At 43.1% G+C, this 216,378-nt stretch carries 170 protein-coding genes, 5 tRNA genes and 1 pseudogene; 130 read left to right on the top strand and 46 right to left on the bottom strand.

Features of this window, described 5'->3' with window-relative positions; genetic code table 11:
- Window positions 1-142 precede the first annotated feature (142 nt).
- Window positions 143-973, bottom strand: a complete 831-nt coding sequence (locus tag NO992_RS05570) for a transporter substrate-binding domain-containing protein (RefSeq protein ID WP_371375041.1) — start codon at window positions 971-973, stop codon at window positions 143-145.
- 283 nt (window positions 974-1,256) lie between these two features.
- Between NO992_RS05570 and NO992_RS05565 the strand changes: the two genes are divergently transcribed.
- From NO992_RS05565 to NO992_RS05545, 5 genes are all read left to right on the top strand, one after another.
- Complete coding sequence (locus NO992_RS05565; RefSeq protein WP_010371605.1) at window positions 1,257-1,844, top strand: dienelactone hydrolase family protein; 588 nt, start codon at window positions 1,257-1,259, stop codon at window positions 1,842-1,844.
- A 69-nt stretch (window positions 1,845-1,913) separates the two neighbouring features.
- Entirely contained in the window at window positions 1,914-2,891 is a 978-nt protein-coding gene (locus NO992_RS05560; protein ID WP_371375038.1) for an acetoacetate decarboxylase, read from the top strand.
- A 114-nt stretch (window positions 2,892-3,005) separates the two neighbouring features.
- A complete protein-coding gene (locus NO992_RS05555; RefSeq protein ID WP_371375035.1) occupies window positions 3,006-5,249 on the top strand; it encodes an NAD(P)-binding protein in 2,244 nt (747 codons plus the stop codon).
- A 204-nt stretch (window positions 5,250-5,453) separates the two neighbouring features.
- Window positions 5,454-7,694, top strand: coding sequence for a TonB-dependent receptor (locus NO992_RS05550; protein WP_371375032.1), 2,241 nt, complete (start codon window positions 5,454-5,456; stop codon window positions 7,692-7,694).
- A gap of 104 nt (window positions 7,695-7,798) precedes the next feature.
- Entirely contained in the window at window positions 7,799-10,480 is a 2,682-nt protein-coding gene (locus tag NO992_RS05545) for an ATP-binding protein (protein ID WP_010371600.1), read from the top strand.
- A 64-nt stretch (window positions 10,481-10,544) separates the two neighbouring features.
- Here NO992_RS05545 and NO992_RS05540 read toward each other — a convergent pair whose 3' ends face one another.
- Complete coding sequence (locus tag NO992_RS05540) at window positions 10,545-11,381, bottom strand: hypothetical protein (RefSeq protein WP_371375029.1); 837 nt, start codon at window positions 11,379-11,381, stop codon at window positions 10,545-10,547.
- 134 nt (window positions 11,382-11,515) lie between these two features.
- Between NO992_RS05540 and NO992_RS05535 the strand changes: the two genes are divergently transcribed.
- From NO992_RS05535 to NO992_RS05525, 3 genes are read left to right on the top strand one after another with little or no spacing between them, the layout of a single operon-like run.
- Window positions 11,516-11,905: a hypothetical protein gene (locus NO992_RS05535; protein WP_010371595.1), complete on the top strand. Its 390-nt coding sequence runs from the start codon at window positions 11,516-11,518 to the stop codon at window positions 11,903-11,905.
- Window positions 11,887-12,879, top strand: coding sequence for an NAD(P)H-quinone oxidoreductase (locus NO992_RS05530; RefSeq protein ID WP_371375026.1), 993 nt, complete (start codon window positions 11,887-11,889; stop codon window positions 12,877-12,879). The genes NO992_RS05535 and NO992_RS05530 overlap by 19 nt, the downstream gene beginning before the upstream one ends.
- Before the next feature lie 58 nt (window positions 12,880-12,937).
- Window positions 12,938-13,366, top strand: a complete 429-nt coding sequence (locus tag NO992_RS05525; protein ID WP_010371592.1) for a GNAT family N-acetyltransferase — start codon at window positions 12,938-12,940, stop codon at window positions 13,364-13,366.
- Window positions 13,367-13,726: 360 nt separating this feature from the next.
- Here NO992_RS05525 and NO992_RS05520 read toward each other — a convergent pair.
- The 4 genes from NO992_RS05520 to NO992_RS05505 all read right to left on the bottom strand — a co-directional run bounded on the left by NO992_RS05520 (window position 13,727) and on the right by NO992_RS05505 (window position 16,344).
- Window positions 13,727-13,803: transfer RNA gene (locus NO992_RS05520), tRNA-Val, on the bottom strand.
- Between the two features lie 11 nt (window positions 13,804-13,814).
- A tRNA-Val gene (locus NO992_RS05515) sits at window positions 13,815-13,891 on the bottom strand.
- A gap of 124 nt (window positions 13,892-14,015) precedes the next feature.
- The gene (locus NO992_RS05510; protein WP_371375023.1) at window positions 14,016-15,011 is read right to left on the bottom strand and encodes a DUF3080 family protein; all 996 of its coding nucleotides are present in this window, start codon (window positions 15,009-15,011) and stop codon (window positions 14,016-14,018) included.
- Complete coding sequence (locus tag NO992_RS05505; protein WP_010371587.1) at window positions 14,986-16,344, bottom strand: MATE family efflux transporter; 1,359 nt, start codon at window positions 16,342-16,344, stop codon at window positions 14,986-14,988. The genes NO992_RS05510 and NO992_RS05505 overlap by 26 nt, the downstream gene beginning before the upstream one ends.
- Before the next feature lie 175 nt (window positions 16,345-16,519).
- Here NO992_RS05505 and NO992_RS05500 point away from each other — a divergent pair, with 175 nt between their 5' ends.
- Window positions 16,520-17,161, top strand: coding sequence for a riboflavin synthase (locus tag NO992_RS05500; RefSeq protein ID WP_017218676.1), 642 nt, complete (start codon window positions 16,520-16,522; stop codon window positions 17,159-17,161).
- Between the two features lie 124 nt (window positions 17,162-17,285).
- On the opposite strand, the gene NO992_RS05495 is transcribed toward NO992_RS05500, so the two are convergent.
- Together NO992_RS05495 and NO992_RS05490 are read right to left on the bottom strand one after the other, a co-directional pair.
- Complete coding sequence (locus tag NO992_RS05495; protein ID WP_010604612.1) at window positions 17,286-17,489, bottom strand: CPXCG motif-containing cysteine-rich protein; 204 nt, start codon at window positions 17,487-17,489, stop codon at window positions 17,286-17,288.
- Between the two features lie 70 nt (window positions 17,490-17,559).
- Window positions 17,560-18,414 (bottom strand): fructosamine kinase family protein, encoded by an 855-nt coding sequence (locus tag NO992_RS05490; RefSeq protein WP_017218678.1) that lies wholly within the window; start codon window positions 18,412-18,414, stop codon window positions 17,560-17,562.
- Between the two features lie 125 nt (window positions 18,415-18,539).
- On the opposite strand from NO992_RS05490, the gene NO992_RS05485 reads away from it, so the two are divergent.
- Entirely contained in the window at window positions 18,540-19,232 is a 693-nt protein-coding gene (locus NO992_RS05485) for a hypothetical protein (protein ID WP_017218679.1), read from the top strand.
- A 71-nt stretch (window positions 19,233-19,303) separates the two neighbouring features.
- Here NO992_RS05485 and NO992_RS05480 read toward each other — a convergent pair whose 3' ends face one another.
- A complete protein-coding gene (locus NO992_RS05480; protein WP_010371580.1) occupies window positions 19,304-19,648 on the bottom strand; it encodes a DUF3718 domain-containing protein in 345 nt (114 codons plus the stop codon).
- Between the two features lie 452 nt (window positions 19,649-20,100).
- On the opposite strand from NO992_RS05480, the gene NO992_RS05475 reads away from it, so the two are divergent.
- Window positions 20,101-21,483 (top strand): amidohydrolase, encoded by a 1,383-nt coding sequence (locus NO992_RS05475; RefSeq protein ID WP_371375018.1) that lies wholly within the window; start codon window positions 20,101-20,103, stop codon window positions 21,481-21,483.
- A gap of 12 nt (window positions 21,484-21,495) precedes the next feature.
- Entirely contained in the window at window positions 21,496-22,725 is a 1,230-nt protein-coding gene (locus NO992_RS05470; protein WP_253104766.1) for an amidohydrolase family protein, read from the top strand.
- A 53-nt stretch (window positions 22,726-22,778) separates the two neighbouring features.
- Here the strand turns inward: NO992_RS05470 and NO992_RS05465 are convergent, their stop codons facing one another.
- Genes NO992_RS05465 through NO992_RS05445 form a run of 5 tightly spaced genes read right to left on the bottom strand, consistent with a single transcriptional unit; the run spans window position 22,779 to window position 24,794 of the window.
- Window positions 22,779-23,108, bottom strand: coding sequence for a TusE/DsrC/DsvC family sulfur relay protein (locus NO992_RS05465; protein ID WP_010371575.1), 330 nt, complete (start codon window positions 23,106-23,108; stop codon window positions 22,779-22,781).
- Between the two features lie 5 nt (window positions 23,109-23,113).
- Window positions 23,114-23,368, bottom strand: coding sequence for a DsrH/TusB family sulfur metabolism protein (locus NO992_RS05460; protein WP_235367491.1), 255 nt, complete (start codon window positions 23,366-23,368; stop codon window positions 23,114-23,116).
- A complete protein-coding gene (locus NO992_RS05455; protein WP_010371570.1) occupies window positions 23,365-23,724 on the bottom strand; it encodes a DsrE family protein in 360 nt (119 codons plus the stop codon). The genes NO992_RS05460 and NO992_RS05455 overlap by 4 nt, the downstream gene beginning before the upstream one ends.
- A complete protein-coding gene (gene tusD / locus NO992_RS05450) occupies window positions 23,721-24,074 on the bottom strand; it encodes a sulfurtransferase complex subunit TusD (RefSeq protein ID WP_019647356.1) in 354 nt (117 codons plus the stop codon). The genes NO992_RS05455 and tusD overlap by 4 nt, the downstream gene beginning before the upstream one ends.
- A 54-nt stretch (window positions 24,075-24,128) precedes the next feature.
- Entirely contained in the window at window positions 24,129-24,794 is a 666-nt protein-coding gene (locus tag NO992_RS05445) for a Bax inhibitor-1/YccA family protein (RefSeq protein ID WP_010604622.1), read from the bottom strand.
- A gap of 297 nt (window positions 24,795-25,091) precedes the next feature.
- On the opposite strand from NO992_RS05445, the gene NO992_RS05440 reads away from it, so the two are divergent.
- The 22 genes from NO992_RS05440 (at window position 25,092) to NO992_RS05335 (ending at window position 54,624) form a co-directional block, all read left to right on the top strand.
- Window positions 25,092-25,182 (top strand) — tRNA-Ser (locus tag NO992_RS05440).
- A 42-nt stretch (window positions 25,183-25,224) separates the two neighbouring features.
- Window positions 25,225-25,315, top strand: a tRNA-Ser gene (locus NO992_RS05435).
- Window positions 25,316-25,497: 182 nt separating this feature from the next.
- A complete protein-coding gene (locus NO992_RS05430; RefSeq protein ID WP_371375013.1) occupies window positions 25,498-25,875 on the top strand; it encodes a hypothetical protein in 378 nt (125 codons plus the stop codon).
- 121 nt (window positions 25,876-25,996) lie between these two features.
- Window positions 25,997-26,455 (top strand): GAF domain-containing protein, encoded by a 459-nt coding sequence (locus NO992_RS05425; protein WP_371375010.1) that lies wholly within the window; start codon window positions 25,997-25,999, stop codon window positions 26,453-26,455.
- Window positions 26,455-26,733: a hypothetical protein gene (locus NO992_RS05420; protein ID WP_010371557.1), complete on the top strand. Its 279-nt coding sequence runs from the start codon at window positions 26,455-26,457 to the stop codon at window positions 26,731-26,733. The genes NO992_RS05425 and NO992_RS05420 overlap by 1 nt, the downstream gene beginning before the upstream one ends.
- 15 nt (window positions 26,734-26,748) lie before the next feature.
- The gene (gene proQ, locus NO992_RS05415) at window positions 26,749-27,399 is read left to right on the top strand and encodes an RNA chaperone ProQ (RefSeq protein WP_010604625.1); all 651 of its coding nucleotides are present in this window, start codon (window positions 26,749-26,751) and stop codon (window positions 27,397-27,399) included.
- Between the two features lie 10 nt (window positions 27,400-27,409).
- Complete coding sequence (gene prc / locus NO992_RS05410; RefSeq protein WP_211859755.1) at window positions 27,410-29,446, top strand: carboxy terminal-processing peptidase; 2,037 nt, start codon at window positions 27,410-27,412, stop codon at window positions 29,444-29,446.
- 224 nt (window positions 29,447-29,670) lie between these two features.
- Complete coding sequence (nhaC, locus tag NO992_RS05405; protein WP_010371552.1) at window positions 29,671-31,152, top strand: Na+/H+ antiporter NhaC; 1,482 nt, start codon at window positions 29,671-29,673, stop codon at window positions 31,150-31,152.
- Window positions 31,153-31,287: 135 nt separating this feature from the next.
- Window positions 31,288-33,873, top strand: a complete 2,586-nt coding sequence (gene pepN, locus NO992_RS05400) for an aminopeptidase N (protein ID WP_371375006.1) — start codon at window positions 31,288-31,290, stop codon at window positions 33,871-33,873.
- On the top strand, window positions 33,874-34,095 hold the full coding sequence (locus NO992_RS05395) for a DUF2835 domain-containing protein (RefSeq protein WP_010604628.1): 222 nt from the start codon (window positions 33,874-33,876) through the stop codon (window positions 34,093-34,095).
- A 249-nt stretch (window positions 34,096-34,344) separates the two neighbouring features.
- Entirely contained in the window at window positions 34,345-36,444 is a 2,100-nt protein-coding gene (locus tag NO992_RS05390) for a DUF1302 domain-containing protein (RefSeq protein ID WP_371375002.1), read from the top strand.
- 11 nt (window positions 36,445-36,455) lie between these two features.
- The gene (locus tag NO992_RS05385) at window positions 36,456-37,823 is read left to right on the top strand and encodes a DUF1329 domain-containing protein (protein WP_017218691.1); all 1,368 of its coding nucleotides are present in this window, start codon (window positions 36,456-36,458) and stop codon (window positions 37,821-37,823) included.
- Window positions 37,824-37,901: 78 nt separating this feature from the next.
- A complete protein-coding gene (locus NO992_RS05380; RefSeq protein WP_026345563.1) occupies window positions 37,902-38,903 on the top strand; it encodes a YCF48-related protein in 1,002 nt (333 codons plus the stop codon).
- Window positions 38,903-41,224, top strand: coding sequence for an RND family transporter (locus NO992_RS05375; RefSeq protein WP_017218693.1), 2,322 nt, complete (start codon window positions 38,903-38,905; stop codon window positions 41,222-41,224). Before NO992_RS05380 ends, NO992_RS05375 begins: the two co-directional genes overlap by 1 nt.
- A 211-nt stretch (window positions 41,225-41,435) precedes the next feature.
- Window positions 41,436-46,274 carry an NAD-glutamate dehydrogenase gene (locus tag NO992_RS05370; protein ID WP_017218694.1) on the top strand — a complete coding sequence of 1,613 codons (4,839 nt, stop codon included), beginning with the start codon at window positions 41,436-41,438 and terminating at the stop codon, window positions 46,272-46,274.
- A 137-nt stretch (window positions 46,275-46,411) separates the two neighbouring features.
- Window positions 46,412-47,422, top strand: coding sequence for a quinone-dependent dihydroorotate dehydrogenase (pyrD, locus tag NO992_RS05365; RefSeq protein ID WP_371374999.1), 1,011 nt, complete (start codon window positions 46,412-46,414; stop codon window positions 47,420-47,422).
- A 121-nt stretch (window positions 47,423-47,543) separates the two neighbouring features.
- Window positions 47,544-48,071 carry a cell division protein ZapC domain-containing protein gene (locus NO992_RS05360; RefSeq protein WP_083838456.1) on the top strand — a complete coding sequence of 176 codons (528 nt, stop codon included), beginning with the start codon at window positions 47,544-47,546 and terminating at the stop codon, window positions 48,069-48,071.
- A gap of 90 nt (window positions 48,072-48,161) precedes the next feature.
- A complete protein-coding gene (locus NO992_RS05355; protein ID WP_371374995.1) occupies window positions 48,162-48,551 on the top strand; it encodes a zf-TFIIB domain-containing protein in 390 nt (129 codons plus the stop codon).
- 87 nt (window positions 48,552-48,638) lie between these two features.
- The gene (gene rlmKL / locus NO992_RS05350) at window positions 48,639-50,750 is read left to right on the top strand and encodes a bifunctional 23S rRNA (guanine(2069)-N(7))-methyltransferase RlmK/23S rRNA (guanine(2445)-N(2))-methyltransferase RlmL (RefSeq protein ID WP_371374992.1); all 2,112 of its coding nucleotides are present in this window, start codon (window positions 48,639-48,641) and stop codon (window positions 50,748-50,750) included.
- Entirely contained in the window at window positions 50,743-50,973 is a 231-nt protein-coding gene (locus NO992_RS05345) for a glutaredoxin family protein (protein WP_010371514.1), read from the top strand. The genes rlmKL and NO992_RS05345 overlap by 8 nt, the downstream gene beginning before the upstream one ends.
- Before the next feature lies 1 nt (window position 50,974).
- Window positions 50,975-52,891, top strand: a complete 1,917-nt coding sequence (locus tag NO992_RS05340; RefSeq protein ID WP_045962525.1) for an ABC transporter ATP-binding protein — start codon at window positions 50,975-50,977, stop codon at window positions 52,889-52,891.
- A gap of 8 nt (window positions 52,892-52,899) precedes the next feature.
- Window positions 52,900-54,624 (top strand): DUF3466 family protein, encoded by a 1,725-nt coding sequence (locus tag NO992_RS05335; protein ID WP_371374988.1) that lies wholly within the window; start codon window positions 52,900-52,902, stop codon window positions 54,622-54,624.
- A 116-nt stretch (window positions 54,625-54,740) separates the two neighbouring features.
- Here NO992_RS05335 and NO992_RS05330 read toward each other — a convergent pair whose 3' ends face one another.
- A complete protein-coding gene (locus NO992_RS05330) occupies window positions 54,741-55,250 on the bottom strand; it encodes a DUF2062 domain-containing protein (protein ID WP_010371507.1) in 510 nt (169 codons plus the stop codon).
- Between NO992_RS05330 and NO992_RS05325 the strand changes: the two genes are divergently transcribed.
- The 7 genes from NO992_RS05325 to tcdA all read left to right on the top strand — a co-directional run bounded on the left by NO992_RS05325 (window position 55,230) and on the right by tcdA (window position 62,649).
- Window positions 55,230-57,476, top strand: a complete 2,247-nt coding sequence (locus tag NO992_RS05325) for a DNA internalization-related competence protein ComEC/Rec2 (RefSeq protein WP_371374985.1) — start codon at window positions 55,230-55,232, stop codon at window positions 57,474-57,476. The genes NO992_RS05330 and NO992_RS05325 overlap by 21 nt on opposite strands.
- 62 nt (window positions 57,477-57,538) lie before the next feature.
- Window positions 57,539-59,278: a lipid A export permease/ATP-binding protein MsbA gene (msbA, locus tag NO992_RS05320; protein WP_371374981.1), complete on the top strand. Its 1,740-nt coding sequence runs from the start codon at window positions 57,539-57,541 to the stop codon at window positions 59,276-59,278.
- The gene (gene lpxK, locus NO992_RS05315; RefSeq protein WP_371374978.1) at window positions 59,279-60,262 is read left to right on the top strand and encodes a tetraacyldisaccharide 4'-kinase; all 984 of its coding nucleotides are present in this window, start codon (window positions 59,279-59,281) and stop codon (window positions 60,260-60,262) included.
- Window positions 60,252-60,449 carry a Trm112 family protein gene (locus tag NO992_RS05310; protein WP_010371492.1) on the top strand — a complete coding sequence of 66 codons (198 nt, stop codon included), beginning with the start codon at window positions 60,252-60,254 and terminating at the stop codon, window positions 60,447-60,449. The genes lpxK and NO992_RS05310 overlap by 11 nt, the downstream gene beginning before the upstream one ends.
- Window positions 60,437-61,198, top strand: coding sequence for a 3-deoxy-manno-octulosonate cytidylyltransferase (gene kdsB / locus NO992_RS05305; protein WP_253104793.1), 762 nt, complete (start codon window positions 60,437-60,439; stop codon window positions 61,196-61,198). Before NO992_RS05310 ends, kdsB begins: the two co-directional genes overlap by 13 nt.
- Window positions 61,185-61,850, top strand: coding sequence for a TIGR01621 family pseudouridine synthase (locus tag NO992_RS05300; protein ID WP_371374973.1), 666 nt, complete (start codon window positions 61,185-61,187; stop codon window positions 61,848-61,850). Before kdsB ends, NO992_RS05300 begins: the two co-directional genes overlap by 14 nt.
- A 1-nt stretch (window position 61,851) precedes the next feature.
- Window positions 61,852-62,649 (top strand): tRNA cyclic N6-threonylcarbamoyladenosine(37) synthase TcdA, encoded by a 798-nt coding sequence (gene tcdA, locus NO992_RS05295; RefSeq protein ID WP_371374970.1) that lies wholly within the window; start codon window positions 61,852-61,854, stop codon window positions 62,647-62,649.
- 29 nt (window positions 62,650-62,678) lie between these two features.
- Here the strand turns inward: tcdA and NO992_RS05290 are convergent, their stop codons facing one another.
- From NO992_RS05290 to NO992_RS05280, 3 genes are all read right to left on the bottom strand, one after another.
- The gene (locus NO992_RS05290; RefSeq protein WP_239420742.1) at window positions 62,679-63,086 is read right to left on the bottom strand and encodes a SufE family protein; all 408 of its coding nucleotides are present in this window, start codon (window positions 63,084-63,086) and stop codon (window positions 62,679-62,681) included.
- A gap of 4 nt (window positions 63,087-63,090) precedes the next feature.
- Window positions 63,091-64,302 carry an aminotransferase class V-fold PLP-dependent enzyme gene (locus tag NO992_RS05285; RefSeq protein ID WP_253104802.1) on the bottom strand — a complete coding sequence of 404 codons (1,212 nt, stop codon included), beginning with the start codon at window positions 64,300-64,302 and terminating at the stop codon, window positions 63,091-63,093.
- A 102-nt stretch (window positions 64,303-64,404) separates the two neighbouring features.
- Window positions 64,405-65,691 carry a citrate synthase gene (locus NO992_RS05280; RefSeq protein ID WP_010371472.1) on the bottom strand — a complete coding sequence of 429 codons (1,287 nt, stop codon included), beginning with the start codon at window positions 65,689-65,691 and terminating at the stop codon, window positions 64,405-64,407.
- Window positions 65,692-66,107: 416 nt separating this feature from the next.
- On the opposite strand from NO992_RS05280, the gene sdhC reads away from it, so the two are divergent.
- The 9 genes from sdhC (at window position 66,108) to NO992_RS05235 (ending at window position 76,627) form a co-directional block, all read left to right on the top strand.
- The gene (gene sdhC, locus NO992_RS05275; protein WP_125252744.1) at window positions 66,108-66,485 is read left to right on the top strand and encodes a succinate dehydrogenase, cytochrome b556 subunit; all 378 of its coding nucleotides are present in this window, start codon (window positions 66,108-66,110) and stop codon (window positions 66,483-66,485) included.
- Window positions 66,476-66,823: a succinate dehydrogenase, hydrophobic membrane anchor protein gene (gene sdhD / locus NO992_RS05270; protein WP_010371467.1), complete on the top strand. Its 348-nt coding sequence runs from the start codon at window positions 66,476-66,478 to the stop codon at window positions 66,821-66,823. Before sdhC ends, sdhD begins: the two co-directional genes overlap by 10 nt.
- A complete protein-coding gene (gene sdhA / locus NO992_RS05265; RefSeq protein WP_371374966.1) occupies window positions 66,824-68,596 on the top strand; it encodes a succinate dehydrogenase flavoprotein subunit in 1,773 nt (590 codons plus the stop codon).
- 10 nt (window positions 68,597-68,606) lie between these two features.
- Window positions 68,607-69,326, top strand: a complete 720-nt coding sequence (locus NO992_RS05260) for a succinate dehydrogenase iron-sulfur subunit (protein WP_010371461.1) — start codon at window positions 68,607-68,609, stop codon at window positions 69,324-69,326.
- Between the two features lie 84 nt (window positions 69,327-69,410).
- Window positions 69,411-72,224: a 2-oxoglutarate dehydrogenase E1 component gene (gene sucA / locus NO992_RS05255; protein ID WP_010371459.1), complete on the top strand. Its 2,814-nt coding sequence runs from the start codon at window positions 69,411-69,413 to the stop codon at window positions 72,222-72,224.
- A gap of 10 nt (window positions 72,225-72,234) precedes the next feature.
- The gene (gene odhB, locus NO992_RS05250) at window positions 72,235-73,728 is read left to right on the top strand and encodes a 2-oxoglutarate dehydrogenase complex dihydrolipoyllysine-residue succinyltransferase (protein WP_371374962.1); all 1,494 of its coding nucleotides are present in this window, start codon (window positions 72,235-72,237) and stop codon (window positions 73,726-73,728) included.
- Window positions 73,729-73,901: 173 nt separating this feature from the next.
- On the top strand, window positions 73,902-75,068 hold the full coding sequence (gene sucC / locus NO992_RS05245) for an ADP-forming succinate--CoA ligase subunit beta (protein ID WP_010371452.1): 1,167 nt from the start codon (window positions 73,902-73,904) through the stop codon (window positions 75,066-75,068).
- Window positions 75,068-75,940: a succinate--CoA ligase subunit alpha gene (gene sucD, locus NO992_RS05240; RefSeq protein WP_010371451.1), complete on the top strand. Its 873-nt coding sequence runs from the start codon at window positions 75,068-75,070 to the stop codon at window positions 75,938-75,940. The genes sucC and sucD overlap by 1 nt, the downstream gene beginning before the upstream one ends.
- A gap of 120 nt (window positions 75,941-76,060) precedes the next feature.
- Window positions 76,061-76,627, top strand: a complete 567-nt coding sequence (locus NO992_RS05235; RefSeq protein WP_371374958.1) for a Crp/Fnr family transcriptional regulator — start codon at window positions 76,061-76,063, stop codon at window positions 76,625-76,627.
- Between the two features lie 64 nt (window positions 76,628-76,691).
- On the opposite strand, the gene NO992_RS05230 is transcribed toward NO992_RS05235, so the two are convergent.
- The 4 genes from NO992_RS05230 to NO992_RS05215 form a co-directional block, all read right to left on the bottom strand.
- A complete protein-coding gene (locus tag NO992_RS05230) occupies window positions 76,692-77,003 on the bottom strand; it encodes a hypothetical protein (protein ID WP_010371443.1) in 312 nt (103 codons plus the stop codon).
- 223 nt (window positions 77,004-77,226) lie between these two features.
- Window positions 77,227-77,538 carry an antibiotic biosynthesis monooxygenase gene (locus NO992_RS05225; protein ID WP_010371442.1) on the bottom strand — a complete coding sequence of 104 codons (312 nt, stop codon included), beginning with the start codon at window positions 77,536-77,538 and terminating at the stop codon, window positions 77,227-77,229.
- 119 nt (window positions 77,539-77,657) lie between these two features.
- The gene (locus NO992_RS05220; RefSeq protein WP_010371441.1) at window positions 77,658-78,869 is read right to left on the bottom strand and encodes a Xaa-Pro peptidase family protein; all 1,212 of its coding nucleotides are present in this window, start codon (window positions 78,867-78,869) and stop codon (window positions 77,658-77,660) included.
- A 177-nt stretch (window positions 78,870-79,046) separates the two neighbouring features.
- Window positions 79,047-80,282 carry an NAD(P)/FAD-dependent oxidoreductase gene (locus tag NO992_RS05215; RefSeq protein ID WP_371374954.1) on the bottom strand — a complete coding sequence of 412 codons (1,236 nt, stop codon included), beginning with the start codon at window positions 80,280-80,282 and terminating at the stop codon, window positions 79,047-79,049.
- A 227-nt stretch (window positions 80,283-80,509) separates the two neighbouring features.
- Between NO992_RS05215 and NO992_RS05210 the strand changes: the two genes are divergently transcribed.
- The 12 genes from NO992_RS05210 (at window position 80,510) to NO992_RS05155 (ending at window position 95,682) form a co-directional block, all read left to right on the top strand.
- A complete protein-coding gene (locus NO992_RS05210; protein ID WP_371374952.1) occupies window positions 80,510-81,424 on the top strand; it encodes a dihydrodipicolinate synthase family protein in 915 nt (304 codons plus the stop codon).
- A 4-nt stretch (window positions 81,425-81,428) separates the two neighbouring features.
- A complete protein-coding gene (locus NO992_RS05205) occupies window positions 81,429-82,430 on the top strand; it encodes a 4-hydroxyproline epimerase (RefSeq protein ID WP_371374949.1) in 1,002 nt (333 codons plus the stop codon).
- An 84-nt stretch (window positions 82,431-82,514) separates the two neighbouring features.
- Entirely contained in the window at window positions 82,515-84,011 is a 1,497-nt protein-coding gene (locus NO992_RS05200) for an aldehyde dehydrogenase (NADP(+)) (protein ID WP_371374947.1), read from the top strand.
- A gap of 139 nt (window positions 84,012-84,150) precedes the next feature.
- Window positions 84,151-84,816 carry a GntR family transcriptional regulator gene (locus NO992_RS05195; protein ID WP_371374943.1) on the top strand — a complete coding sequence of 222 codons (666 nt, stop codon included), beginning with the start codon at window positions 84,151-84,153 and terminating at the stop codon, window positions 84,814-84,816.
- A gap of 274 nt (window positions 84,817-85,090) precedes the next feature.
- Entirely contained in the window at window positions 85,091-86,986 is a 1,896-nt protein-coding gene (locus tag NO992_RS05190; RefSeq protein ID WP_371374940.1) for a propionyl-CoA synthetase, read from the top strand.
- Between the two features lie 452 nt (window positions 86,987-87,438).
- Window positions 87,439-88,707 carry an efflux RND transporter periplasmic adaptor subunit gene (locus tag NO992_RS05185; RefSeq protein ID WP_371374937.1) on the top strand — a complete coding sequence of 423 codons (1,269 nt, stop codon included), beginning with the start codon at window positions 87,439-87,441 and terminating at the stop codon, window positions 88,705-88,707.
- 41 nt (window positions 88,708-88,748) lie between these two features.
- Window positions 88,749-89,444, top strand: coding sequence for an ABC transporter ATP-binding protein (locus NO992_RS05180; protein ID WP_371374934.1), 696 nt, complete (start codon window positions 88,749-88,751; stop codon window positions 89,442-89,444).
- A 9-nt stretch (window positions 89,445-89,453) separates the two neighbouring features.
- On the top strand, window positions 89,454-90,815 hold the full coding sequence (locus NO992_RS05175) for an ABC transporter permease (protein WP_371374931.1): 1,362 nt from the start codon (window positions 89,454-89,456) through the stop codon (window positions 90,813-90,815).
- Window positions 90,816-90,817: 2 nt separating this feature from the next.
- Entirely contained in the window at window positions 90,818-92,038 is a 1,221-nt protein-coding gene (locus NO992_RS05170) for an ABC transporter permease (RefSeq protein WP_017217287.1), read from the top strand.
- Window positions 92,039-92,098: 60 nt separating this feature from the next.
- On the top strand, window positions 92,099-93,418 hold the full coding sequence (locus tag NO992_RS05165; protein ID WP_371374928.1) for a sigma-54-dependent transcriptional regulator: 1,320 nt from the start codon (window positions 92,099-92,101) through the stop codon (window positions 93,416-93,418).
- On the top strand, window positions 93,415-94,752 hold the full coding sequence (locus NO992_RS05160) for a PAS domain-containing sensor histidine kinase (protein ID WP_371374925.1): 1,338 nt from the start codon (window positions 93,415-93,417) through the stop codon (window positions 94,750-94,752). The genes NO992_RS05165 and NO992_RS05160 overlap by 4 nt, the downstream gene beginning before the upstream one ends.
- 483 nt (window positions 94,753-95,235) lie before the next feature.
- Window positions 95,236-95,682, top strand: coding sequence for a hypothetical protein (locus NO992_RS05155; RefSeq protein WP_371374923.1), 447 nt, complete (start codon window positions 95,236-95,238; stop codon window positions 95,680-95,682).
- A 63-nt stretch (window positions 95,683-95,745) separates the two neighbouring features.
- On the opposite strand, the gene NO992_RS05150 is transcribed toward NO992_RS05155, so the two are convergent.
- The 5 genes from NO992_RS05150 to NO992_RS05130 form a co-directional block, all read right to left on the bottom strand.
- Complete coding sequence (locus NO992_RS05150) at window positions 95,746-97,188, bottom strand: catalase (protein WP_371374920.1); 1,443 nt, start codon at window positions 97,186-97,188, stop codon at window positions 95,746-95,748.
- A gap of 218 nt (window positions 97,189-97,406) precedes the next feature.
- A complete protein-coding gene (locus NO992_RS05145) occupies window positions 97,407-99,338 on the bottom strand; it encodes a S41 family peptidase (RefSeq protein ID WP_017217292.1) in 1,932 nt (643 codons plus the stop codon).
- A gap of 234 nt (window positions 99,339-99,572) precedes the next feature.
- Window positions 99,573-101,282, bottom strand: a complete 1,710-nt coding sequence (locus NO992_RS05140; protein ID WP_305776107.1) for an AMP-binding protein — start codon at window positions 101,280-101,282, stop codon at window positions 99,573-99,575.
- A gap of 228 nt (window positions 101,283-101,510) precedes the next feature.
- Window positions 101,511-104,684 (bottom strand): efflux RND transporter permease subunit, encoded by a 3,174-nt coding sequence (locus NO992_RS05135; RefSeq protein WP_010604876.1) that lies wholly within the window; start codon window positions 104,682-104,684, stop codon window positions 101,511-101,513.
- 4 nt (window positions 104,685-104,688) lie between these two features.
- The gene (locus NO992_RS05130; protein ID WP_193521762.1) at window positions 104,689-105,861 is read right to left on the bottom strand and encodes an efflux RND transporter periplasmic adaptor subunit; all 1,173 of its coding nucleotides are present in this window, start codon (window positions 105,859-105,861) and stop codon (window positions 104,689-104,691) included.
- A gap of 418 nt (window positions 105,862-106,279) precedes the next feature.
- Between NO992_RS05130 and NO992_RS05125 the strand changes: the two genes are divergently transcribed.
- Window positions 106,280-106,882, top strand: coding sequence for a TetR/AcrR family transcriptional regulator (locus NO992_RS05125; protein ID WP_017217296.1), 603 nt, complete (start codon window positions 106,280-106,282; stop codon window positions 106,880-106,882).
- Here NO992_RS05125 and NO992_RS05120 read toward each other — a convergent pair.
- From NO992_RS05120 to NO992_RS05105, 4 genes are all read right to left on the bottom strand, one after another.
- Window positions 106,866-108,710: an ABC transporter ATP-binding protein gene (locus NO992_RS05120; protein ID WP_371374914.1), complete on the bottom strand. Its 1,845-nt coding sequence runs from the start codon at window positions 108,708-108,710 to the stop codon at window positions 106,866-106,868. The two genes, NO992_RS05125 and NO992_RS05120, sit on opposite strands and share 17 nt — an antisense overlap.
- Window positions 108,711-108,799: 89 nt before the next feature.
- Window positions 108,800-109,987, bottom strand: a complete 1,188-nt coding sequence (locus tag NO992_RS05115; protein WP_253106823.1) for a hypothetical protein — start codon at window positions 109,985-109,987, stop codon at window positions 108,800-108,802.
- A 178-nt stretch (window positions 109,988-110,165) separates the two neighbouring features.
- Window positions 110,166-110,612 carry a DUF3010 family protein gene (locus tag NO992_RS05110; RefSeq protein WP_010376968.1) on the bottom strand — a complete coding sequence of 149 codons (447 nt, stop codon included), beginning with the start codon at window positions 110,610-110,612 and terminating at the stop codon, window positions 110,166-110,168.
- Between the two features lie 34 nt (window positions 110,613-110,646).
- Window positions 110,647-111,639, bottom strand: coding sequence for an endonuclease/exonuclease/phosphatase family protein (locus tag NO992_RS05105; RefSeq protein ID WP_010604870.1), 993 nt, complete (start codon window positions 111,637-111,639; stop codon window positions 110,647-110,649).
- Window positions 111,640-111,868: 229 nt separating this feature from the next.
- Here NO992_RS05105 and thrS point away from each other — a divergent pair, with 229 nt between their 5' ends.
- The 4 genes from thrS (at window position 111,869) to rplT (ending at window position 115,156) form a co-directional block, all read left to right on the top strand.
- Entirely contained in the window at window positions 111,869-113,779 is a 1,911-nt protein-coding gene (gene thrS, locus NO992_RS05100) for a threonine--tRNA ligase (RefSeq protein WP_045962455.1), read from the top strand.
- A 56-nt stretch (window positions 113,780-113,835) separates the two neighbouring features.
- Window positions 113,836-114,399 carry a translation initiation factor IF-3 gene (gene infC / locus NO992_RS05095; RefSeq protein ID WP_017217300.1) on the top strand — a complete coding sequence of 188 codons (564 nt, stop codon included), beginning with the start codon at window positions 113,836-113,838 and terminating at the stop codon, window positions 114,397-114,399.
- A 181-nt stretch (window positions 114,400-114,580) separates the two neighbouring features.
- A complete protein-coding gene (rpmI, locus tag NO992_RS05090) occupies window positions 114,581-114,781 on the top strand; it encodes a 50S ribosomal protein L35 (RefSeq protein ID WP_010604868.1) in 201 nt (66 codons plus the stop codon).
- A 15-nt stretch (window positions 114,782-114,796) separates the two neighbouring features.
- Window positions 114,797-115,156 (top strand): 50S ribosomal protein L20, encoded by a 360-nt coding sequence (rplT, locus tag NO992_RS05085; protein WP_010376973.1) that lies wholly within the window; start codon window positions 114,797-114,799, stop codon window positions 115,154-115,156.
- A gap of 101 nt (window positions 115,157-115,257) precedes the next feature.
- Here the strand turns inward: rplT and NO992_RS05080 are convergent, their stop codons facing one another.
- Window positions 115,258-116,091, bottom strand: a complete 834-nt coding sequence (locus NO992_RS05080) for an SDR family oxidoreductase (protein WP_371374908.1) — start codon at window positions 116,089-116,091, stop codon at window positions 115,258-115,260.
- A gap of 123 nt (window positions 116,092-116,214) precedes the next feature.
- On the opposite strand from NO992_RS05080, the gene NO992_RS05075 reads away from it, so the two are divergent.
- The 6 genes from NO992_RS05075 to NO992_RS05050 all read left to right on the top strand — a co-directional run bounded on the left by NO992_RS05075 (window position 116,215) and on the right by NO992_RS05050 (window position 123,048).
- Window positions 116,215-118,005, top strand: coding sequence for a M14 family metallopeptidase (locus tag NO992_RS05075; RefSeq protein ID WP_371374905.1), 1,791 nt, complete (start codon window positions 116,215-116,217; stop codon window positions 118,003-118,005).
- A 2-nt stretch (window positions 118,006-118,007) separates the two neighbouring features.
- A complete protein-coding gene (locus tag NO992_RS05070) occupies window positions 118,008-118,649 on the top strand; it encodes an MBL fold metallo-hydrolase (RefSeq protein WP_371374901.1) in 642 nt (213 codons plus the stop codon).
- 111 nt (window positions 118,650-118,760) lie between these two features.
- On the top strand, window positions 118,761-119,219 hold the full coding sequence (locus tag NO992_RS05065) for an Lrp/AsnC family transcriptional regulator (protein ID WP_010376979.1): 459 nt from the start codon (window positions 118,761-118,763) through the stop codon (window positions 119,217-119,219).
- Between the two features lie 204 nt (window positions 119,220-119,423).
- The gene (locus NO992_RS05060) at window positions 119,424-120,980 is read left to right on the top strand and encodes a SulP family inorganic anion transporter (RefSeq protein ID WP_010376980.1); all 1,557 of its coding nucleotides are present in this window, start codon (window positions 119,424-119,426) and stop codon (window positions 120,978-120,980) included.
- Window positions 120,981-121,153: 173 nt separating this feature from the next.
- Entirely contained in the window at window positions 121,154-122,224 is a 1,071-nt protein-coding gene (locus tag NO992_RS05055; protein WP_017217305.1) for a sensor histidine kinase, read from the top strand.
- A complete protein-coding gene (locus NO992_RS05050) occupies window positions 122,224-123,048 on the top strand; it encodes a LytTR family DNA-binding domain-containing protein (protein WP_010376983.1) in 825 nt (274 codons plus the stop codon). The genes NO992_RS05055 and NO992_RS05050 overlap by 1 nt, the downstream gene beginning before the upstream one ends.
- 131 nt (window positions 123,049-123,179) lie before the next feature.
- On the opposite strand, the gene pyk is transcribed toward NO992_RS05050, so the two are convergent.
- Window positions 123,180-124,613, bottom strand: coding sequence for a pyruvate kinase (gene pyk / locus NO992_RS05045; protein ID WP_371374896.1), 1,434 nt, complete (start codon window positions 124,611-124,613; stop codon window positions 123,180-123,182).
- Between the two features lie 442 nt (window positions 124,614-125,055).
- On the opposite strand from pyk, the gene gndA reads away from it, so the two are divergent.
- A complete protein-coding gene (gene gndA / locus NO992_RS05040) occupies window positions 125,056-126,429 on the top strand; it encodes an NADP-dependent phosphogluconate dehydrogenase (protein WP_371374893.1) in 1,374 nt (457 codons plus the stop codon).
- An 83-nt stretch (window positions 126,430-126,512) separates the two neighbouring features.
- On the opposite strand, the gene ansA is transcribed toward gndA, so the two are convergent.
- A complete protein-coding gene (gene ansA / locus NO992_RS05035) occupies window positions 126,513-127,523 on the bottom strand; it encodes an asparaginase (protein WP_349196846.1) in 1,011 nt (336 codons plus the stop codon).
- Between the two features lie 71 nt (window positions 127,524-127,594).
- A complete protein-coding gene (gene sppA / locus NO992_RS05030) occupies window positions 127,595-129,475 on the bottom strand; it encodes a signal peptide peptidase SppA (protein WP_371374889.1) in 1,881 nt (626 codons plus the stop codon).
- A 212-nt stretch (window positions 129,476-129,687) separates the two neighbouring features.
- Here sppA and NO992_RS05025 point away from each other — a divergent pair, with 212 nt between their 5' ends.
- The 4 genes from NO992_RS05025 (at window position 129,688) to upp (ending at window position 134,114) form a co-directional block, all read left to right on the top strand.
- Complete coding sequence (locus tag NO992_RS05025) at window positions 129,688-131,649, top strand: FAD-dependent oxidoreductase (protein WP_371374886.1); 1,962 nt, start codon at window positions 129,688-129,690, stop codon at window positions 131,647-131,649.
- Between the two features lie 378 nt (window positions 131,650-132,027).
- Window positions 132,028-132,735 (top strand): DoxX family protein, encoded by a 708-nt coding sequence (locus NO992_RS05020; protein WP_371374883.1) that lies wholly within the window; start codon window positions 132,028-132,030, stop codon window positions 132,733-132,735.
- 185 nt (window positions 132,736-132,920) lie between these two features.
- The gene (locus tag NO992_RS05015) at window positions 132,921-133,469 is read left to right on the top strand and encodes an NAD(P)H nitroreductase (protein ID WP_010376998.1); all 549 of its coding nucleotides are present in this window, start codon (window positions 132,921-132,923) and stop codon (window positions 133,467-133,469) included.
- Between the two features lie 12 nt (window positions 133,470-133,481).
- Window positions 133,482-134,114: a uracil phosphoribosyltransferase gene (gene upp / locus NO992_RS05010; RefSeq protein WP_371374880.1), complete on the top strand. Its 633-nt coding sequence runs from the start codon at window positions 133,482-133,484 to the stop codon at window positions 134,112-134,114.
- A 107-nt stretch (window positions 134,115-134,221) separates the two neighbouring features.
- Here the strand turns inward: upp and NO992_RS05005 are convergent, their stop codons facing one another.
- Complete coding sequence (locus NO992_RS05005; protein WP_371374877.1) at window positions 134,222-136,666, bottom strand: TonB-dependent receptor; 2,445 nt, start codon at window positions 136,664-136,666, stop codon at window positions 134,222-134,224.
- A gap of 174 nt (window positions 136,667-136,840) precedes the next feature.
- On the opposite strand from NO992_RS05005, the gene NO992_RS05000 reads away from it, so the two are divergent.
- A complete protein-coding gene (locus NO992_RS05000; protein WP_253106814.1) occupies window positions 136,841-137,365 on the top strand; it encodes a YaeQ family protein in 525 nt (174 codons plus the stop codon).
- A 59-nt stretch (window positions 137,366-137,424) separates the two neighbouring features.
- On the opposite strand, the gene yfaE is transcribed toward NO992_RS05000, so the two are convergent.
- From yfaE to ubiG, 5 genes are all read right to left on the bottom strand, one after another.
- Complete coding sequence (yfaE, locus tag NO992_RS04995; protein WP_010377013.1) at window positions 137,425-137,697, bottom strand: class I ribonucleotide reductase maintenance protein YfaE; 273 nt, start codon at window positions 137,695-137,697, stop codon at window positions 137,425-137,427.
- Complete coding sequence (gene nrdB, locus NO992_RS04990) at window positions 137,697-138,827, bottom strand: class Ia ribonucleoside-diphosphate reductase subunit beta (protein WP_010377015.1); 1,131 nt, start codon at window positions 138,825-138,827, stop codon at window positions 137,697-137,699. Before nrdB ends, yfaE begins: the two co-directional genes overlap by 1 nt.
- A 53-nt stretch (window positions 138,828-138,880) precedes the next feature.
- Window positions 138,881-141,166 carry a class 1a ribonucleoside-diphosphate reductase subunit alpha gene (gene nrdA, locus NO992_RS04985; protein ID WP_010377018.1) on the bottom strand — a complete coding sequence of 762 codons (2,286 nt, stop codon included), beginning with the start codon at window positions 141,164-141,166 and terminating at the stop codon, window positions 138,881-138,883.
- 355 nt (window positions 141,167-141,521) lie between these two features.
- On the bottom strand, window positions 141,522-142,169 hold the full coding sequence (locus NO992_RS04980; RefSeq protein WP_253106813.1) for an HAD family hydrolase: 648 nt from the start codon (window positions 142,167-142,169) through the stop codon (window positions 141,522-141,524).
- Complete coding sequence (ubiG, locus tag NO992_RS04975) at window positions 142,166-142,876, bottom strand: bifunctional 2-polyprenyl-6-hydroxyphenol methylase/3-demethylubiquinol 3-O-methyltransferase UbiG (protein WP_010377022.1); 711 nt, start codon at window positions 142,874-142,876, stop codon at window positions 142,166-142,168. Before ubiG ends, NO992_RS04980 begins: the two co-directional genes overlap by 4 nt.
- A 265-nt stretch (window positions 142,877-143,141) precedes the next feature.
- Between ubiG and gyrA the strand changes: the two genes are divergently transcribed.
- The 10 genes and pseudogenes from gyrA to NO992_RS04925 all read left to right on the top strand — a co-directional run bounded on the left by gyrA (window position 143,142) and on the right by NO992_RS04925 (window position 155,132).
- Window positions 143,142-145,814: a DNA gyrase subunit A gene (gyrA, locus tag NO992_RS04970; protein WP_174168819.1), complete on the top strand. Its 2,673-nt coding sequence runs from the start codon at window positions 143,142-143,144 to the stop codon at window positions 145,812-145,814.
- 210 nt (window positions 145,815-146,024) lie between these two features.
- Complete coding sequence (gene serC / locus NO992_RS04965) at window positions 146,025-147,107, top strand: 3-phosphoserine/phosphohydroxythreonine transaminase (RefSeq protein WP_305776116.1); 1,083 nt, start codon at window positions 146,025-146,027, stop codon at window positions 147,105-147,107.
- Window positions 147,107-148,387 carry a 3-phosphoshikimate 1-carboxyvinyltransferase gene (aroA, locus tag NO992_RS04960; protein WP_010377028.1) on the top strand — a complete coding sequence of 427 codons (1,281 nt, stop codon included), beginning with the start codon at window positions 147,107-147,109 and terminating at the stop codon, window positions 148,385-148,387. Before serC ends, aroA begins: the two co-directional genes overlap by 1 nt.
- 253 nt (window positions 148,388-148,640) lie before the next feature.
- Window positions 148,641-149,357, top strand: coding sequence for a (d)CMP kinase (cmk, locus tag NO992_RS04955; RefSeq protein ID WP_371374867.1), 717 nt, complete (start codon window positions 148,641-148,643; stop codon window positions 149,355-149,357).
- Window positions 149,358-149,454: 97 nt separating this feature from the next.
- Entirely contained in the window at window positions 149,455-151,122 is a 1,668-nt protein-coding gene (gene rpsA, locus NO992_RS04950) for a 30S ribosomal protein S1 (protein ID WP_017217321.1), read from the top strand.
- 61 nt (window positions 151,123-151,183) lie between these two features.
- Window positions 151,184-151,474 (top strand): integration host factor subunit beta, encoded by a 291-nt coding sequence (gene ihfB / locus NO992_RS04945; RefSeq protein WP_010377033.1) that lies wholly within the window; start codon window positions 151,184-151,186, stop codon window positions 151,472-151,474.
- A 17-nt stretch (window positions 151,475-151,491) separates the two neighbouring features.
- A complete protein-coding gene (locus NO992_RS04940) occupies window positions 151,492-151,755 on the top strand; it encodes a lipopolysaccharide assembly protein LapA domain-containing protein (RefSeq protein ID WP_010377035.1) in 264 nt (87 codons plus the stop codon).
- A 2-nt stretch (window positions 151,756-151,757) separates the two neighbouring features.
- On the top strand, window positions 151,758-152,894 hold the full coding sequence (locus tag NO992_RS04935; protein WP_010377036.1) for a lipopolysaccharide assembly protein LapB: 1,137 nt from the start codon (window positions 151,758-151,760) through the stop codon (window positions 152,892-152,894).
- Window positions 152,895-152,922: 28 nt separating this feature from the next.
- Window positions 152,923-153,633 (top strand): orotidine-5'-phosphate decarboxylase, encoded by a 711-nt coding sequence (gene pyrF / locus NO992_RS04930; RefSeq protein ID WP_371374861.1) that lies wholly within the window; start codon window positions 152,923-152,925, stop codon window positions 153,631-153,633.
- 464 nt (window positions 153,634-154,097) lie between these two features.
- Window positions 154,098-155,132, top strand: a pseudogene (locus NO992_RS04925) (ISAs1 family transposase).
- Window positions 155,133-155,192: 60 nt separating this feature from the next.
- Here NO992_RS04925 and NO992_RS04920 read toward each other — a convergent pair.
- The gene (locus tag NO992_RS04920) at window positions 155,193-155,516 is read right to left on the bottom strand and encodes a hypothetical protein (protein WP_010377043.1); all 324 of its coding nucleotides are present in this window, start codon (window positions 155,514-155,516) and stop codon (window positions 155,193-155,195) included.
- A gap of 1,576 nt (window positions 155,517-157,092) precedes the next feature.
- On the opposite strand from NO992_RS04920, the gene tssJ reads away from it, so the two are divergent.
- From tssJ to NO992_RS04765, 31 genes are all read left to right on the top strand, one after another.
- A complete protein-coding gene (gene tssJ, locus NO992_RS04915; protein WP_096040868.1) occupies window positions 157,093-157,548 on the top strand; it encodes a type VI secretion system lipoprotein TssJ in 456 nt (151 codons plus the stop codon).
- A complete protein-coding gene (gene tssK, locus NO992_RS04910) occupies window positions 157,548-158,888 on the top strand; it encodes a type VI secretion system baseplate subunit TssK (RefSeq protein WP_010377047.1) in 1,341 nt (446 codons plus the stop codon). Before tssJ ends, tssK begins: the two co-directional genes overlap by 1 nt.
- Before the next feature lie 16 nt (window positions 158,889-158,904).
- On the top strand, window positions 158,905-159,627 hold the full coding sequence (gene icmH / locus NO992_RS04905) for a type IVB secretion system protein IcmH/DotU (protein ID WP_371374856.1): 723 nt from the start codon (window positions 158,905-158,907) through the stop codon (window positions 159,625-159,627).
- A 4-nt stretch (window positions 159,628-159,631) separates the two neighbouring features.
- Window positions 159,632-163,342, top strand: coding sequence for a type VI secretion system membrane subunit TssM (tssM, locus tag NO992_RS04900; RefSeq protein WP_371374853.1), 3,711 nt, complete (start codon window positions 159,632-159,634; stop codon window positions 163,340-163,342).
- A 7-nt stretch (window positions 163,343-163,349) separates the two neighbouring features.
- Window positions 163,350-164,342: a type VI secretion system-associated protein TagF gene (tagF, locus tag NO992_RS04895; RefSeq protein WP_017217329.1), complete on the top strand. Its 993-nt coding sequence runs from the start codon at window positions 163,350-163,352 to the stop codon at window positions 164,340-164,342.
- Window positions 164,339-165,922, top strand: a complete 1,584-nt coding sequence (locus tag NO992_RS04890) for a type VI secretion system domain-containing protein (RefSeq protein WP_371374850.1) — start codon at window positions 164,339-164,341, stop codon at window positions 165,920-165,922. The genes tagF and NO992_RS04890 overlap by 4 nt, the downstream gene beginning before the upstream one ends.
- 58 nt (window positions 165,923-165,980) lie before the next feature.
- Window positions 165,981-166,499, top strand: coding sequence for a type VI secretion system contractile sheath small subunit (gene tssB, locus NO992_RS04885; protein WP_010377053.1), 519 nt, complete (start codon window positions 165,981-165,983; stop codon window positions 166,497-166,499).
- Window positions 166,500-166,511: 12 nt separating this feature from the next.
- On the top strand, window positions 166,512-168,038 hold the full coding sequence (tssC, locus tag NO992_RS04880; protein ID WP_010377056.1) for a type VI secretion system contractile sheath large subunit: 1,527 nt from the start codon (window positions 166,512-166,514) through the stop codon (window positions 168,036-168,038).
- 252 nt (window positions 168,039-168,290) lie between these two features.
- Complete coding sequence (locus NO992_RS04875) at window positions 168,291-168,683, top strand: hypothetical protein (protein ID WP_010377059.1); 393 nt, start codon at window positions 168,291-168,293, stop codon at window positions 168,681-168,683.
- Window positions 168,684-168,789: 106 nt separating this feature from the next.
- On the top strand, window positions 168,790-169,296 hold the full coding sequence (locus tag NO992_RS04870; RefSeq protein ID WP_371374846.1) for a hypothetical protein: 507 nt from the start codon (window positions 168,790-168,792) through the stop codon (window positions 169,294-169,296).
- 165 nt (window positions 169,297-169,461) lie between these two features.
- Window positions 169,462-169,947 (top strand): Hcp family type VI secretion system effector, encoded by a 486-nt coding sequence (locus NO992_RS04865; protein WP_010377064.1) that lies wholly within the window; start codon window positions 169,462-169,464, stop codon window positions 169,945-169,947.
- Between the two features lie 78 nt (window positions 169,948-170,025).
- Window positions 170,026-170,427 (top strand): type VI secretion system baseplate subunit TssE, encoded by a 402-nt coding sequence (gene tssE / locus NO992_RS04860; RefSeq protein ID WP_039495807.1) that lies wholly within the window; start codon window positions 170,026-170,028, stop codon window positions 170,425-170,427.
- Window positions 170,427-172,151: a type VI secretion system baseplate subunit TssF gene (tssF, locus tag NO992_RS04855; protein ID WP_371374842.1), complete on the top strand. Its 1,725-nt coding sequence runs from the start codon at window positions 170,427-170,429 to the stop codon at window positions 172,149-172,151. Before tssE ends, tssF begins: the two co-directional genes overlap by 1 nt.
- Window positions 172,152-173,117: a type VI secretion system baseplate subunit TssG gene (gene tssG / locus NO992_RS04850; protein WP_371374839.1), complete on the top strand. Its 966-nt coding sequence runs from the start codon at window positions 172,152-172,154 to the stop codon at window positions 173,115-173,117. It abuts the gene before it with no gap.
- A 28-nt stretch (window positions 173,118-173,145) separates the two neighbouring features.
- On the top strand, window positions 173,146-175,833 hold the full coding sequence (tssH, locus tag NO992_RS04845) for a type VI secretion system ATPase TssH (protein ID WP_371374835.1): 2,688 nt from the start codon (window positions 173,146-173,148) through the stop codon (window positions 175,831-175,833).
- A gap of 26 nt (window positions 175,834-175,859) precedes the next feature.
- On the top strand, window positions 175,860-177,899 hold the full coding sequence (locus tag NO992_RS04840; protein ID WP_371374832.1) for a type VI secretion system Vgr family protein: 2,040 nt from the start codon (window positions 175,860-175,862) through the stop codon (window positions 177,897-177,899).
- Window positions 177,900-177,915: 16 nt separating this feature from the next.
- The gene (locus NO992_RS04835) at window positions 177,916-178,338 is read left to right on the top strand and encodes a hypothetical protein (RefSeq protein WP_045963381.1); all 423 of its coding nucleotides are present in this window, start codon (window positions 177,916-177,918) and stop codon (window positions 178,336-178,338) included.
- 17 nt (window positions 178,339-178,355) lie between these two features.
- A complete protein-coding gene (locus NO992_RS04830) occupies window positions 178,356-179,507 on the top strand; it encodes a hypothetical protein (protein WP_371374829.1) in 1,152 nt (383 codons plus the stop codon).
- Window positions 179,494-180,534, top strand: coding sequence for a DUF2169 domain-containing protein (locus NO992_RS04825; RefSeq protein ID WP_371374827.1), 1,041 nt, complete (start codon window positions 179,494-179,496; stop codon window positions 180,532-180,534). The genes NO992_RS04830 and NO992_RS04825 overlap by 14 nt, the downstream gene beginning before the upstream one ends.
- Window positions 180,524-181,426 (top strand): hypothetical protein, encoded by a 903-nt coding sequence (locus tag NO992_RS04820; RefSeq protein ID WP_371374824.1) that lies wholly within the window; start codon window positions 180,524-180,526, stop codon window positions 181,424-181,426. The genes NO992_RS04825 and NO992_RS04820 overlap by 11 nt, the downstream gene beginning before the upstream one ends.
- Window positions 181,423-182,499, top strand: coding sequence for a DUF4150 domain-containing protein (locus NO992_RS04815; protein WP_371374821.1), 1,077 nt, complete (start codon window positions 181,423-181,425; stop codon window positions 182,497-182,499). Before NO992_RS04820 ends, NO992_RS04815 begins: the two co-directional genes overlap by 4 nt.
- A 6-nt stretch (window positions 182,500-182,505) precedes the next feature.
- A complete protein-coding gene (locus tag NO992_RS04810) occupies window positions 182,506-185,601 on the top strand; it encodes a hypothetical protein (RefSeq protein WP_371374818.1) in 3,096 nt (1,031 codons plus the stop codon).
- 56 nt (window positions 185,602-185,657) lie between these two features.
- Window positions 185,658-186,575, top strand: a complete 918-nt coding sequence (locus NO992_RS04805) for a hypothetical protein (protein ID WP_371374815.1) — start codon at window positions 185,658-185,660, stop codon at window positions 186,573-186,575.
- Window positions 186,576-186,607: 32 nt separating this feature from the next.
- Window positions 186,608-187,567 (top strand): hypothetical protein, encoded by a 960-nt coding sequence (locus NO992_RS04800; RefSeq protein ID WP_371374812.1) that lies wholly within the window; start codon window positions 186,608-186,610, stop codon window positions 187,565-187,567.
- Window positions 187,568-187,689: 122 nt separating this feature from the next.
- Window positions 187,690-188,646, top strand: a complete 957-nt coding sequence (locus NO992_RS04795; RefSeq protein WP_371374809.1) for a hypothetical protein — start codon at window positions 187,690-187,692, stop codon at window positions 188,644-188,646.
- Between the two features lie 217 nt (window positions 188,647-188,863).
- Window positions 188,864-191,371 (top strand): DUF5666 domain-containing protein, encoded by a 2,508-nt coding sequence (locus NO992_RS04790; RefSeq protein WP_371374806.1) that lies wholly within the window; start codon window positions 188,864-188,866, stop codon window positions 191,369-191,371.
- A gap of 317 nt (window positions 191,372-191,688) precedes the next feature.
- Window positions 191,689-193,728 carry a bifunctional 2',3'-cyclic-nucleotide 2'-phosphodiesterase/3'-nucleotidase gene (locus NO992_RS04785; RefSeq protein WP_371374803.1) on the top strand — a complete coding sequence of 680 codons (2,040 nt, stop codon included), beginning with the start codon at window positions 191,689-191,691 and terminating at the stop codon, window positions 193,726-193,728.
- Window positions 193,729-193,798: 70 nt separating this feature from the next.
- Window positions 193,799-195,967: a DUF6359 domain-containing protein gene (locus tag NO992_RS04780; RefSeq protein ID WP_371374800.1), complete on the top strand. Its 2,169-nt coding sequence runs from the start codon at window positions 193,799-193,801 to the stop codon at window positions 195,965-195,967.
- Window positions 195,968-196,245: 278 nt separating this feature from the next.
- The gene (locus NO992_RS04775) at window positions 196,246-197,286 is read left to right on the top strand and encodes an efflux RND transporter periplasmic adaptor subunit (protein WP_371374797.1); all 1,041 of its coding nucleotides are present in this window, start codon (window positions 196,246-196,248) and stop codon (window positions 197,284-197,286) included.
- A 9-nt stretch (window positions 197,287-197,295) separates the two neighbouring features.
- Entirely contained in the window at window positions 197,296-200,412 is a 3,117-nt protein-coding gene (locus NO992_RS04770; protein WP_371374794.1) for an efflux RND transporter permease subunit, read from the top strand.
- A gap of 161 nt (window positions 200,413-200,573) precedes the next feature.
- Window positions 200,574-201,455: a patatin family protein gene (locus NO992_RS04765; protein WP_371374791.1), complete on the top strand. Its 882-nt coding sequence runs from the start codon at window positions 200,574-200,576 to the stop codon at window positions 201,453-201,455.
- A gap of 42 nt (window positions 201,456-201,497) precedes the next feature.
- Here NO992_RS04765 and NO992_RS04760 read toward each other — a convergent pair whose 3' ends face one another.
- Window positions 201,498-202,328, bottom strand: a complete 831-nt coding sequence (locus tag NO992_RS04760; protein ID WP_010379092.1) for a S1 RNA-binding domain-containing protein — start codon at window positions 202,326-202,328, stop codon at window positions 201,498-201,500.
- 2 nt (window positions 202,329-202,330) lie between these two features.
- Window positions 202,331-203,662: a DEAD/DEAH box helicase gene (locus NO992_RS04755; protein WP_371374787.1), complete on the bottom strand. Its 1,332-nt coding sequence runs from the start codon at window positions 203,660-203,662 to the stop codon at window positions 202,331-202,333.
- Window positions 203,663-203,870: 208 nt separating this feature from the next.
- On the opposite strand from NO992_RS04755, the gene NO992_RS04750 reads away from it, so the two are divergent.
- The 9 genes from NO992_RS04750 to NO992_RS04710 all read left to right on the top strand — a co-directional run bounded on the left by NO992_RS04750 (window position 203,871) and on the right by NO992_RS04710 (window position 213,948).
- The gene (locus NO992_RS04750) at window positions 203,871-204,854 is read left to right on the top strand and encodes a rhodanese-related sulfurtransferase (protein WP_371374783.1); all 984 of its coding nucleotides are present in this window, start codon (window positions 203,871-203,873) and stop codon (window positions 204,852-204,854) included.
- Between the two features lie 303 nt (window positions 204,855-205,157).
- Entirely contained in the window at window positions 205,158-206,540 is a 1,383-nt protein-coding gene (locus NO992_RS04745; protein ID WP_371375045.1) for an NAD-dependent succinate-semialdehyde dehydrogenase, read from the top strand.
- 107 nt (window positions 206,541-206,647) lie between these two features.
- Window positions 206,648-207,658: an L-threonylcarbamoyladenylate synthase gene (locus tag NO992_RS04740; protein ID WP_371374780.1), complete on the top strand. Its 1,011-nt coding sequence runs from the start codon at window positions 206,648-206,650 to the stop codon at window positions 207,656-207,658.
- Between the two features lie 198 nt (window positions 207,659-207,856).
- On the top strand, window positions 207,857-208,894 hold the full coding sequence (locus NO992_RS04735; protein ID WP_371374777.1) for an efflux RND transporter periplasmic adaptor subunit: 1,038 nt from the start codon (window positions 207,857-207,859) through the stop codon (window positions 208,892-208,894).
- A 45-nt stretch (window positions 208,895-208,939) separates the two neighbouring features.
- Window positions 208,940-211,990: an efflux RND transporter permease subunit gene (locus NO992_RS04730; RefSeq protein WP_172439979.1), complete on the top strand. Its 3,051-nt coding sequence runs from the start codon at window positions 208,940-208,942 to the stop codon at window positions 211,988-211,990.
- Between the two features lie 234 nt (window positions 211,991-212,224).
- On the top strand, window positions 212,225-212,596 hold the full coding sequence (locus NO992_RS04725) for a hypothetical protein (protein ID WP_010379077.1): 372 nt from the start codon (window positions 212,225-212,227) through the stop codon (window positions 212,594-212,596).
- A gap of 90 nt (window positions 212,597-212,686) precedes the next feature.
- A tRNA-Ser gene (locus NO992_RS04720) sits at window positions 212,687-212,777 on the top strand.
- A 53-nt stretch (window positions 212,778-212,830) separates the two neighbouring features.
- Window positions 212,831-213,214 carry a hypothetical protein gene (locus tag NO992_RS04715; RefSeq protein WP_010604797.1) on the top strand — a complete coding sequence of 128 codons (384 nt, stop codon included), beginning with the start codon at window positions 212,831-212,833 and terminating at the stop codon, window positions 213,212-213,214.
- A gap of 119 nt (window positions 213,215-213,333) precedes the next feature.
- Entirely contained in the window at window positions 213,334-213,948 is a 615-nt protein-coding gene (locus tag NO992_RS04710) for an FKBP-type peptidyl-prolyl cis-trans isomerase (protein WP_010379072.1), read from the top strand.
- 96 nt (window positions 213,949-214,044) lie between these two features.
- Here the strand turns inward: NO992_RS04710 and asnS are convergent, their stop codons facing one another.
- Window positions 214,045-215,442 (bottom strand): asparagine--tRNA ligase, encoded by a 1,398-nt coding sequence (gene asnS / locus NO992_RS04705; protein WP_010379069.1) that lies wholly within the window; start codon window positions 215,440-215,442, stop codon window positions 214,045-214,047.
- Between the two features lie 227 nt (window positions 215,443-215,669).
- Between asnS and NO992_RS04700 the strand changes: the two genes are divergently transcribed.
- Window positions 215,670-216,104, top strand: a complete 435-nt coding sequence (locus NO992_RS04700) for an AAA family ATPase (RefSeq protein WP_026000942.1) — start codon at window positions 215,670-215,672, stop codon at window positions 216,102-216,104.
- 89 nt (window positions 216,105-216,193) lie between these two features.
- Here the strand turns inward: NO992_RS04700 and NO992_RS04695 are convergent.
- A partial coding sequence (locus NO992_RS04695; protein WP_371374771.1) for a hypothetical protein occupies window positions 216,194-216,378 on the bottom strand: 185 nt, incomplete at its 5' end.

Below are 216,378 nucleotides of genomic sequence, written 5' to 3'. Positions count from 1 at the left end.
CTAGACAAGGAAAAAACTAAGTTGTGCTTTAGCAACAATGAGTTGGAACATTCCTTATCCAAACCTCAGGTTAAATACGTGGTGCTGCGCTTTATATTCTAGGAGGGGTCCACTTTTCAAACGCAATATCAGTTTTAGAAAGTTAGTTTTTAAAAATACTAGCTAGCTGTGGTTGAAATTGCTCTGGTAACCAACGAGCCATAGCTAATCTGAACTGCTCGTTTTTGTGGGCTTGCTTTAACGCTTCGCTAATTACTGCTATCTGTTCCTTACCAATCGCATTGTTATTACAGCCTGCATATCCAGCAGTTATCTGCGAGGCGATACTCAATCTGACTTGTGTCAATTCATCTTGCTTATCAACATGCAATTTGTGGTAGTGGTGTTCACTTGGGTATCCAAGTATCACATCGACTCTTTTTTTAAGTAGCATGATAGTCAAACTCTCTAATGTATCTCTTCCTGGTCTTACAAGCACTTGCTTGGTAGGCAAACTCGCCAATAACGCATCAATTTCATGACCAAACGACCGATTTGCCGCCACACCTACGGTTAGCCCGTGCTCAGTTACAAGCGTTTCCAAATCAATTGCGCTGTTGGTAATGCCAAGCGACTGTGCGACATCTTTCCTTAGTGCGGCAGAGGTTGACAATCCAATGGTAGAATACTCATCACTAAAAGCGATATGTCTTTGCCGCTCGGGTGTTTTATAGAGGGAGATCATACAATATTGGTTGTTGAAATTAGAGAGCTCATGTATCGCCCTCGATGCGGGGAACACTTTATAATTGAAGGTGTAGTCAGGCATCTGTTGTTGGATGAGTTTTATCAATAACTCGTCCCGTCCTTGTCCCTCCAAATCGTCAGAAAGGATATAATAAGGCGCGAAGTCTATCGCAATCCAAGTTATTTGTTTTGCAAATACAAAACTGGATTGAAAGGTAATGAAGAGGAGTAAGATGATTTTGATCAAATTGGGTCACTCTTGCTGAACTTACAATAAGCTTAGCATTGATTGCGATATTGATGATTAAATTAATGTTTATTTAATTTGTATTTAATGTTTACAGAGGTTGGCGGTATGCTAGCTTTAAAAGAGGTTTTAGTTTTGGGTAAAAGTGTGCTAGTTAAGCGTAGTTAAGCGATTGAATATAGAGTTTGATTGCAGCGCGTTAACCCAAATATAAGTAGATAAGGCCGCATGGCAAGGAAAGTCATACAAGCCAATAACTATAAATTATTAATAAGGAAAACCGATGGCTATATTAATCGTTACCGATATTTTCGGTTATACGGATCATATTGATCGTTTTGCTAAATCGCTTGGAAGTGACGTGCAGGTGCTTTCACCATTTATAGAAGAACCAAACAGTGTCTCTGAGTCGGATTGTTATGATTTGTTTTTGGCGCAATGTGGTCATCGTTTATATGCTGACAAAGTATCAGCAGCGATTTCTGAATACAAACCAAAACTTATTATTGGGTTTAGTGCAGGCGGAGCTGCTGCGTGGGTTGCATTGTCCGAACAAGGTGCCTCTCACTCTGTTGAGCAGCTTATTGCATTTTATCCTAGCCAAATACGTAACCATCTGAATATTAAGCCTAGTTGCGATGTGTCTATCTTCTTTGCTCAAGTTGAATCTCATTTTGACGTTGAGCCCGTTATAGAGCAGTTAAAAGATAAAAAAGGGCTGGATTGTGTCCGGACGCGATATTTACACGGTTTTATGAACATGCTTTCGGGTAACTATGATGAGTACGCATACTCGCATTATCAGTATTTTTGCCAGCGAGAGGCACGTAACTATATCGAGGTTGTGCAACGAGAGGCGGAGTTTTCATAACGACATACGCAAAAGCGGCTTGAGCGAACTACACTAAACACTAACTTATCATACTTTAAGGAGTGAGAGATGTATCCCGAGTTGCCTGATTATCAACATTTTTATAGTAATCCGATCGCCAAACCTCCATGCAGAATGCTAAATGCACAAATGTATGGCTTTTTTGTCAAAGGAAAAAAATCAACAATCCAAACCTATGTTGATAAAACGCTTAATTCGGTTTCTAGTAGTGAATTTGTATTCAGGGCCCTAACCGATTGGTGCTTATTGACATTTACAGATATTGAAAATATCGCGTCAAAAGTGCCGCCATTTAGTAACTATGGATATATGCAAGAAACCGATGTCATCGTCTGGTTGCCAATTCTGCAAGTCAATCTCGAAACGTTAAAAGCAGAGCATCTGTATTGGTATCCTGCGTTTATCTCTGTCAACAACATTAACGCACTGATAAATGGTCGAGAAATATGGGGCTACAACAAATATTTATGTCGCTACGAAATGCCTGAAAGCTTTGGCGATCCACTGAACTTTTCCCTCTCTCTGGAGACCTTTAAGGAATTTGATCCCAACGTGAAAATGGCATGGCATGAATTGTTATCCATTGAACCTGAGGATGACGGGGAGTCATGGCTAAAAGAAGTGTTGGAAGTGGGTGAAGAAATTGCTGAGCTTTTCAAAGATTCAGTGTCTGATTTAGATGTCGATAGCCAATTTCTTAAGCAGTTCTTATCGGGTTTTACCCACCCGCAAATGGATCAAATACTATTTAAGCAGTTCCCAGATGGCCATGCCGAGAAGTCTGTATATTCGGCAGTGGTACATTCCCCTTCTGAGGTGAAGAAAATTCACAAAATTGGTTTTATCAAAGATGACTTAAGTCTGAACCTACAACGAATGGATGCGTTTCCACTCGATAAAATGTTTGGCATTCCATTAGGCAAAAGCGAGATCAAACTACCTTACTTTGTGAAGATGGACTTCGATCAGGCTGGAGTCGAAGAAATTGTTTCCAGTGCTCAGAGTATGGCTAACCTCCATCGTTAGTGTATTTGTGGCATAACAAACACGATTTTTTACTAAAGCGATATTTGCATGTTTAGTTGTCTTCCTATGTGGCTTTAGGTGTTGTTCGTCAACACGTTAGAAAAAGGAAGACTTATGAGTAAACAAAAAGTAGCAATACTTGGCGGCGGCGTTTCGGCGATGACAGCTGCGGTATACATGACTGAACAAGAAGATTGGCAAGAGCGCTACGATATTACCGTTTATCAGCAAGGCTGGCGTTTGGGAGGCAAAGGGGCGAGTGGTCGTAATGCTGAATACGGCGAACGTATAGAGGAGCATGGTCTCCACGTTTGGTTTGGTGCCTATGTCAATTCTTTTAGGGCAATTGAGACAGTTTATAATAAGCTTGAGCGTTCAAGTGATATCCCCATTCACACTTGGCAACAAGCACTAAAACCGCATAGTTTGGTCGTCTTACAAGAATATATCGACCAGCAGTGGCAAACTTGGTCAGTAGATTTTCCTGAGATCCCAGGTAACCCAGCTAATGGCACACTCGATTTACATTTTTGGCAGATTTTAAAATTACTTGCGGCTTGGCTACACAAGTGGGTTGATGATTTGGAATGTGAAGTTGAGAAAACGCACAAATCCACACAACTCAAAACTAAAAAAGACAGAGATAAAACGCTGCTTGCTCACTTGGGGCAGGAAGTTAAAAGCTTTTTTGATAGCGTAGAAGAAAAAGCCAAGACCTTATTTGATGACGCAGAGAACCATGTTCAAGAGGTTGTATCCACACCAAAGCTGTTAATAACGCAACTCAGTAATTTTTTAACGGTGCGTGAAGCTGATCATCGTTTAGAAAATAAGAAAGATCACTTAGTTGTTTGGTATATGGTTCGAAAAATTAGGCGCTGGTTGCAGTCTGAAGTAAACGACTTAATTGATGACAACCCTATCATTAGACGTCTGTATATATGTATAGATTTAGGTGTTGCGATGACCATAGGCATGCTCCGTGATAAAGTCTATTCACGAGGTTTTGGCTATCTTGATCGGTACGATTTTAAACAGTGGCTCAAGCGCAATGGCGCAAATGAATCGCTGTCTGTGGAGTCTGCGCCTGTCCGCGGCTTTTATGACCTCGTTTTTGGCTATGAGGACGGTGATTTTAAAAAGCCGAATGTCGAAGCGGGAGTTTCGGCTTTGGCTATGCTTCGGATTATGCTGTGTTATCGCGGTGGCGTGATGTGGAAAATGCAAGCGGGGATGGGAGATATTATTTTCTCTCCTATCTATGAGCTGCTTAAACATCGAGGCGTTAAGTTTGCGTTTTTTCATCAGGTTGAATCGTTACATTGTGCACAGGATGATGATGGTCATTATGTTGATAGTATTCAATTAATTCAACAGGTTAAACTAAAGGAATCGCAATGTTACGAGCCTCTGGAATTAGTCAAAGACTTGCCATGCTGGCCAAGCTTTCCACTGTGGCAGCAAATTGACCCGCAGCAAGCGGCACTACTTAAAGAACATGAGATTAACCTAGAGTCTTACTGGTCTAATTGGGAGACGGTTTACCAACAAGCATTTGGACAGAGGTTACCGAGAAAAACACTAAATAAAGGTACTGATTTTGATTTAGTGATTTTTGGGATCTCAGTGGCAGGTCTTGAGCCACTTTGTCAGCAATTATTGGCTAAAGATAACAACTTAAAGTTGCAAGCCGAAAAGGTCAAAACTGTTGCGACTCAAGCTTTACAGTTGTGGCTCACTAAAACTGACAATGAACTGGGTTTTCACGACCCTTCTGGCAGTAATGAGCCACCAATATTAAGCGCATTTTCTCAACCCTTTGATACTTGGGCTGCGATGTCTAATTTACTTGAGGTTGAAGATTGGCCAAATACTCAGCCTAAGAACATTGCCTACTTTTGTAGTGCTTTTACCTGCGTAGATTATCCACCTCCGAGCGATCATGAGTTTCCTGAACGCATGAAAGCTCAGGTAAAAGAAAACGCATTGCAAAAGCTTAGATTACAGATGCAGCCACTGTGGCCAGAGGCTTATCATGGTGACGACTTCGATTGGAACGTATTGTTTGATGTTGATAATAAGGAAGGCGAAGTTAGGTTCAATACTCAGTATTGGAGGGTGAATGTCGACCCCAGTGAGCGTTATGTGTTAAGTGTTGTTGATAGCAGTCAATTTCGACTGCCTACGGACGGCAGCATCTTCGAAAACCTCTACATTACCGGAGATTGGATTAAAACCGGTGTCAATGCAGGTTGTGTTGAAGCTGCTGTGATGGCTGGCATGCAAACGAGTAGAGCTATCACCGGATATCCTCAAAGCATTAGTGGAGAATCAGGGTTTGAGCCCTTTAACCGTTGAGTAGTTAGTCATACTGACTGAGTAGTTCAACTACATTTCAAGCCTTGCAATTTGCAGGGCTTAAATCCCACTTTGGTATAATTTGTATGCGTTATGAACGATAACTTGAACCTTAAAAAGGTAATCGGGTTCATTTGTTTGGGGGTCTTTTTAATTCAGCTATACTGATAGTGCAATTGCATGATATAGCTCGGGATTCAAACTATGCCACATCCAAATGTGCTGTTAAATACGATAACACTAACATTACTCTCAGTAGTTTCGATGGAAACGTCAGCACAAGTCGAAGAAGAAATCGAAGTCATTGAGGTATACGCCCAAAAAAGAAAGCAATCTATTAATGATGTTGCTATCGCTATTAAGCCCATATCCGGACAAGTCATCACTGACGCGGCACTGAAAGATACGACCGAACTGGGTCGTTTAGTTGCGAATGTAAAAATCAGTCAAAATGCAGCTGAGGGCACGCCTCCAGCGGTCAGCATTCGAGGTGTCGGACTTGTCGATTACAATACGGCCAACACTTCTCCGGTTGGGGTGTATTTAGATGGTATATCTGTTGGGTCTGCGAATAATCAAATCATTAACTTGTTTGATGTTGAGCAAGTAGAAGTATTGAAAGGTCCACAAGGTACACTTTTTGGTAGAAATACCACTGGGGGGGCAATTTTAGTGCGCACGGCGCGCCCAACAGATGGTAATTTTGCTTCTGTCAGTGTGGGGGTCGGTTCGGATTCTTTAACAAGGGCACGTACGATGCTCAACTATAGCCTAGATCAAAATAGCGCGGTGCGACTTGCCGCAAGCCACAATAACTATGAGTACACAACGTATAACTTACAGCCTGACGCTCCTGAGGCGTATATGGAACAAAATGATGTTCGACTAAGTTATTTTGGCGAGTTTGATAAGTTCAGTGTTTTTGTGAAATTAGATTATGGTCATTGGAATGGACTGGTTCAGCCGGTCGGGAATATCGGATTATTCTCAAACCCTTTGGATGGTTCATTATGTTCTCCAGCGCAAGCGGGCACTAGCAACTGCGTTGATGCGCTTGGCTTTAATATTGGCAGTGACGATTTTTGGGCTGTGCGGGTCAATAATTATCAAAAACATCACAGTATAAGCAAAGGCGTTACAACAGAGGTCGCGTATGCACTGGATGATCGGTCTCAACTTATTTATCTAGGAGCTTTCAATCGCTTAGATAGGATACATGGATTTAATTGTGATGGAAGTCCATTTTCATTATGTGAAGGTGAGTTAGGGCTTAAAAATGAAAAGCTGGTGAATGAGCTTAGGTTTGAGCAAAGTATGGAAACCGGCTTTCTAACGCTAGGCTTATTTCAACTAGAAGAGCGTATTTACCAAGATAATTTCAATGATTTATTACGTGATTTTAGAGGAACCCCTAATGGGGCAAGTGCGGCAACCTTTTTCTATGACAATGATATCAAAGTAAAATCAATGGCTTTGTTTGGTCAATATGAATATGAAATCAGTGAACATACTGATGTACTTGTAGGAGTAAGGTACAGCGATGAAAAGGTGAATTATGACTCTTTCTCTTACCTAAATGTACCGTTTGGAGATAACCTCGCTGGCATTTTAGTCCCTGCCTACGACATTGAGGGAAAAGAATCCGATAGTAATTTGTCTGGAAAAGTGTCAGTTATCCATAAAGTTAAACCGGATAAAAGCGTTTATTATAGTTTATCTAATGGTGTAAAAAGCGGCGGCTATAACGGTGGCTTCCTTATTTCGAAGGATGCCGCGATACAGGCAAGTTATGGCCCCGAAGAATTAATCGCTCATGAAATAGGAGCAAAGCTGTTATTTAATGAGCTTAAACTTCGTACAAATTTGGCCGCTTTTTACTATGATTATAAAGACCAACAGGTATTTATGAATCAGGCTTCAGAAGTACCTGGAGCACCGCCTTATCAGTTACTTGAAAACGTAGGTAAGTCAAAAATCTATGGTGCTGAGATAGAAAACACTTGGTATCTATCGGAGCAAACTCAGATAAGCTTGGATATAGGGTATATACCTGAAGCAAACTTTGAGGAATTTATTGATCCAGTTGGTGTTGTATTGACCGACAACCGCTTACCGTTTACATCCGAATGGAATATCTCTGGACAAATAAATTATGCATTTAATTGGGATGAAGTTAGTATAAAAAGTAGAATAGCATTTGATTATCAAAGCGAATATTACTTTGACCAAAACGAATCTCCCTATGCTAAGCAGCCCAGTTATATGCTTTGGAATGCCAATCTACAGGTGGAGTATAGAGACTGGCAGTTAGGTATTTGGGGTAAAAATCTTTTAGATAAAGAGTATAGCCATCTTAAGTTTGACCTAAGTAGCTTTTTGGGAATGTTGGAAGACTTTAAAGGTGAGGGAAGAAGGATAGGCATGGATGTAACATATCGCTTTTGATTTTGTTTGAGCACTATATAGAGATAAGTCACCTGACTTGGGGGTAGAAAACTTGCAGATAAAATACCGAACCACAGGTAACTTTACTAGGGTAACTGGCTAGAATGCGTTTATTACTGATCATTTTCAGCATAATTCTGTTTTCTAGTTTCGCCTATGCAGATCAGACTGTGTTGAAATTGACGCAGCCTTGGCAATATCAAAATTTACATCACGTTGGAAAGGCTTATGAGGCAAGTTCCAGTACAAGGTTTCCTCAAAGCTGGGATGAGTTGAGTGCATGGGAATCTATTCATGCGCCACTAAAGAAGAGAGCGCTGTTTTCTGGTCGTTATTTCTTGGTGACTAAAGTCAGAAATGAGACGCCGTTGAATGAATTTGTGCTCTATCCATACAATACGGTATTGAGCAAAATTGAGTCGAGGATATATACACCAGAGACGGTCTTGCGAGTTTTTTCAGGGGGCAAGGTCGAAAATGAATTTGCATTTCATTATGGTAACCAAGTCACGTTAGAACCAAACCAAGATTATTATATCGTTACGCTCTTCGAGAGTGATTTCTTTTACACCCCTGTAAAGTTGACCATTGAGCCTCTGAGAGACTTTCAGCAGGAGGTGGTCTATGAAAACCTTATCATGACGCTTTGTTTTGGTGTAGGCATTGTTCTTGGGCTTTATAACTTATTAATCTACATCGGCTCTAAAGATATCACTCATTTTTATTACGCATTATTTACTTGCGTGTGGGTATTTGCGTGGAGCCATTTCTTTCATATTCCCGACGAGCTATTCGGGTTTTACTCTGCAAACTTACATTGGTTAGGTTTTGCGCTTGCGCCATTAACCAACGCGTTATTTTATATCCATCTTTTAAAACTCAAGGATGTTCATCCAAACTATGTGTCGATTTCTATCTGGCTCGGAGTGATAGCAGCGCTTGGACTACCGTTTTGTATTCTTTTCCCAGGTTTTGGCTTTATTTGGGCAACATTGGTAACGGGATTAGCGCTCTGTTTCGGACTATTTGTCGGTATTAAGCGCTGGGTTGAGGGCTTTAAGCCAGCTCGCTATTTTGTGATGGCATATATCGCAATGGCGATCCCCAATATGGTGGGCAATTTAACTAACTTAAGTTTGCTGCCAGAATCGTCGAGTAACTTATATCTTTACGGTTTAATAGGTACTGCGCTTGATGCATTACTGTTGGCTTTCGCGGTTGCGGACAAATTTAGAATTACCAGTGAAGAAAATATAGAACTAAACAAAAACCTTGAAGCAAAGGTGTTAAAACGTACTTATGAGTTAGAGCAGGTGGCCTCAGAGCTTAGAGATGCTAGTGAGGCAAAAAGTCGATTTTTGGCAAACATGAGCCATGAAATAAGAACACCAATGACGTCAATTATTGGTTATGCCGATGGCATTATGCTCGGAGATATTAAGCCGCATGAGCGTAATCACGCAATCTCCGTTATTTTACAAAACTCGCGCCATGTACTTGGACTAATTAATGACATTTTGGATATGTCTAAAATTGAGGCTAATAAACTAGAAGTTGAGTTGGTGGAGTCAAACCTTTTTCAAGCAATTGCGCATGTCGATTCGTTATTGGGTAAGCAAATTAGAGATAAAGGGCTTGAGTTTGCATTGAATTATCACTTTCCACTGCCTGATTTTGTGGTTATTGATCCCACTCGATTGCGGCAGATATTACTAAATCTCACATCTAACGCAATGAAGTTCACGACGGTTGGTAAAATCTCGATTGATGTGGCGTGTCAAAACGAGCGCCTTATGATCACGGTACGAGATACCGGGATAGGAATGACAGCGGATGAGCAAAAAGAATTATTCAGTGCGTTTTATCAAGCCGACTCTTCCACATCAAGGAAATATGGTGGGACAGGGCTTGGACTAAATATTTCCAAAAGCTTAGCGAGGAAGTTAGATGGTGATATTTCGGTAGAAAGTGAGGTAGGTTCAGGTACTGCCTTTACTCTTACTGTTGGCCTATATACCACCGAGAAAACAAAGTGGGTGCAAAGTCTCGCTCAAATTGGCGATGTTCGTGAACAAGGCACAATACCTGATGAAATAAATCAAGAGCTTAAAGGTGAAGTGTTATTAGCTGAAGATAACACAGACAATAGTAAGCTTATTAAGCGTATTTTAGAGCGTATGGGCTTATCTGTGACGGCGGTTGAAAATGGTCAGCTAGCGGTACAGGCGGTACTAGATGGTGATTTCGATTTGATATTAATGGATATTCAAATGCCGGTAATGGATGGTGAGCAGGCGTTTAGCTTTATTCAGGCCACTGGCTGTAGCACACCTGTGATTGCATTAACTGCCAACACCATGCAGCATGAAATTGAGCGTTATTTAAAACTTGGATTTAGTGATCATCTCGCAAAACCTATCGATAGAGTCGTATTCAGTCAAAAAATAGCCTATTATTTGGATATCCAAGTCGATGAGGAAGTTGATCTGCCTGAAGCCGAGTTTTATCAGTTAAAGCAACAGTATATTTCTGGGCTGCATGAGCAAATCATTCAGATCAAGAATCAAGCTAAGTATCAGGATTACGATGCGTTAGCAAAAACAGTTCACGCGATTAAAGGCACTGCTGCGATGTTTGATTGTATTGATATTCATAAAATCGCAAACGAGTTGGATGTTAAGCTGAAGAATAAACAACTCGAGTGTGTGGAAGTGCAGCTAACTGAATTACTTGGCGCAATGACAGCCGCTATTGAGTCAGAAAAGCAGCAAACCAAACAAGCTTAGTTTTCTACGCCTTATAAATATTTATAGCGGATAGAGTGGTCGTTCAAGGATGCTATAAAACACTTTATCTTAATGGCTGCAGACTATAGATTTGAGTCTTACTTAAGTTAGGGAAATCCTTCCGCTGCTTATAGTTAGCATATAGATTGGAAAATATGGTAGTTTTGGATAGTTTATCTAGGCTTGCAATAAATAAACGTCCACTGTTTCTGTCTCCCGATATTACACTGCCTTTACAGCACTGCTGAAATGAGGAAATAAGCGTTCTGATAGTATTCTTATTGTCCATATCCTGTAGTGCAATTTCTGCTTCTATAAAGAATGCAACCCCACTCCAATAGACTCTTTGCTGCGCGTTTAATGACCACATATGTTCGCTCACTCTTTTAAGTGCCCCTTTATTCATTAGCGTATTTTTTGCGCCTCGGCTGAGCCCTGAGATTAATCTTGTACGAAACTCTCCAACATTAAAAATATCGTTCTCTAGCATAATGACATTTTGTAAATAGGTAGCAAGTCCTTCTGCAAGCCAGAAATCTGTGTGGTCAAGCAAAGGATGATAAAGGTGAGCAATTTCATGGTACAAGGTCCAATCTTTAATCAGCACTCGGCTTGAGGTAAATCGTTTGATTTGGAGTAGAATAGCATCGGGTTTGCCACGCTGAACCGTGCCCCATGGCACTGGCTCAGATGCGAATAAGCTCGGTTCAATAATAAATGGAAGTGTTTGCTGTTGCAGTGCTCCCAAGGAAGACTCTGTTGCTTCAACACCGCGTTCTAGCCAAGTTTCTACATGTTGTCTATCACTGCTACTTATCCAGCCCTTATATTCGATTTCAATTTCGGTTGCCTGTGTAGCGACAATTAAATTGAACGACAGTATTAGCATTAATAATTTCATTATTTTCTCTACAAGGGTTACTTCGTAAATAGACCTGAGAACGCATCATTTCATTCTTGATATTGAGATTATCTCAACTGACCTCGTTGGATGATTATGTAAAACTGAATAAAACAACGTTAAAAGGAAATAAGATGAAAGTCACCGCACTTAGTTTATTGTTATTGAGTCCTGTTGCTTTGGCAAACCCACTTTTAGGTACTTGGGAGTTTGTTGAGGGAAAATATGCCACCACAGATGGCATTGTATCAGCGAAAGCGCCGAGCTTGACGTCGATAAAGTTAATTACTGAGGCTCACCACAGCTACATTACGCAAAGCGAAGGAAAGTTTAAATACGCTGGTGGGGGGAGTTACAAAATAGAGGGAGATAGATTTATCGAAACTTATGAATATGGAAATGTTACTACTTTACTCGGTCGAACGATGTCATTCAGCTACAAGATTGATGGTAATTTATGGCATCATGAACTGTATGAAGATGGTAAGTTCGTCGAGAAGGAAGTATGGAAAAAAGTTCAGTGATCCCAAAGAAGATGCGTTATATCAGTCACGCATCTTCTCAGCTTCAAATCCAATATACCGAAACACCAGCATTGAGTGCAAAGCAAGTGCTAATCAAAGTGCATGCATTTGGGGTTAATAGAGCAGACATTTTGCAAAAACAGGGGAAATATCCTGCGCCAGAAGGCGATAGTGAGATTTTGGGTCTGGAAGTGTCTGGAACGGTAGTTCAAGTGGTGTCTCCTGAGCTTGAACATTTACTTGGTGATCAAGTGTTCTGTTTAACCTCTGGCGGTGGCTATGCTGAGTACGTGGTTGCACAAAGTGAATTACTCATGCCGTTAACCGAAGGCTTGTCGTTGAGCTATGCGGCAGGCTTAGCTGAAGTATATCTTACGGCCTATGATGCGATTGTACGAACAGGGCAGCTAAATTCTAATGGGATTTTACTGTGCCATGGCGGAGCTTCGGGTGTTGGCAGTGCTGCCATAAGGATTGCAAAAAGGCTAGGTGCAACGGTCATTACTACCCAAAGTAGCAAGGAAAAGGCCGAGTACGCAAAGTCTCTGGGTGCAGATCACACTATTAATTATTTAGACTGTGATTTTGCTGAAGAAATGAAAAAACTGGGTTTGAAAGCAAATGTCATTCTTGATCCAGTTGGTGGTGAATACCTCAGAGCGAACCTAAGAGTTGCAGCAATGGATTGTCACTGTGTGCTGCTCGCTATGCTAGGCGGAAGATATACAGAACTAGACTTTGCCAAGTTACTCGCGAAAAGGTTTAACTTGCACGGAAGTACGTTGAGAAATCGTTCTTTGGATTATAAAAGGGAATTAGTGAAAGGTTTTCTGAATGAGTTTGGCTCGGACCTGCCGGATCAGACAATGAAGATACCAATATATAAGGAGTTATATTGGGATGAAATTGAGCAAGCCCACGATATTCTCGAACACAACCAGAATCTCGGGAAGGTGATAGTTAGAGTTAGTTGACTGTTTATTTATACAGTTGCTATTCTATCACTTCTTAGTGATTCGAGGAGTGAATATTTTGACGTTCAAAATTGAAGAGAAAGTACCTTGCCCAGAGGAATATTGTGATTTGCGAATAGCCGCTGGATTATCTGCAAAATCTCTAGAAGCAGCCACAAGGGGACTACCTAACTCATTATACGGGATCGCAATTCGACATAACAAACAACTTGTGGCAATGGGCCGTGTGGTTGGAGACGGAGGTTGCAATTTTGAAGTTGTCGATGTTGCCGTCAATCCACTTTATCAAGGGCAGGGATTAGGGCGTACAGTAATGGAATATATTGATGGTTACTTAGCAGCAAATGTTTTGCCGGGCTCTTATGTTTCAATGATTGCGGACGAGCCTGCTTTTTATGAAAAGCTGGGTTACCGCCTTGTATCTCCAGCGAGTCAAGGAATGACAAAGAAGTTCACAGTAGACCCCATTAAAAGCACTAACATTTGAATTCTCAACTTTTTTCTTGGCTGATAAGAAATAGCGAAAGGTGTTACTTCTAGGTATAGATAACTTTTGACGGGATACAACCGAGTGGATCCGAATTATCGACTCTTGGCGCGGGTTATAGAGAGTAGGTAGTGCTTTTTCTTTATTTGAATTAGATCTAAGGTTGGTACAACCGAGTGGATCCGAATTATCGACTCTTGGCGCGGGTTATAGAGGGTAGGTAATGCTTTTTCTTCTTGGATTTAACTAGATAGTAAATATTGAGGAGGGGTACAACCGAGTGGATCCGAATTATCGACCTTTGGCGCGGGTTATAGAGAGTAGGTAGTGCTTTTTCTTTATTTGAATTAGATCTAAGGTTGGTACAACCGAGTGGATTCGAACCACCGACCCCTACCATGTCAAGGTAGTGCTCTAACCAACTGAGCTACGGTTGTATTATAAGATTTGGTACGACCGAGTGGATTCGAACCACCGACCCCTACCATGTCAAGGTAGTGCTCTAACCAACTGAGCTACGGTCGTACAATAACATTTTCTTATTAATTGTTTTCAGGTCTGTGCCTGTCAACGCGTTGTAATATATAGTGACTCAGCTAACGGATCAAGCGGCTTTCAGTAATTTTTTGATTGTTTGCCTTTTTTTTGTTCATACTGGAGGGATTTCACACAGCTCGTAAAATTTTTGCCACCATTTTACGTGTGCTTTCGCAGAATCTTTAAGGTTATCCAAGTGTTGTTGAAGCGTGAGCGGATCGGCAAGGTTATTATTTTGATACAACAGGTGGATAGGTTGCCAGGCCGTGATCAACTCTTCCATAGAAAGAGAGAGCATCGCCTGATAAGGCTGAAGAACGGATAAATAATATTTGTTGAAGATATTGTTTATGATCTGTGCCTGCTTTTTATTTTTGCCACTTTTGCAAATGTCATCTCTTTGCCTAAGTTTTTGTAATTGGCTTGTAGTCGCATTATTCAGTTGAGTCTGTTTACGAACGCTCGTCACTAAAGATGAGATAAATCGCTGAGAAAGCACCTTTAAAGCGGGTGTGAGTGTGGCAGGGTTGAGATTTTCTGGCGTATCCATGTTTATTGCCAGCTCTGCGAGCTCGTTAACTGCCTCTAGCATGTTGCTGTGGGCTGCTGGCAGCTCCAGTGGTACTTCTTCAGCGATTAACAAGCTCAAACTTGCCAACTCTCTTTCAAATGTCATCATATGAAGCAAGTAACGTGAAAGCTGCTGTTTCTTTTCCTGTGCGGCTTGAGTTAACGTTTGTTTCAGCTCATCGCTCGTTTTTGGGTGCTGAATGCAGTGAGGCGCTTGCTGAATAAATAAGATGGTGTATTTCAAGCGCTCGCTTGGGTAACTTACTTTCCCTAATTGATTATTGTGCGCAGCGATGAGATTTGTGACTTTGCAGTGTCCAGCGGTCGCGATGTCTAACATAGAGATAGTTAGCTCACTTGTCGGCAATGGCACTTTTTGAACCTCCGGATTGTAAAGTAGTGCTGTGTGTACCACCTCTATGTCAGTGGCGCTCGCCAAACGTTGTTGATATTCAACAGCAATATCGCTCGGCTGCTTGCTGCAGCCGGCCAAAGTAAAAAGTAATAGCGTACTAGCTATTCGCTTGATTAATCTCAAATTTCACCCGTTTGTTTACGCATGTCACCAATAATACTGCCGCCGTACTCAAGCCAATAATAATACCAATCCAAAAGCCTTGAGGGCCCATTGCAGGCGTTATTAAATCGGTCTTTGCTAATACATAGCCTAATGAAAACCCAATTAGCCAATATGATACAAAGGTAACCCAAGATATTGGTTTAGTATATTTGAGCCCCCTTAACACACCATTTGCTGAGACTTGTAATGCATCGGGTAATTGATACAAACAAGCCAGCACCATAATGCTGGTTGCAAGAGCGGCTACTTCAGTATTGTTTGTATAGAGCCAAACAATCTGATCTCTTCCTATATACGTAATGAGTGCTACAAATAGTGCAATTAAGGTGGCCAAAAGAAACGCGGTATTCACTGAAAGTTTAAGTTGGTCTAAGGCTCCTTGTCCAGTTAGATTGCCGATCCGTATTGCAATAGCCATCGACAAACTCAATGGCATCATAAACAGCATAGTAGTGACGCTGGCAGCAATTTGGTGACCAGATACGGAAATAGGACCTAGATCTGCAATAAATAAAGGAATACAAGCAAATAGCGTAACTTCAAAGAAGGTTGCCAATGCAATTGGAAAGCCAAGTGCAGCAACATATTTCATCATAGATAGACTTGGCTTGGTAAAACCGCTGATGAGGGCCTTTCCATCTATGTGTTTACTCTTCAAGCTATACACCCACTGTGCAATTGCCATTGACCAAAGTACGATAGATGTAGCTAGGCCACAGCCCGCACTACCAAGCGCTGGCGCGCCAAATTTACCATAGATGAAAATATAGTTAGCAACGACATTGATACAAAGACCAACAATACTGATGTAAAAAGCAGGCTTTGTTTGGCCAACCCCTTCGGTGACATTGCGGTATACCGTAAAGATCAAAAAGCCCAATAGACCCCATTTTACAAAATCAATATAGCCTTGAGCGAGGGTCTGAACATTCTCACTTGCCCCGATATTTGAAAAAACCATAGAAGTAAAGTTCGCTAAAACCAAACCAACGGTAAAAAGCGCTAAAGCAAGATACAAGCTTTGCTGGAAAAATCGTTTGATCCCTGCAGTGTCATTAGCACCATGGCAATGCGCAACAATACTCGTAAGTGCAAGTAAGATCCCTTGTAAACTAAAAATCAAAGGGTTCCAAACACCCGTAGCAATAGAAAGAGCAGCTAAGTCCTCAGCACTGACTTGACCTGCCATCATCGTATCAACGACGGTCATTAAGACTAACGTAACTTGAGCGAGAAAAACGGGGATCGCAAGTTGAAGCAAGCGTCTGGCTTCCCAAGTTGAAAAATTCATGGTGAGATACTACTTAAGGCGTAAAAGCGTTAGTTTATTTTAGTGCTTTGTTTTTAGCAAAATTTTGCGGCTAGCAGTCGCAACTATTTTTATCTAGTTGGATATTCTATACAAATTAAGTACATCTCTTAGTGCGATTTCGCTACAATCTCAAGGATAAATTAAGAGGGTAGATATGTTTACAGGAATTGTTCAAACAAAAGCGACGGTGGTGTCGGCGAAGCAGGTCGATAATATTTTAAAATTAGTTATTTCTGTTGGTGCTGAATACCTCGATAAGCTGACCTTGGGTGCGAGCATTGCAATTAATGGATGCTGCCTAACGGTGGTGCACTTCGAACAGCCAGAAAATGATGTGGTAGGGCAAGTTTGCTTTGATGTGATTGATGAAACATTGAGACTCACTAATCTAGGTGAAGTACAAAGAGGGTCGCAAGTTAACTTTGAACGCTCAATGACGTTTGGGACAGAACTCGGCGGACATATAATTTCAGGCCATATTCAAACAAGCGCGAAGATCAGTGAAATACATCGCAACGAAGGCAACTGTAGGATGCATATAGCCTTGCCAGAAGCCTGGCATAAATATGTTATGTATAAAGGCTTTATCGCGGTGAACGGTGCGAGTCTGACTGTGGGGGAGCTTGATCATTCCGGATTTTGGTTACACCTAATACCTGAAACGCTAGCACTTACCAATTTAGGTACGATGTGCGTGGGAGATACTGTAAATATAGAGGTTGACCAACAAACCTACACGATTATTAATACCGTGGAAAACTACATGAAGAAGCAAACTTTATTGAAGCACAGCTAGTACTTTGCCCGAGTAATACCCTTTACGTCTATCCTGAGATACAAAAAGTACAGGCTGAGGTTGCGCCAACATGATAAGCAGCTCGCAAATGAGCTGCCCTTTATCTATATTACTTCTTCTTTGGTTAAAACACTTGTTCGTCGTCGCTATCAACCCTAAGCTCAAGCTTATTGTGCAGTTGGTCTAAGTGCATATTTAGGTGTATTGGATTGCAACAAGCAGCACAGTCTTCGTAGTAGTCCTGATCGCCTTCACTTGTATCAAGATTGACAAAAATATGATGTCCACAATGAGGACATTCAATACGTTGTTGATATAGGTTTTTCATTGGCCCTCCACCTGAATTGGCCAAACTAAATACCCTTTAACTATAGCGCATTGTGACGAAAATATGGCAGTTATTTGAGCAGGGCTTGCACTTGTTCAGCCGCGTCCCGTATGTACTTGCCAGCAAACAAGTTTGCTTGCACTAAGAGAGGATATAAGCGATAAATGTCTAATCGCTCAGGTGCATTTTCTGCGAGTGGATAGATAGACTCGTAACCACGATAGAAGTCATCTGGTAGCGGAGCGAATAACGAAGCCATCGCAATATCAACTTCTCTATCACCATAATAGCAAGCTGGGGAAAATAGCACGGGTTTTTGATGGCTAAAGCCAATGTTACCATGCCAAAAATTACCGTGAACCAAGGACGGTTGAACTTGGTGCGGAAGGAGTGGCTTAAGCTGCTCCACAAATGTATCAATATCAGTGAGGATAATCCCTTTTTCAGCAAGCAGTTGCAGTTGCCAACCGATTCTTTCCTCTGCAAAAAAAACTTCCCATTTTTTGTGCCATTGATTTGGTTGCGGCAGCTCATGAATATAATTATCTTCTTCTAGGCCGTACATTTCCTGTTCATGACGTTGGTGCATTTTAGCAAGGCTTTGACCGCACTCAAGCCAGTTTTCATTGCGATGATCTAGTTCTAACCATTCCAGCACAATAAAGCAGAACTCAACACTCGTACCTAGGGTAATTGTATCGGCCACGAGGAAATCAGAGTCGCGAATGAGCTTTTCACGATTAGATGCTTCACATTCAAATCGCTCTAAAGCCTGAATAGGAGCTACTTTGACCAAAAATTGATGGGTATCGTCTGCAATCTTATAAAGTTTTTTAGACCCATAACTTTTTAAGGTTTGTTTTGAAGTAAACTCAAAAGCGTCATGGAGAGATTCTGAGATTTGTTGGTTGACTTTGTTCCACATAAGTTAGATCCAACATATTCACTTACTCTAAAATATGGTTGAAATTCTCAAGATCACAAATACTTGAGGCCTTTTTCTAAAAAAAATAAAATATCGCGTCTGTCATTTTATCCAAGGGAAGTACATTGAATAAAAATATCATCACCAATTTACTCGCGGTACTGCTAACAGGTACTGGCTTCGCACTAGAAAACGACGTGATGTTTTCGGTTGGATTGTTTGCATTATCTGGTGCACTGACGAATTGGTTAGCGGTACATATGTTATTTGAGAAAGTGCCTTTCCTCTATGGTTCAGGGATTATTACGCTTAAGTTCGAATCCTTTAAAGCGTCGATTCGAGAGCTCATTTTGAGCGAGTTCTTTAGTAGAGAAAAACTAGAAAAATTTCTCGGCAAGGAGCATCCGAAGTTTGACTTGGCGCCGATAGCCAATAAAGTCGATTTAAATCCAGCGTTTGACCGTTTGTTAAGTGTCATTGAAGCGTCGCAATTTGGTGCGATGCTGCAGATGTTTGGTGGGACTGAAGCTGTACAACCGCTGCGAGAGCCATTTATTGAGAAAATGCGATTAGCAATAGTTGAGCTCGGTGAACAGCCTGAGTTTGATGCTGCAATTAGTGAGTCGCTCAGTAACGGTCTACTCGGTGATGATTTACATCAAACCATTGAAAAAGCGGTGGATGATCGACTCAATGAACTAACGCCGAAAATGGTAAAGGAGATTGTACAAAATATGATTAAGACTCACTTGGGTTGGTTAGTTGTGTGGGGAGGCGTCTTTGGTGGTCTATTTGGGTTATTGGCTACAGTTGTGTAGCTAAGCTGAGAAAAAGGCGCAGTCAGGGATTGCTACGCCTTGCTTTCTTGTTTACAAATATGTCGACATGACTACTTAGATCCTGAGACAAAAATGGTCTTTTTATCTAGTTTAGCGATGTCTTTAATACTGGTTTCTACTTTACTGTCTACACCAAGGAAGTCAGCAGCTTTATTAAACCCGTAGGTTGCTGCAAATTTGCCGACTGGCATATCATTGCAATGTAGTTTTTCTTCTACAACACGTTTTTTTAGGTGGTTCTCTTTAATGGTGTGGAACAAGTGAATCTTATTGTCTTTGACTACCGACATACAAACTTTAGTCGCTTTACTATTATCCGCAGCAACAAAGTCTGCAGCAGATGCGGTACCTGCGATCAGAAGCGAGGTTGCACATACTAAATTGAACAGTTTCATGGTTAGCTCCTTGGCTATCTCTAGGACACGTTCTTAGTATTACTAAAGTTGCCGCAGAATGCTGTAAATCAAGTAATTCCGAATGTAATAGAGTATGTCAAATGTGTGCAGGCTTTCTATCTATCTGTAAAGTAATAAATTATTTTGTTTCTAAAGATACAAATAGCAAAAACTTTTTTCACTATAAAATACCATTATCGATAATTTAACACTTCATTCTTAGATTTACTTCCTCTTTGTTACTTATGACTCTTGATGTGTCAAAACGTGTCAATATTGACGCTCATTTACATTCCGTTGTGGCAACTAAGGCTTTTCGAAATTACTCACTGATGACAACATGCGTTATAATGTCCGGACGTTCGTCGTAATTACTTGTCACTAAAACTCATAATTGCGTAAAGTGCGATGGCATGAGTTAAAGTCACAAAAAAACAATAGAGATGACAAAAATGTATAAATTTGCTCCCTCCATAGTCGTAGCTGGCATTGCCGCAGCTTTGATGGGCTGTCAGGATAACGGCCCACAAAAAGAAAAAGTTACCATAGAGAAAAACCCGTACCCAAGTACTTACAAGCCTGTACCTTCTCAATCAACCCTAATCACTAATGCTACCGTTCTTACCGGAACGGGTGAAAAGTTAGAACAAGGTGATGTCTTTATTGTTGATGGTAAAATCAAGCAAGTTGGTAAAGACCTATCTGTCACGGCAGATATTACCATTGATGCTGAAGGTAAATGGGTAACACCTGGCATTATCGATGTACATTCTCATTTAGGGGCTTACCCCAGCCCAAGTGTAGAATCGCACAGCGATGGCAATGAAATGATTAACCCTAATACTTCTCAGGTATGGGTAGAGCATTCTGTATGGCCGCAAGACCCGGGCTTTAACCGAGCTAGAGAAGGTGGGATCACCACGCTACAAATCTTACCTGGCTCTGCAAACCTATTTGGTGGTCGTGGTGTTACCTTAAAGAATGTACCGGCACCAACGATGCAAGCAATGAAATTCCCAGAAGCGCCATATGGGTTAAAAATGGCATGTGGTGAGAATCCAAAGCGTGTATATGGCTCCAAAGGTGTCGCCCCTTATACTCGTATGGGTAACATGGCAGGATACCGTGAAGCTTGGATTGAAGCAGGTGAATATAAGCGCGCGTGGGAACAATACGAAGCCGAGTATGCTGCTGGATTGAATCCGGATGCCCCAAAACGTGATATCAAGTTCGATACGCTTCGTGGTGTGCTAGATGGTGAAATCTTGATCCATAACCATTGTTATAAAGCGGAAGAAATGGCAATGATGATCGACTTGTCTAAAGAGTTTGGTTATCACGCAGGGACGTTCCACCACGGAATTGAAGCATACAAGATTGCAGATCTATTAGGTGAAAACGGTAACTGTGCTGCGCTTTGGCCAGATTGGTGGGGCTTTAAGATGGAAGCCTATGATATGGTTCAGGAAAACGTTGCAATTGTTGATGCAGTGAAAAACTCATGTGCAATTGTTCACTCGGATTCAGATACCACAATCCAACGCTTGAATCATGAAGCCGCAAAAGTGATGAACACGGCTAACCAGTCTGGCTTTAACATTAACGAGCAGCATGCAATTAAGTGGATCACCTCGAACGCTGCTAAGTCGTTAGGCATTCAGGATAAAACTGGATCGCTAGAGCAAGGTAAACAAGCCGATGTAGTAATTTGGAACACCAACCCGTTCAGCGTCTACTCTCGTGCAGAGCAGGTCTTTGTAGATGGTGGTAAAGTCTATGATCGTCACGATGAAAAATATCAAGCGGTTAGTGATTTTATGTTAGGTCAAAAGTAAGGAGTTGATGAGATGAAAACCATGAAATTAACCATGATCACTAGCGCACTGCTAGCTCACTCTGTTGCTTTTGCCAATGTTACTGCAATTACTAATGCAACGATCCATACCGCGACAGATGCTGGCGTGCTTGAAGGCGCGACCTTAGTTATCGAGAACGGTAAAATAAAAGCGATTAACCCAGATAACGTCACTGCTGATGTAACGATTGACGCCAGCGGTAAGGTTGTCACCCCAGGCTTTATCGGCTCAATGAACCAACTTGGTTTAGTTGAAGTTGGTGCTGTTGCTGCTTCTCGTGATGCTGGTGATGACGATGCCGGCGTAGACTTTGACGCAAGCACCGCATTTAATCCACGTAGTAGCTTAATTGCCTATGCAAGAAAAGGCGGTGTAACGCAAAACTTTGTCGCACCTTGGGGTGGTAAAAGTGAGTTTGCAGGGCTTGGTTTTGTTGTTGACTTATCTGGTGAATTTAACAGTGTGACCGACAAGCAAACAGCGTTAATTATTCACCTGGGTGCCAAAAGCAAAGGGTCTCGTGCAAAAGCGTTAGATAACGTTGTTAAAAAGCTTGAAGCACAGCAAGAAAAGCTTGCTAAGAAAGACAAAAAAGACGAGGGAAAACCAAGTTCAGAAGAACAAGTGTTAACTCAAGTGCTTGCGGGTGATATGCCTGTGATTGCGACGCTTTCAAGAGCGTCGGATATTCTTGAAGCGATTAAGCTAAAAGAAAAGTTTGGTTTAGATCTGATTCTTCAGGGGGCAGATGATGCGGTAGTGGTCGCTGAGCAATTAGCTGAGGCGAAAGTACCTGTTATTTTGAGTGCAGTATCAAACCTACCAGCTAGCTTTGACTCAATGCATGCAAGTCTAGATAACGCAGGTAAGCTTGAAAAAGCGGGTGTCAATGTCATCCTGTCAATTGGTGGTGACGGTAGTCATAACGTCTACCAGCTACGCTTTGATGCGGGTATTGCTGTAGCAAATGGCATGAGTCATGAAGGCGCACTTAAGGCGGTTACCGCTAACCCTGCGAAAGCACTGGGTATTGATGGCGGTGTGATTGAAGCTGGTAAACGTGCAGATATCGTAATGTGGAGTGCAGATCCTTTCGAATTCAGCACCACAATCGATAAAATCTGGATCAATGGTGAGGAAGTGTCTACTGAATCACGCCACGATAAACTAAGAGACAGATATACGACAGATTCTGATATGCCAAGAGCGTATACGAAGTAATGTTTTTAAATTAGGGCCTCATTTGAGGCCTTTTTTAATTCGGTTGTCCCGTCCTAAATACACTTGGCAGGTTTTGGCAATCCTGCTATTTTTGTTGCTTGTTTGGCTGGGCCTTTTGGAAATAACTTATATAAATAGATGCTATTACCTTTATCCTCGCCTAGTGCTTTAGCCATTGCCTTTACCAGCATGCGGATCGCAGGGCTGGTGTTGTATTCGAGATAAAAATTTCTCACAAACTCAATGACTTCCCAATGTGAATCTGAAAGCTCAATGTTTTCTTCTGCGGCTAGAAGTGGTGCTAAATCTTTAGTCCATTGAGTATGATCTAGCAAATAGCCTTGTTTATCTGTCTCGATAGTTTGGTTGTTAAATTCTAGCATGATGATTACCAAGTAATTGAATTGTTCATAGTAATGGTCAGCTCAACCCAATCTTTGTCAGAAATAAGCTTTACTCCGGCTTCTGGGACAATACCTCTGGCACTGGCGCAGGTTTGCAGCATCACCACATTTGCATCTCCAGCTGAGATACGCGTTTGCCCAAAGCAGCCATCATTACACAATAAAATTGTGTCTTGATGGGATACAAACTGCAGCTGATCGCATGCTTCAATACTAGAAATAATATGTAGCGTACTCATAGTGTCACCACAAAGTCATGTTGTTTGATTAACGCAAGGATTTCATGTTGATTTTTGATTTCAGTAGCAACTGCAAGGGAGTGTGGCGATATGTTAAACTCCTCCATCGCTGACTGACAGGCATAAACCCGCTCGACATCATAAATTTCCAGAGTTTTTAATTGCTTAAACATATCTTTTAAACCCAGTAGTGGAGCATTGAGGGTTTTCTGGAGCGATAGCACAGCAGAACCGGTAAAAAGCCAACTTACTTGTTGATCAATCGCTGCATAGATTAGTGCGACATCGAGCGCTTCTTTCAGGCTATTTTGGTCAAATGGACTGGTTTGAGAAATAATTAACACGTTTTTACTCATTTAAACTGCATCCACTTATCAGACTTACTCGAGATCATGGCAAACTCCGCAAGGCCTGCAACGGTGAAAGGGCTAACGTCTTCGATGCTAACGCCGCGCTTTTCCGCAGCGGTGACACACAGCAACAGAGGGATCCCTTTATCTTTGATGCGTTGCCAAATCGCGTTGACTTGCAATTCGTCGGAAGCGTGTACGATATTTTGACTAGCGTGATAAACACCATCTTGGTATAGAAAGATACACGCGATTTGATGGTCACTTTTAATAGCGGCATCGACATACCGTTCTAGTATAGTTAACTTTGACTGTGCAGCTACGCCAAAGTGCACTGATATGGCTATTTGACTCAAATTTTACTCATAAAAAAGCCCCGTAATGGGGCTTATTTTATCAGAAATTCTGAGTTAGTCATCCGACGCGCCTAAAAGGGCAAGGATACTGGTAAATAAGTTATAAATACTTAAATACAAGCTCACAGTTGCAAGCACGTAGTTTGTCTCGCCGCCGTTGATAATTCGGCTTGTATCATAAAGGATAAAGCCAGACATTAATAACACGACTGCCGCATTAATTGCCATAAACGCGATGCTCGATCCAATGAACAAGTTTACTAGGCTTGAGATAATAACGACGATTAAACCAACCGTTAAAAAGCCGCCCATAAACGAGAAGTCTTTTTTCGTGGTTAGTGCATAAGCTGATAAACCGAAGAAAATTAACGCTGTTGTGCCAAGTGCTTGTGCTATCAACATGCCACCATTTGGTAGTGCAGCATAGTGATTAAGCATAGGCCCAAGGCCGAAACCTAAAATACCAGTAAATAAGAATACAAGACCGATAGCAGAAGATGAGTTTGCTTTTTTACCGATAACAAATAGCAAACCAAATGCAACTAATGAACAAACAATACCGGTAAACGCTGGTAATGCCATTGTCATTGAAATTGCGGCTGTTACTGCACTGAACGCTAATGTCATTGCCAATAGGAAGTAAGTGTTTTTCAACACTTTGTTTGTTTCCATTGTCGACATGACAGGTTTTGCAGTGTTGTATGAATGATTGAATGCCATGATTCAAGCTCCTTAATAAAACATGCTGATCCCAAAAATAACTGAGATAAGAGTATCAATTGTTATATGTTGGGGCAATGATTTCTGGATCAATATCTGTCGTTAATTGGGTCTCTACGGTAATTGTTACTCAATACGTAAGACTTTGAATATTTTCAAAAGTTCGCTGAAATATCAAAAACACGCATAATTTTGGCTGGTTCTTAGACGATTGAGCCAAATTTTACGCAAACGATCAAATAATTGAAAAAAAAGCTTCACAAGCGCATGGGGATTCTCTATTATTCGCCCCGCTGCGGAGAGATGGCTGAGTGGTTGAAAGCACCGGTCTTGAAAACCGGCATACGTTAATAGCGTATCTAGGGTTCAAATCCCTATCTCTCCGCCACTTATTTTAGATTCATGCTTGAAAGCGTGGATTATAGGTTTTGGAGAGATGGCTGAGTGGTTGAAAGCACCGGTCTTGAAAACCGGCATACGTTAATAGCGTATCTAGGGTTCAAATCCCTATCTCTCCGCCACATTTAAAGCCCTCATATTTGAGGGCTTTTTTGTTTCTGATATCAGAAATCTCCCATCTTGCGATTTCACCGATATACTCTCGACAAAAATACCTATTAGACCAAAGTCGGCTAGTGCCGAGGCACTGCTTGCACAATACTCAATAGTGTTGAATGAATAATAAGTGTAGAGAGTGTTGAATATGAAACAAGTTGGCAAAGGGGTTGGGTTCTCTTTATTATCACCGTTAATTGTGGGCGGTGTGCTTGGGATTTACTACAGCTTTACGCTCGGTCGCAGTGAGATGTTCTTCAACTTACTACTCAGCGCAATTTCTAACGCATACATCGTTGGTCTTGCAATGTGTCTATTCGTTGTTCCCGGATATATCCTTATGTTTAGGTACAACAAGGTGCAATATGGTGGTCTGTTAACATTGGGCTTACTTGGTGGTGCGGTATTTAGCTATCTTTTCGCTGCACAATCGGGTGTCGGTTTTATTGTTAACGCCTTAATGTCAATGCTCGCCGCGGGACTATTCTTGTTTGGTTTACGGGCAGGTCATCGTAAAACTGGGTGATAATTAACCGAGCAGTGTCAGTTTTACAGATAATTAATACTTTTTCAGTCGAAAAGGTTTTAATTATTTCTCCGAAAGAGTACCTTTAGCTTTTGTCGTTCAATTCGTGAATTTGATGGTAATGCAAAAGCAAAACTTTTATCAGACTTTAGTTAAACAAGCTCAAGGGCTAATCAGTGGTGAACACAATGTGATTGCCAATATGGCAAACTTGAGTGCGCTTTTATTTACAACTCTTGAAGATATCAACTGGGCAGGCTTTTATCTTATGGATAGCGCTGAAGAGTTGGTTCTTGGGCCATTCCAAGGCAACCCAGCCTGCATTCGAATTCCTGTTGGTAAAGGGGTGTGTGGTACAGCTGCTGCAACTTGTGAAACGCAATTGGTTGAGGATGTTCATGCGTTTGCTGGCCACATTGCTTGCGATGCAGCATCAAATTCAGAAATTGTGATCCCTGTTTTTAAAGATAATAAAGTGATTGCTGTGCTAGACATTGACAGTCCTAGTCTGGCAAGATTTGACGAGCAGGATAAGATCGGATTAGAAGCGTTAGTTAAAGCGTTTGAGGAAACGCTTTAATGAAAGATATGCTTCAGGTACAAGATTATTTGTTTTCCTACGCCGATGTTGGTGATTGGGAAGGCGAAGAAGAAGTTGTTGCAGAACGCTTAAATGAACTTATTCATCACGCATGGGATTTGCTTCCCGAAGATTTAGACTGTGACACAATAGATAGGCTCATAGAAGGTATTTGGGAACATCTTCGCGGTGATTTAGCGCTTCTTGAAGCAGATATAGAAGAGCTAATTGACTGGGTTACACACTATATAAACTCGTCGCTCGATGAGCAGATGTAATTAATAGGTTTAAAAATGGAAACCACAAACAAGCTAAAAGACACAAATGAAGTATTAGACTTCTTATTTTCAGAATTTCCTAACTGCTTCAAGCAAAAGGAAGGGATTAAGCCATTAAAGGTAGGTATTTTCAAAGATATCGCTGAGCGTATTGAGGGTTCTGACAAAGTCAGTAAAACTCAAGTACGTCAGGCACTTCGTAAATACACTTCAAACTGGCGTTATCTCGAGGCAGTCACTAAGAACGAGTTTCGTGTAGACCTAGACGGCAATCAAGCAGAAAAGGTTGAACAAGAGCACGTTGAACACGCAGAAAAAGCATTGGCCGAGAGCCGTGCAAAAATGGCTAAGCGTAAAAAGCCACAGCGTCCAAACAATCGCGATGGCGAAACAAAATCTTACAAAAAGAAACCTCACTCTAGGGATCGTCAAGACCAAAAACGCCCTAAAATGAGTAATAAACCTGCTGAAGTTAAACCAAAGCGCAGTGGTAAAGTTGAACCTTTACCGGCTGAACAGGTCAAGGTTAATAACAAAGTTAAAGTTAAACTTGGTCAAGCGCTTGTTAACGCTACTATCACTGAAGTCAAAAATGATGAAGTGCACGTAGAGCTTGTAACAGGAATGCAAGTTAAAACTAAAGCAGATAGCCTATATATCCAGTAAGGAGTTGTATATGAGTAAAAAGTTACCACTCATTTCCCTAGTCGCCGCGTTCGTATCGAGTGTTACTTTAGCCTCAACAAGCACAGTCACTATTAAGGACTTGCCGGTTCTTAAACCTGAAGCGCAACACACAACGGCTAGTAAACGAGTGACTAACCTATTTACTCGACAACACTACAAACGCTTCAGCTTTGATGACAGCTTATCGGATAAAATTTTCGATAGGTACGTAGAAGCCATCGACTTTAATAAGTCTTTGCTTCTACAGTCGGATATCGATAGTTTTCAACAATATCGTAAACAATTTGATGATGCGTTGATCTCAGGAAAGCTGGGTTTTGCTTATGATATGTTTAATCTAAGCATGAAGCGTCGCTTTGAGCGCTATGATTTTGCCATTGGCTTACTCGACAAAGAAATGAACTTTGACAAAAAAGATGAGTTCATTTTTGATAGAGAAGAGCAAAGTTATGCAACCGCGACAAGCGAACTTGACGAATATTGGCGCCAGCGCGTTAAATCTGATGCGCTGCGCTTAAAATTGACTGGCAAAAATTGGGAAGAGATCAAAGAAGTTCTTACCAAGCGCTACAAAAACGCGCAAAAACGCCTAGTCCAAACGAACAGTGAAGATGCATTTCAAGTAATCATGAATGCGTTCGCACGTAGTATTGAAGCGCACACTTCCTATCTCTCGCCACGCCGAGCTGAACAGTTCAAAATGGATATGGACTTAGAGCTGGAAGGTATTGGTGCGGTATTAAGTTACGATGAAGATTACACTGTGATCCGGAGTTTAGTTCCTGGCGGCCCTGCGGACAAAACCGAAAAGCTTAAGCCGGACGACAAAATCATCGGCGTAGCACAAGATGATAAAGAATTTGTAGATGTTATCGGCTGGCGTTTAGATGATGTGGTCGATCTCATCAAAGGCCCTAAGGGAACCAAGGTTCGACTTCAATACCTTAAAGGTACTGATAGTCACGGTACGCCCAAAGTCGTTGAAATTGTTCGTGACAAAGTAAAATTGGAAGACCGCGCAGTTAAGTCTTCTGTCTTTGAAGCCAAATATTCTGAGCTACAAAGCAAAATAGGCGTGATAGAAATCCCGAGTTTTTACAATAATCTTTCTCAAGATGTAAAAACTGAAATCGCTAAACTTAAAGAAGCCAAAGTAGATGGGGTTATCATTGACCTTCGCCAAAATGGTGGTGGCTCGCTTTACGAAGCGACCCAGCTATCCGGTTTATTCTTTGACCAAGGTCCAGTTGTTCAGATCCATACCGCTTATAACCGTGTTGAAAGTCAACAAGATAGAGATGGCATTACCTTCTACGATGGACCTTTGACCGTTTTAGTTGACCGCTACAGTGCGTCGGCATCTGAGATTTTTGCTGCCGCGATGCAGGATTATGGTCGAGCAGTGGTGATTGGTGAGCAAACCTTTGGTAAAGGCACCGTGCAACAACATCGTGGCCTCGGTAAAAACTACGATTTATTCGAAAATCCTTTGGGGAGTGTAACTTACACTATTGCGAAGTTTTACCGTATTGATGGTGGCAGTACGCAACATAAAGGCGTGATCCCTGATATCTTGCTACCGTCGGCAATCAATCCTGAGGAGTGGGGAGAGAGCCAAGAAGATAATGCACTGCCTTGGGATAGTATTGTTCGTGCAAAATATGCGAGTCTAGATAACTTGTCGCCAACTATTCAATACTTGAGTAAGCGCCATGATGAGCGAGTAAAAGCAGAGCCAGAATTCGAATATATTTATAAAGATATTGAAGAATACAAAGCGCGCAAAGATGATAAGGCGATTTCATTAGTTGAAGCCGAGCGTATCAAGGAGCGTGAAGAACGCGATGATCTGGTATTGAAACGCACTAATGAAAGGTTGAAACGTCTCGGTTTAGAGCCGGTTAAAGATTTGGATGATGCACCAGAGGTTATTTCGGAGTTAGACCCTTACCTTGAAGAGGCTGCGCTTATCACGCAGGACCTAATTTCATACGGGCGGATAGCCAAAAACGAAGTTAATAAATAATAAAAGGCGCTTCAAGCGCCTTTTATTATGCCTTTTACACTTACTTTTACTTTACAAATTTTGTTATCATCTGCCAGATTTTCTAAGCTGATACTCTTTTGAGGCTTTTTGAGAATGGTGCGTGGCTCGACCACTGGCAACCTAGCTACTCAAAACGGCTCAAAACGGTATACTGCAAATAAAATAATTATAAGCATGGGTCGTCGTGCGTAGGAGTATTCCTTTTGAAACAACAAAAACAGCCGTCATTTATTGACGCTCTTATTCCGATCACTTTGTTGGTCGCTTTGCTTGGTGCTGCGGTGTACCTCTATGGTGACAGTTCATCATCAGGTCCAAACCAAATAGCCTTGCTTTTTGCAACATTCACAGCGGCGCTCGTCGGCCTAAAAAATGGTTTTACGTGGAAGACGCTTGAAGAAGCGATGATAAAGGGGATAACTATCTCTCTTGGCGCCATTATTATTTTATTGATGGTGGGTGCCTTAATAGGTACTTGGCTGCTGTCTGGCACGGTCCCAACACTGATTTATTACGGACTACAAATTATCAATCCAAGTTGGTTTTATGCCGCGAGTTGTTTGATTTGTGGGATTGTGGCGATGAGTATAGGTAGCTCATGGACGACGGCCGCAACAATAGGTGTCGCTCTACTAGGTGTGGCGACGGGGCTTGGCTTAGATCAAGTCGTGACAGCGGGTGCAGTTATTTCAGGTGCTTATTTTGGTGATAAGTTAAGCCCATTGTCTGAAACCACAAACTTAGCGCCTGCAGTCGCTGGTAGTGATTTATTTGATCATATTCAGCATATGCTTTGGACCACTGTACCTAGCTTTGTAATCGCACTTATTATATTTATTGTCATGGGCTTTAATGCTGAAGCGTCAAGCGAGGCGGGGCGAATAGATGAAATTGTTTCGATACTTCAAACTAATTTCAACATTAACCTGTTAATGCTAGTTCCTTTACTGGTGCTGCTTGGGCTTGCTATCAAGAAGATGCCTGCTTTTCCGGCGATTTCAATCGGCGCGGTGATGGGGGCGATATGGGCTGTACTGTTCCAAGGTGATCTTATTGCAAGTCAAATTGATGCTAGCCAAGGTGAGTTAGTGGGCTATGTGAAACTGGTGTGGGCGACTTTCTTTGATGGTTTTGCGTTGCAAACAGGCGATGCAAAAATGGACGACTTGTTAAGTGGCGGTGGCATGTCATCAATGCTAACGACAACTTGGCTGGTGATGACGGCATTGATGTTTGGCGCCATTATGGAAAAAACTGGTTTACTTGATGTCTTCGTACGCAGCATTCTTAAAATTGCAAAAAGCACGGGCTCACTAATTGCCTCGACTATTGCAACTTGTATTGGTACAAATCTAGTTGCCGCGGATCAGTACATCGCGATTGTTGTTCCTGGTCGTATGTTCAAAGAAGAATATAAAAAGCGCGGTTTGAAGAGTGTAAACCTCTCTCGCACGCTGGAAGACGGTGGCACAATCACCAGTCCACTGATCCCTTGGAACACCTGTGGCGCATATATGCAAAGTGTACTACTGATCAATCCGTTTGATTATGCCATGTACGCATTCTTTAACTTGATCAATCCTGTGCTGGCGGTTATCTACGCGTATCTTGGTATCAAGATCCTTAAAATTACGCCACCAACGGTAAACGCGGAAGAACCGAATGAGAAAGCAGGGCAAGCGTAAAATAGCACATTTGCAATCTTGATCAGGCCTTTTCCAACAGGTCAAATAGAAATTAAACGCCTATCCTTAGCATTGGCGATAGCAAATTTGTTTTATCACTCGCCCCTTTATGGGGCGTTTTTGTAAGGACTATATATGACTCAAAAACCACAAGCCAAATTTCTTAAAGATTACCTTGCACCAAGCCATACCGTTGATACGCTTTGCTTGACCTTTGAGTTAAGCCCAAGAAATACCATAGTGACTGCCGTAAGTCAGTTTGTCGCTGTGAGCAATGCGACACAATTAATATTGGATGGTGTCGACTTAGAGTTAGCATCTTGTCAGGTAAATGGTGATGAGTGGCAAAGCCTTGAAAAATCTGACTCTGAATTGATTCTTTCTAACTTGCCTGAGGCCTTTGAGCTTAAAATTGTCACTAAAATTTCGCCGCAAACAAACACCTCACTTGAAGGCTTATACCTCTCTGATGGCGCTTACTGCACGCAATGTGAAGCGGAAGGTTTTAGAAAAATCACCTACTTTATGGATAGACCTGATGTACTGACGACTTATACGGTGACGATCATCGGTGAGTCAAAGTATCGTTACTTATTATCAAATGGCAATAAAGTTGAAGAAGGGAGCTTAAGTGACGGCAGACATTTTGCAAAATGGCACGACCCACACAAAAAACCAAGCTATTTGTTTGCCTTGGTTGCCGGCGATTTTGACGTATTAGAAGACAATTACAGCACAAAGTCGGGTAGAGAGGTGAAGTTGGCGCTATTTGTCGATAAAGGCAATTTACATAAAGCTCCCCATGCTATGACGTCACTAAAAAAGGCCATGGAGTGGGATGAGTCAAGGTTCGATTTGGAATATGATCTCGATATATACATGATTGTCGCGGTTGATTTTTTCAATATGGGGGCAATGGAAAACAAGGGGCTAAATGTTTTTAATAGTGCCTGTGTGTTGGCAAGCCAAGAGACTGCGACAGACCGAGACTTTCACACCATTGAATCGATAGTTGGACATGAATACTTCCATAACTGGACTGGGAACCGGGTTACTTGCCGTGATTGGTTTCAGCTTAGTTTAAAAGAAGGCCTAACCGTATTTAGAGATCAGGAGTTTAGCAGCGATTTAGGTTCTCGAGGCCTAAACCGTATCGACGCAGTAATGGCGATGCGTACGCATCAGTTTGCAGAAGACGCGGGACCAATGGCACATCCGATAAGGCCACAGCAAGTTATTGAAATGAATAACTTCTATACCGTAACTGTTTATAACAAAGGCGCTGAAGTGATCCGTATGATGCATACCTTATTGGGGGAAGCAAACTTCCAAAAAGGGATGAAGCTTTACTTTGAGCGTCACGATGGACAAGCTGTGACGTGCGATGATTTCGTTAATGCAATGATGGATGCTTCTGGTGTTGATTTAACGCAATTTAAACTATGGTATGAGCAATTCGGCACGCCAAGAGTAAAAGTGGCTACAGAGTATGACGAACAGGCACAAACATACGCAATTACGGTGAGCCAAAGCCATGCCGATTGCGACCCCGTAAAAGCGCCACTGCATATTCCTTTTAAGCTAGAGCTTTTGGATGAGCAAGGTGAAAGCATCCCGTTGCTAACAAAGCACGGTGAAATACAACGGGCGTTAGATATTACTGAATTTGAACAGCGGTTTGAATTTGAGCAAGTTATAAGTAAACCGGTTCCTGTATTGCTAGAAGATTTCTCAGCACCTGTACTTATGGAGTACAGTTATTCCATTGATGAGTTACTACACATATTGCGTTTTGCGCGCAGTGATTACGCTCGCTGGGAAGCAATGCAGCAAATCTTTATGATTGAAGTTAAACGAGCGGTTACGTCTGGCGATTTCAAACTGGATCCAAAACTCCTCAGCGCGTTGTCCGCATTGGTGGAAACATTAGATGGAGACCTTGCGCTATTGGCTGAGTTATTGACTTTACCAACGTTTGATACGCTAGCTAGTCAATTTGAAATTATCCCAGTAGACAAGCTCGTTTCAATTTCCGACGCATTTGAAATGCAAATTGCGCAATCACTGCAATCGGTGTTTGAACACGCTTATTTGTCTTTGCAAGACTCAGGCTCATTAGAAGCAAAGGATGTCGCGATCAGAGCCTTTAAAAATAAAGCACTTTATTACTTAGCGAAAACAGACTCTGATAGTGTGGACAGCGCGCTAGATAATCAATTTTCTTCAAGCAATATGACCACTAAGTTGGCATCACTAAAAGCAGCTGTCGCCGCGCAGCACACAAAGATGGAAAGTTTGTTCAGTCAATTCGATAGCCAATGGCGTCACGATAGCCTAGTCATGGATAAATGGTTTGCGTTAAGTGCAAGCTTATCTAATGATGAGGTGATATCGAATATAAATACGCTTTATGCGCATCCTTGTTTTGATAAAGGCAATCCCAACCGTGTTCGCGCATTGATAGGAAGCTTCGCAAGAAGTAACCCCGCGCAATTCCATCGTACAGACGGTATGGGCTATGCGTTATTGGGAGATCTATTAGTGGAGCTAAACAGCATTAATCCACAAAATGCGTCTCGTATGATCACGCCGTTCATGTCATGGAAGCGTTATGACGAAACGCGTCAACAGTTGATGCGAGCGCAGTTAAGTCGTTTGGCTAACTTAGAAGGCTTGAGCGACGACTTATATGAGAAGGTGGAAAAGGCGCTAGCGCAGTAGATGAAAGAGTACTTCTTTTACATGGATTTGAGCTATGACAAGTGCCTCGGTTACTACTACGGGCACTATACTTCAGTGCAAGTGATTGAAGATGGGGGGAAGAGTATTCGCTTCCCCGCAGAGCGTATTCGCCCCTTTATTTCATCAATTGGGATCAGGGGGAGGTTCCGTCTTATCTTGGATGATAGCAATAAGTTTCTATCGTTAGAAAAAGTCACTTAATCGAAGTAGAACTGCAAAACATATTTTATTTTTGTTAAATGAGTTTGTTATAAGCTTGAAATACGTGTTATAAATTATCTGGTAGGACGTCTTACCAAGAGTAAAATACGCCCCTAGAGGCGAAAAAGCGTTGATTTAGTTGAGCAGTATTTGTATTTTCGCGGTTTCGCTTCTATCGTTTAGACAACAAAAAACAATAACTCTAAGAGCTTAAGCTCTAGACATGACCCGCCAAAAGGGGGAGAAATAATGATAAAAAGATCGCTCTTTGTGAAAAACAAAATCATGCTCGGTCTTAGTGCGGCAGTAATGGGAGCTGCCGCCACGTCAGTACACGCGGCAAGTTTTGAGGTTGGTGATTTCGAAATTACCTTCGACTCAACTTTTTCTTATGGTCAAAGCATTCGCGTTGAAGATCGTAACTTTGATTTCATCGGTAAAAGTAATCATCCACAGTTTAACTGGGATGGTTATAAAGCAACCACTGGCAATACGATCTATTCTTCGTCACAAATCTGGTCGCAACAGGGTGCCTATTCAAATAATGGTGATGCCGGTAACCTAAATTTTGACTCTGGAGATACTTTCTCACAGCTGTTAAAAGGTACCCATGATTTAGCGATTACCAAAGATAACTATGGTTTATTCACTCGTTTCATGTATTTCTATGACTTTGCGATGGAAGATGGTGATTTTGCATATAGCAACCCTGTTTCAGGCAAAAAAGTTGACCCATGTGAAGACGATGATACCAGAAAACAAGTCTGTTCTGATTTACGTTTACTAGATGCGTTTGTATGGGCGGATTTTGACCTGAATGATGGCAAAAACCCGCTTTCTGTGCGTTTAGGTCAGCAAGTAGTTAACTGGGGTGAAAGTACACTGATTTCCCACGGTATTAACGTCAACCCAGTGGATATTGACCGTTTGAAAGCACCAGGCTCTGAAGTAAAAGAAGCCTTTATCCCTGTAGGTATGCTTTGGGCGTCGGTGGTGTTATCTGAGAATGTAAACCTAGAGGGCTTCTACCAATATCAATGGCATGAAACAAGGTTGCCAGCAACGGGTAGTTACTTCTCAACCAATGATTTTGCATCTGAAAATGGTTATATGCAAAATGTACAACTTGGTTTTACCTCAAACCCTGATATCGATCTGTATCACCTAACGGATGCGTTAAACAGCTTATATGCTGATGCAACGGGCGCATTGGTTGCTCAAGGCGTAGTACCAACAGCACAAGCTGTTGGCAGCGCTGCAGCGTCCATGTATATGGCTTATCCGACTAAAGTGGCGCTTAAAGGAAAAGGGAATAACGGTAAGAGCGAACCTGATGATGGTGGTCAGTACGGTTTACGCTTAGGTATTTTCTCTCCAGAGCTAAACGACACTGAATTTGGTTTGTATTACATTAATTACCACAGCCGTAGACCTCTGATTTCTGGTAAAGCATCTAATTTTACACAGCAAGCGATAATGGCGGATTTAGCTTACATCGCACAAAATCAAATTACTGCAGACAATGTCACTAACCTAAATGCCTTTACTCAAGCGCAAATTACCTACCCAGAAGACATCAAACTGTATGGCTTAAGTTTTAATACTGCGATTGGTGAAACCGCATTTGCTGGTGAAGTGGCATATAGACAAGATGAACCACTGCAGATAGATGACGTTGAACTACTTTACGCAGGTATGGTTGAGCAGTTGGCTGCTGCGGGTCTGCGTGATGATTTGGCTGGTTTATCTCAGCTTAGTCAAGGTGACGATATCGCTTATGTGGGTCCTGGTGAAGTCGCGCAAGGTTATATTTTGCGAGACACTATTCAAGCACAGTTTACTGCAACGCATTTGTTCGGACCATCGCTAGGCGCAGATAGCTGGGCAGTGGTTGGTGAAGTCGGTGCTGTTACCATCAAAGACATGCCAGAGTACGATGAGCTTCGTTTGAATGTTTCAGGTACTGGCCGAAGTGGCACGATTGAGGGGCTTTCTGGCCGAGATTACAATCTTATCCACCAAGCGGTTTCAAACGGTCCAGAGACCAACCCATTCCCATCGGCTTCTGCATGGGGCTATCGCCTTATTGCTAAGGGTGAGTATAACAATCTATTCAGTGGTGTGAATTTTTCTCCACGCGTAGTGTTCTCACATGATGTTAACGGTATCACCCCGGATCCTATGTTCTTGTTCATTGAGGATCGTAAATCGCTAGGCATTAATCTAAACTTTAACTACCTAAATTCGTGGTCATTTGATTTTGGCTATAACACGTTTTGGGGTGGTGGTAAGACGAATACCTTTGCGGACCGTGATTTCATCTCATTCAACATTAAGTATTCAATTTAAGGGCTTTCGATATGTTTAGAAAACCTACATTTATCGCAGCAACAATAATTACAATGCTGTCTGCCAGTAGCGCTATGGCGAAGATGAGCGCTGACGAAGTTGCACGTTTAGGTAAAGACTTGACTCCTATCGGTGCAGAGAAAGCGGGTAATGCTGATGGCAGTATTCCTGCTTGGAATGGTGGGATCACTGCGCCTCCAGCTGGTTATGAAGTGGGCATGCACCATCCAGATCCATTTGCTGATGACAAAGTATTGTTCACGATTGATAAATCAAATTTAGATAAATACAAGTCATTGTTAAGTCCTGGTCAAATTGCGTTATTTGAAACGTATCCAGAAACGTTCAAAATGAACATTTACCCAACTAGACGCAGCGCGTCTTATCCGCAGTTTGTGTATGATGCAACAAAGAAATACGCATCTACAGCAGAGCTGATCGAAGGTGGTAACGGCATTAAAAATACTGCTATCGGTATTCCGTTTCCGGTGCCAAAAGATGGCTTAGAAGCTATCTGGAACCACCTATTGCGTTTCCGTGGCTTGTCGATTGCACGTTTCGGCGGTCAAGCGATGCCTACGGAGTCAGGGGCTTACAACATTATCGGTTTCGATGAGCAACTACTGGTTAAGTACTCTGCAACAGATGCAACCCCTGAAGCGTTGCAAGAGTCAAATATCCTGTTTAAGTTTAAGCAGCAAGTGACAGAACCTGCGCGTCTTGCTGGAACTGCACTGCTTGTGCATGAAACCATGGACCAAATTTTGACACCTCGTCAGGCTTGGACCTATAACGCAGGCCAGCGTCGAGTAAGACGTGCGCCAAACGTTGCATATGATGCACCAGGAACTGCGTCAGATAGCTTACGTACAACAGATGACTTTGATATGTTTAACGGCTCTCCAAACCGTTATGATTGGAAACTTGTTGGCAAAAAAGAGATGTATATCCCTTACAACAGTTACAAACTACATAGCGACAAGCTGAAGTATGATGATATCTTGATGGCCGGTCATATTAACCCAGAGCATGTACGATATGAAAAGCACCGCGTATGGGTAGTTGAAGCTAACCTGAAAGAAGGTACTCGCCATATTTACAAAAAGCGTGTGTTCTATATTGATGAAGATAGCTGGCAAATCCACGTAACGGATATCTATGATAACCGTGACCAGATGTATCGCGTTGCGATGGCACATGGTCTTAATTACTACGAAGTGCCGACACATTGGAGTACGTTGGATGTCTATCATGATCTAAACTCTCGTCGCTACCTTGCGATTGGGTTAGATAACGAAGAAGACATGTACGACTTCAGTCAGTCTTTCAACGATAACGAGTTTACTCAGGGTGCTTTGCGCCGTGAGGGTCGCCGTTAATCAAATATTATCAGGCTGAAGCAACCTCGCTTCAGCCTTCTTCCTCCTTTCCTCTCACAACTCGAGTGTTTTCTCATGATGAAGAAGTTAGTAGCAGCCTCGATTTTAACTATGGCGCATGTAGCAGTAGCCGAAAGTAGTGATCAGATCTCAGCAAAATCAGCCCTGATGGTCGCTCACCCAGAGCAAACGCTTTTCACAGATATTACAGATAACGGTGATGCGTTAATTGCGGTAGGTAAACACGGCACAATAATTATTAAACAAGAAGGGCAAAACTGGACGCAGGCAGAGGTGCCAATTCAATCACTGTTAACCTCTGTGACTTTCAAAGGTAAAGATATTGGTTGGGCTTGTGGCCACGACGCCAGCATAATCAAAACCACAGACGGTGGTAAAACATGGGCGCTAAAACAATATCTACCAACATTGGAAAAGCCTTGTCTTGATATTGAGTTTATTGACCAACAACACGGCTTTGCTGTGGGCGCTTATGGCATGTTTTTTGAGACCACTGATGGTGGTGAGTCTTGGACAAAACGTTTTATTAGTGAATTTGTTCACCCCGATGATGTCGACTACTTAGCCGATTTAAAAGAGCAAGACCCCGCGGCATACGAACAAGAAACGGCATTTATTCTTCCCCATTTTAATCGCCTGTTAATCGCCGAAGGCATGATGTATCTTGCCGGTGAAATGGGACTTGTGGCACAAAGTGATGACTTAGGAAAAACATGGCAAAAATTTGAGCCTTTTTATCGTGGCTCATTTTTTGCTGTTGATCAAACATCAGATAACCAACTTATTGTTGCAGGCCTTAGGGGCAACGCATTTATTGGCAATGCACAGCAAGTAGTGCAGCTTGATACTCAAAAAACGGCGACAATAAATAGTATTGCCCACAAAGATAATGTGACCTATATGTTTGCTAACAGCGGTGTAATATTCACGTTGAAAGCAGGTAAGCTAACCTCAAAACAACTAAAAAACGGCCACTCTATTTTAGCAGGCGTGGTTAAAAAGAATCAGCTAATTCTAGCGACGGAGCAGGGGATTGCTGAGGTAGAGGTGAAAAACTAATGCAAGCGTTTTTAAATCAATTGGTATACGCCATCTTTAGGCACCGTATTACCGTCGTGTCTTTTTTCGTACTGACGACGATATTTTTGGGTTTCAAAGCCACACAAATTCAGCTTGATGCGTCATTTAACAAAAATATTCCATTAAATCATGAATACATGAAAGTGTACTTGAAGCACGAAAAACAGTTTGGTGGTGCAAATAGTATTCTTATTTCTGTTTGTGATAAAGATGGTGACATCTTTAATGAGCCATTTTTCACTCAGCTAAAGGCTGTGCATGATCAGCTTTATTTTATCCCTGGTGTTAATCGTCCACTGGTGAATTCAATCTTTGCACCCAGTGCGAGATTCGTTGAGGTGGTAGAGGACGGCTTTGCCGGTGGACCTATTATTCCCGCTAATTTCCAACCTACTGAACAAGGCCTAGCGGTTGTAAAGCAGAACATCGAGAAAGCAAAAGTTGTGGGTCGTATGGTTGCAAGCGATTATTCTTGTGCCATGGTAACCGCCCAGTTAATGGAAACCGATCCGCAAACTCAAGAAAAGCTTGATACCTTAGCCTTTGCGCAAAAACTAGAGTCTGAGATCCGAGCGCCACTGAGCACTGATAACGTGAGCATACATATTATTGGCTTTGCGAAAATGGCTGGTGACATTGCTGATGGTGCAAAAGGTGTCGTGCTTTTCTTTGCGTTAGCAATTGCTTTTACTTTTATTATGGTTTGGATGTTTTGTAAGAGCTTTAAGCTTACGCTGCTTCCTATTGTTTGCTCATTTATTGCTGTGATTTGGCAGATGGGCTTACTTAGTACTTTGGGTTTTGGTGTTGACCCTATGTCTATTTTGGTGCCTTTCTTAGTGTTCGCTATTGGTGTGAGTCACGGTGTGCAAATGATCAACGCGATAGGTAAAAAAGTAGCGGAAGGGGTAAGCTGCAAAGTGGCAGCTGAAGCGAGCTTTAAAGCATTACTTATCCCAGGCGGCATTGCTCTACTTTCGGACACCGTTGGTTTCTTAACCTTACTGGCAATCGACATCGGCATTATTCGTGAACTTGCTATTACTGCCAGTTTAGGGGTTGCGGTTATTATCTTTACCAACTTGGTACTGCTTCCTGTAATGGCATCGTTCTTTGAGTCTGCAAATATTAAGCGACTTGGTGATGGTAAAAACGCCAGCCATGGTATGTTTGAAGCAATGCGAGAGGCCTTGGTGAAAACCACAGACAAAAAAGTGGCCAGAGTGATTTTACTTATCAGTGCAGTACTATTCGCATTTGGCTACTGGCAATCTGAAAAAATGCGTATTGGTGATTTACATGCTGGTGCACCGGCGCTACATGAAGATGCCAGATACAACCAAGACACTTTCCTTATCTCAGACCGTTATGCCATTTCTTCTGATATCTTAAAGGTTATTGTAGAAGCGACACCTGCGGCTTGTACTGAGCACGATACAATGGAGCGTATTAGTCGCTTCCAATGGCGAGTAGAAAACTTACCGAGTGTACAATCGGCTGTTTCTTTAAGCTCCGTTGCACAAGCGGTTAATGCTGGGTACAACGAAGGTAACTTAAAGTGGCAGACGTTACCAAGAAATACCGCTTCTCTAGTTCAAGCTACCTCTCGAGTGGAGACAAGCTCAGGGCTACTTAACGGTGATTGTTCGGTGATGCCTATTATCATCTTTATGGCAGATCATAAGGCCGAATCTATCGACCATGTGATTGCGAAGATCAAAGCGTTCTCAGAAGAAGAGGGAACCGATGATGTTGCCTTTAAATTAGCATCAGGTCCAATCGGTGTGATGGCGGCAACAAATGAATCCGTTTCCGAGGCACAGGTTCCTATGATGATCTACGTGTACGGTGCGGTGATTCTGTTGTGCCTAGCGAGCTTTAGGAGCGTGCGAGCGACTATCGCAGTGGTACTACCTTTATATGTGGTATCAACGCTGGCACAGGCGCTTATGGTGCAGCTTGAAATCGGTTTAACGGTATCGACGCTACCGGTAATTGCTTTGGGTGTGGGAATAGGTGTCGATTACGGCATTTATATTCTATCCTCTATGATGGGACAGCTTAAGCAAGGTATGCCGTTGTCGGTTGCCTATCGAAATGCACTTGCTGAACGAGGCAGTGCGGTACTGTTTACTGGTATCACATTGGCGATTGGCGTAAGCACATGGATTTTCTCTGCGCTTAAGTTCCAGGTTGATATGGGTATCCTTTTAACCTTCATGTTCTTGGTAAATATGCTGGGTGCTGTGCTGCTTTTACCGGCAATTGGAACGCTTATCTGGTCTGACCAGAAAAAATAATGTGAATAATTGTGCTCCTTTTTATTTGGTATTGGCGATTTATATCTATTTTTTGTGAATAGATGAGCAAACAGCTGAAAAGCTTGAAATGTTTTCGTCAAAAAGGCTGTTTATTAGCGTCAGAAAGGTTAGAATTTACCTGACTCCACGCTAATAAATGGCTGTACAAATAATCTACCGTTCAAAGGTGGTATAGATTAAGGAACACATAATGACACAAAATGAAGGCACAGCTTCTGTTATCCTAGATAACGTCTGCAAGCTTATCCATAAAAAAGTCCATGCTGACAAAGTGTCACTTGTCGAAACGTTTGCCAAAACCTTGTACAGCAATATGTCTAAAGAGGATTTGGCACATCGTAACGACAGTGACTTATACGGCGCAGCATTGAGCCTTTGGAATGCCCTTGATAAAAACAAGTCTGACGATGCCGTCATTCGCGTTTTTAATCCTGAGGTTGCAAAGGATGGATGGCAATCATCGCATACGATTGTCGAGATAATCGCTAAAGATATGCCGTTTTTGGTTGATTCAGTGCGCATGGCGATGAATCGCAAAAACATAGTCTCTCACCTATTACTTCATTCTCCACTTAAGTTACAAAGAAATGATGCTGGTGCAATCACCGCGGTTTCTAACTTAAAAGCAGAACAAGAATCTACGTCTACTAAGACCGTATTCTTTATCGAAATCGACAGGCAAACAGATGATTCGGTGATCGCTGATTTTACAGCTGAGCTTGAATCTGTCTTAAATGATGTTTCTGTTGCGGTTGCTGATTGGCTACCAATTCGCGATAAATTGGTGAGCGTAAGTAAAGAGCTGCCGACCCGTCATTATAGTTGTTCAAAAGAAGAAGTTGCTGAAGCCGTCGAGTTTTTAGACTGGCTGGTTAGCGACAACTTTACCTTTATGGGCTACCGCCAATATGATTTGACTCCAGTTCAAGGTGACTATGAACTGAAGCCAGTTGAAGGCACAAGTCTCGGACTAATGAAAAACTCAGGTGATGACCACAGTCGTTTATTGTCTGAACTGCCTGAAGTTGCGCGCAAAGAAGCACGCAGTAACAATCTGTTGATCTTAACCAAGACAAACTCACTTTCACGCGTTCATAGACCAGCGTATATCGACTATGTTGGTATCAAGCGTTTTGATGATGAAGGTAACGTGATTGGTGAAGACCGTTTCATTGGTTTGTTCTCGTCTAGCTTCTACAACAACAGTGCGGTAGATGTTCCGGTACTTAAGAGTAAAATTAACCGTATCATGGAGCAATGTGACTTTGCTAAAGGCACACATGCATACAAGGCGGTACTCAATATTCTTGAAACCTACCCTCGTGATGAGTTAGTACAGGCACGCGAAAGCGAGCTACTTGAAGTGGCAATGGGCGTTCTACAAACTCAAGAACGTGACATGTGTCGCCTATTTGTGCGTAAGGATGTGTATGGTCGTTTCTTCTCTTGTATGGTTTATGTGCCAAGAGAGCGATACAACACAGCGTTACGCCGTGAAACTCAACAGCTGCTAGGCCGTGCATTTAAGTCTAGCGACAAAGTAGAGTTCACCACCTTTTTCTCTGAATCAACACTAGCGCGTACGCATTACATCGTGCGTGTTGATGACAACAACATAGATTACAACGTGAAAGAAATCGAAAATAACTTGGTAGAAGCCGCTCGTACTTGGGAAGACAAGTTACAATCTGCACTTCTTGAAAGAACGGGTGAGTCTCGTGGTAACGAGTTAAACCGTAAATACACGAATGCCTTCCAGTCTGCTTACAAAGACCAAGTATTGCCAAGCGCAGCAGTCGTAGACATTGAGAAGCTAGAACAACTAAACGATGACAACAAACTTGAGATGCTGTTCTACAGACCTCAGGAAGAAGCAACGTCACAGCTTGTTCGTTTGAGCTTGTTCCATAAAGCAGAGCCTATTCACTTATCAGACGTGATGCCAATGCTTGAGAACTTTGGCCTGCGTGTTATTGGTGAAACACCATACGCGGTGAAGACGACTGACGGTCAAGTAAACTGGATCATGGATTTCTCTATGCTTATCGACAGCAAAGGGATCACTGATTTTGACAAAGTATCAGCACGTTTCCGTGCGGCATTGACCAATGTGTGGAATAACCGCCTAGAAAACGATGGTTTCAACCGTCTGGTGTTATTAGGTGGTCTAACGGGTCGTGAAGCATCTATCTTACGCGCATATGCTAAATACATGCGCCAAATTGGTGTGACGTTCTCGCAGTCTTACATCGAGAATACATTTGACCGTTACCCGCACATTGCAGCGATGATCGTTGATCTATTCGTGAAGAAGTTTGCACCTAAGAAAGTTGCCACTGAAAAGGCACTTCAGAAGGTTGTTGATGCTATCTACCTAGAGCTTGAAAACGTAGCGAATCTAGATGATGACCGTATCATTCGTTTGTACGTTGATATGATCAATGCAACGCTGCGTACTAACTTCTATCAAAAAGAAGCTGATGGCACGAATAAGTCGTACACGTCATTCAAGATCCAGCCAAGCGCAGTGCCAGATATGCCATTGCCATTACCAGCGTTTGAAATCTTCGTATACTCTCCACGCGTAGAAGGTGTTCACCTACGTGGTGGCAAAGTGGCTCGTGGTGGTCTACGTTGGTCAGACCGTCGTGAAGATTTCCGCACAGAAGTACTTGGCCTAGTTAAAGCACAGCAGGTTAAGAATACGGTTATCGTCCCTGTGGGTTCTAAAGGCGGTTTTGTTTGTAAACAACTTCCAACTGAACGTGAAGCGTTCTTCAAAGAAGGCCAAGAGTGTTACAAGATCTTCATCCGTGGTCTACTAGACATCACAGATAATATCGTACATGGTGACATTGTGCCGCCAGTGGATGTTGTACGTCACGACGAAGACGACCCATACCTAGTTGTTGCAGCGGACAAAGGGACTGCGACTTTCTCTGATATCGCAAATGGTATCGCTGAGTCTTATAACTTCTGGCTTGGTGACGCTTTCGCGTCAGGTGGTTCAGTTGGTTACGACCACAAGAAGATGGGTATTACTGCTAAAGGCGGTTGGGAATCGGTTAAGCGTCACTTCCGTGAAATGGACGTTGACTGTCAAACAACTGATTTCACAGCGGTTGGTATCGGTGACATGGGTGGTGACGTATTTGGTAACGGGATGCTGCTATCTAAGCACATTCGTTTACAAGCGGCATTCAACCACATGCACATCTTTATCGATCCAAACCCAGATGCGGCAAGCTCGTATGTAGAGCGTGAGCGTCTATTTAATCTGCCACGTTCAAGCTGGGAAGATTATAATAAGGATCTAATTTCTGAGGGCGGTGGTATTTTCTCTCGTGCAGCGAAAGCAATTACGCTAAGCGCTGAAATGAAGAAGATGATAGGCACTAAGAAGTCGAGCATGACACCAAACGAGTTGATCAAAGCATTGTTGAAGATGCCAGTTGATTTACTGTGGAATGGTGGTATCGGTACTTACATCAAGTCTAAATCTGAAACTGACGCTGAAGTAGGCGACCGTGCAAACGACGCGCTACGTATCAACGGTGGTGAGCTTGGTGCGAAGATCTTTGGTGAAGGTGGTAACTTAGGTGCAACTCAGCTGGGTCGTATCGAATTTGCTTCAAACGGCGGTCGTATCAACACTGACTTTATCGATAACGTAGGTGGTGTTGCTTGTTCGGATAATGAAGTTAATATCAAGATCCTACTTAACGGCCTAGTTGCTGAAGGTGAATTGACGAATAAGCAGCGTAACGAATTACTGTATTCAATGACTGATGAAGTATCAGAATTGGTACTGAAAGATTGTTACCGTCAAACGCACACACTTTCGGTTACTAAGTCTAAAGGTCCAGCAACGCTGAAAGAGAAAGTACGCTTCATCCATGCACTTGAAAAAGACGGCAAGCTAAATCGTGCAATCGAATTCTTACCAACTGATGAAGAGCTAGCAGAGCGTGCGGCGGCAGGTAAAGACCTAACGCGTCCTGAGCTATCTGTATTGGTTTCTTACTCTAAGATGGTATTAAAAGAGACATTAGTTGTTGATGAGATCTCAGAAAATCCATACTACCGTCAGTTGTTAGTGAACTCGTTCCCAGCACCGCTGCGCGAGCGTTTCAACGCTGCGATGGATAATCACCCGCTACGTAAAGAGATCATTGCAACGAAACTTGCAAACAATATCGTTAACGATATGGGTCTAAACTTCATGGTTCGTATGCACGAAGAGACAGGTGCAACGGACGCAGAAATTGCGGTTTGCTACTCAATTGCAAGTGCAATCTTTGAAATGAAGGAAACGTGGTCAGCGATTTCTGCGCTTGATAATAAGATCCCAGCGGCAGTTCAAACGGAAATGCTATATCAATTACGTCGTACGGTTCGCCGTGCAACGCGTTGGTTCTTGCGTCACCGTGACAAGTCTCAAACCATCGAGCAAACCATCGCGTTCTTTGCACCAACATTTAAAGATTTAAGCGCAAATCTACACAACTACATGGTTGCGAATGAAAGCGAGCAGATCGTTGATAAAGCACGCGACCTTGAATCTCAAGGTGTACCAGCTGAGATTGCACTGCGCATCGTATCGCTTTCAAGCTTGTTCTCGGTCATGGACTTAGCGGAAGTTGCACATAGCTCAGGTCGTAAGATCGGTGTTGTGTCTAATACTTACTTCACACTTGGTGCAAACATGGGTCTACATTGGTTCCTTGACCAAATCACGGCTCAACCTGTTGCAAACCATTGGCAGGCGCTTGCTCGTGCTTCATATCGTGAAGAGCTTGATTGGCAACAACGTTCATTGTCAGAGGTTGTGTTAAACAGCTTTGCTGGTGATGACAATGATATCAATGAACAGATTGAACAGTGGATGGATAAGCAAGCGGGCTTACTACACCGTTGGCAGCAAATGCTAACTGAGTTTAAGACGTCGCAAAGTCATGACTTTGCTAAGTTCTCAGTTGCACTTCGTGAGCTAATGTTACTAAGCCACAACTGCGATACTTCCAAATAATCTAGAAATCGCTACAATACCCCAGCTTTGACTGGGGTATTTTTTTGTCTAATGCAATTGGCATAATCCATTTAGCTAAAGTTACGCTCGGGTAATTTTAGCTAAGTCGATTACGTTACCAATACTGAGGAGCTACCATGTTTTACGATCTTGCGCGTCGTTTTATGTTTAATAAAGATGCGGAGTGGGCACACGATTTTGCCCTAAGCAACCTGCGCCGCTTTGCGAATACGCCAATGAGCCTTGCATGGTCTCAATCAGTTCAAGACAAACCTGTTAATTTTCTAGGGTTAGAGTTTAAAAATCCAGTAGGACTGGCCGCCGGTCTTGATAAAAATGCTGAGTGTATCGAAGCATTTGCGCAAATGGGTTTTGGTTTCATTGAGGTGGGAACTGTCACGCCGAGACCACAAGCGGGCAACGACAAGCCTCGGATCTTTCGTCTACCTGAAGCAAATGCGATTATTAATCGCATGGGGTTCAATAACAAGGGCGTTGACTACCTAGTCAACAATGTAAAAGCAGCAAAATACGATGGGATCCTTGGGATCAACATTGGTAAAAATAAAGATACACCGAATGAGCAAGGCAAAGATGACTACATTCACTGTATGAGAAAAGTTTTTGAGCATGCCTCATATATCACCGTGAATATTTCTTCACCAAATACACCGGGTCTGAGAGATCTACAATATGGCGAAGCGCTAGATGATCTATTGCAAAGCCTAAAAAATGAACAGATGGATCTGATCGCTAAGCATAACAAGTCGGTACCTATGTTGGTAAAGATCGCTCCAGATGTTGATGGCGTTCAGTTAACCCAGATCGCAGAATCGTTAGTTAATAATCGTATCGATGGTGTTATTGCAACTAATACAACATTAGCCCGTGATGCAGTAGAAAACCTAACGCACGGTAATGAAGCGGGCGGTTTATCTGGTAGACCTGTTCGTGAAAAATCGACGCATGTTGTCAGCGAATTGAAGCGTATTACCGACGGTAAGTTACCAATCATCGGTGTAGGTGGTATTGACAGTGCGGAATCGGCAAAAGAGAAATTTTCAGTTGGTGCTGATTTAATACAAGTGTATACAGGCTTTATTTATGAAGGGCCAGCGCTTGTTAAAAAGATCGTTTCGTCCTTATAAGGATCGGTCATATAACCAAATGATCCAAAACAAAACGTTATTATAAAAAATTTCATCATTGCGTTTTTCGCGTTATACTCCCACTTACTAGTTGAGCTAATTGGTTGGTGGGAGAGAAGTTTTGCAAGCTTCAAAAGAGTGGCAATGGATCCGCTGCACAGAAAGGAACAGGTTGTTGATTGATTTGGGTGATGAGCTTCAGCTTTGCACGCCTTTTCGTTTGCGCCACCTTACTGAAGACTCAACCGTTAATCCCAACTTTAGTCTCAGCGAAGCTGAATTTTATCAGAGTGTATTTTCCTATCTATGCGGTTTTGGTGTTTGGAACGAGCCCAGATGCTGCCAAATCGCTTTAAATGCAACTGCAGCAAAATTTCACTTACAACCGATGCAAGCAAAAAGCTGGTTTTTTAAGCCATATTTTGGTGGTGAACCTGTGAGTGAGGCGGTTGTGTGTTTAAATTCCAAGTTAAGCAGCGGCGAGTTTCTAATTATCGAGCATGATGGTCAATCAAGTCTTTGTTTAAGCCTGAACGAGCAATTTATTCTTGATGAGGGAATAGAGCTTGAACAATTTCAAGCGATAAAAGTACTGAACGATCGGTTAGCGCCTCTTGTGTTAACACACCGAGTTCATCAAAGCGCATAGCCAAGTTCATCCCATCGTTTTATTGACCAGCAATTATTTCCTGTATTAACCTGTACCTAATTTATGTTGTTTGCAGTTTAAGGGAACGAAATGCACTGCCTTTGCGATAAAACGTTAAAACTAATTTATGCTGACGCTGAAGGACATTGTGGTTATCAATGTCAGTCATGTGGTGCGATTTGGCTGCCGCGCAAATTTGTCCAGTCTATTAAACATACTTATCACTTTAGTTATACCGACTTTATTGCAAACCGGACACGAGTTGAGCGTGAAGTTTCGCAATTATGTCCTGATGATGGTCATACACTTAAAGACTATACGCTCTTTGAGGCTAATTTTAGTGAGTGCGCTGGCTGTGGTGGCGTGTGGTTTGAAAAAGGAGAGCTCCATAACTTACTACAAAATTACCAACGAATGAGTTCGGAGATGAGCACGCTAGATAGATTAGATTTTCTAAACTTTCTTGATTTTTTATCGTAATTTATCCTCATACAACCAAGCTCAACTAATAACTAACGATAACTTGTGTGTTATACTGCGCCCAGTTGAAATTTAAGGGTATTCAAATTGCAATTTATCGCATTGACATCTATTGGTGTAGAGCAGTTACTGGTTGAAGAATTAACCGAGTTTGGTTTTGAAATAAACAAGCAAACCGTTGGTTCAGTTAAGTTCACAGGTACTAATCTAGACGTACAAAAGTTCTGTATGATGACACGATTTGCAACGCGCGTGATGTTGCTTATCGATGACAAACCAGAAGTGAATGACAAAGATTCTCTCTACAAGTTTGTTCGTTTTCAGGCATGGCAAGATTGGTTTAGCCCAAAGCAGACCTTTGCAGTAGAGTTTAATGGTACGAATAATGCGCTTAAAAATACGCAATTCTCTGGTCTGGTTGTTAAGGATGGGATCGTTGACTACTTCAACGACTTGTTTGAGCAACGTCCAGATGTTGACAAACAGACACCGGATATTCGCATCATAGCGAAATTATCTAAGCAAGGCTGTGCGCTATATATCGATTTCTCGGGACCTCGCTTATCTGATAGAGGCTATCGTGACAAACAAGGTAAAGCACCAATTCGTGAACATTTAGCGGCAGCGCTGGTTAAACGTAGCGGCTGGCTTGAAGATACTAATAAGCCGCTTTTTGACCCCTGCTGTGGTTCTGGCACGTTATTGATTGAAGCGGCTTCTATGGCGCTTGGTTTACCTACTAATCTTAATAAAGATTTTGCCTTTAAGCGCCTGCCGAGTTTTCGTGAAAGTAAGTTCACCGAGCTTAAAGCACAATTAAATGTACAACCAGAGCAAAAGAGCTTATGGCTGATCGGTAGTGATATCGATGAACGTGTGTTGTCAATCGCTGAGCGTAATGCTAAGCGCGCAGGCGTTGAGTCACATATTAAGTTTAAGTTTGAAGACGCCAATCAGCTTAGCCTTGCTGCTAAACGTCCCGGCACTGTGCTGAGTAACTTGCCTTATGGTGAACGTCTAGGTGGTATGGCCGAAATTATTACGCTCTATCGCAATATGGGGATCGCCTTTAAGAAGCACTATAAAGACTGGAATTTGGCGTTACTTGCAAGTGAAGAAAGCCTGTTAAAAGTGCTAAAACTAGCGCGTAAAAAGTCTTATAAATTCAAAAATGGCCCGCTCGACGTGCTGCTTAACTTGTATGAAATGAATGAAATGCAGGTACAGCAAAATAAACAGAGCAGCGGTCTTAATTTTGAAAGCTCGACTGCGTTTGGCAACCGTTTGAAGAAAAACCTGCAAGGCTTAAAATCTTGGCTGAAAAAAGAAGACATTAACGCGTATCGTGTTTATGACGCGGATATTCCTGAGTACAATGTTGCGGTTGATGTATATAACGACAATGCAGTCATCTTTGAATACAAAGCGCCAAAAGAAATTGACGATAGCGTTGCGCAAAAACGTTTGCAAGATGTGATCACACTTACCGCCGAGCAGCTGAATATCGACCCGCTAAACATCGCGGTAAAAGTAAGAAAACGCCAAAAAGGCCAAGAGCAATATAAGGCTCTAGACAAGCAAAACCGCACTGAGGTAGTAGAAGAGTACGGTGCTAAGTTTAAGGTTAACCTATTTGATTATCTAGATACTGGTTTATTCCTTGACCACCGTTTAGCCCGCAAGTTTATTCAGCAACATTCGAAAGATAAACGCGTGTTAAATCTATTTGCATACACAGGTAGTGCTTCGGTGCACGCCGCAGTTGGCGGTGCTAAGTCTGTTACCACAGTAGATATGTCAAAGACCTATCTAAAATGGGCTGAAGAAAACTTTGAGCTAAATGGTTTGAAGAATCCACGTTTCAGATTTGAGCAAGCGGATTGCTTAAAATGGCTTGAAAGAGCCGTTGGTCAATATGATCTCATTTTCTTAGACCCACCAACATTCTCTAACTCTAAACGTATGTCTGACGCATTTGACGTGCAAAGAGATCATTTAAAACTATTTGGTTGGGTAAAGAAAATATTAGCACCGAATGGTGTACTGCTGTTTTCTAACAACAAACGCGGTTTTAAAATCGATGAAATGGGACTTGCGGCACTTGGCCTAACTGCTGAAGAATACTCATCGCAAACCTTGTCTTTGGACTTTAAACGTAACAAGCAAATTCACAATAGCTGGTTGATCCGTCATGATTAAATGTACCTTATTCCACACCGATGGTTGTCATCTTTGTGAAGAAGCATTGGCGATGTTAATTCAATTTTTGCCTGAAGCCGAAATTGAACTCGTTGATATCGTCGATAGTGAAGAGACGATGACGGAATATCAATATAGAATTCCAGTGATTAAAAAAGGCGAGACAGGTCAGGAACTTGGCTGGCCTTTTACTCAACAACAACTACAAGAATTTATAGAATAATATGGATCTCATTCGAATTGCTAAAGCCCAACTGGCTTTTGGTTCACACCCTATACTTGACCAAGCTGATGCCGTTATTGAATCAGGCGAGCGCGTTTGTATTGTGGGCCGAAACGGTGCCGGTAAATCAACGTTACTGAAAGTGCTTGATGATCAAGTTCAACTTGATGATGGTGAAATCAACCGTGTTGGTGGATTAAAAGTTTCAAGGCTAGAACAAGACCCACCAAAGGGCGCAAATGGCTCGGTCTTTGATTATGTTGCGAACGGTTTGCCTGATGTCGCTGAGCTGCTCATTGAATTTCATGAAGTCAGTGAAAAACTACAAACCAGCCAGTCAGATAAGCTAATGACCTCGCTTGAGCGCCTGACTCAGCGATTGGAAAGCGAAGATGCGTGGCGCTTTGAGTCAAGGATCAAGCAAGTGCTAAGCCAGTTGCAATTAGATGCGAATATGCGCCTAGAAGAGCTTTCCGGTGGCTGGCTACGCAAAGTCGCGCTGGCCAAAGCGTTGGTGAGCGACCCAGACTTACTGTTACTCGACGAGCCGACTAACCACCTTGATATGCAAAGTGTTATCTGGCTTGAGCAATTCCTAAAAGAGTTTAAAGGGGGGATCGTGTTTATCTCTCACGACCGTGCCTTTATACGCGCAATGGCGACTCGAATTTTAGATTTAGACCGTGGCAAGTTGGTTTCATACCCTGGAGATTATGCGCAATATCTAGAACAAAAAGCCCATGATTTAAAAGTGGAAGAGCAACAGAATGCCTTGTTTGATAAAAAGCTTGCCGAAGAAGAAACTTGGATAAGGCAGGGGATCAAGGCCCGTAGAACCCGTAACGAAGGTCGTGTGCGAGCACTAAAAGCGCTTCGTGTTGAGCGCAAGCAACGCATCGAGCAACAAGGTAAGACAGACTTCAACATCGAGACGGCGGATCGTTCCGGTAAGCTGGTCTTTGAAGCGAAACATTTAGACAAAGCATTCCAAGAAAAATGTATTGTGAAGGACTTTTCAACGCTGGTGATGCGTGGCGACCGTATTGGCTTGGTCGGTCCTAATGGCGCGGGTAAAACTACGCTGTTAAAAATGCTTTTTGGTGATATTAAACCTGACGCAGGCAGTGTAAAACAAGGCGTGAATCTGGAAGTTGCGTACTTCGACCAATACCGTGAAAAATTGGATGAAGAAGCAACCGTGCAGGATAATGTCGCAGAAGGTAAGCAAGAAGTGATGATGGGCGGTCGCTCGCGTCATGTGCTTGGCTATCTGCAAGACTTTTTATTTCCGCCTGCAAGAGCTCGAACCCCTGTAAAGGCATTATCAGGCGGTGAAAAAAACCGCTTATTGCTAGCAAAGCTCTTCCTTAAGCCTTCAAATATTATTGTGCTGGACGAGCCGACCAATGACTTGGATATTGAGACGCTTGAGTTACTTGAAGAAATCTTAAACCAATACCAAGGCACCGTGCTGGTCGTCAGCCACGACCGAGAGTTTATCGATAATACCTGTGGTAGTGTTTGGGCGTTTGAGGGCGAAGGTCTGGTGACAGAAATTGTTGGCGGCTATAGTGACTTTGAGCTGTATCAGCAAAGACGAGAGCAGCAAAAGAAAGAAGCACAAAAGGTTCACCAAGAAAAGCAGCAACAAGCCGAGACTAAAAAGACAGCTGCGCCTGCTCGTTCAAATAAGCTGAGTTACAAATTAAAACTTGAATTAGAGTCGTTGCCCAGTAAAGTAGAGGAACTTGAAGAGGCAGTGAACAAACAACAAGCACTGGTCAGCGATCCAGACTTCTTTAAACAAGATCAAGAAACGACCCACAAGGCATTGAACCATTTGACTGAGCTAGAGTCGAAGCTGGAAGCCGCGTTTGAACGCTGGGAAGAACTAGAAGCATTACAGAATCAGCAGTAAGGATTAAAATGAAATTTAAACTTTTAGCCGCGAGTGTCGCCGTAGCCCTTTCACAACAGGCGGCCGCTGCCACCTATCAGTTAACTGAATTACCAAGACATGATAATAGTAAATATAGCTATGTGTCGGATGCTAATGAAGCTGGGGATGTGATTGGTCACGCTTCCAACTTATTTGGTGTCAAGATTGATGTATCGTATATCGACTTCGATGATTCAGCACTCAAAAATTATTATGACAGTACTAAAAAGCAGTACGAGCTGATCGAGGAAGAAATCACTTTCACACTTGAAGATATTCAAAATAATGATGCAGCTAACACCAATGCTCAAGCTCACGCTTTTATGCTGTCTTATGTTATGAATTCAAGTAGAGTAGTTAGCCAAGAGTATCAAAGAATTGAAAGAGCAATTTCTTTGACATATAACAACAATACCGCAGAAGAGTTTGTGGTATTTGACGAGCAATCTCCTGATTACGAAGGACTCACTCGCTCGGTCACTAACTATCTTACAAGCATCGCAGAAGACGGTACAATAGTGGGCTGGGGTTCTGCACCTTTTAAAAAGATAACTTTTACTCCCGAGGGTGAAACAGAAGAAGAAACTTATTTTGTACGTGATTGGCGAAATAAAGGTATTTTAGTTACACCAGCTGGAGAGAAAATTAGGTTAGAGCCTGCCTTTACAGAATACGGCGGTCTTTCTCTTGCCACTGATATCAAACAAACTGCTGATGGCGGCTATATTGTTGTGGGACAAAGTTCGACTTCGTTATCGCAAAGAGCCACAGAAAATATAGAAGACAGTTGTGATGGTGTAGATGAGCCAGTCGATGTGTGTATTCAAAGGTTGACCTCGCCATATCATACTAGAGCCTACAAGTGGACATTTGATAATGATTTTAACTTAGTTAGTGCAACCGATCTAGGACTTGGTTTTACACCAGATGAAGATGATGATCGAGCCTATTCAAGCTTGGCTTTGGCAACTAATGTGGACGGGTTAACTGTTGGTGAGTCCCGAGTGCGTCGTCAAAGTAATGATGATTTATTGCCATATGGGCAAGCTGTTTATTATAAAGATGGTGAAATCAAGCGCATCAAAGAAGTTGAGAGTTATATCGAATACAGCCAAGCGGTTGATGTAAATGATAATGGGATTATAGTTGGTATGTTCGGTCGGTCATCGAATGGCTCTAGAGAATATGACTCAACTGGCTTTTACTTTGACACGAAAACCTCAGAGTTCAAAGAAATGCCTGCATACTTCGAAGGGTCGGCGACAGCAATCACAGATATCAACAATAACGGCTTTGTTGTAGGCCAAGGTGTTACAGAAAAGAGTGGTTCTAACCGTCGTCGCGAAGCGTTTCTGTACGAAATTGGTGCAGAAAAACTAGTGAATATAAACTCACTTCTTCCTTGTAAGAACGATTCTTTCCCTTACACCATTGCAGAAGCTGTGAAGATCACTGATGACAACAAGATCTATGCGATTGCGACCAAAACGGTTGAAAGACGCAATACGTTAGGTGAAATTGAGAAGGACAGTAAGGGCGAGACTGAGTATGAGTCGGTAAGCTTACCTGTTCTACTTACGCCAATTTCTGGTGAACCAGAAAACTGTACACCACCTGAAGCAGAAACATATGAGCGTCAATCTGCAAGCTGGTCTTGGCTTAGTTTACTCGCGTTACCACTAGTGGCGCTGAGAAGACGTCGTAAAGCCTAAAGTACAATTTAGACGATAAAAAAGCCCTGAAGGGCTTTTTTTGTGTTTGAAAAGAAATATTCGCAAATTCAATTCGATATTTAACTCAACCGGTACAAATCTTAACTATACTGGTATTAGCCTTGGCCGCGGCTTTGCCACGCTTTATTCACTGAACGTCGCCATAGGTAGTCGATACCGAAAAAGCCGATAATGGCGGCAAGTGTTGCGCAGATCAAAGAGCCGACGATAAATGCAGGCCCAATCGTTGTTAGGCTTTGTGCAAGCCATTCCCAACTCGCCTCAAAATGGAATGGTTGTTGTTCTTGACCAAGCGCAAATACACCAACTAAGTATGAGCAATAAAATATCGGCGGCATCGTCAGTGGATTGGTGATCCACACGAGTGCAATAGACAAAGGCAAATTGACGCGAAATGGAATCGCAAGTGCTGCTGCCAGTACCATCTGAAAAGGAACAGGGATGAATGCGAAAAATAACCCCACCGAGAATGCGCCACGAGCTGAGCGCCGGTTTAAATGCCAAAGGTTGGCATCATGCAGTAACTTACCAAAGATTTTTAATGATTTCTGTTGTTTGATTTTATTATGATCAGGTAAAAAGCGTTGAATCGTTTTTTTCGCCATTTGCAGCTGCCATCTACTTGGATTCTGATATGTTTTGGAATAATTCTGGGTTGCTTCAGTGCGGTATTTCTTCTCGACAATTGGCGATTAGCCGCAATAAGCATATTCCTCTACTTCATGGGCCGCTATTCTAAGCTTTTTTGTCCTATATTGGCAGGATTTATTTTAGGGATTTCTATTGTTCTAAGTCATTACTTTGTTTTTTATCAACTAAAAATACCAGATATGTGGCAATCGCAACTTGTTACTGCTTCGGGTAAAGTTATTGAGGTTGATAATTCTGTGATTGGTGAAGCGTTAACGGTACAGCTAGAGCAAGTTGATGGCTATCAGTTTGCGCGTTGGCGTACTGTAAATGCAAAGCTTTATCGTGATTCATCAACGCCTATGTTGCGTGTCGGTGACCACATTGAATTTACGGTAAAACTTAAGCGTTATCGTAGCCGAGTTAATATCGGACTTTTTAACGCTGAATTGCACGCGTTTAGAAAGCATATGTATTTCAAGGGCAGTATCAAAACAATCAATTCGGTAGTGAAGGACACTACGTGGCGAGATAATTACCGCTTATTCATAGATAAAAAGCTCAATGGGCTCAGATATGCTTGGCTGTATTATATTTTGTTAACCGGCGATACAAGCAAAGTCGATTTCGAAAACAAAACACAATTTAGAAGTCTTGGCTTGAGCCATCTGTTAGCGATTTCAGGGCTTCATATCGGGATGGTATTTGCCATCGCATTTTTGCTAATAAAAGTCGTGCTGCATTGTATCCCGGTAATAATCTCCCAGGCAGCCAACTTGCATCAGTGGTGTTTAGTTTTTGCGTTACTGTTGTGTTTTGGTTATGTCGTTCTTTGTGGCTATAGCGTATCGGCGACTCGAGCTTTGATCATGGCAATGGTGTGGGTTGCTTGTTACCTCTTTGCTGTGCGACTTAAAGCGCTTCAGGTGCTAACGGTTGCGTTGACAATCGTCTTGATGGTAGATCCATTTTCACTACTCAACCCTGGTTTATATTATTCCTTTTTTGCGGTTGCGATTATCGTAACGTTAGTGACAAAAGTCGGCCGAGGTTTAGGTGCAAAGCTGCTTGCTTTAATCAAGTTGCAGTTTGCGTTATTTATCTGCTTATTACCGCTTAATCTGTATTTCTTTTCCGGTGCGAGTATCATTTCATTGGTTGCGAACATCATGGTGATCCCGTTGATTTCTGTTGTGGTATTTCCGCTACTCCTGCTTCATGTTACTGCGCTGCACGCTATTGGTTGGCAATTTCCACTTCATTTAGTTGATAATGGACTACTGGTTCTATTTGAGCTGTTGCAAAACTCTCCAGTAAGTTGGGTAGATATACCCAGCGTTTCGTCCTTGTTTCTCATAACCAGCTACTTAAGTGTTTTGCTGCTGCTTTTGTTCAGAAATTATTTTGGTTTATTACCCATATTGTTTTTCTTTGTTCAATATCAGTTTCGGGTTTCTCCGCTATGGCAAATCGATGTCTTTGATGTCGGTCACGGAACGGCAGTGTTAGTTTCTCGTAATAACAAAGGGCTGCTCTATGATGTGGGGGCCAAGTATTTTGGCTATTTTTCGATGTTTGAGTTTGTGATAAAACCCTATCTTTTGAATAATCGAATTACGCTACAAGATACCATCATTAGCCATAACGATGGTGACCATAATGGTGGTGTTGACGACCTTATTACCTATGACGGGGGGAAATCCTTGCAGCGCTTTCACCCAGCCAGTGCTGCTGATAGCTGTGAGCTCGGAATACATCAATTTCAAGGACTAGATGTATCTGTGATCTGGCCTCAAGAAATGTCGAACAATGACAATAATAATTCTTGTGTGGTTCGTATCTCAGATGGGCGTTTTACGCTTTTATTACCAGGAGATATTGAAAAGGCCACGGAAACTAAGCTGCTTAATCTAGAAAAAGAAGCACTTAAGGCCGATATATTATTGGTTCCGCATCATGGCAGTGGCAGCTCTTCGAGCGAGCTGTTTATTCAAGCGGTTGACCCAGATATTGCGATATTTTCTCGTGCCTTTTATTCGCCTTGGAAAATTCCCAATGAAAAAGTGATTGAAAGATACCAAAGAGTAGGGAGCACACTATTGGATACCGCCTTAGATGGCCATATAAAGATCTCAATTTTTGCTCAAGAAATTACAGTTGAACGAGCTCGGGAAGTGGAAAATTACTGGTTTCTCAGATAATCCATTCAGTTTTAACGATTTGAAAGTTACAATAATGCCATATAGAAAAGTAGAGGCTGGCAATGCAACCAACCGACAAGCAGATTTACGCTAGATTATTTAGCTATGTAAAAGACTTTAAACTCGCGGCCATATTTTCAGTAATTGGCATGATAGGGTACGCTGCGATGGACGCTTCGTTCGTTGCGTTAATGGATCCGTTTATCGATGAGGGCCTCACTGCAGGCAATCGCGATGTACTAAAATTGGCTCCCTTTGTTGTTATCGCGTTAGTTATCGGACGCGGTATCTTTAACTATATGGCATCATATTGCTTGTCTTATGTTGGGTCTCAGGTTGTGCGTGCTTTGCGACAGCAACTATTTGAGCATATGTTGTATCTACCAGTTTCATTTCATGATCAACATTCTAATGGCGAATTGATATCAAAAATCACTTTTGATACAGAGCAGGTACAGCAAGCCGTCACTAAGGCGCTTCAAGTGCTGATCCGTGAAGGTGCATTTGTGTTTTTCTTACTTATCACGATGTTTTATGCAAGTTGGCAGCTATCACTCATTTTCTTAGTTGTGGTACCAATCGTGGCGGTGATAGTTACTGTGGTGTCTAAGCGTTTTAAGAAAATCTCCAAGAATATTCAAGATGCGATGGGAGAAGTGACGAAAAGCTCTGAGCAAATGATGGCGGGTCATAAAGTCATCCATGGCTTTGGTGGTCAAGATAAAACTATCTCTCACTTTGCTAAAGTTAATAATCATAATCGTCAGCAACGCGTAAAAATGGACGCGACTAAAGCGCTGAGCGTATCTATCATCCAAATTATAGCGGCGGGCGCAATGGCGGTGATACTCGCGATTGTCGCGATGCCTTCTATGGTAGATAAAATTTCATCGGGCACCTTTGTCACTTTGATCACCTCTATGATGATGATGCTGCGTCCTTTAAAACAACTTGCCAATGTAAATAGTGACCTGCAACGCGGGATCTCTGCGGCGAAAAGTGTGTTTGCGGTGATTGATCTTGAAAAAGAAAAGGACACTGGCACTCAGTCTTTATCTCGTGCTCAAGGTAACCTACAAGTCAAAGACTTAACCTTTACTTATCCTTCTAAAAACGATCCGGTGATTGAGTCATTAAACCTTGAAATCAAAGCTGGGCAGAGTATCGCATTGGTTGGTAGAAGTGGCTCAGGAAAATCAACGATTTCTAATCTCTTACCGCGTTACTATGATATTGAAGCGGGCAGTATTGAGTTAGATGGCACGAATATAAATGATTACCAGCTTGCGGATTTACGCGCGCAGTTTTCTATCGTGTCGCAGCAAGTTGTGTTGTTTAACGACACCATTGCAAATAATATTATGTACTCGCTAAAGCAACCGTTATCGCAAGAAGCGTTAGAAAAAGTCGTAAAACAAGCCCATGTTTGGGAATTTGTTAAAGATCTTCCTGAGGGCCTAAATACTGTTGTTGGTGAAAATGGCGTGATGCTTTCTGGCGGACAACGACAACGTATCGCCATCGCGCGTGCTATTGTAAAAGATGCACCTATCCTTATTTTAGATGAAGCAACATCAGCATTAGATACAGAATCTGAGCGTTTGATCCAACAAGCGTTAGAAGAGCTGATGGCCGACAAAACAACCATAGTAATTGCCCATCGGTTATCGACAATCGAGCGTTGCGACTGCATCTATGTGCTAGATAAAGGCAAGATAATCGAACAAGGCAAGCATGCTGAATTAGTCGCGCAGGAAGGGGTTTATCATGCACTTTGCAAAATGCAGTTTGGTGAGCAATAAATGGCATCAAAAATAGAGCAAAGTTGGTATGAAAAACCGGGACTACTAACACTATTATTGCTTCCGTTAAGCCTGTTATTCGGACTTATTAGCTTGATAAGAAAGGGGCTTTATCAACTCGGTTTTTGCCCCGTGTACCGCTCGCCTGTTCCGGTTATTGTTGTCGGTAACATCAGTGTGGGCGGTAATGGCAAAACGCCATTTGTGCTTTGGTTAGTCCCTTTTCTTGAAAAGCTTGGTTTTAAGGTTGGGGTGATCAGTCGAGGCTACGGTGCGAAACCTAGCTCAACCCCGTTTTTGGTCACTGCAGCGACCTCAACGGAAGAGGGCGGTGATGAACCTTGTTTACTCGCCAAACGATTGAAATGCCCAGTGATGATTGGTGCTGACAGACAAGCCAGTATTGAAAAATTATTGGATAATAGCGATGTAAACATCATCGTCAGCGACGACGGGCTACAGCACTATAAATTGGCCCGAGATATTGAATTCTGTATTGTTGATGCTGTGCGACGCTTTGGTAATGGCTTATGGATGCCGGCAGGGCCCCTTAGAGAATTACCTAAGCGTATCCAGAGTGTCGATCTTGCCGTATACAATGGTGGATGCGAGAGTTATTCCTACACGCTAGAGACCGTTGGTTTTTTTCGTGTTACAGATGATAGTCCAGCATCCAATATTGAAATGGCTGGCGCTTCAGTCTGCGCTATCGGTAATCCCGCGCGGTTTGAAAATACGCTACGAGATAGAGGGATTGTTCTGAGTGAAAGTCTACATTTTGCGGATCATCATCCATATCAAGCGTCCGACTTCTCGCAAATTGAAAACGGCGCTATTTTTATGACAGAGAAAGATGCTGTAAAGTGTCGCACATTTGCAAAAGATAATTGGTATTACCTCAAAGTAGATGCCAAACCTACATCAGCGCTTGAAAAAGCGGTATTAAATTTACTTAAAAAGAAAGAGATTTATCATGGCCTTTGATACCAAATTACTAGAAATAATTGCCTGCCCAGTATGTAAAGGAAAATTAAGATATGACAAAGAAAACAAAGAGTTAATTAGCACTGCAGCGAAGCTAGCGTATCCAATTAAAGATGATATTCCTGTGTTATTGGAAAACGAAGCGCGCGAACTGAGCAGCGATGAGGTTGAGCAGTGGAATTCGTAGTCGTTATTCCGGCGCGTTATGCTTCAAGCCGGCTGCCTGGTAAACCACTTGCTGATATCGGCGGTAAACCAATGATCCAGCGTGTTTACGAACAGGCTATTCAATCTGGCGCTGCAGCGGTTTATATTGCTACCGATCACAGTGCGGTATTTGAGGCAGCGCAAAACTTCACTGATAATGTGCTCATGACTCGTGAAGATCATCAATCAGGTACTGAGCGACTCGCCGAAGTTGTTGAACAACTGGGACTGAACGAACAAACCTTGGTGGTCAATGTACAAGGTGATGAGCCACTGCTAGAGCCTGATAACATCGCACAAGTGGCAGCACTACTGCATCATTCTGATGCACCGATGGCGACTTTGTGCGTTGATGTGGAAGATGTAGAAGAGGTGTTAAATCCGAATGCGGTGAAAGTGGTGTCTGATATTCAAGACAACGCACTGTATTTCTCTCGCTCGTCTATTCCGTTTCAGCGTGACAGTATGTTAACGCTCGACAAAAATAGCATTCCAGTGAGCCATTTTAAACGTCATGTTGGCATATATGCATATCGTGCGGGCTTTATTCAAACCTATTTATCGCTAAGTGTTTCACCGCTAGAGGTGCAAGAGTCACTAGAGCAGCTACGTGTGTTGTATCATGGATACACAATTAAGGTCGCTAAAGCGGCTAAGCCGGTGCATGCTGGAGTGGATACTCCCGAAGATTTGGCACGGGTTCAAGAGATACTGAATGGAAAAGTTTAAGCTCATTGCGGACGAGATAGACTATGTGGTTGCATACAAACCACAAGGTACGAGCTTCCATAGTGAGGACGGTGCAGGTTTTGTCGCCTTACTGACGGAGCAACTAGGCTATCCCTTATTTCCAGTTCACCGCCTCGATAAAGTCACATCGGGACTCATCCTTTTAGCCAAGTCTAGCGAGGCTGCAAAGCAGCTGACGAGCCTGTTTTCCGCTCGGAAAATAGACAAATTTTACCTGGCGTTAGTTAGTGCTAAACCGAAGAAAAAGCAAGGCTGGATAAAAGGTGATATGGCGAAGTCGCGTAGAGGCACCTATAAACTGGTTAAAACTAAGCTAAACCCTGCAGTAACTCGATTTTATTCATGCTCTGTTGCGACCAACCTACGCGCTTGTATCGTTAAACCGTTTAGCGGCAAAACACACCAAATTCGGGTGGCACTAAAAAGCATCGGTGCGCCAATTTTAGGCGATTTAGCCTATAGTGGAGAGCCTGCAGATAGAACGTATCTTCACGCATTTTGCCTTGAATTTGAGTGGCAAGGTAACCATCAACACTATCAAGCGGCGCCTGAAGGTGATGGTGTATTTGGCCATTTATTGGCACATGAAATCTTTGCAAGTTGGCAAAATCCAAGTCAATTAGAGTGGTAACATGACGGATTCGAATAGAGAACTAAGATTTGGCGGTATTGGTCGGTTATACGGTAGCGCCGAGTTGGAAGCATTAAGTAAAGCACACTTTTGTGTCATTGGTATTGGTGGCGTTGGCAGTTGGGCTGTAGAAGCGCTAGTGAGAACGGGTATAGGTAAAATAACGCTTATCGATATGGACGATATTTGTGTAACCAACATTAACCGCCAGTTACATGCTCATAGCGAAAGTATCGGGATGCAAAAAATTGAGGCAATGCGAGATCGCTGTCTTGCGATTAACCCTGATTGTGAAGTTACCCTGATCGATGATTTTTTGATGTTAGATAACATTAGAAACTACATTCAAGGCTTTGATTATGTTATTGACTGTATCGACGCGGTTAAAGAGAAAGCGGCGCTAATCGCGCATTGTAAGCGAAATAAAATACCGGTGATCACTACAGGTGGTGCAGGTGGTCAAACCGATCCGAGCCAGATCCAGTATGGGGATGTGGCAAAGACGACCCATGATCCGCTGCTGGCAAAAGTACGCTATATTCTCAGAAAACAATATAACTTTAGTGATAATCCAAAACGTAAATTTGGCGTGGATTGCGTGTATTCCACAGAGCAACTCGTTTACCCAAGTACCGACGGCACCGTGTGCAAAGCAAAGCAACAAGCTGAAGGTGGGAAAAATATGGACTGCGCCACAGGGTTTGGCTCTGCCACTATGGTAACCGGGAGTTTTGGTTTTTTTGCTGCGTCCAAAGCAATACGTAAGTACCTCGATAAACAAAGCAAAAGCAGTGAATAAGTGTGCTCGTTTGAGCACTTTATATCACTTTATTTTAATATCTCCGCCTGCACTTGGATCTGTTCAACAATCGCACGTATACCATTACCTCTAGATGGGCTTAGGTGAGCAATTAATCCAAGCGACTCAAATAGTTCATAAGCATTAAACTGGCTTGCTTGCTCTGGCGTTTTACCTGCGTACGCTGCAATGATGATTGCAAGTAAGCCTTTAACAATACGCGTATCTGAGTCGGCAATAAGTACGAGTTGCTGCGCACTTTCATCTAAGTCAACATAGAGCCACACTTTACTATCACAGCCAGACACTAACGCTGAGTCGACTTTCAGTGCATCAGGAAGCTCAGGAAGTTGTTTTCCTAGCAGCATAATTTCACGGTATTTGGCTTGCCAGCCGTGACTTTCGGATAATTTTTTTGTGATATGTTCAATATTCATAAGTTTAATCTAATAAATCTATTGTGGCATTTAACGCATTAATAAAATGCTCAATATCGCCTTGGTTATTATAAAAAGCCAAACTTGCACGTACAGTCCCATTAACCTTGAGCATTTTCATTAGCGGCTGAGTACAATGGTGTCCGCTTCTCACTGCTACGCCGTATGTATTGAGTAGTGTGGCAAGATCGTAGTGGTGTTCGTTTTTATAGTTAAAACTGACGACGCCAACATTGTTTTGTGTATCGCCATAAACCGTGATGCCTTTAATCTGTCTTAGCTTCTCTAAAAGGGAGTGGTAGAGCGCTTGCTCGTATCGTTGAAGTGCACTGGGATCAATCTCGTTTACATAATCTATCGCTGCGGCAAATCCGATAACGCCAGAAATATTGGGAGTGCCGGGCTCAAACTTGCCAGGTGCCTCTCTATAGCTGGAACGCTCGAAGTTCACTTCTTTTATCATTTCGCCGCCGGTTTTGTATACGGGGAGCGCATTTAGTTGCTGGTATTTACCATAAAGTCCACCGACACCTGTTGGTCCAAGCGCTTTATGAGCTGAAAAAACATAAAAGTCGCAATCCAGTGCCTTCAGATCAGGTCTCAAATGCAGTAAAGACTGTGCGCCGTCGATAACCGTGATGGTACCTAAGGCGTTGCAAACTGAAATGAGCGACTCAACTGGATGAATATTCCCAAGTGCGTTTGAAACATGGCCCATGGCTAACACATCAGGTTTATGCTGCTTTAACAGCGCAATAGCGCCTTGCTCATCGAGGACGCCGTCTAACATAGGTAACACCAGTAAAGTTGCGCCGGTACGCTGACAAGCTTCTTGCCAAGGCACTATGTTAGCGTGATGTTCAAAGGGACTGATGGCAATGACGCTGTCTGAATTGAAGCGTGCACTCAGGCCATGAGCCAACAAGTTGAGTGATTCAGTTGCGCCGCTGGTCCATACGATTTCTCGTGTTTCTACATTTAAAAAATTGGCAATTGTTTCTCGGGCACTTTCGTAGCGAACCGTGGCGTTTTCACTAAGCGTGTGTAAACCTCTATGTACGTTTGAATTCTCATTTTGATAAAAAGTTTTTATGACATCGATGACTTTGTTCGGTTTTTGCGCAGTTGCAGCAGAGTCAAGATAGCAAAGCGGCTGCCCATCGAGTTGTTTGTTCAAAATTGGAAAGTCGTTGCGCAGAGATTGGATGTCAGTCATAACGTACCTGAGTTAATTGAGCAGCGCGATTCTAACGAATACGCGGCGATATTAAAACAAAAAAGGCCGCATTAAGCGGCCTTTTCAAACACAATAACGAGATTATCTGTCGTTTTGTGTTTTGTAGTCGCGAGACGTGTAGCCTTTGTAAAGCTGACGCGGACGACCAATTTTGTGTCCTGGTTGAGAAAGCATTTCGTTCCAGTGTGAAATCCAGCCCACAGTACGAGACATCGCGAAGATAACCGTAAACATGCTTGTTGGAATACCGATTGCTTTAAGAATGATACCAGAATAGAAGTCTACATTCGGGTATAGTTTCTTCTCGATGAAGTAAGGGTCTTCTAGGGCGATCTGTTCAAGTTTCATTGCAACGTCAAGCAGTGGATCTTGAATGTTTAGCTCTTTAAGCACTTCGTGACACGTTTGACGCATTACTGTCGCACGTGGGTCAAAGTTCTTATAAACGCGGTGTCCAAAGCCCATTAGACGGAACGGATCGTTCTTGTCTTTTGCTTTTGCAACATACTCGTCAATACGATCAACAGAGCCGATTTCTTCAAGCATCGTCAAACATGCTTCGTTTGCGCCACCGTGTGCAGGACCCCAAAGTGATGCAATACCTGCCGCGATACACGCGTAAGGGTTTGCACCTGAAGAGCCAGCAAGACGAACTGTTGAAGTTGACGCGTTTTGCTCATGATCTGCGTGAAGCATGAAAATACGATCCATTGCTTTAGCAAGTACAGGGCTGACGTTGTAGTCTTCAGCTGGCACAGAGAACATCATGTGGAGGAAGTTTTCTGCGTAGCTCAAGTCGTTACGTGGATATACGAACGGTTGGCCAACGTTATATTTGTACGCCATTGCAGCAATTGTTGGTAGCTTAGCTACTAACTTGATTGCACAACGCATACGTTGATCTTCGTCAGAAATATCCAAATCTGAGTGGTAGAACGAAGATAACGCTCCAACTACACCACATAGCATTGCCATAGGGTGTGCATCGACACGGAAGCCTTGGAAAAACGCTGCAATTTTCTCGTGCATCATTGTGTTGCGAGTGATCTCATCTGAGAACTCAGCTAGTTGTTCTTCGCTTGGTAATTCACCATTTAATAGTAGGTAGCAAAGTTCAATATAGTTAGAATTTTCAGCAAGTTGCTCAATTGGATAACCGCGGTGAAGCAGTACACCTTTGGCACCGTCAATGTAAGTGATAGACGAGTCACAAGAGGCAGTCGACATAAATCCTGGGTCATACGTAAATAGGCCGTGAGCACCCAAAGAACGAACGTCAACTACGTCTTGTCCAGCTGTACCTTCGTAAATTGGTAACTCAATCGGATCGTGACCATCAATATGGACTGTGGCTTTTTTATCTGCCATCTATTTGTCTCCTATTTAATAACAATATTCTGATTGTTATGTTGTGATACTAATGTTAAGCAAATTCAGATCATTCTAACTTATAACCTAGGTTAAAAGTCAATTTTTCTGTGATTTATGCATAAATGTATAATAAATATTCTACGACGATTAAATATTAGACCATTCGCTAATTCGCAAGCGTCTCTATCTAAACAAGAATTGTAAAAGGGCGCATAGCCTTATATACTGTCAACGGTTTTATACCGTATCGTCTGTGGGTAAACCTATTTTTACATCAATTTTTACACTCGAGTGAACTTTTTGGTGTCCTAATTGGTTTATCTAGAGTGTGCCACCTACATTTGCAATATGTAGGTGGGTTTCATAAAAACAAGTAGATGAGCTCCTTTGTGGGCAAAGATGGGCAAGTAACTGTGAAAAAGCAAAGACCTGTAAATCTAGATCTTACGACTATATCTATGCCGCCAACGGCTAAAGCGTCGATTCTTCACCGTGTCACCGGTGTCGCTTTCTTCTTCGCTTTGACCTTTGTGATTTGGGCTTGGTCTGAATCCCTTTCTTCTCCTGAAGGCTTCGAGTTTGTAAAAGAACTGATGTCTGGCTTTATCGCGAAATTCATCGCGTGGGGCACCCTAACTGTATTGTCTTACCACATCATCGGTGGTATCCGTCACATGATCCAGGATATGGGACATTGGGAAGAATTAGAATCAGGCAACAATAGCGCGAAGATTGCACTAGCACTTTGGGTTATCGTAGCAATTTTGGCTGGAGTATGGATATGGTCTTAAATCAAGCGACTCTAAAGCGTGATGGCGTACAAGACTACGTGTCACTACGTACAACTGCGTTAATTATCCTAGCTTACGCGGTATTCATCGTAGGCTATCTTCTAATTACTCCTGAACTGACTTATGAAGCTTGGTCAGGGTTGTTCTCAAACTTAGCTGTGAAAGCAGCAACGATGATCACACTAGTATGCATCATGGTACATACACGCATCGGTTTGTGGCAGGTTCTAACTGACTACGTTAAGAACTCAACAACTCGCACTATTCTTGGCTTTGTATTAAACCTTATGGCTTTAGCTTACGTAGCTATTGGTCTGTTTGTTCTGTGGGGTGTTTAAGTGAAATATAACGTACGTGAATTTGACGCAGTTGTAGTCGGTGCAGGCGGTGCGGGTATGCGCGCGGCACTTGCTATCTCGGAATCAGGCAAAACTTGTGCTCTTATTTCAAAAGTTTTCCCAACTCGTTCTCATACAGTATCAGCACAAGGCGGTATCACCGTTGCGCTAGGTAACTCTCACGAGGACAACTGGGAATGGCACATGTACGATACAGTTAAAGGTTCTGATTACATCGGTGACCAAGACGCTATCGAGTACATGTGTAAAACAGGTCCAGAAGCTATCACTGAACTTGAGAACATGGGTCTACCTTTTTCTCGTTTTGAGAACGGTCGCGTATATCAGCGTCCTTTCGGTGGTCAGTCGAAAAACTTTGGTGGCGAGCAAGCGGCACGTACAGCAGCCGCAGCGGACCGTACTGGTCACGCGTTGCTACACTGCCTATATCAGCAAAACGTTAAAAACAAAACAAACGTTTTCTCTGAGTGGTATGCACTAGACCTAGTAAAAAATGACAATGGCGATGTAGTGGGTGTCACCGCAATCGACATCGAGTCAGGTGAAATCACTTATTTCAAATCAAAAGCAGTTGTCCTTGCAACTGGTGGTGCGGGTCGTATTTTCGCATCAACAACGAACGCGCACATCAACACGGGTGACGGCGTTGGTATGGCGGTACGCGCTGGCATTTCAATGCAAGACATGGAAATGTGGCAGTTCCACCCGACAGGTATCGCAGGTGCGGGTGTACTAGTAACGGAAGGTTGTCGTGGTGAAGGTGGTTACCTTCTTAATAAAGATGGCGAGCGCTTCATGGAGCGTTATGCGCCAAACGCGAAAGACCTAGCGTCACGTGACGTTGTTGCACGTTCAATGATGACTGAGATCCGTGAAGGTCGTGGCTGTGATGGTCCTTGGGGTCCGCACATCAAGCTGAAGCTTGACCACCTAGGTGCTGAGACACTTAACTTACGTCTTCCTGGCGTTTGTGATCTAGCGAAGACATTCGCACACGTAGACCCAGCAGAAGAGCCAATTCCAGTAATCCCAACTTGTCACTACATGATGGGTGGTGTACCAACTAACGTAAACGGTCAAGTGCTAAACGTAGACGGTCAAGGTAATGAAAAGATCGTTGAAGGTCTATTTGCAGTAGGTGAGATTGCGTGTGTATCTGTACACGGTGCAAACCGTCTAGGTGGTAACTCACTGCTTGACCTTGTCGTATTCGGTCGTGCGGCGGGTAACTTCCTTGGTACTTACTTGAAAGATGCTGAAATCACCAAAGAAGCAAGCAACGATAACGTAGACGCAGCACTTGCGCGTACTAATCGTTGGGAAACTTCTGCGAAAGGTCAGGGCGAAGATCCTGTACAAATCAAGAAAGATCTACAACGTTGTATGCAGCTTAACTTCTCGGTATTCCGTGAAGGTGATGCAATGGCTGAAGGTCTTAAAGAACTTAAAGAAATTCGTGAGCGTCTACAGTACGCACGTCTTGACGATAAGTCTGCTGAATTCAACACGCAACGTATTGAGTGTCTAGAGTTAGATAACTTGATGGAAACAGCGTATTCGACAGCGGTTGCTGCGAACTTCCGTACGGAAAGTCGTGGTGCACACTCTCGCTTCGACTACCCAGAGCGTGATGATGAAAACTGGTTGTGTCACTCGATTTACAACCCAGAGTCTGAGTCTATGAGTAAGCGTGAAGTTAACTACGCGCCTAAGACTCGTGAAGCATTCCCACCGAAAGCACGTACATACTAGGAGCTAAGCGATGGCAACTTTAGAATTATCTGTTTATCGTTATAATCCTGATGAAGATGCGGCACCACGCATGCAAGACTATTCTCTAGAAGTAGAGGAAGGTCGTGACATGATGGTATTAGATGCTCTTATGCAGTTAAAAGAGCAAGATCCATCTTTATCTTTCCGTCGTTCATGCCGTGAAGGGGTATGTGGTTCTGACGGTATTAATATGAATGGTAAAAACGGCCTTGCATGTATTACTCCAATTTCTGCTTTGCAGAATGGTGGTAAAGGCAAGATCGTCATTCGTCCATTACCAGGTCTTCCGGTGATCCGTGACTTGGTAATCGACATGAGCCAGTTCTATACGCAATACGAGAAGGTTAAGCCATTCTTGATCAACGACAAACCAACTGGTGGTGAAGAGCGTCTTCAGTCAATTGAAGAACGTGAAAAGCTAGATGGCCTGTACGAGTGTATTCTTTGTGCATGTTGTTCAACGTCTTGTCCTTCTTTCTGGTGGAACCCAGACAAGTTCATCGGTCCTGCGGGTCTTCTACATGCTTATCGTTTCTTGGCTGATAGCCGTGATACAGCGACAGAAGAACGTCTTGCTGGTCTTGATGACGCGTTCAGCGTATTCCGCTGTCACAGTATTATGAACTGTGTTAGCGTATGTCCAAAAGGCCTTAATCCAACTAAGGCAATTGGACAAATTAAATCAATGTTGTTAAACCGTTCGGTATAACACATACTACTAGCTAAGATGGCAAGCAAAAGCTTGCCATCTTGTTTTCGTTTGAGTTTCTGCGCTAGATAAAAGGGCTAATAGATGCACGAAGGTGTGATGAAGGCATGGCTAGAATCTTCGCATTTGTACGGCGGTAACGTTGCGTACGTAGAAGATCTATATGAGGCGTATCTAGATGATGCTGCTTCAGTGCCAGAAGAGTGGCGAGAGGTGTTTGATCAACTACCTAAAGTTGATGGAGTGGATGTTGACACTAAACATTCAGAAGTAAGAGCGCAATTTGCGGAGCTTGCTAAAAACAAACACAGAGAAGTCGTGGTTTCCGCAGAGGGTTCTGCTGATGCCAAGCAAGTTAAAGTTCTGCAGTTAATTAATGCATTCCGTTTCAGAGGTCATCAGAACGCAAACCTAGATCCGTTAGGGATTTGGGATAGAGAACGTGTTCGCGATCTTGACCCTGCTTTTCATGATTTAACCGATGCAGACTTAGATAAAGAATTTAACGTTGGCTCTTTTGCTTGTGGCAAAGAGACAATGAAACTCAAAGACTTGTACGCTGCGCTTAAAGCGACATACTGTGGCTCTATCGGTGCTGAGTACATGCACATCACCTCTACCGAAGAAAAACGTTGGTTACAACAGCGTTTGGAATCGTCCTTCTCGAAGCCACAATTCGACAAAGAAACCAAACTAAGAATCTACAAAGGTCTAACTGCTGCAGACGGCTTAGAAAAGTACTTGGGTGCAAAATTCCCAGGCGCTAAGCGTTTCTCTCTAGAAGGCGGTGACTCACTTGTGCCTATGCTGAAAGAGCTTATTCACCGTGCTGGTGAAAGCGGTCAGCAAGAAGCCGTAATTGGTATGGCCCACCGTGGTCGTCTAAATGTACTAGTGAACGTATTGGGTAAAAACCCACAAGAACTATTTGACGAGTTCGCTGGTAAATATGGCGAGCACGCAGGTTCTGGTGACGTTAAATACCACATGGGTTTCTCTTCTGACTTCGGTACGAAGGGTGGCAATGTTCATATGGCATTGGCATTTAACCCATCTCACCTTGAAATCGTAAACCCAGTAGTAATGGGTTCGGTACGTGCTCGTCTTGACCGTTTGAATTGCCAAAGTGGTTCTAAAGCATTACCAATCACAATTCATGGTGACTCTGCAATCGCAGGTCAAGGTGTCGTTCAAGAAACGTTTAACTTATCGCAAACACGTGCATACGGCGTTGGCGGTTCGATCCGTATCGTAGTTAATAACCAAGTTGGTTTCACTACGTCAAAACGCGAAGACACTCGTTCGACTGAATACTGTACTGATATCGCTAAAATGGTTCAGGCACCTATCTTCCACGTGAACGCAGATGATCCTGAAGCCGTTGCTTTTGTTACACAAGTTGCACTTGATTTCCGTAATAAGTTTAAACGTGATGTGGTGATTGACTTAGTATGTTACCGTCGTCACGGTCACAACGAAGCGGATGAGCCAAATGCAACGCAACCGCTGATGTATCAGAAGATCAAAAAGCACCCAGTACCTCGCCAATTGTATGCTGATCAACTTGTACGCGAAGGTGTGATTTCTGAAGACGATGCGAAACAAATTGCTGATGATTACCGAAATGGTCTTGATAAAGGCGTTTGTGTTGTAGAAGAAATTCAAAAAGAAACCAAACACTCATCAGATTGGTCTAAGTATGTTGGTCACGATTGGGACACGCCGTATGAGCCAAAAGTTGCGCTAGATAAACTCAAAGCGCTTGGTGAAAAGATTGCGAGTTACCCAGAGGCTCATAAAGCACAATCACGCGTTAAAAAGATTTACGATGATCGTAAACTTATGGCGCAAGGTGAGAAAATGCTTGATTGGGGTATGGCTGAGACATTGGCTTACGCGACCTTGGTTGATGAAGGCACTGATATTCGTCTTACTGGTCAGGATTCTGGTCGTGGTACATTCTTCCACCGCCATGCCGTAGTTCATAACCAAAAAGACGCGTCTACTTATCTTCCGCTGCAAAACATTCGTGAAGGTCAAGGCTTGTTCGAAGTGTACGATTCAGTACTATCAGAAGAAGCGGTACTTGCATTCGAATATGGTTACGCGACAGCAGAGCCAACGTCATTGGTATTATGGGAAGCGCAATTTGGTGACTTCGCCAACGGTGCGCAAGTCGTATTCGACCAATTCCTAAGTTCAGGTGAGCAGAAGTGGGGTCGTTTATGTGGTCTAACACTACTACTTCCTCATGGCTATGAAGGTCAAGGTCCAGAGCACAGTTCTTCGCGTTTAGAGCGTTATTTACAGCTTTGTGCTGACCACAATATGCAAGTATGTGTGCCGTCAACACCAGCGCAAGTATACGCAATGCTGCGTCGTCAATCGGTTCGTCCGCTGCGTCGTCCTCTGATTGTAATGACGCCTAAGTCGCTATTACGTCATCCATTAGCTGTTTCTAGCCTAGAAGAGCTATCCGAAGGCGTATTCAATAACATGATCGATGAGATTGATGATATCAATCCTGAAAACGTTGAGCGTGTAGTGTTCTGTAGCGGTAAGGTTTATTACGAACTACTGCAAGAGCGTCGTAAGCAAGAGCTTAACAACGTGGCTATCGTTCGTGTTGAACAGCTATATCCATTCCCTCACAAAGAGATGGATGAGATCATGGCTCGCTATCAGCACGTAAAAGATTTTGTTTGGTGTCAAGAAGAACCACAAAACCAAGGTGCTTGGTACTGTTCACAGCATCATTTCTGGGAAGCTATCCCAGCTGGCGCAAATCTGACTTATGCAGGCCGTAAGGCTTCAGCTGCACCAGCATGTGGATACATGTCTACACATACTAAAGAACAAAACGCGTTAATTGCTGACGCTTTAACAATTAAGAAATAAGGAATAAGAGATGACAACCGAAATTAAGGTTCCTGTTCTTCCTGAGTCTGTTGCCGATGCAACGGTTGCTACATGGCATGTAAGCGTTGGCGATAAAGTGACTCGTGATCAAAACTTAGTTGACATCGAAACGGATAAGGTCGTTTTAGAAGTTGTAGCGCCAGAAGATGGTGTTATCGTTGCAATTTCTGAAGAGGAAGGCGCAACCGTTCTTGGCGAACAAGTTATTGCACAACTAGGTGCTGCTGATGAAGCAGCAGCGCCTGCTCAATCAAATGAAAAACCAGCAGCGTCAGAATCGGCGCCAGCAGCAGAAGGTAAAGAAGTGGACATTAAAGTACCTGTACTTCCTGAGTCAGTAGCAGACGCTACTATCGCAACTTGGCACGTTCAACCAGGTGAAGCGGTTAGCCGCGACCAGAATCTAGTTGATATTGAAACAGATAAAGTGGTTCTTGAAGTTGTTGCACCTGAAGACGGTGTGATGGGTGAGCACATCCACGCTGAAGGTGAGACAGTACTAGGTGATCAAGTTATCGGTAAAATCGTTGCCGGTGGCGCACCAGCTGCATCATCAAGTGCGAAGAAAGAAGAAGCACCAGCTGCTGCTTCTGACGAAAACTCAGATGTACTAACACCATCTGTTCGTCGTCTTATCGCGGAGAAAGGCCTTGATGCTGCTAAGATAAAAGGTTCTGGTAAAGGCGGTCGCATTACTAAAGAAGATGTGGATGCTTTCCTTAAAGCACCGGCAAAATCAGAGTCTAAGGCTGCAGCTTCTGCACCAGCTGCCCCGGTAGGTGAGCGCACTCAGAAACGTGTACCTATGACTCGTCTACGTAAGACAATCGCTAACCGCTTATTAGAAGCGAAAAACTCAACAGCAATGCTTACAACGTTCAACGAAGTAAACATGAAGCCAATCATGGACCTTCGTAAGCAGTACCAAGAGGTATTTGAGAAGCGTCACGGTATTCGTTTAGGTTTCATGTCTTTCTACGTGAAAGCGGTAACTGAAGCACTTAAGCGTTTCCCTGAAGTTAACGCGTCAATCGACGGTGACGATATCGTTTACCACAACTACTTTGACATCAGCATCGCGGTATCAACACCTCGTGGTCTAGTGACTCCAGTACTACGTGATTGCGATAAGCTTTCTGTTGCTGAAATCGAGAAGAATATTCGTGAATTGGCTATCAAAGGTCGTGATGGCAAACTAACTGTTGACGATATGACTGGCGGTAACTTCACTATTACCAATGGTGGTGTATTCGGTTCACTACTATCTACGCCTATCATCAACTTGCCACAGTCTTCAATCTTGGGCATGCACAAAATCCAAGAGCGTCCTATGGCAGTAAACGGTAAAGTTGAAATTTTACCTATGATGTACCTAGCACTATCTTATGACCACCGTCAAATCGATGGTAAAGAGTCAGTTGGTTTCCTAGTAACAATTAAAGAGTTGCTTGAAGATCCAACACGTCTACTACTAGACGTATAATATTTGTTTAAAGAATAAGCTGTATGCTCGCATACAGCTTTTTTTTTGCGCCTTTGGTCTAAGTGGGGTTTTCATCAGAAGCCTTGGGATCTATACTATGTGCGCAATTTGGGATAGCTGACTATTTGCATAAATATTCAGCTTTTTTAGTATAAAAAATTGGATAAAGCATCATGAATTTGCATGAGTATCAGGCAAAACAACTTTTTGCCGAATATGGTTTACCTGTATCAGAAGGCTTTGCTTGTGATACACCTCAAGAAGCAGTTGAAGCTGCTGGTAAAATCGGTGGAGACAAGTGGGTTGTTAAGTGTCAAGTACACGCTGGCGGCCGTGGTAAAGCTGGCGGTGTTAAACTTGCAGACAGCAAAGACGAAATCCGCGCATTCGCTGAAAACTGGTTAGGTAAAAACCTAGTTACTTACCAAACAGACGAGAAAGGTCAGCCTGTTGCTAAAATCTTAGTAGAAAGCTGCACTGATATTGCAAATGAACTATACCTAGGTGCTGTTGTTGACCGTGGCTCACGTAAAATCGTGTTCATGGCATCAACTGAAGGTGGTGTAGAAATTGAACAAGTTGCAGAAGAAACGCCTGAACTAATTCATAAAGCTGAGATCGACCCACTAGTAGGTCCTCAAGCTTACCAAGGTCGTGAGCTAGCGTTCAAACTAGGTTTGAACCCAACTCAAGTTAAGCAATTCACTAAGATCTTCATGGGTCTAGCGCAAATGTTTATCAACCACGACTTTGCTCTACTAGAAATCAACCCTCTAGTGATCACAGACGCTGGTAACCTACACTGCCTAGACGGCAAAATCGGTGTAGACGGCAACGCATTGTTCCGCCAGCCTAAGATCCGTGAATTCCACGATCCTTCACAAGAAGACGCTCGTGAAGCACACGCAGCAAGCTTTGAACTTAACTATGTAGCACTAGACGGTAACGTTGGTTGTATGGTTAACGGTGCAGGCCTTGCGATGGGTACTATGGACATCGTAAACCTACACGGCGGCAAGCCAGCTAACTTCTTAGACGTTGGTGGTGGTGCGACTAAAGAGCGTGTATCTGAAGCATTCAAGATCATCCTTTCTGACGACAATGTTAAAGCAGTACTAGTTAACATCTTCGGTGGTATCGTACGTTGTGACATGATCGCTGAAGGTATTATCGGTGCGGTTAAGGAAGTTGGCGTAAACGTACCAGTAGTTGTACGTCTTGAAGGTACTAACGCTGAAGCTGGTCGTGAAGTACTAGCTAACTCTGGCCTTGACATCATTGCAGCTGAGTCACTAACTGACGCTGCTGAGAAAGTAGTTGCTGCTGCGGAGGGCAAATAATGTCTGTACTAATTAACAAAGATACTAAAGTAATCTGTCAAGGTTTCACTGGTGGTCAGGGTACTTTCCACTCTGAGCAAGCTATCCAGTACGGTACACAAATGGTTGGTGGTGTTTCTCCTGGTAAAGGCGGCACAACTCACCTAGGTCTACCTGTATTTAACACAGTACGTGAAGCGGTAGAGTCAACTGGTGCAACTGCATCTGTTATCTACGTACCAGCTGCATTCTGTAAAGACGCTATCCTTGAAGCGATCAGCGCAGGTATCGAACTAATCGTATGTATCACTGAAGGCATCCCTACACTAGATATGGTTGATGTTAAAGTGAAGCTAGAAGAAACTGGCGTTCGCATGATTGGTCCTAACTGCCCAGGTGTTATCACTCCAGGTGAAACTAAGATCGGTATCATGCCAGGTCATATCCACTTGCCTGGTAAAGTAGGTATCGTGTCACGTTCTGGTACTTTGACTTATGAAGCAGTTAAGCAAACAACTGACGCTGGCTTCGGTCAATCTACTTGTGTTGGTATCGGTGGTGATCCAATCCCAGGCACTAACTTCATCGACGTACTAGAGATGTTCCAAAACGATCCGCAAACTGAAGCTATCGTAATGATCGGTGAGATCGGCGGTACAGCTGAAGAAGAAGCGGCTGAGTACATCAAGCACAACGTAACTAAGCCTGTTGTTTCTTACATCGCAGGTGTTACAGCTCCTCCAGGTAAGCGTATGGGTCACGCTGGTGCAATTATCGCAGGCGGTAAAGGTACAGCTGACGAGAAATTCGCAGCACTTGAAGCAGCGGGTGTTAAAACAGTTCGCTCTCTTGCAGAAATCGGTTCTGCACTAAAAGAGAAAGCGGGTTGGTAAGTTAATACCACACGTTAAAAAGGCTCCTTATGGAGCCTTTTTTGATCTATTTAAGCAGATTATAAAATTGGTATTATCAGCGCGAGTGTAATTAAATCGACTTCGGTGAGAGGACTGTACATGCCTTATCAAACTTTAGGTCAGCTCTGTGAAACAATGAAAGCTGAACTCTTAGCGTTCACTGATGAACATCCTGAATTTATTAGAACAAAACATGCTCGAGGCGAAATAGTGCTGTCACAAGGTGCTAAACAGGATATTGGCTATTTTATCGAAAAGGGGAAGCTAGTTTCCTCAGCTATCAGCGAGGGTGGAGAGATAAGGCATAAGGAGTTTTATTTTCCAGGTGAGCTATGTATTTTGTATGCCGAATGGATAAGGGACTTACCCAGCCACTTTCAACTAGCTGTAATTGAAGATGCGATGTTAGTGCACGTTCCCTTGAGCCTATTCAAGCAGCAGACAACAACAGAGCTTAAATTAAAGTTGTTTCAGCAACAGTTATTGTTTAAAGAGGCAAAGGAAGCTTTTTTACTTTTAAACACGGTTGAAGAACGCTACCGATTTTTACTTGAGTATAGAACTGATTGGGTAATGAAGATTACTAATCAAGATTTGGCAAACTATCTAGGATGCACGGCACAAGGGTTATCAAGAATTAAAAATAGAATAAAGAAAATTAATTAATTTATTTTAATAATAAACCACTATTATAAATATAGGAATTATAGTGGTTTATTATAATCTAGGATTACTCGTTAACGGTTTTAGTATTTAATTTACTACTTTGCAGTGGGGTATATACATCTCTATACATTACTGAAGAACCAAAAAAGCTCCTGTAAGTGCCAAGTATCACCTTACCACCTTCACATGTGGCTTCTTCTTCAGTCAAATACCAAGGCGTATTTGAACGCTCCGAAGCTGAATAACTATAGAGTACACCATTAACGCTTGTTATCCCATTAGCTGCATAATAGCACTCACTTGAATAATAAGTAACTTCTTGGGCAGATACTACCGATGCTCCTAATACCATAGATAACGCAATGAGTGATTTCATTCTATTTTCCTTTAAAATGTTAACTTACGTTGATTTGAGAATTTATCATAGAAGAGTTTTTAAAATATGCCACCAGTAATTTATGAATTTTTTTATTTAAAAGTTGCAATTTTTATATTAGTTGTTATTTGAAGGATTTTTGTCGTAATTTGAAGTTGTCTTGCTAGAGATAAAAACAGCTAGAGCAAGACAATTTTGTCGGTGGTGGTAATCGTTAGTAGCCTTATAAGCTATATTCTCGCTCTACCTTAGCAATACGAGTTGTATAGCTTTGATACCATTTTTTGTTGCCGTTTTTTTGTGCCTCAATATGCTCAGCATTGGCTTTCCATGCTTTGATTGATTCTAGGTCGCGCCAATAAGAAACGGTGATCCCAACCTCTTCACGCGCAGATTCTAACCCTAAAAACCCGGGTTGTAGCTGTGCAAGCTCGACCATTCGCGAAGCGGTTTGCGCATAGCCTTCATCGTCTTTATTTTTAATATTGGTAAAAATTACAGCGTAATAGGGTGGTGGTGGAGTAGTTGCTATCATAAGTTGTGACGCAGTAAATTGCAGGTGTTAAGTTTATACCAATTAACCCCTGCTTAAATCAATCACGATAAATGGTGAATTGCTTATCAGAGCATCTCACCATGTAGCTATCGCTAGGGTTATTCAACCCCAAAAGGATTTTCTATGCTATGTGCAGGTTCAGTAAACCAACGTGGACCTTCGTCGGTCATATAGAAATGGTCTTCCAAGCGAATGCCAAATTCATCAGGAATAACCAGCATAGGTTCGTTTGAAAAACACATTCCGGCTGCAAGCGGTTCTGGGTTGTCTTTGACTAAATAAGGCCATTCGTGGATATCTAAGCCGATGCCATGCCCAGTGCGATGCGGGCAACCTGGTAGTTGATAATCAGGACCAAGCCCATTGCTGGCAATATATTCTCTCGCGGCCTTATCAACAGCGCCACAGGGCGCACCAATTTTGGCTGCATTAAATGCTGCAATTTGCGCTTGCTTCTCGATTTGCCAAACGGACTTTTGCTTTTCACTGGGGTCGCCAAAAACATAAGTACGGGTAATATCACTAAGGTAGCCGTGTAACTTACAGCCAGTGTCGACGAGAACCACATCGCCTTTTTTCAGCGTTTGTGGATTTTTTACACCATGTGGGAATGACGACGCCACACCAAATAGCACAATACAAAAATAATTGCCCGGCGCCCCCACTTTTTTGTGCGCTTCATTAATAAAGGCTTCAACTTCGGTTGTCGTGATCCCTTCATACAGCATAGATGCCGTTGCTTTATGTACGGCAAGTGTCATGTCCATTGCACGTTGAATAAGGGCAATTTCATTGGCCGATTTATGCATTCTACAATGCGCGGTTACTGCCTTTGCATTGATAAGCGAAAGCTCAGGTGCCGCGAGTCTGATCCCATCAGCAACAAAAAACGCAGTGCTTTCGTCAATGGCGAGTGTGCCTGTGCTATCAATATTGAGTGTGTTAAGTACGTTTGCGACGAGCTGGTAAGGAGATTCTTCTTCTTGCCAAGCATGAATAGGACCTTCAATCAGCCAATAATCCTTGATTGAGCCGATCTCGAAAAATGGGACGATAAACTGAACTTGTCCATTGGCGGGTAAAATAGCACCGACCAAACGCTCACTGGCGTACCACTGCAAACCAGTAAAGTATTTTAAATTTGTACCAGCATTTAAATAGAGTGCATCAATGTTGTTCTGCTGCATATATTGTTGAGCTTTCTCTATTCTTGCTAAATACTCGCTTTCGCCAATTGGCGCTACGCCTTTGGTCATATCTTCTAAGTTATCTAGCGCCTGTTGCGCGCTCTGGTATGCAATACCTTTCATTTTTGTGATCCTATATATCAATTTGACTTGATACTTGCTCAATTTGAAGGAGTAAATTTTACGCTAACTGCGTTAAAAATTTCTTATTTAGCGTAACTAAATCACAAAATTTTTGCCTTGCTATCGGTAAAATTTTCTTGCTTCAAATAGACCTCTTAATCAAGCAAATTGCTATTACTAATTAAATCGAGCAATACTAAAGGGAGTAAGATCGATGTCGTTGGGCTTGTTGTCAATAAGATCTGCGATACATTCACTTGAAATTGCGGCTTGGGTCAGTCCTAAATGCTGATGACCCAGTGCAAAATACAGGTTGTGATGATTTGGCGCTTGTCCGATGACAGGTAAATAATCTGGGAGTGAGGGACGGCAGCCAACCCAAAGCGCTTCACTATGTTGTGGCAGAGGTTGCCTTAATAGAATACTTGCGTGATGTAATAATACGCGAGCACGGCTGTAGTTGGGTTTACTCTCCAGTGCAGCAAATTCTACCGTTCCGGCCAGTCGCAAACCTGGTGACATGGGCGTCATGATAAACCCTCGCTCACTTGATGCGACAGGTCGTGTAAGCGTATTATTCACTGCCAACATGTTGTGATAACCGCGCTCGGCAATCATGGGCAGTGAGTAACCTAAAGACGCACAGAGCGTTTTACTTGCAGCACCCGTTGCCACAACGACTTTGTTAAAGGCCATCTTGTGGTTATTCGAGTTGAGTGTGTAGCCATGCTCTGTGTGGGTAATATTGTCGATCGAGCCTTGTTGGAATGCTCCCCCTAGCTCCATAAACTGCTCATATAACGTCAAACAGAGAGCGTAGGGATCTGTGCTATGCGCGACTTTATCAAAATACAGTGCCGAGGTAATGGTACTTGATAGGCTCGGCTCCATTTCTCGGGCTTGATCACCTGTAAGTAAGCTCACTGAGATGTCTTGTTCTGCATATTTTTTATAGCTTTGACGCGCAGAGCTTTCGTCATCTTCAAATACCAGTAAACTGCCGTTGCTAGATATAAGTGTATGATACTTATCACCAAGTAAACGCTGGTATGCGGGTAGTGCGCGTTCATTTAAACTTCTAAGTGCGATTGTACCTTTGTTGAAACAGCTACTTTTCATTTGCTTTAAGAATCGTAGAAACCAAGGAATATTTTTGAGCAAAGAGGTGGTCTCTATTCGCAAAGGCCCCACCGGATTGACTAACATGGCAGGCACTTTTGTTAGTAAAGCTGCATCAGCCATGGGGAATACCTGTTCTGTGGCAAAATGCCCAGCGTTACCCTTAGAGCATCCCTCCGCGGGCCGGTTTTTATCGAACAAGGTAACAGCGTGGCCTCGTTGAGCTAATTGCAGCGCGGTGGTGATCCCAATGATCCCTGCGCCGATCACTGCAATTTTATTATTACTTTCCACAATTCACCTCACCATCCTAAATTGTATTTCCACATAGACATCACTCAGGCCTCGTTTAAATACCAAAAAGAAAAAATTACCACTTATAAATCATAAGATTACAGACGTTTAGGCCAGTCATTTGAGTTGATGGCTAAAAAATCTCTCTTTTGAATATTGATTATTGTATACAATATACCTATGATGGCAAGCACAATAGCTAAACAACCTAATGAAAGGCGAGAACCATGAACGTAAATTGGCAGGGTGTATATCCAGCAGTAACCACTCAATTCCATGATGATGAAAGCATCAACTTTGATACTACCAAAGAGATGATAGATAACCTGATTAACGAAGGGGTTCATGGCATCATAGTATTAGGCACCGTCGGTGAAAACTGCTCACTCACGGCTGACGAGAAACGCCAAGTTTTAAAAGCCGCAACAGAAGTGGTAGGCGATAGAGTGCCACTACTTAGTGGTGTGGCTGAAACCACAACTGCACTGGCTGTCGAGTTTGCCAAGGATGCAGAAGCGCTCGGCATAGATGGACTAATGGTATTGCCGGGGATGGTCTACCGCTCAACCGAGCGCGAAGCGATTCATCATTACCAACAGGTAGCGCGAAGCACAGCATTACCTATTATGATATACAACAATCCGGTGACCTACGGTGTCGATGTGTCTATTGAGGGCATGAAAACCTTAGCTGAAGAGCCCAATATTATTTCTGTAAAAGAGGCGACGGAAGATACCCGCCGTATTAGTGAGCTGTTTAGCGCATTTGGCGATCGCTACGTGGTATTTGGTGGTGTTGATGATATCGCACTGGAAAGCCTAATGCTTGGCGCGACAGGTTGGATCTCGGGATTGACCAATGTATTCCCACGCGAGTCAGTGGCTATTTATAAGCTTGCTGAACAAGGTCGCTATGAGGAAGCGCGCGCGCTGTGGCGTTGGTTTTTACCTTTGCTACGCTTAGATACTATTCCGACACTGGTGCAGTGCATCAAATATGCAGAACATTTGGCTGGACGTGGTAGTGAAGTGACTCGTTCTCCAAGATTGCCACTCACCCAAGAACAAAAGGCTTACGTGAGTCGTTTGTACGATGAAGCGATGGCAAATCGAATTGACTTAAGCCAATATAACTTGGACTAAGCGTATGATTTTAGGCACCTACTATTGTATAGATGGTCATACTTGTGGCAATCCCGTGCGCTTGGTCACAAGCGGTCATCCAACGCTTTTGGGCGAGAGCATGAGTGAAAAGCGCCAACATTTTTTACGTGACTACGATTGGATAAGGCGCGCACTGATGTTTGAGCCCAGAGGCCATGACATGATGTCGGGTGCCTTTTTATATCCACCGACCACTGCTGATGGGGATGTGGCAATCCTATTTATCGAAACCTCTGGGTGCTTGCCTATGTGTGGGCATGGCACTATCGGGACAGTTACTTTTGGCCTTGAAAGCGGTCTTATTACTCCAAAGGAACAGGGTGTACTCAAGCTTGACACCCCTGCGGGGCGTGTGAATGCCTATTATGAGATGAAGGCTGGTAAAGTGACTTGGGTAAAGCTCTACAATGTGCCGGCATTTTTGGCGTACCAAGCGGTGCCTGTCCACGTTGATGGGCTAGGGGAGCTCATCGTTGATATTGCCTATGGCGGTAACTTTTACATTATTGTTGAGCCTCAAAGTCTATTTGCTGGTGTGGATCAAAGCTGTGCTGCCGAATTACTGGCGTGGAGCCCCAAAGTGCGCGCGGCAGTTAACGCACAAATAAACCCAATTCATCCTGAAGACTCCACCGTGTGTGGCGCCTCCCATGTGTTATGGACAGGCAAGCCACAACATCCAGATAGTCATGCGGCCAACGCGGTATTTTATGGCGATAAAGCGATTGATAGATCGCCTTGTGGCACAGGCACAAGTGCACGAATGGCACAGCTGTTTGCAAAAGGACAGCTAAAAGATGGCGATACGTTTGTTCACGAGAGCATCATAGGCAGCCAATTTATCGGTAAGGTCGAAGGCACAACTGAAGTGGCGGGAAAAGCCGCAATTCTGCCAAGTATTCAAGGTTGGGCACGTCAAACGGGGAGTAATTGTATCACTGTAGATGGCGAAGATCCGTATGCATTTGGTTTTCAGGTGCTCTAGGGCTTGTTGGCCTTTGCTGCAAAAACAAACTTGAAAGATCAACAGGCCCTAGCCATTAAGACTGAAAGAAAACAGGAGCTAACAATGAATTTATCAGGAAAGAGCTACATTAACGGTGCGTGGCAAGCCGCACAAACGGCAACAACGTTTTACGCGTTTTGCCCTGCAACCAATGAAGCGTTAACGCAACCATTTTTTAACGCTAGTGAAGCACAAGTAGAGGAAGCCGTTAATGCAGCAGAGCAGGCTTTTAAGGCTTATCGTAAAACGTCGATGACTGCTCGAGCAGAGTTTTTAGAGACCATAGCGCAAGAAGTTCTTGCCTTAGGTGACGAGCTAATAACTACCACAATGGCAGAAACTAACCTGCCAAGGCCAAGACTCGAGGGCGAGCGTGGCCGCACGGTAAACCAATTAAACGCATTTGCCGCAGCGCTGAGAGATAACCTAGCTGAGCTTTGCCTTGCAAAGGAAGAGCAAGCGGACCCAAATCGCACGCCGCTGCCTAAGCCAAAAACACAGCTTAAGCATATTCCTATTGGCGTTGTTGCGGTGTTTGGCGCGTCAAACTTCCCGTATGCCTTCTCTACGCTCGGGGGCGATACCGCAGCTGCGTTAGCCGCTGGCTGCCCTGTGGTATATAAAGGTCACCCAGCGCATCCAGCAACGTGTGAGCTAATGACTAAGGCCATCGCCACAGCAATAAGCAAGTGCGATATGCCAAGCGGGGTGTTTTCAATGCTGCAAGCGAAAGCATACGATGTCGCGCATTGGCTGGTTAAAGCCGAGCCTATCAAAGCGGTTGGATTTACAGGCTCCTTTGGCGTTGCAAAAGCATTGCAAGACACCATCGCGAAGCGCCATGAACCTATCCCGCTTTACGGTGAGCTTGGCAGCGTAAACCCGCAAATTGTCTTACCTGAAAAGGTACAGTCGCAAGGCGCAGAGCTTGGTGCACAATTTGTCCAGTCCTTACTTATGGGTAATGGTCAATTTTGTACTAGCCCCGGTATTTGGTTGGTGCCAAGCAATCATTCACAAACATTTATCGAGACGGCTAAGCAAAATATTAGCGCAGCACCTTCTGATACTTTATTGACTCCGGGTATTTTAAAAGCTTATCAAAACAGCACTGCGGTGCTAAAAGCACACCCTCAGGTAACGCTGTTGAGTTCCAGCGAACAAGCACAGCCGTTTCACGCAAGCGCCCACTTGTTCCTAACGGATAGTGAAAGCTTTGCAACCGATGCAACGCTTAAAGAAGAAGTATTTGGGCCAAGTGCTTTAGTGGTGAGCTATGACAACTTAGCGCAGCTTGAAGGCTTAATCGAAGATTTAGATGGACAGCTCACCGCCAGTATTCATGGCACTGAGTCTGACCTACATCAAGCCGAAGACATCATAGAGGCGTTACAATACCGCGTAGGTCGATTGATTTACGGGCAAATGCCAACGGGCGTTGAAGTGTGTGCCACTATGAACCATGGTGGGCCGTTTCCGTCATCAACCGATGTACGTTCAACATCGGTAGGGCTAGAAGCGCTCAAACGATTCGTAAGACCAATTTGTATACAAAGTTAAGCAAACCAAGCCCATAGTACTGCTATGGGCTTTTTTATTCAGACATAATTCGCACATCAAACTTATATACTCGACAAACATGCAATTTGAACTCAGATACGTTTATAATGAGTTCATAAAACAATAATTACTAAATACTATGGCGATTGTACATAAAACTCGAACTCAATTAGTTGCTGAAGCAATTCGTGAAAAAATCCTCACTGGCGAAATCAAAGCGGGCGAGCCGCTGAGGCAAGCCGCGCTGGCAGATGAGTTAAATGTAAGCCGTATTCCTGTTAGAGAAGCACTCCTGCAACTAGAAGCCGAAGGCTTAGTTAACTTTGAAGCGCACAAAGGTGCGACGGTCACGCGCTTAAGTGCTGAACAAATCGATGAAATATTTGATCTACGCGCATTGTTGGAAGCTGAGCTGTTACGTCACTCAATCGACCAGTTAACCGCACGCGATCTGCTAGAAGCCGAAGCCATTTTAGCCGAGCTTGAAGAAGCCACCGCCGCTGGAGATACCCAACTGGCAACTGGTAAGCTTAATGCCGAATTTCACAGCAAACTCTACAGCAAAGCACAGCGCCCACAAACCCGTGAGCTGGTGGATGTGTACAGTAAAAACTCGGAGCGCTACGTGCGCATGCACATCCTACTTGCCGGCGGCATAAAAACCGCACCAGAGGAGCACCGCCAACTATTAGAGCTATGCCGCGATAAAAATACCAGAGGGGCCTGTGACTTTTTGAGAAAACATATCACCGGCGCAAAGGATGATATTAAAGCGCTGCTGCTAAAGCTTGAAAGCGAGCAGTAGGTAAATTTGGTTGTATTGGCCCTAGTGGATTTCTGAATAATAGTCATATCTATTCTCATGGCTATTGTTCAGGACGCTGTGATTACATTTATATCTAATTAGAAGAACAAGTGCTTATTAACACCCGTACTAGAGACAGCTCCTTACCCAAACATAATCATATCTAACGCCCCCAACATTGATCCACATCATCCTCGCAAGACTAAAGTCTCATCAAAACTTGGCGGTTTTTTATCTATCTTTACTAAGTTCCAGCGAAACTGAGTAACTTATTATGACAACAACAACCTATCAACAGGCATATCAAACATTTACCCAAGACCCAGAAGCGTTTTGGCTTAAAGAAGCGGCACGGCTTGATTGGCATACGCCACCAAAAATCGGACATAACCAAGACCAAGAGGGACTGAGTCATTGGTTTAGTGATGGTTTGATGAATACCTGTTATTTGGCACTCGACTACCATGTACATCAAGGCCGAGGCGAGCAAACCGCGCTAATTTATGACTCGCCGGTGACCAGTACCAAACGCAAAATTAGCTATCGAGAGTTGCTCTCTCAAGTGAGCCATTTTGCGGCTGGCTTAAATCAGCTTGGTGTAAGTGTAGGGGATAGGGTGGTAATTTATATGCCCATGGTGCCTGAGGCTGTCGTTGCCATGCTTGCTTGTGCGCGCGTGGGGGCTATACATTCGGTTGTGTTTGGCGGCTTTGCACCTCATGAACTTGCGGTGAGAATAGATGATGCGAAACCAAAACTGGTGATCAGCGCTTCTTGCGGAATTGAAATAGGCCGCACAATTGAATACAAACCTATGTTGGATGAAGCGCTTTCGTTGGCAAAGCATCAAGTAGAGCATTGCATTGTGTTACAGCGTGAGGCATACCAAGCGCAGATTTCGTCGCCAAGAGACTTAGACTGGACGGTGGTGGCAAACACGCCAGAATTCTTTGATGCCGTGCCGTTACCAAGCACCCATCCGCTTTATATTTTGTATACCTCTGGCACCACAGGCACACCCAAAGGAGTAGTGCGAGAGCAGGGCGGTCACGCTGTGGCATTAAACTACAGTATGAAAACCGTTTACGGCATGGAGCCCGGTGAAGTGTTTTGGGCTGCATCCGACATTGGCTGGGTTGTGGGGCATTCTTATATTGTTTATGGCCCGCTGATTTATGGTTGCACCAGCGTATTATACGAAGGAAAACCGATTAAAACTCCAGATGCAGGGGCGTTTTGGCGAGTGGTCGAAGAATACCAAGTGGTTGCACTTTTTAGTGCACCTACGGCATTTCGTGCCATAAAAAAAGAAGATCCGAGCGCAGCCCTCTTGGCTAACTACAACACCAGCAGTCTAAAAGCACTATTTTTAGCTGGTGAACGACTCGACCCTGCTACCTACGACTGGCTACAGTCCACCACAAAGCTGCCGGTAATCGACCACTGGTGGCAAACGGAAACGGGTTGGGCAATTGCGTGTAACCCAGTTGGGATCGAATTAATGCCTACAAAGGCGGGCAGTGCCACAGTTCCTACACCGGGCTATCAAGTTGAGATCCTTGATGTGAACGGCAGTCCATGTGAAGTCAATCAACAAGGTGTTGTTGCGGTTAAATTGCCACTTCCCCCTGGTTGTTTAACCACCATTTGGAATAATACAGCACGCTTTAAAGGCAGTTACTTATCACAGTACCCCGGTTATTATCTTTCTGGCGACGGTGGGTATTTTGATGAAGACGGCTACCTGTTTATTATGGGCCGCACCGATGACGTAATAAACGTAGCCGGGCATAGACTGTCAACCGGTGAAATGGAAGAGATCGTTGCAGGCCACAATGCAATTGCAGAATGCGCTGTATTTGCCGGTAAAGACGAGCTAAAAGGCCAAGTGCCTATTGCCATGGTGGTACTGAAAGATGGCGTAAACACCACTGAAACGGCCATTGCCGAGGAAATAAGAAGCCTGATCCGCGAAAAAATCGGCGCGATTGCCTGTCTTAAAACCATTAAAGTGGTTGAGCGTTTACCCAAAACCCGTTCAGGTAAAATTCTTAGAAAGAACCTACGCCAGCTGGTAGACGGAGAAGACATTGTCGTGCCATCTACCATTGACGACCCCGCCATTATAGAAGAGTTAAAGCAATTGTGGGATGTGAGCCAGCACCAATAGTTTTTGTGTTAGCAGGTTACCCTTAACGCTAAAGGCGCATCAACATTAGTTAGGAGCGGGTTCACCCTGGGATTTTTTGGAGTGCTGCTCCTTCTAAAATCTGATGTCGCTAAATCATGATCTACCAGTTTTAGTCGCGATCTAGCGGTGCTGCTGAGCTATTAGAGTAACTTGTGTTAAGCGTGCAGCAATATTAGGTGGGAGCGGGTTCACCCCGCGATCTTTTAATTGTGGTTCCCACTAAAATTTGATGTTGCGGTAAGTCACGAACAGCAAGTTTTAGTTACGTTCAGCTATTGTCCGCAAACTGTCCGGTGTCCGTCCAATCCCCTTGAATAAAGCCGTTAAATCTCATAAATATCATATAAAACAACAGTATAAATTCTGGCACGCTACTTGTTATTAGTTATTCATGATAATCGCGGACACCCACTTGTCCGCAAGGAGGTAGCATGATTAAAGATACAAGTGCGCAAGACAAACAAATCGCAAAAAAGCGAACCATAAAAAAGCCGGTGATTGCGTTGTTGGCCGTTGGCATCACCTTAGCTGGATTAACCAGTACTTGGCCAAGCATTAACACGATTCTGTCAGCAGAGCAGACCGTATCGCGCGAGCAAGTACGTCTCGCCACAGTAGTGAGAGGAGATATCAGCGAAGATATTCGCGTTGAAGGGCGTACGCTCGCTGCCAATAATCCAGACTTATACGCCATCGCATCGGGCACAGTAACACTCAATGTTAAACCCGGTGATGCCATCAAAGCGGGGCAAGCGTTGCTTAATATCGACAGTCCAGAGCTAACCAACCGTTTACTACAAGAAGAGGCGACATTTGAACGTTTACAAACGGAAGTTGAGCGCCAAAGGATCTCGATTAAACAGCAGCTACTCGATACCGAACAACGCATGGAAATGGCGAAAGTAGACTTAGAAGCGGCAGAGCGGGAAATGGCACGCTCAAAACAAAGCATCGAAAAGCAAATTATCTCAAAACTAGAGCTTGAACAGTCAATGGTTGAACTTAAGCGCGCGCAGCTACAAGAGCGTCACGCCATCGATTCGCTAAAGCTTGAGCAAGAGCGACTTGCGTTTGAGCTAAAAAGTAGCGAGTTGAGCTTAACCAGGCAACAGCATATTTTAGAAGAAGTGCAGCGTCAGGTAGCGGCACTTAACATTATATCGCCGTTGTCGGGTATTGTTGGTACGGTGCATGTCCAGCAAAAGCAGTTTGTACAGCGAGATGCGGCGCTAATATCCTTGGTTGACCTTTCAGAGCTTGAGGTTGAAGCGCAAATACCAGAAACTTACGCCGACAATTTGGGGGTCGGCATGGCCGCTGAAGTATTTATCAATCAATACCAATATCATGCAAAACTGGTCGCTATTTCCCCTGAAATTGAAGCCGGCCGCGTAAGTGCGCGAGTACGTTTTGATGAACAACCAAGTGGTCTTCGCCAAAACCAAAAGGTATCTACAAGAATTATCCTGTCACAAAAGCAAGACGTGCTCAAAGTAAGACGTGGTGCATTTGTTGAAACCGGCGCTGGGCGTTTTACCTATGCGGTTGTCGGTGAGCAGGCTGATCAAACACCCATTCAGCTCGGTGTAAAAAGTATTTCTGAAGTTGAGATTATCGAGGGCCTGAATGAAGGACAAGAAATCGTGATCTCAAGTTTAGATCCGTTCAATAACAAAGCGCGAGTGTTACTCGGGAAGTAGCTTCATCTTGCGTACCGAATAAGAATGAGAAGGAATAGACAATGTTAAAAATGAATGAAGTAAGCAAAATTTATCGCACAGATCTGATTGAGACCCATGCACTCAGCAATGTCAATCTAACCATTGAAGAAGGGGAGTTTATTGCGGTCACAGGCCCGTCAGGATCAGGCAAAACGACCTTTTTGAACATTGCCGGTTTGTTAGAGCGTTTTGAGCGCGGTGACTATTTTCTAGATGGTGAAAACGTTGCCAATCTTAACGATAAAAAGCTATCACAACTACGAAACGAGAAAATTGGCTTTATCTTCCAAGGCTTTAATCTTATCAGCGACTTATCTTTATATGACAACGTTGAAGTCCCCCTTATTTTTAGGGGAATAAAAGCCTGTGAGCGTAAAAAGCGCATTGAAGAAGCGCTTGAACTCGTGGGGCTTGCAAGTCGAATGAAGCACTATCCGGCACAGTTGAGTGGTGGGCAGCAGCAGCGTGTGGCTATTGCCAGAGCACTGGCGGGGAAACCGCGCTTCCTTTTAGCGGATGAACCAACGGGTAATTTAGACAGCTTAATGGCAAGGCAAGTGATGGATTTATTACAAGAAGTGAATCAGGCGGGCACCACATTGATTATGGTAACCCATGACAATGAGCTGGCTCGAAGAGCGGGTCGTAATATCCAAATTCTTGATGGTGAGTTAACCGACATCACTAAATCTCAGTTAACCGAATTGGCAGTGTAGGAGCAAGCAATGAAAGAGCTAATACTGTTAGCTTGGCAGGGATTAAAGCAAAAACCCAAGCTAAGTGCACTGATGGTGATCAACCTTGCAGTTGGGATCACGTTAATGTTGACGATGTCAGCCATTGTAAAACAAAGCAGCAGTGAGGTGATTGGTCATAAGGGTGATTACTTGTACACCGCGGGCATGAATTTTTTTGATGGCGACCAAGACGTTGTCGATTTTAACCAATTTCCTCGCTGGACATATCAAGATGCAGAGGCGCTTAAGCAAGCAGATATACCATACGAGCATCTATCATTTAACTACACCACGGAGTTTATTGTAGGGCTGGCGGATAACTCAGTTAGGCCTATTAGTGTAGAAGCTTCTGCTGCAGATAGAGAGATGTTTAGTGTACTAGATGCACCGTTTATTCACGGAGCTTCTTGGAGTGAACAAAGCCAGCAAAGTGGTGAAGCGGTCGCTGTGATCAGTAAAAATGCTAATGATCATTTATTTGGCGGCGCGAATTCTGTCGGGCAGTTTATTCAAGTTCAAGGCGAACAAATACAAGTCGTGGGCGTGGTTGATTTAAGCAATTATAAACGTCGTTTCCAAGATTTGAGCTTTAGTAATAATTACAATCACGATGCTTTTATCCCGCTAAATTATGCCTATGCGCAAAACTTTCCACGAACAGGGCAAGTATCGTGTAGAACCGACGATTTATACACCGAAACTAACCCGCGTAGCGGCAATATCGACATGCTGAAAAGTGCTGAATGTGGTTATTTGACGGTTTGGTTCCAATACCAAAATGATATGGGAACAGCACACCTCGCGGAATTAAAAACGTGGTTGAATAGCTATATTGCAAATCAGCAAGCGGTCGGTCGCTTTCAACATAAAAATCTTACCGACTTTTATAGCATGGGCGAGCTCTATATTTTGATCCAGCGTTTTATGGCATGGGAAGCCATTTACCTGACGTTTGCGTATTTACTATTTGGCATTTGTTTAGTTAATACCGTTGGCATTCTGCTCGCAAAATTCCAAGCTAATCGCAAGCTTATTTCCCTCTATCGAGCGCTCGGCGCAAACCGTGGGGTCATAATGCAAATTCACTTTTTAGAGATTTTGATGCTCACAGTTGCCTCTGTCATGCTTGGTTTTGTACTAGCATTTGCAGGACTCGAGTTGATGTTCCATTTGCGTATGTATCAGACGGATTATATGGCGTTTGCCGAGCAAGTTCGTCAAATCTATCAGTTCGATGGTGAGCTGGCACTTTGGACGACGACAGGTATTTTCTTGGCGGTTGGGATATCTGGATTATATCCGGTGTATCGTAGTAGCCGTGTATCACCAGCTACAGAGTTAAGGGGGTAAGTATGGCGATTAAACATATTTTGAAACTGATCTTAAAGCAAAAAAGTATTGCACTGTTAATTATTCTACAAATCGCGATCACCGTGATGATTGTCAGCAATACCGCGTTTATTAGCTATGCAACGCTGCAAAACTGGCTAATTCCTTCAAAGTTGGAAGAGCAACAAATTCTCAATGTAACGACGAGAGTATTTGATACCTCGGTAGACGTGCAGTCACTTATTGAAAAGGATATTCAAGCGATTGAAAATGTTCCGGGGGTCGTCGCCGCATCTTATGCTGGTAGAGAGCTGGTATTAAACAGCTTAGGCCCTGGATGGACCATTTTTAAAGATACCCAACCAGAAACAGACTACAGCGTGTTCGGCTACTTTGGCTTAGATGAAAAAGGGGTGGATGTGCTTGGGCTGGAGCTCGTTGAGGGGCGTAGATTTTATGCCAGCGAATTTATCAAAGGTGATGAGGCAACAAAAAATGCAGGCGTTATTATGATTAGTGACGACCTTGCCACATCCTTATTTGGTGATGATTCTGCCCTTGGACAGACGGTGTATATTTCAAGACAACGCATTCCACATCAAGTAGTTGGTGTTTATAAAGGTAAAATGCTTGGAGAAGGGGCAACATACAATCAACAACCCTACAATTCGGGGGTTGTACCTGAAGTCATTTGGGGTAACCGTCAACGGGCCAATTATTTAGTCAGAGTTGAAAAAGGCGTGTCTGAGCGAGTGCTAGAAGAAGTTGAAACGGCACTTTATCACACCAACGGACGAATGGTTGAGCGAGTAGAGTTTGTTGCCAGAGCAAAAAAACGTTTGTGGGATGGCCGTAGCACCTTTGCACTCACCATGGCAGGTATAAGCATCATAGCATGCGTGGTCACCGCGCTTGGTATTATCGCACTTGTCAGCTTTTCTGTTAGCCTAAGAAAGAAAGATCATGGTGTCCTTCGTGCGTTAGGTGCATCTAAAGGTAAAGTGATGTGGTCTTTAATTAAAGAAAATACAATTTTAGTCTTTATCGGTTTAGTGCTAGGCTTTGGTCTCTCGATTTTGCTTTACTATTTTTTGATGAATAATGTTCGCGTGCAAAGTGTGGTAGAGATCCCGTTATTGGTTGGGGTAGCTATTTTTACTTGGCTTGTGAGTACATTGGCGGTGTACCTGCCTGCCAAAGAAGCTGCGAAAGTGTCCCCGGCGCAAGTAACGAAATCCAGTTAAGAATAAAAACAACAAAGCCCCGAAAGGGGCTAAATCTACAAATTAGGATAAAAAGCGTTCATGAGTGTATTGGTAATTGACGATAATCCGGATGTAATTCAAGCCATTAAAGTCCTTTTGTTGCTCAATGATATTCCGTGTGAAGGTGTTACCTCTCCGCAGCTGGGCCTAGAGAAGGTTCGTAGCAAACAGTTCGACTTAGTTATTCAAGATATGAACTTTACCCGAGACACCACCAGCGGTGCGGAAGGTAAAGCCCTGTATAAAGCCATTCGAGATTTAGAGCCTGATTTGCCAATCATTTTATTGACGGCTTGGACAAACCTTGAAATGGCGGTAGAGCTAATAAAAGATGGTGCGGCAGACTACTTAGCCAAACCTTGGAAAGACCATAAACTCGTCACCTCAGTGAAAAATTTGCTCGAAATGCGTGAATTGCAAGAGCAGGTGAGTAGTGCTGCTAATCAGCGCAATGTCAGATTACAAAAGCTAAAAGCGCAATACGACCTGTGTGGTGTGGTGGTTGCCGATCCGGCCATGTTGAGTTTACTTGAAATGGCGACTCAGGTTGCGCACTCCGATGCGCCAATTCTGATCACAGGACCAAACGGCGCAGGCAAAGAGAAAATTGCAGAAATCGTGCAAGCCAATAGCAGCTATAAACATAAACCCTTTATTAAAGTGAATGCGGGGGCCATTCCAGCGGACCTAATTGAGGCCGAGTTATTTGGGGTGGAAAGTGGTGCTTATACAGGCGCACAAAAATCGAGGGCTGGGCGCTTTGAAGCCGCCGATGGTGGCACCTTGTTTTTGGATGAAATCGGTAACTTGTCTTTGGCAGGGCAACAAAAGTTACTGAGGGTTTTACAAAGCGGTGAGTTTGAGCGCGTTGGCAGCACGGTGACAAAAAAGGTCAACGTAAGGGTAATAAGTGCCACCAACAGTAATTTACCAGAGGCCATTCGCGCAGGTAGTTTTAGAGAAGACTTGTATTATCGGATCAATATGATTGAGCTTAAACTGCCGCCATTGTCTGAACGAAAAGAAGATATTACGGTGTTGGTGGAGCATTTTTTACCGAGCAATAAAACGATAAGCAACGCGGCAATGAAGCAGTTAAAGCATCATACTTGGCCTGGAAACGTCAGGGAGCTTGAAAACACCATAGGTCGTGCTGTGCTATTGAGTCCCGGGCAAGAAATTGAATGTGAGCATTTAGCAATTCAAACACCACAACATGAAGAGCCGCTTGAATATACACAAGCAGATATCGAAGCCGCATTAGACAGCGCTGATGGCGTAGTCAGTAAAGCCGCAAGAAAGCTAGGGTTAAGTCGGCAAGCACTATACCGGAGAATGGAGAAGTTTGGCTTAAAATGATGGTGTCTCTTCAAGCAGTGGTGTCTGCATGCCTATTTGTATCACTATTAGTGTTTGCGGCTATTCTATGGCTGGCAGCTTTATTTGCAATACCATTTACTCTGGCAATTCCACTGGGGCTACTTGTTGCGGCGGTAGTAGGCGTTATCGGTATCAGTTACTTTTTCTCTCGCCAACAACGGATCATAGATTGCTTAACGGACGGGATCCGCAGTTTTAAAGATCAAGACTTTTCAGTTCAAATTACGCATTTTGAAAGCATAGAAATGTCTGATCTAATTTTGGAATATAATCGTTTATCGACAACACTAAAAAAGCAGCGCCACGCTACTAGCCAAAGGGAGTTACTACTCGATACCATTTTGCAGGTGTCGCCGGTGTCGATTATATTACTCAATCAGTTTGATCAGGTTGTATATGCCAACGACAAAGCTGGGAAATTACTCAATAACAAAAAATCTTTAAGTGGCCTTGTACTTCATCATGCCATCGCGAATGCAGATCCTAAGCTGCAAACTATTTTGCTACAAAAAGAATCCGGGTTTGTGACCTTTCAAGCCAATGATGAAAAGCAGAGCTATTACTTTTCAAGGCAGAGTATCACACTCAACCACCAGCCACATGTATTGTTAATGTGTCAAAACCTATCTAGCGAAATGAGCCGCCAAGAGGTAGGGCTTTGGAAAAATGCGATCCGTCTTATCAGTCATGAACTCAATAATTCATTAGCGCCCATTTCTTCGTTGACCAACTCGGCAAATACGATTGTTGAGCGCAGTGGTAAAGAACAAAACCATGCCCTGATCCAACTGCTTCCCGATATGTTGGCAACCATTAATCGCCGTACCGAGAACTTGAGTGAGTTTGTTGCTAAATATAGCGAGTTTGCAAGATTGCCAGCCCCTAATATTACCGAGCAAGCGCTGCAGCCTATTCTCGATACCGTTAATAAACTTTACGCTTTTACTTTGCTCGCGCCGCTCCCAGTTGAGCGTGCTTTTTTTGACTCGGTACAGGTAGAGCAGGTACTCATAAACCTAATAAAGAATGCACACGAGTCAGGCTCAGAGGTAGGCGAAATAGGCGTAAAGCTGCTGGTTGACTACCAACGACTAATCGTTGTAGTTGTTGACAGAGGCGCAGGGATGGAAGAAGAAAAGCTAGCAAACGCAGTACTGCCGTTTTTTTCCACAAAACCCAGTGGCACAGGCATAGGATTGAGTATTTGTAATGAAGTTGCTATTGCCCACGGTGGACAACTTAAGCTATTTAATCGCGAAAAGGGCGGACTAATGGTGCAGTTTGATCTGCCTCTCGTTGCACCTAAAGCATAGCGTTGTCATTGCACCAACCCATATCGGGTGGGAGCGGATTCACTCCGCGATATTTGGGTTTTAATGGCGTATCTTAAGCAGCGAAAATCTCTTTGTCGTGATAAATCACAATCTACCAGTCAGCTGCGCTGCTAAAGCAAATATTGTCCTAAAAGCTCAATTTCTGGTAGGAGCGGGTTCACCCCGCGATCTTTTTGGTTTTAATGCCGTATTTCAGGCGGCGGAAATCTCTTTGTCGTGATAAATCACGACCTACAAATAATAAGCTTCACAGGTTTATTCTATTGACTTCACTTTTTACTAAACGTATGTAGGGTGGGAGCGGGTTCACCCCGCGATCTTTGGGTTTTAATGCCGTATCTTAGGCGGCAGAAATCCTTTGGTCAGATAAATCACGACCTACAAATAAAACCGGTTGAGCGCATATCTATCGACAGGCAAAGGCAGAACAGCGATACTCAAGCAAGTTGACAATATAGGGAAATGAATTTGAACGCGCAAACTCAAACGACCAACCATTTTTTACTCTTCGCGGGTGTGTCTACAGTCATTGCAGCAGTGGCGCACATTGGCTGCATCATCTTTGGTGCACCTTGGTATCGATTTTTTGGTGCTGGTGAGGAAATGGCTACTATGGCCGAGCAAGGGTTTATTTATCCTCACCTTATCACTGCCGTTATCGCTACGATTTTACTGCTCTGGTCATGCTACGCGTTTTCAGGGGCGAAACGGATCCGACAATTACCTATGCTTAAAATCGCCCTGTGTGTAATAAGTGCAATCTTTTTAATAAGGGGAATTGGCTTTGTTTTTATCATGCCAACGATCCCAGATAACAGCATGACGTTTTGGCTGGTGAGTTCCTCAATTTGTTTGGTAATAGGAGGGGCTTACGCGCTTGGAACCAAAAAGGCATGGTCACAAATCTAGCAGCTTTAAAAGCTAGCACTTCAGGTGCTAGCTTTTTGTTCGGATTAGGTAGTTAACCCTGAACTATTCACTCAGTGCTGTTCTAACACCTGCTTCAAGTTCTTCGTGAACAGATTTAAATAACCCAAGTTGGCGTTCAATGATGTGCTCAGGTACACCCGCCATAGCACGTGCTATGTTACCGTACAAGCGCTGCTTTTGGGCATCATCAAATAGGCAATATAGAGCACGAGGCTGTGAAAAATCATCATTGTCTTTGCGATGGTCGTATCTATCCGCCATTCCATCAAGTTCAAGAGCAGGGCGTTTATATTCTGGGCTCTCTTTTGGGCCACCCATCGAGTTAGGCTCGTAGTAGGCATCTTCGTTACCACCGGGTTCATTGTTAAAGAACCGCATTGCACCGTCTTTGTGGTAATGATGCACTGGGCATTTTGGACGATTAACAGGTAATGCCTCATAATGCGTACCAAGTCGGTAGCGGTGAGCATCGGCATAGGAGAAAATGCGTGCTTGCAACATTTTATCGGGAGAAAATCCAATTCCAGACACCACGTTAGACGGACTAAATGCAGCTTGTTCTATCTCTGCAAAATAATTGTCTGGTACGCGATTTAATTCGAGTGTGCCAACATCAATGAGCGGAAAGTCGCCATGCGGCCAGACTTTGGTTAAATCAAACGGATTGTGTTGGAACTGTTTTGCTTGTGCTTCAGTCATCACCTGAATTTTCATATCCCATTTCGGATAATTTCCGCGCTCTATGGCCTCAAGCAAGTCCTCTTGAAAACTCTCTCTGCTTTCGCCAATCACCGTTTTTGACTCTTCATCGGTAAGGTGCTGGTGGCCTTGTTGGGTTTTCATATGAAACTTCACCCAAACTCTTTGGTTTTCTTCGTTAATCAAACTAAAGGTGTGAGAGCCATAGCCATTCATGTGTCTCACATCCGTTGGCAAGCCACGGTCAGACATTAAAATTAATACTTGATGCAGACTTTCTGGCGACAATGACCAAAAATCCCATTGTGCGGTGTTGGAACGCAGGTTCGTTTTAGGGTGGCGTTTTTGGGTGTGAATAAAATCTGGGAATTTATACGGATCACGGACAAAAAATACGGGAGTATTATTACCAACTAAATCCCAGTTTCCTTCTTCAGTGTAAAACTTTATCGAGAAACCTCTAACGTCACGCTCCGCATCCGCAGCCCCTTTTTCACCCGCCACCGTTGAAAAGCGCATCAGAATGTCAGTTTGCTTACCAATCTCACCAAATAGCTTTGCCTTGGTATATCGGCTTATATCGTTTGTTACCGTAAATGTTCCAAACGCCCCCCATCCTTTAGCATGCACGGTACGCTCTGGTATACGCTCTCTATTTTGATGCGCAAGTTTTTCGATTAACTGGTAATCTTCAACCAATAAGGGGCCTCTAGGGCCTGCGGTCAAACTATTTTGATTATCGGCGATTGGATTACCAGCTGTGGTGGTTAATGGACACTTGGTCATTGCTCGTTTCCTTCATATAAAATTTAGAAATTAACAGCAATAAATGAACCAAAATAAAAGTGCAATAAAAACAGGTTGTTATAAATATTGTCGGCGGGGGTGTGAGTTTTACTGAGCAAAGTTTTCAGAGTGATGTAAGCGCTACATGAAATATGTAGGCGGTTGAAATGCAGCGGTTTAATCCGCTGCATATTTAGAAATTAATCGTAGCTAAAGTTTTAGAAAAACCTCGTTGAATTCCATAAACGTGTTTTACCACTATCTAACCCAACAAACTGCACTGTACCTGTCGTTACGTTACTTGGTAATGTGTAGCTAATCGTTTTAGCTCGGGTACCATACGCAAATGCAGATATACGTTTTACTTTAGTACCATCAATGTACACGTCTACGTACTCTGTATTGGTTACATCAAAATTATACACGCCGTTAGTCTCAGCAACCGACGCAAATCTATCTGAATTAAATGCTACCGTAGCGCGCGCCGTGGGTTTTGCGAGTAACTTACGAGCGATCGTATTGAAATCTTGAGCATCACCATCGAATATGTCTTCAACGTTATAACTGACAACTTCATTGGCAACACAGCCGTAATCCTCAATGAGCGCATTGATGTGATGACCTTGACGTACTGACTGACGCCAAGACACCCGCATACTTTGATCATAAGGTAGCGCTTGATATGGTGCACCCACGTACTGTACAAATAAACCATGCTCAATTACGTTTGCGCCACCTGCACCAGTACGTTCGTGCTGTCCAAATACGGTAGCAATACCGTTATCTTGCATACCACATGTGAACATATCACCTGCAGAGTAGGTGTTAGCGTTAGCCCAAACCCCCACGTTACCATAGTATGCCTGACCAATCTGGTTTGCTGCATCTTTTGTCATGAATGAGGTTGCAGCAGAGTATTGTTCATTAGTACCTTGTACGTCAGCCAATACTTGGTGCCAATTATCACTGAGGTAAGTACCGAACAGCGAATTATTTAGAATATGATGGTTCTCAGGTGTGTTTATAAAACGTACATGAGATGGAGTAACACGTTTTGGTGTAAACAGTTGTAGTAAATAGTCGTTGTATAGAATATTACCGCCAGGGTTGCTTCTAACATCAATAATAAGTGCTTTCGTGTCACTCAACTGGTTATCTAAGATATCTATGATGGCAACAAGGGCAGCATTAGTTCCATTTTTTGGTGAAAAAGAGGCAATCTTAATATAGCCGACTGACTCGCCGTCTACTTGTACTTTATTCCATGTCACCGTCGGCTCAGCTGTGGCATTGGCTGCTAGGGCAAAAGCACTATCTTGAGCTGCCGCTTCTAACTCTTTAAATGTAGCAAATTCATAGTTAATACTTTTCGTAAACTGCGCTGTATTATCTTCTGTATTCGCTTGTGTGCTCGGATTTCCGTTATAAACCAACCAAGGCAAGTTAACGCTATATATTTCGCCCGTTTCGTAAGATTCCAAAGTAAGCGTTAGCGCGTCATTTTGTGGCGGCATCTGTTTATTATGTGATTTGATAGTTAAGTTGTTTAATGCACCAACAAACCCGCCATCTGGGTTAGCCCCACCGCCTTGGAATAGTGTGTTGTTTACCACATCAGTCACTGCTTGGCCGTTGTATGCAATGACTTTATCGCCTAAAGAAACCGTTGATGTATCTGGTGCAAGTACGGTGTAGTTTTGCCAGATGCGGTTTACGCGTACTTCCTTGCTGCCATCTGCATTAACGGTTTGTGCAAAATGAACTGGCACAAAAGAAACAAAGTTTTTCATTGGTGCCGGGTAGTTATAGTCCAAATGAAAATCTCGCTGAGATAAGAAGATCTTTTGCAGCTGCTGATGAAATTGAGAAGAACTTAGATTTCCCATGTTATTGATTAAGTCGTCTACTGCAACTACTGGATCTAAGTGTCCGGCCGGAGAAAGTCCGTAGTACAGGTTTTTTGCGTATTTATTGACGTATAAACCGTCAAGCAATAGCTTCGCTTGCTCAGCTACAAGCGCTTTTTGTTCATAACTATAATCTTGAATACTAATTTGGTCGCGTGTGTCTTCAAGATAGGATATTTGTGCCATAGCACCCGATGTAAAGCTTAATGCCAAAAGACTGGCAACTGTTGATAATTTAAACATATTGTTATTGTCCTGTATATGGAAACAAAACTGTTTTATATCTTTTGGGTACAAAAGTCGATAGGTGTTAAACAAAATGATAATAATTTATTGCTTTTATGTGTGTTGATTAAACCGAACTTCTTACTCGTTGCAGGCTAACTAAAGAGATTATTGGCAGGATTGTGCTTTAGAGGATTATTTGATTTGCCACGCAAAACCCTTTTGCGTGGCAACAAAGATGTCGAACGCAAATTACGCTGTTTGATGTAACTCTTGCTCCATTTGATCTCTCATTTTAAACTTTTGTAGCTTACCCGTTACCGTCATCGGATAGGCGTCAACCAATTTGATGTATTTTGGTACTTTGAAATAGGCGAGTTTATCTTTTAAAAATACACGAATATCTTCTTCCGAAATATAGTGTCCGGGCTTAAGTTGAACCCAAACACACACTTCCTCACCATACTTTTCGTCTTTGATCCCAAATACAGCGGCATCCTGAATATCATCATGATGATAAAGTACCTCCTCAATTTCTCTGGGGTAAATATTCTCGCCACCGCGAATGATCATGTCTTTTATGCGGCCGACGATGCTAACGAAACCTTCGTCGTCCATTACCCCTAAATCACCAGAGTGTAGCCAGCCGTCGTCATCTATGGTCGCCGCCGTTTTTTCTGGGTCTTGCCAATAGCCTTTCATTACACAATATCCTCTGGCACATACTTCACCAGGCGTACCAATTGGGGCAATATGTCCTAGCTCGTCAATAATTTTGACCTCGGTATGTGGCATCGCGCGACCAACAGTCTGCACGCGTTTTTCTACAGGCGAATCGATCTCGGTAATATTGTTGATTGGGCTGCACTCGGTTTGCCCGTAACCAATGAGTACATCGGTCATATGCATTTGGGTTTGTACTTGGCGCATGACCTTTTCTGGGCAGGTGGAACCTGCCATCACCCCAGTGCGCAGCGAAGATAAATCAAACTGCGTAAAGTCTGAGTGTTCTAATTGTGCGATAAACATTGTCGGTACACCATGAAGCCCGGTGCATTTTTCTCGTTCAACAACTTGTAAAGTGATAAGTGGATCAAAGCTATCGTTAGGGAATACAGCGCACGCCCCTTTACTGATACAAACGAGATTACCGAGCACCATGCCAAAACAATGATAAAGCGGCACAGGAATACAAAGCTTATCTTGCTCTGTGAGCTTCATGGCATTGGCGACGAGCAATCCATTATTGAGGATATTACTGTGGGTGAGGGTGGCGCCTTTTGGGTTGCCAGTAGTACCTGAAGTAAATTGAATATTGATAGCATCACAGGCATTGAGGTTGGCTGCAATCGCATTTGCCTCAAGATAGTGCGCATCATTAGCTTTAGATAACAAGGTGCTGAAATTCATTAGACCTGGTTCAATATCCTCGTCGATAAGCACAATCTGTTTGAGTGAGGGAAGGCGCTGTGAAGATAATTCGCCAAACATACAGTCATAGGATTCTGGTGCCAGCTCTCTTATCATGTCGACGTAATGGCTATGTTTAAAAGACTTCGCCATAACTAACATCTTACACTCAACGTTGTTTAGCACGTATTCAAGCTCACTTGGGCGATAGGCGGGGTTAATGCAAACCATAATTGCACCAATTTTAGCGGTTGCGAATTGCACTAGACTCCATTCAAGATTGTTTGGAGACCAAATCCCAACTCTATCCCCTGGTTGTATGCCTACAGCTAAAAGACTTGCAGCAAGTTGATTTATTTTTGCCAGATACTCACGATAATTTAATCGAACTGATTGATGAGAGACAACAATGGCTTCTCTTTCTGGATAATTGTCGACAATATCTTCTAGATATTGCCCTATGGTGAGTTGAGTCAGCGGTGCTACTTGGGGGCCTTTGAAGTAACTCTTTGTAAGTGTACTTGCATTTATTAATTGGCTCTCTGTTGTCATATCTTGTCCTTGCTGTTGATCTCTAGTTTTTATCATTATGCTTTATCAGTGATAACCTAATTGTCGACAAAATCAAGTGCAATTGGACGAAAAGCATGAAATTACGACTAATGGATAGTGATAAAGAGTGTGATGGCAAGATAGTAGAAAGGCGGTAGTAGCTTTATCAAACATATAAAAAACGCCTGAAAGTTCAGGCGTTTTGTGGTTTAACTTAAGGGATTGTTATTAAGCTAATCCTTCATCTGTATCGACATGCTCATCTTTATGATGCTTCGCGATTTCATCTGAAAGTTCTTGCTTAGAACGCTTCTCTGACATCCGTCTTGCCATTAGCCAATAGAAGAACAGCGGCAAGAAGAATACTGCGAGGAAGGTAGCCGAGAGCATACCACCCATTACACCAGTACCGACACTGTGTCTTGCTCCTGCGCCTGCTCCAGAACTCATCACCAGTGGAACTACGCCAAGTATGAAAGCAAGTGAAGTCATGATAATAGGTCTAAAACGCAGTCTTGCCGCTTCAAGGGCTGCGGTTGCTGGACTCCATCCTTCTTGATACTTCATTAACGCGTACTCGACAATAAGGATGGCATTTTTACTGGCAAGGCCAAGTAGGGTAACCAAACCGATTTGGAAGTAAACGTCGTTGGTCAGCCCTGCAATCCAGATTGAGACCAACGCACCAAAAGTACCAAACGGTAGCGCTAACATAACCGAGAATGGCAATGACCAGCGCTCATAAAGTGCTGCGAGGATCAAAAATACCATGATCACGGCCATACCGAGTGCAATACCGGTTGTGCCAGAGTTTTGCTTTTCTTGGAACGCGGAACCCGTCCACTCGTAAGTCATATCTGGTGGTAGCACTTTGTTGGCGATACGCTCAAATTCCGCGATAGCTTGACCTGAGCTGTAGCCAGGTGCTGCTTCGCCCATTAACTTAACTGCAGATAAGTTATTGTAACGATTCATGGTTTCCGGACCGCGACTATACTCAACATCCGTAAATGCAGAAATTGGTACCATTTCGCCACGATTGTTTTTCACATAAATGCGGCCAACATCTTCCGGTGTCATTCTAAACTCGGCTTCTGCGGACATAATCACCTGCCATGCACGACCAAACTTATTGAAGTCGTTGACGTAGTAATTACCTAAATTGGCTGCAAGTGCGTTAAACGCAGAATTGATATTAACCCCCATGGCACGCGCTTGTTCACGATCCATATGCACCTTTAGCTGCGGAGCATCAGGACGCCATAGCGTTTGAATGCCTGTAAGAATAGGGCTCTTCTGCGCCTCGGCCATGATCATCTGCATGCCTTGCTTCAATTTAGCGGGATCAGAGCCGCCTTTATTTTGCAAGAAGACTTCAAATCCGCCTGTTGTACCCAAGCCGAAAATTGGCGGTGGGTTAAACGCCAGCACTAATGCTTCGTTAATATGCGCGGTTTTCATAAATAGCTCACCAACAAGTTCCTTCGCCGACACATCGCGTTCATCCCAATGTGTTTGCGTCACGAACATAGTCGCCGCACTATTTTTGAAGCCACCACCGATGAAGTCCATCCCCGTAAACGCCACGACGTTTTCGTTAGCTGGGTTTGACTTCGCAGCAGCGATTACTTCATCAGCCACTTTAGCGGTGCGCTCTAATGAAGATCCATCAGGCAAGAACACAGCAATCATGTAGTAACCTTGGTCTTCGTCTGGTACCAAAGAGCTTGGTGTTTTTTGCCACAGGAATACTGTCGCACCAATCATCGCTACCATCAATGTTAGGCCTACAAAACCACGGCGAACCATAAAGCTAACCGCACCAACATAGCGTCCGGTTACACGATGGAACCAGTCATTGAACCACAAGAAAAACTTGGCATCCTGTTTGTGTTCGTGCTTAAGCAGCAATACACAAAGTGCAGGCGTCATCGTCAGTGCAACCACACCGGATAAACTTACAGAGATGGAGATTGTGATCGCAAATTGGCGGAATAGTTCGCCTGTTAACCCACCCAGGAAAGCGATAGGTACAAACACCGAACACAATACCAATACAATCGCGACTACGGGGCCGCTTACTTCCTGCATCGCTTTAACCGCTGCTTCTCTAGCCTGCAAGCCTTGCTCATGCATAATACGCTCGACATTCTCAAGTACTACAATGGCGTCATCTACCACGATACCAATCGATAACACCATGCCGAACAGCGTAAGCGTGTTAATCGAGTAACCGAGCATATAGAGACCTGCAAATGTACCAAGTAACGAGACCGGAACTGCAAGCGTTGGAATTAGCGTTGCACGCCAGTTTTGCAAGAACAGGTAAACCACTAAGAATACCAAGATCATTGCTTCACCAAGCGTTTTTAACACTTCTCGAATTGAGACTTCTACAAAGCGTGTGGTGTCGTAAGAGTTAACGTGAGCGAGACCTGTAGGGAACTGAGGTTTGATCTGTTCAATTTCAGCCTCTACTGCTTTAGCCACGTCAAGCGCATTCGCGCCCGGTTGCAAGAATACACCGAGTAATACCGCTTCCTTACCGTTAATAGTACCTTGGAAGTTATAGTCTTTAGAACCAAGCTCTACGCGAGCAACATCCTTAAGGCGCAGTGTTGAGCCATCAGGGTTTGCACGAACGATGATATTTTCGAACTCTTCAGCCGTCGATAAACGTCCTTTCGCGGTGACACTATAAACTAGCGATTGCGCGTCTTGAGAAGTCGGTGTTGCACCGATACTACCCGCTGCATACTGAGAGTTTTGCTCTCTAATTGCTCCCGCTATATCGTCTGCTGTGACTTGCAGTTGACTCATAATGTCCGGGCGCAACCAAATACGCATGGCATAGTCTTTAGCACCGAAGATCTGCACGTTAGTCGTACCAGGAATACGTTTGACGCGGTCAAGGATATTCATGGTGACGTAGTTAGATGTCCAGAGACTTTCTCGAGTACCATCTGGCGAATAGAATGCGTGTACTTGTAAGAAGTTAGAAGATGTCTTTTGAACTACCACGCCTTGGCGTCTAGTTTCTTCAGGGAGACGAGCCTCGACTTGCTTAACACGGTTGTTAACATCTACCGCGGCTTGATCAACATCCGTTCCAATCTCAAAAGTTACTGCAATAGTCGTTACACCGGAGTTGGTACTGGTTGATGTCATGTACATCATGCCTTCAACACCGGTAATCGCGTTTTCGATAGGAGTTGCTACGGTTTGTTCTAGTACATCCGCTGATGCACCAGGATATACTGCACGCACCTCAACTTGAGGTGGTGCAATTTCGGGATACTGTGCGACAGGCAAACTACGCATTGCAGCAAGCCCGGCAAGCACTATCACGATAGAGATAACAAAGGCAAAAATAGGCCTGTTTATGAAATATTTGGAGAACATCAGATTATTCTCCTTGCTCGCTCACAGATACTGGCATACCAGGGAAGAAGATCCTCGCCATACCTTCAACGATGACAGGTTGACCTTCTTTTAAGCCTTCGCGAATAACCCACATATTTTCATTATTAAGCTTGACCCATTCACCAACTTTGACCGGCGCAGGTAGGGCTACGGTTGCACCTTGTTCATTTTTGGTAGCAATGTACACAAATTTCCCCGTACCATTGTCTAGTACCGCTCTTTGCGGAAGCACAATAGCGTTATTGCGTACCGCACCAGAGAGCTTAACTCGCACAAATTGACCCGGTCTTAACTCGCCGTTTTCATTAGGAATACGAGCTTGTAACTCACTGGTACCCGTAAAGCGATTTACCCGAACGTCGCTAAAGTTTACTTTACCGGCTTGTCCATAGAGTGAACCGTCTTGCAGAATAATCGTGGTATCAAATTCATTATGAGCTGGTAATGACAATGAGCCATTTTCTACATCTTGGCGCATTGTTAGCTGCTCACGCTCTGAAAAGCCGAAGCGAGCACGAATAGTGCTGATGTCAGTAAGTTCAGTTAATAGTACACTCGGACCGGAAACATAACTGCCTTCTGACATTAGCTCACGACCCACGATACCAGAAACTGGCGCTTCAACTTTGGCGTATTCAAGGTCTAGCTTAGCTTCACTCAATGCGACTTTTGCAGATTCTAAATTCGCAACTGCAATATCGTAGGCCGATACTGAGTTATCAAAGTCGCGCTTTGATACCGAACGCTCATTCTTCAAACGCTCAAGCCTTTCGCTCTCGCGCTTAGTTTGATCAACATTTGCTTTTGCTGCCTGAAGTGCTGCCTGCGCTTTGTCTACCGCTAATTCAAAAGGTTTAAGTTCGATGGTGAATAGTGAATGACCAGCTTTTACAAACTGACCTTCCTCAAAGTTGCGAGATTCGATTATCCCAGAAACTCGAGAGCGAATTTCTACTTCCTTATCACCCGCGAGGGTCGCTGGAAGTTCGATATCGAATGGCACTGATTGAGTAGTAACTTGTTGTACACTCACTTGCGCAGGCGGCATTGCGTGGCCCCCTTGCTGTGGTGCTTCTGAACACGCTGACAAAGTGCCTAACGTGAGCATTAAAAAAGATAGGTGTTTAACACGACTGCGTATTGATGCTGGATACATGAACACTCCAATTCCTATATTATCATTGTATGCTGCCCCCACTTTAGCGGGGAACTACCTTGCAATTTGCCTTTAATAACGCACACTCGACTGGATGCAATCAGACAAGTGACTTCATTTCATACCTTAACCACACCAAAGTAAAGGCTATTTGTTCGACAATTAAACAAGTAAACGGTAGTGTATACTTAAAGAAATAAAAGGTAAACGGTTGCGTGTACTTTTCTTCAATTTAGGTATACGATCATGTGTACTTTTTATTAACGACTTTATTGATTAAAATAAAGGGAATGTTGATTTATTACAAAGAAGGCTTATCTCTGTATAGAGAGGTGGTTCTTGGTATACAACTGACCATGTGAGTAGCAGCTATCAAAGGCTCGCTTTTCCCACTATTAATTAAAGACAGAATAAGTAAATGACGCAACTTTCACCAAAACAGCAGTCAATTTTATGTGCAGCGATAGAAGAGTTCGCTCAAAAAGGCTTGCAGGCGACGACGATGGAGTCGATCAGTCAATCAGCGGAAGTATCAAAGCGCACGTTATACAAACATTACTCGACCAAAGACGAGCTCTTTGATGCCGTTGTTGAGCTGTTAATTGAGCGGATAAAGCCGATAACTGCGATACAATTTATCCCAAACTATGATTTTTCAGTGCAATTGCAACATCTTGCGAAAAGCGCAATGACTTTGTTGAATGACGAGGATTATATGCGTTTGTCGCGTATTGTGATGATTGAATCGATGCGTAGCTTTGAGCAAGCACAGAATCTAAATGAAAAGTTTAGTCATTGTGAAGCCGCGATGATCCAATGGTTCGAAGATGCGGCGAATTCAGGGTGTCTTGGTAGTTTTGATGCGGACTTTGCCGCAGCGTACTTTTGGGGCGCACTGAAAAAGCTAGGCTATTGGGAACGCGCGATAAAATGGCAAGCTCCGCTTCCAGAAGCAGAGCTTGATATATTAGTTGAAAAGGCGGTCGCGCTATTTTGTAACGGCGTTACTCAACCCCAATAAATCCACCGGTTTGATGCGACCAAAGTTTGGCGTAAATACCACCTAAGGCTAGCAAGGATTGATGGCTTCCTTCTTCTACTATCCGACCTTTATCCATTACGATTAATCTGTCCATTTGTGCAATTGTGGATAATCTATGGGCAATTGCAATAACGGTTTTACCTTCCATCAGTGCATCTAAGCTCTCTTGGATGGCTTGCTCAACCTCAGAATCCAAAGCAGAAGTGGCTTCGTCTAAAATTAAAATTGGCGCATTTTTTAGTAATACACGAGCAATGGCGATACGTTGGCGTTGGCCACCTGATAGTTTCACACCACGTTCACCGACTTGTGCGTCAAAGCCGGTATTTCCGTGGCTGTCTTCTAAGTCTTGGATAAAATCATAAGCCTGCGCTTCTTTTGTTGCGGCTATTAATTCTTCCTCTGATGCATCAGGGCGACCATAAAGGATATTGTCGCGTACGCTGCGATGGAGCAAAGAAGTATCTTGCGTCACCATGGCGATATGACGTCGTAAGCTTTCCTGTTTTACCTTAGCAATATTTTGGCCATCAATTTCGATGCTACCGCCGTCAGTATCGTAGAATCTCAATAGTAAGTTTACTAAAGTCGACTTACCTGCACCTGAGCGACCAACCACACCAATTTTCTCGCCGGGTTTGATATGTAGGTTCAGGTTGTCGATGACGTTATGTTGTCTCGCTGCATCCTTACGCTTATAAGCGAAGGTAGTGTTACAAAAGTCGATTTTTCCGGCTTTAAAATCTAACTGCGGCGCTGTTTGTTGATCAACAATATCAAGCGGTCTTGAGAGCGTATTCATGCCGTCTGCAACTGTACCAATATTTTCGAATAGGCCGCTAATTTCCCACATTATCCACTGTGCCATACCATTTAAGCGTAAGGCTAATCCCACAGTAATTGCGATTGCACCAGCGGTTATCGCATTAAAAGACCATAAGTAGATTGAAAGTGCTGCGACGGAAAATACCAAAAGATAATTTAGGGCTTGAATGCTAACGTTTAAGCTAGTTGCTAGGCGCATTTGCTTATATACAGGTTGAATAAACACATCCATGCTGTCTTTGGCATATTCTTCTTCTCGTTTAGTGTAAGAGAAAAGCTTTACAGTTGAAATATTGGTGTAACTATCAACGATCCTCCCTGTCATTTCTGAGCGTGCGTCAGCCTGCTCACTAGAAACACGTTTTAGTTTAGGAACGAAATAGAATTGAAAACAGATATAGCAGCCAAGCCAGACAACCAGCGGGATCATCAAACGTATATCACTGCTTGCGACAAGCGCGAGCATTGCGGTGAAGTACACTAAAATATAAACCAGCACATCGAGTAACTTCATGACTGATTCTCGCACGGCTAGGGCGGTTTGCATCACTTTAGTTGCAATTCGTCCAGCAAACTCGTCTTGATAGAATGTCATAGACTGCTTTAGCAAGTAGCGGTGTGCCTGCCAACGAATAGCCATTGGGTAATTACCCAATAAACTCTGATGTAAAATGGCGCTGTGAAAAAAGACTAATAGTGGCAGCGCCACTAACGTGATCACAGACATTCTAATTAGCTCGGCTTGTTTGGCTTCAAATAGAGTTTGCGGTGTGTAAGTGGAGAGCCAGTCAACTAAATCACCCATAAAGCCAAATAATGTTACTTCCAAAATTGCGAGGATTGCAGCACTTAGCGACATAAATAATAAGGGTAATTCCATTCCCTTAGTATAGAAGCGACAGAAAGCCAACAAACCTTGTGGTGGCTGGCCAACTTCTTGCTCGGGAAACGGTTTGGTAAAGCGTTCAAATACTCGATACATGGATGATCCCTAAATTTGTTCAGCAGCTAGTCTACCTTGATAGTATGAAATGCGCGAGTCACAGATTGGTGCTCAATTTGCACGAATAATTATAGCTGTTTTTGGTTGAGTTGTTTTTGTGTAATGAGCTCACCAGTGACAGCATTATAACTACTCAAAGTCAGTGGCGTAGAATAGTGCTTTAAATAGACCTGATCATGTGGCTTTTCTACTATAATTTTGTCGATTGGGACTAGTTTTTTACCTTCATCGACAAAAAATGACAGTTCTAAATAGCATGGAAAAACCTCTTTACATACACCGAGTGATTGTTGTTGTAGATCAAACGTTGAGGAGAGCCAGCTTGGCCTATTATTGATTATCGTGGTTCTGGGCCAAGTTACAGAAAGATCAAATCGTTGCGGATCTGAAGAGTAGTGCTGAGATTGGCTTGCTACTCGTGCAAGCAGCAAAGGAGTATTGCCACTCACTGATTGAACCTCAGATAAGCGAACCTGATCAACGGTGAGTGGATTAATTGTCAATGTTTGTTTGAGTTCACTCGCCAGTTGGTTTTGCTCATCTAGTTGAGAAAATCCTAGATGAACGAGTAGTTTTGCATCACGATTGTTATCAAATACCTTTTCTTTTAAGTGTTCAGCTGCGGCTTTGGCTCTACCTTGTTGTGAATCGTGATCGTAACTAATAATCTCGTAGCCAAGTGATTTGGCTTCAAATATCAAGCTCGCGTAAGTCGCTTCCATGGTGTAGATCCCATGCTCGTATGTTGTATAGCCGTGTTTATTGATTTGCTGCTCAACGCTTACCTGTGGAGTGAGCGCTTCTAATGCAAGGTAGCGATAGCCTTGTTCATATAAAGGCTTCAATAGGGCAATCGTTAGCGCTCGGTGTTTAGCATTATGATACGCCTCGTTTACCATAGTGATACGCGTGTCAGCAGCCTTTTGTTCTATGATTTCTAGCGCAGGAACTAGCCGATAATCGTTTAGCAACATATCTGGATTGATCACCCCAGAGGTGAGTTTTTCCGCTTCAAAATAATTGCCGACAATAGAATGATAAGTTGCTGCATATTGAATGTTTGCTGAGCTACTATCTAAATGCCCTTTGACTGGAATTTGGCTTTCAAGTGACTGTGTGTTTTCAAACACACGCTTATCTGAGTTAACACCAAAGATTAAAGAAGCAGGGTTAGCGCTTGAATTTGCAAATGCTGGTACGGATATCAGCGAACATGCGCAAAAAATAACGGCTTTTCCATATTGTTGAGGTAACACCTAAATCCACTCCTTGCGGTTTATTACGGTTATATTAATAGCATAAAAGCGCGGAGGGCTGAATCAAATAAAAGCAAATTTTTTACAAGTATTTTATATTTGAATTATTTACAGGGGAGATAAATGTGGAAGCAAATAAAAAGGCCAGTAGCTAAGTAACTGCTGGCCCTTGATATGATTATTCTTCTTTGCCGTATGTTTTACGAAGAATATAAACATAGGCATTGATGAAAGCTTGCTCTTGAAACTTTTTCAACCCAGTGTCTTCATAGTCAACAGGAATTGGGTTTCTTTTTAATTGCTCTTTAACTTCAGTGCTAGATAGTAACTGCACGTCCACACCTGAAATTAACTGGATTGCAGCTTCCATTTTAAAACCAGCCGCACTACCTGCGAATTTACCTTTGTGTGGGCGCTGACGAATGGCGATAGAATCTACGCCGTAATCTTCTACTAGTTTTGCAAAGTCGAATTGGAACTTGCGCATTTCATCAAGTTCTGTCCCTTGGTTACTTAACGTAAAGCGGCGCTGACGAATGTCTCTGATATCAAAAACATCATCTTCTTTCGTTAGCATACAAAGCAGAGCTTCGCTGCCTGAAATTTCAACCCCAAGTGTTCTCATTTTCGTGTCCAGATTATGCAAAAATTGAATTATCTCACAGTGTTATTTCTATTGCTATCGCTGCATGGTCAGAATAGCAAATATCTTCGTCCATACGCTTCGGATCAAGGTGAGCATCGTAACTGTAGTAATGTAACGACTTCACTCTGGGCGTTTCTCGGTTGGGATTGAATTCTTTTGAACAAAGAATGTAATCAAGTACGTTACCTTCACCTTGATAGTAATGACTGGCTGGCTTTTCTTTATGGTTGTTGTCGGCGTAAAGAAAACTGTCGAACAATCCGACACTGTCAAAGCCATTACTAGCAAGGACGGGTGGAAAGGCTTGCGTCATAAAAGATAATGCTGGGCTGTCCAATGCATCATTAAAGTCGCCCATCACCAACGTTGCAGCCTGTTTCTCTCTTTGTGTTTTTAATGCATCGTAATAAATGATAGAAGCTTCGAGTGAACGTGAGATCTGTGACTGCATCGTACCTACGGTTTCGTGAAGTAATGTAAGTAGCGGGTCGTCTTGATTGGAATCTCCCAGCATGTGGGCCATTGAATGCACGCGTTGAGACTTAAAGTGCACGGCATAACACGCGAGTAACCCGAAGCCTGGAATGTCGAACTTACATTTTATTGGGGTGCGATTGAATTTAAATTGATGTTGATTATTAAGGTATTCAAGTAACTCGGGGCAGGGCTCTAACGGCGCAAAGGATTTAAATGGTAGTTTTGATGCAATAGCGACCACGGGTTTAAACAATACCGATGGGTATACGTGATCAGGACTAGGCGCATCGACTGTGGCAAAGTGAACAAGACCCAAGTCTTCGCACAGCATCTGTAAGCTATCGGGTGAGAAGACTTCTTGAAACACAATGACATCGGGGTTTATATGCTGAATAAGTCCCGTGATAAACTGAGTTTTGGTTTGCCACTGTGTTTCATTATAGTGCTCATGCAGTTGATAAAAAGAATAAGGCGGCGCTGCAAAATTTAGTAGATTAAAGGTTGCAAACCGATAACGCTTTTTGGCCACGAATAATCCCAAAATAGTTTTTGTAAATTAATAGATTAATTTTAGCTCTAGGCTTGCACTTAGCCAAGTAACACGCGAGAATAGTGATTCTTATTCGAAAGTCCTCGGATGAGCCGCGATAATTCGCGCAAGACAATGCTTATTCGTAAAAGCGTTGATAGGCACACTTTAAAATTAATTACATACATGTGATGCATTGTAGGTGTCACCACTGTAAATAGGATTTATCATGCCAGTTATTACTCTCCCTGACGGCAGTCAGCGTATTTTTGAAAACCCTGTCACTACTCTAGAAGTCGCTCAAGACATCGGTCCTGGCCTTGCGAAAGCAACGATTGCTGGCCGTGTAAATGGCGTTCGTGTTGATGCTTGTGACCTCATCGAAAATGACTCAGCGCTTGAAATCATCACCGCAAAAGACGACGACGGTCTTGAGATTATTCGTCACTCGTGTGCGCACTTGATTGGTCACGCTGTAAAACAATTATTCCCAGAAGCTAAGATGGCGATTGGTCCTACCATCGACAACGGTTTCTATTACGATGTTGACCTAGAGCATTCGCTTACTCAAGAAGACCTTGAAGCGATTGAAAAGCGCATGTTGGAGTTGGCAAAAACCGACTACGACGTAGTAAAGAAAAAGGTGAGCTGGCAAGAAGCGCGCGATGCATTTGCAGCACGCGGTGAAACCTATAAGATGGAAATCCTAGACGAGAATATCGCGAAAGATGACCGTCCAGGTTTATATCACCACGAAGAATATGTTGACATGTGTCGTGGTCCGCACGTACCAAATATGAAATTCTGTCACCACTTCAAGATTATGAAAGTGGCGGGCGCGTATTGGCGCGGTAATTCAGAAAACAAGATGTTACAGCGTATTTATGGTACAGCTTGGGCTGACAAGAAGCAGCTAAAGGCGTATCTTAAGCGTTTAGAAGAAGCTGAAAAGCGTGATCACCGTAAAATTGGTAAAGCACTCGACCTGTGGCATTGGCAAGAAGAAGCGCCAGGCATGGTTTTCTGGCATAATGATGGCTGGAGCATTTATCGTGAGCTTGAAGATTTTGTTCGTGAGAAACTACGCGAATATCAGTACGAAGAAGTAAAAGGTCCGTTGATGATGGACCGTGGCTTGTGGGAAAAATCAGGTCACTGGGACAAGTATTCAGATGCGATGTTCACGACTGAGTCAGAGAAACGTGAGTATGCTATTAAGCCGATGAACTGCCCAGGTCATGTGCAGATCTTTAACCAAGGGCTAAAGTCATACCGTGACTTACCATTACGTATGGCTGAGTTTGGTTGTTGTCACCGTAATGAACCATCAGGCGCACTACATGGCTTGATGCGCGTTCGTGGCTTTACTCAAGATGATGCGCATATCTTCTGTACAGAAGAGCAAATCATGGATGAAGTATCTGCCTGTATCAAAATGGTATATGACACATACTCGACATTTGGCTTTGAAAAGATTGTTGTAAAACTTTCGACTCGTCCAGAAAAGCGCATTGGTGAAGACGAAATGTGGGATAAAGCGGAAGCTGCATTGGCTGAAGCGTTAAAAGTTAACGACATCGAGTTTGAATATCTGCCGGGTGAAGGGGCGTTTTATGGTCCTAAGATCGAATTCACGCTGTATGACTGTTTAGAGCGTGCGTGGCAATGTGGTACAGTGCAATTAGACTTCGCACTACCAGGTCGTTTAGGTGCAACTTATGTTGCGGAAAGTAACGAGCGTAAAACACCAGTTATGATCCACCGCGCAATTCTGGGTTCATTAGAGCGCTTTATTGGAATTCTAACGGAAGAATATGCTGGTCAGTTCCCAACTTGGCTTGCGCCGAAACAAGTTGTGATCATGAATATCACGGATAAACAAGCGGATTATGTCCACGAAGTTGTACAAAAGTTGAATAAACTTGGAATAAGAGCTTGTGCTGACTTGAGAAATGAGAAGATTGGTTTTAAAATCCGCGAGCATACTTTAAAACGTATACCTTATTTACTAGTGGTGGGTGACAAAGAAGTCGAGCAACAAGAAGTTGCAGTAAGAACCCGTACTGGTGAAGATTTAGGTAAATTATCGATTGATGATTTCATCGTTAAAGTTAGCGAAGAGATTAAAAATCGACTATAAATATAAACTTGCGTGTACTTTACTTTTTCTGGTGCACGCATTTACTTTTGAATTTTTTGGAGGAACGTACCATTAGAGGCGGCAAAAAAGGGCAAAATAACGCTCAGAAAAATCGTATTAACGAAGAGATTACAGCGAAAGAGGTTCGCTTAATTGACGCTGAAGGCGAGCAAGCTGGCATTGTCTCAACAAGAGACGCACAAAACATGGCGGATGAAGCAGGTCTAGATCTAGTTGAGATCAGTCCAAACGCTGAACCACCGGTTTGTAAAGTGATGGACTACGGTAAGTTCCTTTTTGAAAAAGCAAAAATCCAAAAAGAACAAAAGAAAAAGCAAAAGCAAATTCAGGTTAAGGAAGTTAAATTCCGTCCTGGTACAGATGTTGGTGATTACCAAGTCAAGCTACGTAGCCTTCGCAAGTTTCTTGAGGGTGGCGACAAAGCTAAAGTCACAATTCGCTTCCGTGGTCGTGAAATGGCGCACCAAGAGATTGGTATTGATCTACTAGAACGTATCAAGACTGAATTGGAAGATATCGCATCAGTTGAGTCTTTCCCGAAAAAAGTAGAAGGTCGTCAGATGATAATGATGATGGCGCCTATTGCTAAAAAGTCTTAATCTCGGCATAATACGCATCGAATTTAACGCAGGTCTCAAGTGCTAACGCCACCTGCGTTATCCGGTTTTAAAGTAAGGTATTGATCCTTCACCGGTTTTAGGTAGTAAGCTAGGCCTACAAGTGAGTTTATCTCCGCCTACTTACATTGTGTTAAAGCAATATCATTCGGAGTTATTGCAAATGGCTTATAAGCTAAAATCACACAGAGGTGCTGCTAAGCGCTTCAAAAAGACTGCTTCTGGCGGTTACAAGCGTAAACAGTCGCATCTTCGTCACATTCTGACTAAGAAATCTTCAAAGCGTAAATTACACCTTCGTGCTAAGTCTATGGTTCATAAGAATGACCTAGGCCTAATCGATCGTATGTTACCATTCGCTTAATAGAGGATATCAGAAATGGCAAGAGTTAAACGCGGCGTAGTTGCACGTGCACGTCACAAAAAAGTATTAAAGCAAGCTAAAGGTTACTATGGAGCGCGTTCACGCGTTTACCGCGTAGCTTTCCAAGCGGTAACTAAAGCTGGTCAATATGCTTACCGTGACCGTCGTGCTAAGAAACGTACTTTCCGTCAACTATGGATTGCTCGTATCAACGCAGCTGCACGTCAAAATGGTCTTTCTTACAGCCGTTTCATCAATGGCCTTAAAAAGTCATCGATTGAAATCGATCGTAAGATCCTAGCTGATATCGCAGTATACGACCAAGTAGCTTTCGCAGCACTAGTTGCTAAAGCAAAAGATGGTCTAGCTGCTTAATAAGCGGAACTAGAATTAGTCTTAGGACTAAACCTGGTATTGAAAAGGAGCCTTAGGCTCCTTTTTTAGTTTTATACTCGTTATCAACGCTAACATTGGCACTAGCGGTTTTTTATTAAGATTTTATCCAGCATCTTACTGCTCAATATTCGTTTTAAGTATCCCATCAAATAGGTCGGAAACGTAACGTAATATCTCGCCTTTGCAGTCTTCGCACTCAGTGCGTGTTGCAGCACTTTATAAACAGCTTCTGGCTCTAAAGTAAATTTTTGCGGTGCTTCTTCTGAACCTAAGCGGTTAAGCTGCGCCTGATATGCTTTGTGATGTACACTATTTTCGTGATCGATATTCGCTAAAAAGGCGTGTTTCGCGTTTTCTCTAAATTTAGACACGATTGGACCTGGCTCTATTAGGCTAACTTGAATATTGCTATCTGAAAGCTCCATGCGTAAGGTGTCGGTAAGTCCTTCAAGTGCAAATTTACTCGCGTTATAGGCGCCGCGATATGGCAGTGCAACTAACCCAAGTACGGATGAGTTATGAATAATGCGGCCTGCGCCTTGCTTACGCATTTGCTCAACTGCGAGACAGGTGAGCGTATGCCAGCCAAAAAAATTAACTTCAAATTGTTGCCGTAACACCTCTGTAGGCAAGTCTTCTACCGCACCAGGTTGGCCGTAGGCACCGTTATTGAACAACGCGTCTAGCTGACCATTTGCGATTGTCAAAGCTTGGTTAAAGCCATCATTTATACTTTGCTCGCACGCTAAGTCGAGCAAAATACATTGAATGTCTGTGCCTTCAAATTTATTCAAGTCTTTTGCATTTCTAACCGAAGCAATAACTTGATATCCTGCTTTTGACAATTGCACAGCGCAGTAATAACCAATCCCGCTAGAACAACCTGTGATTAAAATTGATTTTTGTACGCTCATTTGATCCCTAAAGTTATGGTTATCTGCGATTAACTGCAAATTTTTGTTGAATCACCGCACATTGTAAGCCGATATCTAAAATATTGATATAATTGGCAGATAAAAGCAGAGGAATAGATAAATATGATGAGTTCCAGCATTATTATGCTTACTGCAATGCTAGGTATGAGCGGTCATTTACCACCTTTGATAGAGTGGCAGGGCAAAAGTGAACAACTATTACAACAACAAGGCCCATTAACGACTGATTTTGAACTAAGTGGTGCGATAGATTCTCCTAATTACGCCGATACGATGGCATTTGTTGACCGCCTAGTGGCTGCTAATCCGACCCAATTTAAGCTAGAGACGATCGGATTTAGCAATAGTAATCGCGCGATTAAGATGATTGTTGCAACGGAGCAGGGCGGTGACAAGTCAAATGTTATTAATAATGGTAAGCCAACCATTTTAGTACAAGCTGGTATTCATGCCGGAGAAATTGACGGCAAAGATGCCATGTTTATGTTGCTTCGCGATGTTGCAACCGGTAAGCGCCGTGATATCTTGACGAAAGTGAATTTACTCTTTATCCCTATTCTCAACGTCGATGGGCATGAAAGGCGCAGCGAGTTTAACCGTATAAATCAACGCGGCCCGACTGTTATGGGCTTTAGAACCAATGCCAATAACTTAAATCTGAATCGTGATTACACTAAATTGGATACGCCAGGAGTTAAGGCGGTCATGCAGGTGATTAATGAATATAATCCGGATCTGTACATCGATGTTCATGTAACGGATGGCGCAGACTACCAATACGATGTCACTTATGGTTTTAACCCAACTTTTGCAAGTGAGTCACCGGCAATAGCTGAGGTGTTAGAAAATCAGATTTCGCCACAAATTAATGCTGCGCTTGCCGCTCAAGGGCATATTCCAGGTCCGCTTGTATTTGTGATGGATAAACGAGATTTTAAAAAAGGGCTAGCTGGTTGGGTGGCAACGCCAAGATTTTCAAATGGTTGGGGAGATTTAAAGGGGCTGCCTACCATACTTGTAGAGAATCACTCATTGAAACCCTATAAGCAGCGTGTACTGGGCACCTATGTGTTTATGGATGGCGTTATCAGTGGCCTTTCAAGCAATATTCAGGTATTACGAGAAGCGGTTCAAAAAGAGGCTGAATTCACACCTAAACAATTGGTTGTTGAACGCAGCTATGCAAAAGAGCCTGACTTTATTCAATTTAAAGGCATCCAATACAAGCAGTTTGAAAGTGCATTGTCTGGTCATTTGGAAGCTAAGTACTTAGGCGAGCCACAAAACTATGAGAAGCTGCCAATTTATTGGCAGAAGGAAGTAAAAACAACGGTGAATGTACCTGAGCAGTTTTACATTCCACCTGCATATCCGGAAGTGATCGAAAAATTAAAACTGCATGGAATAACCGTTTCTACACTGCCGGATGGAACGGTAGTGGAAAAAGTAAACCAAGCTACAGTAAAAGACTACAAGTTCGATACGGCTCCTTTTGAAGGGCGCTTTAGAGTAAATGCGACTTTTGACATTAAGGAGCTCTCAGATAAGGTCGATCTCAGTGGGTGGTATAAAGTAGCAACGGCACAAAAATCTGGAGAGCTGGTGACTCACTTGCTACATCCAGAGGCGCCAGACTCATTTTTTGCTTGGGGGGAGTTCAATACTATTTTCCAACGTACAGAATATGTTGAAAATTATGCACTTGAACCTTTTGCGCGAAAAATGCTAAAACAAAATCCAGCAATGGCGCTAGCCTTCGATAAAAAAATACGTGAAGACAAGCAATTTGCAAACGATCCAAAAGCGAGGATGGAGTGGCTTTATGCAAGAACTCCGTTTTATGATAATGCGTATCTTAAATATCCTGTTTTGATGTCGTTTGGAGCGAACTAACCATGCAAGTGTTCACAATTCCAGTTACCCCGTTTATGCAAAATTGTCGTGTTATCGTGTGTCCAGAAACACAAGCCACTGCAATTGTAGATCCAGGTGGTGAAGCGGAAAAAATTATCGCGCAGTTGGACACTCAGGGGTTAGTGCCAAGCATGATCTTGCTTACCCATGCGCACCTTGATCATGTGGGGGCAAGTACAGAATTAAGTGAACATTTTAATATCGAGATTATTGGGCCTCATCAGGGCGACCAATTTTGGTTGGAAGCCTTGCCAATGCAATCACAAATGTTTGGTTTTCCTAATCATGCTGCTTTTTTACCATCAAAGTGGTTAAATGATGGTGATAAGGTTAAGGTGGGAAACTTAGCTCTCGAAGTCAGACATTGTCCAGGGCATACTCCAGGGCACGTGGTATTTTATGAACCACACTCAAAACAGGTTTTAGTAGGAGATGTGTTGTTTAAAGGGTCTGTTGGTCGTACTGACTTTCCAAAAGGCGATGCAGCTCAACTAAAACAGTCTATACAAGATAAACTGTTTACTTTGCCTGATGAGGTCGTGGTGCATTCGGGCCATGGTGAAAATACCTCAATTGGCTTCGAAAAGGCGACAAATCCTTTTATGAGTGGCCGATTTGGTTAAATATAGTGGAAGTGGCATAGTAGTGGTATGCATTTTTTAATTTGCTATGCTTCAGGGAATAACAATCAGCATCGGTTAATAGACTGATGTGCTAATTAAACTAGAATAGATATGTCATTGAACCAAGTAGATCGCCAGATACTGGCATTGTTACAGCAAGACGCAAGTCTTTCTACCGCTGAAATCGCTGATAAAGTGGGACTATCTCAGTCACCTTGTTGGCGTCGCATCGCTAAATTAGAGCAAGACGGTTACATCAAAGGCAAAGTTGCATTGCTGGATGAGAAGAAACTCGGATTTGATATGTTAGTTTATGCGCATGTTAGGCTTTCAAACCATGGCCGCAATAACCTTGCCGAGTTTGAAAAATTGATCTTAAGTTATGACGAAGTGACAGAGTGCTACTCTATGGCAGGCACCATGGACTTTATGCTACGTATCATTTCGAAAGGAATTGAAGGCTATGAGCAATTTGTTCGTGATAACTTACTTAATTTAGAATTCGTCCAGGAAGTACACTCAAACGTTACAATGACTTGCGTTAAGCGCAGCACTTCCTTACCACTTTAATACAATTTGTTGCCCTGCTTCGTTGGGTAGGGCTTCCCGTCATCTTTTCACCATTGTTCTATACTACAATATAAACCGCTTTATTGAGCTATGTATTGCAAACGAGTGTGCGATACAAGCTTGTATCTTATTTGTTAAAGGCGCTGCTTTTTGCTAAAATCCGCGGCCTTTGTGTTCATAGTCAATTCACACCAGAGGATATTGATGTTTAATCTTATCAGCAAAGCGCCTAGCTCTGCTAAAAACGATGTACTGTCTGGGCTTACGGTCGCTTTGGCACTTGTGCCTGAGGCTGTGGCTTTCGCTTTTGTTGCACAAGTAGACCCATTAGTCGGTTTATATGCAGCATTTATTGTCGGTCTTGTGACTTCAATCTTTGGTGGTAGGCCGGGTATGATCTCGGGTGCAACAGGGGCTCTTGCCGTGGTAATGGTGAGCCTTGTTGTTGAGCATGGCGTAGAATATCTCTTTGCAACCGTATTACTCATGGGCCTCTTACAAATACTCGCGGGTATATTTAAGCTCGGCAAGTTTATACGTATGGTACCGCATCCTGTAATGCTAGGCTTTGTAAATGGCTTAGCTATCGTTATCTTCCTCGCCCAGCTTGGACAATTCAAAGTACTAGACGAACAGGGGAATCTTACGTGGATGCAAGGTGAGGCGCTATATATTATGGCTGGCTTGGTAGCATTGACTATGGCCATTATTCACTTTTTACCAAAGCTAACAACCGCCGTGCCTTCGAGTCTAGCGGCGATTTTAGTGGTAACCGGTATTGTTATTGGTTTAGATTTAGATGCTCGTAATGTGCTTGATTATCTGAAAGATATGTCAGGTAACGTAGATGCAACGATAGCTGGTGGTTTTCCTGCTTTCCATATCCCAGAAGTGCCATGGACATTTGAAACATTTAAAATCATCTTCCCATACGCACTTATCCTAGCAGCTATTGGTTTGATTGAATCTCTACTAACGCTCACGTTAATCGACGAAATCACCGAAACACGTGGTCACAGTAACCGAGAATGTATTGGTCAAGGTGCGGCTAACGTTACTTGTGGTGTGTTTGGTGCGATGGGTGGCTGTGCGATGATTGGGCAATCAATGATCAATATTAATTCTGGTGGACGTAGCCGTTTGTCAGGTATCACAGCGGCATTATTACTACTTGTATTTATTCTGTTTGCGGCAAGCCTTATCGAGATGATCCCGCTTGCGGCGTTAGTTGGTGTAATGTTTATGGTGGTATTAGGGACTTTTGAATGGTCAAGTTTTAGATTAATAAGAAAGATCCCTAAATCAGATGCATTTGTAATCGTCTTGGTGTCGGGGGTTACAGTGATTACGGATTTGGCCATCGCAGTTTGCGTTGGTGTCATTGTTTCGGCACTCGTATTCGCGTGGGAGCATGCGAAACATATTTACACCAATAATTATATTGATGAGCAAGGCTCCAAGGTATATGAATTACACGGACCTCTGTTTTTTGGGTCGGTGAAAAACTTTGCTGAGCTGTTTGATGTTAACAATGACCCTGATGATATCATTGTTGAATTTAAACATAGCCGTGTTGCTGACCACAGTGCAATTGAAGCGATAGATGCGTTAGCTGAACGTTATAAAAAGGCTGGTAAAACGCTGCATCTTCGCCACTTAAGCCAAGACTGTAAAGTATTGCTAAGTAAAGCTAAAGATCTCGTTGAGCTAGACGGCCAAGCAGATCCTACTTATAAAGTGGCATCTGACAAGCTTGCTTAAGAGCGACAGTTTGAATAGATGAATATAAATTAACTGGTTAATTTATTTTAAAAAAAGGCACTAAGGTGCCTTTTTTATTTGCGGCAAGGTGTGTAAAAACTGAGACCACCAGCAGTGAATAGAGACGACATGCTGAGATATAATCCAGTTAAGATAGAAGAGGTATAATCATTTTGAAGTGGCAATCACTGGTTGATAACAGGCAGAGATTTTTCTGGGTATTACAAATAGCCGGTTGGCTGGGCTACGCGCTAGTTAACTATATTGGCTCAAAAGTCTTTGAAATGCGCGATATTTATGTGTTTGTCATCGCATTAAATGCCTATGCAGGTTGCTTGATGACCGTACCGCTACGATACCTCTATCGTAAAATTTGGAATGCAACACCGTTGGTGCTGATATTCGTTGTGTTTACGGCGTCATATGTAACTGGAACACTATGGGCGGTCGTTCAGAAGTTTAATCATTGGGAAATATATCGCCACGGATATCGACCGGATGAGTGGTTTTATTACTTACAGCAGGGACTAGACTCTGTCTATATCATACTCTGTTGGAGTGGGCTGTACTTTGGTATTAAGTATTACCAGTTGCTACAGAGTGAGCGCCAAAAAGCTTTGAAAGCCAATACTATGGCCCATGAAGCGCAATTGAAAATGCTGAGATATCAATTGAATCCGCATTTTCTATTCAATACGCTTAATGCAATTTCAACGCTTATATTGGTTGAAGAAAACAAAGATGCGAATCAAATGGTCTCAAGGCTCAGTGATTTCTTGCGCCATACATTGAACACAGATCCAATAAAAAAGGTACCGCTTGAGCAAGAACTACATGCGTTAAAGCTGTACTTAGAAATTGAGAAGGTGCGCTTTGATGAGCGCTTATCTATTGAGCTTGATGTGACAGAAGAAGCCGAACAGGCACTAGTACCAAGCTTGATCCTACAACCACTCATTGAAAATAGCATTAAATACGCAATTGCCCATATGGAGCATGGCGGCAAAATTGAAATAAAAGCGCAGGTGTTTGCTAATGAACTACTCTTGGAAGTAGGAGACAATGGTCCTGGCGCGGAACTGGAAGATGGGCAACTGAAAAGTGCACAGGGAGTGGGTTTAGCGAATACCAAAGACCGTTTAAAAACCTTGTACGAAAACAACTATTCATTTGTGCTATCGGATAATGAGCCAACTGGTTTGAAGGTAAACATTCGCGTTCCATATGAAAGGGCGAAGAAGTAATGAGCAAAATTAGAACACTAATCGTAGATGACGAGCCGCTAGCGAGAAAAGGGCTAGCGGTAAGGTTAAGAGATTTTTCTGAAATCGAAGTTGTAGAATTGTGTGGCAGTGGTCAACAAGCAATCGATCTATGCAAATCAGAGGACATAGATCTGGTCTTTCTCGATATTCAAATGCCGAACATGAACGGTTTTGAAGTAGCGAGAGCGTTAAGTGAAAGTGTTAAACCATTGCCTGCTATCGTATTTGTAACCGCGTTCGATCAATATGCTGTAAAGGCATTTGAGATCCATGCGCTGGATTACATCTTAAAACCCGTTGATGACAACAGATTAAAACAGGCGGTGGAGAAAGTGCAAAGCTATTTAAAAACACAACAAGACAATGCGCATAAGAAAAAGCTAGCCAGCTTTGTTGCAGGGATCACTGGTAATAACTGTGAAGAAATCCTTAAAAAACTTGCAACAGGAGATACAATTGAAGATAAAAAATTCCCTGAGTCGCTCGCGGTAAAAGAGCAGGGTGAAATCATTCGAGTATCTACATCGTCAATTCAGTGGATTGATGCAGCCGGTGACTACATGTGCTTACACTGTAGCGATGGTCAGACTCATATTTTACGTAAAACAATGAAAGATCTAGAACAAGAGTTAGATCCAACATTATTTGTGCGCGTACATCGCTCTGCAATTGTTAACACTAAGCAGATCAGTAAACTGGTCACGCAAAGCAGTGGCGAATATTTATTGGTACTTGAGAATGGTCAAGAGCTTAAAGTCAGCCGTAGTTACCGTGATAAAGTAAAGGCCGCACTCGCAAGCTGATACGATAGCGAGCTAAAGTGATTTGCACCGTGTTTAGCCTACGGTGACGTAGTGTATTTTATGTGCTTGTACACTTTAGAGTCTTCTAAGGAAAGATGAACTAGGCAGCAAGGCTACCTAGTTCAACACTTTTACACTGTGACGATTTTCAGCGTGTTACTGGCGCCGATAGTTTCCATCTTATCACCGTGTGTGATGATCACTGTGTCGCCTTTTTCCAATGAGCCTGCAGCTACTAGCGTATCAAGCGCTTCACGAACGGTTGAATCATCTGAGCATTGCGTCGAGTCAAATCTTACCGGATAAACACCACGATAGAGTGATGCCTGCCCAAGCGTTGATTGATGGCGAGACAGTGCGTAAATAGGCAATCCAGAACTGATACGAGACATCAATTTTGCGGTATTACCCGATTCAGTTAGTGCGACAATCGCCTTTACTGAATCTAAATGGTTTGCTGCGTACATTGCTGACAAGGCGATAGTTTCACAGGTATCAGCAAAACGGCTGTCTAAACGGTGTTTAGAGATATGGATCTGTGGTTGAGATTCAGCACCTAGACACACACGTGCCATTGCCGCGACCGTTTGTTCTGGGTAATCACCAGCTGCGGTTTCCGCTGAAAGCATTACCGCATCTGTGCCATCAAGCACTGCGTTTGCGACATCCATAACTTCAGCACGAGTTGGCATTGGGTTGTCAATCATTGACTCCATCATTTGGGTAGCAGTGATCACCGTACGGTTTAGTGAGCGAGCACGGCTGATAATTTGCTTCTGTTTACCAACAAGCGCTGCATCGCCAATTTCTACACCTAAATCACCACGGGCAACCATCACCGCATCAGAAGCCAATACGATATCGTCAATCGCTTCTACGGTTTCAACCGCTTCTGCACGTTCGATTTTTGCAAGTAACTGTGCATTAGAACCTGCTTTCTCCGCCAACCCTCTAACGTAACGCATGTCGTCACCACTGCGAGGGAACGAAACCGCGATATAGTCCACACCAATTTCTGTTGCTGTGAGCAAGTCTTCTTTGTCTTTGTCAGTAAATGCAGGTGCTGTTAAGCCGCCGCCTAACCGGTTGATCCCTTTATTATTCGACAATACGCCGCCGACTTTAACACTGGTATGAACCAAGTGATCTTGTACTTCTTCAACAACAAGCTGAATAAGTCCATCGTTCAATAACAGTAAATCGCCTTGTTTTACGTCATTCGGTAATTCCTTATAGTCGATACCCACAGCTTCAACGTGACCTTGGCCAGGCTCCATTTTTGCGTCGAGAGTGAATTTTGCACCCACTTCTAGGAACACTTTGCCTTCTTTAAATGTTGAAACGCGGATTTTAGGACCTTGTAAATCTGCAAGGATCGCTACATTTACACCCAAGCGTTTAGCAATTTCGCGAACGGCTTCGGCTCTATTTTTGTGATCTTGAGCGACACCGTGTGAAAAGTTTAGTCTGACTACGTTGGTACCGGCACGAATGATTTTTTCTAAGTTGTTATCTCTATCCGTCGCTGGCCCCAGTGTTGCGACGATTTTTGTGCGTCTAAGCATCAGATTCTCCTGTTAGCTTATCAAGGTAAGCAAAAACTTATGAATGTGTTAAAAGCAAATCAAAATTGCTGTTTTTTTACACATGTCACATTGTAAAATCACGATTTAACTAATTAGAGCATAAAGAATTATGCAAAACCCTTTTTAACACTCGAATTAAGTTATATGATCTATATGTCATCATTATGACACCGGTGTCAGTGGCCGTCAATCGCGAATATTTTACCTTACAGCTTAGGGGACTATTTGAGATTTATCACAAAATTGGTGAATTCGTGCTGCTGTCACTATATTGCTATACAGTGAATTGTGTTAGCTGTCATATTTTGGGGACCAATATGATATCAGTGAATTGTGTGTCTCGCTGGTCAATCATGGTCGCTCAGGTATAATGCACATACACGAACGCATAAAGTTTTGATGTTACCGAGGAGGAAACTAAATGCAGGTTGCATTAGTTGGTTTGGGTGTGATGGGTAAAAACCTCGCGCTAAATCTAATTGAGAAGGGGATGACCTTAGTCGCTTACGACAAGAACCCCGAAGTAGGTGCGGAATTATTGAGTTGCGCACAGTCGTTAGGTATGGCGGAGCGCTTACACATAGTGTCTGATCTCGGTGATATGATCAGAAGATTAGAGACTCCTCGCTCGATTTTATTACTCGTTCCAGCAGGTGAACTAGTAGATAAAGTTTGTAGCGATTTGGTTGAAGCTGGAGTTGAAAAAGACGATATTATCGTTGACTGTGGTAACAGTAATTACAAAGATGGTATTGCACGTAAATTGAAGTATCAGAATAAATTTGAGTTTGCCACTATGGGGATCTCTGGCGGTGCCGAAGGTGCACGTCATGGTCCTGCAATGATGGCAAGTGGGTCAGAAGGTGGCTGGGAGCGTATCGAGCCTTGGTTCGAAAAGGTTGCTGCGAGCTACAACAACGAATCATGTTTCGCGCGTGTTGGGCAATCGGCCAGCGGTCACTTTGTTAAAATGGTGCACAACGGTATTGAGTATGCGTTGATGCAGCTCATTGCGGAGCTTTATCAATTGCTTCGTTTGGGTACCGGTTGCTCTCCTAAAGAAGTAGCAGAGATTTTTGAATCTTGGTCTGAAGGTAAATTAAATAGTTATCTGCTTGCAATTTCTAGCCACATTTTAAGTCTAGAAACAGAGCAAGGCGAGTCTTTAGTCGACCTTATCGACAATAAAGTAGGGGCTAAAGGCACAGGTCTTTGGACGGCGCAAAACGCATTGGAGCTTGGTATTGCCGTACCTTCACTTGTCGCTGCGGTACAAGCTCGCCATCTTACCAATACCATTGATACGCCAGCTGCAAAAGAAATGACGTATGCGAATAAATCAACGCAAACAATTGACGTTGATTTAGACGAATTAAAAGACGCATTCTATTTTGCCAGCTTGCTATGTTACCGCCAAGGTCTTGCATTGATTAAGGGCGCCTCGCGTGCACACCAGTGGAAAGTTGATCTCAACAAAACACTACAAACATGGCGTGCAGGTTGTATCATCCGAGCTGACTACCTAGACGATATCGCTGAAGGTGTTGAATTTATCGATTCACTTGAGAAGCCAGCACTTGCGCTACGTAGCATTACAGGTAAAGCTGTGGCGACCGGTTTGTCTTTCCCTGTGCTTGCAGCGACGCAAACTTATATTGCAACACTGAGCACGCCAAGCAATGGACACTTGGTGCAAGCACAGCGTGATTACTTTGGTGAGCACGGTATAAAGACACACAGTGGTGAAACTTGTCATCTTACTGATCTTGTCGATATCGAAGCAAAAGTTAGATAATAACCGACGTTCGGATCATTTTGAACTGATTAAAAGCCGTGGTAACGATACCACGGCTTGTTGTCGCTCTACTTAGCTTACCACTATCGAGTTAGCTCACCACGCAGATTGTCTTGCATCAAATGGCGGATCGTTTCAAGTTCAAGCTGCTGGCTAAATAAATAGTGTAGCTTTGTTAAGCATGCTTCTAGTGTCATATCGTAGCCACTGATCACACCACAGTTTAATAACGCATTTCCTGTCGCGTAGCCGCCCATATTCACTTTTCCTTGAATACATTGGGTGAGGTTGATAATCACCACTCCGCGGTCGCTGATTGCTTTAAGCTCAGTTAAAAAATGCTCGTCTTGTGGCGCGTTACCAACACCGAAGCTCAATAAGATTAACGCTTTCATCTCGCCACGCATTAGGTTCTTAAGGATTTCAGTTGAAATCCCTGGATACAAATGCATTACCGCGATAGGTTGAGGTAAAATCTTGGTGACTTGCAAGCTTTGCTCAACGTAAGGGCTTAGCTTCCCTTCGATCAGCTGAATATTGATCCCAGCTTGTGCCAGCGGCGAAAGGTTTGGAGAAGCGAATGCATCGAAGCCATCAGCATGAGCTTTGATTGCTCTATTACCGCGGTAAAGTTTATTGTTGAAAAACAAACTTACTTCGGCGATAGGGTAGTTGGCAGCCAAATACATCGCGTTTAATAGATTTACTTGACCATCAGAGCGCAGTTGTGACAACGGAATTTGAGAGCCGGTCACTATCACAGGTTTTGTTAAGTTCTCAAACATGAAGGATAGTGCAGAGGCAGTGTAGGCCATTGTATCTGTGCCATGTAGCACCACAAAGCCGTCGTAGTCGTGATATTTTGATTGAATGTCATCCGCGATAAGTTGCCAGTGATGCGGTGACATATCTGACGAATCAATTAACGGGCAATATTCATGAATATCAAAAAGCGGCATTTCATCGCGAGTAAACTCAGCGTTATTTTTTACCGTATCTGTTAGGTATCCTGCAACCGGAACGTAACCGCGACTGGATTGCTTCATACCAATGGTACCACCGGTATAGGCGATATATATTTTTTTTCTTTTCATAAAAAAGCCCAGAATAAAATCTGGGCTCAGTATAACAATTACAGCACCACAATTGCAGTGCTTAATCGATTTTACTCAGGTGAAACGTTACACACTAAGCAAAGCGTATAGACATGGTTAGGATCGTTAAGCTGGCCTAACATCTGAGTTTGTAGTGCTATTGTATTGCTAACACTGTCTAGGGTATTTAATGCAGTTTTTGCGAATATCGATTGCTCAGGTACAAGGGCACTAATGGCGCTTTGCACCATAGATGCACCGAATAATTGCTGCATCAGCTTTTCTTGCTCGGTGAGTGTTTGTTCTATAGTGATAACATCATACATCTCTAAATTGGCAAGACTTGCTGCTGCTTCAATGGCATCGTTCTTGTTACCTAACTTATCAACTAGGCCAAAATCAAGCGCCTGAGTTGCTAGCCAGACTCGTCCTTGCGCAACATCGTTAACCGCTGACTTATCAAGGTTTCGCTCGGTTGCAACCATAGAGATAAACTTATCATAGGCATCTTCAACCCCCATCTGGATAAGGTTTTTATAGCCACCATCTATCCCTCTGAATGGAGATTGGCCTTTTAATTCGGTTGTTGCAACACCATCAGAGTATATGCCTAATGAGTTTGCTGCATTTTCAAAGGTCATGATCATGCCAAATACACCAATAGAACCCGTGATCGTGCTTGGTGATGCCCAAATTTCATTAGCTGACGCTGCAATCCAATAACCACCAGAAGCTGCAACTGAACCCATTGATGCTATCACGGGTTTTCCAGCGGCTTTTAGTGCAATAACTTCATTACGAATGGTTTCAGAAGCAAACATGCTACCACCGCCAGAGTCAATTCTTAGTACAACGGCTTTCACTTTGTCGTTAAGGCGGGCCTTTTTAAGTAGTGCAGCTGTTGAATCGCCACCAATAGCACCAGCTTTACGCTTGCCATCAGAGATTTGACCTTTAGCAACAACCACTGCGACTTTTTCGGTAAATGGATTTTCTGCAAACTCTTTAGGCGGCAACGTCGATAGATATTGATTGAACGAGACCTGTTTAAAAGATTTTCCTTTTGCATCGAGACCAACTTCATCGATCAGTTTCTGTGCAAATGCCTGATTGGTCGTTAACGCATCGACCCATTGGTTGTCGATAGCGTATTTGGCTGAATCGCCTTGTGCCGCTTCCATTTTGTCTGTTAATGCAGCGAAGGTCTCATCAAAATTAGCCACATCAAAACCGCGGTTTTCGGCCACTTCTATTTTATATTGTGTCCAAAGCGGGGTGATCCATCCAAGATTCGACTCTTTTGCTTCAGGTGACATATCGCTGCGAATATAAGGCTCAACGGCCGACTTATATGTACCAACGCGGAAAATATGTTGCGTAACTTTAAGCTTATCAAGAGCCTCTTTGAAATACAGCGGGTACATGCCAAAACCGGTGATGTTAACCCCACCGTAAGGGTGTAGAGAAATTTCATCGGCTACTGAGGCGAGATAATATTGAGCTTGAGTGTAATAAGCACCATGCGCATAGATTTTTTTGCCTGCTGCTTTGAATTGCGCGAGCGCGTCTTTGATATCTCGTAATTTATCGAGATGGGCGCTATGAAGACGTTGTAAATCAAGATACATCACGGTAATTCGGTCGTCTTGAGCTGCTTTATTGATAACATCGATGACATCATCTAGTAAAATTTCACTTGGCTCTTCTGAGTCACCAAAAGCATCACTCATGGCCGCCTCAACAGGGTCAACATAGGTTAATTGTTCGACTATGATACCGTTCAGGTTTAAACGTAATACGCTTTTATTTTCGACCTTAACCTGATCCTCACCAGATACAATGCTTATCACTATGGCGATAAGAATGAATAAAAACAGCAGATTTAGAATTAATCGCCTGGAAAAGTTCAGTGTGGCCCAAATGCCTTTAAAAATATTCGCTATCAGTTTCAAAATGATCCCTTATGCTTAACTTCAATACAACGCTATACATTTATCATATATCAGAGCGAGTTTCATGAATAATAGAAAAACGTAACGAAGTATTTTCATGATTGAAATATCGCCAATGCTGGCAAATTCGTTAATTTCTTTCTCCTTAAGACTTGCCAAATAATAAAAAAACGTTAATGTTCACAGGTAAGACCAGTTTTGTGGGGCGGCAAATGTTAGAACAAGAACTACAACTTAAACATACCAGTTTGCGAAATCGCTTGGTAATGGGATCAATGCATACCGGGCTTGAAGAAGGGTGGCACAACCGAAAGCGACTGGCTGCGTTTTATGAGGAACGAGCAAAAGGTGGAGTGGGTCTGATCGTAACCGGTGGCTACAGTCCAAACCTACGCGGTAAGTTGACACCAATTTCTTCTTCTTTTAACTCGTTATACGATGTAATTAAACACAAAGCATACACTGATGTAGTACATAAACACGGCGGCAAAATTTGTCTACAGTTACTACATGCTGGGCGCTATGCATATCATCCATTCAACACTGCACCTAGTGCGATTAAAGCACCGATTAATCCATATAAACCAAAAGCAATGAGCTTAAGTGCCATCAAAGGTACGATTAAAGACTTTGCTCACTCAGCTAAATTGGCCGAAAAAGCAGGCTACGATGGTGTGGAGATCATGGGCTCAGAGGGTTATTTAATCAATGAGTTTATGGCGGATCATACCAATAAACGCACCGATGAGTATGGTGGTAGCTTAGAAAACAGAATGCGATTGGCAACAGATATTGTAAAAGCGGTTAGAGCAAAAGTGAGCGATAAGTTCATTATCGTTTTTCGTTTGTCAGTTATGGACTTAATCCCAAATGGCTCAACACCAGAAGAAGTTGTGCTTCAAGCCAAAGCTTTGGTCGCGGCAGGTGTGGATATTCTCAACACTGGTATTGGTTGGCACGAAGCGCGTGTTCCAACAATTGCGTCGATGGTGCCTCCAGGTGCCTATCGTGAAGCGTCACATAGATTAAAACAAGCCGTTGATATACCTGTTGTAGCAGTAAATAGGATTAACACCCCAGATCTTGCTAATGACATTTTAGCTAAAGGAGATGCTGATCTTATTTCTATGGCGCGTCCGTTACTGGCTGATCCTGAATTCTTTAATAAATATCAAGAGCAGCGCTCAGAACAAATCAATATTTGCATCGGCTGTAATCAGGGTTGTTTAGACCATGTATTTAAAGGTAAACGAGCAACATGTTTGGTGAATCCACAAGCCGGATTTGAATTGGATTATCCACTTCAGAGTGCCCAAAAGAAAAAACAAGTACTCGTTGTTGGCGCAGGACCTGCTGGGTTGTCTGTAAGTTACTATCTCGCCAAAAAAGGCCACCAAGTCAAGTTGATTGATAAAGGTAGCGAGTTAGGTGGTCAGTTTAATTTAGCGATGCGAATACCAGGTAAAGAAGACTTCCAACATACGCTTAAATACTATGTCAGCGAAATAAATCGCTTAGGCGTTGAGCTTTGCCTAAATACACCATACGAAGAAACAATGGCAAATGCGTTTGATGATGTGGTATTTGCAACGGGTGTAAGCCCACGTATGTCGAAAATAGAATGCGCAGATGGGAAACGTGTGTTTGCCTATGACGAAGTTATTAAGGGTGAAGTAGAATTAGGTAATAAAATTGCTATTTTAGGCGCAGGTGGTATTGGCTTTGACATGGTAGCGTTTTTAACTGAACAGCGAGAACAAACGATTCCTGATTTTAAATCTCAATGGGGAATAGAATGCGAAGCGCAACCATCACAAGAGCAAAGACCGATTTATATGTTAAAACGCTCTGAAGGACGTTTTGGTAAAGACTTAGGTAAGACCACTGGCTGGATCCACAGAGCTGTTGCAAAACATCACAATGTTCAGCAAATTGCAGAATGCGAATATATCAGCTTTGATAATCAAGGTTTGACTGTAAGAGTAGCAGGTGAAGAACAGCTGTTAGATGTAGATACAGTCATTGCTTGTATTGGACAAGTTTCTAACGATAGCTTGTTCGATAAAGAGGCACTACCTGAAAATCAGCACGTTATTGGTGGTGCTAAACTGGCGGCAGCGATTGATGCTAAGCGAGCGATTGCAGAGGCCCTTCAGGTAGCAAGAAAGATTTAGGGTCTGTTGAACTTTACTGTTTGATTTTTGTTCTCCTGAGTGTGTTTTGGTCGCGACGCTCGACTTGCCGCCTAGTAATCTAAGCAAGAGTTGAGCAACAATGAACAAAGCGCACTCAGGTGAACCCATAGGGCAGCGCTTGATTGGCATCTCTTCTGTGTTGCCCCACAAGGATGTGGGGTAAGGTGACTTTGCAGGAGCACAAAGTCTTTATCGCCTGACTCACATAGAACAACTATGCTACGCAGGCTCTGCCTTGTATAAACACCAATCAAACTGCTGCAAAAACAAACTTGAAAGATTAACAGGCCCTTACGAAATAACCCAACCCAATCTGCGGTCTATACTGATAATTCAAACATCAACTATGGACCGCATATGCTTGCCAACCTACTAAAGCCGTATCGGCAACTACAACATTTATCTCAACATTTTTCTGGTATCGCGCCATTACTCATGCGCCTTATTCTCGCGCCAGTTATGATCATTGCAGGTTACAATAAATTAAATTTGTCTAATCCAGACGCGACATTTTTACAACGCCTCCTCGCCGATCCCGATATTGTCGCATGGTTTGGCAATAGTGAATGGGGCTTAGGTTTACCTTTTCCTGACTTGCTTGCCTTTCTCGCCGCTTGGACGGAGTTTTTAGGTGGTTGGTTAATTTTGCTTGGCTTGCTTACGCGTTTAGTGTCTATACCGCTCATGGTGACTATGGTTGTTGCTGCAACTACGGTGCATTCGGAGCATGGTTGGTTTTCGGTAACGCCAACAAATCCTGATACTAGCGCCGCTAAAGTATTAGACTGGCTCGGCTTTGACGAAGCCAAAGTGAGTTTAGAAAATAGCGTAGCAGCAAAGCAACGTTTGGATTTAATTAAAGAGATAGTCGAAGAAAATGGCAGACCGAATTATCTCTACGAAAAAGGCAATATTGTTATTTTAAACAATGGAATTGAATTTGCGGCAACTTACTTTGTATTACTACTTTCACTATTTTTTACCGGTGGTGGACGTTATGTCAGTGTCGACTATTGGTTGAGGATACTTATTGATAGGAAACAACGCGATTTACTTCCAGAGTAAAACGAAATATTGCAAGGATGCTATTCAGAAATCCGTGATGTCGCGTAGTCGAATTTAAGGGAAAATGGTAGACTACAAGCCACGTAATACCAATTTGCTTAAGTATTTGGTCTATTTCGAGACACGTAATAAGTCAAATTGGTATAATTCACGGCCATTTTGAAGGCACAACACGGGATGAGTTAATGGACGCCATAGAATTACTCTTAACACGCCAGTCAGATAGCAATCTGTCTTTTCCTGGACCTAATCCGGCTCAGTTAGAAATCATTAAAAAAGCAGCACTAAAAGTGCCAGATCATGGTGGCTTAACACCGTTCAGATTTATTACAGTAGAAGAAAAAGGCCGTGAAAAGCTAGGTGAAATCTATTATCAAGCGGCGGTGAAAGAGCTGCAAGAGCAGCGGGTGATAGATAGAGCGAGACAACTACCAGAGCGCGCGCCTATGTTGATCATCGCAGTATCTCCTTATCAAGAACATCCAAAAGTGCCTCGTATTGAGCAAATTCAAAGTGCCGGTTGTAGTGTACTTGCTATGCAGCAAGCGGCTTTTGCACAGGGGTTGTCTGGTGTGTGGCGAACGGGCTACTTTGCCCAAAGCCCTGAAGTGAAAAAGCAACTTGGTCTCGATGAAAAAGATGAGATCGTAGGCTACCTTTATTTAGGCACGCCTACAGTGCAGTGTACAAAGCCAGTAAGGCATAAACCAGAAGATTTCTTTAGCAGTTTATAAGGATACGCAGCCATGGCATTACATGTAATTGATCACCCATTAGTTCAGCATAAACTTGGACTCTTGCGAGAGCTGGGTATATCAACCAAAAACTTTCGCGAAATTGTCTCAGAAGTTGGCAACTTACTCACTTACGAAGCAACAAAAGATTTGACGTTGAGCGATCAAGTTATTTCTGCTTGGGACGGTAACGAGTTAACAGTTAAAAGGCTGACAGGTAAAAAGATCACCTTAGTGCCAATTTTAAGAGCCGGTTTGGGAATGCTAGATGGCATACTGCAGTTGATCCCTGCAGCTAAAGTGAGTGTTGTGGGTTTACAGCGCAACGAAGAAACACTTGAGCCTGTGCCTTATTTTGAGAAGTTGGTGGGCAATATCGATGCCAGACTTGCATTAGTTATTGACCCAATGCTTGCGACTGGTGGTTCACTGATTGCTACTATCGACATGCTAAAAAAAGCAGGTTCAAAAGAGATCAGAGCGATTGTACTTGTGGCAGCGCCAGAGGGAGTAAAGCTGGTGGAAGAAGCGCATCCAGATGTTGAAATTTATACCGCTTCGCTGGATAGTCATCTAAATGAAAAAGGATATATAGTCCCAGGGCTTGGTGATGCTGGTGACAAAATTTTTGGTACTCGCGCATAACTTACTGATTTAATGTCATGAAATTGAGGTGTCACAGTTTCAAGTTAAATAAAAAAGCTACCGATAAGAGGTAGCTTTTTGGTTTCTATAAAAGAAAGGAATCGGTATTAAAAGTAGCCTCTGATACCAAGCTTAATGTTACGACCTGGAAGTGGGGCTTGCTCTTTGATAAACGAGCTATGCACAAAGCCGAGTTCATTAGTCAAATTATCAAGGTTAACATAACCAACCATGTCACTGCCCATAAACTCAAAGTCATAGTTAAATGACATATCCACTAACGTATAGCCCTTAGTTTCACTTTCATAGCTGGCGATGTTGTCTTGCTTGAAGTAATGCGTCACTGTGAAGTTAGCTGTTAAGTTCTCGTAACTGTGTTCGTAATCAAGACCTAGCTTGTTACTTGGGATACGTGGTAAATATTCGTCGTTATCTAACTTGGCTGTTAGCGAGTCACCAAACACTTTAACGCGTGCAAAGTTGCTTAATTTGTAATGGGCATCAAACTCTAGACCGTATAGTTTGGCATCACTGCTTTCAAACTTAAACACTGGAACAGCGCCTTCATGTTCGTGATCTGCCACTTCTAAACCGTGCTCTGGACTATAGATATAGTCTGTTAATGCTTGATAGTAGAAGTTTTCGATGTCGTTATAGAAGAAGTTAACGGTATAGCCAAAGTCACCTGAGAACTTTCTAAAGCTGATGTCTAAGTTGTTTGATGTCTCTTGTTCAATATCTTGTGGCTCAAAGTGTAAATGATCGCCTTCTAGCTCATAACCAAGCCCTAGTTCATAGGTGCTGGTTGCGATATGAATACCATTTGAAAGAAGTTCCGCGGTTAATGGTGCGCGCTCCGAGCGAGACAGCGAAACAGCAACGTTTTGACCTTCAGCAAAGTCGTACACACCACCAATAGATAAGCTTAGATTAGTCATTTCTAGGTCATAAGAAATAAACCCATTATCTAAGTTACCACCATGGTCGTGGTCGTGTTCACCTTCATGGTCATGGTCATGGTCATGGTCGTTTTCGTACGCTTCCAGTTGGTTACCTTTACTTGATAGCTGGTAGTCTTCGATTCGAGCACCTAACTCAAGCGTAAAATCTCCAAAGCGACGTTCTTCAAGGATATAAAGTGCGTGCGTTTTGGTATTGGTCGATGGTGTAAAAGCTTCTTCACCGTTCGCGGCGTAATCGCTGTCGGAGAAATGATAACCAACAGTGCCGTGCCACTCTCCTAAGCGGTGCTCCGCCGTTAAGCGTAACTCAGTTGTATCATTCTCAAATACAGTACCAATATTTCCATCTTCAATTTCAGCGTGTTCATAATCGGTGTAGCCGACACGTAGACCAACAGATTCAAGCCAATCACTGTGTACTGCATAATTTACAAGCCCTTGCCAACGATCTTGCTTTACTCGAGCAAATACGGATTCTTCTTCGTGGTCATGTCCTTCTTCTTCATGTTCGTGATCATGGTCATGACCAATATGAGAGTGAGCAGGAATGCCATAGTCCGTATCAACACGGCCATACGAGAAACCAACGGTCAGATGATCGCCAACATAACTTGTACCTAAGTTAAATTGCTCAGAGTCGATAAAGGTATTATCGACGCGATTGGCGTACTCTGTTTCATGCTCTTCTGCTTCGTGGGCATGATCTTCGCCTTCATGTTCATGCTCGTGTTCTTCATGAGGTAGCGCAAAATTTGGGGTTTCATAGTCACCACCTTTACGCTTAACGCCATCGAAATGGAAGTTAAAGCCGTCAAAGCCTGATTCTAATAACACCGCAAAGGTATTGGTATTTGAGTTGGTATCATGGCTATAGTCGGCAGCGCCCTGAAGGCTTTCGATCACATCAGTCGGAATGCGATTATCAACGACATTAACCACACCACCTATTGCACCTGAGCCGTATAGTAGGGTAGCTGGGCCTCTTAGCACTTCAATCTGTTGCGCGGCTAGCGAGTCATTAGTGTTGGCGTGATCTGGACCAACGCGCGAGGCATCGCTACTGTCTAACCCATTTTGTGTGATTTTGACTCTCGGTCCATCTAAGCCACGAATGATTGGGCTTGAACTCACCGGACCAAAGTAACTAGCATTGATCCCTGGTTGGCCTTTTAGTGTTTCACCCAGTGTGGGTTTTGCACGGTTTTTTAGTTCATCACCGCTTAATACACTTACTGGAGAGGTCATTTCCATACTATTTTTGTGCAGGGCAGAAGAATAAACAACTATGCTCTCAACGGACGTTGGTGTTAGCTCAACACGTACGAAACCTTGTTCTTCGGTAACATTAATACGATGGTCTAAGTAGTTTGGCTTTGAGATATGAAGCTGCGAGTCAGCATCAAGCTCAATCGTAAATTGGCCAAATTTATCTGACTTTACCGATTTGCTTTTGCCATGAAGGTGGATAGTGGCGTTACTGAGCGGTTGGTTGTTTGCATCAACCACTTTACCTGTTAGTTGTGCAGCATAAGCTGGCGCTGCACCTATTATTGAAATTAATGCGCTGGCGATAAGAGACTGCTTAAACATATTTTTATTACCACGAGTTAGGTTATGTATTGAACGAGTGAGCTGTTCTACTAATAGAGTGATAATATAACACTACAAATTTTGCGGATCAATAACGTTATACTATAACTTAGTTATTGTTGAAATTAGAATTACAGCTATAGTTAAGAAACAAGCTAAAGTGAGCACAACATAATGAATAAGCCATTTGTTTTCAAGGCAAGGATTAAGGTTGCTGACTTATTTCACCATAGCCACCATGAAGAAGCGTTTACTACTGCCATGTTGTCAAAAGAAAGTAGCGAGCACTTTGCGATGAAACTGCTTGGGATCTGCGCACTATCTTTTGATAAGCCGGCAAAGTGGAGCAAGGCGGAGAAAAAATATTGGCCGGATGTATGGCTAGAAGATGACAACGAACAGGTTGAAGTCGCTTTGTTTATTGGTACCTTAGAAGTCGATGAGATACTCAAGTATGAAAAGCTTTATACTAAGGTTGTGGTGTTGTGTGCTGGCGGTGAGCAATGGTTTGAAGAGCGTCGAGCGCAATTACAGTTTATTGGATCTTTCTCTGTGTTTAGTATTCCCACGGACTTTGTAGCTGAATTGTGTGAAATGCTGACGCGAAGTTTGCATTGGGATGTGATTTTTGAAAATGGGGCGATGAGTGTTACTGATAGTGAACACTATATTCGTACTCAAATTACCAAGCTGATTTAAGGCATTAGTTAGGGATAACGGCTGTTAGAGAACAAATTACTATCTCGTGTTTTGGTTATTTACGGCAACTCTATTTTAATATGGCTTGTGGGTCTGCTACAGCACAATAAAATTTCCCCATCTCTCACAAAAGCAAGTGGTTCGTTCGCGTACTGTGTTTGTCCCTCGATGAGTTTGGCGCGGCAGGCGCCGCAAAAACCCTCGCGACATTGATAGGGGACTTCAATATTTGCGGCTTCAAGTGTTTCGAGTATCGAAGACGAAGAAGCCACATATTCCAGTGGCTCCTTAATATTCTCAACCTGAATTAGGAAGGGTGGCTTTTCAACCATTACAGGTCGAAATCGCCAAAGTCTGAGGCATCAACTTCAGAGTCGATTTGTCCAACAAGGTATGAGCTGATCTCAGCTTCCTGTGGTGCAACCTGAACATTGTCAGAAACAAGCCAAGCATTGATCCACGGAATAGGATTCGATTTGGTCTCAAATTGCGTTGGTAAACCAACTGCTGCCATACGAATATTTGTGATGTACTCAACGTATTGACACAAAATATCTTTGTTTAGGCCAATCATTGAACCGTCTTTAAACAGGTACTCAGCCCATTCTTTTTCTTGCTCAGCTGCTTCAACAAACATCTTAATTGCTTCTTCACGGCATTGTGCTGCCACGATAGACATTTCTGGATCGTCTTTGCCTTCTTGCATGATATTCAGCATATGCTGTGTGCCAGACAAATGAAGCGCCTCATCACGAGCAATTAGCTTGATTATCTTTGCATTACCTTCCATAAGCTCTCGCTCAGCAAAAGCAAATGAGCAAGCAAAGCTCACGTAGAAGCGGATCGCTTCTAAGATGTTTACTGACATGATGCAAAGGTACAGAAGCTTTTTCAGCTCAAACAAATTAATGACGACCGTTGTGCCGTTAATTTCATGTTTTCCTTCACCGTACTGATTATAAAGGCTTACCTTTTCAATCAGTTCGTCGTAATACTTGGTCACTGCATCCGCACGTTCAACAATTTTGTCATTGCCCACGATGTCGTCAAAGATCACTTCCGGGTTTTGCGTCACATTACGAATAATGTGAGTGTAAGAGCGACTGTGGATCGTTTCACTAAATGCCCAAGTTTCGATCCAAGTTTCAAGCTCAGGAATGGAGACGATCGGCAAAAGTGCAACGTTTGGAGAGCGACCTTGCACACTGTCTAGCAATGTTTGATATTTTAGGTTGCTCAAAAAGATATGTCTTTCGTGCTCAGGAAGTGCCTGGAAGTCCAATCTATCCTTACTTACGTCTACTTCTTCTGGACGCCAGAAAAACGATAATTGCTTTTCAATTAGCTTCTCGAAAATAGGGAACTTCTGTTGGTCGTAGCGAGATACATTAACAGTTTGCCCGAAAAACATCGGTTCTTTTAATTGGTCGTTATGATTTCTGCTAAACGTAGAATATGCCATAAATGTGTTACTCAATACCTAAAAAAGCGGGTGAAGACCACCCGCATAAAAAGTTATATCTTACAAGCGCCGCCTTCACAGCCATCGTCTTCTGCTTCTGGTTTCAACTCATCTTGAGCATCCGAAGCACCGTCGCGGGTATTATGGTAGTAAAGTGTCTTAACACCAAGTTTGTACGCGGTGAGTAAGTCTTTTAGCAATAGCTTCATAGGAACTTTACCCGCTTCAAACTTACTTGGATCATAATTGGTATTTGCAGAGATAGTTTGATCGATGAACTTCTGCATAATACCAACTAGCGCAAGGTAACCATCGTTAGATGGAATATCCCAAAGTAGCTCATAGTTGTCTTTGAGGCGGTCGTACTCTGGTACAACTTGCTTCAAGATACCATCTTTACTCGCTTTGACACTGATATGGCCACGAGGTGGTTCAATGCCGTTTGTCGCATTTGAAATTTGCGATGATGTTTCCGATGGCATCAAGGCTGACAACGTTGAGTTACGCATACCGTGTTCTTGGATACTTGCTCTTAATGCATCCCAGTCAAGTTGTAATGGCTCTTCACAGACTTTATCAAGGTCACGCTTATAGGTATCTATTGGCATGATACCTTGTGAATAAGTCGTCTCGTTAAACTTAGGACAAGCGCCGCGCTCTTTTGCCAGTTCATTCGATGCTTTCATCAGATAGTATTGAATAGCTTCAAATGTTCTGTGTGTTAGGCCGTTAGCGCTACCGTCTGAGTACTTAACACCGTTCTTTGCAAGATAATAAGCAAAGTTAATCACACCGATACCCAGTGTACGGCGTCCCATCGTCGCATTGTACGCAGCAGGAACAGGGTAGTCTTGATAGTCTAATAGGTTATCAAGTGCGCGAACCGCCAGCTCTGCTAACTCTTCTAGCTCATCTAGAGACTTGATGGCACCTAAGTTAAATGCTGAAAGCGTACAAAGTGCAATTTCACCTTCAGGGTCATTTACATGGCTTAACGGCTTCGTTGGTAGTGCAATTTCAAGACATAGATTTGACTGGCGGATCGGTGCAACCTTAGAGTCAAACGGGCTGTGCGTATTACAGTGGTCAACGTTTTGTAGATAAATACGACCAGTGCTCGCACGCTCTTGTGCAAACATTGAGAATAATTCAATCGCTTTAATGCGTTTCTTACGAATAGACTCATCTTGCTCGTACTTAACATACAGTTCTTCGAATTTATCTTGATCTTCAAAGAATGCGTCGTAAAGACCTGGCACATCTGATGGACTAAATAGCGTGATATAGTCGTCTTTAATTAGGCGGCTATACATGGTTTTGTTGAACTGCACGCCATAATCTAAATGACGCACGCGGTTTTCTTCAACACCACGGTTATTTTTTAGTACTAATAGGTTTTCAACTTCAAGATGCCAAAGCGGGTAGAATAGGGTAGCTGCGCCACCACGCACACCGCCTTGAGAACAGCTTTTAACGGCAGTTTGGAAGTGCTTATAAAACGGTATACATCCTGTGTGGTACGCTTCACCATTTCTGATTGGGCTACCTAGTGCACGAATACGACCAGCGTTGATACCAATACCAGCACGCTGACTGACATATTTTACAATCGCAGAAGAAGTTGCGTTGATTGAATCTAGGCTATCGGCACATTCAATCAGTACGCATGAGCTAAACTGACGTGTCGGCGTACGAACACCCGCCATAATTGGCGTTGGTAATGAAATTTTGAATGTTGAAACCGCATCGTAGAATCGCTTAATGTAATCTAGACGCGTTTCTTTCGGGTAGTTTGCAAACAGGCTTGCAGCAACAAGAACATATAAGAACTGCGCACTTTCATAGATCTCGCCTGTTACGCGGTTTTGTACAAGGTACTTACCTTCCAACTGCTTAACGGCTGCATAGCTGAAGTTCATATCTCGGCTATGGTCGATGTAGCTATTTAGCTCATCAAACTCTGCTTTTGTGTAGTCAGTGAGAAGGTGCTGATCATAGCGCTTGTCTTCAACCAGCTTTACCACGTGGTCGTGTAAGTGCGGCGGCTCAAAACAGCCATAGGCTTTCTTACGCAAGTGGAAAATAGCCAAACGAGCGGCTAGATACTGATAATCTGGAGACTCTTTTGAGATCAGATCGGCTGCAGCTTTAATAATCGTTTCGTGGATATCACCAGTACGAATACCGTCATAAAACTGGATGTGTGACTTTAATTCAACCTGAGAAACTGAGACGTTATCTAGGCCTTCTGCCGCCCATGTAATGACACGATGGATCTTATCTAGATCTAACGGTTCTTTGCGACCGTTTCTTTTGCATACAGATAGCTGTTGGTTCATGTTATGTGCCTGTATTCCTTAGGAACGCGCTTTAGATATCGCACGAATATAAAATTGTTTAGCAAACCACCACTATATATGGTGCCCTAGTGGCTAGGGATCACAAGATAGTGGGGTTGACGTGAATTTGCAAGAGAACAACTCGGGCAGAATTGTGGATAAGTTTGGGATAATTTATTTATGTAAGTATCCACTAACCTATGACATTCCACTTATCTGCCCACAAAGAAAAATCAACAAAAAGATGATGCTTTTCAGCAAAAATAAAAAAAAATTCTAACTGATTTTTTTCTACACAAATTCGTATCTATTATAGCAAAAACACAATATATGGTGTTTTATTTTTTTATCGACACTAAATATGCGATAACGTGTCTAATGGGTTAGTAAGATAGAGATCCGCATACCAAGACTTAGCTTCAGCTTCAGATGGAATGAATCCCCACATTGCTGCGGCACTAATCATTTTTGCGGATTTTGCAGCAATAATGTCTCGTTCAGCATCGCCAACATAAATACACTGCTCTGGTGAAACCCCCAATTTTGACGCCACTAACAGTAAAGGCTCGGGATGAGGTTTGGCCACCGCCAGTGTATCTCCGCATACTACTGTCTCGATCTTTGCAAGTTCAGGGATCTGTTTTAGTAGCGGAAGTGTTAAAAACTCAGGCTTGTTTGTCATGATCCCAACCTGAATCTCTTTTTCTAGAAGTGCCGCTAATAACTCACCAATTTGCGCAAAGCATTGGGAATGTACTGATAAATTCTCCAGGTAGTAGTCGAGCACACCCTGATGTAAAACCTTAGTGTCGTAGTGCTTTAGTGACTCACCAAATCCTACCTGCAACATCGCTGCTACGCCGTTTGAAATCGCACTGCTATATGCCTGTTTGCCGACAGTAGGCATTTTATTAGCAGTTAAAACGTGGTTTAGTGCAGCGCCCAAATCATCACTGGTATCCAGCAAGGTGCCGTCTAAATCAAATAGTACCGCTTGGATCATGCCAGCTTCTCAAAGTGTAGAATATAGTTAACTGAAACGTCTTTAGTTAAGGTAAATGTTTTGCCGATAGGGTTGTAGTTAATCCCTGTCGCTGCTCTAACTTTGAGGTCGTACTTTTCAGCCCAATCAATTAAGGTCGAAGGGCGAATAAACTTATCATGCTCATGCGTGCCTTCAGGAACCATTTTAAGCAGTTTTTCTGCGGCGACGATAGCCAGTAAATATGCTTTTGTAGTTTTGTTTAAGGTAGAAAAAAATACATGACCACCAGGCTTAACTAGCTGTGCGACTGAACGAATAATGGATTCTGGGTCTGGCACGTGTTCTAGCATTTCCATGCAAGTTACTACATCGAATTCACTTTGGTGCATGGCTGCGAATTCTTCCGCTGGCACTTTTTGATAGTCTACGTTAACGCCGACCTCTAATGCGTGAAGCTTTGCAACGTTAAGCGGCTCTTGCCCCATATCGATACCGGTTGCATTTGCACCCAGCTTAGCCATGCTTTCTGTTAAAATCCCACCACCACAACCGACATCCAATACTGTTTTTGCGAATAGGCCTTCACACTTATCGTTAATAAAGTCCAACCTCAAAGGGTTAATGTCGTGTAATGGTTTAAATTCTCCCTCTCGGTCCCACCAGCGCTCTGCTATTTCTTCAAATTTAGCGATTTCATTAGGGTCTACATTTTGATGTTCGGTCATAAAAAACTTCCTCGTCGAATTGAGCGCATTATAAAGGGGATTAGATAAAAATAGCACCTGTAAAACGGTAAAAAGTGTGTTAGCATGCTTGACGAATTTTATAATAAACAAAGCCCCCGCTGATACTCTGAGGCAATTCGGCTATTTTTTGAAGTGCGTTTAATTGGCGCTTCAGCAGAATAAGCAGTTTGATATTCAGATAGCATCTCAACACAAGTTGTAGTGTGACACAAAAGGGGTGGACACTGAAGGAAAGTGGAGTCAAATGTCTGATCTCGCCAATGAAATCCTGCCAGTCAATATCGAAGATGAATTAAAAAATTCATACCTAGATTATGCAATGAGTGTAATCGTAGGTCGTGCATTACCTGATGTACGTGACGGCCTAAAGCCTGTTCACCGTCGTGTATTGTTCGCGATGAATGAACTTAAAAATGACTGGAACAAACCTTATAAAAAGTCAGCTCGTGTAGTTGGTGACGTAATCGGTAAATATCACCCGCATGGTGATAGCGCGGTTTACGATACTATTGTACGTATGGCTCAGCCTTTCTCTCTACGCTACATGCTCGTAGATGGACAAGGTAACTTTGGTTCTGTCGATGGTGACTCTGCAGCTGCGATGCGTTATACCGAAGTACGTATGGCGAAAGTCGCTCACGAGTTACTTGCTGACCTTGAAAAAGAAACCGTTGATTATGTACCAAACTACGATGGTACAGAGCAAATTCCAGATGTGTTACCAACTAAAGTGCCTAACTTATTGGTGAATGGTTCATCTGGTATCGCGGTTGGTATGGCGACCAATATTCCACCTCACAACTTAACTGAGGTGATCAATGGCTGTTTGGCTGTGATCCAGAATCCAGACATCACCATTGAAGAGTTAATCGACTATATTCCGGGTCCTGATTTCCCGACTGCCGCCATCATCAGTGGTAAAAACGGCATCGAACAAGCCTATAAAACAGGCCGTGGTAAGATCTATATCCGCGCGAAAGCTGAAATCGAAGTCGATGAGAAAACAAACAAAGAAACCATCATCGTTCACGAAATTCCTTACCAGGTTAACAAAGCAAGACTAATCGAAAAGATTGCAGAGCTTGTTAAAGATAAAAAGGTTGAAGGGATCAGTGCACTACGCGACGAGTCGGATAAAGACGGTATGCGTATTGTTATTGAAATCAAACGCGGTGAAGTAGGTGAGGTTGTACTAAACAACCTATACGCGCAAACACAACTACAAACTGTGTTTGGCATCAATATGGTTGCACTAGATAACAACCAGCCTAAGTGTTTCAACCTGAAAGAAATGCTTGATGCGTTTATTATTCACCGTCGTGAAGTCGTAACGCGCCGTACTGTATTTGACCTGCGTAAGGCAAGAGACCGAGCGCATACGCTTGAAGGCCTCGCAATTGCGCTAGCCAACATTGACCCAATCATTGAGCTTATTCGTAAGTCACCAACACCAGCAGAAGCGAAAGCAGCGCTAACTGCGCGAGCTTGGGACCTTGGTAACGTTAAATCAATGCTTGAGCGTACTGGCGAAGAAAATGTTGCGCGTCCAGATTGGTTAGCGGAAGAATTAGGGATCCGTGATGGTCAGTACTATTTGTCTGAGCAACAAGCCCAAGCAATCCTAGACTTAAGACTTCACAAATTAACGGGTCTTGAGCACGAGAAAATTCTAGCAGAATACAAAGAACTACTCGATCTTATCGCTGAGCTACTGTACATCCTTTCTACTCCAGAGCGTTTGATGGAAGTGATCCGCGATGAGTTAGTTGAAATCAAAGAAACGTATGGTGATGAGCGTCGCACTGAGATCACTGCTGCTGCGCACGATATCAGTCTAGAAGATTTGATCAACGAAGAAGACGTTGTAGTTACGCTTTCTCACGAAGGCTATGTGAAGTATCAACCTCTTAGCGATTACGAGGCTCAGCGTCGTGGTGGTAAAGGGCGATCTGCAACTAAGATGAAAGATGAAGACTTTATCGAACGTCTACTCGTTGCAAATACTCACGATACAATTCTTTGTTTCTCCACTTCTGGTCGCTTGTATTGGTTGAAAGTTTACCAGTTGCCGCTTGCATCACGTGCTGCGCGCGGTAAGCCAATTGTTAACTTGTTACCACTCGAAGCTGATGAGCGTATTACGACAATTTTACCGGTTCGTGAATACGAAGAAGATAAGTTTATCGTCATGGCGACGGCAAGTGGTATCGTTAAGAAAACACCTCTGACTGCATACAGCCGTCAGCGTGCAAGTGGCATTATTGCTATCAACTTGAACGAAGGCGATAGCCTGATCGGTGCTAACATCACCACAGGTGAAAATGACATCATGCTATTTACTGAGCATGGTAAAGTTGTACGCTTTAACGAGAAGCAAAGAGATTCAGAAACAGGTGAAGTGAAGCGCGATCCTGAAACTGGCGAAGAAATGTTGGCTTTACGTCCGATGGGCCGTACAGCAACAGGTGTTCGTGGTATCAAGATGCCAGATGACGTGAAAGTGGTATCACTAATCGTACCACAAGGCGATGGTGCAATCTTGACCGTAACTGAAAATGGTTATGGTAAGCGTACACCGCTTGAAGAGTACCCAGCGAAGAGCCGTGCAACACAAGGTGTTGTGTCAATCAAAGTAACTGAAAGAAATGGCTCTGTGGTTGGCGCGGTTCAAGTTGATGACAACGATGAAATCATGTTGATCTCAAACCGTGGTACGCTAGTTAGAACGCGTGTAAACGAAGTTTCTACGGTAGGCCGTAACACCCAAGGTGTTATTCTGATCCGTACGATGGAAGAAGAAAAGGTAGTAGGTCTTCAACGCATCGAAGAAATTGAAGTGGAAGCGCTGCCTGAAGGTGACGTTGCAGAGCTAGAAGGTGAAGCAACACCTGCTGCGGAACCTGACGCAGAGGAATAAAAAATCCTACCCAAAAAAAGCGACTTCGGTCGCTTTTTTTCTTTCTGTCAATTTTTTCAATCTGTTCCTCTATGACAACAGCCTGAAGCCTGATAAATTAAGGCTACCAACAATCCGACGTTTTAGTCGGGCAGCCTACTGTTCATCCAAAAAGTCATGAGAATAACGCTATTCTTTGGATGATCTCGATTATTTGGAATGAGGAAAAATATGACGGTTTATAATTTTTGCGCGGGTCCTGCGATGTTACCTGTTGAAGTTATGAAAAAAGCGCAAAAAGAATTTCTAGATTGGCAAAATCTAGGTGTTTCAGTGATGGAAGTGAGCCATCGTTCGGCACCGTATCTCGAAATGGCAAAGCAATGTGAAGCAAGCTTACGTCGTTTGATGAACATCTCTGATGAATTTGAAGTCCTGTTTATGCATGGTGGTGGTCGAGGTCACTTTGCTGCTGTACCGCTAAATCTACATGTAGATGGTGTACCTGGCGTATATATCGAGAACGGGATCTGGTCTACCGGTGCGACGAAAGAAGGTGAAAAATTCACGCAAACACATGCGATTAATATTCGTTCTGACGAAAATGGTCAATTCGACATTTTACCGGTCTCCGAGTGGAAGTTACCAGAAAACGCTTCATTTATTCACTATTGTCCAAACGAAACCATCGACGGTATCGAAATATTTGACGTTCCAAAGCATGCAACCGCACCAATTGTAGCGGACATGTCTTCCAATATATTATCTCGTGAAATTAACGTCGATGACTTTGATTTGATCTATGCTGGCGCACAAAAAAATATCGGTCCTTCAGGGCTCAGTATCGCCATTGTACGTAAGACGTTATTGAAGCGTGAAGGGCTGCCAAGACCTGCTATCCTTGATTACGCCATTGAGGCTGATCAGCAAAGCATGTACAACACACCACCGACATTTGCATGGTATCTTGCGTTTGAGGTATTCAAGTATCTTGAAAGCATTGGTGGTGTTAAAGCCATGGAAGCGCACAATCAAGAAAAAGCAGCCATTTTATACGATTATATTGACGACTCTGACTTCTATTCAAACAAAGTTGCAAAACATTGTCGCTCATTGATGAACGTACCATTTTGGTTAAATGATGATAGCCTAAATGCTAAATTCTTGGCAGAGGCAGAACAAAACGGTTTAATTGCACTTGAAGGCCACCGTTTTGTTGGCGGCATGCGAGCTAGTATATACAACGCCATGCCAATTGAAGGGATCAAAGCGTTAGTTGCATTTATGGATAAATTCGCACGGGAGAACAGTTGATGGAACAATTGACCCTCAAGCCTATTACTAAAGTCAGTGGCAGTGTCACGTTACCTGGCTCTAAAAGCTTATCAAATCGTATTTTGTTGCTTGCAGCGTTGTGTGAAGGCACGACAAAAGTGACGAACTTATTGGATAGCGATGATATCCGCCATATGTTAGGCGCATTGTCTCAGTTAGGCGTTGAAGTAACGTTAGAAGATGATAATACAGTGGCACTGGTCAAAGGAAATGGTGGTAACTTTAACACCCCCGTTGAGCCGCTATTTTTAGGCAATGCCGGTACAGCATATCGCCCATTAACTGCAGTGCTTGCAGCTATACCCGGTGATTATGAACTGATTGGTGAACCACGAATGGAAGAGCGTCCAATTGGCCATCTTGTTGATGCCATGCAAACGCTTGGTGCAGATATTCAATATCTCAAAAACAAAGACTACCCGCCGTTAAAAATTACAGGTAAGCAACTTGCTGGTGGTGAAGTTGAGATTGACGGTAGTATCTCAAGCCAATTCCTAACTGCATTATTGATGGCAGCACCGCTTTTTAGTGGCGATACGAATATTGCGATTAAAGGTGAACTGGTTTCAAAGCCTTATATTGATATTACCATTGGCGTGATGGCGCACTTTGGGGTTCATGTCGAAAACCACGATTATCAACATTTCGTGGTAAAAGCAGGCCAGCAGTATCAATCTCCTGGAACACTTATGGTTGAAGGGGACGCCTCGTCAGCCTCTTATTTCATCGCAGCGGCTGCAATTGCAGGTGGTGAAATTGAGATAAAGGGAGTGGGTAAACAAAGTGTGCAAGGTGATATCGGCTTTGCCAAAGTGATGGAACAAGTCGGTGCAAACATTGATTGGCACGATGAGCGTATCGTTGTCCGAAAAGGTGAGCTAAATGGTGTGGACATTGACGCCAACGCTATCCCCGATGCGGCGATGACGCTTGCAACCGTAGCACTATTCGCAAAAGGTAAAACGGCAATTCGTAATATCTACAATTGGCGCGTGAAAGAAACCGATAGGCTAGCTGCCATGGCGACTGAACTTAAAAAAGTAGGCGCAGAAGTAGTAGAAGGGCACGACTTTATCGAAGTTACACCACCAGCTAATTTTAATTTTACGGATGTAGACACATACAATGACCATCGCATTGCGATGTGTTTTTCGATGGTGGCAGTGGGTGGTCAAGCTATCACGATTAACGACCCTAAATGTACGGCAAAAACTTTCCCAACCTATTTTTCAGTGTTAGAAAGTATTAGTCAGTATTAATTTCATCCAAGGTGCTGAAGATGTTCAGCACCTTAAAATCTTCTCTAAAATAGTCATCATTACAAAGTCAAATACGCGTATATTTGACTGAATTTCATTCAGTCAAAGCCAGTCAGCACCTGGCATTTAGCACCGTTCGCTGCACTAATAATTTGAGATATAACAAAAAATGACAGGTAAATAAGGATATATTCAGCAAATTGACGTATACTATGCGCCGTCAAATTCAGGTGAGCATTTTTAGGAGGTCTAAATGCAGGCAGCTATGCCAGTTATCACCGTAGACGGCCCAAGTGGTTCAGGCAAAGGAACTGTTTGTCGCTTGTTAGCTGAAACATTAAATTGGGAAGTGTTGGATAGCGGTGCGATTTATCGCGTGCTTTCGTTAGCAGCATTACACCACCAAATTGCAACTGATAACGAAGAGGGGTTGGTCCCTCTCGCTGCCAATTTGGATGTACAATTTTCTATCGATAAAGAAACTAAAAAAAGCAAAATTGTACTTGAAGGTGAAGATGTTACTAACACCATTCGCAATGAAGAAGTCGGCGCAGCTGCGTCAAAAATTGCGGCGCTACCTCGTGTGAGAGAAGCATTATTACGACGTCAGCGCGCTTTTAGAACTGAAGTTGGCTTAATTGCAGATGGACGTGACATGGGAACGGTGGTGTTCCCTGATGCTGAACTTAAAATTTATTTGACTGCAAGTGCAGAAGAACGTGCTCGCAGGCGATTTGTTGAGTTGAATGAGAAAGGCCATGGTGTTACACTAAGTGGTCTGTTAGAAGACATTAAAGCTCGCGATGATCGCGATATGAATCGCAAGGTTGCCCCATTAGTTCCTGCTAGCGATGCGATAGTTGTTGATACAACTGAGAATAATGCTGAGCAAGTGTTCGAACAGGTTATGTCTTTTATTCAAGACGCCATTGTGGCAGGTAAACTTCCAAAAAGTTGTTTACCTAAGTAATTTTTTAATGACACAGGCAGGAAGCTAGTGTTTATTTAACAACCCCATGCAGCATGGTTGCTAATTGGTAATTTAACTTTATAGAGACGTATTTAGTATGTCAGAAAATTTTGCGCAGTTATTTGAAGAAAGCCTACAGGGTTTTGAAGTTGAGCAAGGCTCAATCGTTAAAGGTACAGTAATCGCTATCGAGAACAACGTTGTTCTTGTTGATGCTGGCCTTAAATCTGAAAGTGCAATCCCTGCAGAGCAATTCAAAAATGCTGCTGGTGAACTAGAAGTTGCTGTTGGCGACGAAGTAGATGTAGCACTTGACGCTATCGAAGACGGTTTCGGTGAGACTATCCTTTCTCGTGAGAAAGCGAAGCGTCACGAAGCTTGGATCCGTCTAGAGAAAGCATGTGAAGAGCACGAAACTGTTGTTGGTATGATCAACGGTAAAGTTAAAGGCGGTTTCACAGTTGAAGTTGATTCAATCCGTGCATTCCTACCTGGTTCACTTGTTGATGTACGTCCAGTTCGCGACACAGCTCACCTTGAAGGTAAAGAGCTAGAGTTCAAAGTTATCAAGCTAGACCAGAAGCGCAACAACGTTGTTGTTTCACGTCGTGCTGTTATCGAATCTGAGAACTCACAAGAGCGTGAAGAGCTTCTTCAAAACCTTGTTGAAGGTCAAGAAGTTAAGGGTATCGTTAAGAATCTTACAGACTACGGTGCATTCGTAGACTTAGGTGGTGTTGACGGTCTTCTACACATCACTGACATGGCTTGGAAGCGTGTTAAGCACCCTTCAGAGATCGTGAACGTAGGTGACGAAATCAACGTTAAAGTACTTAAGTTCGACAAAGAGAAGACTCGTGTTTCTCTAGGTCTTAAGCAACTTGGCGAAGATCCATGGGCTGCTATCGCTGGTCGTTACCCAGAAGGTGCTAAGCTTACTGGTCGTGTAACTAACCTAACTGACTACGGCTGTTTCGTTGAAATCGAAGAAGGCGTTGAAGGTCTAGTACACGTTTCAGAAATGGATTGGACTAACAAGAACATTCACCCTTCAAAAGTAGTTTCACTAGGTGATACTGTTGAAGTTATGGTTCTTGAAATCGACGAAGAGCGTCGTCGTATTTCTCTAGGTCTTAAGCAGTGTAAAGCTAACCCTTGGCAAGAATTTGCTCGTCTTAACAACAAAGGCGACCAAGTTTCTGGTAAGATCAAGTCTATCACTGACTTTGGTATCTTCATCGGTCTTGACGGCGGTATCGACGGTCTTGTACACCTATCTGACATCTCTTGGAACACTCCAGGCGAAGAAGCTGTACGTGAGTACAAGAAAGGTGACGAAATCACAGCTATCGTTCTACAAGTTGACCCAGAGCGTGAGCGTATCTCTCTAGGCGTTAAGCAAATCGACGCTGATCCATTCACTAACTACCTAGACGCCAACAAAAAAGGTGCTATTGTTAAAGGTAAAGTGACTGAAGTTGATGCTAAAGGCGCAACTGTTGAGCTAATCGAAGGCGTTGAAGGTTACATCCGTGTAGCTGACATCGCGCAAGAGCGTGTTGAAGACGCGACTGCTGCTGTTTCTGAAGGCGACGAAATCGAAGCTAAATTTGTAGGTGTTGATCGTAAGAACCGTACTATCAGCCTATCGGTTAAAGCTATCTACGAAGCTGAAGAAAAAGAAGTACTAGAGAAGCTTAAGAAAGATGAGCCAGCGTTCGAAAACGCAATGGCTGCAGCTTTCAAAAATGCTCAAAAAGACTAATTAATCAGTCTTTAAACTAGGAAGGGCGCTTAGCCCTTCCTTTTACACTAAAGGAAACATTATGACAAAGTCTGAATTGATAGAACAACTTGCACTGCAGCACGCTCACGTTCCTGTTAAAGATGTAGAGAATGCGGTAAAAGAAATCCTTGAACAAATGGCTGGCTCATTATCAGACTCGGAACGTATCGAAATCCGTGGTTTTGGTAGTTTCTCGCTTCACTTCCGTTCACCTCGCACTGGTCGTAATCCTAAGACGGGCGAAACTGTAGAATTGGATGGTAAATACGTACCACACTTTAAGCCAGGCAAAGAGCTGCGCGATAGAGTAAACGAAAGCTTAAATAATTAAGTCTAACGGAGCTAAACTTGGTTGCAGTATTGAAAAAGGGATTAGCTGTTGTTGCCATACTGATTGCATTTTTAGTTGGAACACAAAATCCACAAGTTGTTAATGTCAATTTTGTAATTGCAAGTGCAGAGTTACCACTCGCAACCTTAATGAGTATTTGCTTAGCTCTTGGGATAATTATTGGTTTACTTGTAACTGCGTCGGTTTTATCTAAGCTTAAATGGCAAAATCATCGCCTAAAAAAAAGTAATAGTAAGCTTAGTCAAGCAGCCGAACGCTAGTTATGATCGAGCTGCTGTTTTTATTACTACCTGTAGCCGCCGCTTACGGTTATGTTATGGGTAAAAATAGTGCAAAGAATCAAGCCCTAGAGCAAAGTAGACAAATTACTTCTGAATACAGTAAAGGCCTAAAATTCCTACTAGATAGGGAAGAAGATCAGGGTCTTGAACACCTCACCAAATTACTTGAAGTCTCAGCAGACTCCGTTGATCATTATTTAACACTCGCATCGCTTTTTAGAAAGCGGGGAGAGTTAGATAGAGCGATAAAAATTCATGAGCTATTACTTAAACAACCTAATCTAGATGAAGAAGTGGTGAAGTCCTGTCGTCTAGAGCTAGCTCAAGATTACATCTTAGCTGGTCTGTTGGATAGTGCTGAAGAACACTTAGTCATTCTTGTAAAGCTTGGGTTTAAGGATGCACTCGATCCAATTTTAAACCTATACTCTCAAACTAGAGATTGGCGAAAAGGCGTTCATATGTATGAAGCGCATCCTGAGCTTTTCAAAAAGTCGTCCCATTGCGCCACTATTGCAAACTTCTATTGTGAAGCTGCAAATCAAGAAAAGAATCCAAGCCTATTCGAAAAAGCGACAGCGCTCGCGCATGAAACAGTAAGACCCTTGTACGAAATGGGCAAAGATGCATACAAACATGATGATTACGTGAAGTGTATATATTATTGGCGAAAGCTCGTGAGCCAATTTGTATTTATGGCACCACTAGTAATTGAAGAGCTCGAATCCTGTTATGTTAAATTAAATATTCACGATCAATTCTTTGAGCTAGTCTCAGAGTTATTAGAAAAAGGAGGCGTGCTGATCAGAATTAAGTTTTGCCAAGGGTTGGTCCAAAAAGGTCATATTTCTGAGGCAATAGAGTTTCTAACTGATAGTTTAAAGCGTGAACCATCAATTAGGGGCTTTAGTTATTTGCTGCAACTCATTAGCGGCAAAGATGCTAAAATAGATCACGTACTACAAGAAATAGATAAATTGGTTAAGTCTTATATTGCAACTAAGCCAAACTATCAATGTGGTCATTGTGGGTTTACAAGTCATACGATGTATTGGTTATGTCCCTCCTGCAAACATTGGGAGTCACTTGCTCCAAGCCGTGGGTTAGACGGTTTTTAAGTTTTTAATTTGGCCAAATAGGGTAACTATGTCGACACAAGATTTAAAAAAGGTTTTGATTGCGCTTGATTATGATAATGAAGAAGCTGCATTATCATTTGTTTCTCAGCTTTCACCTGACGAATGCCGATTGAAAGTAGGTAAAGAGATGTTTACCTATTTTGGCCCTCAGTTTGTAAAAAAACTGGTAGATATGAATTTCGATGTGTTCTTAGACCTGAAATTTCATGATATTCCAAACACTGTAGCAAAAGCAGTAACTGCTGCAGCTGAGCTTGGTGTGTGGATGGTAAATGTTCACGCCAGTGGCGGTCACGAAATGATGTCAAAAGCAAAAGAAGCGTTGGTAGCTTATGGGGATAAAGCGCCGTTACTTATTGCTGTGACCGTGCTAACGAGTATGGATCAAGGACAGTTATTAAAGCTTGGAATTGAAAAGACACCTCAAGAGCAAGTGCTATATCTAGCAAAATTAGCAAAAGAATCAGGCCTAGATGGTGTGGTTTGTTCTGCACAAGAAGCCGAACTTTTAAAAGCTCAACTCGGTGAAGAGTTTAAGCTTGTGACACCAGGTATTCGACCAGCAGGTGCTGATGCTGGCGATCAAAAACGTATTATGACACCTGAAAAAGCAGTGAAAGCGGGTAGTGATTATCTAGTGATAGGGCGTCCGATCACTAAATCTGAAAACCCAGCGGCAGCTCTAGAAGCAATTAACCAAAGTATAGCTTCACTTTAAACGTATAAATTTACATTTTTTAATGACCAACGCATAAGATGCGTTGGTCATGTCTGCTATTGACTGAGCCTTAAGTCACAACTAAACGCATAGTAATAATCTTTACCATAGTATTGGGCATATACTTTGGTTTTGTTATTTATATACCACTCTCCCATAAACGTATAGTTAGGATCGTCACTAGCAACAAAGCTAAACTTTTCTAACTTTGCATTGTCGGTTGCACCAACCTTAAGCGTAAGCGTACTCTCTCTAAGCTTATAATTTCCACTGGCAATAAAATCAACCCCCCGACTGATCTCAGTTTGCTCATCACGGTGGGATCGTACTTTGTAAAAAGGCTTTAACCCCCGCCTCTTTCTGATCTAATAACGCCTACATTGTCACTATCTACTTGTTAATTATGTCGTTATTTAGCCACCTTGAACTTGTTGAAGATAAGCGTTCTTCTATCAATCAACATCATGATCTTACGAATGTTTTTTCTTATCATCTCGGCTTTTCTATCCGGTTGTGAGGGCTGGAAAGATATTGAAGTGTTCGGGCACAGTAAACTCCCTTGGCTCAGACAGTTCAGAGCCTTTAAACACGGTATCCCAACGCGACATAGCATTGCACGAATTCTTAAAACAGTGGAGACTGATTCATTGGTTTTGGCCTTGTTCAGCTGGGTCAACGAGCAGCGCTCTCAATCTGGTAAGCCAATTATTACGTTTGATGGCAAAACCCTACGCGGTGCAAGTAAAAAGTATGAACACAACTTACACCTGGTATCAGCTTTTGATTGCGAGTCTGGTTTAACTTCATATCAGCGTACAGTCGACAATAAATCCAATGAGATACCGGCAGTCAGAGCCTTGTTAGATGTGCTTGATGTTTCAGATGCAATCGTCACACTAGATGCGCTACATTGTCAGAAAGCGACACTATCAACACTTATTTCAAGAGGGGCTGACTATCTGGTTCAGATTAAAGCAAATCAGAGAACACTTTATAAAGCAGTCACTTCATGTTTTGAAACAGCCTTTGCAGAAGAGAGTAGTTTGCTTGAAGATGTACAAGTCAGCGGTGGTCATGGACATTAGTAAACACGCATCACTTATGTTCTGAAGGCCAACAACCTGCCTGATGAGATAAAAGAAAAATGGCCTGGGATCACTTCGCTGGTCGCGGTTGAAAGACAAAAAAAATCCGAGTCGATAACAAAAATAGACACGCACTTTTATGTTACTTCTGTTGAGCCAGATGCACAGATGTTACAAAAGGCCATCCGCCACCATTGGCACATCGAGAACCAGCAGCATTGGGTGTTGGACGTGGTGTTTAAAGAAGATGCCTATCAGATAAGTGAGCCTATTTCCGCGGAAAACATGGCGCTGTTCAGACGGGTTGTTCGCAATCTGGTAAAACAGCACACAGGCCGTAAAGATTCTATACGTGGCAAGTGTGTTCGGGCCAGCTTTGACGATGAATTCAGGGCAGAGCTTATCTTCGGTTGATGGTCGTTAACGAAGTATGCTTTCATCTTGGGATAAGGGGGAACTCCCCCCTTTTGGTGATTATGGCTCTTCATTATCCGCAGTTTCAAAGTTCAAACTAAACTGACCACTGCGCTGTACTGAGAAAATGGCCTTTTGCCAGTTCTCTTCTTGATTTGACGTTGCATTTTCGAACAAGCTTAAAAACAGAACGGAAATTTCATCACTTACTGGTATAACGTGTGCTTGTTTTGGTGTGCTGGTGTCATAGTAAAAGCCGGAACACCTAGGCATATTGTCTTCATGGTAGTCCAATACGAGCCGTGCTTCACTCCACGGCTCTTTAATTTGCTGGTATAGATACTGGCCCAATTGTTGTGGGACTTGTCGGTTTTCTTCTCGCATTCCAACTCCTTGTTATGTTCAGCGATAAATGTAGCTCTGATTTTACTGGCGACTTTTGACTTTAGTATGTGCTATAAACTTGTAGATCTCAAAACCGACCAGTATAAATATGATCGCCTGATCCGCGGCTTTACTTATGATAACCGCATTGTAAGATAGCCCCGAAAGTATAGACATACAGATAAAAAACGAAAGCACAGATGTTAGGGCCTGTTGATCTTTCAAGTAGCAAAGGTCAACAGGCCCTAGTAACACAATGGCTTTTATCCAAGGTGAACTAGCTTATGTCTCTTTTTGCTAATCAATACAGCAACGACGAAACTGGTAAAAGACACCAAAAAACCAATAAAATACTGTTCCGTTGTGATCATGGTATTTCCTTATTAATAGATGAGTAAATTATTTTATTCATTTTCTGTCGCTTTAAAGAAACGTTTCATAAAGTGTTCGGTTCAATTACTCTCCGGAATCACTCTCGATCCAATAAAATCATGGCATTCAAGCCAATAAATTAAGCTGTACTTTGCCAAGAGTCCGCTGAAAAAAGGGTCGTCGTTTTTTAGCGCTTTACGCACCGCGGTAGCGTGCGCAAATCTTCAGTAACTCGCCATTTTATATACTCTTGTGAATAGTTGGCTTTTAAAATAAGGGAGTTGATCAAAGGTTGTACATTGGTTTTTACAAAAACTTGGTTTTTCTCTGATTGTTTACGTAGTTCAGTCCTTGGCTTTGAGGTGAATTGATAAGAATAAGTGTGCTCAGAAGCCATCCTCGTGAAAATTTTAAAAAGGGTACCCATGAAAAAAGTGCTTGTTTGATCTGAGTTGATTGTTTCAAAAGTTACATCATTCCCAGTAAAAAGTTCGTAAGAAAGATAGGGACATGGCCCTAAAGTGCTATGGTAAACAAAAGCTTCCTTTATACAAGTACTTAGTTCAAAACTAACGATCTTAGTACTTTGGCTTATGTCGTAAATGGTCATCCTTGTGTGCATGATATTTAACCTTAGTTGATTTAAAAACTCTCACAACAATCCACAAAGCTTGGTTAATGCAGTGTAAACATGATTTTTTTATGTAATTATCTGTTATTAAATAAATTCATATAATAATAGAGGTTATTACATGGATTTAGTCGAATGCAAGTGTGTTTTTTATAGCTTGATAATATTAATTTGATATTAAGGTTGATCTAGAAAATTCGTTTGTGTATCGTATGCGCCGTTCGAGAATGTACATCAAAAGTCCAGATGTTTAGTGTGGTTTTTGTTTTCAGGGAAGTGTCTATCTCAACAAGTTGTAAGAAAGCTTAATGCAAACTGAATTGCTCACTAAGCTTCATGACTTCCTCTCTGAATGCCCAATAAAAAGTAAAACCTACAAAAAAACAATGGCTTAAATATTTTTTAAGAAGATTTCCGAATGTTAACTTAGTATTCAGTTACAAACTGCATACTTGTGTTCTGTAATTTCTTGTTAAATAGTTAAATCAAATGTATTTTTACTATTGTACTGGAAATTAAAAAGATTAATTGTTTCCAATAATCTAATTTGGATGTCTTATAATTGAGGCGGATATGGCTAGGAATGCTTTATTTATAATGGTTTTGTTTTTGACTGGTTGTATGTCTACTTACGTTAAGTTAGACGTAACTGCTACTGATAACATAAATTTAAACCAGTTTAACGAGCCACTACCTGTGGTATTAAAAGTATATCAACTTACTGATATTCAAGCGTTTAAAAATTCTACATTTGAACAGCTTTGGAAGTCAGATAAATCAATTCTGGCTAACACCTTAGTTACGGTGGAAGAACGCACCGTAAACCCCTCAGATCGTATAAAAATCGAGTTTGAACAAGCTGAATCTGCAAAGTACGTGGCTTTTGTTGCGCTATTTAGAGATAGAACGGGTGGTAACTGGCGCGCATTTTATGACTTAAATGATTGGCCTGTGCCTTTATCTACTTCTCTAGATATTGAAATTACAAGTAACTCGCTTCGCTTACCTGAAGTAGAGGAGGACAAGTAATGCAGCACAACAACGTATACAAACCTGTTTGGGCTGAAGGTTTAATGCTCAGTCAGCAGCACTTACAACTGTTCGATCAATACCAGCAATCTCAACTAACTGGTGTACAGCAAAGTCTTAGAGATAATGCATATGGTTTAGACCGCATTGTATTTGACGAATCGGCATTGGCCAAAGGTGTAGTCAAATTGCAAAGTATTGCGGCAATCTTCAAAAGTGGTCGTCATATACATCATGTTTTTGCTGACAACGAAGCACCTATGTTTGAGCTTGAAGATAACAAAAGCGAATACATCATTAGTGTGGCGCTTGCAAACAATCATTCAGTAAGTAATATCCAAGGTTACCCGCAAACCGGGCAACTTAGTGCTTATGACTGTGATTTTGTTGAGCTTCAAGATGCACATGATCCAAACCGAAAAGCAGAAGTGATGGTTGCTAAACCTAAACTTATGCTGGTTGAGTTCAGCGCAAGTAATAGTTTTATAGAGCAATTGCCTTGTATAAGAGTTATACGTGGTGAGCATGGGCAGTTCGAAATTGACTCAAGTTATATTCCTCCACTGCTAAACATCAAAGCCCATGGCTATTTGGCCGAGCGTGTAAATAAACTCGTCAATATGGTTGAAGCTAAGTACACCGCGATGTTTACAAACCGCGCAAGTATGGGGATCGTGGAAGATTTTGGTCCAACAGAACTCAAACACTTTTTGTTATTACAAACATTTAGCTCTGTTTTTCCTGAAATTAAGCAGTTAAATACCACAGCCAAAACTAGTCCAGATGCATTGTTTATGGCGCTAAATAAACTGGTTTGCCAACTGATAAATTTCGAACCAGAAGCGAGTAAATTTGAGTTACCAGTTTATGACCATCAAGACTTAACGCGCAGCTTTGGTTTAATCGAATCTCATATTCAAACCCTTATTGGTTCGATAAGCGCAGCGCGCTCGTCTGATCTGGTACTCAGTGCAATCTCTCAGTCTATCTTTGAGGTTAAAGACATAGAAAGCAGTACTTTGACTCGCGGTGAATTGTATATCGCAGCTTTCTATGAAAACGAATCTACGCAATGGATCGAGTTGTTTGCAGAGCAAGTTAAGCTGGCAGCGCCAAGTCAGTTAGAAATATTAATCGCTTCAGCGCTTGGTGGTGTGAAGTTAACACATTGCCAGCGTCCACCGAATAGAGTGTCTGTTAAAGGTGGATATGAGTATTTTAAAGTTGAACCACATGGTGCCGCTTGGGAACAAGTTGTACAGGAATTAGCGTTAAGAATCTTTGTGCCATTTAGCCTTCAAGGCGTGAAACTTGAAGTGGTTTCAGTGGCGAGTAAATAGTTAGTAGGTAAAGGTCATGGAAGCGTCGAAAAATAAATCTGAACTAGTCGCCTGCATTTCTCCGGTACTTGAAGTGCTTACTTCAATTCGCCTGGGCGGGGCAGATCATCAAGGAGTTGATGGTCTACGCAGTAAAGTCATGGATGCTTTTGATGAATATGAAAAGAGCTGTTATGACGCACGGATCAGTGCGTCGGAAATGCAGGAAGCCAAATTTGCATTAACCGCTTTGGTCGACGAGCAAATCATGACGGCACAGAAGCCGTACAGTATGGAGTGGATGGCGCGACCTTTACAATTAGAATTATTTGGCAACATGCGTGCGGGAGAAGCTTTTTTTGAAAAGCTTGAAAATATCCGACGCGCAGCAGCGCAGCAACGCACGGTATTAGAAGTCTATTTTGTTTGTTTACAACTGGGTTTCGAAGGGATCTATAAGATCAAAGGGGTAGAGCAACTCAAAGCGTTGATGTTGGATGTTAGAGCGCAATTAGAAGAGCTTGCTGGACCTGCAAAATTACAGCTTTCTGATAATGCAAAACCGCAAGAAAGTATGGTCACTAAAGTAGGAAGAAACCTACCTTATTGGGTTATTTTATCGGTAACGCTTGCTTTACTCGCCAGTATGTATGTTGGTTCAACGTATTTCATTGAGAATCGTGCTAACCAGCAAGTCGTGCAAATTGATAAGCATATTGAAGTACTAACGCAGTTAGAGAAAACAGGGAAAGCGAGGTAACATCATGTCAGGAGTGAATCGTAGTGGACTAGTGCACCTAGTCTTAGGATTTTTGTCATCTCGTGCGACGGCTCATTGGGTCGGCATATTCGCAATTTTGACGCTAATTTGGTTCGCTGGTCGGTTTATTGGCCTTGAAGATCAAAATCATCGTTTAATGGTGATGGGTGCGGTATTTGGTCTGTTTTGTCTTACTTTATTAGCTCGATGGTTGTGGGTGAAGCGCTCTGGTGACAAGTTAGCGAAAGAAATTGCCAATAATCATGCGGGGACAGAAGCCGAAGTCGAAGAAATTAAAGCCAAAATGGAAGAAGCGCTGTCTGCATTAAAAGCTTCTCATTTAGGTGCTGGCTATCGTGGTAATGCTGCGTTGTATGCATTGCCTTGGTATATGATCATTGGTCCGTCGGCAGCGGGTAAAAGTACGTTATTTGCAAACTCTGGGCTGCATTTCCCTTATTCAAAATCTAATCAACTGCATATCCAAGGTTTTGGTGGCACGCGTAATTGTGACTGGTGGTTTTCAGATCAAGCCGTTTTGATCGATACCGCAGGTCGTTACACCACAGAAGAGTCAGATAATGATCAATGGTTGTCATTCTTAAAGCTGTTACGTAAATACCGCTCTAAGCAGCCAATCAATGGCGTGATGGTTGCGATTAGTGTTGCCGACATCTTGACTTCAGACAGCGAACAGATCCGCGACCATGTTAAACAGATCCGCGCTCGTATTGATGAGTTAATTAACCAACTTGGACTCATCTTTCCAGTATACGTGGTGTTTACCAAATGTGATTTGATCAGCGGCTTCGAGCCTTTCTTTAATGAATTAAGTGAAGATGAGCGTAAGCAACCCTGGGGTGCGTATTTACTTGAGGAAGATGGCACCAATACCGGTGAGGTGGCGAGCGAGAACTTTTCAAAACATCTAACTGGTCTATATGAGCGACTGTGTGATCAGCGCCTAGTTAAAATGACGCGTGAGCGTAACGCCCAACGTAAACAACTGATTTATGATTTTCCCAATCAGTTCAAAGCGGCGTCTGCCAAAGTTGAAGAGTTTATTGACACATTATTTAAAGAAAACCCGTACCAGGAAGTACCGTGGTTTGCTGGTGTGTATTTTACCTCTGGTACGCAAGAAGGTACACCTATTGAGCGCAGCGCAACGAGCAAACTGTCTACATTTAGATCAGTATTGTTTGAGTATCGCCAAGAAAGCATAACTTCTGCGTTCTTTATCAACCAAGTATTCAAAGATGTGTTGTTTAAATTGCAAGACCTCACTCGGGGTAACCGGAAAAAGCGCCGCGTACAAAAATGGCTCAAAGGCTTTGCAGTATGCTTGTGTGTGACGTCGGTATTTGCTCTTGCGGGCTTGTTGGTTAACTCTTATACCCACAATCAACAGCTTTTAACAACCAGTGATAAGTTAACGACTGCTGTGGTTAATACACGAGTTGAAAACCAGCCGTTGGCCGAGCAATTTAACTCAACTTTGTCTCTTTTTGCACACTATCAAGAGCTAATCGGTTATGAGAAAAAGCTGCCTTGGTATTTCTTACTCGGGGTTTACAGTGCTGACAACACCATAAAACCAATAGAGCAGGTATTACGTCAACGTGTACAAGCGCTCATTGGTGAGCCAAGTTCGGAGCTTGTGCAACAAGCGCTTTTTGAAAGCCACCAAAACTGGATTGCACTACTAAGTACAGAAGAGCAGGTTGCTAAACGTATCGAACCAAAACTACGTGATAAGTATTATCAAGCACTTAAGCTGCAACTCATGATGAGTAACGAGTTTGAACGTTTAAACAAAGACTATGCGAAGTCTGAGCTATTAGACTACACGGCGGACCGCTTAGAGCTAACACTAAACGAAGACACACAAGCATTAACAGAGCAACTGTCAGGACTGATTGATTTTTACTTAGCCCAATTAGCGGTTGAACCTACACCGCAGCAGCTTGCGATTTGGCAGAATAATGATTTCTTGGTGAGTCAGGCGCGTTCAGACTTAATGAGCGCGCCAGAGCCAACCGCATTATATGAGCAGATCAAAGCAAAAGTAACGGTATCAAAAGCTGCACTAACGCTTGATCAAATGATGCAGCAAAACAACAAAACCTTTTTGCAGTCCAAGATCAGCATTCCATACGTTTACACCAAAGAAGCATGGGAAAACGAGGTGTACGATGCCATCAAGGTCATTGCGAGCAAAGCATTCTCTGGCGATTGGGTGATGGGCACAGACAATGCAGAAAGCCAAGGTTCTGTTGATGAAGCAAAAGCAAGCGCTTTGGTCAAATCTATCCGTGCGCTGTATTTCAGAGACTATGCCAATGTGTGGTTTGAATTCTTAAATTCGGTAGAAATAAGTCCATTTAATACGAGCAATGCGGCAAGTTTAACGCTGGCTCAGCTGTCGTCACCAGAAGGTCCATTGGTCGATTTAATGGCGTCAATCGATGACAACGTGAATCTAATTGATTCGCCCAACAAAACGGTGGAGACAGAAAAGTTAACCGAGCAGGCAAATGCATTACTTGCAAAGTCTAAAAACAACAAGGTTAAAGGTGCAAAAATAGAAGCCGCTGCGAGAAAGCGTGTACCTGAACTGTCGAGCCGCTTTGCAGATCTTCGTCGCTATACGGCAAAAGGAGAAGAGAACGCTCGCTCTGATTACCTAGAGCAATATCTCGGTGCTTTGAGTGCATTTCATTCAGACATCAAAACGATAGCCGCGAGTAACAATGATGACTATATGGCAATGTCTTTTACTCAAACTCTGTTAAATGGAGATAGCAAAAACCATGCGCTGCAAAGTGCATGGGTGGTGGTAGAAAGCCAAGTAAGAGCGCTTGACCCAGATACTAAGCAAGCACTTGAAAAACTACTAAAAGCACCACTTTTAGCGAGTGTACAAACGGTAATGAACGAAGCGAAAGTACAGCTTAATGAGCGTTGGTCTAATCAAGTATTCTTAACATACAAAGAAAATATCCGTGGTAAATATCCGTTTAATATCGACGGGCCAGATGCTGCAGTTGAAGATATTAGCGAACTGCTGAACCAAGAGTCAGGTGTGTTCTGGCAATTTATGGCTGAGAATCTATCTCCCTACCTTCGTTTAAAACGTGGTGAGTGGGTAGAGAAAACGTGGAATGGTATTGGCATCGGCTTTAAGCCTGGGGTACTAGACAAGCTAACTAAGGCGAGAAAGGTTACGCGTTCTCTATTTCCTCGAGACGGTTCTGAGGTAGGGATTAGCTTCCAAATGATGCCTGTGGCACAAAAGGGATTAAAAGAAACTTATATCGGCTTTAGTGACCAAAATTACCGTTATAGAAATGAACCTGAAGAGTGGCGTCGTTTTAACTGGCCTGCAAGAGCGGGCACTGAAAAAGCAGTGGTATATGGTTTAGACAGTGAAGGCCGAAGAATCGAAATCGAAAAGTCAGGGCCTTGGGCATTCCTAAAAGTATTGAATGAAGCGAATGTACAGTGGGTTCGTGGTACTGAATTTATGGCAACGTGGCAATTACAAAGAGAAGCAGAGGCTAGTGTTGAACCAATCCAAGTTCAAGTTGCACTTAAGTCGAGCAGAAACAGTGGCATATTCAGCAAATATTTTATGACGTCATTTGCGCTGCCTGAGTCTTTGTTTGATACCAAAGTGAGTGTGGCTTCCAATGAAAACTTGGCGTTGAGGTAGCACAGGCATGTTCGGTTTTTTTAATAATAAGAAAGTCGCCAAGGTGCCAACGACTCAACCATTTGGATTTATGGGTAAAAACCCAATTCAAGCGGACTTTATTAAGTTTAACGTTGACTCAAGAGAAGCGATAGCGCTTGAACGCTGGCTTCAAGAAGGTTACGCAGACATGAGCCGACAGGCGTTGATAAAAGATGCTTCTTCTCAAAAAGAGCAGTCAACGCTATTTTTTATTGCCTCAGGTCAGGACGAAAACTGTTTATTAGGCACATTGCAGCCAAGCGAAGATAAAAGTGGAAGACAATACCCATTTTGCTCGTTTGTATTATCGAGTAATGCGGACTACAAACAAAACCCTGCATTTTTATTTAGCGAATGTGGTAGTGCGTTTAAATCATTAAGTTTAAACCATGAGTTGATCAGAAATTGCAGTAGTGTTGAGCAAATGCGCCATAGCGCACAGGAGCTTAAGCAGGTAAGTGAGCTGGTTTCGCAACCGATTGATTTCGATAAGGCAATGTCTTCACTACGAGCTTCACCGATACAGCGTGTATGGGATGCGCTTGAACTAGAAGATCTTGACCAGCGAGCACAATTAATCAGCCAAGTGATGTCGGCGCTCAAAATGATCAAAACCCAAGGCTGTTTGCGTTGTCAGTTCGGATTGAAGTTACCTATGCCACAAGTGGGTGAAGATACTCAGTTGTTAGGTGCATTTTGGCTGCATCTTATTACAAATATGGTGGCCGATCATCACTGGCAGCCTTGGTGTTTTTATAACTATGGTCAATTGAGCCAGAAAGCCTCGCTGGTGGTGTATTGCAGACCTATGCCGGCCTCGTATTTTGCGTCAGTTTGGCTTGAGCACAATAGCTTGTCGACGACCATTAATCTAACAGGAACTTTGCCACAACATCCGGTGACACCGCATATGTATGAATTGGCAAAAGCATCAAATATGAGTGTTTTCGATGCGCTAAGAAGTTGGAGTAAGTTATGAGTCAACCACATAAGTATCTGAGCTGGCAGCTGTGGCGTGAAAAGTTATTAACGCCTCTAGACGGCATGCCATGCGGTGACGATTTAAAATACGAAGAGTCATTTAAATTACTAAAAGCCTCTTCGTCAGGTGTTGCTGAGCCAGACTTCAAAGCTAACTTTATTTTGGCATCAGAGCTATTAGAAAAGCAGACCAAAGATATTCGCATTGGGTCGTATCTAGCGTTGGCAGCTACGAATGAGTTTGGGCTCGAAGGTCTGATCCACTCGTTAGATTTGTTTAATCAGCTTTTGCAACAGTATCAGGCGCAGATCCACCCTGTGAAAGAACGTGCGAGAGCATCGGTTCATACTTGGTTCTTACAACAACAACAGCGCTTACTTGGTGTTGCTACAGCACACAGCGCGACAATGCCGGAGCAGTGGCCAGAATTAAAGCGTGTACTTGAACAGTATGCAACAGAATCCGTGGCGATACTTGATGCAGACTCAGGTCCGCTTGCTGATTTAAAACACTGGTGTGAGCAAGGTCTGGTTTCGCAACCAGTTCCTGTACAAGCTGTTGCGACGGCACAAGAACCGGTCGAAAAGCATGAGGTGGTCACAGCAGAGCAGCCCCAAGTACAGCAATCTGTAGCGGCGACTTCACAGCCTACGGCTGTTGCTTCAAAGCCCGTTTCCACACTTGCTATTGCCGCGGAAGCACCGCAGTCAGACTCGGCTTATACAGAGCAAGTTCGCAAACTATTGGCGTATGACAAAGAAAGCCAAAATTGGATGCGAGCTATTCGCTTGGCACGTGCAGTGAGGTGGGGGACGCTTGCATTACCACCACATGATGGTGAGTTGAAAACGCGGCTACCAGCGCCTAGACAAGCGGCATTTGTGCCTATTGAAAACGCCTTAGCTGCACAGAACTTTGCCCAAGCGTTAGAAAAGGCAGAAGCCTTATTCATGGAAGGGGCGATGCATTTTAACCTTAATTTACAAAGGCTAACCATCGCTGCACTCGAAGGGCTCAAGTTATTTAAAGAAGCACAGTGGATCGATTTAGAACTCGCCGCAATCGCTGATCAATACCCAACACTGCTCAGCCTTAAATATGAAGACGGAAGTGAGTTTTGCTCAGCAGCAAATCGCGAGCGAATTGGCGAACATAAATTACTAAGCCAAGGTGACGGTGCAAACACAGACGATAATCAGAAGATTTGGTTAGATAAATTTAAAGAAGCGCAGGCGCTTGTTGATCAAAACAAGCTTGCGCAAGCACTGCAGCTAATGGAAGGGTTTGCGCAAGACAAGTTCGATTTTGCGAAGCAAAAATTATATCAAGCGCGTTTATTGATGCGTAGTGAGCGCGCTGATCTTGCCTATCCAATGTTTGAGCAGCTGTTAAAAGACATTGAACAGTACCGGCTGGATTTATGGCACGAGTCGTTTGCTCTAGAGGTTTGGCGTTATGCTAAGCAATGCAATGAAGCAGTATCCTTGGAGCAAGGGGATGAATTTGACCTACGAGCAACCGCGATAAAGCAGCAGATGCTCGTAACCAAAGTAAGCTCAGCGATTGACTGGGTTTGATTGTTAACCGCTGGGCTTGTAACGGCAGGCGCAACGACTGATTAAATAAGGAAAGACTATGTCTGATACGTTTCAAAAAGAGATCCCAAGAGCGCGGATTAATATAGCGCTTGAGCTGGAAACCGATGGTGCAACGCAAAAGAGCGAACTACCGATGAAAGTTTTGGTGGTTGGTGATTATTCCAACGGCCAAAACGATAGTGACCTCGCTGAGCGTGAGCGCATTGCTATTAATAAAAATAATTTAGAGCAAGTGCTTAAAGACATGTCACCAAAGGCAAAGTTTCAAGTATCGAACAAAATCGCAGGTGATGGTGAAATCGGTATTAACCTAACATTTGATGATTTTAAGTCATTCGACCCAGAGCAGGTTGCGGCGCAAGTACCAGAGCTTAACAAGATGATGTCAATGCGTAACTTATTGCGTGATCTGAAATCTAACTTGCTTGATAACTCAACGCTGAGAAAAGAGCTTGAGCGCATTTTGCAAAATAAACCAGAACTTGATGAGTTAAAAGCACGCCTTAATGAGCTGGCGCCGCTTTTGTCTGAGCAAGAAAAACAACCGCAAGAGTAAGGACACAAACCGATGAATATGCAAGAAACGTTAAACGTTGAAGCGCGTAAAGAAGAGACTTTGACAGCTTCAGCTTATGAAACAATTTGTAATCTTGTGTCTATTGAGCCGGTTTCAAGTGAAATCAGCATTGATAACTTCCGTGATGCTAATAATCTTGCGGAAACAGACACCAATGAGCGCCTAACTGCTGCTATCAATGTCTTTTTAGACATGGCCACTAATGACAGCAAAGAAGTGTCACGTATCGACAAGTTATTACTTGATGACTATATCGCTAAAGTCGACAAAATTATTTCTGAACAGCTGGACGAAATTTTACATCATCCGCAGTTTCAAAAAGTAGAGTCAGCGTGGCGTTCACTGCGTTATTTGGTGAATCGTTGTCCAAATAACTCAAACGTAAAGCTTGAGTTACTAGATGTTGATAAAGAAACACTACGTGACGACTTCGAAGAAGCACCAGATACCACGCAATCTGCGCTCTATAAGCAAGTGTATACGGCTGAGTATGACACACCAGGGGGCGAGCCAATTTCGACTATGGTGTCAAACTTCGAATTTGATTGTTCAGCACCGGATGTGTCGTTATTACAAGAAATTTCAAGGGTCTCTGCAGCAGCCCATTGTCCTTTCTTAGGTAGTGTTGGTGCTAAATTCTTCCTAAAAGACTCGCTTGAAGAAGTATCAAAAATTCAGGATTTGGGCTCTTACATGGAGCGTGCTGAGTTTTTACGTTGGAAGAATTTCCGTGAATCAGAAGATGCACGTTACATTGGCTTAGCGTTTCCACGCTTCTTACTGCGTTTACCATATGGTGACTTAAATCCAATTCGCCACTTTAACTATCAAGAAGACGTTAGCAGTGAGCATCATGAACGTTATCTATGGGGTAACGCGACATTTGCGTTCGCGGCAAATATCGTCCGTAGCTTCCACCAAAATGGTTGGGCGGTAAATATTCGTGGTCCACAATCTGGTGGTCGCGTTGAAAATCTACCTCTGCATTCTTTTGAAGCAGGTCGTGGTCAAGAAACTAAGATCCCAACGGAAGTACTTATTTCTGAAACCAAAGAGCTTGAGTTTGCAAACCAAGGGTTTATCCCACTGAGCTACTACAAAAACAGTGACTTTGCGTGTTTCTTCTCTGCAAATAGTGCGCAAAAGCCACAAATTTTTGAGACGCCGGAAGCCACCTCTAACTCGCGGATCAATGCAAGATTACCATACATCTACTTGGTATCGCGTATTGCGCACTATATGAAGGTGATCCAACGTGAAAATATCGGTTCAAGCAAACCTCGTCACGAACTTGAGCAGCAACTTAATGATTGGTTAGGTGCATTAGTTACTAAGATGAATAATCCAGACGAGTCTCTAATTGCGACGCACCCGTTAAAAGATGCCAACGTGACTGTGTCGGAGATCCCGGGTAATCCTGGTTATTACCGTGTGAATACGTATGTGGTTCCACATTTCCAAGTGGAAGGTATCGACGTACGCCTCGCACTCGTTGGGCAAATGCCTGGCGAAAAGTGAAGGCCAGCTGAAGAACCAATGAAGCGTATTTAGGGCAGTGAATGCTGCCCATTATTAAGCATGACATTGAACCTTAATTGTAGAGGCTCAGAAGTATCGGCAAGCGCTTTTGAGATGTTAGTTGAGCTTGCATCTAAAAGTGAAAAAGGAAGAAGTTTCAAACCGGGTTAGGTTGATAGGCGCAATTATGGAAAACGGTTACTAATAAAAAGACCAAATTTAATATGGTTGCTGGTATTAAATGGTATATTTATGAATGTAGAAGCAGACCATATTATTTGGAAAGTTATATTTTTAGTGCAGTGTTCTTTAACTGTATTTTTAATATACGATAATCAGCTTTTCACCTCGTCTGAGATCAGCGTTGCGTTTGTAGACATTGTTGTTTTTGTCTTAGATAGCTTGGTTTTGGCAGCAAACTTATTGCTCATATTACAAGTTCGTGTGTTAAGTCGAAGAACATGGGGTTTGGTAGTTTGGGTGTGGTGGTTTGTAAATATATACTCGTTGTTAAACGAATTCTATTTGGGCGGTTATACCTCGTCTGAAATGTTGTTTTTTGGGAATATAATCTGGATTTTAATTTTATTTTCCTTGCCTGTAGTTAAGTACAGAAGCTTTATAGGAGAACCAATTAAGTCATGAATAAACTTAAAATATTAAATGCTTACTCGTTGTACTCCAAAACAAGTGTTGTGCGATAGAAGACTGAAATATCTGAGAGAAATAAATGATGAGGCAAAGGATTGTCATGTTGAAGCGAAAAATATGTAACTGGTTGATGATACTAAGTACAGTCTTGGTGACTAACTTGTCATATAGCCAAGAGATGACACCAGAGCTCTATTTCGCAAAAAAGAAATTGCAAAAAGCAGCTATAGCTTACACCGCGGCGATGGAAACGTGTTTTGAGCATACTCCACGCGTTCGCCCAAGCGAGTTAGAGACAGACAAGCTCGAGACAGAATTAGTCGTAGAGGCAGTAAATTACCTGCATTACGTGGCGCTTAATGATTGTATGCAAGACCATGATGTAAATTTTTTAAAAGCAGTTGAGCATTACAATCAGACGGCGCCAAAGGATGATCTGATCACGGTAGACAGTTTTGTGACGCTTAGATGGAATGAAGAGCTTAGATCTGAATTCGAATTTAAACAGTTACCCGAAGCGGTTCAGCAGCACTTTTTGCAGCTGGATATACTAAAAACGCCATTTGATGCGGCGACGTTAGTGATGGAATTACGTGGTGACTTATAACATGTAGTGAAAGATTGCCCCAAGTTGGCTGCCACCAACTTGGGACATGTTCCCAAATTGGCATAAAGCGTGGCGCTTTGTTTGGGGATCAAACGTGAAAAACATGCGTTTGATCAATGCCTTTAATAATTAGGAAACATCTTATCTTAAAAGGAGAAATTAAAAATGGCAATTCCAGCGTATATGTGGTTAAAGGACGACCAAGGTAACGACGTTAAAGGTTCAGTAACTGTAGCTGAGCGTGAAGGTTCAATTGAGATTTTGCATTTCGATCACGAATTGCGTATCCCAACTGATAACGACACGGGCGAGCTAACAGGTACTCGTAAGCACGAGCCTTTTGTTATCACAAAAGCTGTGGATGCTGCTACTCCGTACATGTACAAAGCGTGTTCAAACGGTCAAACATTAAAGCAACTTGAGCTTAAATGGTACCGTATTGATGACACGGGTACTGAGCGTGAGTACTTCCGCCATACGCTTGAAGACGTGAAAATCACTTCAATCACGCCAACAATGCACAACGTTAAAGATTTGGATAAAGAGCGTTATCCTCACCTTGAAACAGTGCACATGCGTTACAAGCGCATCACTTGGACGTACCTAGACGGTAACATTGAGTTCTCTGACTCATGGACTGAAGGTCGTTAATTTCGAGTGTTGGAGGCCTATTGGCCTCCTTTTCAAGCTTACACTAGTTCGCATAATGAATAGAGAGCGTATTTTTCTATGGCCTTATTTGATTTGCTAGCTCAGCCATCACGCCAAGCCTATAGCGATAACAATTTATCGCATCTAAGCGACAGCGTATGTAAACACCTGACGCAATTATTGAATGCGCGTAGGGGAGTGCTTGAGCACTTAGGTGATTATGGTTTACCGGATGTGGAAGATCTATATGAAGGGCTACCTTATTCGCAGCAAACACTTGCCAATGAAGTAAAAAGAACCATAGAAAAGTACGAACCAAGAATTACCAACCTCATCGTTCGACCCATCGACATAAAAGAGGAAAACTGTGTGATTCGATTTGAGATAAGAGCGCAATTAAAAACCGGCGAGATAATCAGATTGAATACTAAGTTTGCGTCAGGTGGTAAAGCAAACGTCAATGCAGGAGGAGCAGATTAATGGATATGCAGCAATATTTTGATGCACAAATGAGGCTGTTAACACAGGCAGGTAAACAATTTGCTCAGCAGTATCCTGAACACGCCGGCTTTTTAAATATTGACGCTTTAAAGGATAGAGATCCTCATGTTGAGCGCTTGCTCGAAGGAGTCGCTTACTTAACGGCATTTACGCAAAAGCGATTGGATGAGACGCTACCCGAAGTGTCTGAGCAGGTACTCAGACAGATTTGCCCAATATTATTAAATTATTATCCGTCTACGACGGTGCTAGAGTTTGCGCCAAAACTCACCATGCAAGGACTGGTGAGTGTGCCAAAAGGCGCGAAAATCTCTTCCCATAAAAGTGACAACGCCCCTGTGGCTTGTCACTTTACTACCACCGCAGAAACGAAAGTGCTGCCGTTTGAGATCTACTCTGTGGACTATCATGAGATCCACACTGGTGCAACGTTAAACTTGCACCTCAAGAGGTTAGGCCAAGGCAGTTTAGATGATTACGATCTCTCTAAATTACGGGTGTATTTACGTGGTGACACGCCGCTTTGTGCCAGTCTTTATCAAATGATGAAGAATCCAAACGCAGCGATAGAGGTTGAGACAGGAAAGCTTGGCAGTACGACGCAATATACCTTGAACAAGTCAAAAATTGATGCTGCTTTTCATAAAGACAGCACCGGAATGCTGCCGAATAGCGAACAGAGTCATCCCGCATATGCGTTGCTGCTTGATTACTTTAACTCTCGTGAAAAGTTCTATTTTGTTGAACTAACGGGACTGGATACACTAAATATTGATCCAGACACTAATACCATCAGCATCAAAATAGCCAGTGATATTAAATTACCGCCCGGTAACAAAGTAAATGCGGATAATATCCTGCTTAATTGTGTACCCGCGGTAAATATCTACCCGGTAGATGCGGAGCCTATCCGAGTCAGCGAAAACCAAACCGAATACCAACTGCATCCGGTGCAAAATAAGCTTGGAGAAAGTTTTTGTTATAGCGTTAAGTCGGTACAAGGCACAAGCAGTAGCACTGGAGAAGCCATCGACTTTGTTTCTCGGTATAGCACGGTATATGAAGATAACGCCCATTTGTATTCACTGATAAGCCGTGATATTGGCGGGGTATCGCCACAGACGTACATTCAGCTTTCAATGCAAGAAGTGGGTGATATTACTACTTTATCGACTGATCTATTAGCGCATAACGCAGCGTGGCCAAGGCAAACACTGCAAGAAGGCGATATCAATGCACAAAGCGCTGATGTACCGTCGGTACTTAGCGTTAAAAATGTTGTAAGACCGAGCAAGTTGCTTAATTCTCCTGATCAAGCTCTACATTGGCAGCTCATTAGCTTGTTAAATATGCGTTTTTCTCAGCTTGCCGAGCCCACTCAGCTGAAAAAGCTATTGGCCCTGTTTGATTGGTCGGAGCGCTCTGAAAATAGAAATCGTATCGAGAGCATCCAAGGTGCTGAGTCTAAACCTATCTCATTGCTACAAAAGGGCGTGTTTGTTAAAGGAATAGAGATACACTTAACCCTAAACGAAAAGAGCTTTGTTTGTACAGCCGACGCTTACCATTTTTGCGATGTGTTGCATCAGTTCTTTAAACTATATGCACCAATCAACGAGTGCTTAAAAACCCGAGTGACGCTGCTGCCAAGTTACCACGAGTGGGAGTGGGATGTGACTGCAGGCGATAGTTATCAGGTGTAAATGATGGAGCAGCAAAACCAACCTATTTGGGCAAAACTGCCAGAGCCAATCGCTAAATTGATGGCAACACCTTGGCGTTTTAGTTTGTACAAGGCGCTAACGCTTATTGAACAGCACTGGGCTAGCAATAACGAGTTACAAAGTGGCCACAGTCATCGCGTTGAAATTGCACCGTATAAAGAACTTGGGTTTCCAGCTTCAGACGTTAGACGCTGCGAATTACAAGTAAGGCAACGAGGTAAGCTGAGGCTTGAAACGTCATTTCTCGGTTTATATGGCGTTGACGCTGCGATGCCGCACTACTTATTAGAGCAAGCCGCAGGAGACGAGGAGATAGGTGCTAGAACGCGTGCATTTTTAGATCTCTTTAATCATGTATTGTATTGCCAGCTATTTCAAAGTTGGAAGAAATCTCAGATAAACCTAGCGGGCATAGGTGCGCAGCAATTTGATCAGATAGTTGCTGCAGTATTTGAAAATAACCAATCGGATAAGAGCAAACTAAATCTTATTAGTGCCAAACAAACCAGTGCAGCTGGGCTTGAGCAAGTATTAAAGCAAGCGCTACAAGACGAAAGCTTAACGCTAAAAGACAATATCGTTGAGTGGGAAGATATTACCGAAGCGGGTAAGTTAGGCTCAAAGCAAAGCGGCTTTTCATTGGGTGGCAACGGCGTATTGGGCAAACGCGTATTGGTGACGGGCAATCGTATTTGCATTGAGCTTGGTCCAATGGACGAGGCTGAGGCGCAGCTATATGAGCCAGGTGGTGTAAAGGCCAAACGTTTATCTCAATTATTAAATTGGCACACCTCCACCAAAATGAATTGGCAACTGTTAGTGCAGATCAATCGCCAAGCACGCGAGGGAACTCGGTTAGGTGCTGGCAAGCTTGGGATAAGTTGTGCGATAGGTAAAGTTAACGCACGCGTAGAGAAGAAAATATATTCACAATCACAGTTTTAATGCGAACGGGAATAGCAAGGATTAAAAGATGGACGCAACAGGCATAAAGAATCTCATAGACAAACTCAATCATCACAGCGCGACAGCGTTAGAAGCCGCGGCTGGATTCGCAGCGAGTCGAAAGCATTTTGAAGTGCTACCAGAGCATTACTTATTAAAGTTAATGGAAGAGCACAATGACGGCGATGTTGCGAAGATCTTACCTTTCTTCGAAGTTGATCAAGACGCATTGTGGAATAGTGCGCTCGAATTTATCAATCAACAAGAAGCTGGTAACCCGAGCAAGCCGGTTTTCTCCCGTCGCCTCTATGAGTGGTTAGAAAAAGCATGGCTCAGTGCAAACATGCGCCATCAAAATGATTGGATCACAGGAGCTGCGCTTATTGACTCGTTCAAAGACATGGCGATATACAGCCCTGCATTTGGGCTGGCACGCGAGTTCGACAAGATTGATACGCACTTCTTAAAGCAGAATTTAAATAAGATCTGTAAAGGCTCGACTGAGCGCCAAGTATTTAGTAAGCCAAATGCTGACAACACGGTGTCGAATAGCCGTTCGCAAGGTGAAAGCGCGCTAGAAGCATTTTGTGAAGACCTCACTGAAAAAGCACGTTCTGGTGCAATTGACCCAGTCCTTGGGCGTAGCGAAGAGATCCGTCTCGCAATCGATGTGTTGTGTCGTCGCCGTAAAAATAATCCAATCTTTGTCGGTGAACCCGGTGTTGGTAAAACGGCAGTGGTAGAAGGGCTTGCTCAGCGCGTTGTTGAAGGCCAAGTTCCGCCAGAACTCAAAGAAGTTAAGATCTGCGTACTGGATATGGGGCTGCTACAAGCCGGAGCTGGCGTAAAAGGTGAATTTGAGCGTCGTCTTAAACAAGTCATTGATGAAGTAAAGAGTTCAGCGACGCCCGTTATCTTATTTATTGATGAAGCGCATACCTTGATTGGTGCTGGTGGTGACGCTGGCATGGGGGATGCCGCGAACCTACTAAAACCAGCGCTTGCACGTGGAGAAGTAAGAACACTTGCTGCGACGACATGGAGCGAATATAAAAAATATTTTGAGCGCGATGCTGCGCTTGAACGCCGTTTTCAATTAATTAAAGTCGATGAGCCAACCGAGCAAGCCGCAAAGCTCATGCTCACGGGTCTTAAAGATAAATACGAAAAGCACCACCAAATTCAAATCACAGACAGTGCAATTGAAGCCGCGGTTACTTTGTCTGCACGATATATCACAGGTAGACAATTACCTGACAAAGCCATTGATGTACTAGATACCGCAGCTGCTATGGTCAGAATGGGACCTGCAACGTCGCCTGTTGTGATTGATAAAGCCAAAGAGCAGATCCGTTACTATCAAAGCAGAATTGAACGCTTGGCAATTGAGTCACAGCTTGGGATTGCAGATCAAACCTGTATTCAAAGTCTCACCGATGCGCTTACACAAGCTCAAGAGCAGCTTGCTGAGCTTGAGCAAAGTCGAGAGCTGCAAATTGATGCTTATAACGCCTTGCACGGTGCGAGTGACGAAGAGAAACCTGCGATTAGACAAGCGCTTGCTGCGTTAAATCAAGATGATAATGCGATTTTCTCCGAAGTGACCAGCGATACGGTAGCGCAAGTGATCGCAAGTTGGACTGGGATCCCTGTTGGTAACATGGTGAAAGACGAGCTGGAGAACTTACTTAAGCTTGAGCAATCACTAGCGCAAAGTGTTGTGGGGCAAAATGCAGGATTGACTGCGATTGCACAAACCTTACGGGTAGCAAAAGCGGGTGTATCGGCCTCATCTGGCCCATTGGGCGTATTCTTATTAGCAGGCCCTTCAGGGGTTGGTAAAACCGAAACGGCAAAACACATAGCCGAGTTATTATTTGGTGGCGAGAAGTTCTTAACCACGATAAACATGAGTGAATATCAGGAGTCACACACAGTATCACAACTTAAAGGCTCGCCACCGGGTTATGTGGGTTATGGTGAAGGTGGGGTGTTAACCGAAGCTGTGCGCCAACGTCCATATTCTGTGGTGTTACTTGACGAAGTGGAAAAAGCCCACGCAGATGTCATGAATATGTTCTACCAAGTGTTTGAAATGGGCGTAATGCGTGATGGTGAAGGGCGTGAAATCGATTTTAGAAACACGGTTATCATCATGACTTCTAATTTAGGGGCTGAGCAAATCATCAATGCTTGTACACCAGAAACCGAGCAGCAGGCCATGCAGCAAATGGTTGATGGGATCATTCAGCAGGGTGTACCTGAAGACGAAGAAGCACAAGACAATAACGAAGAAGAAACAGCGTTTGAGAGACCGAGCTTTCAGCAGCTAGTCAGCTTAATTAAGCCAAACTTGCTCGCGCATTTTGCACCTGCGCTTTTAGCGCGTATGCAGGTTGTGCCTTTCTTCCCGCTTGATACTGATGTGTTAAAACATATCGTGGCACTAAAGCTTGAGAAGGTCGCGGCGCGACTTCGTGACAATCACGCTATACAACTGCGCGTAGATCAAACGGCGCTAGATTATCTAGCCGATAAATGCGCTATGTCTGATAGCGGTGCAAGATTGGTTAACGCAACAATTGAACAACAAATTTTACCTGGGATCGCTCGCTCAATTTTGGGCTTTATGAGCGAAGAAGATATGCCAGATCTGCTGACGCTGACACTGGATGAAAATGGTGAAATTGAAGCCGTATTCGCCGACTTAAGTTAACGGTAGATACGAGTAAGGAGACAAAAATGGAAATGTTCGCATCACTTGCCGATAAACTGCCTAAGGCAAACGAAAGTCACTTTGCAATCGAAATTGCGGGGCTGTCTGGGAGTTTATTTAAAGTATTGAGTTTTGAATCACAGAATGACAGCCTATGCAGTGACTATCGCTTCGATATTGAGGTGTTAAGTGAAGAACTAATTGAGCCTGATCTGGTGATTGGTAAAGATGTTACATTTTCCATTACGTGGGCCATGTCTGACAGAACGGTTTCGGGAATTATTACCGAATATGTTTGCCATGGTCGCAGTCATCAAGGCTACGTCTATACCTTATCTTTTCAATCACTTTTGGTGTTGCTCAAACATCAGCGATCTAATCGCGTTTATACCGACATGCCTGCGGATGCCATTATTAAAAGCGTGTTAGATAAGGCAGGGTTCCCGTCAGGAAAATTGCAATTTAAGGCTTCATCACCATCCCTTGCCATGACAGTGCAATACGACGAGAGTGATTTTGACTTTGTAACGCGTTTAATGCGCCGCTACGGTTTTGTTTACGGCAGCACAGAGTCAACGGGTAGCCAAGCCAACCTGTCGGTGTTTGGCAGCAGCAGTGATTTTTCTTCAGAGATGGAAGAGATCACCTTGCCTTATGCGTCACCCACCGGACAAGTTAGACCGAGTGAGTCTGTCTTTGCCTTTTCTAAAAAAGCGAGCCTACTAAATAGCGGCTTTAGGCTGTATGACGAAGACTATGAAAAAGCCTGCGCACTGTCTGTAAATAGTAATAATCAAACAGAGGTTGGCGGCTTTGGTGAAGACAGTATATTTGCTGAAAACTTCATGACTGAAGGAGATGGCGATGCACTTACCAAAGTACACCAGCAAAGCATTGATTGTCAGCGTAATCTTTTTGTAATCGATACCGACTGTCGAGCGCTTCGCCCGGGCGTAGCTTTAACCATAACCGATCACCTTAATTATAGTGGTCGTTACTTAGTGGTGTCCGTTGCCCACAAAGGCTGCCAAGGCGGTAGTGTTGAATACGGCTCCAAGGTAAAAGGCTTAACCTATAAAAACCAAGCGACGATTATCCCAATTGATGTGCAGTTTAAAGCGCCTGTTATTAAGCGCAAAAAGGTATTTGCATCGTTTAACGCCACCATTGAGCAAGAAGTGGATGACAAAGGGCGCTATAAAGTCAAGCTGCCATTTAACCAAGATGGTGAAGGGGAAGAGAGTAAACCGACTCGGCTTATGCAGCACTATGGTGGACCTGGCGGGCACGGCATGCACTTTCCTTTAAACAAAGGAACCGAGGTTATGGTGGCGGGCGAAAATGGTGACTTAGACAGACCGGTTATTCTTGGTGCGCTATTTAACGATGAAGCACTAAGCCCGGTGACTGCAGAGAATGCCACCGAAAATAAATTGGTCACAAAGGCAGAAAACACCTTGTTGATGGATGACAAACAAGGCGAAGAGAAAATCCAACTGTTCACCAAAGCGCAAGAAAACATACTCGAATTTAATGCCACCGAAGGCAGCGAATTTATCAAGCTTGAAACCAAAAAAGGTTACATCGATATTAAATCGAAAGAAGCGATGACACTGCAATCACAAGCGAATATTGTGGCACAAGCCGACAAAGAAATAAGCATTCGCGCAGAAGATGCTGTTTATATCCAAAGTATTGAGTCCAATATTGAGATCAATGCCAAAGAGGCGATTCAACTCACCGCAGACACCGACATTAAAATTCAGTCTGCTGACAGCAATATTCAATTCGAAGCGCAACAATCCATCAATCTTGAGGCCGCGCAAGACATCAGTTACTTCAGTGTTGATGGTAACGTCGAGCTTGCGGCGCAAAATGGTAACTTCACTATCAATGCCGATAGAAACATTTCTATCGTTGGCCAAGGTAGCGGCTCAATTCAGCTTTCTCAAGGCGGCGGTAAAATAGAAATTGATGCGGCAGGTAATATTACCATTGATGCGAACAACTTGAACTTAAGCGCCAGCAACATTTCAGTGTCTGGCTCTGCAATTAGCCATAACTAAGCAGGGAGCAAAGTCTATGAAAACTAATGTCGTACAATTTCCACCATCGTTGAGTAATATAGTATGGCGTGTATCTGCCATTGATAAATTAGGCAAAGTGTTACGAGTGAAGTGTGACGAATCTAATGTAGAAATGAAGGTTAAAGGTCAATTAGACAGTGTGACACGCGTAAGTATTGACGATGAAGTGTTGCTACATAGTGTGGCAATGCCTATCGTTATTGGTCGCTTAGCTGCACCGCAAGACTTTCCGGCGGCGTCGGTGACAAATAACAACGGCACTGTGGTGTTAAATGGCGAGCAAAAAGTCTGTGTCAAAACCAAAAATGGCAGCATTGCGATCAACGGCAATGGTGAGATACAGCTTGAAGGTAAACTGTTAAACGCCGATATTGAGCAAGATCTCAGCCTCCAAGGCTGGCCAATTCGATTAAATTAAGCTGATACGGTGTGACTATGTTTTTAGCTGCAACCAAATTGGCCGTTCACCGTCAACAACTCAAGTCGCTTTGGCGTCATTATCAAAAGTTTAATGCACGTCAAGTAGTTGAGACTGGGCGTTTACATGCCCTTGAAAAACAACTAGTAAATCATGTGTATACCTTAGCTGAGACGGACGACGAGCACTGGATAAATCGCTCACAACTAGATTGTATCGCGCACGGGTCGATTGACGATGTATTTACGTTAACCCAAGAGATTGACTCACCTCAGCTGTTGTTACTTATTAACCATCTCTTTGGTACAAGAGCGCTTGAAGATCAATCTAGTGAAATCATCACGGCGATTAACAGCGAGCCTGCGCTTGCTGAGCTGCTCATGCATAACTTATCAGCATGGCGCGTTGATTTTGGTGATGCACTCAGGCAGCGAATTTTATCAACAGATGAAAATTGGCCTACGAGCCTTATCTATTTAGCATTTAGTACGGCTAACTTGTCGCGCCACCAACTCATGGCCGCGCTTGATCATAGCAACCCTGAAATTGCCTACACGGCATTGGTAAATATGTGGCTGTGTAATACAGAGCAACTTTCAGAGCACTTAGTAAAGCGGTTTGCGATGACCGATGATGCCGCGCTAAAAGCAAAATTATTGCAGCTGGCAGGTTTACTCGATGAGCCAAAATGGGATGAACCATGCTTACTTTATTGTCAGCATAATCCAAGCTACATTGCAGAAGTATTTCCGTACTTTTCTCATATCCGCTCGTTACAAAATCAAGTTAAGTTACTCGAAGTTCCAAGTACCGCACGTCCGGCTTACGAGGCGTGGAAACAAATCACCGCTATCGACTTGCCTGAAGAATTTGCAATAAGTGATGCGAAAACTGGGGTTAAATCTCAAAAGTCGCAAAAACTACCCAGTTTTAAGCAAGCAGAGTATGAACGCCAAGCCTTAATAACCGCAAATACCCAACATCAACTCGCAGGACGTGAAGTCTCTGAGCCAAAAGCTTGGTTACAGCAGGGATTGGCTGGCCTTGCTATACAGCGCAAGCTTTCCAAAATTTCCTCGCACGCACTTGGCGCTGCGCTTTTTTACATGCCGATGGCTTATCTTCAGTGGCAATCAGTGAAACAGGAGTTGAACCATGCTAGTGAATGAATCCGAGTGGCAAAGTAGCACGGTTGAGGCTTGGGATGAGGAAAAAGATCCCATCGTAGTCATCGCTGTGAAGCAGAACTTTGAATACGACGTAAAGGGTAATGTGCATCCCGATCCAACTGGAGCGCCTGTTGTACTTGCAGATGACTTTGACGGTGAAGGGCTTGAAGCCAGCCTAACCGCCGTTAGCGAAGTTCAGCCCTATAAAACCGGTTTTGAAGTATATGGTGAATTGACCTGTTTTCCACCAACCGACAAGCAAGCGCGAGTGATTGAAGTAGGACTAAAACTCGGCTGTGATGACAGGGTCTTTGTTAATAAATTACTGCGAGTTACTGGTGAGCGTATGTGGAAGCGCTCTCTATTCGGGCCCGTGGCGAGCGATCCACAAGTATTATCGTCCTGTGTATTAAATTACCAACTTGCCTATGGCGGCACAAGTCCGTCGGATGAAGAACAAGTTTCAACCCAAAATCCCCTTGGTCGTGGCTATAAGCTCAAAAATAAAGAAGCGAAAGGCCAACCATTGCCGCAAGTGGAATATGCCAATCAGGTATTAAAAAAGCCGAGTCACGACACTGCGGTTGCAAGTTTTGCAGCGATCCCACCATTTTGGTCGCCGAGGAGTGACAAACTCCCTGAGGTTGACGAAGCCCATGCTTTAGCGGGCAAGTTCCCATTCAAAGAAGCAGTCCCTGCTGCGCATTATCAAGTCGCACCGCAAGACCAACAAACTCAAAACCCATTTAGTGATGGCTGGTGGATTGACATGATGGGCTTGACACCAGATTTACCTTATGGACAAAGTCTAAAGCTAACGTTGCCCAGAATCATGCCTCGCTGTCGTTTGGTTAATGGACCAGACGCCATGCCTATTGATATGCAGTGTGATACGCTGGTAATTGACTCGCAAACACAACAGTTTTCATTAATATGGCGAGGAAGGGTAAAAAAGAGCCAAACAGGCAGTAACAGTGTGTTCTTAGTCGAAGAGGCGCAAGCGCAAGGAGTGGCACATGCAGTTTGAATTAGTCGCGCTAGAAACCCCCGCCGGTAACCACCACAGTGCTTTATATACCGCGGTCGCAAACAACATGCGCTTTTGCACGCCAAGCAAAGCCATTGTTAGATACGATAGAAGCCTCGATGCCCCATACTTGCGCGCACAAATTGAAGAAATCTCGGTCACACGACGTAAAGACCGCTGTTTAGCCATTCTAGAATCTTTATTAAGCCAGACAAAGCAACGGCTTGATGGCAGTGCCAACACATGGGACGGCACCATTAATCTAATTACTGCCTACGCAAAAGCAGAAGAACCATATATAGAGCTGTCTGATGTAAGGACGCTTTGTGACCACCTTGAGCTGAATGTTGACAATATTCAGTTGCATCAAACGCTTGATATTGATTCGCTCTCGCCAAATAGCCTCTATGTATTTGTAGATAGTTGCGTTGGTTATGATGAAGCGTCAAAGGCAAACTGGGTAGGCAAGCTACAAGTTGTTGGCGGTCCTGAAGGTGTTGTATTAAGTGAAGGCGGTTGCGTACTGCTTGGTGCAAACGCGAGTAAAGATGGATGCCAAATTAAAGCATATCAGGGCGACTTAGGTGAGCTATTAAAAGAGCTGCACGCAGAGATAAACGAGCCTTATATTTCGACCCGCTTACTCAGTGAACAGTGGCAAAGAGAATGGCTCAATGCCAGCCGTGCCTTGTACCAAGAGCACGACGCGTTAATAGAGCTAAACAACACGGCAAATACCATTGGTTATATTGGCGCTGGCCATAATGCAATGGGACTTGCCGTTGCCAGTAGTTATCTACATAACCCGTTAAATCGCCATATTGACAGAGTGTGGCTGATCACAGAGCAAGAAAAACCACAATTAATCTCAGTAACAAGGAGTGTGTTATGAGCTTTATCGCAGCAGTAAAGGGAAAAGAGCCAGATTCGATTCAGTACGATCAAGATGCCATGTCTGCAATGCTTCGAGTAGGTGGGAGCGTGTCGTGGCGACATAATAATCCCGCATTGCTAAAGCTTACTATCGCAGCGAAAAATAATGGTGCCATTGGTTGTGTAAATGGGATTGCCGTATTTCCTGACAAAGCCAGCGGTGAAAACGCATTTATAGATGAGATTGCGCGCGCTAAATATGGCGATATGGTATTGGGTGAAATGATAACTGAGTTTGCCAATGACTATATTGTCCCACCGCCTAAGTGGAACGATGAAAAAAACGAGCCAATTTTACCTCATCAAGAGCCAGATACTGGCATGGACATGCACAAACCGGTTGACAATGCTCGAGCATTTTTGGATTTGGTTGAACGCAAAATTGGATGGCAGGCTGGCACTGAGGAACAAATTGAAAAAGACGTGGATAGCGAAGCGCAGCAAGTCGGTATCGTAAGCGGCCAAAACGTATTAATTAATGGTCGCACCGCAGTCCATAAAGATAGTGGTGGCATGCTAAATACCATAGATGTGTGCTGGACTAAGATTGGTAAGGTTGTTGTGCCAATTCCTTATAGCAATCTCGCCAAATCAGGTGATGCAGCGAGCACGGCAAGCTCGGTAAAAATTAATGGCAACCCTGCAGCCAATATAAAAAGTAACTTTTCAAAAAGCACAGGTGACCAACCCGGTAAAAAGAAAGGCATTGCCAGCGGCACTATCAAAGGCAAAGCAGAGTTTATTACCAGCTCTTTTGATGTGTATATCGAAGGAAAACCCGCCGTTCGCCAAGGAGATCTTATGATCTCTAACAGTAAAAACACGCCACCTTCTCCTCTTAACCAACCTGGCGGTGCAACCCCTAGCTCACTGTCAGTGGCAAAAAGAGATGCAACGGGTACAGAACAAGACCCAATCCAAAGTGCATTTGGTCTAAATAACCAAAGCAGCCGTAGTCTTATTTCACAGGGAAATTTTGTGACAAAGCAAGGCGCAAATAAACAACAAAAAAAACTAGAGCAGGGAGGGTAATAAAGTATGGGCACACATATTTTTAATACGGAACTCAATGACGAGCAAGTACCTTGTACGCTGGAATTGCAACTTCAAGGATTAAATGGCAAAGATTGTACTGTGCCACTTGGTTTTGCTGAAGTTCAACGAGCATCATCACCAAAGCCGGATGATCAAATCCCTTTTGTGGAGACGGTTGAACTACGCGTGTTCTCCGACGCTTCGCTTGATATTAACAAAGCAAAGGCTCCTGAATACGTGCCTATGTTTAAAGATCAAAAAGAATTTCAAGAAGATGAGCCGGTTGGTTACTACTACTTTTTTGTTAATGGTTATTTATGGCGAGAAATAGCCGCCATTTCAGGTGGCATGCTCAGTGAAGTTGACCTTCGTGAGTATCACGGTCAAAGCTTCAGGCCCAACAACGGCACGCATATGCCAAGACTCACATTGCCAATTCGCGCAAAAGGCCTATTCTCAGACTCAACTTCAGTTGAAACTATGACTTATCAAGTTGCCTTTTCACGCGTGCAATGGTCGTGGGATTACATCAGTGCACTGGGTGATATGAAGCCAGATGACAGCCGCTTTGATAAAAAGCCGATGACGTCAAAGTGCCCAAACGAAGGAAAAGCCTCGACCTATCGTAGCGAGCGCATGCAAACCATAGATTTTTCATCAGCCCCCAATTGGGACAGTATTGAAAACTTAAAAGCCAACGAAGACGGTGAACCCTGTATTTATTTGCATGATGTTTTGGGGATAGCGCAGAAATATTATTTAGAAGGGGAAGCTGCATTACATAGCCTGAGAAATAGACAAACTGAGCTGTCTAAAAATGGGTTTCAAAAGTCAGCATTAATTGCTCATAAGCTCCTTTTTGATGAGTCACTCTATGAAATTGATTACACAAAAATGAGAAACAGACTCGCAACAAACTTATATGAACAGAATGACAGTACTTCTAAAGTGCTCAGAAAGGCAGCAGCCTTAGTATCTGAGGATAAGTTAGAGCAATATCTTCTAGGCGAAAAACCACAAGAAGTTGTTAACGAATTGCAGTCAATAATTGATGCTAGAAATAACTTGTATGATATCTACAATAGAAAAATTGAGGCTCAGAACACTACACTTTCTAATCTTTGTTCTAGAAATAATATTGCGAGCCCGCCGACCCAAAAATCTGTACTAATCGACTTTAGTACACTTGAACAATCGGCTTTTGATGATGGACTAGGACTAACATCCGAACATTTTTTACTATTAACTATGCCAGATGATTCTATACCTTTATACATAGATTCAATGGTTAACAAAACAGAGTTAACACGAATCAGAAAAGACCTACAGCTTCAACAAAGTAAAGCGCTAGAGTTTGTATGGCAACATTTTGACAATGAGAGTAGCTTTTTTAATGTTCTATTTTGTGCTCACCCAGATGCTTACGGAGATATGCTCAAGAGTTCCATTTATGACGAAGAATTGATTTCCTCTGAGCTTGGCGAATTCACACCGAAAAAGTTTAAAAGTGATATCCAAGGTAATCAGCACATCAATATGGGAGGATCCATTTTTAATGTTGCTAAAGGAGGAGTTGATATTTCACTAAAGGGTGTACAAGAGTACGTCGCACTTCAGCAACAGTTAGCTGTACTGAAATTTGAGAAGATACCACCTAGTGAAAGACTATTACATATTGTTGGTGCAACGATAAAAGCGAGGTCTCCAAGTTGGTTTGGTGAACTAGAGATTCACTCTTTAGGAGCGATACCAAACGATAGAGTCGCAATTACTAAAGAATTCGTTGATTTGCCTGTTTTGCAGAAACTTGTCACGGGCGAGGCAAAAAAACCTTTTCAGCGGATACTCAGACAGGCAAGTAACGGAAAGCAAGCAAATATAGCAAAAAGAGATCTTGAAGTTGTTGCTGGTGCATTAAAGCTAAAAATTAAAGGGCCTGGAAACAAACCTCACAATGCTGAAATGTTAAAAAAGACCAAAGAGGTTATTATAGCTTTAGCACTGAGGGTTTCAGATATTAAGGGGGTTCAAGATTCCGTGCTCAGGGGTAAAAGTGCGCTTACCATGCCAAAAACGTCACTTTATAAAGGTGGATTTGCTTTTAATGTGGCACAAGAATTAGGCGGAGACTATTCCATTAATGGAATATCCTCTACAAAAGCAAACTTAGGTGCTCAGCTTATAAATAAATCTGTTACCCATATTGTTTTTATGTTGGTTTCTTACAGTACCTATCTTGCTTATTCTGATTATAAAAAGAATTTTGAAGGTAAAGGGGAGAGTTATGAGGACGAAAAAAATGTCGCGATAATTGGGGCTCAAATAGCAGCATCCGCTTCTCTTTTTAATGCAATTAATCAGGTTAAAGAAGTTGAACATGCTATTAAAATTCGTAGCTCAATATTATTGTTTACAAAGCTTAGGTTGTTTAGTGGGGTTGTTGGCGCAATAGGAACTCGGGTGTTGTTTAAAGATGCTATTAAGCTTATAGAAAAAAATGATACGGTAGCGGGTACTGCTATGTTAGTTGCCTCAGGTGTGACATTTTTTTCAGCGGTTTATGGTATATTTGCTGCCACGATGGGTCCGGTAGGTTGGGCTTTACTTGTCGGAAGTATAATAACTACAATAGTAGCTGAGTCATTAATCGAGTCAAAGTTAGAAATTTGGGCTAAAAATGGTCCCTTCTCAAAGTCTGGTGAAAATCTACCAGCTTTTATAAACCCTGAAAAGTATCATAATTATATTAACTCTATACTTTTTGAGCCGAAAGTCTCAATATCCAACTTAGGAGACAATGCTTATTTGGTAAAGGTGTTAACACCAAGGTTTGAGGTTGGGGTGTCTGATTTGAGTCTAGTTGTTAATTATGAGTATCGACATAAAGTGACACTTAATAAGCATAAAGGAACATGGGTTTATGGAACTCAAGATTATAACCCTACTTTTTCTAAAGAAAATGAGCACGTTTCAGGTGACTTCTATTTCAATATTCCAGATGATGTAACTAGCATTAGTATAAGTCCTAAGTTGATTTTAGATAATTATATGACTCTCCCTATAGATTATGAAAGTTATGAGACCGGTGGAGGTTACTGAAAGTGAGAGGTACACGATATAATGGGTTTTTTAAAGAGTGTAATATACTGTACCTTATGGGGCCGAAAGAAAAGGGAGTAGCCTTACTTAACGATGAAACGGACGGAAAGATTTTTCAAAATATAAAAAAGGATGGGTGGCGATATCATTTGGTGTTAGATGAAGGAGGGTTTAAACGTTTTTTGATGTTTTTACCTCTTGGTTTATGCTGTACATTATGGTTTTTTTTGCTTTTGGATTCTTTAGGTTATTTTCTTTATGATGATTTTACATTTGAAGAGATAATTGAGCTCTCTGCTGGTCACTTTGTTTTCAACGTAGCTGTTTCACTTTTTTTTCTAAATATTTATCCATACTTTTTGAGAATGTTGGGGCATAAATATGCCTACTTCGATAGAGTTAAACAAACCGTTAGTTTTAGTTTTGATGTTGGCACAGACGAGCTGGATGAGTTTGGCAATCAGTGTTTTCCATGGCTGGATATAGAAGCAGAAATTTTTGAGCAAATTGGCGATATGGGAGTTCCACGCTTTTTTGTCCGTTTAGTGCACAAAGATCGTGATAAATACCCTATGGTAAACCTTCGTATGGATGTTGTGGGAATACAAAATTCAGCTATGTACTGCCATTTAAGGTGGGAGCTGATAATTCGACATATGGATAATACTAAACCACTACCAGATATTCCTATTTATGAGCTTACTAGAAGCAAAGATGAATTGACCAAGGAGTTTGATAAGCAAAACAATCGACCAAAGCTTTTTTGGGCTGGGTTTAGTTTGGGAGAGCAGAGTCGATTAAAACGACTTTATGAAGAAGACGCTGCAGATTTTAACTTCACTTACGGCCCTGAACGTGAGGAAATTGTAAAGCCTTGGTTAAAGTGGAAACCAGACCTGACTCAAGAGCAGGTCAATAAAAAGCAAAGCTTTATAAAAGTCTCGTTAATACAAATTTTAACGGGGTTGCCTTAACAGCTGTTACAGCTTTTTCAGGGAGGAAAATAGTGAATACACTTCAGAAAAATAGTTTCTTTAATCGATTTTTTAGCGAGTATAGCTTTAAAGGTGGGGTGAATAGAGAGCGGTGTGGGCTAGCGTTTTATAAAAAGTTTTACGATCCTAAGAGTGAAGTTTTCTTCAAATTAAAGTCTAGGTATTTATATAAAGCAAAGGATGGTGATATTCTTTTCTTTTTACTTTGTATACCAGGAGGGGTATCTTTTTATTTTTGGTTTATCCTTGTTCTTAATTCACTTGTTGCACTATTTTCGGAGGAGGATTTTACGTGGTATATTGTCTATCTAATTCCCATATATTCTTTGTTCGTGGTTAACTTGTTGGGGCTGTTCTATGACCGAATGCCTATTAGGGGCGCTTATTTTGACCGCATAGAGCAAAAAGTAAGTTTTACATGGAAAATAGGAAATGCTGAAGAGCTTGATGAGTTTGGCAATCCAATATTTGATTGGGATGACATAGAGTGCATAATTAAAAATGAGCTAGGTGCTTTAGCTTTGATGAAAGCGTTTATTGAAATCAGGCATAAAGATGTAGAACGTTACCCAAATGCGAAGTTGACATTATCAGTGAATGGAGATACATCAAACCCAGTACGATGTTTTATGGAGTGGGAGTCGATTGTTAGGCACATGGAGCAAGATAGAGCTTTACCCGATACACCGGAGTACGAGCTGTATCGAGAGTTGGATCCACTAACTAAGTCTTTTGATGAAAGCAATGGTCGACCAAAAGGCTTTTGGACACAATTTAGTCTTGAACAGCAAAGAGAAATTGAAGAGCAAATATTTCAGGAGGCTTTAAAGTTTGACTGGTCTGAGGGCAAAGTTCAACCAGAAATTACAAAACCGTGGGAAGTATGGACCCCTGACCCCAAACGGCCACCCAAGCCAAGAGGTATGTTCACCATGATAATGTTACAGCTAGTACTTTGCTATCCGGAATAGGGTTTATAGTTATAACTGGCTTCAGACTTGATGCCAATGACTGCCAAGTAAATCGCATGGAAGTGTGGTAGGGCGTTAATCATTACAAGTGCTTTCTAGTGGTTGACTAAAAGGAATTGGTGATGAAAAAGATTGAAGAGATGACTCAAGAAGAGTTAAACGAATATTTAGAGGAAAGAGCTAAGGAAAGAGAACGATATAACCGTGAAGAAGCTACGGAAGAAGAAAAGAAAAAGGATGCTGAAATAGACGCATACTTTGATAGACAATTAGTTTATCGTCGGAGTGGTATTTTTTATGAAGAACAAACAAAAGATCATCTCCATAACCAAAGCTATAAGGAACGCTTAGCCAAGGCTGAAGAACTAAACGGTTGTAAGTTTAAAGACGCAAAACCCTGTAAAGACAGATTTGCGCCGAGAGATGACTTTGGTGGTGTAAGTTACCCTAGCCAATGCGATGGTCGGGTTGTTTCGGTACCGCGCTCACCGGGATTATGGTCCCTTAGGCTACATGGGTTGGTATTGGGCCCTATTATTGGTATTTGTCTGCTAGGGGTAAGTATGACAGACGACAGTATGCCAGCTTGGCATTCATGGTTGGGGCTGTTTTTACTGACTGCATTCCCTTTAATAATGTACAAATTAGGGAATGCAATTCGTTTTATTGATGCAATCGAGTTTAACCGTCATACCGGACTGGTAAGAACGCCCTACACCTTATTCAGAAAGCCATTTTATATCCCCATAGAAGACCTAGAGTATGTTGTTGGTCCAGAAGTAAAAAATATGCGAGGCAGCGCATCGATGCAAACGGGTTACTTAAGTTGTAGAAAATACCCCGAGCACTATTGGTTTGGAAATCGTATAGGTATTGCGGGAGGTGGCGATACTCACGATTGGTCACAAATGAATAGGTTTATGGATATTACTCAACCAATCAACCGCTATTATTATAAAGCTATGGAGTATACGTTTAAGAAGAATAGGAATGCTCACGGCAATGGTCCATTTCCAGAGGTGATGAAAAAGTACTTTGATGCAGATGACTGCCAAGTAAACCGCTGGAAAGTGTGGTGATACGACTTCTAAAAACTTTTATCTGCAGCTGCGCGGGTCTCAGTATGATAGCTATTTCAACAAGCAATCCAATTTAATATCAGTCTCCAATTAGGTGGATACCAAGGTACCAGTAATAAAGCGGGTATTCATTTTTGGCCGTCTAGAGTGCATGTTAAGTTTTTGTGGCAAAGCAGCTGCATGTACTAAATGAGCCAAAAATTTAGGAGATTATGTAATGGATAGAAAATGGTTATTACCATCATTGTTGGCATCAAGTAGCCTTCTGGTCGCATGTGGGGGCGGAAGTGATGACGATCCACAACCTGGCGATAACACCGGAGCCAAAGGTTCAATAAAGGTCATTGTACAGGGCTTACCCGCAGGTGCCGAGGCAGACCTAACGCTAACAGGTCCATCAAGCTATAGCGAAGATATTTCTACTACCACTACACTCAATGCGCTTGCTACGGGTGAATATAAGCTAACCGCTACCTCTCGCTCTGTAAATCAGGCACTTTATCAACCTAATGAAGAATCAATTACCGTTGATTTAAGTAGCAACGAAGAAGAAACAATCACTATTACCTACCGCACATCAGTTAATGCAAAGGGAACGGTAACGGGATTCGGCAGTGTGTATGTGAACGGTGTACGTTATGAAACAACACCAGAGCAACAAGCAAACCTTAAAGTTGGTATGCAGGTTGACTTACAAGGTAAACAAGGAGCTGATGGTGGTTTTGCGGTTGCAGACTCTATTACCTACGACGCAACCGCTAAAGGTGTAGTGACGGCAGTCGACTACGCCAAACAAACAATCACTGTGTTGGGTCAAGAATTTAATGTCGATAAGCGCACAAAGCTAGATATCGCATTTACTGAGTTAAATACGGGAGACTTCGTTGAGATCAGTGCGCTGCATCAAGGGCAGGGTCAATACATCGCTACCCGTATTGATGTTGAAGAACAAAGTGGCGAGTTTGAGGTTGAAGGCAGGGTTTCTGAACTAAACCTTGATGCCAAGACATTTAAATTAGGCGCGCTTATTGTTGACTACAGTCAAGCAACAGCGGTTGAAGGCACAATAGAAAATGATGCAATAGTAGAAGTAGAAGCATCAAACTTACCTGTAGAAGGCGTTTTACTTGCTGACAGCATCGAAGTTGAAAGCGCCAATTCAGCGCCTTCGGGAGCGGTGGCTAAATTCGAAGGAATAGTAACGCAAGTCAGTGACGATGCTTTTGCAATTGGCGGCCATACTTTTACATTGAGCGATGAGACTGACTATAAGAAAGGCGACGATGACGACTTACAAGTCGGTATGCGTGTATTTGTGCTTGCAGTTGCAACTGAAGAAGGTTTAATCGCCAAAAAAGTACGCTTCGATAAACAGTCAGAAATAGAACTAACTGGTGTAATTGACGCAATTGATCTTGAAGCACAAACACTAACGGTATTTGGTAGCACCTATTTTGTGGATAGCTATACCCAGTTTGAAGATGAGTCAGATGCTGAGGACAGCGAACTTAAACTTGAGAAGCTTAATATTGGCGATGTCGTTGAGATTGAGGCTTTTGGCTTTGAAGGTGCTTATGTCGTGAGAGACTTAGAGCGCATCTCTGCGAGTGATTTTAATGATCAGCAAGAGCATGAAGTTGAAGGAAAAGTTACTGCTGTGAATGCAGCTGAGCAGACTATCACTGTTGGTAAACTGGTCTTTGCCATCAATGGAGCAACCGAACTTGAGCTTGAGAGTGATGTTGATCTAACTGTATTTTTTGAAAAAGTGGCGGCAGGTGATATCGCGGAAGTTGACTATGTGATCCAAGGCGATGCACTTATCGCAACAAAAGTAGAGGTTGACGACAAGGACGACGACTTTGATGACCGAACTTTTGAATTAACAGGTAAGGTTTCGGACTTTAACCCTGTCGATGCAACTTTTAGCCTCAATGGTAAAACCGTGTTTTTTGATGAAAACACTGAGTTTAAAAGCGGCATATTTGTTAATGACGACTTCGTTGAAGTCAAAGCGATTCAGCGTGCCGACGGCTCAGTTTTTGCGCTTAAAATTGAAATCGAATCTGAAGACGGCATTGAGCTTGAAGTTGAAGGTAATGTCACCAACTTTGTCTCAGCGTCTGAGTTTATGGTAAATGGCATTTCAATTATCACGGATAACAATACTGAGTTTAAAGATGGCAGCCGTGAAAACTTAGCTAATGGCGTCTCTGTTGAGGTCGAAGGGGTGTTAACCCAAGATAACGTACTATTGGCTAAGAAAGTTGAATTTGATGATGACGATGCCGAAGAAGTAGAGATTGCGGGGGTTATCGAAGACTTAGTTAAGGACTCTCCGTTTGATTATCAGTTCAATTTCGGCGCGCAGCGTGTTCAAGTTACCGCAAACACCGAGTTTAAGCATGGTAATTTTGAAAAACTAGATAATGGTTTAGAAGTGGAAGTCGAAGGGTACACCACAGATGGCGTGACAGTGGTTGCTAAAGAGCTAAAGTTTCAAGCAATAAAGTACGTAGAAGTTGAGGGGTCAATCACGCAAGTTGATTCAGCAACCATGTTTTATGTACTTGGCCAAAAGATTAAAGTGTCTGAGCAAACTCAGTTTGAAGATGGTGAACAGTCTGATATTGCAACGGGTAAAAACGTTGAAGTGGAGGGCTATTTAGTAACCGAGGATGGTGAAACTTATATTCAAGCAGAAAAAGTAGAGTTCGAAGACTAAGTATTACTAAATGTTAAGCAAGCAATTAAAGCCTCCAATATGGAGGCTTTTTTGTATATTTATCACTTTAAAGTTAATTCACTTCGCCTGACTTAGTACCGTCATATTTCTAGCACTTAACTGCCATAAAAGCTTAGCTTTCTTGACTTTTTTCCCTCGTATAGTGACACCCGCCACGCAAAACGCAACGGTTTATCCTGACTCGCTGTTCTTCTTGGTTCGTTTCTATGAAGTGGAATAAGAAGAGACGTGAATTGGTATTACTGAAATAACTAAAGCATGCGCACGGGTATGCAAACAAAGTAAAGAAAGGACTTATGAAAACAAAACTACTTCCAATCGCACTGCTGTGCGGTGCCACAAGCATTATTACTGGTTGCTCAGATTCAGATAACGATATTGATATAAATGTGCCGAAAGGACCTGATATTCCAAAAGAGGGCACTGCGGTGTCTTTGCGTTTACTAGAAACCACAGATTTGCATGCAAATGTATTGAACTACAACTACTTCTCAGACAAGCAAGATGACAAAGTGGGTCTAGTGAAAACCGCGGCGTTAATCCATCAAGCGAGAAGCCAAGTTAAAAACTCCATGCTGGTAGATAATGGCGACTTGATCCAAGGTAGTCCGCTTGGCGACTATATGGCGAAGATAAAAAACCTCAAAGAGGGAGAAGTTCACCCTGTTTATAAGGCAATGAACACACTAGAGTACGACGTCGCAAACATTGGTAATCATGAGTTTAACTTTGGTTTAGCGTTTTTAGACGAAGCAATTGACGATGCGAACTTTCCCTATATTAGTGCAAACGTATTTAAGGTTGATGGCGACGAAGATGAAACAAATGATGTGCCGTTATTTAAGCCTTACCTAATTCAAGAAAAACAATTCTTTGATGAGAATGACAAACTTCAGGTGATTAAAGTCGGCTTCATCGGGTTTGTTCCACCACAAATCATGCAATGGGATAAGGCCAATCTTGAAGGCAAAGTGATCGCTAAAGACATCGTAAAAATGGCAAAGCACTACGTACCTAAGATGAAAGCTGAAGGCGCGGATATTGTCGTTGCTATTCCGCACTCAGGCCTAGACGTGTCAGCCGATAAGCCAATGGCTGAAAATGCATCTTATGCTTTGTCCAAGGTGGATGATATAGACGCCATTATGTTTGGTCACGCGCATGCAAACTTCCCTGGTTCGGGCTACGCAGACTTAGCGGCACATGGTGTCGATAACGACAAAGGCACAATCAATGGCGTTGCGGCTGTAATGCCTGGTTTTTGGGGCAATCATCTTGGTGTAATTGATCTAGATATCCAATTTAAATCAGGTAAATGGGTGGTGGTTGACTCACAGTCTACGCTGAAAGCTATCTATGAAACGGATGAAAATCGTAATACGGTATCGTTGGTAGAAAGCGATGCGGCAATTGAAGCAGCGGTACATCGTGAGCATGCTGAAACTCGCGCATGGGTGAATGAGCCTTTTGCTAAAATTACCAACACAGTGAACAGCTATTTTGCGTTAGTGAATGACGATCCCTCAATCCAAATCGTGACTGACGCACAAGCATGGTATACAGCAAAAATCGTGCAAGGTACTGAGCTTGATGGATTACCTATTCTGTCTGCGGGTGCGCCTTTCAGAGCAGGGCGTGGCGGGCCAGATGACTTTACCGCAATACCTGCAGGTGATATCGCCTATCGTAACGTTGCGGATATGTACATTTACCCGAACGTACTTAAGGTGCTGAAGCTCAAAGGGAGCGAAGTGCGCGAATGGCTTGAAATGTCTGCAGGACAGTTCAATCAAATCACACCAAATACTGAAGGCGTTCAAGCGCTGATCAATCCAGACTTTCCTTCATATAACTATGATGTACTAGATGGTGTGACGTATCAAATTGATGTCACTGAGCCTGCACGCTACGCGGCAAACGGTGAAAAGGTGTCAAACGGTAACCGCATTAAGGCATTGAAGTATCAAGGTGAGTTGGTGAAGGACGACCAAGTATTCTTGGTTGCAACGAATAACTATCGTGCATCTGGTGGCGGTAATTTCCCAAATATTAAGGGAGATAAAATCGTTGTCGACTCGCCAAATGAGAACCGTCAGGTCGTTGCTGACTATATTACTTTTGTTAGCGACCAAAATGGTGCTGCAGGACTTGATCCGTCCGCCGATATGAACTGGTCGTTTGCACCTGTAGTTGGCGCCAATATTGAATTCTTTAGCTCAACCAGTGCGGATGCTGAAACTTACAGTCAGCAATTTAATCATATTCTACCTACCGGCAAAACCGACGAAAGAGGTTTTGCACTTTATCAGCTGGATTTAACACAACCGCTGAACTAATACACTACGCCGCCATATTTTGGCGGCTTTTTTATTGCTTCTTTTTATAATTTTCAACAGGATTTGACGAATGAAACAAGTAAACTTCAAGCTTTGCAGCGTAGTTTTGGCTGCAGCTATATCCACCTCTGTATTTGCAGCGCAGCCGTATGACTGGAATAACCACATTCCAGTCAAAATACCAAGCACAAACAACAATGGTAAGACAGTATTATTTGATGTGTCACACGGTGGCGTTGAAGGAAATGCCGACTGGGTTATTGATGGTGCGTTTTCAGACTTTGCGGATGCATTAGTTAATGAAGGATATACCGTAAAAGAATATCGTGGTGTTGATTTAAACAATGACGGCAAGATTAGATTCTTTGACGACCGAACCTCTCAAAGCAATCAAAATGAAGCGGTTATCAGCTATGATGCGATTAAAGATGCCGATGTCTTTGTATTGGCAGAAACTAACCGTCCTTTCACTCAATCAGAGCAAGCGGCGTTATTGCAGTTTGTAGCGGATGGAAAAGGGATATTTTTTATTGCAGATCATTATGACGCGGATCGTAATCTAAATACGTGGGATGCCACTGAAGTCTTTAACGGCTACAACCGCTCAGATCTGGCTAAGTATAATCTAGGTGGTGAGTACGGTGACTGGCGTAATCCAAAATCAGCAGACATGGGATGGCTTGCAGAAAATTTTGGGATCCGCTTTCGCTTTAATGCCGCGGATTACAAACAAGGCGTAAGTGGTATTGAGTCTGCGAGCAAAACAGAAGGGATCACACTCGGAGTTACTCCTGTATTGATGGCCGCCGGCGCGACGCTTGCGATTGTAGATGAACAAAAAGCGAAAGGCTTGGTTTATTTTTCACCTTCAGATACACCGGCTAAATGGCGTCATGCTAAAGATGATGGACTTTACTTTGGTGGTAGAAATGAAGGCCCGTATGTTGCTATCTCAAAAGCTGGGTTAGGCAAAGCCGCATTTATTGGTGATTCTTCCCCAATTGAAGACGCTACACCTAAGTACAAGCGTCAGGATAATGGCAATAGTAAAAAGACGTACCCAGGCTGGACGGACAGTGGTAATGCCGCTGTACTTTCGGTCAACATCATCAATTGGCTAGCAACGCCTGAGTCGTATCAGTACTTTGATGGTACTAACGGTCATGCAAGCGGTGAAGTAACACCTGTGCCAATGGCGCCGCAAGAAATGTCTGATCCAAACAATGGTCAACCATGGGGGACGCCTGCATCGGGTTTTGATGCGTGGAATACAGATAGCTATAAAAATAACTCTTTCAATGCGCCTTATGGTTCAGGGCAAACCAACCCAGATCCTAATCCCGATCCAGAGCCAACTCCTGATGGCACGATTTCTGTAGCACAGGCCCTTGCTGCTTCTACTGGGTCTAAATTTGCTGTGTTAGGTAAAGTGACAGCCGAAGTAAACGGCATCTATGGCCTACTACTCACAGATACTGCCAACGCATCGTTAAGTATCAACGTAAAGCTTGAATCTGCTCAGCGCAGTGACTTTAACCCGCAACTCAATCCTGAGATCCTTGGTCAATCAGTTATAGTGACTGGTACTCGAGACAGTTACATGGGTGAGGCTGGTATTCGTTATGTAAGCGATATTCAGATTGCACCAGTGGCATTGTCGGTTGAGCAGGCGCTTGCAACCGCCGAGGGCAATGAAATTGAGCTTGTAGGGCGTGTTAAATCTGCACTTAATGATATCTATGCTTTAGTACTTGAGGACAGCCAAAATCCAAATCATACGATAAATGTTAAACTTGAAAGTCACCAGCGTGCTGCATTTAGTCCGCAGCTTAATCCATCCATTCTTGATTCTACTTTAGTTATCAAAGGTGTTCGCTCATCGTATATGAGTGCACCGGGGATACGAGAAGTCAGTGAAATACAAACCGTTGGTACAACGACAGAGCCATCTAGTGATATGAGTGTTGCTGACGTATTAGCGCTAAATAATGGCTCGGCAGTGGTAGTCAGTGGCAAAATCACAGGAGCTGTAAACGATATCTATGCGCTTGAATTAAGTGACTCAACTGTCGTTGGCAACAAACTATATATTAAGTTGGAAGCAGCTCAGCGTGATGCATATAGTCCCAAGCTTAACCCGAGTTTGATTGGTAAATCACTGAGAGTTGAAGGGATTAAAAATGACTATATGAGTCATCCCGGTGTTCGCAATGTTACCTCACTTGTATTGTTAAATTAAATCAGCGTAATTGACCCTCCTCAAAGTAGGCATGGCAACGTTTATGCCTACTTTATTCCAAGCGTTATTCCCGTATATTCTTTGTTCATTCATTATTTCACAAACTACACTTTTGAGGTCATTTGCCTAGTTTGGATGGTAATGATTTTTATTTGTGTTAGTGTGGCGGCGTTATAGTGACATAAACTCGCAAGCTACAATGTTTAGTCGAGATCAGTAGGTGCTATTACTAAGTGTTTACTGAAAGGAATAGTGTTTTTAACTTTGGAACAAACTACATGAAATGCGTTTGCTTAATACTCTCTCTTTTATCCTTTAACCTTTATGCTGCAGCGGTCAACGTTGTGGTCACTGATGTAAAGCAACAACAGCTCGAACGAACGCTGTCTTTAACGGGCTCAATTAGTGCAGCACAACACGCACAAGTGTCAAGTTTAACCGATGGTGTAATAACTAAGATCTCAGCTGAAGCCGGAGATATTGTTGAAGCAAATGCTGTACTGCTGAGTCTCGATGCCGCTTTAGTAAAAGCTGAGCTGAAAAGCGTAGAAGCAGCACTTGAGCGCGCCAAGGTCGATCGCAATAATGCGATAAGATTGGTAAAAGAAGCACAGTCTCTGTCGCAGCAAAAATTATTTGCGCAAACTGAGCTTGCTGACAGAGAGTCTAAGTTACAAGCATCAGAAGCAACTCTTTTAGAAGCACAAGCTAAGATAGCTTATCAGCGAGAGCTCGTTAACCGCCATCAATTAAAAGCGCCTTTTACGGGGGTCATAGCAAGGCGCGCGGTTAATTTAGGTGAGTGGGTGACGCGTGGACAAACGGTGTTTGAATTAGTGAGTAGTGATGTTTTGTGGCTCGATTTGCAAGTGCCACAAGAATACTTTCAGCTTATTAACCTTGGCCGTGTCGTTAATTTTAGTGTCGCAAGCGCGCCAAGTGTGCTGCATCAAGCTCATGTATTGGCAAAACTTCCGGTAGTTGACAAAACCAGTCGCTCGTTTCTATTAAGATTGGCAATTCCAAAAGATGCGCAGTTGCGTGTCGGCGCATCGGCTACGGCAAAACTGCCGCTAATTCGAGCACAAGACCACAGTGTGATTATTCCTAGTGATGCGATTTTGCGTCATCCCGACGGTGGGTTCAGTGTCTTTGTGGCCGTTGACGGTCAAGCAAAGCGGTTAAACGTTCAAATTGGTGAGCGAATTAATGGTCATATTGAAGTTTTATCTGGCTTAGAGATAGGGCAACAAGTGGTGGTTGAAGGCAATGAGTTACTGCAAGAAGGCCAGGCATTAAACATTGTACCGAGATTATAGGAGCGGGTGATGTTAAGAGCCAGTGTAAATCACGCCATTTTAGTTGCTGTCACGGTATTGATCTGTTCGATATTGGGCATTGTTGCGGCGTTTAAAATTCCGGTGCAAATGATCCCAGATCTTGAAGTAAGAACCATCACTGTGGTGACCAATTGGCCCGGTGCCACGCCGCAGGATGTTGAAAAAGAAATACTTATAGAGCAAGAAAGGTATCTTCGCTCACTTGCGAATCTAACTCGAATGTCCAGTTATGCCAATACTGGTGAGGCAGAGATAGAGCTTGAGTTTCCATTTGGTGTCGACGTCAACGAAGCGCTCATAAACGTGAGTAATGCGTTATCTCAAGTGCCAAATTATCCTGAAAACGTTGACCAGCCGGTGTTATACAGCAGCGCGTTTTCGAGCAATGCCTTTATGTTTTTTAATCTAAAACCACAACCGGGGAACCCACTCAATCTTGATATTGATATGCTTCGCGATTATGCCGAAGACTTTATTCGTCCAGAAATGGAAAGGGTCAGCGGAGTATCACAGGTTGGTGTGCGTGGTGGTGCACTCTATCAAGTACAAATTTTGGTAGATCAAGAACAACTGGCGAGCCGTGGAATTAGCTTAGTTGATGTTAGAAATGCAATACGCAGTCGTAACCAAGATGCCTCTGCCGGCGATATAGACAGCGGTAAACGGCGTTATTTACTGCGTATGGTCGGCCGCTTTGAGTCAGCTAAAGCGCTAGAAGAGCTGGTAGTCAGTCACCGTGCGGGCACTACAATTAAGCTCAAAGACATCGCTCAGGTAAAGCTTGATCATTATGAAGTGCGGGATATTGCCTATAACAATGGCGAGCGAGCCTTAATGCTCTCGGTGAGACGAGAAAGCGGTTCTAACGTTATGGCCATTAAAGAAGAAATGATGGAGGTAGTGGCTCGTATCAACCGTGACATGCTCGCAAGTAATGGACTACAACTGACTCTATTGAGCGATGATGTTCGTTACGTTAAAGGATCTGTTGAAAATGTTTGGACTAATTTAGCGCTGGGTGCGGTGCTTGCGACTCTGGTGATGTTTTGGTTTTTAAAGAGCCCACGCTCGACCTTTATTGGTGTGATGGGCGTTCCAATTTGTACCATCGCGGCATTTTTGGGTCTGTTGCTATTTGACAGAACGATCAACGTGATTTCCCTCGCCGGCGTTGCGTTCGCCATTGGCATGACGGTTGATAACACCATTGTTGTACTTGAGAACATAGAGCAAGCCAGACGCCGAGGTCTCGACAAACTTCAAGCAGCTATTACCGGAGTTCAAGAGGTATGGCCTGCGGTGCTCGCTTCAACCCTGACCACAGTGTTGGTATTCGCACCTATTTTATTTATTCAGCAAGAAGCCGGACAGCTTTATTCCGATGTCGCAATTGCGATTTCTGCCGCAATCATCGCTTCTATGTTGGTAGCCTTGTTTGTGGTGCCTGCGGCAAATGCAAATTTTGCCTGTAAGGAGATCTCCAGTGGCATGTTGTCTACGCCTAAACTGCCAACGTTTATTCCGGCGATGTTATCAAGTTCACGTGCTCGCATAGTGTGTATTGTATTCGGTAGTGTGTTGTTACTCGGTGGGGCGTGGTTATTTATGCCTAAAGCTGAATATTTGCCGGAGGGAGAGGAGCCAAAAGCGTTCTCTATGATGATAGCGCCTCCGGGCTATAACCTCAGCCATATGCAAAAAATTGGTGATGAACTACTTCCTTATTTAAACAAGCATTTGGAAAACGATGACAGCGATTTTGTATCAGGTAAAACGTCCTTGCCACCTTTAAAGTATTATTCGATGTCTGTTGGTGTTGGTAGCATTTGGTTATTGAGTGAACCATACAACCGTGAATACATCGATGAAATGATGGAGGCAATCACGACCAAGTTTAGAAGCTACCCAGGAATGCGTGCATTTTCTTCACGAGGCTCGATTATCTCAAGTAATGATGGCGGTTCAAGAGCGGTCGCTTTGGATATTAGCGGTACAGATCAAACGGCGCTCTACCGGGCGGCAGATGCAGTGTATCGGTTAGCGGGGGAGGTCTTTGATAATCCACAAGTGGATTCTGCACCATCTTCTCTGACACTCGACCAACCGCTAATAGAAATTCAACCAAGGTGGCAACGGTTGGCTGAAGTGGGTATGAGTGCAGACGAACTCGGCTATACGGTCGCAGCCTTGAGTGACGGCGCTTATGTTGACGAGTTGATTTTAGACGATGACAAAGTAGACGTCTTTTTATTTTCTGAGTCGGGTAATCAGCAAAGTCTTTCGCAATTAGCGCAATCTCCGGTTGTGACCAAAGCTGGTCTGATCCCGCTGAGCGCTTTGGCCGATTTACGAGAAAAAGCAGACAGTGATAGTTTGCGTCGAGTTGATGGTCGTAGAACCGTGACTGTATATATTATTCCGCCAAGAAATGTTGCGCTAGAAGAAGCACAGGAATTAGTAAGAACGGAATTATTACCGCAGCTTCAGAGGCAGGGCGATCTGCTTCTTGGTGTCAATGTGAGTATCGGTGGCGCTGCCGACCAACTAGACAAAACCAAAGAAGCGCTGGGCAGTAATTTTGTCGTTGCATTAGCGCTGTGTTACTTATTACTTGTCGCAATCTTCAAGCATTGGGGCTATCCGCTATTTATTATGGCAACAGTGCCGCTTGGCATGGCAGGGGGATTACTTGGACTAATTGCTATTAATGGCATTGGTAGCATAACAGGCACTTTCCACCAGCCTTTTGACATGATCACCATGCTCGGCTTTTTAATCTTGTTAGGGACTGTGGTGAATAACCCTATTCTGATTGTCGATCAAAGCCGCAGAAACCTTGAGAGTACCGCGATGAGTGTGTACGAGGCGGTGATCTCCGCGCTACAAACGCGATTAAAACCGATTGTGATGTCAACGATGACAACCCTATGCGGTCTTGCGCCATTGGTATTCATTCCAGGAGAAGGATCTGAGCTTTATCGAGGCGTTGGCATGATAGTGCTTTGTGGTATTGCTATGGCAACTATCGTTACACTCACCATTTTACCGGCGCTATTAGTCAGCTTTTTAAAACGGCCGATAGAGAGTTCTGTAAGCAAACTTTAACCACATATTAATCACACTGTGGATATTATGAATGCCTTGCTTTAACGTTTCTGTTCAGCAGGGCATTTTTTATTGCTAAGTTGTATGGAAGCTTGAATTTCTAGGTTTTGCCCACAGTAAAATAAGATGCGTACAGGTTTATATAATAAAAAGAGCACAACATGACAAATAACATACGCTCTGCAATTATCGCTGAGGGCGGAGGTCAAAAAGGCATTTTTACAGCGGGCGTGCTGGATGCTTTTCTTGAGAAAAAATTTACGCCTTTTGATTTAAAAGTGGGTGTCTCCGCGGGTGCACAAAACCTCGCAGCCTATTGTGCTCGCGCAAGTCAATATGCGCAAACTGCTATCGAATCTCTGACGACGGAGCAGCAGTTTTTCCGTCCCGCGCGATTTTTTACCGGTGGTAATGTCATTGACTTGGATTGGTATTTTCAACAAGTAGAGCACAGCGGCAAAGTACGGTTTCCAACTGAGCCTAACCACCTCACGCCGGAAAGTAACTTTTATGCGGTTGCAAGTCACTTAGACTCGCTTGAGCCACATTATTTGCATACCTGGCACGATAACATGTTTACCCATTTAAAGGCTTCTAGTGCAATCCCTTTTTTATATCGTCCAGGCGTTAAAGTTGCGGGTCACGGCATGATGGATGGTGGTGTAGGCGATCCTTTACCCGTACGCTGGGCACACAGTCAAGGGGCAAAGACTATTTGGGTGATCAGAACCATTGAGGCACATGACGATGGCAAAATGCCTGTGCTTGAGCGCTTAAAGCCAATCATGCGACGCGTTAATCAATCTCCTCGAATGTTTGAAATGTATCATCACTATCAAAGTCGTTATGCCGATGCGGTTAACTTTATGAATTCACCACCAGAAGATGTTAACGTCATTCAAATAGCGCCCAATAGACCACTGGAATCTATGATTTTAGGCTCAAGCCCAGAGACCTTAAAGTCAGATTATAAATTGGGATTTGAACTTGGATTAAAAGCGGTAGATAAATGGCGAGATATGCTTGAAGTAAGTGTAATGTGACAAGCAAGTCTCAGGTTGAGACTTGCTAAGTATTGTGTGCGTTTAAGACTTACGAATTGAAATAGAAGTCGCTTCAATATCAATTCGGCCGTCTTTAAACAAACCACCGATGGCTTTTTTAAAGTTAGCTTTAGAGGTAGAGAAAGTACGCTTGATTGCGTCAGGATCTGACTTATCGCCTAGCGGTAAATAGCCCCCACTTTCTTCGAGCTTGCTATAAATGATTTCCGCAAGGTCTTTAACCTTACCAATACCCGGCTTTTCTAACACGATATCAATCTTATCTTCGTCATGAACTGCTTTTACAAAGCCCTTCATGCGCTGACCAATATACATCCGCTTAAATACATCATTGAAAAAGACCAATCCAAAGTGTTTTTCATTGACTATCACTTTATAGCCAAGATCGGTTTTTGCCGCGACGATTAGGTCTACTTCTTCGAATTTTTCGTACTCGGCTTTTGATTTACTCAAAAATTTACCCAACGCACTAGACGCACAAATACGCTTACTGGCGTTGTCTAGGTAAAGCCTAACCAAATAGCTATAGCCGTCGCGCATTTTCGGTTTTTGTTCATTGAAAGGCGCTAACACGTCTTTTTCAATACCCAAATCCATAAAAGCACCAACCTTATTGATCTCTTTTACGCGAAGCAGGGCAAACTCACCGACTTGTGCAAGTGGCTTTTTGGTTGTTGCCGTTGCGTGTCCCAAGTTATCTAAATAGATAAATACTTCAACAGAGTCACCTTCTTCGGTGTGCTTTGGCACCTCTGCTCGAGGAAGAAATACGTCACCAAGCTCACCACCGTTTAAATAAGCCCCTTCAGCGGTAAGCTCTTCAATGGTTAACATTTTGATTTGACCTAACATGATTATTCCTCGTCAGTTTGTGGTTTTGGTTTGCGACGCATCGGCATAGTACCGTCAATATCAATCGGTGGCGGGACCACTTTTCTCGGTTTTGACTTTTTCACCGGCTTTTTCTTAGGTTTACTTGTTTGCTTTGGCGCAGACTCTGCAGGGCGGTTTTTACTCTGCTGCGGTTTTTGCTTAAGTCCTTTGAATTTACCAACAAGACCGGGGACTTCTTCAAAACGTAGTGGCTCATCAAGATAGTTTTTGATTGCCACATAGCTATCCCAATCTTTGGGGCCAACAAATGAAATCGCAGTGCCTTTAAACCCGGCACGTCCTGTACGACCGATACGGTGGACATATTCTTCTGCCTGCTTAGGCAAGTCAAAATTCATAACATGGGTAACAGAGAGCAAATCGAGACCACGAGAAGCAACGTCTGTGGTAACAAGTACTTTATAGATACCACGGCTGAAGCTTTCCATAATGTCTAACCGCTTATTTTGCGGCATATCGCCCGACAGCGATACCGCCTTAATCGACATTTCATTTAGCAGTTTGCTTAATCGGTCTGTATCGCCGCGGGTCGCGGTAAAGATAATGCATTGTCCTACCTCATCTTGTGTGATGAAGTGCTTAAGCAGCGCTTCTTTATGATCTAAATGATCGGCAAAGTAGAGTGCTTGCTTTATGTCTTCATGCTGCTGGTGGGCATTGCTCAACATAATACGCTTTGGCGATTTGAGTAATTGACGTGACGATGCTTCAACTTGAGTATGGTCTAGTGTGGCTGAAAATAGCAGCGTTTGTCTTTGGCGGTGATCTGCAGAGTCATTAATGACGTCCAACTGTTTTTCAAAGCCAAGGTCAAACATACGATCTGCTTCATCAAAAATAAGTAGTTCAAGACCGCCTAAAAATAATGAGCGATTTTCAACGTGATCGGCAATACGACCAGGAGTCCCCACCACAAAATGCGGGTCGCGGCGTAGCGCTTTTACCTGATCATTGTAGTTTTCACCACCCAAAATCTTACAGACTTGAATATTAGTGCCAGCACACAGTGCACGACACTCAGAGAACACTTGAGTCGCGAGTTCACGAGTTGGGGCTACGATAACAACGCGAGGATCGCGTTTGCTCAGCGCTTTTTGTTTCATTACACGCTGTACGGCAGGCAGCAAGAAGGCTAGGGTTTTGCCAGAGCCTGTTTTAGACTGCGCAAAAACATCGTGGCCAGCTAGAGCCGTTGGGATGGCATGCGCTTGGATCTCGGTCGGTTCCGTGATCCCTTGGTGAGCCAGTTGTTGTTCTAGGCGCGTATCTATCCCAAGTTCAGTGAATCTCAAGTCAATTTCTCCAAGTCTTGAATTTTAAAAACACGAGATTATACCAAAGCATAGACGCTATCGGATATAGAATTTGTGTTTTTTGCATTTTAATCAAAAATCCGTAAAATACGCGCCTCAGCGCCGGGTTTGCGACTCGGTTTTCGTGCTTTACACATCGTCATGCTTAATGTGTAAGCTAATCAAAGCTTAAATCTAGGAAAATACAATGTCAGAACAATACGTTGTTTGTGCTATGTACAAGTTTGTCTCTTTACCTAACTATCAAGAGATAAGACAGCCACTTCACGATGTGATGGAAGCGAATGAAGTTCGCGGTACGTTATTACTTGCCGAAGAAGGCATTAACGGTACCGTTGCCGGTAAACGTGAAGGCATTGATGCGCTACTTACATGGTTAGACAAACAACCGGGCCTTGATAACATCGTTTATAAAGAGTCGTTCGATGAAACTTGCCCTTTCTACCGCACTAAAGTAAAGCTTAAGAAAGAAATCGTGACCATGGGTGTACAAGGTATCAATCCTAAAGAAGTGGTTGGTACGTACGTAAAACCACAAGATTGGAACGCATTGATTTCAGATCCTGACGTTGTGCTAGTTGATACGCGTAACGACTATGAAATCGAGATCGGCACGTTTAAAAATGCCATCGATCCTAAAACCAAGACTTTCCGTGAGTTCCCTGAGTGGGCGAAAAATAACTTGAACCCAGAAAAACACAAAAAAGTGGCGATGTTCTGTACTGGCGGGATCCGCTGTGAAAAATCAACAGCGTATATGAAAGAGCAAGGCTTCGAAGAGGTTTACCACTTGGAAGGCGGTATTCTTAAATACTTGGAAGATGTGCCAAAAGAAGAAACCATGTGGGAAGGTGAGTGCTTTGTGTTTGATAACCGTGTTGCTGTCGATCATGATTTAAACAAAGGGTCTTACGACCAATGCCATGCTTGTCGTATGCCAATCACGGAAGCAGAGAAGCAACTCGAAGAATATATGGAAGGGGTGTCTTGTCATCACTGCCACAAAGACTTAACAGAAGAGCAAGTTGCACGATTTGCTGAGCGCCAAAAGCAAATTGAACTGGCTAAGCTACGCGGCGAAGGTCATATCGGTCATGAAGCACAGGATGCTATTCGTAAGCGTAAAGAAGAAAAGCTAGCGCAAAAAGAAGCGCAACGTCAAAAACGCTAAAGGCGTATTGTACTCAGAATACATAACAGAGGGACCGGATGGTCCCTTTTCTTTACTAAACCTTTCACTGCCAGCTATTTGTGCAAGCGCCATTCGCTCTGCAAACTTTTCATATTAGGTGTGTAGTCTTTTCTAATTCCCGTTCTCAAATTTTTCGAAACCTATTTCAGGAATCAAATTAAGTTATATTAATCAATTAGATAGAAGTTATCTTCAGATTGGTGTCTTCCTTGCTTATTCAAAGGCTATCGCTGTAAATCTAAAAATTGATTTACGCCGTTAAATTTTCGAAGGAGCTTCATGATGTCAAATACGGTAACCACAATTAATCCTGCGACAGAGCAACCCGTTAATGAATATACGTTAATGAGCTTGGACGAGGCGCAAAAGTCGGTGGACTTAGCCAATGACTGTTATTCATTTTGGAAGAAAACCACATTTACGCAAAGAGCACAAAAGCTAAACAGGCTTGCTGACTTAATTGAGCAAAATAAATCAAAGTTAGTCTCACTGATGACCGAGGAAATGGGCAAAGTGACGGAGCAGGGCGAGCAGGAAGTTTCTTTGTGTGCTGAAATTTGCCGATATACCGCTGAGCATGGCGAAAAAGAATTACAGGATGAACATCGGGTATTTGAGCAGGGACATGCCATTATCACTTACCAACCAATAGGTGTGATCTTAGGAATACAACCTTGGAACTTTCCGCTTTATCAGGTTATTAGATACAGTGTTTCGAACGTGATGGCGGGTAATACCACGGTAATGAAACATGCCTCAAATGTATTTGGAATGGCTAAATTAATTGAAGAATTGTACCTAGAGGCAGGTTTTCCAAAAGGTTGTTACCAGTCACTGTTAATAGACGGCGAGACAGCAAGCGAGTTGATAAAGAACCCACATATTCGCGGGGTTACGTTTACCGGAAGCGATAAAGTAGGTAAGCAAGTTGCAAAACAAGCTGCTGAGCTTTCTAAAAAAACCGTCCTAGAGCTTGGCAGTAACGATGCCTTTGTGGTGCTGGCAGATGCTGATATTAACAAAGCGGTGTCCGCGTGTATTCAAGGTCGTATTGTTAACAACGGTGAAACCTGCGTTGCAGCAAAGCGCTTTATTATCGTTGATGAAATCTATGAGCAATTTAGAGAGGCTTTCGTGGCCGGATTTAAGCAGCTTAAGGTGGGAGATCCAAGCGCAGCAGACACCGACTTAGGTCCAATGGCGCGTAAAGATCTACGTGATGAATTACACCAACAAGTTGAAGCGTCCGTTAAGGCGGGAGCGACTTGTCCACTTGGTGGAGAAATTCCAAAGCAACAGGGGTTTTATTATCCAGTCACCATTTTGGAAGACGTTAAACCCGGTATGCCAGCTTATGATGATGAACTATTTGGCCCTGTAGCGTCGCTGATCCGTGTGCATGATGAGGCTGAGGCAATGATGGTAGCCAATGATTCACGCTATGGTTTAGGTGGCGGCATTTTTTCTGAAGACACTCAACGTGCAACAGAGCTTGCTATCAAAGAGTTTGATACTGGCATGGTGAACATCAATGGCTATTCGTTGGCACAACCAAATTTGCCGTTTGGTGGTGTTAAAGACAGTGGTTATGGTAGAGAGCATGGTGGCTTTGGGATCAAAGAGTTTGTTAACGTGAAAACCGTGATGGTCGCAAGCGCTGAATAACGCTAACCGCTCCTGATGTTAGCTTTTACGCTGGAGCCAGTAATACTGGCTCTTTGCATTTTAAATTGGTTATAATTCGCGTCCATTTTTTACAGCGAGAAAGACACGTGGGCGAAGCAAGCTTAACTACCTTACATTTACTGGCAACCGATCCAAGCGCAGTGGCGCAAGCGGCTGAACTTGCACGTGATGGTCAACTTGTTGCGGTTCCAACAGAAACCGTTTACGGATTAGCAGCAGATGCAAGGCAACCCGATGCGGTAAAAAAAATCTTTGCAGCAAAAGGACGCCCAGCAGATCACCCGTTAATCGTACATCTCGCTGACAAGTCTTTGGTCACTGAGTGGGTGGAAACTTTGCCAGACTATTTTGATGCTTTAGCTGATGCGTTTTGGCCGGGACCACTGACGATCGTTGCCAAAAAGCAAGCACATGTGAGCGATATAGTGACAGGCGGCCACCCAACCGTGGGTATTCGTGTGCCAAATCATCCTGCAATGCTAGCTTTATTGCAGCGCATTAACTCCGGACTTGCTGCGCCTTCTGCCAATCCTTACAAAAAAATTAGTCCAACCACCGCCGAGCAAGTGTTGTTTGGATTGTCTGGCAAAATAGCAGCTGTGTTAGACGGTGGTCCGTGTGAAGTAGGACTTGAGTCGACGATTGTCGATATATCTTCAGCCACACCGAGGATATTGCGAGCGGGCCCTATTACCAAAGCTGCACTTGAAGCGGTGCTCAATATTGAAGTAGATGAGCCTGATGTACACACTGTAGCCGTCCCAGGTAACGTAAAAGCCCATTACCAACCAAGCAAACCGCTTACCCTGTTGTCGACGGAAGAATTAGTTGCTCGCCTAAGCGGCCAGTGCGAAGCGAATACCGGTGTGTTGTATTATTCATCGCAAATTGAGCGAATGCTCTCTGAGAATTCAGCACACAACGAGCTGGTGGATCTCAAACTTGGTGCTGACAAAGCCAAGTATGCGCAGGGCCTTTATCACGGGTTACATCAATTGGACCAATCAAGTGCAACCGAGATTTTGTTGGAAGCACCACCAACAGCGCCCGAGTGGCGAGATGTTAACGATAGACTGATGCGCGCGGCCGCACAATAGTCATGATTTGGCGCGGTAGTCTATTGCGCCTCACTCTCCCTCAATCTTTACATAACTTTACCTTACTTTACATGGGCTTATCTTGCCTTTAAAACGCTGCAAGGCATACTGCATCTTATCGCACTTATCCTGTGTGTTATCGAATAGTTTATCTTGATGTGAGTGATTAACTGTTACACTCAAATATAGCTGAGAACAATGGAAATTATTAAGGTTAATATGTGTAAAGTAACGCGCTTGGTGGTTTTTACGGCCACTATGCTGATAACCAATGCCGCTTTGGCGAAACCTTCGCAAGTGATTGCAGAGCCTATTCAATTTGAAAGCAGTAGCCAGCAAATTCAGGCAGTAGGTAATGCTGAAGCTATTCAATCGGTTATTTTATATCCCGCGATTGGTGATAGGGTGACTGCGGTACATTTTAAACCGGGCGATCAGGTTAAAGCGGGTACTTTGCTATTGGAGCTAGACTCACGCCGCCAAAAAGCGGCGCTTGAAGAAGCTAAAATTCGTCTTGCAGATGCGCAGCGCACCGTCGACCGCCTAACTGATAGCCAAAAGCGCGGCGCTGTTCCAATTAATGAATTAGATAAAGCGGTAACGGACAGAGACTTAGCAAAGGTCGCCTTGAACCAAGCTAAGAATGAATTAGAAGACCGCCAAGTGATCGCCCCTTTTTCTGGCGTAATGGGACTCACCGACGTTGAGGTTGGAGATCGCATTACCACCCAAACCGCGATTGCGAGTATCGATAACTTTGATAAGTTGTATGTTCAATTTGCGGCACCAGAATCGGCGTATGGCATGCTTAAATCGACCGATAGCGTGCTGCTGACACCTTGGAATGATAATTCAACACGGATCGACGCAAAGATAGCGCAAATGGACTCTAGAATAGACCCAACAGCCCGCACACTAAAAATCAAAGCCATCTTTGAAAACCGCAATGACCGTTTTTTGCCTGGAATGAGCTTTAGAGTATCGCTAACGGTATTGGGTGAAGAGTTTGCCGTTATTCCTGAAGCCGCACTGCTTTGGGGCGCAACAGGTCCTTATGTATGGAAAGAAGTAGATGGCAAAGCTAAGCGTATTGATGTGAAAATCCAACAGCGTTTGCCGGGTAAATTGCTGGTATCAGGCGATTTGGCTGCAAGAGAGTTATTAGTTGTAGAAGGGGTGCAACGTCTTCGTCCTGGGCAAGAAATTGCGGTGACGAATGCACTGGCGAAGGAATAAATCGTGACTAAACCGGAGTTACCACAGTTACAAGATTTACCGTCGATGGCCATTCGCCGTCCGGTATTAATCGTTGTATTAAATTTGTTGATTATTATTGCAGGTATTGCTGCTCTTGCCGGCGTTGAAGTTCGTGAACTGCCCGATGTAGATAGGCCACGATTAACGGTGTCTGCATCGTTTCCTGGCGGCTCGCCTGAGACCGTCGACACCGAAGTCACGAGTAAGTTAGAAGGCGCTGTCGCGCGTGTCAGTGGTGTAAAAAGCATTCGTGCACAAAGTGAAGAGAATAATGCGCGGATTGTTGTTGAATTTCGTCCGGGCATTAATCTAGATGATGCAGCAAATGAAACACGCGAATCCGTTTCTCGAGTACAAAGAGAGCTACCTGAAGAAGTTGAGCGGGTGTCCATTATTAAAGCGGATAATGACGCAGAAGCCGTGGTGTCTTTAACTGTAAGTAGTGCCTCCTTAACACTTGAAGGATTGACCGAGCGAGTAGAAAAAGACTTAGCGCCGCAGTTTTTAACTATTCCAGGCGTAGCCGATGTGCGCCTGAACGGCGATAGAGAGCGAGTGCTGCGCGTAAGGCTGGATCCCTTAAAACTAACAAGCTTTAATCTAACCGTTCCTGATGTTGCTGCAGCGCTTAGACAAGCCCCGTTTGATGTACCTGCGGGCAGTTTAAAGTCAGACGATCAACAGCTGATTGTCCGTGCTGATGCCACTTCTGTAACCGCTGAGCAGGTGAGTGATATCATCATTCGTGGTGAAACTCGGGTGGGGGATATTGCCTCTGTGTATTTTGGACCGGCTGATCCTCGCTCTATGGTGAGGCTTGATGGAGAGCCTGTAATTGGTCTTGAGATCATTCGCCAAGCACAGTCCAATACCATTGAAATCTCAGACGAAGTGCTGCAGCTCGTTGATAAGATAAAAGTACGCTTTCCAGATCTGGAGCTATTCGTCACCTCCGATGATGCACAGTTTATTCGCTCATCCGTAGACGAAGTCTTAAGCTCTTTGGTGATAACCATATTGCTGGTGGTATTCACGCTTTGGGTATTTATTGGCTCGTGGCGTGCGACGCTTATTCCAGCTTTTGCAATCCCGGTTGCGCTTATCGGCTCTTTGGCGCTGATCTGGGCGCTTGGCTTCTCGGTTAATATTTTAACCTTGCTAGCACTGGTGTTGGCCACTGGACTTATCGTAGATGATGCGATTGTTGTTAGTGAGAATATTCAGCGTCGTCGTGGCGAAGGGATAGGTCGTCGCGCTGCTGCGGTACTTGGGACAAGAGAAGTCTTCTTTGCTGTAGTTGCGACAACCGCAGTACTTGCTGCGGTATTCGTACCGATTGCTTTTTTACCCTCAACCGCCGGCCGACTGTTCAGGGAGTTTGGTGGCGTGTTAGCTGGTGCCGTGATTATTTCTTCATTTGTGGCCCTGTCATTGGTGCCAGCATTAACATCTAAGTTAAAAGTAAAGCAAGATAGCAAAAAGCATCTATTTTCGAGTATTGGTGTGAAACTCGCAGAAATGTATCGCGGTACGATCCACTGGGTACTTGACCATGCATGGCTAACCTTTGGTGTATTTGTGGTTATTGCGAGCTTATCTGGTGCGCTCTATTCGCAATTGGATAATGAGCTTTTGCCATCTGAAGACAGAGGTAAAATTCGCATTTTCGCAAGAGGGCCTGACGGTGTTGGTCTTAACTTTATGGATAGACAGGCCAAACAGATGGAGGACATCTTATTACCCTTTGTAGAAAGCGGAGAAATAGAGTCAATCTATACGGTTGTCGGTCAGTGGGATCCAAATATCGTGTTCATCACTGTGCCATTAAAGCATTGGGATGAGCGTCATTTCTCGCAACAGGAAATTATCGATAAGATCAGAGGACCGCTTGGTAATATACCAGGTGCACCTGCTCGTGCCTTTGGTGCAAACAGCTTAAACCTAAGAGGCCAAGGTGGTGGTATCGAGCTTGCGCTACTTGGTAACGACTATTTAGAGATTTTTAAAGCAGCGCAACAATTTGCAGCTTTGGTTGAAAAAGAAATGCCAGACGTGGCTCCGGTACAAATCTCTTATCAACCCTCACAACCTCAGCTGCGCGTAAACATTGACCGTCGAAGAGCAGAAGAGCTTGGCGTTAGTTTGAGTGATATTTCAACGACACTTAGGGCAGCCATTAATGGCGATGATGTTGCTGATTTGAATGTTGGCGACCAATCCATACCAATTATGCTGCAAGCTCAAAATCATACCATCAGAGACCCAAGTGATTTGGCCAATCTTTATGTTGGCAGCCGCTCTGGTGCATTAGTTCCGCTAAGTAGCCTTGCCGTTATTGTAGAAGAGGGCGTAGCTGCTGAGCTTGAACGCCATGCTCAGCGTCGTAGTATCGAGCTGGATATGAAACAGCCCGAAGACATGCCTATGGCAGAAGTGGTTGAAAAATTACGAACGCTGGCAGATCAGAGTTTACCTGACAGCGTGACGCTGGCGTTTAAAGGGGAAGCGTTAACCTTTGAAGAAACGGCCAACGAAGTGTTACTTACCTACGTGCTGGCGTTTTTGATTGTGTTGCTCGTACTTGCTGCACAATTTGAAAGTGTAAATAGTGCCGTTGTAGTTATGATCACAGTTCCGTTTGGGATCACCTCCGCCATATTGGCGCTGTATCTTACAGGTACTTCGCTAAACATATATTCGCAAATCGGTTTAGTGATGTTGATTGGTTTAATTGCTAAAAATGCTATCTTGTTAGTTGAGTTCGCAGATCAGTTACGTGATAAAGGACGTTCGGTAAGACAAGCCGTTGAAGAAGCAGCAGTGATCCGTTTACGTCCTATCATGATGACCTTAGTGTCCACATTGCTTGGTGCTTTACCATTGATTTTATCGGTTGGCGCAGGTGCTGAGTCGAGAAATGCAATTGGCTGGGTCGTATTTGGCGGTTTAGGATTAGCGGTTTTCTTTACGCTTTACCTCACACCTGTCGTTTATCTCGGTTTAGCGAGATTTACAAAACCGAGGGCTGATGAAACTAAATTATTAGTGGATGAACTTGATAAAGCTGAAAGTTAAATTCCCCGGGTAAAAATAAAGTGGGGTGAGCGCAGCAATGGCTGCGCTTTTTTTATACAGTGATTAATGTTGTGGTAACACATTCTTTGATACTTTTTGTTGAACTTTTCATTATTTAAACTGTCACAACCGATGTGGTTGTTTTATAGCCAGTATGTTTGCTACTCTAAGACAGTAAATCCTGTTTTCTATAACAATAATAAAAATAACAAGCTAATTGAAAGAAGATGTGCCATGGGTAATTTATTTTTAAAAGAACGGGAAAATTGGACCGCTTGGATTATTTGGAGCTTGATAGGATGCACGGCAACCGTTGCATTATCGAGTTATACCAGTGAGATATGGATGGGGCTATTAGCGCCTATTTTGGTATTAGGATTACTAACAACATGGATGAGTTACACCAAGCGATTTGATTTTTCCAGAGCATTTAAAGTGCTCAGTACCGTTGTGTTGTTTTCATCTATTCCGGTTATCATTGAAAAAGTGCTGCCTGCAAAAAACGCGGTCATTGGTATGATTGACTCAGGGATCATCGTGATTGCAATGGTTATCGCTAGTTGTATTTTTGCTTACATTGCCAAAAGGCCAAAGCAATATTATTGATTATTCGGCTATTATTTGCGCTTTTGAATGCAAAAATCGAAATAGTGCTTTACAACCGATGGATAACTCCATAAAATGCGCGCCAACAACGGAGAGATGGCTGAGTGGTTGAAAGCACCGGTCTTGAAAACCGGCATACGTTAATAGCGTATCTAGGGTTCAAATCCCTATCTCTCCGCCACCTCATTCCCAAAACCGCCTCCAAATGGCGGTTTTTTTCGTTTGGAGGCGTGTATGTCTGCGGCTAGTAACATGGCAATAATAAAACATAGTTCTATTTGGATTGTATTTAGTTATTTTTATCTTAGTGGCCTAAACATGGCGCTTACGTTGTCGATTGATTCGCAACAAGACCCTGATATCACAATGACGCTGCTGCATGTTTTTTTATTCAATTGCCTTGTCGGTCATTTGATCACTAAATATGAAAAATCTTGGCCAGAAATCGCCAGTGTGGTTATTGCATTATTTGGTGTGGTTGGATTTGGACACTACTTTGTTGGTAGCTTGGGTGAGTACAGTGATGAGCTTAATATTGGTCTTGTATTATTGCTGCCATTTGCAACCTTTGTGATGAAAAAACTCAAACAATATGCCGAAGAGAAAGCCGCTAGTTAGCGGTTTTTTTGTGTCCGACGAATAGCTTGACTGCTTGATAATCAAGCAGCTCCGGTATCTTGCCTATTTTGGCTGTGATACAATCTAAGGTTCTTGTTAATAAAAAATATGGAAAGACTATGTCTCAATTCAACACAGACGCAGATAAAGCGAGCTACGGTATTGGTTTACAAATGGGTGAGCAACTTAAAGCTAACCCTTTTGAAGGTCTAAACCTTAACTCTGTATTCGAAGGTATGAAAGACGCTTATGCTGGTGACAGCTTCCGCGTTGAGATCCCTGAAATTCAAGCAGCATTTGAGAAGATCAATGCTGAAATCCAACAGCGTCGTGAAGAAGAAGCGAAAGTATTAGCAGCTGAAGGTGTTGCATTTCTAGAAGAAAATGCAAAGCGTGCTGAAGTAACGGTAACTGAGTCAGGTCTTCAATATGAAGTAGTTGAAACTGGCGAAGGTGATAAGCCTGTTGAAGATTCAAAAGTACGCGTTCATTACCACGGTACTCTAATCAACGGTACGACTTTTGACAGCTCTTACGAGCGCGGCCAACCAGCTGAATTCCCAGTAAATGGCGTGATCAAAGGTTGGACTGAAGCACTTCAAATGATGCCTGCGGGTTCAAAATGGCGTTTATACGTACCGCATGAGCTTGCATACGGCGAGCGTGGTGCAGGTGCTGCAATTGCACCTTTCTCAACGCTAATTTTCGATGTTGAGCTACTAGAAGTTCTATAATAGCATCGCGTGATCAAAAAAGGCCTTCTTATATGAAGGCCTTTTTGCGTTTAGCCAAAGCTGCTGAGAACACAACTTTGGTTGTTCGACAAGACTTTAGTAAGTCGCGCTGCCTTTAGTACGAGGGAAGGCAATAACGTCACGTACGTTGCCCATGCCAGTAACATAAGCAACCAAGCGCTCAAAGCCAAGACCAAAGCCTGAGTGAGGCACTGTTCCATACTTACGTAGGTCGCGGTACCAGCTGTAATCTTCTTTGTTTAAGCCCATCTCTTCAAGACGCGCATCTAGCACATCTAAACGCTCTTCACGTTGTGAACCACCAATGATTTCACCAATACCAGGCGCAACGACGTCCATAGCGGCAACGGTTTTACCGTCTTCGTTTTGGCGCATGTAGAATGCTTTGATATCACGAGGGTAGTTTTTAATAACTACTGGTGCATTAAAGTGTACTTCAGCAAGGTAGCGTTCGTGCTCTGATTGTAAGTCTACGCCCCACTCAACAGGGAATTCAAACTCTTTATCACATGCTTTTAGAATTTCGATAGCGTCTGTGTAATCTACCTGAGCAAAGTCTTTATCGATGAATGATTCTAGGCGAGTAATGGCATCTTTTTCGATGCGCTGTGCGAAAAACTCCATATCATCACGTCGTTCGTCAAGTACTGCTTTAAACACATACTTCAACATGTCTTCTGCAAGCGCTGCGATGTCGTTAAGGTCGGCGAATGCCACTTCAGGCTCAACCATCCAAAATTCTGCCAAGTGACGAGAAGTGTTTGAGTTTTCAGCACGGAATGTTGGACCAAAAGTATAGATTTTTGAAAGGGCACTCGCGTATGTTTCACCGTTAAGCTGACCTGATACGGTCAAGAATGCTTCTTTTCCAAAAAAGTCTTCTGAATAGTCTACATCGCCTTTGTCTGTGCGTGGTAGGTTGTTCATATCAAGTGTAGATACACGGAACATCTCGCCTGCGCCTTCACAGTCACTTGCGGTAATGATAGGCGTGCTGATCCACTGGTAGCCACGCTCATGATAAAAACGGTGAATAGCTTGTGCAAGACAGTTACGTACACGCGTAACCGCGCCCATAACATTAGTGCGAGGGCGAAGGTGCGCATGTTCGCGTAAGTATTCAATACTGTGGCGTTTTGCAGCCATTGGGTATGAATCTGGATTCTCAACCCAGCCTAATACCTCAACGCTGTTCGCTTGGATCTCAAAAGATTGACCTTGACCTTGTGATTGTACAAGCACACCAGTCACCGCTACTGAACACCCAGCAGTAAGACGAGTCACTTCGTCATAATTATTCAGCGAATTAGGGACTACGGCTTGAATAGGGTCAAAACAAGAACCGTCATGAACGGCTAGAAATGAAATACCTGCTTTTGAATCACGTCGTGTACGGATCCAGCCCTTTACTGTTACTTGGCTGTCAACCGCAACGGTGCCTGCTAGTAGCTCCGTTATCGCTGTGTGGCTCATCTTTACTCCAAATGATTTATTTTTTATTTGTAAATTAAAAGACAGAGTGTCTTATCGTCATGTAAGCCGTATCTTACCTGCGATGGACAAATAAAAAAACACTAAATGCAAAAAACTGGGCTGAAAAGAATGAGTAAAAGCCATGAAAAAACAGTCGGACTGTGGCATTATGAATGTTCGATGATAAAAATAGCTTTATTAATACTAACAGTGACGTTCAAAACTCGATGAAACAAGTTTTTATTTTGAGGGGTCTACCTGGCTCTGGAAAATCGCATTATGCGCAAACGCTAGCCGACGATCTCGTCTCCGGCGATGAAACACAGTATTTTATCTGTTCAACCGATGATTATTTTCTTAATGAGAACGGCGAGTATCATTTTGAAAAACAACGCCTTTCAGAATATCACAACTTAAACTTAGCGCGGTTTATTAATGCCTTAGCTGAAGGTATCCCTTTGGTCGTAGTTGATAACACCAATATCAAGAAATGGGAGTTTGTTGCTTATGCGTCAGCTGCCGTGGCAATGGGTTATCAAGTGAAAGAAGTCATTGTTGGCGAAATTAAAGATAAGTCCCTACAGCACTTATATGCTAAGCGTAATAGTCATGGCATTGGCTTGAAAACAATTTCAAAAATGGCTCACCTTTTCGAATGGTGATAAAGCTTAGGGTAGAGTAACGCTAACAACGCTCGTGCTTGTTAAACAGGGTAGTATCATATCCGATCTTACAGTTAAAAAGAGCGGGGTTATACTTCACCTTCGAGCAAACAAGAGACGGTCGTCAATGTCAGCTTCTTTCTACATAGCGGCCGTTTAGTCAGCTCATTCTTGCCCCATTTCGATTCAGCAGTGGAATGTGCAACCAACTTTTTTAGCTTCAGTTGACCCAACTTTAGTAATGCTACTGAGTTTCGAAAGGGCTCTGACATTT

Origin of the sequence: Pseudoalteromonas sp. DY56-GL79 (genome assembly GCF_041414765.1) — a bacterium.
Lineage (GTDB): Bacteria > Pseudomonadota > Gammaproteobacteria > Enterobacterales > Alteromonadaceae > Pseudoalteromonas > Pseudoalteromonas piscicida.
This window is presented reverse-complemented; position numbering and strand designations above follow the sequence as displayed.

What these genes read in the sequence shown, in the direction of transcription:
- NO992_RS04840 (WP_371374832.1), top strand. Translation starts at nt 175,860, where the DNA reads ATGGAAATGTTCGCATCACTTGCCGATAAACTGCCTAAGGCAAACGAA.
- NO992_RS05230 (WP_010371443.1), bottom strand. Translation starts at nt 77,003, where the DNA reads ATGAAATCACTCATTGCGTTATCTATGGTATTAGGAGCATCGGTAGTA.
- NO992_RS04760 (WP_010379092.1), bottom strand. Translation starts at nt 202,328, where the DNA reads ATGTTAGGTCAAATCAAAATGTTAACCATTGAAGAGCTTACCGCTGAA.
- NO992_RS05000 (WP_253106814.1), top strand. Translation starts at nt 136,841, where the DNA reads ATGAATAAGCCATTTGTTTTCAAGGCAAGGATTAAGGTTGCTGACTTA.
- tssH (WP_371374835.1), top strand. Translation starts at nt 173,146, where the DNA reads ATGGACGCAACAGGCATAAAGAATCTCATAGACAAACTCAATCATCAC.
- NO992_RS05280 (WP_010371472.1), bottom strand. Translation starts at nt 65,691, where the DNA reads ATGGCAGATAAAAAAGCCACAGTCCATATTGATGGTCACGATCCGATT.
- tssM (WP_371374853.1), top strand. Translation starts at nt 159,632, where the DNA reads ATGTCAGGAGTGAATCGTAGTGGACTAGTGCACCTAGTCTTAGGATTT.
- tssG (WP_371374839.1), top strand. Translation starts at nt 172,152, where the DNA reads ATGATGGAGCAGCAAAACCAACCTATTTGGGCAAAACTGCCAGAGCCA.
- pepN (WP_371375006.1), top strand. Translation starts at nt 31,288, where the DNA reads ATGACTCAAAAACCACAAGCCAAATTTCTTAAAGATTACCTTGCACCA.
- NO992_RS04780 (WP_371374800.1), top strand. Translation starts at nt 193,799, where the DNA reads ATGAAACAAGTAAACTTCAAGCTTTGCAGCGTAGTTTTGGCTGCAGCT.
- NO992_RS04765 (WP_371374791.1), top strand. Translation starts at nt 200,574, where the DNA reads ATGACAAATAACATACGCTCTGCAATTATCGCTGAGGGCGGAGGTCAA.
- aroA (WP_010377028.1), top strand. Translation starts at nt 147,107, where the DNA reads ATGGAACAATTGACCCTCAAGCCTATTACTAAAGTCAGTGGCAGTGTC.
- NO992_RS05500 (WP_017218676.1), top strand. Translation starts at nt 16,520, where the DNA reads ATGTTTACAGGAATTGTTCAAACAAAAGCGACGGTGGTGTCGGCGAAG.
- NO992_RS05200 (WP_371374947.1), top strand. Translation starts at nt 82,515, where the DNA reads ATGAATTTATCAGGAAAGAGCTACATTAACGGTGCGTGGCAAGCCGCA.
- NO992_RS04710 (WP_010379072.1), top strand. Translation starts at nt 213,334, where the DNA reads ATGTCTCAATTCAACACAGACGCAGATAAAGCGAGCTACGGTATTGGT.
- NO992_RS05395 (WP_010604628.1), top strand. Translation starts at nt 33,874, where the DNA reads ATGAAAGAGTACTTCTTTTACATGGATTTGAGCTATGACAAGTGCCTC.
- NO992_RS05005 (WP_371374877.1), bottom strand. Translation starts at nt 136,666, where the DNA reads ATGTTTAAGCAGTCTCTTATCGCCAGCGCATTAATTTCAATAATAGGT.
- icmH (WP_371374856.1), top strand. Translation starts at nt 158,905, where the DNA reads ATGGAAGCGTCGAAAAATAAATCTGAACTAGTCGCCTGCATTTCTCCG.
- gndA (WP_371374893.1), top strand. Translation starts at nt 125,056, where the DNA reads ATGCAGGTTGCATTAGTTGGTTTGGGTGTGATGGGTAAAAACCTCGCG.
- NO992_RS05480 (WP_010371580.1), bottom strand. Translation starts at nt 19,648, where the DNA reads ATGAAACTGTTCAATTTAGTATGTGCAACCTCGCTTCTGATCGCAGGT.
- serC (WP_305776116.1), top strand. Translation starts at nt 146,025, where the DNA reads ATGACGGTTTATAATTTTTGCGCGGGTCCTGCGATGTTACCTGTTGAA.
- NO992_RS04775 (WP_371374797.1), top strand. Translation starts at nt 196,246, where the DNA reads ATGAAATGCGTTTGCTTAATACTCTCTCTTTTATCCTTTAACCTTTAT.
- upp (WP_371374880.1), top strand. Translation starts at nt 133,482, where the DNA reads ATGGCATTACATGTAATTGATCACCCATTAGTTCAGCATAAACTTGGA.
- NO992_RS05330 (WP_010371507.1), bottom strand. Translation starts at nt 55,250, where the DNA reads ATGGCGAAAAAAACGATTCAACGCTTTTTACCTGATCATAATAAAATC.
- tssE (WP_039495807.1), top strand. Translation starts at nt 170,026, where the DNA reads ATGGCCTTATTTGATTTGCTAGCTCAGCCATCACGCCAAGCCTATAGC.
- NO992_RS05460 (WP_235367491.1), bottom strand. Translation starts at nt 23,368, where the DNA reads ATGAGTACGCTACATATTATTTCTAGTATTGAAGCATGCGATCAGCTG.
- NO992_RS04825 (WP_371374827.1), top strand. Translation starts at nt 179,494, where the DNA reads ATGCTAGTGAATGAATCCGAGTGGCAAAGTAGCACGGTTGAGGCTTGG.
- NO992_RS05550 (WP_371375032.1), top strand. Translation starts at nt 5,454, where the DNA reads ATGCCACATCCAAATGTGCTGTTAAATACGATAACACTAACATTACTC.
- NO992_RS05165 (WP_371374928.1), top strand. Translation starts at nt 92,099, where the DNA reads ATGAGTGTATTGGTAATTGACGATAATCCGGATGTAATTCAAGCCATT.
- NO992_RS05175 (WP_371374931.1), top strand. Translation starts at nt 89,454, where the DNA reads ATGAAAGAGCTAATACTGTTAGCTTGGCAGGGATTAAAGCAAAAACCC.
- NO992_RS05425 (WP_371375010.1), top strand. Translation starts at nt 25,997, where the DNA reads ATGCAAAAGCAAAACTTTTATCAGACTTTAGTTAAACAAGCTCAAGGG.
- NO992_RS05285 (WP_253104802.1), bottom strand. Translation starts at nt 64,302, where the DNA reads ATGACTGACATCCAATCTCTGCGCAACGACTTTCCAATTTTGAACAAA.
- NO992_RS05465 (WP_010371575.1), bottom strand. Translation starts at nt 23,108, where the DNA reads ATGCTAGAATTTAACAACCAAACTATCGAGACAGATAAACAAGGCTAT.
- tcdA (WP_371374970.1), top strand. Translation starts at nt 61,852, where the DNA reads ATGACGGATTCGAATAGAGAACTAAGATTTGGCGGTATTGGTCGGTTA.
- NO992_RS05185 (WP_371374937.1), top strand. Translation starts at nt 87,439, where the DNA reads ATGATTAAAGATACAAGTGCGCAAGACAAACAAATCGCAAAAAAGCGA.
- NO992_RS04890 (WP_371374850.1), top strand. Translation starts at nt 164,339, where the DNA reads ATGAGTCAACCACATAAGTATCTGAGCTGGCAGCTGTGGCGTGAAAAG.
- NO992_RS05155 (WP_371374923.1), top strand. Translation starts at nt 95,236, where the DNA reads ATGAATTTGAACGCGCAAACTCAAACGACCAACCATTTTTTACTCTTC.
- nrdA (WP_010377018.1), bottom strand. Translation starts at nt 141,166, where the DNA reads ATGAACCAACAGCTATCTGTATGCAAAAGAAACGGTCGCAAAGAACCG.
- NO992_RS04770 (WP_371374794.1), top strand. Translation starts at nt 197,296, where the DNA reads ATGTTAAGAGCCAGTGTAAATCACGCCATTTTAGTTGCTGTCACGGTA.
- NO992_RS05060 (WP_010376980.1), top strand. Translation starts at nt 119,424, where the DNA reads ATGTTTAATCTTATCAGCAAAGCGCCTAGCTCTGCTAAAAACGATGTA.
- tssF (WP_371374842.1), top strand. Translation starts at nt 170,427, where the DNA reads ATGGATATGCAGCAATATTTTGATGCACAAATGAGGCTGTTAACACAG.
- NO992_RS04815 (WP_371374821.1), top strand. Translation starts at nt 181,423, where the DNA reads ATGAGCTTTATCGCAGCAGTAAAGGGAAAAGAGCCAGATTCGATTCAG.
- NO992_RS05385 (WP_017218691.1), top strand. Translation starts at nt 36,456, where the DNA reads ATGTTTAGAAAACCTACATTTATCGCAGCAACAATAATTACAATGCTG.
- NO992_RS05015 (WP_010376998.1), top strand. Translation starts at nt 132,921, where the DNA reads ATGGACGCCATAGAATTACTCTTAACACGCCAGTCAGATAGCAATCTG.
- NO992_RS04830 (WP_371374829.1), top strand. Translation starts at nt 178,356, where the DNA reads ATGTTTTTAGCTGCAACCAAATTGGCCGTTCACCGTCAACAACTCAAG.
- lpxK (WP_371374978.1), top strand. Translation starts at nt 59,279, where the DNA reads ATGGCATCAAAAATAGAGCAAAGTTGGTATGAAAAACCGGGACTACTA.
- NO992_RS05110 (WP_010376968.1), bottom strand. Translation starts at nt 110,612, where the DNA reads ATGAGAACACTTGGGGTTGAAATTTCAGGCAGCGAAGCTCTGCTTTGT.
- proQ (WP_010604625.1), top strand. Translation starts at nt 26,749, where the DNA reads ATGGAAACCACAAACAAGCTAAAAGACACAAATGAAGTATTAGACTTC.
- tssB (WP_010377053.1), top strand. Translation starts at nt 165,981, where the DNA reads ATGTCTGATACGTTTCAAAAAGAGATCCCAAGAGCGCGGATTAATATA.
- NO992_RS04920 (WP_010377043.1), bottom strand. Translation starts at nt 155,516, where the DNA reads ATGCGAGAAGAAAACCGACAAGTCCCACAACAATTGGGCCAGTATCTA.
- tssK (WP_010377047.1), top strand. Translation starts at nt 157,548, where the DNA reads ATGCAGCACAACAACGTATACAAACCTGTTTGGGCTGAAGGTTTAATG.
- prc (WP_211859755.1), top strand. Translation starts at nt 27,410, where the DNA reads ATGAGTAAAAAGTTACCACTCATTTCCCTAGTCGCCGCGTTCGTATCG.
- NO992_RS05545 (WP_010371600.1), top strand. Translation starts at nt 7,799, where the DNA reads ATGCGTTTATTACTGATCATTTTCAGCATAATTCTGTTTTCTAGTTTC.
- NO992_RS05445 (WP_010604622.1), bottom strand. Translation starts at nt 24,794, where the DNA reads ATGGCATTCAATCATTCATACAACACTGCAAAACCTGTCATGTCGACA.
- NO992_RS05380 (WP_026345563.1), top strand. Translation starts at nt 37,902, where the DNA reads ATGAAGAAGTTAGTAGCAGCCTCGATTTTAACTATGGCGCATGTAGCA.
- NO992_RS05195 (WP_371374943.1), top strand. Translation starts at nt 84,151, where the DNA reads ATGGCGATTGTACATAAAACTCGAACTCAATTAGTTGCTGAAGCAATT.
- NO992_RS05025 (WP_371374886.1), top strand. Translation starts at nt 129,688, where the DNA reads ATGTTAGAACAAGAACTACAACTTAAACATACCAGTTTGCGAAATCGC.
- NO992_RS04820 (WP_371374824.1), top strand. Translation starts at nt 180,524, where the DNA reads ATGCAGTTTGAATTAGTCGCGCTAGAAACCCCCGCCGGTAACCACCAC.
- NO992_RS05145 (WP_017217292.1), bottom strand. Translation starts at nt 99,338, where the DNA reads ATGTTTAAATTATCAACAGTTGCCAGTCTTTTGGCATTAAGCTTTACA.
- nrdB (WP_010377015.1), bottom strand. Translation starts at nt 138,827, where the DNA reads ATGGCATATTCTACGTTTAGCAGAAATCATAACGACCAATTAAAAGAA.
- NO992_RS04730 (WP_172439979.1), top strand. Translation starts at nt 208,940, where the DNA reads ATGGCCATTCGCCGTCCGGTATTAATCGTTGTATTAAATTTGTTGATT.
- sucC (WP_010371452.1), top strand. Translation starts at nt 73,902, where the DNA reads ATGAATTTGCATGAGTATCAGGCAAAACAACTTTTTGCCGAATATGGT.
- NO992_RS05340 (WP_045962525.1), top strand. Translation starts at nt 50,975, where the DNA reads ATGGATCTCATTCGAATTGCTAAAGCCCAACTGGCTTTTGGTTCACAC.
- NO992_RS05225 (WP_010371442.1), bottom strand. Translation starts at nt 77,538, where the DNA reads ATGATAGCAACTACTCCACCACCACCCTATTACGCTGTAATTTTTACC.
- asnS (WP_010379069.1), bottom strand. Translation starts at nt 215,442, where the DNA reads ATGAGCCACACAGCGATAACGGAGCTACTAGCAGGCACCGTTGCGGTT.
- odhB (WP_371374962.1), top strand. Translation starts at nt 72,235, where the DNA reads ATGACAACCGAAATTAAGGTTCCTGTTCTTCCTGAGTCTGTTGCCGAT.
- NO992_RS05565 (WP_010371605.1), top strand. Translation starts at nt 1,257, where the DNA reads ATGGCTATATTAATCGTTACCGATATTTTCGGTTATACGGATCATATT.
- NO992_RS04735 (WP_371374777.1), top strand. Translation starts at nt 207,857, where the DNA reads ATGGAAATTATTAAGGTTAATATGTGTAAAGTAACGCGCTTGGTGGTT.
- NO992_RS05235 (WP_371374958.1), top strand. Translation starts at nt 76,061, where the DNA reads ATGCCTTATCAAACTTTAGGTCAGCTCTGTGAAACAATGAAAGCTGAA.
- NO992_RS05470 (WP_253104766.1), top strand. Translation starts at nt 21,496, where the DNA reads ATGAAAACCATGAAATTAACCATGATCACTAGCGCACTGCTAGCTCAC.
- NO992_RS05430 (WP_371375013.1), top strand. Translation starts at nt 25,498, where the DNA reads ATGAAACAAGTTGGCAAAGGGGTTGGGTTCTCTTTATTATCACCGTTA.
- NO992_RS05210 (WP_371374952.1), top strand. Translation starts at nt 80,510, where the DNA reads ATGAACGTAAATTGGCAGGGTGTATATCCAGCAGTAACCACTCAATTC.
- NO992_RS04785 (WP_371374803.1), top strand. Translation starts at nt 191,689, where the DNA reads ATGAAAACAAAACTACTTCCAATCGCACTGCTGTGCGGTGCCACAAGC.
- NO992_RS05220 (WP_010371441.1), bottom strand. Translation starts at nt 78,869, where the DNA reads ATGAAAGGTATTGCATACCAGAGCGCGCAACAGGCGCTAGATAACTTA.
- NO992_RS04835 (WP_045963381.1), top strand. Translation starts at nt 177,916, where the DNA reads ATGAAAACTAATGTCGTACAATTTCCACCATCGTTGAGTAATATAGTA.
- rplT (WP_010376973.1), top strand. Translation starts at nt 114,797, where the DNA reads ATGGCAAGAGTTAAACGCGGCGTAGTTGCACGTGCACGTCACAAAAAA.
- pyrF (WP_371374861.1), top strand. Translation starts at nt 152,923, where the DNA reads ATGTCGACACAAGATTTAAAAAAGGTTTTGATTGCGCTTGATTATGAT.
- NO992_RS05065 (WP_010376979.1), top strand. Translation starts at nt 118,761, where the DNA reads ATGTCATTGAACCAAGTAGATCGCCAGATACTGGCATTGTTACAGCAA.
- ansA (WP_349196846.1), bottom strand. Translation starts at nt 127,523, where the DNA reads ATGAAAAGAAAAAAAATATATATCGCCTATACCGGTGGTACCATTGGT.
- gyrA (WP_174168819.1), top strand. Translation starts at nt 143,142, where the DNA reads ATGTCTGATCTCGCCAATGAAATCCTGCCAGTCAATATCGAAGATGAA.
- NO992_RS05135 (WP_010604876.1), bottom strand. Translation starts at nt 104,684, where the DNA reads ATGTTCTCCAAATATTTCATAAACAGGCCTATTTTTGCCTTTGTTATC.
- NO992_RS05170 (WP_017217287.1), top strand. Translation starts at nt 90,818, where the DNA reads ATGGCGATTAAACATATTTTGAAACTGATCTTAAAGCAAAAAAGTATT.
- NO992_RS04805 (WP_371374815.1), top strand. Translation starts at nt 185,658, where the DNA reads ATGGGGCCGAAAGAAAAGGGAGTAGCCTTACTTAACGATGAAACGGAC.
- NO992_RS05335 (WP_371374988.1), top strand. Translation starts at nt 52,900, where the DNA reads ATGAAATTTAAACTTTTAGCCGCGAGTGTCGCCGTAGCCCTTTCACAA.
- NO992_RS05370 (WP_017218694.1), top strand. Translation starts at nt 41,436, where the DNA reads ATGACACAAAATGAAGGCACAGCTTCTGTTATCCTAGATAACGTCTGC.
- NO992_RS05560 (WP_371375038.1), top strand. Translation starts at nt 1,914, where the DNA reads ATGTATCCCGAGTTGCCTGATTATCAACATTTTTATAGTAATCCGATC.
- NO992_RS05020 (WP_371374883.1), top strand. Translation starts at nt 132,028, where the DNA reads ATGCTTGCCAACCTACTAAAGCCGTATCGGCAACTACAACATTTATCT.
- NO992_RS05125 (WP_017217296.1), top strand. Translation starts at nt 106,280, where the DNA reads ATGACGCAACTTTCACCAAAACAGCAGTCAATTTTATGTGCAGCGATA.
- NO992_RS04715 (WP_010604797.1), top strand. Translation starts at nt 212,831, where the DNA reads ATGTCTGCGGCTAGTAACATGGCAATAATAAAACATAGTTCTATTTGG.
- NO992_RS05375 (WP_017218693.1), top strand. Translation starts at nt 38,903, where the DNA reads ATGCAAGCGTTTTTAAATCAATTGGTATACGCCATCTTTAGGCACCGT.
- ubiG (WP_010377022.1), bottom strand. Translation starts at nt 142,876, where the DNA reads ATGACCGAACATCAAAATGTAGACCCTAATGAAATCGCTAAATTTGAA.
- NO992_RS04875 (WP_010377059.1), top strand. Translation starts at nt 168,291, where the DNA reads ATGAATGTAGAAGCAGACCATATTATTTGGAAAGTTATATTTTTAGTG.
- NO992_RS04870 (WP_371374846.1), top strand. Translation starts at nt 168,790, where the DNA reads ATGTTGAAGCGAAAAATATGTAACTGGTTGATGATACTAAGTACAGTC.
- tssJ (WP_096040868.1), top strand. Translation starts at nt 157,093, where the DNA reads ATGGCTAGGAATGCTTTATTTATAATGGTTTTGTTTTTGACTGGTTGT.
- NO992_RS05140 (WP_305776107.1), bottom strand. Translation starts at nt 101,282, where the DNA reads ATGACAACAGAGAGCCAATTAATAAATGCAAGTACACTTACAAAGAGT.
- sucD (WP_010371451.1), top strand. Translation starts at nt 75,068, where the DNA reads ATGTCTGTACTAATTAACAAAGATACTAAAGTAATCTGTCAAGGTTTC.
- cmk (WP_371374867.1), top strand. Translation starts at nt 148,641, where the DNA reads ATGCAGGCAGCTATGCCAGTTATCACCGTAGACGGCCCAAGTGGTTCA.
- rpsA (WP_017217321.1), top strand. Translation starts at nt 149,455, where the DNA reads ATGTCAGAAAATTTTGCGCAGTTATTTGAAGAAAGCCTACAGGGTTTT.
- NO992_RS05190 (WP_371374940.1), top strand. Translation starts at nt 85,091, where the DNA reads ATGACAACAACAACCTATCAACAGGCATATCAAACATTTACCCAAGAC.
- NO992_RS05300 (WP_371374973.1), top strand. Translation starts at nt 61,185, where the DNA reads ATGGAAAAGTTTAAGCTCATTGCGGACGAGATAGACTATGTGGTTGCA.
- NO992_RS05495 (WP_010604612.1), bottom strand. Translation starts at nt 17,489, where the DNA reads ATGAAAAACCTATATCAACAACGTATTGAATGTCCTCATTGTGGACAT.
- sdhD (WP_010371467.1), top strand. Translation starts at nt 66,476, where the DNA reads ATGGTCTTAAATCAAGCGACTCTAAAGCGTGATGGCGTACAAGACTAC.
- NO992_RS05130 (WP_193521762.1), bottom strand. Translation starts at nt 105,861, where the DNA reads ATGTATCCAGCATCAATACGCAGTCGTGTTAAACACCTATCTTTTTTA.
- NO992_RS05390 (WP_371375002.1), top strand. Translation starts at nt 34,345, where the DNA reads ATGATAAAAAGATCGCTCTTTGTGAAAAACAAAATCATGCTCGGTCTT.
- NO992_RS05455 (WP_010371570.1), bottom strand. Translation starts at nt 23,724, where the DNA reads ATGAGTAAAAACGTGTTAATTATTTCTCAAACCAGTCCATTTGACCAA.
- pyrD (WP_371374999.1), top strand. Translation starts at nt 46,412, where the DNA reads ATGTTTTACGATCTTGCGCGTCGTTTTATGTTTAATAAAGATGCGGAG.
- NO992_RS04700 (WP_026000942.1), top strand. Translation starts at nt 215,670, where the DNA reads ATGAAACAAGTTTTTATTTTGAGGGGTCTACCTGGCTCTGGAAAATCG.
- NO992_RS05535 (WP_010371595.1), top strand. Translation starts at nt 11,516, where the DNA reads ATGAAAGTCACCGCACTTAGTTTATTGTTATTGAGTCCTGTTGCTTTG.
- NO992_RS05505 (WP_010371587.1), bottom strand. Translation starts at nt 16,344, where the DNA reads ATGAATTTTTCAACTTGGGAAGCCAGACGCTTGCTTCAACTTGCGATC.
- NO992_RS05160 (WP_371374925.1), top strand. Translation starts at nt 93,415, where the DNA reads ATGATGGTGTCTCTTCAAGCAGTGGTGTCTGCATGCCTATTTGTATCA.
- tagF (WP_017217329.1), top strand. Translation starts at nt 163,350, where the DNA reads ATGTTCGGTTTTTTTAATAATAAGAAAGTCGCCAAGGTGCCAACGACT.
- NO992_RS05075 (WP_371374905.1), top strand. Translation starts at nt 116,215, where the DNA reads ATGATGAGTTCCAGCATTATTATGCTTACTGCAATGCTAGGTATGAGC.
- ihfB (WP_010377033.1), top strand. Translation starts at nt 151,184, where the DNA reads ATGACAAAGTCTGAATTGATAGAACAACTTGCACTGCAGCACGCTCAC.
- NO992_RS05310 (WP_010371492.1), top strand. Translation starts at nt 60,252, where the DNA reads ATGGCCTTTGATACCAAATTACTAGAAATAATTGCCTGCCCAGTATGT.
- NO992_RS05490 (WP_017218678.1), bottom strand. Translation starts at nt 18,414, where the DNA reads ATGTGGAACAAAGTCAACCAACAAATCTCAGAATCTCTCCATGACGCT.
- NO992_RS04865 (WP_010377064.1), top strand. Translation starts at nt 169,462, where the DNA reads ATGGCAATTCCAGCGTATATGTGGTTAAAGGACGACCAAGGTAACGAC.
- NO992_RS05355 (WP_371374995.1), top strand. Translation starts at nt 48,162, where the DNA reads ATGCACTGCCTTTGCGATAAAACGTTAAAACTAATTTATGCTGACGCT.
- NO992_RS05420 (WP_010371557.1), top strand. Translation starts at nt 26,455, where the DNA reads ATGAAAGATATGCTTCAGGTACAAGATTATTTGTTTTCCTACGCCGAT.
- NO992_RS04725 (WP_010379077.1), top strand. Translation starts at nt 212,225, where the DNA reads ATGGGTAATTTATTTTTAAAAGAACGGGAAAATTGGACCGCTTGGATT.
- pyk (WP_371374896.1), bottom strand. Translation starts at nt 124,613, where the DNA reads ATGCTTAGACGCACAAAAATCGTCGCAACACTGGGGCCAGCGACGGAT.
- NO992_RS05205 (WP_371374949.1), top strand. Translation starts at nt 81,429, where the DNA reads ATGATTTTAGGCACCTACTATTGTATAGATGGTCATACTTGTGGCAAT.
- NO992_RS05050 (WP_010376983.1), top strand. Translation starts at nt 122,224, where the DNA reads ATGAGCAAAATTAGAACACTAATCGTAGATGACGAGCCGCTAGCGAGA.
- NO992_RS04935 (WP_010377036.1), top strand. Translation starts at nt 151,758, where the DNA reads ATGATCGAGCTGCTGTTTTTATTACTACCTGTAGCCGCCGCTTACGGT.
- NO992_RS04795 (WP_371374809.1), top strand. Translation starts at nt 187,690, where the DNA reads ATGAAAAAGATTGAAGAGATGACTCAAGAAGAGTTAAACGAATATTTA.
- thrS (WP_045962455.1), top strand. Translation starts at nt 111,869, where the DNA reads ATGCCAGTTATTACTCTCCCTGACGGCAGTCAGCGTATTTTTGAAAAC.
- NO992_RS05530 (WP_371375026.1), top strand. Translation starts at nt 11,887, where the DNA reads ATGGAAAAAAGTTCAGTGATCCCAAAGAAGATGCGTTATATCAGTCAC.
- NO992_RS05150 (WP_371374920.1), bottom strand. Translation starts at nt 97,188, where the DNA reads ATGACCAAGTGTCCATTAACCACCACAGCTGGTAATCCAATCGCCGAT.
- NO992_RS05345 (WP_010371514.1), top strand. Translation starts at nt 50,743, where the DNA reads ATGATTAAATGTACCTTATTCCACACCGATGGTTGTCATCTTTGTGAA.
- NO992_RS05540 (WP_371375029.1), bottom strand. Translation starts at nt 11,381, where the DNA reads ATGAAATTATTAATGCTAATACTGTCGTTCAATTTAATTGTCGCTACA.
- tssC (WP_010377056.1), top strand. Translation starts at nt 166,512, where the DNA reads ATGAATATGCAAGAAACGTTAAACGTTGAAGCGCGTAAAGAAGAGACT.
- NO992_RS05120 (WP_371374914.1), bottom strand. Translation starts at nt 108,710, where the DNA reads ATGTATCGAGTATTTGAACGCTTTACCAAACCGTTTCCCGAGCAAGAA.
- msbA (WP_371374981.1), top strand. Translation starts at nt 57,539, where the DNA reads ATGCAACCAACCGACAAGCAGATTTACGCTAGATTATTTAGCTATGTA.
- sucA (WP_010371459.1), top strand. Translation starts at nt 69,411, where the DNA reads ATGCACGAAGGTGTGATGAAGGCATGGCTAGAATCTTCGCATTTGTAC.
- NO992_RS05290 (WP_239420742.1), bottom strand. Translation starts at nt 63,086, where the DNA reads ATGAATATTGAACATATCACAAAAAAATTATCCGAAAGTCACGGCTGG.
- NO992_RS05475 (WP_371375018.1), top strand. Translation starts at nt 20,101, where the DNA reads ATGTATAAATTTGCTCCCTCCATAGTCGTAGCTGGCATTGCCGCAGCT.
- NO992_RS05180 (WP_371374934.1), top strand. Translation starts at nt 88,749, where the DNA reads ATGTTAAAAATGAATGAAGTAAGCAAAATTTATCGCACAGATCTGATT.
- NO992_RS04790 (WP_371374806.1), top strand. Translation starts at nt 188,864, where the DNA reads ATGGATAGAAAATGGTTATTACCATCATTGTTGGCATCAAGTAGCCTT.
- rpmI (WP_010604868.1), top strand. Translation starts at nt 114,581, where the DNA reads ATGGCTTATAAGCTAAAATCACACAGAGGTGCTGCTAAGCGCTTCAAA.
- NO992_RS04810 (WP_371374818.1), top strand. Translation starts at nt 182,506, where the DNA reads ATGGGCACACATATTTTTAATACGGAACTCAATGACGAGCAAGTACCT.
- NO992_RS05260 (WP_010371461.1), top strand. Translation starts at nt 68,607, where the DNA reads ATGGCAACTTTAGAATTATCTGTTTATCGTTATAATCCTGATGAAGAT.
- NO992_RS05080 (WP_371374908.1), bottom strand. Translation starts at nt 116,091, where the DNA reads ATGAGCGTACAAAAATCAATTTTAATCACAGGTTGTTCTAGCGGGATT.
- yfaE (WP_010377013.1), bottom strand. Translation starts at nt 137,697, where the DNA reads ATGGTTGAAAAGCCACCCTTCCTAATTCAGGTTGAGAATATTAAGGAG.
- NO992_RS05555 (WP_371375035.1), top strand. Translation starts at nt 3,006, where the DNA reads ATGAGTAAACAAAAAGTAGCAATACTTGGCGGCGGCGTTTCGGCGATG.
- NO992_RS05070 (WP_371374901.1), top strand. Translation starts at nt 118,008, where the DNA reads ATGCAAGTGTTCACAATTCCAGTTACCCCGTTTATGCAAAATTGTCGT.
- NO992_RS04745 (WP_371375045.1), top strand. Translation starts at nt 205,158, where the DNA reads ATGTCAAATACGGTAACCACAATTAATCCTGCGACAGAGCAACCCGTT.
- NO992_RS04750 (WP_371374783.1), top strand. Translation starts at nt 203,871, where the DNA reads ATGTCAGAACAATACGTTGTTTGTGCTATGTACAAGTTTGTCTCTTTA.
- NO992_RS04980 (WP_253106813.1), bottom strand. Translation starts at nt 142,169, where the DNA reads ATGATCCAAGCGGTACTATTTGATTTAGACGGCACCTTGCTGGATACC.